Below are 230,686 nucleotides of genomic sequence, written 5' to 3'. Positions count from 1 at the left end.
GGGCGGGCTTTGGTTATTGTCCGCTCGTACTGATCAACGGCAGCCAGACGGTACCAGGGAATACGCGTAACGATGCTGATTTCATCGTAAAGCTCTCTTCTTTTGGCGTAAGCATCGTCTTTCGGCGCCGCGCTTTTCGCACCCGCGTAAGCCGCGGTGCCTTGCAGAAGCCCTGCCATCACCAACATCACCAAGAATAGGCGTATTACAAATGATCTCAGATGTATCAGCCTCCACACGCGCCAACTAGCAAAACTTTCATTTAAGGTTTCGGTCGAATGTCTGAAATGGGTGCAATTGGTTTGAACTGCCCTGCTGTTATGATTTGCAAATCATTGGTTTTTATCCGAAACGTGCTATAATAAGACGCAGAGATTACAGAAAGCAGGTACACCTTCCATGAAGACAAAGCTCACCGAAAGAGCGCCGAAGCCGGATTGGCTTCGTATCAAATTAGCGACAGGCGGCAATTATGCCGAAATTAAAGAGATGATGCGCACCAAAACTTTGCATACTGTATGTGAAGAAGCGCGTTGTCCAAATATTTATGAATGTTGGGCGAATCGGACGGCCACGTTCATGATTCTAGGCGATATATGTACGCGTGCATGCCGATTCTGCGCAGTGAAGACAGGCTTACCGACCGAGCTCGATTTGCAAGAGCCGGAACGCGTAGCGGAAGCCGCTGAGCAGATGGGCTTGAAACACTGCGTTGTGACTTCGGTTGCACGCGATGATCTGGCTGACGGCGGCGCAATGATTTTCGTTGAGACGATTAAAGCTATCCGTAAGCGACTGCCTTTCTGCAGCGTAGAAGTACTGATTCCGGATTTTATGGGCAATTGGGACGCGCTGCAAGCGGTTATGGATGCGAATCCGGATATTCTCAACCATAATATTGAAACCGTTGCCCGGCTTTCAAACCGTGTGCGTGCAAAGGCAAAGTATGCTCGTTCGATGGAGCTGCTGAAGCGCGCCAAGGAAATGAAGCCGAATATTCCGACAAAGTCCAGCATTATGCTTGGCGTTGGCGAGGAATGGGACGAAATTTTGCAGGCAATGGATGATCTGCGTGCGGTGGATTGCAATATATTGACCCTTGGACAATATTTGCAGCCTTCACCAAACCACTTGCCGATTGAGCGATATGTGCATCCAGACGAATTCGCGAAGCTTAAAGAAGAAGGACTCAAACGCGGCTTTAGCCATGTGGAATCGGCACCGCTCGTACGCAGCTCATATCACGCGCATGAGCAAGTGAAATCCGCAGCACAGGCCGAGCCTGCATCCCTGTGAGAAGGAGTGAGAAGCAGACTTGATCCATATCAGCGGCAGAACCTACGAATTAATACATGAGAACAGAAACGGCTGGAATTTCGAAGCCTTTCGAGAGCGATTCAGTGAAGTACTGGAACGATACGATTACGTAATCGGTGATTGGGGATATAATCAGCTTCGGCTCAAGGGATTCTTTCGTGATAATCATCCGAAGGTGACGCGCGAGAGCGCGTTCTCCTCGATGACGGATTATATTAATGAGTACTGTAATTTTGGATGCGCCTACTTCGTGCTGGAGAAGCAGCCCGGTGGTGCGAAATCCGGAGAAGACGGCGATCTGACCGAAGATCACGATGGCGAAGCTTATGAAACGGCTGATGGCGTGGAAGCTTATGTAACCGCCTCCCGTGCGGTCGCTGCCGGTCAGGCCGCAGATGCCCCGGTATCGGAGCACCAGCAGGTGAAGTTCATGCCGCGGCATGAACGCGATCAACGCAGAGAGCAGCAGCGCAACAGCAACCGTAAGGATGCGGCGAAGGATCCGGAGAAGGAAACGCCTCGCGAGGGACGTAAGCCGTTTAATAAGGATCGCGAGCATGGCAAGCCGGCTGCGCGGAACAACCAGAATGAGCGTCCGGAGCGTGGCGAGCGTCATGAACGCGGCGAGCGCAATGAACGTGGTGAACGCGGGGAACGCAGCGAACGTGGGGAGCGCAACAACAATGAGCGCCCTGATCGCGGCGGCGAGCAGCGTTCGGACCGCAATGAACGTCCGGACCGGCCGGAACGGAATCGCAACAAGCGCCCTCATTTTAACCAGAAGGCTCCCGTTGCGGCCGCATCGGAGAACCCTTCCCATCCGCCTCAAGGGCGTGGCGGCAAGGATCAGAGCCCTAAACATTAAATAAAAGGCCAGTCTCAAAAGTGATTACACTTTCGAGGCTGGCCTTTTTTTGTTATACAGGATGAATGTGATGGTGCTCCATGTAGTTAAAATAATACCCTGCCCGTGTATAAGAGGGCAGGGTATCCAAATAACAGCTATAAATACTGCACATTATACAGCCTGGCGTAAGCTCCTCCGTTACGCATCAGCTCCTCATGGCGGCCTTGCTCCACAATCCGGCCATGCTCGATCACGACGATGAGGTCAGCGTGCGTAATCGTCGAGAGCCGGTGCGCCACGACAAGCGTTGTTCGGTTCTGCGAGAGCTCCGCGAGCGACTCCTGGATAGCGTGCTCGGATTCCAAGTCAAGCGCCGAGGTGGCCTCGTCCAGCACGAGAATAGCGGGATCCTTCAGGAATACGCGGGCAATCGCGATCCGCTGCTTCTGACCGCCTGAGAGCTTGACGCCTCGTTCGCCGATTTCCGTGTCATAGCCTTTGGGCAGCGACATGATGAACTCATGCGCATTGGCTCGTCTGGCCGCGTCATAAATCTGCTCTTCCGTGCTTTCCGGATTGCCAAGCAGAATATTCTCGCGGGCCGAGCCGCTGAACAAGATGTTATCCTGCAGCACCATCCCGATCTGCGAACGAAGGCTATGCTGCGTCACGCTGCGAATGGGCTGACCGTTAATCGTGATTTCGCCCTCTTGCGTGTCGTAGAAGCGTGCCAGCAAGCTGACCAGTGAAGATTTGCCGCCTCCGCTCATACCGACTAACGCAACGGTGTGGCCCTTTGGAATGTGCAAGTCGATATTGCGCAGCACCCAGTCGGATTCATTCTGATAGCGGAACGATACATTGCGGAATTGTATATCCCCTTGCACCGCACGTAGAGGGACGGCATCCGGCGCATCCGTGATTTCAGCCTGCTCGCCGAGCAGCTCCATTACGCGTTCCAGCGATGCAGATGCTTGAGTGAGCTCAGTGGACGAGTTGACGAGCCGGCGTAGCGGCGCATATAACCGATCGAGATAGCCGTAAAAGGCGACAAATTCGCCTAGCGTAAGCGATTCCTGCACGACAAAATAACCGCCGCACGCCAGCACCAGCAGTGGTGCAATTTCAGTCAGCGTATTAATGATGGATTGCGTGAGCGCATTCCACCGAGTCAAGGCGAAAGCGCGCTCCAGAAACGTTTGGTTCCGATTGCCGAATTGCTGCTGTTCATAGGCTTCCAATGTGAAGCTCTTCACAACAGGAATGCCGTTCACATGCTCATTGAGATAGCCCTGCATCTCCGCCATCGCTTGCGATCTTGAGCGCGAGTAACCTCGCAGCCGTTTGTAAAGCTTCTTCACCGCATAGCCGTAGAATGGCAGAATGGCGATAGCCACAAAGGTCAGCGTGACGTTCATATTGAACATGATGACAAGCGCAATGACGAGCGTGAACATATCCAGCCAGATGTTCATCAGACCGGTCTCGACGAGCGACTTGGTCTGTTCGGCGTCATTCATCATCCGCGAGATAATCTCGCCGGATTTGCGATTCTGGTAGAACCGGATGGATAATCGCTGTAAATGAGCGTAGAGCTTATTACGTAAGTCAAAAAGCACGCGGCTCGTTGTCAGCTGCGCGAAATATTGACGGTAATATTCAACCGGATATCGAACCACAACGAAAAGTAAGAAGGCCAGCCCCACAGCTTTAAACAGCTTTGAGGTTTTGTCGTCAACCGAGAGAGTAGCAAGCAGCACATCGTCGACGACATATTTGAGAAACAAGGGAAGCGTCAGCGGAATCGCGAATTTAACGATGCCAATCACCAGCGTAATCGCAATCAGCCAGCGATAGGGTTTAACAATTTGCAGATAGGCGCGAAAATGGTTCATCTATTTCACGTCGTAACCAAGAAACGCTTCGCGCACCCGGTTCCAGAACGGGAATGGACGGTAGCGTGCGAAGCTAACCTTGCGTGAAGCCACGCTGCACCGAATGGCGCGGATATCGTCCCGTTTAATGGTAAGCTGGTCAACAGTTAGCTGCAGCCGCTGATCTTTGCGTGGAATAATGTCGCAGTGATGGTGCTGTGGCAGGACGAGTGAAGAACCCAGCGTCCGGTAAACTCGGTTATTAATGGATGCAATTTCAGCCAGCTGCAGCGATTCGATCGATGGATGAATGATCGCCCCGCCTAAGCTTTTGTTGTAAGCCGTACTGCCTGATGGTGTCGAGACGACAATGCCGTCTCCACGGAACATTTCAAACATCTCATCATTGACGTTAATTTGTGCGACTAACATATTGTCCAGGCCTTTAAGCGTAAATTCGTTCAGTGCCGTATGGGTCACTTTGCCTGCGTCCGTGTCCAGTTCGATCTGGGCAAGCGGGTATCGTACGATGCGCGGCTCACTTTCCGCCATCATGCGGACCAGCTCTTCCAGTTCGTCGGCTTTCCAATCGGCGAAGAATCCGAGATGACCGGTATGTACACCGATAAAAGCAAGGTCATCGATTCTGTCGACATACGTGTGGAATGCTTTCAAGAGCGTTCCGTCGCCGCCAATGGAGATGACCATTTCCGGACTCTCATCATTGCGCGTTAATCCTCGTGCTGCTGCAAGCTCATGAAAACGAGTGACAAGCTCTTTCGATAACTTATCACCTCTGTCAATTACGACATAATTCAAATCTAGGCGCCCCTTCCGCGCAGTTAATACTTGAATCATAGCGGATATCTGTGGCGAATTCAATGTCAAAGCGCCGGACCGAGCGCACCCCAAAGCAGATAGATTAAGCAAGTGGCGATACAGCCGTGTAATAATCGAGCGAGCAGAAAAGGCTTATAGCGCAGATCCGTATGGCTGAGGAGACTGGCGATTTGGGCATGGACGGACAAACCGCCCCAGGAGAGGATGAATGCGGCGATCGCCGCTTGGTGGACGAGGCCGCTGCTGACTGCCGCTCCTGCGGAACGAGCGCCGAGCGTAACTTCGAAGATGCCGTTCACCACGGCGTCAGAGAGAGCAGGCGGAACATGAATCAGGCTGAGCAAGGACTGGACGCCTTGCGCCAACACATTGATGCCCCCAGCCTGTCTCAGCAGCTCCATGATCACGGAGAAGACAACGACGAGACCGCCAACTACGATCATGAGCCGCAGCGCAGCCTGTATGGCATCTTGAAGGAGAACGCCGAATGTGCGTCCATCCATTAAGCGTGCGAAATGCATTGCGTGTATGGCCTCGGAGAGGCGGCTTTTTCGCTTTCCAGCTGCGTTGCTGCTGCCCTTGCCCCCGGTGCTGCTAGGCGCTGCGGGGAGCGTCGACTCCGCCTTACGGTCATGAAATCGCATCAGCAGCCCGATAATGAGGCCTCCGCCATAATGAGCTGCAGCCAGCACCGGTGCAAGCGCGACATTGTGGAAGAAACCGACGGAAACAGCGCCGATGAGGAAAATGGGGTCAGAGGTTGTCGTAAACGCCACAAGCCGCTCGCCCTCCGACCGGTTGATGAGCTTTTGTTCCCAGAGCTGGGCCGTAAGTCTTGCCCCGACAGGGTAACCGGATGCGTACCCCATCGTCACAACAAAACCCCCTATCCCGGGTATTCGAAAGAGCGGCCGCATGAGCGGATCCAATATTTTACCGAAAAAATGTACGATCCCCAGTCCAAGCAGCAGCTCCGAAATCACGAAGAAGGGGAATAGGGCCGGAAACAGCACTTCCCACCAGATGGATAGCCCCCGAATGGAAGCTCCCAGCGCCTCAGCGGGAAAGCCGATCATCAGCAGAACGAGCAGAACGGCTGACCAAGCCGGGATAATTGACGGGCGAAGCAAGTAGCGAACGACATGCACGCAGAGGCCCTCCTTGAAATCGTAAATGCTTACTACTATTGCTATATGTGCGGGAGAGGACAAACATCACTTGTCCGAAAGAATGCTTTTTGTATAGCGGGTGTAAAGGGGGCTTAAAAAGCCCGGAAATAGGGTAAAAAAGTTTAGAAAACGCTTGCAAAACTAGATGTTATTTTTATTCTGGGTATGCTACAATTGTCTTACATCAATCGAACGCCTTGAGGTGATGACTAATGAGTATAATTGCTGGCATCCTCGTCTGCGCATTCATCTACGTCATCCGTGAGTCCCTGATGGCTCCCGGAGAAGAGGATTACGAAAGCTGATATTCCCGACTCTTATTCGTACCAACACCTACTGCCGTAATGCCCTCTTCCTAGAGGGCATTTTTTTGTGCGCCTATAGGTTCATATTTTATGTTAAAATAATTAAGTGAAATGCTACAAAAGACCTACAAAACGGAGTGAGTAATGACGATGAATAACTATAGTACTATATATGAAGCTGTCGGAGGCGTTGCCGGAATTAAAGGCATCGTAGAATCCTTCTATCCTAAGGTTTTGAAGAACCCATTGATTGGCCCCCTATTTCCGGCGAATATTGAACCAGTCATGGAGAAACAGACGATGTTTCTGACTCAGTTCTTCGGCGGTCCTTCTTTGTACTCCGATGAATTCGGACATCCCATGATGCGGGCAAGGCATATGCCATTTCCTATAACACCAGAACATGCGGAGGCTTGGCTTGGTTGCATGCGGGAAGCCCTTGCCGAAACAGACTTGCCTGCCCAATTGCAGGAAGCCATGCTTGACCGTTTATCAGGACCGGCTCATCACTTTGTTAATCAACAACCATAACAATAGGGAGACGTGACGAAATGGATCCACTTTATTTAACCTCAATTACATGTATTTGCTGTGAGTCCACCTACAAGACGTCACGTGTACGCCCAAGCTTTAAGAAACCATCCGGCCGGGACACCGATTTCTGTTCCCACTACAAGACGGAATGCAATCCTGATTTCTATGTCGTGCGTGTTTGTCCGCGATGCGGATTCTCTTCAACCGAGAACGGCAAAACAGCCATGACGGAAGCGCAGAAACGCCTCTATCAGGAGACGGTGGGAAGCCGCTGGAGTTATCGCGATTACGGCGGCACGCGTACGAAGGAGCAGGCGCTGGAATGCTACAAGCTTGCGCTCCTCTGCGCTGGCATTATCAACGAGAAGGAGCGTGTCATAGCGGGTATCCTTCATCATATTGCATGGCTGTATCGGTACGAGAATATGAAGGAGCAGGAGCTGCGGTTTCTGCGCCATGCACTGGATGCTTACGTCGCTGTATTTGAGACAGAAGGCGGTTCACTCAACAATGCGAAACTGATGTACCTGATTGGGGAGCTGAATCGGCGGATCGGCGAGCCGAAAACAGCAGTAAAATGGTTCTCGCGTGTCGTCAATGACAAGCGGATTGAGGATGCTTCCATGATCCGGGCATGCCGCGATCAATGGCAGCTGCTTCGCGAGCAGCAGCAGTTTGGCGACAATTATGAGGAAGAGCCAGCCGCGATGAACGCGTAGGGATCAAAAAAGCCGTCCGAGTCTTGGTACTCGGGCGGCTTATTTATGTTCTGGGATACCGAGATCATGCGTGGCGAAGCGTCGTGTCCGTAAGGAGATAGTCCTGATCCGCATCGATAACGGTTACCCGGTTATGGCAGCAGGGGAAGACGAGAAGCCTTTTCTTGCCTGTGCGAATATCGCCAAGCTCTTTGGGTCTGATTGGCAGCAGGACGTTGTCTTTCTTGCAGAACGGGCAGCTCGGCACATACACGTCTTTCATAATGATGTCATAAGGCCAGGCACGCTCAAAAGGAATCACGGCGTTGAAGCTCCTTTATCCTCTGTGTCGTTTGCGGCATTCTTCGCGAGCTCGGCAATCTTTTGCAGCAAAATATGCTTTGGCATATGCATCAAATGCTCCAGTGGAACATTCAACTCCTTAGCCAGCTTAATCGCGGTCTCCGCTGAAAGCTGCAGTGGTTGAGACATCGTAAACACTCCTTATCGTTTGGGGCTTGTCTGCATATGCAGCGCCCAGATCTGCATAGGATGGAAAAAGGGACAATGATCACGTTATAATTCAGTTATACACTGCGACGATAGAATTCGCAACGCGCAGAAAGAGGAGGCTCCTATGCAATCAACATTACCCACAACATGGAATTTAGAAAATATCTATGCGGGAGGTTCCGGCTCTGCCGCATTTAGCGAGGAATTAAGCGGGATGGAGCGAGACATCGATGTCCTGACACGAGAACTGTCTGCGGCGTCTGCAAGCGGTGCTCCTGCTTCATCGGAACAGCTGTCAGGCTGGACGGAGGCGGTTCAATCGATACTGCTCCGGATTCGGCAGTCAGACTCGTTCGTAGGCTGCTTGCAAGCACAGCAGATGAAGGATACTGCGGCTAACGGGCTGAATGATCGAGTCAAAACCCTATCGGCGAAATTCAACGGGGCACTGACAAATTTTGATGAGCTGCTGCTGCGGACTGACGACGAGAGCTGGGGGAATTGGCTGCGTTCAGCCGATGCCGCACCGGTTGCTTTCGTACTGAATGAGCGACGTGAAGCAGGTAAAGAGAAGCTGCCTCCTAAAGAAGAAGCACTGGCTGCGGAGCTGGCGGTAGACGGTTACCACGGCTGGGGCGATTTCTATAACACGATCGTTTCGCGTATTCGATTCGAGGTTACCGAGAATGATGGTGCCGTGAAGCAGCTATCTGCCGGCCAAATGCATAATAGGCTTAGTCATAGTGATCGGAGCGTGCGCGAGAGTGCTTTTGCAGAGTGGGAACGTGAATGGTCCGAGCAAGGAGATCTGTGCGCAGATACGATTAATCGCATATCAGGCTTCCGTTTGAAGCTGTACGAGAAGCGGGGCTGGGTTTCGGCGCTCAAAGAGCCGCTTGCGATAAACCGAATGAGCGAGGCTGCGCTGAATGCGATGTGGTCGGCCGTAACCGAAGGCAAGCCGCACCTTGTACGCTATATGGAGCGCAAGGCGAAGCTGCTAGGACTCTCCCAACTGGATTGGCATGATGTTAGCGCACCGCTTGGTTCTGCAAGCAAGACAGTGCCGTACAGTGAGGCAGCGGCGTTCATTACGGAGCAGTTCCGTGCGTTCAGTCCGGATTTGGCGTCGTTTACGGAGATGGCGTTCCGCGAAGCATGGATCGAAGCGGAGGATCGTCCTGGCAAACGTCCGGGCGGGTTCTGCACTTCGTTTCCGAAAAGCGAGGAAACGCGGATTTTCATGACCTATTCCGGCACGCCGTCGAACATCTCGACGCTTGCCCATGAGCTGGGACATGCGTATCATCAGCATGTCATGAATGATTTGCCGCCACTGGCACAGGAGTATGCGAGCAATGTAGCAGAAACGGCGTCAACTTTTGCCGAGATGCTCGTATCTGATTCCGCGCTAAAGGCAGCCGTCAGCCGGGAAGAGAAGCTGGCGCTGCTCGATGATAAGCTGAATAATGCGGTTTCTTATTTTATGGATATTCACTCTCGTTTCTTGTTTGAGAAGAGCTTCTATGAGCAGCGTAAGCAGGGTATGCTGACCAAAGACGAGCTGTGCAAACTCATGGAAGAAGCGCAGCAGGAAGGGTTCAGCGGCGCGCTTGGCAAGCTGCATCCGCATTTCTGGGCATCGAAATTGCATTTCTATTTGACCGATGTACCTTTCTACAACTTCCCGTATACATTTGGGTATTTATTCAGCTGCGGTATCTATGCACAAGCGAAGAAAGAAGGCGAGTCCTTTGCGGACCGCTATGTCGCGCTGCTTCGCGATACCGGTTTAATGGCGGTTGAGGATTTGGCGCAAAAGCATCTTGGCGTACGTTTGGATGAACCGGACTTCTGGCGTGAAGCGGTCAAGCTGGCTTTGGTGGACGTAGAAGAGTTCCTGGCTCTGACCGAAGAAGTATAAGGTTTGATGGAGAGATAGGCATAAAACCTGACATAATGTGGAATACTGATGGATAGAGAACGGTGCGGCCTTATGGGTGACGGCGCCGTTTTTCTGTCACTGGATCAGGATAGGGGTAGGTCCGCTTATGGAAGGGGTTTGAGAGAATGCAAGTAGAGCAGACATTTGTGATGGTGAAGCCTGATGGTGTAAAGCGAGGGCTGATTGGCCCTATAATTACACGTTTCGAGCAGAAGGGCTTCGAGCTGGCCGCGATTTCGCTGCGTAGAATTGACCGGAAGCTTGCTGAGACGCATTACGGAGAGCTTAAGTCAAAGCCTTTCTTCGGCGAATTGGTCGATTATTTAACGTCCGGACCGGTGTGCGCCATGATCTGGCAAGGTCCTCATGCCGTTGAGAATGCACGTGCGATCATTGGCAAAACGAATCCGGTGGAAGCGGGACCGGGGACGATTCGGGGCGACTTTGGGATGGATATCTCGGGCAATATTGTTCACGGATCGGACTCGGATGCAAGTGCTGCACGCGAAATCTCATTGTTCTTCGACCGAGAGCATGCTGCGCTGCCGCCGACTCCATTATTTGGCGGAACGGCTGTGGCACAGGATGAACATTCGATTCATTAATCGTGTCCTACACAAGAAAGCCCTCGCGTATCTCGTCTAGAGAGAACGGAGGGCTTTCGTTATTTCGTGCTGGATTTGTTGTTTGTTTGTGTGGGTAAAATATTAGAACGATTCGTTGATAACCAATTTGCTAAGCGGCAAACGAGGAGTTGGACGGCCCGGTGCAGCTGCTTCGCCGATTGCGATCATCATAACCGGAATGAAACGTTCCGGGATGTTCAAAGCTTCAACGAGCTTCGCTTTGTCAAAACCGCCCATTGCTACAGTGTCGTACCCTTTAGCTTTAGCTGCCAGCATGAGCTGCATAGCGCCAAGACCTGCATTCTTGTTCGCTTCGTCGCGTGCAACTTGCTCGAACGAATAAGCGCCTTCGATTTGACTAACCATATTGTCACGGATTTCTTGCGAAACATGACCTGCTGCAAGCATGCCGTCAAAGATTTCGCGTCCTGTGATTTGCGCTTGCAAGTCGCCAAGAATAACGATTACAGCCGAAGCGTCGGATACTTGTTGTTGGCCGTAAGCGATCGGACGAACAAGATCTTTCTGCGCTTGGTCTTGGATAACGAGGAAACGCCATTGCTGCAGGTTCCAAGACGACGGTGCAGTTGCAGCCAGCTCAAGAATTTCGTTCAATGTTGTTTCAGGAATAACCACGTCTCTTTTGTATTGGCGTACGGAATGACGCTCGCGCATAACTTGCTCAGCGGATGGTGCCGCTACAGTATTGTGTTGGTTCATTTTAGGTATCTCCCTCTCCAAATGGAATGAATGTAAAAATAAGTAACTTACTTTACAGATCTAACTTACAATAGTATAGTACACTTACAAAAGATAAGCAACTACGAAATTTAGGAAATCGACTTCTTAAAATGTGCGAGAATAGGTTGACTCCAACGTGAAAAATGTGGTAAATTATGGTCAATTGTACAAGGACGCTACGGAAGCACCGTAACGCGCAGATGATCTGCGTAGTTATGGTGCTTTTTTGCGTCCTTTTTATTTTTCAGGATGCCGAAGGGAGTGTGAGATTGATCCGTGAGCAAGCGAAATCTCATTGTTGCTGTGCAAGAATCGAGTTATCTTGAACGACTTGGCGATTTTATTCGACTGGGCTCCTTCGGAGCAGGCTGGCAGTTAACAGCTTTTACGAATCCGGCAGCACTTCGCAGCTATTTACGCGGAGGATATGCCGTTGATCTACTCGTGGCACAGCCGAGCCTATTGGATGAGCTGGGCGAGTTGACGGAGAATGTGTTATCGGCAGCGCTTGTGGGACAGATCGGATATTCGCAGCATAAGCATCAGGTGCTCCAATACCAGCCTCTGCCTCAGCTGCTGCAATCGTTCGCGGCCATTTATGCTTCGTCTGAGCAGCATGCAGTGAAGCTGGTGGTTGAGGGTGCCGAGGATGAGGCGGCCGGCGGGACAAGCATCATTTCGGTGTATTCCCCTGCAGGTGGAATCGGGAAGACGACGCTTGCGTTGCAGCTTGCAAGGCAGGCATCCGCTTGCGGTGCCCGCGTCTTTTATTTGAACCTGGAGCAGTGGAATGCAGCGCCGCTCTGGGATGGCAGAGATGGACGGGAAGATTTCTCGAATTTGTTGTATGCGCTGCAAGCTGCTCCTGATAAAGCAGCTGCGCAAATTATTGCGCTGCGCAAACGTCATCCTTGGCTTGGCATTGATTTTATCGTGCCATGCGAGAATGCGGAGGAGCGACTCTCCCTTACGGCTGAGCAAGTGGAGAGACTGCTCGCTGCCATTAAGGGAACTGCGGAATACGACATGATTGTGGTTGATTTGGACAGCCGATTGGATGACGTACACTTCGGTACGTTCCATGCAAGCCGCCATGTGCTCTGGCTCGTATCGAATGACCCGAGCAGCTTGCGCAAGACAGAGTTAGCTATGCAGTATGGCGAACAGAAGATTGGCCTTTCCTTTATGGCGTCGAAGCCGAAATTTCGATTTATCCAGCTGAAGCCATTCGGCAGTCCGGAAGCGGAATGGCAAAGCGGCAAGATGGCTTCATTATCGATTACAGCCTCTGTACCTTTTGTAAAGGAATGGGCAGCTTTCGGACAACAGGGTGGGACCGGGTGGTTCGATGCTCCGCAGTATCGCGGAGCTATTGAATCGCTGCTCGGTAAACTTGGCGCACTGAAGCCGGGAGGTGATTCCAGTGTCGCCTCTGAACGAAGAAACAGTCCAACTGCTCAAGGAACGAATTCGCAATCAGCTTGAGCTTGGAAGCGCGATGTCAGACGAAGAGTTCAGCTCGCGAATTGAACGAGAAGTTTTTCGGTGGTGTGTGGATCATCCGATTACTGCGGGCGAGAAAATTCAACTTGTCCGAAGGCTGTTTCATTCCTTTCGCGGCTTGGATCTCATACAACCGTTGATGGACGATCCGTCCGTTACGGAGATCATGATCAACTCCCATAAGGAAATGTTTGTGGAGCGTGGGGGACAACTGCTGAGGGTACCGATTGTTTTTGAAAGTAAAGAGCGGCTGGAGGATTTGATTCAATCCGTAGTAGCGGGCGTCAATCGCGTAGTGAATGAATCTACACCGATTGTTGATGCCAGGTTGAAAGATGGGTCTAGGGTACACATCGTGCTGCCGCCGGTTGCTTTGAAAGGACCGACCATGACGATCCGAAAGTTTCCCGAGCGTCCGATGCTGATGGATGATCTGATCGCGCGTGGGGCGCTTACTTCGGAGGCCGCTGCCATGCTTGGCAAGCTTGTGAAGGCGAAGTACAACATTTTCATCAGCGGAGGGACAGGCTCGGGCAAAACAACCTTTCTTAATGCGCTAACCCAGTTCATTCCGAAGGATGAGCGGATCGTAACCATAGAAGATGCAGCAGAACTGCAAATTCGCTCGGTTCCGAATTTGGTCTCGCTGGAGACGCGTAACGCGAACACCGAAGGGAAGGGTGCCATTGCCATGAGGGAGCTGATTCGAGCTTCGCTGCGAATGAGGCCGAATCGGATCATTGTGGGCGAAGTACGGGGCGGCGAAGCAATCGATATGCTGGCTGCTATGAACACCGGACATGATGGAAGCTTATCCACCGGACATAGCAACAGCGCCCGAGATATGATTGCTCGTCTGGAAACGATGGTGCTGAGCGGCGCCGAATTGCCGATTGCCGTAATTAGGCAGCAAATTGGCTCGGCCATCGATATTATCGTGCACCTCTCTCGCTTACGCGATCGTTCAAGGCGAGTCATTGAAATTTCCGAGGTAGTCGGTGTTCGTGAAGGAGAGGTAGTGCTGCAATCTCTTTACCGGTTTCAAGAAAAAGGTGAGCAAGAAGGTCGGGTTCTCGGTGCATTGCGACGCTGCGAGAAAAGCAGCTTGCACCGGACATGGAAGCTGCGGATGGCGGGAATGGCTGATGTTGAAGCTGAGATTGCAGCTGAAGTTGCGGAAGGTGAAGGGACTTGAAGGGTACGCGAGCTGACTGGAAGCTTTGGCTGGGATGGGCTAGTCCGGCTCAAGTAGGAGGCGCAAGTGCAAGAACAGGTTCAGGTGTAGGTGTAGGTGCAGGTGCAGGTACAGGTACAGGTGCAACCGTAACCTCAACCTCAACCGCAACCACATCCGCAAGTGCTGAGGTGTTGCCTTGCTATTGGGAGTACCAATTGTCCAGACGGCAATTCGGGACAGCAGCGGTTGTTGGAGGTTTTCTGGTTTTTGTTGCCGCGTTCTTGTTTTATCGTTCTGTTATTGCAGCACTAGTGCTGTCGTTAGCGGGAATCATGGCTCCTCGTATCCACAGGCGCTCCTTGCTGGAGCAGCGTAAGGTTCGGTTGGCTATTCAATTTAAAGAAGCACTCTATTCAATTGCATCTTCACTTGCCGCAGGGCGTTCTGTCGAGAATGCTTTCGTCACCGCACTCGAGGATCTAAGACTGCTCTACCCGAATCCGAAGACGGAGATATTAGTCGAATTTGAAATTCTTTCGGCGAGAATGGGCTATGGGGAATCGCTTGAGCACGGGTTGATCGATTTCAGCCAGCGTGCACAACTGGATGATATTTCACAGTTCACCGACGTCTTTACAACCTGCAAACGATCCGGCGGTGATTTGGTTGAAGTGATCAGGCGTACATCTCAGATGATCGGTGAGAAGCTGGATGTGCAGCAGGAAATCGCCGTCATGGTAGCGCAGAAGCGGCTGGAATCTCGCATTATGATGGTTGTACCGTTTGTTTTCCTAGCGTTCCTTAGCCTAACTGCGCCAGACTATATGGCACCTTTGTACAGCGGAATCGGTTACGTCATTTTGACGGCAGCGCTCATTCTTCTCGTACTTTGCTTCATGCTGATGACGAGAATCATGAACATTCGCATGTAATTGTTGGAGGGAGTTGGCGGCTTGCTGCTGTCCATTACTATTGGGTCACTACTTACGGCTTTATGGAGTTGGGCTCTGCTGCGATGCAAGAGACATGACAAGAGAAGCCGGTTAGGCGTAACAGAACGGTTATTCATGCTCCCCTTTCGCTTCTTGCTGGATCAGAGCGGATTGCTAAACCGAATGCAGCCATTTCTTGCGAGCTTGCACGGCAGACTGTTCATTCTTAACGGGCGGAACTGGACGGTCGATGCCACAAATGGTTTCATCGCTTTGTCCATTGGGACAGGTTATACGGCAGCATGTGCCGGAGCATGGCTTAGTGTTCTCAGCAAGGAGCAGACGATGCTGTATATCGGCATGCTGCTTGGCGTCCTTCTGCCTGCGGCAAAATGGCGGGATACCGCCGCGAAAGTGGAGCGCCGCAAGCAGGACATTTTACTGCTGCTGCCGGAGGTCATCAGCAAGCTGATGCTGCTTCTCGGAGCGGGAGAGACGCTGCAGCGGGCATTAGTGCGAGCAAGTGAACGGAAGGATGAGAAAAGCGGAAATCCGCTGTTCATTGAGCTTCGTAAAGTGAACGAAGCCGTGCGTAATGGCGAGTCCTTTGCGGCGGCAATGGAGACGTTGAGCAGGCGCTGCGGCGTGCAGGAGGTATCGCTTTTTACGACCACGCTGCTGCTCAATTATCGCCGGGGAGGCGATCAGCTTGTCCTTTCTTTGAAGGAGCTCTCTTATTCCTTATGGGAGAAGCGTAAATCCGTTGCTCGTGCGAGAGGTGAAGAGGCTTCCTCGAAGCTTGTGTTTCCGCTTGTCGGTATCTTTATGGTACTCATGGTGCTTGTCGCCTCACCCGCGATCTTAATGATGCGCGGATAACTATTACTACTAGAGGAGCGGTTGAATATGGAGAAGAGGAAGAACGCACTGCGTACATTTTGGAATGACGAGGAGGGCCTTGGTACGCTTGAGATCGTGCTCATCATTGCGGTAGTCATTATATTGGCGCTGCTTTTCAAGGACTGGATTATCGCGTTGATGGAGAAATTGATGGGCGATGCGGATGATAAAGCGAACGAAATTTTCAACTAGTCTTGCAAGGTGGCGTGCACTGGCAGCGCAGGAGGAAGGAAGCTTTACGCTTGAAGCAAGTATGGTGTTTCCCATGATTTTCGTTGCATTAATCACACTACTCATGCTTGGTATGTATACCTACCAGAAGGTTGTCCTTTATACAGTTGCTTCACAAACGGCTGAGAGAACCGCGTTCCGCTGGGATAACAGTGCTAGAGAAGCTGTCAGTGGCATAGGCGTAACCGGGAAGTATGATGGCTTATATTGGCGACTGTCTGATAATGGTGCACTACAGACGTTGTTCGGATTGGAAAGTCCCAATCCGAGCAGCTTGAGTATCCCGATTGGGGACGGCTCTGACAGAGCTTCTGGAGAAGATGCCAGCGAAACAACTAATGTTGCGCTTCCCCTCAAGAAGATGGAATTAGGAGCAGTCAAAGTTCGGAATCCGTTCGAAGGGGTCATGATGTATGGCGGTGTTTGGGTGAAACGAATTGAAGTGCAGCTTCGTCAGCCATTATCGCTCCCTCCTCTGGAAGCTGTTCTTGGTCATTCGGAGCCGAGGGCTGTAACGGATGCCCTCATAGTCGACCCCGTTGAGCTCATACGAAATGTGGACCTCGTCCGTTATTACGCAGGAAGATTTGCCGGTCAGTCGGAGCAAGGCAAGCAACAAGCCCGTGAAGTGCTGCATAATCGGCAATCCCTTCAGGATCTGGCGCAATAGGAGGCAGATGAAATGCACCGATGGAATGATAGAAGTCGGCATGATGCCCTTAACCCGACATTTTTCCGGAGAAACAGTGACGGCGCTGTCTCGATTTACTTGATCGTATCGACAGCAGCCATGCTGTTGTTCACGGCGATGCTCATCGATTTTGCGCGAATTGCAGCTTTTGAGAAACAGGGCAGGCTCGCTGCGCAATCCGGTATTCGTTCCGCTTTATCAGCCTATGACGGGGCATTATACGAGCAATATGGGCTATTCGGTACAGGCGGTTCTGATCGGAGTGAGTTGTTTGCCCAAGCCGTGTCACATAACTGGACTTCGGATGAGGGCGGCTTCAGACTTCTTGACGGAAGAACGGAAGCATCGCATGTGGACAGCTATGAGGTATTAGGCAATCAACAGGTGTTTAGCAGACAGGTGCTGGAGGAAATGAAATACAAAGCGCCGATCGATTTCACATTGGAGGTAGCTTCAAAGTTTGCACCGATGGCTTCGGTAATGAAGGAAGCCTCGTTGTCTGTGGAATTGCTGGAGCGGCTTCGACAGCTTTACGATGAACGGGAGAAACGGCTGCAGGAAGTGATTACGATTCAGAAACAAGCCGCCGCCGGTGTCAATAAAGCGGTGGGATCACAGATTAGCGGTTCGGCTAGTAAAATTGTGAGCCTATACGGCTCCTACGAGCAGTGGATTAGTGAAGATACGATACGCGCAATGGAGGATTTGCCCCCTCTTCGAGTGGATGCGATTAACTTTTATCGGAGCTATGCGAGTAATGAAGCTAATTCCATTATAGCCGTGCTGGATGATGCGATAATACGTCAACGTGAATCGGAGCGCAAGGCAGTGATTTTGCTGCAAGAAGCAGAGGGTCTGAACAGGGCTATGGAAGATGCGATTAAGCGGATGAGAGAAGAAGGAACCGGCGATGGATATGACCGGATGAATCAGCAGCTCACTGTTCAGCAATCCGGTGAGCTGTCGCCTTTTCGAGAGTCACGTGATGCCGCGGAAGGGCTCGTGCTGGAACAAGCCTGGTTTGAAGCTTATGAGAAAGAACTGAATCAGCAAACAGAAGATATTCAGCAGGTAGGTACAATGAGTGCATCGTTCCATCAAGAGGTTCTAACTGCACTCGGGGGAACTGGCAGGTCCGGATTATTGAGCGAATCCTATCAGAAGCTCGAGAATGCGTATCACAGCTACGAGGATCGCTATCTTCAACCGGGAACCGTCATCCAGCGCAGGCAGACGGAGACGGAAAGTCGGCAATCCAATGATCAGGAACGAAAATCGAATGAAGCGGCAGCCGAGTCCAAATGGGGGCAAGTGAAGCAGCAACTGCAATCCATGACATCTTCCCTGAATCAGGAGGACCACCGTGAAGCCTTTCGCGAAGTGAAAGAGAGAATGCAAGCGAATTTGAAATTCAATGAAGCAGCAGCGTCGCCGCTTCAAGATCAGGCTGTTGACGTAGAAGCAGACGCAGACGCAGGTGAAAAAGCAAGGCTATCCATGACTTCTATGGGAACGATCTTCACAGGGATGGCAGATGCTCTTGAAGGCATCAGAGATCCGCTTTACGTGAATGAATATATCGTTCATCGATTTCATTCGTTTGATCCTAAGCTGTTCACCTCTTCGCCAGGAGGGGAGCAAGCGGGTAATGAAGCATTCTCTTCCGCGCTTGCACTCGAGCATCAAGAGGTTGAATATATTTTGTATGGCTATCATGAGCCTGCCGCGAATGTGGCCGCCGCATATGGTGAGCTGTTTGCTGCGAGGCTTGCGATTCGAACAATGGAAGGGTTCATTGCATGCAAAGGGCTGGGACATCCATTATTAATTCTTTCCGCCGCGGTGCTCTATGGATTAGAAAAGTCGCTTGCAGATATGACCACGATTTCGCAGCAGGGGAAAGTGGAGCTATCCAAGTATGTTCCTGTGAAATTAAGTTATTTGGATTATTTAAGAGTTTTCCTGATTTTGCATGGCAGCAGCGAAGCCAGGACAGCTCGCGTCATCGCTGTCATCGAGCGTAATTTAGGCGGCGTTTCATTATCGAGCGTTTCTACAGGTTTGACGGGAGAGCTGACCTCTTCCGTGAAGTTATGGTTTTTGCCCGGGCTCATGAAGAGCTTTACTAGCGCAGGAGTTCTGAGCGGAAAGGTGAAGGGCAACCGTTATGAAGCGACGCATACCATTGGCTGGTCGTACGGGTAGACGGTGCGGCGAAACAGGGAGCATCACATTGGAAGCGGCTTTGATACTTCCGATTGTGCTGATGGTCGTTATGTTCTTTATTTGCTTGATTCGGCTTAATACGGTGCAAATGGCGCTTCATAGTACAGTTTCGCAAACGGTAAGACAGGCTGCGGCGAATATCCACCCTGTCGATCTAGCTCTGCAGAAATTGAACGTACCTGAGGGAGACACACAAGCATCGGGATCGTCAGAAATTTCGGCGAGGAAGCTGCAGCCTCAGCCACAGGCAGAAGCAGATACAGAATCAGGAGCTGCTGTACCGGTAATGGAACAATTACCTGGAGTCGATTTTATTGCTGAGAAGCTGGAGGATTGGCTGCCAGCTCCGGCCGGTCTCTTGCTCGCTTCAGCAATGCGGGGGGATTGGAAGCCGGTAGTGGATGCAGCAGCTACAGAAGCCGGAAGGGGTATTATCGAACCGCTGCTTCGCCAAGAAGCCGATAAGTCTGTTCTCGATCCTCAGGAGTTGCATCTCAGTAAGTTATCGCTCCCAGATTTGAAGAATAAATCAGAATTTTCCCTACTCATCGAGGCAGAATATACGTTTAAGCTTGGATTTCCGTTTACGAAGAAGAGGATCGTACTAAGGGAACGTGCTGAGGAACGGGTTTGGGTGCGCGATTCAATTCCAGCGCCGCTTGATCAAAAACAGGAACAATCCGATGAAGCTCCAATCCGAATCATAATTCTTGAACCTTCACCGGTTAATCCTGGTCGCAAGGCACGGGTTGTCGTCCAAACCAGTCCAGGCAGAAAGCTGTCCATTCAAGTCATTTACAAGAGCGGGCATAGCGTGGCTAAGCATCTAGGCGATACCTATACAGATAACGAAGGATTAGCGGAATGGACATGGCTAATATCAGGCAACACCACTCCAGGTGTATGGGAGCTTATCGTTACGGCAAGTGAAGGTTCAGCGCGAGCGGCCAGACATTTTGTAGTGGAGAAAAGGAAAGCTTTACAGTAGAGTGGGACGGAGGTTTCGGATGATGGCTCATATCGAGTTCATTTTGTCAGCATTGCTGATTGGATTTGCTTTTGTCTGTGATATACGGGCAATGCGCATACCGAACAAATTGACTGTAGCTTTCTTTGCCTCTGGACTCATTTATCATTTGAGCAGTGAAGGCTTGCGTGGAGTGGCGTTCTCCTTAATGGGGGCAATAGCCGGCATGCTTCCACTGCTTGCCTTGTATATGCTGAAGGGCATTGGTGCGGGGGATGTGAAGCTGTTCGGAGCACTCGGTTCGCTTGTTGGTGCGGCTGCCTCCTTGCAAGTCCTTATGTATTCCATTTTGTATGGGGGGCTGTTTGGAATCGTAGTTCTAGTCATGAATCAAGCCTTTGCCAAACGACTGATGGTATTTACGGTCACGCTGTTTGCTTTAAATCGAAACCTACGTACAGCTGGTTTCATGACTCTGAAGAAGGACGGTTTGCGGTTTCCGTTTATGATCGCAGTGGTGCCTGGGGCAATTACGGCTTGCTTCTTCATGGGCGATTCGCTGTTCAACGGATAGAAAGGAGAGAAACGTCTATGGTGTTTAAAGAGTTAAAGGTCGATTTTACGATGAAGCGCGGACTAGAAATGATCGTTGATTTGGAATCCGGCATTTCGAGGGAGCAGCTGGATCCAATTGAAATCAAGATGCTGCAAAGCCAGCGTATTCCCAAATTGCTGCCCGTGGAGTGGGTCGATATCGATGGAAAGATGACTTTCCGGTATCGATTGAATGGCAAACGAATCTTACTGCATCGCTTGCAAACTCAGCAGCTGACAATGATTCAATTCTATGCCTTGCTGCTTGCTATCGTAGAAGTACTGGATGACTGCAAGCAATACATGCTGCGCGAAGAAGGCTTTATGCTGCACGAGCAGTACATTTACATCGGAGATCATTGGGAGGATGCAGAGCTCGTGTACGTGCCGCTCCGAGATACAACTATCGTATCGTCAGCAGGTGAAGCGGTGCTCGCAATGGCTATTCGCTGGGTTGGTTACATTGTGCAGCCTGATGGAGCGGGTTTACAGCAAATCTTTCAGCATTTAAGAGGCGAGTATGTGTCATGGGGACAGCTTAGGCGGACTCTGCTAGCGCTTCTTGGAAGTGAATATAGGGAGTCAGTGAACGAAGAATCGCTAAATCATAGTCATGGTACCTCATTAGATCAAGCCAAAGGAATGCCAGGCGATATGGCTGCACCTCCAGCTAATCATGATCGGTTCGTAATAAAGAACAAATCTGTGCCACCTAGAGCTCAGGTTACTTTCCAAAAGGAAGGGGCAAGTGAGCGTAACCAAGGGGGATTCGAGCTTCCGATCATGGAAGTGCCTGTCCAAGAGCAAGTGGCTTCTTCAATAAAGAAGGGTTGGATGCTGGGAGCGGCTGGGCTTATTGTCACTGCAGTCATTTGGAGATTTCTCTATTTGCCATCCCCGTCTAATACCAGTCTGTTCATTTGCTCTGGTTTGACATTCATGACAGCAGCGGCATGTTTAATTGTGAATCGAAGGATAAGTTCTGACACGAGGAAGGAAGAAAGTCGCGATGGATGGAAAGAGAGGCAGGAATGGTCGGACGAGGATGGTTTCGTCCCAAACTCCATACCAATCCACATTAAACAAAAGCGGTTGAACTTATACCGTGAAGAATCTATGGATGAAGATATCCATTCCGAAGGTAAGTCAAACGGCATGCCATTACCTTATACATCTGCTCCTCTCATCGGAAAGACAGCTTCTCTTGAAGCATCGACAAGCGACGCAACCGTACTGCTCGGCCAGAATGCAGAACCGCAAAGTGAAGTGGATAATAAGAGTGCTCCATATCTTGAGCGTACTATAGAAGGAGAATCAGCGGTGGTTGTTAAACTGGAACAGATCCACTTTGTCATCGGCCGTGCGAGTGAGGGAGTGAACCATATGGACTTGTCAGCCGGTATTTCCAGAGCGCATCTGGAACTTAGCGTAAAGCAGGAGAGCTGGTTGGTGAAAGATATGGGCTCTCGAAATGGAAGTACCCTTAATGGAGTGACTATGATTCCATACAAAGTCTATCCTTTGAATGATAACGATTCGATCCAGTTAGCCGGCGATAGAGGACCGACCTATAAATTTCGAGCGGACTTACCCTCCGGTCCCGCAAGGCAAGCAGGATGAAGGGCAGTCCCCTAAGGTGAAGTACATGCGATATAAGGCCTATTATTCAAGAAATCTCTTACTTCCCGGTAATTAACTGCCGCAATGCATCTCGTACTGTATCGTAGCGGAACTCGAATCCAAGCTCCAGCGATTTGCGCGGGACCGCTCTCGATCCTTCCAGCAGCAGGAAAGACAGCTCACCGAGCAATGCCTTGAGCAAGAATGCCGGCACCGGAAACCAATGCGGTCTTCTCATGGCCTTGCCGATGGCTCTTCCAAATTCATCGTTCGTTACCGGCTCTGGCGCACATGCATTAACCGGTCCCTGAACTTCCGGCTCATCGAGGCAGAACAGAATCAGTCGAATCATATCGTCTTCATGAATCCAAGGAATCCACTGTTTGCCGCTTCCTATTCTACCGCCTGCCAATAACCGATAGGGCAGCAGCATCTTCGGGAAGGCGCCTCCCTTCATGCCGAGCACAAGTCCGATCCGCAGCTTCACAAGCCGCTTGACCTCGATGCGATCCGCAGCGGCTTCCCATTTCTCTACGACAGATGCGAGGAAATCAGTTACGCGAGCAGGGCTCCACTCATCGCTTGCTTTACTGCCATCTGTACCATAGATGGAGATCCCCGATGCGTTTATAACAACGGAGGGCTTACGCTGAAGTGATTCTACAACTTTACCTATCGCGCGTGCAGCATTTAACCTCGATTGCAAAATAGCGGATTTGCCTTCTTTCGTCCAGCGGCGGCTGATGGATTCCCCTGCCAGATTGACGATTGCGTCGATCCCTTCCAGCTTAACGGGAGAGTCGGCCAGTTTGGACCAAGTGATCGTATGCAGCTTCGGATTCGAGCCCATCTGCTTCTCAAATCTGGAGATAATCCATACTTCATCACCCCGCTTTAGAAGTGCATCGACAAGCATGGTCCCGACATATCCCGTTCCTCCGGTGACGGCTACCTTCATCTAAAGTGACCTCCTTTAACTCCACTGAGAGCATCCAATTGCTTCAATAATACTGCAAAAGCCGCCCAAGCGGGCGGCTTATTTATTGAGTAAATGTGTATAGGCGGAATAGTCGATCTTCTCCCTATCCAGAAAAGAGATTAAGCTCCGGTAATCCCGCTTAGGTGTCGCCCGAATATAACCTTCGATGCAGTGATTGCGCGATACTTCCGATGCACCGCCTTCAACGGCTACTTGAGCGATTTTGGCTGCAATGGAATGTCTCGCAATGTCCCGAAAAGCGCTTGGTACAGGAGAGACGAGCTGATCCAGAAAACTCTTGGAGTCCTCAGGCCACATGCCGCGGCTGCGCTCTACCCAATAGTTCTGCCAATCGAGCTTCGATTTGCCATCTCGCATCGGGAGCACTTTAAGGAATTTACGGAACATAAAATAGCCGCCGATCGACATAAAGCCGATCATTACAACTGCCCAAAACAATATAAAATACATAAACCAATTTGGTGCCATTCGATCGATTCACCTCTAGCTAACTCAGATATGCGAATTATACATAACAAATTGTTTCCATTATAAGCGATGACGTCTATCTCCCGCAACCGACATGGCATTTTCTAACACGCTATGCATGCATCCAAACTTTCCTTGGGGTCATACGCCTAGATTTATTTGAGCATTCCTTGTAAAATAGGAAGGACAAGCGTTTGCGAGGAACCGGACACACAGTGGTCCGTGCCTTGTAACGAAAGGAGCGAATGAGTCCATGTTAAAAATCGGATCCCACGTTTCATTTTCCGATAAAGGTCTGTTAACAGCAGCTAATGAAGCCGTATCCTACGGATCAAGTACATTCATGATTTACACCGGAGCACCACAGAATACACGGCGTAAACCGATTGAAGATTTATATATTCCCGATGGAAGAGACGCAATGGGCAAGGCAGGAATCGACGAGATCGTCGTTCATGCCCCATACATCGTAAACCTCGGTTCTTACAAAGACGATACGTTCGAGTTGGCGGTCCGCTTCCTGCAGGAAGAAATTCGCCGTACTGACGCGATCGGCGTACGCAACATCGTGCTTCATCCAGGTGCTTATACGGACAAGGATGCGGAATACGGAATTGCTCGCATTGCGGAAGGCTTGAATGAAGTGCTAAATGGTACGAAAGAAACAAACGTGAACATCGCTCTGGAAACGATGGCAGGCAAAGGCACTGAAATCGGTCGCAGCTTCGATGAGCTTGCAGCCATCATTGATAAAGTAGCTGCCAACGAACGCCTTACAGTTTGTATGGATACATGCCATATGCATGATGCCGGTTATGACATCGTCGATGATATCGATGGCGTACTGACCGAGTTTGACCGCATTGTTGGCCTTAACCGCGTCGCAGTTGTGCACGTTAATGACAGTAAAAATCCGCGCGGAGCGGGCAAAGACCGTCATGCACCGATCGGTGCCGGCTGGATCGGACACGATGCGATTCGCAATATCGTGCATCATGAAGCGCTTAAAGGACGTCCGTTTATCCTTGAGACGCCGTGGATTGGTCAAGAAGACAAAACGCAGCGTCCAATGTACGAAGCGGAAATTGCTTTGCTTCGCGGCGATGCGCATACACGTTTCGGCAGCGAGTTCTTGGAGGACGTGGAGCGCCTGCACCATTTCTTCAATAAACAGGACATCAACCACCGCGGCTACGTATTGTCCGTTTGGGATGTGCTGAAGAACGACGCGAAAGCGAAGAAAGCCGATCCGCGCGAGCCGATGGATCGTTTGTATGATCTGGTAGCCGAGCACCGCATTTTGCCGGAGCTTTCGGAAGAAGCCATTAATCAGCGGATTACGGCTTGGTTCGCGGGCAAAACGCTGCTTGTGAACGCATAAGCTGACCTATAGCTACTCTACTTGTTGACGGAAGGAAGACTTGTCTATTATGCAAAACATCTATCAGCCCGGACCGTCCTCGCAGCGCCCGGATAAGCGCAAACGTGCGACTATGCTCATCTCTTGTCCGGATCGGCCCGGAATTGTAGCGGCTGTCTCGCACTTCTTGTACGAGCATGGCGCGAATATCGTGCAGTCTGACCAGTATTCCATGGATCCCGGCGGCGGCATGTTCTTTATCCGTTTTGAATTTGATCTCAGCGACCTGGACACCGAACTGCCGGTGCTCCAGGAGGATTTTGCGCGCGTGGCAGATCGTTTCGAGATGAAATGGCATACGTTCCGCGCAAGCCGCAAGAAACGTCTGGCTATCTTCGTTTCCAAAGAAGATCATTGCTTGCTGGAGCTGCTGTGGCAGTGGCAAGCAGGTGATCTGGAAGCGGATATTGCCATGGTAATCAGCAATCATCCGGACATGAAAGCGCTCGTGGAATCGTTCGGTATTCCGTTCCACCACGTTCCGGTTACGGCTGACACGAAAGCCGAAGCAGAGAAGAAACAGCTGGAGCTCGTATCGGATAAAGCAGATCTGATCGTTCTGGCGCGTTATATGCAAATCATTTCGCCGAAGTTCATCGAGCAGTTCCCGAACCGGATTATTAACATTCATCATTCCTTCTTGCCGGCTTTCGTCGGCGGCAAACCGTATGCCCAAGCGTATACGCGCGGCGTCAAAATCATCGGAGCTACGGCGCATTATGTAACGGAGGAGCTCGACGGCGGACCGATCATCGAGCAGGACGTGCAGCGCGTCAGCCATCGCGATGAAGTGGACAACCTAAAGCGTATCGGACGTACGATCGAACGCGTCGTACTTGCACGTGCTGTGAAATGGCATGTCGAGGACCGGATTCTTGTGCACAAGAACAAGACCGTCGTATTCAATTAATCGAAGAAACCGTTAGCATGAGCTGACAGCAATGGCGTGTTTACGCGGAATTCTCCGTGTGAACGCGCCATTTTCATGTCGATTTTTAGCGCACTAACGCAATAAGGATGGAAAAGGCTCAATGGTAATGGTACAATATTTCAAAGCCAGTGCGGGAACACCGCCAAAGTGAATTAAAGAGAGAGCACCACACTTCATGAAACGCGCCGAGCCTCTACAAGATGGCGACAGCCGTTTCACTTTGTTGCAAGTCTATTCGGATTTAGGAGGAGTTTACGTAATGACAGTAACACAGAAGTCCATCGACCAGCTTTCCATCGACACGATCCGCACACTTGCGATCGATTCTATTGAGAAAGCAAATTCCGGCCACCCGGGCATGCCTATGGGAGCGGCTCCGATGGGGTATCAATTGTTTGCGAAAACAATGAACCACAACCCGTCTAACCCAACATGGATCAACCGCGATCGTTTCGTGCTTTCCGCAGGTCATGGTTCCATGCTGCTTTACAGCCTGCTGCACCTGTCGGGCTATGATCTTCCAATCGAAGAACTTCAAAACTTCCGTCAATGGGGCTCCAAGACACCAGGTCACCCAGAGTTCGGCCACACAGCCGGCGTAGATGCAACAACCGGTCCGCTTGGACAAGGGATTGCAATGGCAGTTGGTATGGCTATGGCTGAAGCGCATCTTGGCGCAACGTACAATAAACAAGAACTTAACGTGATTGACCACTATACATTTGCAATTTGCGGCGACGGCGACTTGATGGAAGGCGTTGCAAGCGAAGCAGCTTCGCTCGCAGCTCACCTGAAGCTTGGCAAACTAGTCGTCCTGTACGATTCAAACGATATCTCGCTGGATGGCGAGCTGAACCTTTCGTTCTCCGAGAATGTACAAGGCCGCTTCGAAGCTTACGGCTGGCAAGTCATTCGCGTAGAAGACGGCAACGATCTGAACGCGCTGGCTAAAGCAGTAGCTGCCGCACAAGCGGATACAAGCAAACCGACTTTGATCGAAGTGAAAACAACAATCGGTTACGGCAGCCCGAACAAAGGCGGCAAAGGCGGTCATTTGGGTACGCACGGCAGCCCGCTTGGCGCTGACGAGACTGTTCTGACTAAGCAATTCTACGGCTGGGAGAACGAAGCTTTCCACGTGCCGGCAGAAGTTGCTGCGCATTTCGCAGAAGTGAAAGCAAACGGCGAGAAAGCCAATGCTGCATGGGATGCTATGTATGCAACGTACAAAGCAGCTAACCCTGAGCTGGCCGCACAATTCGAAACCGCAATCAGCGGCAACTTGCCTGAGGGCTGGGATAAAGATTTGCCTGCCTACACACCTGCAGACAAAGCACTTTCGACACGTGTTGCTTCCGGTAACGCACTTAACGGACTAGCGAAGAACGTTCCGAACCTGCTGGGCGGATCTGCTGACCTTGAGAGCTCCACAATGACTCACCTGAAAGGTTTGCCTGTATTCAAACCAGGCAGCTACGAAGGCCGCAACGTTTACTTCGGCGTACGTGAGTTTGCAATGGCAGCAGCAATCAACGGGATGAGCTTGCATGGCGGCGTAAAAGCATTCGGCGCTACGTTCTTCGTATTCACGGATTACCTGCGTCCGGCAGTTCGTCTGTCCGCGCTGATGAAACAGCCGGTTGTTTACGTACTGACGCATGACAGTATCGCAGTTGGCGAAGATGGTCCTACGCATGAACCGATCGAGCAAATTGCTTCCCTGCGTATCATTCCGCAGCTGACTGTTTTGCGTCCGGCGGATGCGAACGAAACTTCGGCAGCATGGGCTTATGCGATTTCCAAAGCGGATCAGCCGGTTGCACTGGTTCTGACTCGTCAGAACCTGCCGATCCTAGAAGGTACGAACGAACAAGCTCGCGAAGGCATCGCGAAAGGCGCTTATGTCGTTTCTGAAGCGGCTGACGGCAATCCTCAAGCACAGCTGATCGCGACCGGTTCCGAAGTACAGCTTGCGGTTGCAGCTCAGAAAGCACTTGCGGCCGAAGGCATTCAAGTTCGTGTCATCAGTATGCCGAGCTTCGATCTGTTCGAGCGCCAGCCTAAAGCTTACAAAGATTCCGTTATTCTTCCCGGTGTTAAAGCACGTCTTGCAATCGAAATGGGTTCACCGTTCGGTTGGGAGCGTTACGTGGGCGACAGCGGCGCAGTATTGGGAATCCATACATTCGGTGCTTCCGCAAAAGGCGACCGCGTAATTGCGGAGTACGGCTTCACGGTTGAGAATGTTGTCAACAAAGTAAAAGGTTTGCTGTAGTCAACTGCGGGGCTGAAGGCCGTCTCTAAGTAACGCGGCTGAAAGCCCTGCTTAACTGTCCTCATTCTAAGCTTATACCACAAAGGAGCTAATGCCGAATGTCTCAATTCGAGAATGTTTCAATCGTCAAGAAAGCTAATGTATACTTCGATGGTAAAGTAACAAGCCGCACCGTGCTGTTCGCGGATGGAACGAAGAAAACGCTGGGCATCATGATGCCGGGCGAATATGAATTCGGTACAGATGTGAAGGAAATTATGGAAATCGTGGCAGGCGATTTGAAAGTGCTGCTTCCAGGCGATTCCGAATGGATCAGCATCTCCGGCAAAGGTGAGTTTACGGTTCCGGCAAATGCAAAGTTTAAGCTTCAAGTGGCATCAGTAACGGATTATATCTGCTCTTATATTCAAGAATAGTCTTCTTAAATGAAAAGCTGCCCCGCTCATCAACTTGGAATGATCCAAGGTGAGAACGGGGCAGCTTTTTTTGGCGTTAAAGGTAAAGTTCGATTTAGTCAGCCGTAATGCGTTGTTTGTTGATATAAGCTTCCAGCTGCAAACGCTGATAAGGAGCGAGTCCTGCCAGCAAGCAGCCATAACGGAAGCGGCTGCCATTGGTTTCAATGCGGATAATGCGTCCGGTTACCGGAGGCAGCTCCGAATCCTGAGGGAAGTGGATCACGACGAACATATCGCACTCCAGCGGGAAGTTGGACGAAATTTGAAGGCCGCTTTCGGAAATATCGCAAAGTGTTCCATCGATCAATTGACCAGAGAATGAACCTTCCTGCGCCCATTGATAAACGGAAAGCTTAAGTGGCACATTCAGTGCAAGGCGTTCTGCACGGCGGCGGTTCTGACCGTTATCGGAAGCTTGGACTGAAGCCGGTGCTTCCGCAGCGGCTGCAACTGCATCTTCGACATCGCTGTGAGTCGTAATCCGTTTGTTGATCCATTGCTCATAGCCGTGTGCGAGCGCGGAGAGATCCAGCTCTCCAAGCCCCATCGCGTCTCCGACTTGATAGAGGCTCTTTACTGTTTCAAGAATCGGCGTTGGCGTCTTCAGCTCATCAGAAAGCGAGGAAGCCAGGCGCAGATCCTTCAGCATGAGCGCGAGCGAGAATTGAACGCTGAAATCGCGTTCCAGCAGCTTCGGCGCTTTCAGCTCGGCCATTTTGCTCGCTGCTCCACCGGATTGTACAAGCTCAAGGAACGACTTGGCGTCGATTCCGCCGCTTGCGGCAATAGCCATCCCCTCAAGCAGGGCGGCAACGTTGATGCCGACAATCGTGTTATGGGCCAGCTTCGCAGTTGAACCGCTGCCGCTCGGACCCATTGGAATAACCTTGCGTCCCATGGCGTTCAGGACATCATGCACTTTATGGATGACTTCGATATCGCCGCCAACCATGAAGACAAGGGAGCCGCTCTCAGCGGCAGGCTTGCTTCCCGTCACCGGAGCATCGAGGAAGTCGCCGAATTTAGCCGAAACATCCGTATGTAACTGACGTGATAAAGCCGGAGAAATCGTACTGCTGTCGATCACAACCGTGCCCGGCATCATAGCTCCGAGCAGACCGTTCTCACCGTAGTAGACTTCACGAATCGCGTCATCGTTGCTGATCATCGTAATAATCAGATCCGATACGCGAGCTGCCGCTGCAGGCGATGAAACTTCATCCGCACCAAGCTCGAGAAGCTTGTCCGCTTTGCCCGGCGTACGGTTAAATACCGTAACGGCGTACCCTTTGCGGAGCAAGTTGGCAGCCATGGGCTCGCCCATAACCCCTAGGCCGATAAATGCAATTTTAAACATGTATGTCATCTCCTCGAAAGCGGATTTTATGTGATTTCATTTTATCACAAAATTGTGGGGAGAAGTATTGGCCCCCTTCATCGCTTGTTTTTACCTAACAAATCCATTATCCTTATCCTAGTTGTAAACAGGATAATTTGTGGGAGGTTTAATACGAATGAGTAAAGCAGTTCAGTTTGATTATAGCAAGGCATTGTCGTTCATCGGCCAGCATGAAATCGATAATCTGGCAGGGCAAGTACGCGCAGCGCATGACCAGCTTCGCGAAGGTACGGGCGCAGGCTCGGACTACCTGGGCTGGATCGACCTGCCGACGAATTATGATAAAGAAGAGTTTTCCCGCATTCAGAAAGCAGCTGCGAAGATCGGATCCGACTCCGAGGTGCTTATCGTTATCGGCATCGGCGGCTCTTATCTAGGCGCTCGCGCTGCCATCGAAATGCTGTCACACTCTTTCTATAACTTGCAGCCGAAAGAACAACGCAAGACGCCGCAAATTTTGTTCGCAGGCAATAACATCAGCTCTACGTATGTAACGCATTTGCTTCAATTGCTGGAAGGCCGCGACTGGTCGATCAACGTGATTTCCAAGTCCGGTACAACAACTGAACCGGCAATCGCATTCCGCGTATTCCGCGAAGCATTGGAAGCGAAGTATGGCAAAGCAGAAGCGCGCACACGTATCTATGCGACAACAGATCGCGAGAAAGGTGCACTGAAGAAGCTGGCAACGGAAGAAGGCTACGAATCCTTCATCATCCCTGATGATGTTGGCGGACGTTATTCCGTGCTGACGGCAGTTGGTTTGCTGCCGATCGCAGCTGCAGGCATCAATATCGAAGAGATGATGAAAGGCGCAGCGGATGCACAGCAAGCGTACAGCAGCCCGGTGCTTGCCGAGAACGAAGCGTACCAATACGCAGCAGCGCGTAACGCCCTTTACCGTAAAGGCAAAGCAACGGAAATTCTCGTTAACTACGAGCCGGCGCTTCACTTCGTGTCGGAGTGGTGGAAACAACTATACGGCGAGAGCGAAGGCAAAGACTTCAAAGGGATCTTCCCGGCTGCCGTAGACTTCTCGACGGACCTGCACTCCATGGGTCAATTCATTCAAGAGGGTAACCGTAACATCTTCGAAACGGTCATCCAAGTGAAGAACGTGGCAGAGCAAATTACGATCGGCCACGATGCGGGAGACCTGGACGGGCTTAACTTCCTGACTGGCAAAACAATGGATTTCGTAAACAAGAAAGCCTTCGAAGGCACACTTCTTGCACATACGGACGGACAAGTGCCTAACTTTGTCGTGAACATTGCGGACATGACACCTTATACATTCGGCTACCTGGTGTATTTCTTCGAAATCGCATGCGGCATCAGTGGGTACCTGCTGGGCGTCAATCCGTTCGACCAACCGGGCGTTGAAGCGTACAAGAAGAACATGTTTGCATTGCTTGGCAAACCGGGCTATGAGAAAGAGAAGGCTGAGCTGGAAGCTCGCCTGTAAGCTCCCATTGTCATGCTGCCGAGATACAAAACGCTGCGTCAGCAGGCCAGCAAAGAGATCGTCATTAAGAAATCGCGTTTCATCGGCTACGGTAAGCCGGTAACGTCGGAGGCAGAAGCGATTGCCTACATAGAGGAGCTGAAGAAGCTTCACTGGAACGCGTCGCATAACTGCTCGGCCTATGTCCTCGGCGAACGCGACGAGATCCAGAAGCAGTCCGATGACGGGGAGCCAAGCGGTACAGCCGGCAAACCGATTCTGGAGGTCATTAAGCATCATGGCCTCAAGAACGTTGTCATTGTCGTAACTCGGTATTTCGGAGGCATTATGCTCGGTGCAGGCGGCCTTATTCGAGCCTATACGGATGGTGCCGTTGCGGCGATTGAAGCAGCCGAGCCCATCGTGAACATTCTGCATCGCGAAGTGATCGTCGATGTCGATTACACCTGGTATGGCAAGCTCGAGAATGAATTCCACGCCCGTAACGTACGAATCGGCGGAACCGAATTCACGGACCGGGTTGTCATCACCTGTCTGCCGGAAGCGCCGGAGGCAGAGCGATTCAGCGCGTGGATAACCGATGTCACCCAAGGGCAAGCAACACTGTCTTTTGGCGAAGAGAAGTACTATATTGAAGGCGAATAACGCCATAAGAAGCTCCCCGGGCCAGCTGTGCCGGGGAGCTTTCTTGTTCCATCGCCTTGCATCTCTGCCAGATGAAGAATAATTAGGATTGACTAGACGCGCCTCCGTCTGCTACATTTAATACCAAGTAGTTTGATGGGAATTAAAATCCGTAAAATCCACTACAACGATTCCTCAAGGAAAGTGTCAGGGGGTAAGTCAGCTTGAATATCATCATGCGCAGCCGCTTGTGGAGCTTTGGCTTCCGCAGCACCATTATGCTTTATTTCGTATTGCTGATTGTTTTGCCGATTATCGGGATTTACTCGCAATCCTTTGAGCTTGGCCTGCAGCCTTTCTGGGACAGCATCACGGACCCACTGGCTTGGAAGGCCGTGCTGCTCACGATTAAACTCTCCGTTATTGCTGCACTTATCAACGTCTTTCTTGGAACCATGATTGGATGGGTATTGATTCGTTACCGATTTCCGGGGCGAAGAATACTTAATAGTTTAGTAGATTTGCCATTTGCGCTGCCGACGGCTGTCGGCGGCTTGATGATATTGCTGCTCCTGGGTCCGAACAGCTTCGCGGGCGGAATCGCCGATAAGCTCGGATTTCAGATCGTATTTCATGAACCTGCTATTATCGTAGCCATGGTGTTCGTGACCTTTCCCTTTGTCATTCGCGGCGTTCAGCCGCTGCTGGAAGAGCTCGACAAGTCGGAAGAAGAAGCCTCGTATACGCTTGGCGCATCGAGGACGAGAACCTTCTTTCAAGTGATATTCCCTTCCATGCTCCCGGGTATTATCAGCGGGGCGATGCTGGCTTTCTCGCGCGCGCTGGCAGAATTCGGCGCTGTCGTTCTCGTAGCAGGCAACATTCCGGGAAAAACGCTGATCGCGGCCGTTTATATTTTCGGCGAAATTGAAAGCGATAACGTGCAGGGGGCCGCGGCCGTTTCCGTTATGCTGCTGACACTGTCGTTCCTCATTCTTTGGGCGGTCAACCTCGTCCAATCGAGGAGGCATGACAAATGAGAAAGCTTTGGATCACGCTAACCTATCTGGTGTTTCTGATTCTGCTGATTGCACCGCTCGTGAAGATTTTTACCGGCTCCTGGGGAGATGGCTGGAGCGGCTTCGCCGAAGCGCTGACTCGCAAACAATCCTTGCATGCGCTTATGATGACGGGCCTAATCGTCGTTGTCGTAACGCTCCTAAATACGCTTTTCGGCGTCATGCTAGCCCTCTATCTCGTTAGAGGGACGTGGCTGAGCAAACGGATCAAAGGGCTGATGAACAGCATCGTGGATTTGCCGTTTGCGGTTTCGCCGGTCATCGGCGGGTTGATGATCGTCCTTATGCTCGGTCCGAGCTCGGTGCTCGGTACATTTTTCGAAGAGATCGGCTTCAAAGTGGTTTATGCATTGCCCGGAATGATTCTTGCTACGCTCTTCGTGACGTTCCCGCTTATGGTGCGCGAAGTCATGCCGGTGCTGCAGGAGATTGGCTCTCAGCAGGAAGAAGCGGCATCAACGCTTGGTGCTTACTCCTGGTACACCTTCTGGAAGGTGACATGGCCTTCGATTCGCTGGGGCGTCATCTATGGGGTTGTATTGACCGTTGCAAGGTCGCTCGGCGAGTTTGGTGCAGTACTGGTCGTTTCAGGCAATATCATGAACAAGACGCAAACGGCGACAACGCTCGTTTATCAGGATGTCGAGAATTTCAATGTTATCGCGGCAAGCAGTGTGGCGCTTGTGCTGGCTGCATTCTCAGTCGGCTTGCTGCTGCTTATGGAATGGGCGAAGAAGAGAAAGGAAGTGCATTAAGCGATGCATATCGAGGTGCGCGGTTTAAATAAACAGTTCGGCGATTTTCAAGCGGTGAAGGATGTTAGCTTTCAGATTGCAAAAGGGCAGCTGATTGGTCTGCTTGGACCGAGCGGCGGCGGAAAAACGTCGATTCTCCGCATGCTTGCGGGGCTGGAGACGCCAACCTCCGGCGATATCGTGTTTCATGGCAAACGGGTCAATGACCTGCCGCCGCAAGAACGCGGAATCGGGTTTGTATTCCAGAATTATGCCCTGTTCAAACATATGACGGTTTATGATAATGTCGCTTTCGGCTTGAAGGTCAAGAAAGAACCCAAAGATGCCATCCGCGAGCGTGTCATGTCGCTGCTTGAGCTAACGGGCTTGAAGGGCTTCGAACACCGTTACCCGCACCAGCTCTCCGGCGGTCAACGCCAGCGTGTAGCTTTTGCCCGGGCACTTGCTCCGCAGCCGCAGCTGCTGCTGCTGGATGAGCCGTTTGCCGCAATTGACGCGAAGATTCGGCATGAGCTTCGCACATGGCTGAAGGAAATGATTGAGCGTCTTGGGATTACGTCGATTTTCGTTACGCATGACCAAGATGAAGCGATTGAAGTAGCCGATGAAATTATGATTATTAACAAAGGCCGCCTGGAACAGAAGGGGACGCCTTGGGATATTTATAAAAGTCCGCAAACCCAATTTGTGGCCAGCTTCATTGGGGAGTCCACGATCGTGGATAAAGTGGAAATGCTTAAAGGCTTCGAAGAAGCCAAGAACTGGCCGGGTACGAAAGCACTCATACGTCCGGAATATATTGAGATCGGCAAGCGCCATGAATTCCGTCTCCCTTCTGCAACCGTGATTGGCAAAGTGAAACATCTGCATTTCCGCGGAAGCGAGTGGATGGTTGAGGTAGAGGTTGGCGACATTAAGCTGATTACGTATCGTTCGCTTGAGAAGGATGTGCTGCAGCCGGGCGAGGAAATCAGTGTCCTCATTCACCGCGCCTACCTGTTTAATGACAATGACACGTGGATTATGGAGAACAAGCTGAAAGAAGATCCGATGCCGATGCATATTTAACTTAAGAAAGCGTTGTGTACACAATGAAATCGATCCTAACAACAGGTTGGCGCATTGCGGCGGCGGCGCTAATGGCGTCTTCACTTCTCTTCACAGCAGCATGCGGGAATGACACATCGACTTCGGTTAATGGGAATGAGCCTACTGCTGCAAAAGGTGATCTCACGCTCGTGATCGGTGCTTATTCCGTAGCCAAGGATGCATTCGATGTGATATTGCCGAAATTTGCGGAGCAGTGGAAAGCGGAGACAGGGCAGACGATTACGTTCCAGGAATCGTACGAAGCGTCCGGTACTCAGGCTCGCGCGATCGCAGGCGGATTCGAAGCGGATATAGCGGCGCTTGCAATGGAAAGCGATATCGATAAGATTCAGAAGGCGGGCTTCATTACGCACGATTGGCGGAAAGTCGGCACCGGCGGGATGATTACGCGCTCCATCGCAGTAATGGGCACGCGTGAAGGCAATCCTAAAGGGATTCATGATTGGGAGGACCTCACACGTAAAGGCGTGAAGGTGCTGTATCCGAATCCGAAAACCTCCGGCGGCGCGCAGTGGGACATCAATGCGATGTACGGTGCGGGACTCAAGGAATCGGAAGCGAAAACAGGACGGAAAGACCCGGCATACGCCAAGGCGTTTCTGGAACGGATTCACCATCATGTAGAGTCGCTGGATAAGAGCGGCCGTGCATCCATGGCTGCCTTTGAATATGGCGTAGGCGATGTCATCATCACTTACGAGAATGAGCTGCTTGCCCGAATTAAGAAAGGCATTCCGTATGAGGTGATCGTACCGAAATCGACCATCCTGATTGAGAATCCGGCTGCAATTGTCGATGTGAACGTCGATAAGCACGGTACTCGTAAAGCGGCTGAAGCGCTGCTCGCCTATTTGTTCAGTGAAGAAGCGCAGCGTATTTTCGCGGACAACGGCTTCCGACCGGTTAACGAAAAGGTGATGGAAGAGGTCAAAGGCAATTATAAGACCCCTGAGGATTTGTTTGATATTAGCTACTTGGGAGGATGGGCGAAAGTTCGCGAGTCGCTTTATTCACCGAAAGGCGTATGGTATCAAGTGTTGGCCGGGATTTAAATGTAGTCGGTCTTATAGCATCAATAGTAAAAAGCTCCCTGAAGCAGGGAGCTTTTTTTGCTGGTTTGTATTCGATTTAGCCGATGGCTACGGCATCCTTCGTGTAGGAAACAGTGGCGTTAAGCACTTTAGAGAAGAAAGACAGCGGCACATATAGCGTATTGTCTCTCATGACAGGAGCTGCACCAAGCGTGACTTGAGCAGCAGCAGCGGCATAGTTGTCTTTGCCGACTTGCAGGGAGACATGCTGCTTACCTTTGTCAACATCGATCCAACCCGCATTCCAGCTAAGCTCGTAGCCTAATTGTGCCGAAATCGCGCGAAGCGGAGCCATTGCAATGCCATCTTTGCCTGCGAAGAGATGAGCGCCGGAGATTGTTTTGCCGCCGATTTTTATGGACAAGGAACTGAGGTTACCCGGTACGGCTGCATCTGGTTTGCTGCCCGGAATGGCAACGGCGATTTCCCGAATCCCTGCTGCAAAAGGCGCGATCTCGTATTGCTGGAAGACGAGTACGGCTTTGCCGTTCTTGATGTAGAAGGGTTGATTGCCAGCGATCGACTTAAAGGCATCTTTGAAATAAATATCGGAATGTGCGGCAATTTCGGCGTTAACCGCCTTATTGAGGATGGTTTTATAGCCTTCGCCGAAAAGTTCTTTAAGCTTCACAGCGGAAGCCTTCACTTCATTGCGCACATTGTAGGTGTCAACGCGTGTCCAGTCATGAGCTCCGCCGGTATAGGCAGAGGTAATCAATTTGAAGGAAAGGACGCCGCCTGCGTCTTTGCTGCCATTGCCGATGAGTTCATAGCTGACTTTGAAGAGATAAGGTCTGAATTCATAAACACCGACTGCAGCGGCAGCATCATCCTTGGCTTGTTTTTTCAACTTCTCAAGCTCTGCATGTGCACGTGCCGAAAGGTTGGCATTCAGTGTATTCTGGTAGCTTTTATCTTGCATCCCGCTGATGACGGGGATATTAAGCTCGGACTCGTAATAGTCGGTTTTATCCGTAACAGTCTTGGAAGTCAATTGGACAGCGCCGGCTTGAACGCTAACAGCTGCTTGTGTAGTTACGGGTGTGGCTTGAGCCGCGAAAGCGAGCGGTGCTGACAGAGTAAGAAGAAGCGAGCTTACGGCTCCGATAGTGATGATCCGTTTGAATGGTTGCTGTATGTTGTACATAAATAATCCCTCCAGGTTTGTTTAGGCTAGGACTTCAGTATAACGGGCATCAACCAACTAGGAGTGTCAAAATGGTAACGAAAGGGATAGGGCTGGTTTTCCCCATGAATAACATAACAATCCTTTATTCTTTTCATCATTATGATTGATTTCTCTTATCAACGGCTGCCACGTATAATGAAAACCAACAACCAGACACGGAGGTGGCAGACGGTTATGATACTTGAGCTGACAATTAAACCGATTGGTCTCTATATAGCAAGCCTCGGCTCTGCCGGCGGGAAGAAAGCAGGCGGAATCGGATTTACCTTTCTATTGGCGGCTGTCGGTTATGGATTATCGCAGCTGCCGGTTCTCCATTATGTAGGGCAGATGGCATGCGCCATTCTGCTTGCGGTTATTTATAGGCAGGTGTGGGGATATCCGGCGGAGGTTCTTCGCGGGGGCATCACATTCTCGGGTAAAAGCTTACTGCGACTTGCCATTATCCTCTACGGGTTAAAGCTTAATCTGCTGCAAGTATTCCAGGATGGACCGAGCTTGCTCATTCGGGATATCGCAGCTGCTGTATTCGCCATAGGCTGCACACTGCTGCTGGCGAAGCTGCTGAAGGCCGATCAGAAACTGTCGCTGCTGCTTGGCATTGGCACCGCGATTTGCGGTGCGGCGGCTATTGCAGCGGTATCGCCGATTTTGCGCAGCAAGGAGGAAGACACCGCTCTAAGTGTCGGCCTCATCGCACTTATAGGGACGGTATTTGCCGTCGGGTATACGATGCTTCGCCCCTTCCTTGCGCTGACGGAGCTGCAATATGGGATCTGGTCCGGAACGAGCTTGCATGAAATTGCCCATGTTGCGCTGGCGGCCGCCCCTGCCGGTGAAGATGCGCTCGCGAGCGCGCTGCTTGCGAAGCTCGGCCGAGTGTTCCTGCTTGTACCGTTAAGCTTTGTTCTTATTCTGGTGCAGCAGAAGAGGCAGCGGTCAAAGCAGCTACAGGCATCCGGAGCGGAAGATAATGAACAGATTCGCCGGACGGCTAAGCTTCAGCTTCCTTGGTTTCTGCTTGGTTTTCTCGCACTTAGCGCGCTTGGGAGCACCAGCGCCGGGCAGAGCTTTATCCATCATGCACCGGAGGTAATGAACGCTATTACGCAAATAACCACCTTCTTGTTGACCATGGCGATGGTGGCGCTTGGGCTCAATGTAGATCTGCGCGGCAGAGGCAAAGCGATTATGAAGCCGCTAGCTGCCATGTTTATTGCATCGATCCTGCTCGCAGTAGGTGTTTATTTTACAATCTGATTTAGCAAAAAAGAGCTGCACCGTCACAGTCGTCACAATCGACTGTCGGTGCAGCTCTTTCGTTAGGGGTTAAACGGTTTGAAGAATGAACTTCTCAATGACATGGCGAACGCCTTCATCATTGTTGGATTTCGTGACAAACTGCGCGATGTCTTTCAGCTTCTGAACGGCGTTGCCCATCGCTACGCCTAGTCCTGCCGTTTCAATCATCTCGTGGTCGTTCCAAGAGTCGCCGATTGCGATCACTTCATCCAACGAACAGCCGATATGCTCCGCCATAAACGCAATCGCATGTCCTTTCGTGCCTTCCTTATGCGTAACCTCAAGGAAGTGCGGCTTAGATTTCGTAATATGCGCCTGATTCCCGATCAATGGAGCAAGATCTGCGGCGACTTCATCAAGGCGCGCAGGATCGTCGATCATCAGCATCTTGGCCGTCGGGCGTTTGATGAGCGATTTCAGATCAGGCTCTACCACGAACGGAATATTCGCCAGCTTCGAGTAGTCGCGTGCCTTCTGATTATCTTCTTTTACATAAATAACATCATCCGTATACAGCTGCAGATGGATATTGTGATCCTCGCAGTACTGCATCAGCAGCTCGGCAGCATCCTGAGGAACGTAGCGCTCATAGAGCACTTGCTCGTCCAGTAATGTTTTGACGCTGGAGCCCTGGTACGTGATAATCGGGACATTCAGTTCGATTTGATGAGCAATCTTCTTCGCGGATGGGAACATGCGGCCTGTCGCCAAAGTGACGAACACGCCTTTCTCCATAGCTGCTGTCAATGCTTCTTTCGTTCCCGGTGTTACCGTACATTCATCTGTTAAGAGCGTGTCGTCAATATCAATGGCAATTAATTTATACATGATTGCTCTCTGCTCCTTCTCTCTCCTGCGTACGCATTTTCATTGATTGTAGCGGAAATCAGAGGTAGGAACAACCCTAATCCCTATGTCGACATTGTAAATTGCTGACGATAGGAAGTCGGCGTCATGTTCTCGCTTTCTTGAAAGCGCTTGTTAAAATAACTCGGGTGGACGTAACCGGACAGCCTCGCTACCTCATTCACACTGAGGTCCTGCCGTTCGACGAGCAGCTGTTTGGCCCGCTGGATGCGGCACATCGTCACGAATTCGAGCGGGGTTTGGCCGGCGGCGCGGCGAAACCATCTGCAGAAAGCAAACCGATTCGTTCCCGCGCGCGCTGCCCATTCATCAAGGTCGAATGGCTCGGCTGCGGCGGCTTGCAGCTCAGGCAGGAGCTTCAGCATCCGTTCGATTGCAGATGCACCGGCGCTTGGAGCTGTAATAGGCTCAGCCTGTTCGATGAATTCTGCGATAATGCCGTACATCAGCATGGAAATGCGGCTGGGATGCAGCATCTTGTGCTGATTGATCTCTTCAAGCAGCTCATCGATCAGGCTCTCGAGCACTAATGGAGACCGAACGCGCCATCCAATCGAACGGTGGAAGCGGCGTTCGGTCAGATCAGCAAGGACACCGCTGCCATAGAAATGGATCCACTTGATGTCCCACGGCTGATCATCGTCGGCGAAGTACGCCTGTTTATCGCCCGGGAAATAGAGAAAGGCATCGCCTGCGTTCAACTCATAGCGTTGACCGTCATGCTCGACATAACCTTTGCCCGAGGTGACGAGATGCAGGTTGAATTCCTGCAGCATTCCAGCCGCTCGGCGCACATCATGCCCTTGATTATGTTCATAATATCCGGCAGACTCCGGGAAACAATAGAACCTGTTCCTCCGCAGCAGCGGAAGCGTCAAATGATGCTTAGCCATCGGCATACTCCTTGCATGAGCAATATCGTTGTAGTCCATGCAATATATTTCGATTTTTGAAAGTGAATTCCTTTACTATAATGATCAATATAACGATATGAAGGAGCGCAGATCGATGACGACTATGAAACGAATCGCAATTGCAGGCATTGAGCAGGGAGTTACGCAGCTCATTCAAGGCTCGATGATGCTTAATATTGATCGGATGGATTATTCCGGCGAACTGCTTGACGCTTATGTAGCAGCCGGAGGCAACGCCATTGATACGGGGCATATTTACGGTGCGAGCTCGGCCCAGGCTATCGGGCAATGGATGGTGGAGCGCGGGAACCGCAGTGAGATTGTCATCATCGGGAAAGGCGCGCATCCTTACGAGCAATCCCGCATGACCAAAACCTGCATTCAAAGTGATTTGGTGGAGTCGCTTGAGCGGCTGCAAACGGATTATATGGATATGTACATGCTTCACCGCGACGATCCGAATGTGAACGTCGGCTATATTCTGGAAGGACTCAATGATCAGCTCGCTGCAGGTCGCTGCCGCGCAATCGGCGCATCGAACTGGAGCGTGGCCCGCATACAAGAAGCCAATGCTTATGCCGCGAAACACGGCATGACAGGCTTCGCTTGCAGCAGTCCGAATTTAGCGCTGGCAAGACCTAATGAGGCGCGCTGGGCAGGCTGTGTCACGACAACAGCGGAGGACGAAGCTTGGCATGAGAAGTCGCAGCTGCCGGTTTTATCTTGGTCTTCGCAATCCGGCGGGTTCTTTACAGACCGCTATTCCGAAGATAATCGCGAAGATGCTGAGATGGTTCGCGTCAATTACAGCGCGGAGAACTGGGAGCGCAAGCGCAGGGCGGCATTGCTGGCGGAGAAATACGGCGTAACCGCGAATCATATCGCACTGGCCTATGTACTGAATCAGCCGTTCCCGGTCGCGGCTATTATCGGACCGCATAAGCCAAGCGAGCTGCATGACAGCCTCAAGGCATTGCCGGTTACATTGACCGATGCCGAGCGTGATTGGCTGAACCTGCTTACAGAGAAAGCGGCGCTGTAGCACTTCAGCGACACGAATAGAACTTTACAAGGCGTCTCCCAGCACGAACAGACTGTTGCAGCGTTGCAGCAATCGGGTCTGTTTCCTGTGCGCGGGGGCGTCTTTTTGCTTTGCCGGGAAGGAACTTGCGACAGCCGCTCGAATGCGATAGAGTGAGTTACAGGTTCATTTTGGAAGAGGTGTCTGAGTGAGTATTTATGGTGAGAAAGCGGTAAAACAGCGGCGGCGCGTTTCCATGGCTGTACTGCTGACAGTAGCGGTAGTGGTTGGATTTGCAGGGGGAAGGTTCAGCATGCTGCTTCAGTACCCCATTATGAAGGAGCCGGCATTCCGCAATTTATCTTACGCGTATAAAGAAATCATGAATCGCTACTTGGAAGGCGCGGATTCGAAGGCGCTTGTGGACGGTGCTACGGAAGGCATGGTCGGCTCGCTCGGCGATCCTTATTCGGTTTACTTAACTGGAGATCGAGGGGAGCAGTACATCAGCTCCTATGAGGATCATTTTGTCGGAATCGGCGTTGAAATTCGTGAGGAAGATGGGCGGTATATCATCGATAAATTGATTAAGAGCGCCCCTGCGGAGAAGTCCGGTTTGAAGGCAGGCGATGTGTTCGTCTCGATCGACGGAACGTCGGCCAAGGGACTCGACTTAACGAAGCTGAAGGAGCTTGTGCAGGGCAAAGAAGGATCGACGGCGAAGCTGACCGTTCAGCGGGAGGGCTCAAGTAAACCGCTTGCCATATCGGTTGTGCGCGGCGCCGTTCCGGTGCTCACGGTTACTTCGAATATGCTGCCTAATGGTGTAGGAGAAATTACCATCAGCCGATTCGCGGAGAAGACGGCGGATGAATTTAACGCTGCGATTGAAGCGCTGCAGAAGAAGGGGATGAAGTCGCTCCTGCTCGATCTGCGCGGCAACCCGGGCGGCCTGTTGGATCCGACCATTACGATCGCAAATCGTTTCGTTCCGAAGGGGAAAACGATCGTACAAGTCGTGTATAAAGGCGAGAAACGCGTTATTACTCATCTATCGAAACAGAAAGAACCATGGAAGCTGCCGATTGCGATTCTGGTGGATGCTCATACGGCAAGCTCTGCCGAGGTGCTGACTGCAGCGCTCAAAGCGACTGCCGATGCCAAAGTCGTAGGCGAGAAGACGTTCGGTAAAGGAATCGTACAGAACTTCCGTCAATTGAAAGACGGCTCTGTGCTTAAGCTGACGGAGGCGCAGTGGCGTTCGCCGGACGGTCAATGGATTCATAAGAAGGGCATCGAGCCGGGTTATGTGGTTGCGGCGCCCGATTATGCGCAGCTGCCGCGACTTGCGGCTGGCTTGAAGCTGGGAATTGGCGATTATGGCGACAAGGTGCAAACGGTGCAAAGTTTGCTGCAAGCGCTCGGATATTCGGTAGGAGCAGGCAAAGGCATCTATGATGAGGATACGGCTGCAGCAGTTCGCAGCTTCCAAGGAAATGAAGCTTTACCGCAAACCGGCGCGATGAACGACAAGACTGCTTACCGTATGATGGTGAAGCTGACGGATAAATTCGAAGTCGAGGATCCACAACGTAACAAGGCGGTTTCGCTGCTTCAAGCCGCTAAGTAGCAACCTTTTCGGCGTGATCGTCGTTGAAATACTGGAGTAAAGTCGGAAGCGACAACTTCCATTGCGCGATTTAAATCACTGTGATATGCTTGTAAGAATTTATCCGGAATTGGATTGCAGGAGGCGACATCTTTGGCTCATTATTACATGGAACCATCCCGCACCTTTAGCGAATTTCTGCTGGTGCCAAATTTGACAACGAAGGATTGCAACCCTTCAAACGTGAATCTCAAAACCCCGATCGTGAAGTTCAAGAAAGGCGAGAAGCCGGCATACACCTTGAATATTCCGTTCTCATCCGCTGTTATGCAGGCTGTCTCTGACGATCGTATGGCTGTTGCGCTCGCGCGCAGCGGAGGCATCTCGTTTATTTACGGCTCCCAGTCCGTGGAAGGACAAGCGGAGATGGTGCGCAGAGCGAAGAGCTACAAGGCGGGCTTCGTTGTCAGCCGCTCGAACCTGACGCCGGAGCACACACTGAAGGATGTGCTGGAGCTTAAAGAGCGTACGGGCCATTCCACCGTTGCGATTACAAGCGACGGTTCGCCGAAAGGCAAACTGGTTGGCATCGTAACCGGCCGTGACTATCGGATCAGCCGTGACCCGCAGTCCAAGGCGGTTAGTGAGTTTATGACGCCGTTCTCGAAGCTGATTTACGGCAAATCCGGGATTACACTTTCGGAAGCCAACGATCTCATTTGGGATCATAAGCTGAACTGTCTGCCTGTTGTAGACGAGCAGGGCAATTTGGATTATTTGGTTTTCCGTAAGGATTATGATGAGCACAAAGAAAATCCGTCCGAGCTGCTTGATGCGAACAAGAGCTATATCGTAGGTGCGGGTATCAATACGAAGGATTATACAGAACGTGTACCGGCACTTGTGGCTGCAGGCGTGGATGTACTCGTTATCGATTCCTCCGACGGCTACTCGGAATGGCAGAAGGAAACGATTGATTTCGTGAAATCGAACTCCGATGTGAAGATCGGCGCCGGCAACGTAGTCGACCGCGAAGGCTTCTTGTACCTCGTGGAAGCTGGAGCGGACTTTATTAAAGTCGGCATCGGCGGCGGTTCCATCTGCATTACGCGCGAACAGAAGGGTATTGGTCGCGGACAAGCTTCGGCGATGATCGAGGTTGCTGCGGCGCGCGATGAATATTTCGAGAAAACCGGCATCTACGTTCCGATTTGTTCCGACGGTGGTATCGTGCACGATTATCACATCACGCTGGCACTCGCTATGGGTGCGGACTTCGTCATGATGGGCCGTTATTTTGCCCGTTTCGATGAGAGCCCGACTCGCAAGCTGAAAGTAGGCAATAACTTTGTAAAAGAGTTCTGGGGCGAAGGCTCCAACCGTGCACGCAACTGGGAGCGTTACGATACCGGCGGCAAAGCGGGTCTGATGTTCGAAGAGGGCGTAGACTCATACGTTCCTTACGCGGGCAGCTTGCATGAGAACTTGAGCAAGACCATTCACAAAATCAAATCCACCATGTGCAACTGCGGCTCGCTTACAATCGCAGAGCTGCAGCAGAATGCGCGTATCACGCTGGTTTCGGCGACGAGCATCATTGAGGGCGGCGCGCATGACGTTATTTTGAAAGAGAACAGCATTGCCGGAGAATAATTAGAATAGGGCCGCTCGGATGGAATCTGCAACGATTCGCCGGGCGGCCCTTTTTCCGTAAGAAAGTTTAATTCTAGAAAAAATAATTACGCTCCACAAGGCTGATTCGTACGCTGTAGGAGGCATACCAGTCTGTTCTTCCTTTGTCCTGCGCAGTCAAATGGAGGGGGTTGGCCTTCCAATTCTTAATGGCATCGAGGGATTCCCAGTAGGATACGGTGATGCCCAGCCCATCGCTGTCGCGTGCGCTTTCTACGCCAAGGAAACCGGGCTGTTCGGCAGCCAGCGTGCTCATCTGCTCGGCCATATCGCCGTAGCCATTGTCACCGGGCGTCCGGTGTGAGGTGAAGATGACGGCGTAATAAGGGGGCTCCGGTGTTTTGGCGATGCCGGAGGGCTCGCGATGGCCGCTCGATTGATTGCTCATTGGTACGATTACCTCCCAAAATGGACTAGATAAAATTAGGATAACGTTTCCCAACGCTCCCACATTTCCTGCGGGTTCCGTTCATACACTTCCTGCTCGCGATACAAGTAAGCATGCATAATGAATTCGCGGCGAATGGTGGCAAAGTCGGGATGGAACTGTTTGATAAACTCGTTAAGCTCTTTCTCCGTGTAGCTTCTGCCTTCCTCTAACATTTGCGCCAAATGCTCCAGCACAATCCGTTTCTTCTTCAGTTGAGCGGGGATATGCTTTAGTTTACCATCCGCAGTGATGAAATTGCGCAGTACAGACTGCTTTAATCGTTCGTTCTTCTCGTCCATCGGTTCGATCTCCTTCGTTTCCTTCGTCGCAGACCGCGCAAGAATCGCTTGCAGCGAGCCTTCATATTTCCCCAGAAAATAATGATCCAGCGAGAAAAAAATCGCATTCTTGTCGCGGCGCTCGTGAATGAGGCTGACTGCCCGCAATTTGGCAGCATGATGTGTGATGGTTGCGGGAGATAAGCAAAGCTTCTCCGCAAGCAATTGTCCGGTCTTTTCGCCCTCCGCGAGCAAAATAAGCATACGGATCCGAGTGGGATCAGCGAGTGCTTTATGATAATTGACGATCTTATCAAGCTGCATCATGGCTGTGGCCTGCCTTTCGATTTATGTTAGATAATCATCTAATTAGAAGATAATCTAATTAGATGAACATGTCAATCCGGAATATGTAAAATAGGCATGGAGTGGATTCGGATATCGTTAAGAACGCAATATAATAGGGATTTCGCTTGTCTATGACAACCGAAATCCCTATCGATACGAACCATTCCTATTCAATTGGATACTGCACTCCATTCCGTATTCCAAACAACAACCGGCGCTCATTCAGTTTTCGCTGATCTTGCTCTTACTGTTGATGGATCATCATTCTTAAATTTCAAATTTTTATTTTGCAATTCAACCTGACCATTGACATGAATAACGACTTTGCTCACCGTTTCCCGCATGCCCCGAAAACAACTATACCGGATAACTCCTTTCCCGAATCATTGAGGGACATACTTCGCTAACCTTCTTCAATGGACTATCCCCTCTCACAGAAAGTGGAGATCTTCTCGACCAACCAGCTTTCTTCTCTACCCGAGCCTCTCGGCTTGGGGGCGAGCTGCTTGTTTGATCTGACCTTAGTGTACAGGCAATTCGCCTATTATGTAAATATTCAGAAAAATCAAAATAATGCCAATGCGGCGAGATATTTGCCTATTATCTCGTCTATCCTCAGGATTCTTTACAATTCCTCCATATATCGAAATTTGTCGTTTCTTGAGGGAGGCAGAAAATGTATTGACAGAAAGCTGGCCGGAGCATATATTATAACCAGTGGTTAGTAACCGTTGGTTATAATCGAATGAAGCTAGGAAGACACAGAGGAATAGGAGTGGTTTTCGTATGAAAATAGAGCAAATTTCTAAACATGTATGGTGTTTGCGGACCTGGATGATTATCCCCATCCGGGTGTGGGTAGTACGCGAGGAGGACGGCGTAACGCTGGTGGATGCAGGGATTCCGCTTATGACGAAGGGCATCATTTCTTTTATAGATCAATTACAGGCGGGTCCGCTGAAACGGATCGTGCTCACCCATGGTCATTCGGATCATGTTGGTGCAGTTACAGGTCTGCTGGTGCGGTATCCTGAAGCCGAGGTATATGCGCATGAGATTGAATTTCCGTACATGGAGGGGAGCAAACCTTATCCGGGGCGCAAGAAAGCAGGCCAGTCGGTAAAAGCCGGCCTAGCGAAGCCTCTGAAACAGGACGAAGCCGGACTTTCAAATATCGGCAGTTTGAGCGTCTATCATACGCCGGGTCATGCACCTGGGCATGTTGTGTATTTCCATGAGCAAGATGGTATGCTGCTGGCCGGAGATTTGTTTACCTCGAAGAAAGGCCGGCTGCGCAAGCCGATGGCGATGTTTACGGCGGATATGGAAGAAGCGGTTCGAAGCAGCGAAATCGTGCGAAAGCTGAAGCCGAAACGATTGGAGATTTGTCATGGGGGACCGGTGATGCAGCCCGCTGCACAGCTCGATGCGTACCAAGCTGCAAGCAGGGCGCATTAACGGGAATGGTGCTGAAGAAGCTGACCGGCTATTTCGACCAGGCGATCTTGCAGCTGTAACGGTTCCAGCACTTGTATGCGAGTTCCGAAGCTAAGCAGATGATAGGGGACGAAAGTTTGGAGCAAATGCTCCTCCATCATAAAATGGGCGGTATCGACGGAACGATTGACCAGCGCTTCGCTGAACAGCCACATTTCGCATAGTGCATTCAGCGCTTGCAGATTGCCTTTAATCACGATGGGGATGAGCTGATCTTCACCTTCGGGTTGCCGCTTTAAATTCCGGATTAGAAAAGAACGCGCCGAGAAGGCTTCCGGACGCTCGAATATAAGGTCCGATCCGTTTAGCGCTATGATGCGGTCCACACGGAAGCTGCGCGTGGATTGGCGGAGATGGCAGTGCGCGATGATGTACCATTTTCCTCTCCAATGCACGAGGCCATAGGGGTCGATGGAGCGTTCCTGCTCATCCAGGCCGTAGCCCTTCTGATAGACCATATGCTGCGTCGTGCAGCTCGCGACGGCTTGCTCCAGCTGTTGAAGGAAAGCCTCGATATTATTGGACTGAGGTGCGGAAGGATTTCCGACCTCAAACCCAACCATATGCCGTTCAATCTCGCTGCGCTGCGCCTCATTGGTGTAGCGTTTTAATTTGGTAACCGCTTGCTTCAGCACGGCACCGTACGGATAACCCGCTTCTTGAGCGAAGAGCGCGGCATGGATGAGCGCCTTTTGCTCCTCGAGATCGAAGAAGAGCGGCGATTCTTTAAAATGCTCAAGGAGGCTGTATCCGCCATTATGGCCGGAATCGGCCACTATCGGAACGCCGCTCGCACAGAGCGCATCGATGTACCGGTATACGGTTCGGATATGCATCTCGAGCGAGTCGGCCAGCTGCTTGGCGGTCATTCGTTTGTTTGCTTTGAGCAGCCACAGAATGGCCAGCATGTTGTCTGCTTTGGACACGGAGGGCTGCCTCCTTTTATTTAGGAATAAAGCCGTCCTTGAACGGATTCAAGAAAAGCTTCGGAATATCGGTTTCGAAGCGAACCAGCTTGCCGGTAGACGGATGCAAGAAAGCTAAGAGCCGCGCATGGAGACCAAGCCGAGGAATGGCCTTTGATTTGGAGCCATACTTCTTATCGCCGACAATCGGATGGCCGATGTCTTCCATATGGACGCGGATTTGATTTTTGCGGCCGGTTTCAAGCGATACCTCGAGCAGCGAATAGTTGCGGTTGCTCTGCAGCACTTTGTAATGCGTTACCGCATGCTGGGCGTCGGTTGGATTGGAGGTGGAGTACATTTTGAGCGTCTTGCTTTCTTTGAGATACGATGAAATGGTGCCTTCCTGCTTCTTGACTTGTCCTTCGACAAGCGCGATGTAAGTGCGTTCCTTCACCGTGTCCTGCCACGTGTTCTGAAGCTCTTGCTGTACGTGCTCGCTCTTAGCGAACATCATAACGCCGGAAGTGTCGCGGTCGAGGCGATGGACAACGAAGATCCGATTGCTTGGATCTGTTAGGCGAACATGCGCGGTTAGCTGGCGATAGGCGGTCAGCTCCGACTCTTGATCGGAGGCGATGGACAATAGTCCCGCTTCCTTCACAACCACGATGAGATCGTCATCCTCAAAAAGAATCGACAACCCAATCAGCGGAGGCGCTTCGACGATGCGCTCTTTGGTGACGGTCACGGTTTGCCCCGGCTTCAGCGCGAAGTTGAACACCTTCTGCGTCTTGCCGTCCACCGCGATTTGTCCGCGGCTCAGCATCGCTTTGATGGCGTTGCGCCCTTCGCCTTTCACGGTTTGAAGCAAGAACGCCAGCAGCTCGGCGCTTTCTTGCACGGGGTAGCTGCGGCTCGGCGCCGTTGCAGCTTGGCGCGGCGCTGCCGCTGCTCTGGCGGCGCCGGCGTTGCCGGGTGCTCCTGGGGCGGCTTTGCCGTGCTTGTTGCCGGCAAAGCTGGGCTTGCCGCCGCGGGAGCCGGAAGCGCCGCGCGAATCGGCGCTGGAGCTGGCGAAGCCGGGCTTTCCGCGGGAGGCGGAAGCACTGCGCGAATCGGCGCTGGAGCTGGTAAAGCCGGGCTTTCCGCGCGAAGCGCCGCGGGAATCGGTGCTGGAGCTGGCGAAGCCGGGCTTTTCGCGGGAGGCGGAAGCACTGCGCGAATCGCGGGAAGCTCCCGATCCGGACTTATCGAATGCCGCAGACTGCCTGTTCCCGGCATTCGATTTTTGTTTAGGTGATCTTGATTGTTGCTTATTATCCATTCATAAACGCTCCTAGTACGAATTGTATATTCATTTTACTATACCGAAAGAAGCGCAGTCATACAAATAAGACATTGAGCGCTCGGACGATTCTTGTGCGAAGTGTCGTCTAGGATTCTCCAATCGGTAGCTGATAGGAGTGGGGAGGCGCGGGATGCTTAGGTTTACTTTCGGAACGTTGTAAGCGGATATACCGCTTACAGCATCAAAACGGGGTCGAAGTGGAGCACATAAGCGGCTATACCGCTAAAGATGCTGCACAACCGCCGAAACTAAAGTGAATTTGCCGTTCTGGAGGGCTGTAAGCGGATATACCGCTTACAGCATCAAACGGGTCAAAGTGGAGCACATAAGCGGCTATACCGCTCTCGGTGGGTGTGTCATGGTAGTAACTAGAGAAAAGCAAGACTCTCAGTACGCGAACGCCCCCAAACTAACCATAGCCCGAGTCTGAGAGTGGGGAAATCGGACTCTCAGCGGCAAAACAGCAGAAAAACGAAGTTGAGAGTCGGAAAAACCGACTCTCAGCACACGAAACAGCCCTGGATCAGCCATGGCGGGAGGCGAGAGTTTAAAAATGGAACGCTCAGCGACGAACTAGCCGAAAAACGCAGCTGAGAGTACCAAAATCGCATTCTCAGCACACGAAACAGCTCCGGATCAGCCATGGCGGGAGGTGAGCGTTCCAAAATGGAACGCTCAGCGACGAACTAGCCGAAAAACGCAGCTGAGAGTACCAAAATCGCATTCTCAGCACACGAAACAGCTCCGGATCAGCCATGGCGGGAGGTGAGAGTTCCAAAATGGAACGCTCAGCGGCGAACTAGCCGAAAAAACAGCTGAGAGTACCAAAATCGCACTCTCAGCACGAAACAGCCCCGGTTCAGCCACGGTAGGAGGCGAAAGTTCGAAAATGGAACTATCAGCGGCGAACCAGCCGGAAACCCTTGCGAAAAGAAAACCCTTTCCGCCGCCCCAGCCGCTCCAACAACCTTCCCGCCCCCAGCGACTTCAACGCCGCCCCAACCCCCAAGCCGCCGCAGGCGGAACAAAAAAGCCGAGCAACAAAGCGCGCTCGGCTCCAATCTTAAACCTGTACCCCTTGCCTCCGGTACACCTCCGGAAAATGCTCACCGACCAGCAGCTCGCCCGGCTGGACGTTCACATAGGAGAGCATGACATGCTCTCCGATGGGCTCGTAGCGGGTGTGGCCCGGCATATAATGAACCGCGATGGCGCGGCGTTTCATGTCGGAGCGATTATGCGGGCTGCCGTGCCAGGTCAGGCAGTGGTGGTAGCCCACTTGGCCTTTCTTGATTTCGAACGGCACCGCTTCGACGACGGCATTGTTCGGCAGCATCTCCGGACGCTTGTGGAACGGCTTGAACTCCTTCGTGCTGGAGAGGTAACGCTGGTGGTTGCCCCATTTGTGGCTGCCCGGCACCATCCACATGCAGCCGTTCTCGATGACGGCATCATCAAGCGCGACCCAAGCGCTCACAAGATCAGCTGGCTGGATGATCGGCCACAGCGGATGATCTTGATGCCACGCAGTCGGTCCGCCGGTAACCGGAGGCTTATACTGAATCTGATCATGCCAGATCCGCAGCGAATCCGTATGCGACAGCTGCGCAACCTCCTCGCAGATGACCGGATGAGCGGCGTGCTGCAGGAACCGATCGCTCGCGAGCCAAATATTTACGATTTGGACGACTTTCTCGCTCGCGATCATTTTCATATTGTCGTAAGGGGAGTCCGATGAAAGCATGTTGTGGTTCAGAACCGGCTTGGTCACCGTTTCGCCATTCATGACTTTATCCAATTCTTCGCGCAGCGCCTCAACCTCCGAATCGCTGAGCACGACGTCGCCTTTCAGAAACCCGTTGTTTTCAAATTCCGTGATTTGTGCTTGACTTAACATAGAATGATTCCTCCCTGACCCCTAATTGGTTTGGCTTTCCTTAACTGCTATGTGCTAAGCATAAGACAATTTGAAAGCGGTGTATTTACACATACGCAACAGGGCTTTGCACTTTTCAAATATTGTGATGAAGGAGTCGATCCCCACATGTCGCTGCCACATCCCGATTATGTTATTGGCGCGATCGAAGATCTGCTGCCTACCGTTAATTTCGCAAGCCATGCCCTAGCAGAGCCGCAGATGGTGTTTGGACCCCGAATCATCCCGGATTATCAGCTGTTCTATATCCTCTCGGGAGAAGCTGAGGTGCTGATCGGATCAGAACGCTGCGTGCTCGGACCGGGAGACAGTGCGCTGTACGGCCCCCATTGTCCGCATAAATTGACGATATCCAGCGAGGTCGTCTTTATCGGCATCCATTTTACCTATCGCGGCGCTTCGCTTGAGCCCGTGCATCCGGCCTTCACGATTGAGAGCTGCAGCGAAGAGACGCTTTTGTCCAGTAGACGAAGCAGCTACAAACTCGAAATTACAGGTCAAGAGCAGCTGGAGCTGCCGCCTTTTTTCACCATTCCAGGACTCGAACCGATAATGATGCGGATTGTAAAAGAGTACTTAAACGAGCAGCCCGGCTATACGATCGTGATGCGTGCTCTGATGACAGAGCTGCTGTCAGTTATCGTGCGAAACCAGCTGACCAAACGTCCCAAATCGCAGGAGCAGCGCAAGATCGACCCGGCTCTGCATGCCATGAACAAGGAACCGGAGAAGAACTGGAGCGTCGCGGAGCTAGCATCATTGTGCGGCTATCATGTCATCTACTTCTCCTCGTTGTTTCGCAAATGCACCGGTGAGAGTCCGAAGCAGTATCTCATCTCCGAACGAATTCGCAAAGCCAAGTACTATTTGCTAAGCGGGGAGAAAATGGAGGTCATTGCGGAGCGGCTGGGCTATGCGAGCGTTCATTATTTTTCGCGGAATTTCAAAGAAGAGACGGGGCTTACGCCGACGGAATTCAAGCAGCAATAGCACTATGTTTTTCTAGTATCTAGCAAATGGCATTTGATAGACAAAATAGAGGGTGGATGATACGATAGTTTGATGTAAGATTTAGGGATTATTGGAGGAAACAGCGCGTGAGTCTGACTATGAAATTGAAGCAAAAATGGCTCTTATCCGTCTTATCTGCAGGTCTTGTACTGGCACCGTTTTCCATGAACATGAACACGGCGGAAGCCGCAACAGCAGGCTCATCAGCAAGCGCAGCAACAGCCCCGGCAGCCTATGCCGGAGCCGCTAATAAACCGACCAACCAGACTACTTCTGTCCTCGTAGACGGCAAGAAGCTGGCGATAAGCCCCGCGCCGCTAACGCAGAAAGGAACGACTTTCGTTCCCATGCGAATAATCTTTACGGCGCTGAAGGCGAGTGTAACCTGGGAACCGAAGAGCAAGACAATTATTGCTGTTAAGGGGCGTACAACGGTATCCCTGCAGCTTGGCAATAAGAAAGCGGTCAAGAATGGCAAAACCATTCTGCTGTCACAAGCACCGCAGCAGTTGAATGGGGCGACCATGGTGCCGCTTCGTTTCATCGCAGAGGCGCTTGGAGCCGATGTGCAGTTTAACCAAGCGAAGCATGTGATTCAGATCACGTCCGCTGAGGCCAACGAGCAGAAGAAGCAGGATGCGCTTGATCAAGCAGCGCAAGAGAAGCACCCTGTTCTCATGACAACCAAACAAATCGTCGCGAAGAACGATGATAAAGTCGTGATGATCATGACGGACGCTGCGCAAGGCAGCGGTGTTGTCATTGGGAAAGACGAGATATTGACCAACTATCACGTTATTGCGGATGCGACCAAAGCAAGCGCGCTGCTACTAAATGGCACAGAGATTGAGATTCAAGGCGTAGTCGGCTATAACGAGGATTACGATTTGGCTATCATTAAGACGAAGACGGCGCTTCATGTTGATCCCGTTGAAATCGGTGTCGGCGCAGCCAAAGGCGATCATGTCGTAGCGATCGGCAGTCCATTAGGCCTGCAAAATACGATTTCCGACGGTGTAATCAGCAACATTACCTTTGATGGCGCACAGTATTACCAGATCAGCGTGCCGATCGACCACGGAAGCTCGGGCGGCGGTTTGTTTAATGATTACGGCGAACTGATCGGGATTACGGCTGCCGGTATTGATACCACGCAGGCTGATTTGAATTTTGCCGTATCCTCTATGAATATCTTAATGCTGAAATACGATTTGGAAGAAACGCCGCCGACGAAGATCGAATTTCTGCCTCCAACGCTTCCGAAAACACTGGTAGGCGAATCCACGGATACGATTAAGAAGCTGATTAAGGATCAGTTCGCGGAGCTGAATACAACAGGCGGTACAACGGAACTTGGGCAAATCGAAGTGAACCGGGATGCGCAAGGATGGCTCGTCGTGAGTGCGGTGATCGATCCGGCGATCTACATGCAGTACGGTCATGCGTCCAATGATGATATGCGCACGTGGGCGCTCAACACCGGCTATGAACTGCGTCGTATGCTACCGGACGATACAATCCAGCTGATCGTGTATTACGATCAAGAGTTTAGCTTCGAGCCGCGCGGCTTCGCGCCGGAAGAAGTAACTGCGCTTGGAAACGGCAAATGGCGCGTGAAATTCCCAGTGATTTCGTATCAAGGCAAAGATAAAGTAATCGTAAGCGTCCGCGCATAGCGGATCGATCTTAACGACAAGGAGCAGTCCGGTTGAGCCAGGCAGGATGCGTATGCAGCCGCCGCGCTTCATGGGCTGCTCTTCTTTTTTAGGTTGATTTTCGTTACAATGGGATAGTTAGGCTAGTCCAGGTTCACATTCAAGCAAATGAAGGAATGACGTGCAATGAAAGTAGTACTTTCCACTTTAAACGCGAAATATATACACACCTCGCTCGCGCTGCGCTGTTTGAAGGCATACGCGGAGAAGGATTTTGATATTGATATCGCGGAGTTCACGATTAAGGACCCTGCGATGAATATCGTCGCCGACTTATTCGCCCGCAACCCGGATGTTGTGGGCTTCTCCTGCTATATTTGGAATATTGAAGAGACCATTACAGTGATCGATATGCTGCGGAAAATCAAACCTGAGATCCGCATCGTCCTTGGCGGTCCCGAAGTGAGCTATGACACTGCATTCTGGCTCGAGCGTCTGCCTCAGGTCGATTATATCGTCGTTGGAGAAGGCGAAGAAACGTTCCATCATCTGCTCACGGAGCTGGCGGATACGCGCAAATTCCATCTGGTATTTGGCCTTGCCTATCGCAAGGAGCACCAAGACGGACGAATGGAGATTATCGTGAATCCGCCTCGTCCGAAGCTTGATTTGGCGACACTGCCTTCGCCGCATCGTTTCGAGGAAGATGTGCCGCGGCTGGCAAGCCGTGTCGTCTATTTCGAGACAAGCCGGGGCTGTCCGTTCAGCTGTCAATTCTGCTTGTCGAGCATCGAGGTCGGCGTCCGTTATTTCGATATGGAGCGAACCAAATCGGATCTGCTCTACCTGATTCATGCCGGCGCAAAGCTGATTAAATTCGTTGACCGTACCTTTAATATTAAACGCGATTATGCGCTGGAGATTTTCCGGTTTCTCATCGAGAATCACGGCGGCTGCGTATTCCAGTTTGAAATCACGGCGGATATTATGCGTCCGGAAGTGCTGGATTACTTGGCTGAGCACGCGCCGCCGGGCATCTTCCGCTTCGAGATCGGCGTGCAATCGACCAATGATCTGACGAACGAAGCGGTGCAGCGCCGTCAGAATTTCATGAAGCTGACGCGGACGGTCATGAAGGTCAAGGAAAGCGGCAAAATCGATCAGCATCTCGATTTGATCGCCGGACTTCCGCATGAGAACTACGATTCGTTCCGCAAGACGTTCAACGACGTGTTTGAGCTGCGTCCCGAGGAGCTGCAGCTTGGCTTCCTGAAGATGCTGCGCGGCACCGGCATGCGGCTTGACGCGGAGAAGCACGGCTATATCTATATGGACCGTGCGCCATACGAAATTCTCGGCAATGACATCATGCCGTTCTCGGACATCGTACGAATCAAACGCGTAGAGGACGTGCTCGAGAAGTATTGGAACGCGCATCGGATGGATCATACGCTGCTTTATTTGGTGGAGCGGGCTTTCCCGTCGGCCTTCGACTTCTTCCAGCAATTCGGCGATTATTGGGAAGGCCGCGGCTGGCAGAAGATCGGTCACCAGCTGGAGGATCTATTCTCACGGCTGTGGTCGTTTCTTACGGAAGCCCATGCGAAGGACGAAGCCGCTGCATGGCAGCTAGATGTCGCGCTTGGCCTCATGAAGCTGGATTACTTCTTGAATCACAACTACAAGCCGCGCAAGGTGTGGTGGGATTTCAGCATGGAGAAGGCAGAGTGGAGCGGCTGGATGCAGCGGCTTGCTGAGCGTCCTGCGGACGTATCGGAAGCTTTTGCCGCGATGGGGCTTGGCGAGAAGGAGCTTCAGAAGCATGCTGTCATTGAGAGACTGCCATTCCAACTAAAGCGGTACTTGGAGGAAGGCGTCGTTTCGATGGAAGAAGAGACGCTGCTCGTCGTCATCTACAGCGGAGGCGGCAAGGGCGATTCCCGGTCACCTGAATTCTTTACCCAATCGCTGGTTCCTTCCGGCTTAACTTGAGCCGGTCTGGTATATGGTGTAAACTCTAAGAGGTTTTATATAATCCGGACTACTAAGGAGCAATGAACATGGTATATGCAGCTAATCAAGAGCGTTATGCAACGATGAAGTACAACCGTTGCGGACGTACAGGCCTTAAACTGCCTGCGATCTCGTTAGGGCTTTGGCATAATTTCGGCGGCGTGGACAAGTATGAGAACGGCCGCGCGATGCTTCACCGTGCTTTCGATTTGGGCATTACGCATTTTGACTTGGCGAACAACTACGGTCCTCCGGCAGGATCTGCAGAAGAAATGTTCGGCCAAATCATGCGCTCGGACTTTAAACCGTACCGCGACGAATTGATCATCTCCTCCAAAGCCGGTTATTATATGTGGCCTGGCCCGTACGGCGAGTGGGGCTCCCGCAAGTATCTGATTGCAAGCTTGGAGCAAAGCTTGAAACGGATGAACCTGGAGTATGTCGATATTTTCTACTCTCACCGTCCGGATCCGGAAACGCCGCTTGAAGAAACAATGGGCGCGCTGGATCACATGGTACGCTCCGGCAAAGCGCTTTATGTCGGCATCTCCAGCTACAGTGCAGAGCAAACGGTGCAAGCCATTGCGATCATGAAGCAGCTGGGCACGCCGCTTGTCATTCATCAGCCGAGCTACAACATGTTCGACCGCTGGGTGGAGAACGGTTTGCAGGACGTGCTGGAAGAGAACGGCGTCGGCAGCATCGCGTTCTGCCCACTGGCGCAAGGATTGCTGACGAACAAATATTTGAACGGGATCCCAAGCGATTCGCGTGCGGCAAGCGCAACAGGCTTCCTGAGCGAAAGCGCAGTGTCGCCGGAGCGTATTGCCCAGCTGCAGAAGCTGAATGCCATTGCAGCAGAGCGCGGACAATCGCTGGCTCAAATGTCGCTGGCATGGGTACTTCGCGGTGGACGCGTCACTTCGGCACTGATCGGCGCAAGCCGCGTCAGCCAAATCGAAGACAACGTTGCCGCGCTGAACAATCTCTCGTTTACGAGCGAAGAGCTGGCTAGCATCGAAGATATTTTGCGCAAATAGTACCGAAGCCTTGGAGGAATCCCTCCAAGGCTTTTTTTTTTTGACAGTTTCAGAGGAGTGCCAATATAATGATTAATAATTCTGAGTACTCTACTAGAGGTGGACATATGAAATATAATTTTGATCAAATCATTGATCGCCGCAACAGTGCCAGCTTAAAGTGGGACGAGCTCGAGAACTTCTTTGGCATGAAGGATGCCATACCCATGTGGGTGGCGGATATGGATTTTGCCTCACCGCCGGAAGTCGTGGATGCATTGAAGAAACGCGCCGAGCATGGCGTCTTCGGTTATAGTGTTCGGCCGGAATCTTATTTCGATGCGATCGTGGAATGGCTGAAGAACAGACATCGCTGGACGATCGATAGGGAATGGATAGCGAACAGCCCCGGTGTCGTTCCCTCGTTATCTGTCATCGTAAACACATTTACGAATCCGGGAGATAAGATCGTGGTGCAATCGCCCGTCTATCATAATTTCTTCCGTCTTATTCAAGCTCAGGGACGTGAAATTGTCGATAACCCTCTCATGCTGGACAACGGACGCTATACGATGGATTTGGATGATTTGGAATCGAAGCTCGACCCGAGCGTGAAGATGATCATACAATGCAGCCCTCATAACCCGGTAGGAAGAGTTTGGAGTCAAGAAGAGCTGGCTCGGCTGGGACAGCTTTGCCTCAAGCATAACATTCTCGTAGTTGCTGACGAGATTCATTCCGATTTGGTCTTCAACAAGCATACGCATATCTCATTTGCTTCGATATCGGATGCTTTTGCACAACAATCCATCACCTGTATTGCACCGAGCAAAACCTTCAATTTATTAGGTCTGCATACGTCGAGCCTGATTATTCCTAACCCGCAATTACGAGATTCGTTGAACAAAGCTATGGACGATTTATCTATAAACTCCCCTAATACGTTTGGCGTTACTGCATTAGAGAGCGCTTACCGGCATGGCGGAGATTGGCTGGATCAGTTGATCCTTTATTTACAAGAGAACGTGCAGCTGGTAAAGAGCTATATGGAGGAGCGGATCCCGCAAATCAAAGTCATTGAACCGGAGGGCACTTATTTGGTATGGCTGGACTGCCGAGAATGGGGGCTGTCTCGAGAGGAACTGGATCATCTCTTTATTCAGAATGCGAGGGTTGCCGTGAATCAGGGCTATTCCTTCGGAGCGAACGGCGAAGGGTTCATGCGCATGAACATAGCCTGTCCACGTTCGGTTCTGCTGCAAGCGCTGGATCAAATCGAAGCCGCCGTGAACTCGCTGCATTTGATTGCAGTAGATAGCTTTTGATCTATATCATATAACCTTTTATGTAGTATACATGATTACACTTTATCACTATAATTAGGTCCAACTCATTGAAAACGACGAATACCGATAGGCGGTGTGCATATTGGAAGATTCTGTTTTAGAATTTTATGATGACCTGGCTGAAGCGTATCACCTCATTTTCGTGGATTGGAATCAGGCTATTGCCAGACAGGGTGAGGTTTTAAGCAAAATCATTCATGCAAAGATGGCAGTTCCGGACAAAGCGGGGCTCTCGCTTCTTGACTGCTCCTGCGGGATCGGCACGCAAGCCATTGGGCTTGCTAATCATGGATTTCAAGTATCGGGCACTGATTTAAGCTCGGTTTCGATAGAAAGAGCAACAAAAGAGGCAGCAGCTTGCGGAGTTGAAATCAACTTTGGAGTCGCTGATTTTCGTTCGTTGGCACAAGAGGTTTCAGGTACGTTTGATGTCGTTCTTTCCGCAGACAATGCAGTCCCGCACCTCCTGACGGATGAAGATTTATATCTCGCTCTAAGCAATATGTACGCGAAAGTTAATGATGACGGTGTTCTTCTGATTACAATCCGGGATTACGATGAGCTGGCGCGAGAAAAGCCCAGAGCTACAGAGCCGCGTATTTTCGACCAGGGAAAGCGTATTGTTTTTCAAGTTTGGGATTGGGCGGAAGATGCGACAACCTATCTGACGAACCAGTTTATCCTGCAAGAAATCAATGGAAATTGGATAACGAAACATTATAAAACCAGGTACAGAGCTTTATTGCGTGAAGAATTAACGACGATGTTGATGAAAGCGGGATTCTCGGAAATCGAGTGGTTGATGCCAACCGAATCCGGGTATTATCAGCCTTTAGTAACTGCGCGAAAAATAAAGTAACAGCTTAAGGTGTACTTAGGGAGTTCAAAAAGCCGCCTGCTCTTAAGGCGGCTTTTCTATAGATACCGGCAAAAGGGGGGATTTTAATGATTACAGCACTCGTCGTAGACGATGAGAAACTGGCCAGGAAAGGCTTTATATCGATCGTACCCTGGGAGCAATTCGAGATCGAAATCATTGGTGAGGCGGTCAATGGAAAATTAGCGCTCGAGTTTATGCATCAGCATCAGGTTGACCTTATTTTTATAGATTTGACTATGCCGGTTATGAATGGCATTGAGCTTATGAAAGCCATTCGGGAGCAATTTCACCAGACCAGAATGGTTGTGCTTACTTGCCATCAGGACTTTGACTACATTCAAGAGGCGCTGCGCTTGGGCGCATTGGATTATATCGTAAAGACGCAGCTCGATACAGAGAAGATCGAAGAAATCATCGGCCGGATCTTAGACCGTATTGAACACGAAAGCGCAGGCTCGTATCGAAAGGAGAAACCGGTTGGCCAGCATTTCGGACTGTTGGTTGACATGGCTGCTGCCGGCACATCGCATCAAACTGCATTCCCCGCCGAGATATACAGATCCGAGCATGTCCTTGATCTAAGCAGCGGCATGTGGCTGTTCCGCAAGGAGCATCAAGAAATCGACAGCGACACCCGGCAATTTATAACCCGTCATGAGAACTGGCTATGGGTGGATATTGAAGGCGCAAATCAAGAATCGGTTCATGCGATCAGCAAAGCAGTCCAGTCTGAAACATCCCAGCAAATCTATTATGACTTTCAGCCTGGTCAGAAATTCGGTTTCATTTCCTTGAACATGCCGGCTTCGGATGAGACGAAACGCTCGAATGACTGGGACAAGCTGTATAGCCATTGGAGAGAGATGAACTGGGTTTATGAGGATGAAGCGTTCCAAGCAATTCTCTTAGCAATCGCCGATTTAAGACCTAATCGCGATACGATCATGAAGCTGATCGATGAGCAACTTGCTCTTTGGTTCACCGTATTAAGCGAGGATGGATTTGGAGACATTCTGGCAGATAAAGATACGCTTTACTTCTGGCATCAGACCTCGGCGTGGCTCGCAGCTTTACGAGAAGCTTTGCGCTATAAAACGGGAGCGTTTCCTTACTCTACAGATATAATCATCCTTGTTATGAAGGCCATTCGCCTTATCCATGAAAGCAGCGACTATGATTTTAATCGCGATGAATTGGCGGCAAAGTTCTTAATGAGCGGCAGCTATTTCAGCCGGTGCTTTAAAGATATCGTAGGGAAGCCTTATAGCGAGTACACCAAACATTTGCGTTTGGAGAAGGCAGTTGTCTTGATCGAGTCAACGCTGCTGCCGATCTACACCATTGCCGAAAAAACGGGCTTTCAGGATGAAAAGTATTTTAGCCGCGTCTTCTTCAAACAATTCGGGAGAAATCCGCTGGATCATCGAAAACAGTTCGGGATGAAAAGCGGGAGGACATTGTGAACGCACCTATACCCAAACAACGGAGAGCACGATCGCTCAAAAATAAACTCATTCTCATTCTGCTGCTCAGCGCATTCATTCCGTTAGCTCTATTAGGATGGGTCTCGTATCTATCCATCGAGGAAATTACGAGTAAGAAAATTGAAAGCGGTTTATTCAACTCGCTCAACCAGGGCAGCTACAACTTGAACAGTACGCTGAACAATATGGATTACGCTTCGCTGCAGCTCACCAATGAAGGCAACGTCGGTCAGAAATTGACGGATTATTTGACGACGGAGAGCATTTATCAGCAAATGGAGCTGAGTCAAGATATCCAGCAGAACTTGAACCTGGTTAACTTTACGAACCCCAATCTCGGCGTTATGTTTTATTATTTTCCGAAGAATAAAGAAGTGAAGTTTGAGAATCTGGTCGTCGACCGCAATTTCAGCTTCGATAAGCTGCCTCGTCTGGCAACCGGGAAAGCCGTGACCTTCTACGGTCCGCATGAGACGCTGTATCGTTACGGAAAGAAGAAGATTGTATTTTCATTGGTTAGGCCCGTGTATTTAACGGGAGAAAACCAAGTGTATTTGTACGTGGAAGCGAATAATAAATTGTTCGAACAAATCATGGACAAGCAGCAATATGGCATGAAGGCTTCGAATGTACTGATCAATGATCAAGGCAGCATCGTTTACAGCGATTTTCCGGAGAAATATCAGGTTGGGCAACCGTTTGCGACCTCCGGCACAGGCGGCACGTTTAAAGAGAAGCAAGGGGACTACTATATCTTCGGTCAACCTAATGAGCAAGGATGGACGCTGATGGTCGTCATTGCGAAACAAGATTTCGAGAAAGAGTTCCATAAATGGCTGGTCAAATATATATTAATTGGTTCCGGCAGCCTATTCGTCAGTCTATTGTCTGCTTATGCGCTTTGGCGAACGGTTTATCGTCCCTTAAAGAAAGTCGGCCATGACATTCAACTGCTCGCAAGCAGCAAATTCGATTCTCCGGTTAGCTACACCAACATTAAAGAGTTTGATATTGTCATGCAAAAATCCTATCAGATGAGAACCCGGATTCAGGATCTGATCGGCGATATCGAGCTGAGAGAAACGAACAAGCGGCAATTAGAGGTGGAGAAGCTGCTGTATCAAATCAACCCGCACTTTATTCACAATACCTTAAATACGATCCAATGGCTTGCCCGGATGAAGGGCCAAACGGAGATCGACCAGTTTGTATCGGTCTTTACCCGCATTCTTCACTATAACCTTGGAAAAAAAGGAGAAATCGTGCCGCTCCGGGATGAATTGGCAGCCATACAAGACTATATCGCGCTGCAGCGTGTCAGGTACGATTGCGAGTTCCAGGTCGTTACCGACATTGATGAGGGGCTGCTCGATACGGACGTTCCCCGCTTCATTCTGCAGCCAATCGTTGAGAATGCGCTCTATCACGGCCTAAGCGACGAGAATGGAAAAATAACGCTCGACATTCATAAAGTCAGCGATCATTACTTGATCATCGAAGTCATCGATAACGGCGAAGGGATGACAGCGGAGGAGATCGCCAAAGTCATGCTGGAAGAGAAAAATCCGCTGCGGGACTCCGGTCTTGGCATCGGACTCGATTATGTCAAGAGAGTCATCCAAGCCCATTACGGCGATGACTGCTTATTCTCCATAGACAGCCGGATCGGGCAAGGAACGACGGTAACGCTGAAGATCCCTTTTTAGCGCATTGGGAGCAAGAATGGTGCGAAAATGGTTACTGCAGGTGAGAAAATGAGCTTATTAGCGATGATCGTCAGCGAATGAAGAACCAAATTCTAACCAGCAACAGCAGGCTTCTCTCACTTTATTTGCTCTGCCAAAGGTAAGATAAAGACGTAGTCATATAGATCATCAAGGGGGCTGAAAGATGAAGGGCAAGAGCAGATGGGCAGCACTCAGTTTAGTATCGTTAATGCTTTTGGTAAGCGCTTGCGGAGGCAATAGCGGGAACAACGCAAGCAACTCAGATGGCAGCAAAAATACCAACACAGCCAATTCCTCAACGAATGCCGGGGCGGATACGGCAACGAATACGGCGTCGGACGCAGCGCAGCCAGACCCGTTCGGTAAATTCGATCAACCTATTTCACTTTCAATTGCGAAAGCGATTAACTCCAAAAATGTCACCTTCCAAAACGGTGATACGGTAGAAGACAATGAATTCACTCGCTGGGTCGATAAGAAATTGAATGTGAAGGTGACGCATGCATGGCAGGTAGAAACGCCTGAAGCTTACGAGCAGAAACTTGGCGTATCCATGGCGAGCCGAGATTTGCCGGATGCATTCCTCGTGAATGAGCAGCAGCTCAAGCAGCTCGTAGCAGCCGATCTTATTGAAGATTTGACGGACGCTTATAACAGCAACATCAGCCCGCTTATTAAAGGCTACTACGATTCCTATGGCGAACGCGTGCTTAAAAGAGCGACGTTTGACGGTAAATTGATGGCGCTTCCAAATACGAATATCGGTCAGCAATACAATATTATGTGGGTTCGCCAGGACTGGCTGGACAAATATAACTTGCAAGCGCCTAAGACAGTTGACGAGCTGATGTCGGTAGCTAAAACATTTATCGATAACGATGCTGCCGGCAATGGTAAAACGCTTGGCATTAGCGGTGTTCCTTCGCTTGCCGGCTGGAATAACTTCTCTGGCTTCGACCCCATTATGAGCACATTCCACGCGTTTAAAGGCCAATGGCTGAAGGACGCTGCAGGCAACGTCGTGTACAGCTCGACATTGCCTGAGATGAAGACGGCACTCGGCAAATTGAGTGAAATGTATAAGCAAGGCTTAATCGACAAAGAGTTCGCGATCCGTAAAGATCCGGCTGAAGTTGTAGCTAACAACCAAGTCGGTATCGTATTTGGTCCATGGTGGATTTCCTACTGGCCGCTGAACGACTCGGTCAAAAATGATCCGAAAGCGGAATGGAAGCCGTTTATCGCTCCTCTTGATAGCGAAGGCAAGTTCAATACGGTTGACCAGGATCCAACAGGCCAATACCTTGTCGTAAGAAAAGGCTATGAGCATCCGGATGCGGTTGTACGCGTACTGAATGTGGAATATAACGGTATTCGCAAGATTGACCCGGAGGCGGCTGATCTGTATAAGGATCAACCTGCTGTTCAGCAGAAATGGGAGCTGTGGCCATTCTCGCTTCAAGTTGGCCCGGAAACTACAGTATATGATACGCATGCACAAGCTCAAGCTGCCGTAGACGCAAAAGATGATTCGACATTGGATACGGAGCTTAAAGGCTGGTACAAGGATTACTTTACGAATCAAGCTAATCCGAAGAAGGATCTAGCCGCTTGGGCCAACGCTACGGCAAGATTCGAAGGCGCAAAGCTTATGAATGCCGACAATGTTGTATTCTCTAATAACCTGTACTTCGGAAAAACAAAGTCGATGCAAACGAAGTGGTCCATTCTGGAGAAGCTCGAGAACGAAACGTTCCTGAAGATCATTATGGGCGAGCAGCCTCTAGACAGCTTCGACAAGTTTGTAGAGCAATGGAATACGCTTGGCGGTAAACGTATTAGCGATGAAGTGAAAGAAGAAATAAGCAAATAGTAAGATGGGGAAGCGCCAATGCGATATGCTGGCGCTTCCCTTATATCATTCCATAGGACAGGTGGAACACCGATGATATCGAAGAAATGGCTACTAAACTATCACCTGATGCTGCTTCCGGGCATCGTGCTGCTCATCATTTTCAGTACGATTCCACTGTTTGGTACCGTTATTGCGTTTCAGGATTTTATACCGGGTATTCCGATCTTCGAGCAGACATGGGTCGGATTGGATAACTTTACATTCATGCTTCAGCTTCCGGGCAGTAGACAGGTGTTCATCAATACTCTAGTTATCGCTTCAATGAAGATTGTTCTGGGCATTATTATTCCAATTACGTTCGCCTTGCTGCTGCATGAAATTCGAGCGCGTGCGTTCAAACGGTTAGTTCAAACTATCGTATATTTGCCGCACTTTATGTCCTGGGTTATTCTATCCGGCATACTGATTGCGATGCTATCTATAGACGGAATTGTCAACCAGATTACTGGATTTTTTCACATGGAGCCTGTTATGTTCCTCGCCAGCAATCATTATTTTCGTCATATTATCGTATGGAGCGATGTGCTGAAGGAATTTGGTTTTAGCGCTGTTGTCTATTTGGCTGCGCTTGCAGGCATTAATCCTTCGCTCTATGAAGCAGCTGAAATCGATGGCGCATCCAGGTTCCGCAAGCTATGGCATGTCACGATTCCCGGCATTATGCCTACAATCGTGCTGCTATCCACGCTTAGCCTTGGCAATATTTTGAACGCCGGCTTCGATCAAGTGTTTAATCTGTACAATCCGCTCGTTTACTCGTCCGGCGATATTATCGATACGTACGTATACCGCATGGGCCTTGTGGATCAACAATACGGACTTGCCACCTCTGTCGGGCTAATGAAGTCTGTGATCGCTATAATATTGATCGCGCTCTCCAATAAAATGGCCGACAAATTTGCCAACTATCGCATCTTCTAAGAAAAGGGGTCTGGGCATGGTTTTTTCAAAATCGTGGAGCAGCCGCAGCGCTGATATGTTTATCTATTTGGCTTTGATAATTATTGCGTGCATATCGTTGTTTCCGCTCTGGTACACGATTGCACTGTCCTTCAGTGACAAAGCTGCTGTAAATGCCGGTAGAGTATTTGCCTGGCCTGTTGGCTTCAATTTAACCTCGTATAAAATTATTTTGGAAGATCATAAATTTTTTGCAGCCTTCTATATTTCCGTAAAACGAGTGCTGCTTGGCGGTGTGATCAACTTCGTGCTGACCGTCATCATGGCTTATCCGTTAGCAAGAGATAACAAGATGTTTCCGGGCAGAAAAATTTATATGTGGTATCTGGTGTTCTGCATGCTCTTCTCCGGTGGACTCATTCCGCTGTATATGACAGTGACGGAACTGAATCTGCAGAACACGCTATGGTCGCTCGTTTTGCCAGGGGCAGTACCCATCTTTAATGTCATTCTCATTATGAATTTCTTTAGAAATTTACCTAAAGAGCTGGAAGAAGCTGCAATCGTTGACGGTTCCGGTCCGTGGCGTACACTAATGAGTATCTTTATTCCCGTATCGATGCCGGCCTTGGCGACCGTAACGCTATTCAGCATTGTCGGCCATTGGAATTCATTCTTCGACGGACTCATCTACATGAATAAGCCTTCTCTCTATCCGCTGCAGACCTACATTCAACAGCTTGTCGTACGAATTGATCCGGAGTTGATGAAATCGCTGACGACGGATCAGTTAATCGAGCTATCGAAGGCGTCTGACAAGACGCTCAATTCAGCGAAGCTGATCGTGGCGATGATTCCGCTGCTGGCGATCTATCCGTTTCTTCAGAAGTATTTCGTTCACGGCATCGTGCTTGGATCTGTAAAAGAATAAGTAGGAGGCACGATAGGGATGAAAAACATACGTAAAGTTCATGTTGTATTTAAAACGCATCTTGATATCGGGTTTACGGATTTGGCAAGCCATGTCGTGGATCAATATTTTCATTCCTTTATTCCTCAAGCGCTCGATCTGGCTGACGAGTTCAATCGCGAACAAGGCATGGAAAGGTTTGTTTGGACAACCGGCTCATGGCTTATTCATGAATTTCTGAAAACGGCCGATCCTGAGCAGAAACAACGCATGGAAGATGGGATTGCCGCTGGCAGTATCGTTTGGCACGGACTGCCGTTTACAACGCACACGGAATTAATGGATCCGGCTTTATTCGAGCATGGTTTGTCGATCGCGCGCCGGCTGGATGAGAAGTATGGCAAACGTACGATCGCGGCGAAGATGACGGATGTACCTGGGCATACGATCGGTATGGTTCCCTATATGGCGAAGTCCGGTATTCAATACTTGCACCTTGGCGTTAACTATGCTTCGACGAAGCCGAACGTTCCGGAAGTTTTCGTATGGCGAGCACAAGACGGATCGGAAATCGTTGTTAACTATGCCGGCAGTTACGGCAATATCACGTTAATCGACGGTTTGGATGAAGTGCTTGTGTTCGCGCATACGAACGATAATATGGGGCCGCCGAAGGCAGCGGATATTCGGAAGCAGTTCGCACAGCTTGCCGAACAATTCCCTGGAGCAATGATCGAAGCCTCGACGATGGATGCGTTCGCCGAGAAACTGATAGCTATGAAAGATCAATTCCCGGTCATTACCGAGGAAATCGGCGATTCATGGATTCACGGAGCAGCCTCCGATCCGCTGAAAATCGCCCATTATCGAGAGCTCTTAAAGCTGCGGAGCAAGTGGGTGGAAGAAGGCCGATTGGATGCAAGCAGCCGGCAATATGCCGACTTCTGCGATCAGCTCATGCTCATTCCCGAACATACATGGGGGATGGACGAGAAGACGCATTTGACCGATTTCAAGCATTACTCGGTGCATGACTTCCATGCGGCAAGGCAAGCCGATGTCGTCACGAAGGATGCCATCCATCCCCGTTATGGCTATTTCGGCATTTATGGCGGCGACCACTCGGAGAAGTTCGAAGCTGCTTCGGGGAAAAGCTTCAGCCTGCTTGAAAGTTCATGGGAGGAACAACGGAATTACGTCACGCAGGCGATATCGATGTTATCGTCAGACCTGCAAAGCGAAGCGCGTCAAGCACTGTTGAGGTTAGCTCCGGATGAAACGTTTCATGCGAATGGTCGCGAGATCTCCTTGGGACAGCAGCAACGTCTAGGCTGCTACCATGTCGAATTTGGAACCGACGGGTCGATTATTCGGCTTGTTGACGAGCTGGGCAAAGTTTGGGCTGACGATGAGCATCGGTTAGGCGTATTCGAATATGAAACGTTTGGCATGGATCACTACCAAAATTGGTATAGAGATTACGTTGTGAATTGGGCTGAAACGTATTTCTGGTCGGAGCCGGACTTCGGTAAGCCAGGCATGGAGTTTGCGGAGCCAAGACCGGAAAATAAGCGATTTTCACCGCGAATCAGTTATGCAGCCGTCCGGGAAGACGAGCAGTATGACGAAGTTCGTTTGCAGCTTACTATGAGCGAAGAAGCCTCGCGGACACATGGCGCTCCCAAGAAGCTTCGGATTCTGTATCGGTTCTTCAAACAGGAGAAGACAATCGAGGTCGAATTGAGCTGGTTCGATAAACAAGCCTACCGGCTGCCGGAGGCAAGCTGGTTCTCCTTTGCTTTGAAGGTAGATAACCCGAACCTTTGGAAGATGGATAAGCTGGGGGAACGTGTTTCGCCGCTTGAGGTTGTTAAGAACGGCAACCGCAGCCTTCATGCCGTTCATTCAGGCGTTCATTATCACGGAAGCGATGGGCGGGTCCACTTGGAAACGTTGGATGCTCCGGTGCTATCTCCGGGAGAGAAGAGAATGCTTCAATTCGATCAAACATTCGCTCCATTGGATGGCGGCATGCATTTTAACCTGCACAATAATGTGTGGGGCACGAATTTCCGCATGTGGTACGAGGAGAATACCAAGTTTAGATTCGCGATTCGGTTGCATTCAAATGGGAACGGCGCTGCAGTTTCGGAAGCAGTAAGATAATCAATGTCTGCGATGGCATAAAAAAATGTACGTGATAACGGGCGCCGGATGCGTCCTTCATCACGTACATTTCTCTTTGTTTGAGCTAGCACGCGCTAGTCCAGTTGTATATAAACCTTGTCGTATTGGACTTTAACGGGGTAGGTTTGGAGCGCTTTGCATGCCGGCTTGCGAACCGGCTCGCCGGTCGTGATATTAAACCGGCCATTATGCTTGGGACACTCAATGGTGCTGCCCATGACAAGACCGCCTTCGAGATGGACCTTCTCATGCGTGCAATAGCCGTCCGTTGCGTAGAAGTCGCCCTCTTGCGATCTATAGATGGCAAAGGTGCGTTCGCCATGGTCGAAGCGAATGACGTCCTCTGTATCGATGTCGGAGCTGCTGCAAACTTCAATCCAAGCTAGTAAAGTTGTCATGATGGTTCTCCTGTTCTTATATAATGGCTGGTTGAATGGGCTTGTGCAATATTCTCGGCAAATGCGCGGTATTTAGGTACGACATACGTCGGATCTTTCCGTGCATGCCATAGCGCGGCAACCGTTTCTCGCAGGGCGGCTGTGAAGCTTGATGCGGCGGCCGGACAATCATTCTTGATCTCTTGATGCAGGGCAGGCAAGTTATAATACGGTACCATCGGGAACATATGGTGCTCCATATGGTAGTTCATGTTGGTATACAGAAAGCGAATAATAGGGTTCGTATAGAAGGTCCGGCAGCATAAGCGGTGATCAAGCGTGTCCTCGTATAAGCCAAGATGCTGAGTCGAATTTAGAGCCGTCATCAGGAAGAAGCCGTAGAATGCAGGTAAACCGACGAACATAAGCGGCAGCAGGCTCTGCGTATAGAAACACAGCCCGATAATAGCGGCATAAACGAGTATGAAAATACGTGCTTCCCAGAACAGCGAGCGATATTCGGTTGCAGGGATCAGTTCCTTCTCGCCATTGGTCAGGCGGCCGAAAGCATGCCGGAATAAGGATTTAAACGTACCGATGATATCGCCGAAACGGAAAATCATCTTGAGCAGCCGGCTCCACATCGGGGGGCGCGGCTCCATAATTTCCGGATCGCTGCCGACAATGATCGTATCGGTATGATGCCGCACATGACTCCAGCGATAATTCGTCGCTTGAATGAGGATGAGGAAGGAGCATAATTGGTATAAGGCTTCATTCATCCACGACGTTCGGAAAGGTGTGCCATGACAAGATTCATGCCATTTCGAAACGGCAGAAGTGGAATAGATGACGCCGTAGAGCGCAAATGCGGGAATCGCCCACCAGGTTCCCCAAGATAAATAAGCAAGATAACCTGATACTGCGAGGAAGATGAACCATAACAGCGTGTCTCGAAGCGCCGGAGCGTTTCTGCGGACCATAAGCTCCTTCATGCGTTTACGGGGAACGGGGCATTTGTACCACTCGGCGGATACGAGCCCTTTCGCGATCGCTTTCTCTCTTTCAGGTCCTAGAATGCTGTAATCCCGTTTTGAGATTTCACTCATATGATTACCCCTTATTGACTCAGAATAGCGTTGCTGCTTCTAAGTGTAAGGGATGAAACGCTAGATGGCTTTCCAGAAATTATTAAATAGTTTTAGACACATCAGCGAGTATGGAGAGGGGGAGCGGGATGGCAAGGAAACAATCGCCGACGTCGATGCGCTGGATCTACCCGCCTGATTATGATGAAAGGCTGGGGATGGATGCAGTAGGAACCAGCATTATTCCGGAGCTGATCGTGCTGGGCTGTCAAAAATATTCGGAGGCCTATCAGCTCACCTTGCATCGTCACATGATCGGCTATGAATTCGTCTATTTGGAGCATGGCAGCGTTACTTGGGAAGTAGATGGCGTGCAATATCCTACCAATGCAGGGCAATGGTTCTTCACAGCTCCGGGAGAACTGCATAAGGCCAGATTCAACCATATCGAGCCTAGCCGCATTTGGTGGTTTATCATAACGGACCCTGCATGCGACGCTGGTTGGTTCAACTTAGGCCTGCAGGAGCGTAACTTCATTAAGGCCGGTCTGCAGCAGCTGCCGCATGTATTTCGTGCCGATGATCGGGTTCATGAGCAATTCGCGCGGCTGAAGGCGACGTTAGAATCGGATGGACCGGCGAAGAGGCTGTTTGCGCATCATCAGATGCTGGATATTCTGCTCGGGCTGCTGCAGCCGGTTCCGGTGAAGACGATTGAACCGGAATGGAGGGGAAAGATGACGGAGCTCGTTCAGCAATTGGAGCAAACGCCGGAGAAGCGATTCTCAATTGCGGAGATGGCGCAGGCGGTTCAAGTGAGCGAGTCGCACTTCTATAAATTATTCCAGGAGCTGTTCGGGCAATCGCCTGCTGCCTACATGGAGCGTGTCCGGATTGAACAAGCCTGCGAGCTTCTGTTGAACTCGAGCTTATCCATAATTGCAATTGCGCATGATCTCGGATTTAAGACCAGCCAGCACTTTACGAATGTGTTCCGGAAAGTAATCGGCTGTCCCCCAAGCGAGTGGAGGAGGCGGGAGGCGAGCGGTTGAACGCTTCCAAACGTTGTCCTACACCTGACAAAGCGGCTATAATGGGCTTATCAGATGAAGGAGTGAAGCTAAGATGAAAGTGGAAATTTGGTCGGACATCGCGTGTCCGTTTTGCTATATCGGCAAACGTCTCTTCGAGAAGGGGCTAGATCAGTTTGAGCATAAGGATCAGGTGGAGGTTATCTATCGCAGCTTCCAGCTGGACCCGAATGCGGAGAAATATCCGAAGCACGATGTGTATGGATTGGTAGCGGATAAATACGGCGTAAGCCGCGAGCGCTCCATTCAGCTGCATGAGAACTTGGTGCAGCAAGCTGCGGCGCAGGGGCTTACGTTCAATTTCGAGCACGCGATTCCGGCGAACTCGCTTGATGCGCATCGTTTGATTCATTTTGCGGGCACGCATGGCAAACGGACAGAGGTAGCGGAACTGCTGTTCAAGGCGTATTTTACCGATTCCAAGCATATTGCCGAATTGGATACGCTCAAAGGCATCGCGGCTGAAGCCGGCTTGAACCCGGAAGAAGTGGAAACGATGCTGAGCGGCGATGCGTTTAAAGCCGATGTGCAAGCGGAGTGCAGCGAGGCAAACATGCTTGGCGCGAACGGTGTTCCGTTCTTCGTCATCAACCGTAAATATGCGGTAGCCGGGGCGCTTCAAAGCGATGTGTTCCTCGATGTCCTGCAGAAGGGCTGGGAAGAGGAGAAACCGCTGATCATTCTAGATCCTTCTTCAAATGGCAGCGCCGGTGTTTGCACCGATGATTCCTGCGGGATCGGCGAGAACGAGAACGAGCAGAACTAGTGCGCAGAGCGGGCAAGCAGCTAAACAAGCGCAGCCAAACAAATAAAGCACGGTAAAGTTCGGAGCCGATCGCTCCCGAGCTTTACCGTGCTTTTTAGCTTTTATGCATAACGAGCGGATAAGCCGATGCACGCGACGCCTGCAAGAATGAGCAGACAGCCGATGATTTTGAGTGCCGCCAACGACTCTCCGAACAGGTAATAAGCGCCGATGATGGAAATTATGTATGCGAGGCTCTGGATGGGATAAGCCAAGCTGAGATCAACCTTCGATACGATAAACAGCCACAATACCGTTGCGCAGCCGTAGATGAACAATCCGCCCATGATATAAGGCGAGAACATCAGCTCAAGAATCGTCCGCAGGGATTCGAAAGGTTTCGCGCGCTGCATGAGTCCGTATTTCCATAGAAACTGCCCGCTTACAAGCATGAGCGTATTGGCCAGAATGAGAAGGAATTGGACCACGTTCACAGCGTCTCACGTCCTTCCACCGTCTTCTGAAGATCAAGCAGTTTCTTTTCCATGACGGCGAACTCCTGCGTTAACGTCTTCATTTTCTCCGACTGGTTCGACAAGCTCATCGTCTGCCGCACAAGCAGTGCGAGGATGAAGATGATGGTGACCAGAAACACGAAGGTAGGCATGTACGCGATGCCGATCCATAAGGCAAACCGATTGAGCAGCGGAATGCAAGCCGCGGCCAATACGCCGGCAATAGCGGTAATCAGCCAGAGGAACGCGTAGCGATCCTTTAATTTATGGGTTACCGTGAACGAGACGATAAGCCCAAGGAAAAACAACGTAATGAGAATAGCGACAAGCTGATTCATCTCGAGGAATCCTTTCGTTTAAGAGAAGCTTTTGCGAATAAGCGAGAACATCGTAACCTTCATCATATAATAAATCGATTTGGACCAGTTGATGGAGGAGGAGCCGCCTTGGCGGTTGCGCATTTCCACGCTGATCTCTTTGAGCTTATAACCTCGCTTGGACAAGCTGACGAGCACTTCAACTTCCGGATAATCCGTCGGGTAGGTGCGTGAGAACAGCTCGATGGCCCGGCGTCCGACGATGCGGAAGCCGGAAGTAGGGTCGTAGACCGGTACGCCTGTCAGCATCCGAATGAGCCAGTGAAAGTAGAAAATCCCGAGTCGGCGGGAGAGGCTTCCCTTGTAGCTGCTCTGCTCGACAAAACGCGAGCCAATGACCATGTCATAGTCATGGCTTGTAATTTCGTTTACAAGCTTCTCGATGTCGGCAGGTCGATGCTGCCCATCCGCATCCAGTTGAATCGCATATTTATAGCCGCCGCGGTCCGCATACTTGTAGCCGCTTTGCATAGAGCCGCCGATTCCGAGATTCACCGCATGGCGAAGGGACGGAAATCCCTCTCTGCGAATGATCTCAGGCGTACGATCCTTAGAACCGTCATCTATCACGACAAAATCATAGGGGGTGTGTCGTTTGAGCTCCTGCACGGTGCGGGCAAGCGTATCTTCTTCGTTGTAGGCAGGAATAATGACCAATATATCACTGCTACGTTGTTGCTGCATATCGAATTACCTTCTTTCCCATCCTTCTAGAAACGCGGCTTGCTTTTCAACAAATCTTTTATAGTATAATAGAAAACGGTCCTTTATAGAATACCAGTTAATTGGAAAGGGAGTTATGCTTTGTTTTCACTACGGTCCGAAACGTCCCGGATGCGGAAGTTCGTTTGGATTCTAATGGCGTCGGTTTTACTCATCCATGTGATTACGGTCTTGTCGCTCGGCGACCATTTCCTGCTTGGTTCCTATGAGAAACGCAACAATGATGATGTCAAATATGTACATGCCGCGCAGGTTCTGCTCGAGCATCATACGCTTGTGTATAACAGCGGCATGAACCCGACCAACTATATCATGCCGGTGGTTCCGGTTGTGCTTAGCGGATTTATGTCGTTTCTGGATCGCGATGCCGCGGTGATGAGCTTCCGTTTGCTCCAGTGCTTGATGCAAGCGGCCTCGGTTTATCTTATTTTCATCATTGCCCGTGAAATGCTGGGTAGACGCGTCGCTGTCGTGGCTGTACTGCTTGATGCGCTTTATGTGCCCAATTTGTTTGCCTCCGGTGCGATTCTAACGGAATCGACGTTTAAACTGCTCTTTTTGTTGCTGATTTGCAGCATGATTTATGCGTTGCAGCGTAGAAAGGCATCTGCCTACGTGTTTGTGGGCATTATGCTGGGGCTCGCCTGTTATGTCAAACCGCAATGCGCACTGATTCCGATCTGCTTGCTGATCATATGGCTGGTGAAGCGTTACAGCTGGATGGAAATTTTTAAGTATACCGCTATCGTTGGGGTGTGCAGCATGCTGCTGCTCTCGCCGTGGTGGGTTCGCAACTACGTCGACTTTCATGAATTTATTCCATTCACCAAGTCTACCGGTAATCCTATGCTGCTGGGAGCGCTGATCAAACGGGCCAATCCGCCAAAAGGATTCTTCGAGCAATATCCGGAGTACAAGGATCAGAAGCTCTTCTCGGGCAGCGACAGCGCGGAGAAACGGGCTGCGCAGCGCGTTATTGCGTATGGCTTCAAGCATCACACATACGATTATGCATACTGGTTTACGGTCGGGAAGTCCATCCAGCTCTTCGAGAGTCCGTTCTACTCCAAGCCGGTACCGGGTTTGCCAAGACCGGCAATCAACGTGGTGCACGGGCTGTATGTGCTTGTTGGTTTCGCAGGGCTCGTCGTGATAGGCTTCCGCAGACGTCTGAAGCTGATTTTGCCGGTGCTGCTGCCCTTTCTCTATTATTGGTTCATTCATCTACCATTTATTACCTTCGGACGTTATGGTTATCCGCTCGTCTGTCTATTAACGATATTTGCTGCTGCGGCTATTGTGGCGTTGCTGGAACGAAGAGGCGTTTGGAAGAAGGAGAAGAAGGCTGCCGTTTAAACGGCGGTCTTCTTTTTTTAGCCGGCCCAGTAGTGGGAAAGCAATTCCGCATAGTACAATAAGACAAGATGGTGAAGGCGTTTTCAGCTTTTGCGAAATGACAAATCCGGAGGGACGCGCTATGCAACCAGTTCCGATGCAAGCAATGAATACACGCGTAGTACGAGTAAGCACGGCGAAAGATTATTGGACGATCGTATTTGGCATTTGGCTGATCGGCGGTATTTTCGTGGATGGATTTGCTCATAATCACGGGGTCGTCGAAACGTTCTTTACCCCATGGCATGCGATTCTGTATTCCGGTTTTATGGTTTCGGCGATTTGGATGTGCTGGCTGCTGTACCGCTCCAAGCGGACGACCGGCGCGCCTTGGTTGAAGGCTGCACCGGTCGGTTACGGGCTCGGTTTAATCGGCGTTGCGATCTTCTTGCTTGGCGGACTGTTCGATATGTACTGGCATATTGTGTTCGGTATTGAACAAAGTACGGCGGCGCTGCTGAGTCCCTCGCATCTGATGCTGCTGTTAGGCGGGATCTTGATACTATCGAGTCCGTTTCGGGCCAGCTGGCATAATGAGAAAATGACAAAACCAAGCTGGGTGGAGTTCACGCCTGCATTTCTATCCCTGGTCATTACCGTCGGTGCCGTGAGCTTCTTCCTCATGTACGCCTGGACGTTCCGTTACAATTTGCCGGCAGCCGCTGTCGTAGACTGGTATGTCAGTCACTTTAATGGCGGAATCGTGTCTGAAAGTAACGAGATGCGCGGTCTAACCTACATATTGCTGGATACGCTTATCTATATGTATCCGGTGTTTCTGCTCATGAAACGGTGGCAGCTGCCATTCGGCACCATAACGCTGCTGTTTGCGATGATCACGACGATGATGAATGTACTGGACGGGTTCGTGTATTACCAGTCGATTATTATTGCAGGTGCTGCGGGTCTGCTGGGTGATCTGCTTTATCACTATTTGAAGGCCGGCGGCGAAGGCAGAATGTGGGCGCAGCGGATCATCGCAGGGGCACTGCCGATTGCGCTGTGGGGCTTTTATTACGGGTACATGAATGCGGTGGATGGCATCGGATGGTCGGCGGAGCTATGGTCAGGCTCAATTGTAGAGGCGACGTTACTTTCGCTGGGCGTTCATTTCCTGTCCGCTTCGAAAGGGAAAGGGTAGCCGCCCGGATGCGGCAAGGGAGCTTAATGCCGAGATGGCTGGCTATCGGCGGTTTAGTAGTGTTACTCCTAGGCGGCTGCACAGCCAAACCACTTCGCAATGTTGAGATTGATCCGCCGACCAGAGGTTTGCTTCACTATTTGCAGCAGGATCAGATGGCCAATGTGTCTGACCGGGGATATAAGTTGATTGTAGCCGAAGAGAAGTCGGTTGAGAGCGGGCGGGAGATTGAATTGGAACTGCAAGTGCTTGATCCGTCCGGTGTACCGGTGGAGCGCTTCACCGAGGATATGACGAAGCTGATGCATCTCATTGTGGTGAGCGCAGATTTAACCATGTTCTCGCATGTGCATCCCGTTCATGAAGGACAAGGGAAATTCAAGGTGAGGCTGAGCTTCCCGCATGGCGGCCGGTTTCTGCTCATTTCGGAATTTATGCCGGATGACGCTGGGCTTACGGTATATAAAAAGTGGCTCACGGTTGGCGGTACGGAGCCGGCAAGAGAGAAGCTATCGGTTAGCGAGTCCATGCAAACGATCGTTTCCGGCGTAGAGGTTACCCTCACCGGAATGCCTGACATGAAGGAAATGAAGGCAGGGGAAATGGCGATGCTTAACTTTACGTTGAAGGATGCCGCTACCGGAAAGTCCATAAAGCTGGAGCCTTATCTGGGGACAGCGGGACATTGCGTCATCCTGGATGAAAGTGCCACGCAGTATTTGCATGTACATGCCGTTACCGGGATGAGCTCAGGCTCGAGCTCAAGCGTGATGTTTCATACACAGTTCCCTAAGGCGGGGTTGTATAAGCTATGGGCACAGTTTCAGTACCAGGGGAAGGTGCTTGTTGCTCCGTTTGTTATCAAGGTATGAGGCAGGGGCTTCGCGTAGTCAACTGGACAACCCGTTCCTTTCGCTGAAACCTTCAGGTGCTCGGCATCAGCGAAAATGTTGCCTATCATGCAACAAATGCCGTGTTTATGCGCTGTAGTAGTGAGTATGCCGCGCATTATGCAACATTTCATCTAGAATTGGCCATGGGATACCCAAAAGCAGCGAAAATGTTGCCTATTCAGCAACAATAGCGGAGCATAAGCTGTTTGGAGAGCGAAAATGTTGCATATGAAGCAGCATTTGTTTCGGAATAACTAAAGGTGTGCAGCAGATTAACTTTCACTCCACCACTCCTAACAAAAAAGGCCCACGCAAAAGTCGTCTTTCACACTTTTGGGTGGGCCTTTTCATTGTTCGTATTAAGGCGTAACGCTGCGCAGAACGGTCATGCTGCCGTCCAGCTCATAGCTGCCAAGGCTTGCGGGAAGCAAGAAGCATTCGCCTGCTTTAACCGCTTGCGTGCCGCCATCCCAGCTCAGCGAGCCGGTTCCTTCAGCAATGACCAGAATGACAAATGATTCTGGTGTCGTGGTCAGGCTCCAAGGCGCGCGTACAAGCCCTTTCTCAACGACGAAATAAGGGGATTCCGCGATGGTGAGCCATTCATTGTCGCCGATCGAATCGGTCTTCATGCGGCTCGCCCCTGCGCCTTCGTAAGCAGTAACGTTGAGGGAGTCCTCGACGTGAAGCTCGCGAAGCTTGCCATCCAGACCCGGACGATTGTAGTCAAACACCCGGTAAGTAGTGTCGGAGTTTTGCTGAATTTCAGCGACTACAACGCCCGCACACAGCGCGTGAACTGTACCCGCCGGGATGTAGAACGCATCTCCGGCTTCGACCGGTACTTCTTGCAGGCAATCCATGACGCGGCCTTCTTCAATGGCAGAAGCAAGGGCCGCGCGGTCTACGCCTTCTTTGAGACCATAAATGATTTTGGCGCCGGGCTCTGCAGCCAGTATGTACCACATTTCGGTTTTGCCAAGCTCACCTTTAGGCAGTCCTTCATAAGCATCGGTAGGATGCACTTGGATGGACAGATCGTCATTGCAATCCAGCAGCTTGATCAGGAGCGGGAAACGACCATGCTCGGTGAAGCCTTTTGTACCAAAATATTCACGTCCGTATTTCTCGCGGATGTCGTCCAGTCCAAGTCCGGCCAGTTCGCCGTTCATGACTTTGGTTGTGCCGTTCGGATGGTCGCCGATCATCCAGCCTTCGCCGATGGAGCCTTCCGGGAGCTCAAGGCCGAATTGCTCCAGCGCGCGGCCGCCCCAGATCCGTTCTTTCATTTCGGGTTTAAATTGCAATGGGTAAGTCTGTGTCAATCGAATCACTCCTCTGTCTAAACTTCCTGGTTTCCTCAAACTACAATAAGGCTTGCGGTTGTGCAGCAGGCTGGAACATTTCTAGGAATTCGCCATCAGGGCCATAGAAGAAGAAATAACGCGCGCCATTCGGCAGCATTGTAATTTCGGTATCTTTAAGCGGGACGCCAAGATCCGTGATGCGTTTGAATTCTGCATCCACATCGTCGACCGAGAATGCAACATGATGCGTGCGACCTTCATCTGACAATTGGCCGTCATAGCCTTCGATCAGTTCGATTTCGGATTCCTCGCCATCGGTACCGGCCAAGAAAGCAAGGCGGATAACATTGTTGGAATGCTTCAAGGTGTAAAGGTATTTCAAACCAACAATCTCGGTATAGAAAGCGATCGACTTCTCCAAATCCGAAACCATAATGCCAACATGCTCAAGTTTACGAACTGCCATGAATAGCAACCTCCTCATAATTTGGCTAATCTAGTATAGCTGCGAAGCTAGCTTGTCTTACGTTTGCCTTTTCTCGATTGCAAGTAAATAAGGTGCCTCTGCTTTCTGCGCCATACGGTACACCACCGTCTGCGCCAGCGACTGAGGCAGCGCGGATGCCCATTGCAGGGCAGCATCGGCTTCCTCGGCGCCGCCGGGGTGGCCGGGATAAAGCACGACGGTCACGATGCCGGAAGGCCGAAGGGCTGAAAGTGCGGCCTCGAGAGCGGCGAGTGTGCCATCAGGCGTCGTAATGACGGACGGATCCGCGCCGGGCAGATAGCCGAGGTTAAACATCACCGCAGCCGCCTTTCCGTACGCATCGGCAGAGAGATGCGACACCATATCGGCGTGACTCGCATGAACGAGGTGGAGCGCTGCCTTAGCCGGAGCATGCTGCTGTGAATGGGGCTTGTCCGCCGCCACATGCCCGTCGCCTGCTGCGCTTCCGTTCAATCGCTGCTTCGTCCGCTCCAGCGCCTCCTCCTGGATGTCGAAGGCATAGACGGTCCCGCGCGGGCCAACGAGCTCAGCCAGGAATAGCGTATCTACGCCGTTGCCGCAGGTCGCGTCAATGACGATGTCGCCAGGCGAGACACGCTCCTTGACGAGCTTATGAGCCATGCTGAGTACGCTTAGGAAACCCATCCTACTGCGCCTCCCACAAGCGGCCTTGCCATGTGTTGCGCGTGGTCAGCTCGCGGTCGATCGCGTTCAGCACTTCCCATTTCTTAAGACTCCACATCGGACCGATCAGCAGATCGCGGGGCGCGTCGCCCGTAAGCCGGTGAACAATCATCTCCGGCGGCAGCAGCTCCAGCGTATCAACGATCAGCTTCACATATTCGTCTTGATCCAGGAAGCGGAGTAGGCCTGCTTCATATTGCTTGACCATCGGCGTCTTGCGCATAAGATGAAGCAGGTGGATTTTAATACCCTGCACATCCATAGCCGCAACAGCTTTGCCGGTATCGAGCATCATTTCATGCGTTTCCTGAGGCAGGCCGTAAATAATATGCGCACAAACGCGGATGCCGCGTGCCCGTAGGCGCTTAACCGCATCCTCGTAGCAGGCCGTATCATGCGCGCGGTTAATCAGCGTGGAAGTGGACTCATGGATCGTTTGAAGTCCCATCTCGACCCACAGATAAGTCCGCTCATTCAGTTCAGCCAAATAATCGACGACATCATCTGGCAAGCAGTCCGGCCGTGTTGCAATGGACAAGCCGACAACGCCGGGCTGAACGAGGATCGCCTCGTAATATTCCCGCAGCTCTTCAACGGGCGCATACGTATTCGTATACGCTTGGAAATACCCGATATATTGCGCTTCCGGCCATTTCTGATGCTGCAAGTCTCTGATGTTATTAAATTGGGTCACTAAGTCGTCTCTGCGGCTGCCCGCAAAATCACCTGAGCCCCGTGCACTGCAGAACGTACAGCCGCCTGTCGCGATCTTCCCGTCACGGTTCGGGCAGGTAAAGCCGGCATCCAGCATAACCTTGAACACTTTGCCCCCGAATTGCTCTCGCATTTCGTTATTCCATGTATGAAACCTTTTGTCGCTCCACAGGCTAGGCTGTAGGGAGTCGGCATCCGGCTGAGTTTGCACTTTCATTGGTAGGCTCCTCTTGCTTTTATTAAATCTTATATCCCCAATCATAACGAAAAAAGAGACAAAACGCTACGTTGAGGGTGTAAGCGGCGACTCTTTCGCACTTTATTAGAAGCAAAAAAGCGGTTTCAAAATAGGCGCAATGCTGTAAAAAAGATTAGAAAAGGGCTTGCTAAACCTAACATGAAGTGTTATATTAAAAGTGCGACAGAACAGCAAAAACACTACTTTTAACCCTCTTCCAACCACTTGTCATAGCAGGTCGATTTTCTGGAAATGCGCTTGAAAATAATCAAGTTGAGGTGATGAGGAATGGATTCACAAGTTAAAATTCCGCATGGTGACGAGAAAGTTACGGTCGAATTAACGAGAAAAGAGCTTATGTCCCTCGCAGGTATCCGTTTTTACGGTAATCATAATGTTGAGGTTTCCGCTCGGAAGAAGCTGCACGACATCTTGGAATCGCAAGAGACCGCTCAGAACCAATTGCTCAACTAAACAAGGCTATTCGCATCAGAATGAACTTCAGCCGAAGGCGCTAACTGCGCCCTCGGCTTTTTATATGCTCAGGAACTGGGTATGGCCGCCTGGCCGCGACTTTACAAGTGATGCGGATTTGGGCACAATAAGTTTAGTAGCGCTGAATGCTCGTACAGCATTTGGCAACGCTGATTGGCTTGGATGAGCGGTTGCTCGTACGGCATTCAGCATTTCACAATGGAGGAATCAATTATTATGCGTCTTAGAGGAAGAAAAGGAATACTGGAGAGCTTGGAAGCACAGCCGGAGCTTGTGGTGCTGGATGCTGCTCCTCATAAAGGACGCTGGCGTGAATTTTTCGGCAACGATAACCCGATCTATGTGGAGCTCGGAATGGGGAAAGGCCGGTTTATCAGCGACATGAGCGTTCGGAACCCTCATATTAATTTCATCGGCGTTGATATGTACGATGAGTTGATTCGCCGTGCAAGTGATAAAGCGAGGTTAGCATGGGAGAAGGAAGGCGTAACGCAACCGCCGAACCTCGCACTGCTGCGTGCGAATATTGAAGGCATTGAAGAGATGTTTGCGCCTGGGGAAATTCAGCGCATCCACTTGAATTTCAGCGATCCATGGCCCAAAGCAAAGCACGGGCGCAGAAGACTGACGCACCCGCGCTTCGTGAAGAAGTATATGGAGATTCTAAATGAATACGGGGAGATCCATTTCAAGACGGATTCGCAGCTGTTATTCGAATTCTCGCTCAACAGCTTCGCAGACATGGAACTGCACATGCGCAATATCTCGCTTCATCTTCATAAAGAAACGCTCCGCGATGATCTCGTGCTGACGGAATATGAAGCGAAGTTCGTCGAGAAGGGCAACAATATTCACCGCGTCGAGGTTGTGATCGGCGAGAAGGCGATCGCGGCCCATAAAGAGGCCAAGCTGGCCGCTGCTCAGAAGAGCGACCAAGCTGCGGATACAGACAACGAGACGAACGAGCCAATTACGGCACCTGCCGCAATATCGGAAGGGTAATGAAGGCCGAGATACATTCTTGACCAGCCAACGGATACACCGAGGATGATCGCTGCCGGCAGAATGATCGGCAGCATTGTGGTTTCGGCCATAAGCCAAGGCAAGAGCCAAGCGAATATAGCCGTTGTGTGACCCGAAGGAAACGAGGAGTCGCGCAGCGGCTTTTTGCATACATGCACACTGCTCAATGCTTGATAGGGACGGAGTCTGCTGAATTTACGCTTCATGATGGCAACGGGAATATGACTGATTATGGTGGCGACTAAAGCCTGCCAGCCGGCGGTTGCCCATATACCGGGGGCGGCCAGACCGCATAGCAATGCAGTCAGTAAAGTGAACGTTGCCCCGCCTGCATGGGTAATCGTCCCCAGCCATCCCCCTAACAACCGATTGACAGCTCTGTGCGCCGATCTGCGATTAGCCCATAATAATAAGCGCTGCTCCTGTGTTAAAGCCCAGAACACGACATTGACCACGTGAATCCTCCTCCTGGTTGTATGCAAATGTCACGCCTATTCACCGGCTGCAAGCTACCAAGCACTTGCCGCCTGCAAATCAAGTATAGGTTGGAATTGTTTCTGCCGTATTAACGAATAAATAGCCGATTATGAAGTAAATTTAATGCTTCAATATAAGCATTGGATCGTACAAGCTACCTATCATCATTCTTCACGTACTCTTCATTTGGCATTGATACATTGGTAATACAACTCGTGTAAACTGGCTCCACAAGCTGGCCGCGCATATAAGCGGTACTGGCGGATGGAGGCGATGACCGATGCGTCTTGCTTTATTTACGGATACTTACACTCCTGAGGTTAACGGAGTGGCACGAACGCTCGAGCGGTGGGAGAAGTACCTGCGCCGCCGCGATATTCCATGCCTTGTTTTCGCTCCTCAACCTGCTGCTGCCACGCATGAACAACCTGAATCTATGGTCACACGGTTTGCCAGCATGCCATTTTTCCTCTATCCTGAATGCCGCCTTGCGCTGCCGAATCCGATTCATATTCATCGCACTTTGCAAGCTTTCCGACCTACAATTATACATGTAGCGACGCCATTCAATCTTGGGCTTTGCGGCATTCGTTACGCGCATAAACACCGAATACCGCTGGTTGCTTCCTATCATACACATTTTGACCGCTATTTGGCGTTTTACAATACCCGTTGGATGGTTAAGATGTTATGGAGGTATATGGAATGGTTTCATCAGGAATGCAGGTTCATTTTCGTACCCTCCGCATCGACGCTTCTTGAGCTGAAGGAACGGGGGTGGGATGAACAGCGTTTAGCCGTTTGGACGCGGGGAATGGATACGAAGAGCTTTCATCCGAACGTGGATAGAGCCGCGCTGCTGGCGCAGTATCACATTCCGAAGGATCGCTTCATCGTGCTTTATGTAGGCAGACTTGCACCTGAAAAGAACGTGGATTGCGCGATTGCCGCATTTGCAAAGTTTCAGCGAGAGGTGTGTAAAGACGCCGTATTCGTTATAGCTGGCGACGGTCCATCCATGAATGCCTTGAAGCAGCAAGCAGTCCGCGAAGGGATTTCGACTTGCTTTCTTGGATTTACGGCGATGCCGGCGCTTCAGCAATGGTATGCGGCAGCGGATGTCATGCTATTTCCGTCGCCCACCGAAACTTTCGGCAATGTCGTATTGGAAGCCATGGCTTGCGGTACGCCTGTCATCTGCGCGGATACGGGAGGCGTGGTGGATACGGTTGTCCACGAGTGGAGCGGTTTGAGGTGCGAGGCCGGTAACGTAAACGCCTTCAGTGCGGCGCTGGAACGCATGTATCGTAACCCTGAGCTTCGCAAACGATTCACGGCGAGGGGATTGGCACATAGCCTCAGACAATCCTGGGATGCCATATTCGAAGAGCTTCTCATGAGGTTCCGGCAAGCGGAAAGCGAAGTCCCGAGTTCAACAAATCGTCACACTAGGGGTTAATTAACATGAAACCTTTGCCAATTCAATTCGTTTATTGAAAAAGAAACATGTTTTTATCGTAAATGGCTGAAAATAAGGGTGAAACGGACGAAAACAAGGTATCAGTCCCGTCAACACCCAATGCAAGCGCTTTTCTTCGACTTCTTGGCGATTAAGCGACGATTTCTACTTTTGACAAAAGGACAAATTGTGTGGAAAATCAGTAGGGTTGCGGAATATAAAAAAAAAGAGCCGCGATTGACTGACAGCGAGATCAAACAAAACTAGAGAGAATATAAAAATGGGGTCTCAAGGGGGTAGTAAAAAATAATGGTTAATACAATCATTATTATGTTTCAAATCTTTTTGGCGTTTGTCGGCGTTTATCAATTCAGCATTTCCCTGTTCGGTATTGTAAGGAAACGTAAGGAAGTGAAGCATGCACCGCAGAAATCCTTTGCCGTGCTGGTCGCTGCGCACAATGAAGCACAGGTAGTCGGAGCGCTTGTTGAAAACTTAAAAAAGCTGGATTATCCAAAGGAACTTTACGATATCTTCGTCATTTGCGACAACTGCACGGACAACACGGCAGAAATCGTCCGCAGCTATGGCGTGCAAGCATGCGAGCGTAAGAACCCGCATCTGCGCGGCAAAGGCCATGCGATCGAATGGATGCTGAAGGAATTGTGGGCAATGCCCCGTCAGTATGATGCCATCGTGATGTTCGACGCAGATAACTTGGTCGGCAACGACTTCTTGATTCATATGAACAATGATCTATGCGAAGGCCACAAAGTTATCCAAGGCTACTTGGATACGAAGAACCCAACGGATTCCTGGGTTACGGCTTCTTATGCTATCACATACTGGTATTGCAACCGGTTGTGGCAGCTGTCCCGCAGAAACTTGAACATGGCCAACTATCTTGGCGGCACGGGCATGTGCTTTGATACCGCGCTCATGAAAGAAATGGGCTGGGGTGCAACAAGTCTCGTTGAAGACTTGGAGTTCTCGATGCGCTGCGTGAAACGCGGCATTCATCCGGTCTTGAATTACGATGCGAAAGTGTACGACGAGAAGCCGCTTAGCTTCAAAGCTTCTTCCAGACAGCGTCTGCGCTGGATGCAAGGTCACTTTACCGTAGCTCGCAGTTATTTCTTCCCGCTGCTATGGGCAAGTATCAAAGAACGCAGCTTCGTGAAGTTTGATGCGGCGCTGTACTCGATCTCGGTTTACAACACATTTATCGGCTTCTTGGTTACGGCACTGCTGTGGATGGATAATATCATCCCGGCGAAGAATGCTTTTTCATCCATCTACTACTACTTGCCGTATTGGGTAGCAGGTGTTGCGATTGTTGCTACAGTAGTCATGTTCCCGCTCGTAATGATGCTTGAAGGCATCCGCTCAGGGAAAATGTATGCACATCTGTTCTCTATGGTGATATTCCAGCTTTCCTGGCTGCCGATCACATGCTACGCATTCTTCACGCAAAACAACAAGCAATGGAGCCATACGCAGCATACGCGTGTACTTCGCTTGGAAGAAGTGCAGAGCAAACAGGTCTAGCGAGCTTCCAGTCAGCTTCGTTAATCGAAGCTTGACATTCCTGAATAGGCTATGCTATAGTATTTCAGTAACATGTCTTACAGACTTATTCACACATGTATACGCACAAGTAGAGGCACCCGCTTCTCACCTACTCGGCGATGGCCGAATGGTTCGCGATCGATGATTGGAACAGGCTTCAGCTTAACAGCTGCTTGAACAGCCAACAATCTTGATTATTGGAATGCGGGTCCCGAGCGGATCCGCATTTTTTGATTTTTGCTTGCGTGATTCATAATTTTTTGGAGGTGGCAGGTTATTAGCAGGGAACATCAAATCAACGATGAAATTCGGGCCAGAGAAGTGCGTGTAGTCGGTGCTGAAGGCGAACAACTAGGCATCAAGCTTTTCCGCGAGGCACTGCAATTGGCAATCGATTTGAACTTGGACCTAGTGAACGTTGCACCGACAGCGAAACCGCCGGTGTGCCGGATTATGGACTATGGCAAATTCCGTTATGAGCAGCAAAAGAAAGAAAAAGAAGCTCGCAAGAATCAGAAGATTGTAGACACGAAGGAAGTTTGGTTCCGTGCTAACATCGACGAGAACGATTACCAAACCAAATTCCGCAATGTTGTAAAGTTTCTGGGTGAAGGCGATAAAGTGAAATGTTCGGTCCGTTTCCGCGGGCGTGAAATTACACATGCTTCGGTCGGTCAGAAGATTCTTGATCGGCTTGCAACAGAGGTTGCTGATCTGTGCGTCATGGAGCGTGTTCCTAAACTTGAGGGCCGCAGTATGATTATGATTTTGGCACCGAAACCGACAAACTAACATTCTTTGAGGAGGAACACCACATGCCTAAAATGAAAACTCACAGCAGTTTGAAAGATCGTTTCAAAATTACGGGTACTGGTAAAGTAATTCGTTACAAAGCTTACAAAAACCACCTTCTTTCCGGCAAATCGTCCCGTCAGAAGCGTGTTCTGAACACTCAACCAAACCTGGCTAAAGGCGATTTCAAACGTCTGCAACAAGGCCTGGCAAACATCAAAGGTTAATTAGATCGATCTAATTCGTATAACTATTACTCGGGAGGTTTCTACTCATGGCAAGAGTTAAAGGCGGATTCGTCCGCGCACGTCGTCGTAAAAGAATTTTGAAGCTAGCAAAAGGTTATTTCGGTTCAAAGCATCGCCTGTTTAAAACAGCAAAAGAGCAAGTAATGAAATCCTTGCTTTACGCATACCGTGACCGTCGTCAACACAAACGTGACATCCGCAAACTGTGGATCGTTCGTATCAATGCTGCAGCTCGTCAAAACGGCCTGTCCTACAGCAAATTCATGTACGGTTTGAAACTTGCGGGCATCGAAGTAAACCGCAAAATGCTTGCTGACCTTGCAGTTAACGACATCAACTCGTTCAACACATTTGCAAACCTTGCAAAACAAAAAGTAAACGCGTAGTCTTCGGATTACCGTTTTATGATAAAAGCGTCCTTCCGCTCAGCGGAAAGGCGCTTTTTTTGTTTTTTTCTATATGGACAGCGGTACAATCGCATTCCGATGCTAGTGAATAGAGTATAGGACAACGCCGTTTATACTTCCGAGATAAATGACCTCTATGCGCATTTGTCGTCGGAGGCAAATCACATGCATTGTAAGCTATGTTGAGGAGGGAAATCCTTATGCAACGCGTTACGAAAGAACAAGTTCAGAAGATGGTCGGCAAAACGGTCTATGCGGTTCGCAAAGACGGTTCTGTCGTCACTGGTAAACTCGTTCGCGCCCATCAAAATCAATTGCAGCTCATGCCGCTTAGCAACGGCAAAGAGGTTCAAACGAGAGCGATAATAGCACTTGTATTATTCGATCTGCTTGCGATCGGTTTATTCGCCGGCGGTGGCTTTGGCTGGGGCGGTGGCTTCGGCGGACCGGGCTACGGACCGGGCTACGGACCAGGCTTCGGTGGACCGGGCTTTGGTGGCCCAGGCTACGGCGGACCAGGCTTCGGTGGACCGGGCTTTGGCGGTCCGGGCGGCGGCTGCGATTGTCAGCCGATTGCCGGTTACAATAATACCCCATATTACTAATCGCATCCGTTATCGAACTAACGAATCTAGGTTACTAATGATTTAACCATCTCGTAGCAGCGAACCTGATGAATGAAGCGGACGGTCTGATAGCCCAGCCTCGAATAGAGCCGCTGGGCTTTTGGATTTCCATGGTCAACGAACAATCTGGCGAAGCTGCAGCCTTTTTCTTTGGCGTTTGCTTCCGCTTTAGCTATGAGAAGCGTGCCGATTTGCTTGCCGCGATGCTGCGGATGGACGACGAGCATATCGAAGAGGAGTACGTCACCCCGCGTGTAGTAATGGATGACGCCAAGCGGTATGCTTCTTTTTGACCGTGAATAAACCAGAGATACGCCGTCGCTTAGACGTTTGGGCAGCTCGCGGATGGTTTGCGCATCTTTCGGCGAAGCTGTATACGAAAGCGGTATGAGCTCGGTTTTGATTAATCGGATGATCTCCTCGTCATCCGTGCGTGCTCGCCTTGCTCGAATCATAGAGCATCCTGCTTTCCGTGGATTCTATTGATGAAGAAGTTCAGCGCGGCAGCCGTTTCACTATGGCGCATGATTCTTCATCTTATGTAGCTAATCGCGGAGAGGCGCGCCTAAGAATGGCGTATACATAACTTTTTATAATTATGCTGTAGCAAGTCCTTGACGAATGAAATTGTGGAGCATATAATAAACGATAAGCTAATAAGTAAACGGCTATGAAGAGGACGAAGTGTTAAGGGCTCTTTTGCTCCAGAGAGCGATCGGATCTGCTGAAACCGACGCCAATACCCCTTTCCAACGAGCTCACCTCGGAGCTGTTTCCCTGAAAAGATCGATGATCGTATTAGGGGAAATCGTAAGGCACACGTTATTGTGCCAAGGTAATGAACGATGGTTCGTTCTTACCTCATGAGGTTATTCGCTGTGAGGCGTATAACATATTTGGGTGGTACCACGGAAGCTAAACCTTTCGTCCCTAGACGCAATAGATGTCTGGGAACGAAAGGTTTTTTTGTTTTTCTAATATCTAACTCGTTTCACCTAGGAAGGGAGGACGACTTAATGGTCGCTCAACATGCAACGTTAAGGTCAAAAGAAGAAATTAAGGAAAACCTGAGAAAACCGGAGGTTATCACCGGCTCAGAAATTTTGCTTCGCAGCTTGGTGCTGGAGGATGTGGAGTGCGTGTTCGGCTATCCAGGCGGAGCTGTGTTGTACATTTATGATGCCATGCACGGATTTTCGGATTTTCAGCATCTGCTGACCCGTCACGAGCAAGGCGCCATTCATGCGGCCGACGGCTATGCGCGGGCTAGCGGAAAAGTTGGCGTATGTATCGCAACATCAGGACCGGGAGCTACGAATCTCGTCACAGGAATCGCAACTGCGTATATGGACTCGGTGCCGCTTGTCGTCATTACCGGCAACGTAGCGACAACACTTATCGGTACGGATGCTTTCCAAGAGGCTGACATCACCGGCATTACGATGCCGATTACGAAACATAGCTATCTGGTACGTAAGGCTGCCGATTTGCCTCGTATCATTCATGAAGCGTTCCACATCGCCAATACCGGCCGTAAAGGTCCCGTATTGATCGATATTCCGAAGGATGTTTCCGCCGAGCTTGCATTGTTCGAGCCGGTAACGGAAGTGAGCATCCGCGGCTATAACCCAACGGTTACGCCGAATAAACTGCAAGTTGAGAAAATGATTAAAGCGATCACGGAAGCTGAGCGTCCGATCGTATTGGCAGGCGGAGGCGTTGTTTACTCCGGCGGTCATGAGGAACTGCTTGAGTTCATTACGAAATCGGGTATTCCAATTACGACGACATTGCTTGGACTAGGCGCATTCCCAAGCGGTAACGAGCTATGGCTCGGCATGCCGGGCATGCACGGTACGTTCACAGCCAATACAGCGATTCAATCGGCGGATTTGCTGATCAATATCGGTGCACGCTTCGATGACCGCGTAACGGGCAAACTGTCCGGCTTCGCGCCGAAAGCGAAGATCGTTCACATCGATATCGACCCAGCGGAAATCGGCAAGAACGTTCCGACGGACATTCCGATTGTCGGTGATGTGAAGACGGTTCTTCAAATCGCTAACAAAGAAGTGAAATATGCGGAGAAAGCCGATGCATGGCGCGAGCAGCTTGCTAAATCCTGCAAGGAAGTTCCTTTCAGCTACACGGATTCCGATGAAGAGCTGAAGCCGCAATGGGTTATCGAAATGCTTTACGAAGAGTCGAAGGGCGAAGCGATTGTAACGACTGACGTTGGCCAGCACCAAATGTGGGCCGCACAGTACTACAAATTCAATCAGCCGCGCTCGTGGGTAACTTCCGGTGGTCTTGGTACGATGGGCTTTGGTTTCCCATCTGCAATCGGTGCTCAAATGGCGAATCCGGATCGTCTTGTTATCTCGATTAATGGTGACGGCGGTATGCAGATGTGCGCGCAAGAGCTTGCGATCTGCGCCATCAACAACATTCCGGTAAAAGTGGTTATCATTAACAATCAGGTGCTCGGCATGGTTCGTCAATGGCAAGAGCTGATTTATGACAACCGTTACAGCCATATCGATCTCTCCGGCAGCCCTGATTTTGTGAAATTGGCTGATGCTTACGGCGTTCGCGGATTCCGCGCTTCTAATAAAGAAGATGCACGTGCGGTTTGGCAAGAAGCTATGAATCATCCGGGACCGGCAGTAGTGGAGTTTGTCGTTCGCAAACATGAGAATGTGTATCCGATGGTTACACAAGGCTCCACAATTGACCAAATGCTAATGGGGGATTCCGAATGATGAAGAGACATACGGTAGCAGTTCTCGTAAACGATCAGCCAGGTGTCCTCCAGCGCGTTTCCGGTTTGTTTGGACGCCGTGGCTTCAACATTGAAAGCATCACAGTAGGGACAAGCGAGGAAGCCGGCTTGTCCCGGATGGTCATCGTCACGACAGGCGATGACAAGATGCTTGAGCAAGTCATCAAGCAGCTGTACAAGCTCATCGACGTTATTAAAGTCGTGGACTTGAGCGCCAATCCAATGGTTGGCCGCGAGCTTGCGCTTATTAAAGTAAGCGCGGAACCAACGTCCCGCCCTGAAATTCTTGGCGTAGTTGAAACCTTCCGCGCCGCTGTTGTCGATATCGGCACAACGTCGCTGATGGTGCAAGTTGTAGGCGATACGGAGAAAATCGATGCGATGATCGAACTGCTTAAGCCTTATGGCATTCGCGAGCTGTCTCGTACAGGTGTAACGGCTATGATCCGCGGAAACGCTAGATAACTAGTCATAGGTAACCTAGAAGAAACATGCAAGTACATCATCAGACCAAAACCAACAGGTCGAAACCGCTTTTGAGCGGGGGTTAGAGCGAGGGAATCCGCATTGTTTTCCGGTTCGAATTTTTCGGACGAAGTCCCTTCTGTAACACCCGCTCAAAAGGGTTAAATTAAAGGAGGCAACATTCACATGGCAGTTACATTGTACTATGAGAAAGATGCAGACCAAAGCGTTCTGCAAGGCAAAACAATCGCAGTTATCGGTTACGGTTCCCAAGGTCATGCTCAAGCACAAAATCTTCGTGACAGCGGTCTGAAAGTAATTATCGGCCTTCGCGCTGGTAAATCTGCTGAGAAAGCTAAAAACGACGGCTTTGAAGTATTGTCCGTTGGCGAAGCTGTAAAACTTGCTGATGTTGTACAAATTTTGATGCCTGACGAAACGCAAGCCCGCGTTTACAAAGAAGAAATCGAGCCGAACCTGAAACAAGGCGCAGCTTTGATGTTCTCCCACGGTTTCAACGTTCACTTTGGCCAAATCAAACCTCGTAAAGACACAGATGTATTGCTAGTTGCTCCTAAGTCCCCGGGCCACATGGTTCGCCGTACTTATGTTGAAGGCTTTGGCGTACCTGGTCTTATCGCAATCGAGCAAGATGCTACCGGCAATGCAAAAGCTATCGGTCTTGCATACGCAAAAGGTATCGGCTGTACTCGTGCAGGCGTTATCGAAACTTCGTTCCGCGAAGAAACAGAAACCGATCTGTTCGGCGAGCAAGCGGTACTTTGCGGCGGCGCAACTGCACTTGTTAAAGCGGGCTTCGAAACGCTTGTTGAAGCAGGTTATGCTCCGGAAATGGCATACTTCGAGTGTCTGCATGAGCTGAAGCTTATCGTTGACCTGATGTATGAAGGCGGCCTTTCCACTATGCGTGATTCCATCTCCAATACAGCTGAATACGGCGACTATGTAACTGGTCCTCGCATTGTAACTGACGAGACGAAGAAAGCTATGAAAGCTGTTCTTACAGATATCCAACAAGGTAAATTCGCTCGCGACTTCATCTTGGAAAACCAATCCAACAATGCATTTATGACGGCTACTCGCCGTAACGAAGCACAACACCCAATCGAAGTGGTTGGCGGACAACTTCGTGAATTGATGCACTGGATCAAGAAATAATAAGGCATTATCCGCGTAACCGGTTATGCAGATTGGTTAGCATTCCAGACGTTTCGAATGCGAGCATTCTGCGGTTGAATGTATAAATATGCATACCCGGATAAAGTGACCGGTCCCTGCGTCTCCATTCTGGAGGCGTCAGGGCCGTTTCGCTATCCGGGATTATTCTTGAGTCCGAGGTGTAACTAATGCGTAAAATCTATATTTTCGATACGACGCTTCGTGACGGCGAGCAATCTCCGGGCGTTAACCTCAACACGAAAGAAAAGGTTGAGATTGCGTACCAACTGGAGAAGCTTGGTGTCGATCGGATCGAAGCCGGCTTCCCGGCTGCGTCTCCGGGCGATCTTGCAGCGGTTAATGCCGTTGCGCGTGCCGTCAAGAATGCCTCTGTCATCGGCCTGTCGCGTTCCCGCGAGCAGGACATTGATGCGGTAGTTGAAGCGCTCAAAGGCGCTCAAGACCCTTGTATTCATTTGTTCCTTGCGACCAGCCCGATTCATCGCAAGCACAAGCTGCGTATGGAGAAGGATCAAGTGCTGGAGACAGCGGAACGTGCGATCCGTTATGCGAAGCAATATTTTAGCAAAATCGAATTTTCGCCTGAGGATGCGGGCCGTACGGAGCTTGATTTCTTGTGTCAGGTTACGGACATGGCGATTCGTGCAGGCGCAACGGTTGTCAATATTCCGGATACGGTTGGCTATATGAATCCGTCCGAGTATGGTCATATCTTCAAGACGCTCAAGGAGCAGGTGCCGGGCATCGAGAAAATTCAGCTCAGCGCACACTGCCATGACGATCTTGGCATGGCGACAGCTAATGCACTGGCAGCGATTCTAAACGGTGCGGATCAAATCGAGGGTACGATCAACGGAATCGGCGAACGCGCCGGCAACACGGCACTCGAAGAGGTTGCAATGGCGCTTGCTACGCGTGCGGATTACTTCGGTGCGACAACGTCGCTCAACCTGAAGGAAATTGCGAAAACAAGCCGTCTTGTGAGCAAGCTGACGGGCATGGTTGTCCCTGGCAACAAGGCCATCGTAGGCGCGAATGCGTTTGCGCATGAGTCTGGTATCCATCAGGATGGCATGCTGAAAGAGAAAACGACATACGAAATCATCTCTCCGGAGTCGATCGGTCTGCGTGATTCCAAGCTCGTGCTTGGCAAGCATTCCGGACGTGCTGCTTTCCGTGAGAAGCTGATTGACCTTGGCTATGAGCTTGATGACGAAGCCGTAAACACAGCTTTCGCGAAATTCAAAGACCTGGCGGACAAGAAGAAGAACGTCATGGACGAAGATATTCGCGCGATGCTGGAAGAGAAACTCACCGATACGCCTGAGGTGTATTCGCTTGAGACGATCGAAGTCAGCTATAGCAACAAATCCGTACCTAATGCTACGATCCGCGTTCGCACTGCGGAAGGCGAAGTGAAAGAGCAATCCGCAGAAGGCAATGGCTCCGTGGATGCGATTTACAACGCAATCGATGCGCTGACGGCGGAAACGGTGGAGCTGGAGGATTACTCCATCAAATCCGTTTCGCATGGTAAAGATGCGCTTGGCGAGGTGCATGTTGTGCTGAAGCAAGATGAAGTATCCGCTCAAGGCCGCGGCCTCAGCACGGATATTTTGGAAGCGAGCGCGCGTGCTTACATCGACGCATTGAACCGTCTCGTAGAGAAGCGGAAGTCCCCGGGCAGACGCGACAAAATGAGCTTGATCTAGTTTGTAGAGTGAATGACGCTCTGGCGGCCGATTATCGGCCTGTCAGGGCGTTTTTTTGTGTTAGTGGGGTTAACCAACCTCGATTGTATACGTAAACCAACCCGATTAGCTGAATGCTGCGTACCCGAATGGATACGCAAACCAATCCGATTAGCTGAATGCTGCGTACCCGAATGGATACGCAAACCAATCCGATTAGCTGAATGCTGCGTACCCGAATGGATACGCAAACCAATCAGCTGCAGCCATGCTATAATATAGAAAAATCGACATTCGTCGTCGCCTCAGGTCCGAAGCCTGAGATGCGAGCGCGCTGTGCCGATTGGGGGAACGTTAATCGATGCTGTTCGTGTGGATTGTGCTATGGATTACTTCAGTGCTGCTTATGTCGGCGAATCGGAGGAATGCTGCCGGCCGCTGGCTGAGCCTAGTTGCCTTCTGCGGTGGAATGGGAGCGCTGGCATCCGTGCTGGAAGGCTGGATTACCACCATGCTGGCCAATCAAGATATCGATGCATCGGGCGAGCATGTGCTGCGGATCATCCAGCGCACGTGCTCTTGGACAAGCTACTACGGATTGCCTTTCGGATTTCTGTGCTTTGGGGCAGCCTATAATTCGGAACGAGTACCGGCGGTGCTTTCTCGCAGATTGCCGGCAGCAGCGGCTATCCTGCCGCTCGGGATGCTCGCGCTGCCAATAGCGGAGTCGTATCCCGTGCATTACAATATACTCGCCATCTGGGCGATCCCGTATTTCATCATCGGCGCGATACTGGTGCTGACCAAATCGCATGTGCATCCGGCGGAGCGCCGCGCTCATGCGGTGCTCTTAATCGCGGTGCTGCCGGCTGTACTCATCGCGCTGACGATGAATTTCATTATGCCGCTGTTCGGCTTATATGGACTCTGGAGGTATAATGTATGGCCGATCAGCATTGCTTTCGTTATCTTCATCTTTGCTCTGTTTAATTTCGGGTTCCTTGGTGTTCAGCTGCTCATTGAGCGCAGGCAATTGAATTACTCGCTGCGGGCGATTACGAGCGGTACAGCTATGCTGAACCATGCGATCAAGAACGATATCGGGAAAATCAAACTGTTTACCGATAAAATGAACCGCGAAGCAGGCGCGAATGAGGAGCTGCGCAGCGATCTGAGCGTTATCAGCACAGCGGCCGGACATATTGAAGCGATGATTCGCAGCGTGCATGAACGGACGCAGGAGCTGCGTCTGCAGCTGCAGGAGGTTCGACTGACAGAGCTGGTACGCGTTCAGCTGGCGATGCTTGAGGAGCAAACAAGCAGCCGCGGCATCGGCGTAACTGTGCACTACGACGAGCAAGCGCTGGCAATTGCCGATGCGGAGCAAACGTCGGAAGCGATACATAATGTGCTGCAAAATGCACTCGATGCGATGCCCGGCGGCGGGAACTTAGCCGTCACCGTGATCGGAGGCAAACGCGGCAGCACGATCGAGATCAGCGATACGGGCGCAGGTATCGAGCGCTCGCATCTGAGGAAAGTCATTGAGCCGTTCTTCACGACGAAGAGCGGGAAAGCGATGAATTTCGGGCTGGGACTGGCGTACTGTGCCCAGCTGATGAGCCGCCAAGGCGGGGAGCTGCGTATCAGCAGCGAGGCGGGAGTCGGCACGGTGGTCCGGTTTCATTTTAAAGCGGTTAAACGGGTGAAAGGAGCACAGAGATGAGCGAGAAAGCAATTTCGATCGTGCTGGTCGAGGACGATCCGGACTGGCGCAGAGGACTGATCGCCTATTTGAATGGGGAGCCGGATATGGAAGTCGTCGGCGAAGCTGATCATGCGGATGCGGCACTCACTGTTGTGGCTGAGCGGAATCCGGATGTCATTCTGCTTGATATTATGCTGGCAGACAGTCCGGAGGGATTACGGCTGGCAGCGGAGCTGTCGGTCGCTTCGAATGCGCGCGTGATTATGCTTACCTCGATGGAGGATCGCGCTTTTGTCGTGGAGGCATTCCGTGCCGGTGCGGTCAATTATTTGGTGAAGTCGGACTTTACTTCGATTCCAAGTGCTGTGCGCAAAGCGGCAGAGGATCGGTCGGCGATAGACGGCTCCGCGGCAAAGTTGATGCTCGAAGAGTTCAGGCGGCTCAAGAAGCTCGAGCGGGAGTACGAAACGGATAAGTTCAAACGGAAGTTGACGCCATCGGAGGTTCAGCTGCTGTCGATGATTCACGAAGGCTACAGTCAGACGCAGATCGCAGAGAAATCATTTCTCTCGCTGCGCACGGTCAAGAACCATGTGAATAACATCCTGCGCAAGCTCGGCGGCAAGAGCAGCAAAGAAGCGGCTCAGCGCGCGAAGGACAATGACTTATTTTAAAGTTCCCTCTCCGTAACGCTAACGAACCCAGGAGGCCTTATTTGCCCCATTTTGATCAAATGTATATTGTAACGAACCGTACAGGTCTTATTCGGCCCAATCATCGCTCCCAACAGCCTTTTTCGGCTAAATAAGGCTTCAGTGGTTCGTTAGAAATTTCGAGAGGCTATATCTTCGCAAATAAGGCCTCAGTGGTTCGTTAGATTTCTTGAGATGCAACTTTCTCCCGGTATTCGGCTGAGCATGATTGGTTTGCGTGACGATCGGGATTGGGCATGCAGCATTCGGTTAATTTAATGGGTTTGCATGTACATAAATCGAGGCTTATACACTCAGCCTATAAAAGTCATAGCTTTCATATCTTTGTCATTGTCGGCTTCTTATGGTACAACTAGGAGTAGACTGAGAATCATAATCAAAGGATGGCAATAGAAGAGACTTACGCGCCGCACAAGGCTGGTGACAAGGGGTTCTTCTCAAGTCCTGAATAAAAGGAGAGTCAATCAGACATGGCAGACGTGAAAAAGATTGCAGTTATCGCCGGTGACGGAATTGGACCGGAGGTTGTTGGCGAAGCGATTAAAGTAATGAAGAAAACAGAGGAGCTGTTCGGCTTCCAATTCGAGTTTGAGCATGGCTTGTTCGGCGGGATCGCGATCGACGAGAAAGGGACTCCGCTTCCGCAAGAAACACTCGACATTTGTAAGAATGCCGATGCTGTTCTGCTTGGAGCAGTGGGCGGACCGAAATGGGATAACAATCCGAAGGAGCTTCGCCCGGAAACCGGCTTGCTCGGCATTCGTAAAGCGCTTGGCTTGTTCTCGAACATTCGCCCGGCTAACGTATTTGACTGCTTGATGGAAGCTTCTACATTGAAGCCGGAAGTGCTTGAAGGCACAGACCTGATCGTTGTGCGCGAGCTGACAGGCGGCATCTACTTCGGTGAGAAATTCCGCCGCGAAGGCGCGCACGGTGAAGAAGCAGTAGATACTTGCGTTTACAACGTTCAAGAAGTTGAGCGTATTGCTCGCCAGGGCTTCGAAATTGCCCAAACTCGCCGTAAGAAGCTGGCGTCTGTCGATAAAGCAAACGTACTGGAAACTTCCCGTCTGTGGCGCGAAGTAGTAAACCGGATCGCTCCTGAGTACCCGGATGTTGAGCTTGAACACGTACTGGTCGACAACTGCGCCATGCAATTGCTTCGCCGCCCTTCGAGCTTCGACGTTATCGTAACGGAGAATATGTTTGGCGATATCATCAGTGACGAGGCAGCTATGCTGACAGGCTCCATCGGTATGCTTTCCTCCGCTTCGCTTGGCGAAGGCAGCTTCGGCTTGTACGAGCCGGTACACGGCTCCGCGCCTGACATTGCCGGTCAAGGCATCTCGAACCCGATCGCAACAATCCTTTCGGTTGCGCTGATGTACCGTTTGACGTTCGGTTACGCGGAAGCAGCACAATGCATCGAAGATGCGGTTAAATCCGTGCTGGACGCTGGCCACCGTACAGGTGACATCGCTGTCGATAAGAGCAAAGCAATCGGCACCGTTGAAATGGGCGATCTGATTATCGCAGCATTGAAGAAGTAAATTAGAATAATTATAAAAAAGTAATAATTTCAATATTGACTTTGTTATAAAGTGTTGGTATTATTCTAAACGTAGTCAACAATGAGTTCTATTGCAGCACACGATAGCGCTGCTAGCGCAAAATTATGAAGCGTATGCTTCGGAAGCGATTTTTGGTACAAGCCTCATTCATTTCCGAACGCATCGCACAATCTTAGGAGGTAACAACAATGGCAGAACGTTTGGTAGGTCGTCTTGCTCCGGATTTCTCGATGGAGACAGCAACAGGTAATGGTCAAGATTTCAGCACAGCAGCACTTTCCGATTACAAAGGCAAATGGCTGGTCCTTTTCTTCTATCCTCTAGATTTCACATTTGTATGCCCAACTGAAATTACAGCACTTTCCGAAGCTGCTGGTCAATTCGGCAAAGTCGGCGCAGAAATCCTTGGCGTATCCGTGGACAGCAAACACTCCCACCGCGCTTGGATCAACACACCGATTAACGACAACGGTCTTGGCCAACTGAACTTCCCGCTTGCCGCTGACATCACGAAGAACGTTGCTCGTGACTACGGCGTCTTGATCGAAGAAGAAGGAATCGCGCTTCGCGGTTTGTTCATCATCAATCCAGAAGGCGAAATCCAATACCAAGTTGTTAACCACAACAACGTTGGCCGCAGCGTTGAAGAAACTTTCCGCGTATTGCAAGCTCTGCAATCCGGCGGTCTGTGCCCAATCAACTGGAAACCAGGCGATTCTCACCTGGTTGCGAAATAAGAATCGACATCTTGTATACGATCAACCCGGGTCCTCTAAGAGGCCCCGGGTTTTTCTATACTCTGGAAACGCAGGAAAGCAGGAATTTTGCCAGAGAGGCGCGAATAAGTTATACAAAGTTTCAGATGTTTTGATGAAGGGTAATGGAGGCTAAGGAGGAGACTGACATGAGCTTTTGCTGTGGAGCAAGCATGATCGGCACGAATGGCACGCTGAAGCATTTTCGCACGCATATTCATAATGTTCCTATTCTTTTCTGTCCAGTATGTCATCGCGTTGAAATTCATCACATGATTGAGAATGAATATGAGATTCTTGCTGAGTATGCACACGGCGACGGCGCATCGGAAGTCGACTTTATTGAATATGTAGAGCAAGAAGAGAAAGAACTGTTCGAGAACTGCGTAAACAATGAGAACGAAGATCCTATGGATGTCGTGACGAACCAAATCGATATGGCACTTGATCTCTTAAGCTTTGCGAAGCAAATCGCAGATGAGGCTTGGGAAGCGGAATTGAAAAAGCGGCTCGGCGTGTTAAACCAGCGGCGTAATAAGCTACTGCAGCGACGAACCTCTGAAGGATATTGTTAATTACGAAACGCCTCCTGACGAAGGAGGCTTTTTCTTTTATATACCAATGTGTTCGACCCCCTCAAGCTAAAGGGACATCACGAAAAATGTAAATGTGAGGTGGAGCGGTTGTTACTTGTTCTGTTCAAACGGATTTTTGGCGGTAAGCCTGATACGTCCGCTGTCACCCTAGATACCAAAATCACTCCGGAAGAAATGGTGGAGATGATTCGCAGCGGCGAAGCTTCGCGCAATGATTTTATCGCGTCGTATAAGCCGTATATCGCGAAGGTGACAAGTCGATTCTGCAAAAGATATATTGATCCTACTCGTTCGGATGAGTTCAGCATAGCGCTGGCTGCTTTCGACGAAGCGGTAGAACAATTCTCAAGTCAGGCAGGAAAATCGTTTCTCGGCTTTGCCGAAACGGTCATTCGGCGTAGGCTTATTGACTATGTGCGAAAAGAACAAAGGCATTCCGGCACTGTTCCGTACAGCGCCTTTGATCAGGATGACGACGAAGAAATGACCGTCAATCCGATCGAGATGAAGGAAGCCCTGCAGCGGTACTCCGTTTCGCAGGATGTGGAGGCTAGGCGGCTTGAGATCGGTGAGTATGACAGCCGGCTGAAGCAGTTTGGGATCTCGTTTAGCGAACTGCCGGATTTATCGCCGAAGCATTCCGATTCAAGGATTCTGCTTATCTCGATCAGCAAGCTGCTCGCTAATGCTCCGGAGCTCTACGAGATTATGGAGACGAAGCAGAAGCTGCCCATTAAAGAGTTATGCGAGATGGCAGGCGTATCCCGTAAAACGATCGAGCGAAATCGTAAATACATAATAGCCATAGCACTACTACATAATGGCGATTATCCTTACCTGCAGGAATATATACAGCCCCAAGAACCACCACAGCAGGAACAACCCCAGGTGAAAGGAGTGAGAGCATGAGTCGTGGAATTGTGATGGAAACAGGCCCGAGGTACGTAATCCTTCTAATGCCGGATGGCCAATTCCGCAAAGTACCGACAGGCCGAAAGCCTCAGGTTGGCGAAGAGTTTAGTTTCGCCGAGCAGCGAAGATTCGCCCAGCCACGAAAATTGTACAGCTTTAGTGCAGGCGCGGCAGCGATTCTGCTTCTCCTCTTTGTTCCGTTTCTGCTAAACCACATGAATCAGGGACCGCAGGTTGTCGCGTATCTGACCATGGATGTGAATCCAAGTATCGAGCTTGGCATCACAGAGGATGAGCATGTTGAAGAGCTGCGTGCGATCAACGATGACGGCGTAGATGTAACGGAAGGTTTGGCATATAAAGGCCTGACGCTCGAGCAAGTCACGGAAGCCATTATGGATCGCATTAGTGCCGGCCCTTATCTGAATAGCGGCGAAGGCGACGTCATTATTACAAGTGTGATGGTGGCGAATCCGAAAGTGTCAGAATACGAGAATACGGTAACGACGCATATGGATGCTGCAGTGCGCAAATCGCTTTCGAAGACGGATAAAGGACGCAAGTTGAAAGTTGAAGTGACGACACTTTCAGCGCCTCAAGAGATTCGGGAAGAAGCGAAGCAGGAGGGTCTGTCTGCAGGCAAGCTCGCATTCTACCTCATGGCGAAGCAGCAGGGCCATAAGGTGACGATTGAAGAACTCAAAACGCAATCGATTCACAAAACGGCGAAGCCGTGGGGCGGCGTGAAGGCCGTTATCAATGAAGATAACAAGCAGGCGGCCTCTACAGCGAAGAGCGGTCAAGAACAAGGGGATACGGTCAAAAAACCGGAACAACCGACAACGGTTCCATCGAAGCAAGCTTGGGAGCAGCAGAAGGAACAGCAGAGAGAGAAGTTAAGAGCGCTGCTGAAGAAAGAGCAAGAGAAGCGGGAGAGCAGAGAGGAACACCGCGGCACGCATTCGGGCTCCGATAACAAATCGGGCTCGAATGATAAGAAGGATCCTGCGACCAGCGGCTCCGGCAAAGGCTTTAATGCCGGCAACAAGAAGGACGACAACAAATGGAACAATAAAGGAAGCGGTAAGGGCAACACCAAGGGTGATAACAAGGGAAATAATAAAGGCAATTTCAAAGTCAACAACAATAAGGAAAACAATAAGGTCATCAGCAACGGCTGGAATCGCTGGGATCATTCCTCTGGTGGAGGCATCTCGATCGGGGTGCCTGCTCAGAAACCGCCTCAGAAGGGGAATGTCATTTCCAAGGATGACAAGCCCGGCGACAACAGTCGTGATGACAACGGAAAAATTGAAAATAAACCAAACGTTGACGATCGCAAGAACGATGATCGCAGCAACGACCATAAAGGCGGCCAGGGCGAAGTGGAAAACACTTCCAGCGGTCGTCATAATGGCGTTTCTAAGGATGATAACAAACAGAACGATCGCAATAGCAGCGGCTCGGGTAAGAACAACAGTAAAGATAATAGTAAGGATAGTAATAAAGACACGGGGAAGAAAAACGATAGCAGCAGCGGCAAATCGAGCGACCCGGGTAAAAAGAACGATAGTAGAAACGATAAAAATAATGATCGCAATCAAGGGAAAGACAGCAGCAGCGGCAAAGGGAACGGCGAGGGGAAGAACTGACGCGGTCAAGGGAAACACAATTAGCATAGGTTACCGAAGGCGCAGACATCGGCTGCGCCTTTCGTACTACGTTTATTCGGTAGGATTCGACAGTATCTCCTGTTGACAGAAAATGGACGTAATTACTATGATTATTGTAAGCGATCTCGGGCTCGGAACCTGCATAAAGAAAGCAATTTTTTGATGTGCGGAGGCGAGAAATAACGTGGAAATGCTCCATATTCGAGAAAAGGCTGATGCGATTAAGGCACGACAAAGAGGAAGAGACATCGCGAAGGCGATCGGCTTCAGTCTTGTTGATCAGACGTTAATTGCGTATACGATTTCCGAGCTGGCACTTCAGCTCATTTCTTTCTCGGAGAAGGGACATATGACCATTCGGCAAATCAGTCCTTCCAAAGGGGAAGCTGCCAGCGGCATTGAGGTCAGACTATTCGATCATTTTCGCGGGTCCAGTCGAATCCATCTTCAGTCCGTAGAGAAACTGGCGGACGATATTGAGCAGTCTCATGATCAGTTGCGAGGAACCATGATTACAATCCGTAAATGGATTCATTCTCCATTGCGCATGGATTCGCCGAACTGTGCAGCAGGAGAGGAGTAAATCAATGCAAGCCATTCGAAAGCGATATTTCCCAGCGCTAGCTGAATATATTCGAAGCGGCAGCGAGGCATCGCTTTTTGAAGCGACTGAAATCGGAAAGCTGCTTCATGGCATCCATCCGGAAGATATCATCGCGATTCATGAAGAATCGATGCAGATGCTCGTGGCCAACGTTGACTCCGAGGAAGCGCTCAAACTGTACAGCCGATCGTTTATTTTTCTGATCGAGCTTATGGTTGCTTTCCGCTTCCGTCTCCAACCGGAACAAACGCCGGAGCAGCGTTTCAGCGAGATGCGGGACATGCTGCTCAGCTCGCACCGTTCTTTCCGCATGGTGAAGAATAAATATGAGAATGTACTGCAGCATATGGACAGCGGCATTGCGATTTTGGATAGCGATGGGATTGTTTCTTTTATCAATGTACAAATGGCCAAGCTGCTCGATATCCCTCGGAAGACGCTAATTGGCTGCAATTTAACGGATATTTTATGGCATAACCAGCTTAGCAGGAGCAAGAAGCGCATTATTCTCAGGCTCTATAAAGAAATGTTTCTGCGAAGAAGCCGCTACCTGGAGTTTCAAGACGTGAATGGTCGTTTCCTGCTCGTAACCGTGACGTATGGGGACCAGCTGGACGGCGACTATTTATTCAGTGTTAAAGATGTCACCGAATATAAGCAGATTGAACAATCGGCTTATCAGAACGATAAACTGGCGATGCTGGGGAAGATCGCAGCTGCCATCGCACATGAAATTCGCAACCCCCTTACTTCCATCCGTGGTTTTATCCAACTCTTAAAGCCTCACCTCACCCAGTTAGGGAAAGAAGAATATTCCCGTATCATCTTGACTGAAATTGATCGCGCAAACGATATTATTTATGAATTTCTGAACTCTTCGAAGCCATCTGCCCCGATGAAGCAGAAGGTGCTTATTAATTCATTGCTGAAGGAAGTCATTCTCCTCTCCGACAGCGAGGCGCTCATGAAGGGCTGCCAAATTCATCTGGAAACCTACGACGAAGAGCTCTCCGCTTCGATTGATGTGAAACAGGTCAAGCAGGTTATTTTGAACATCGTTCGCAACGCGATGGACGCAATAGACGAATTGGGCGGCGAGCGGAGCGGTCGCATTGACATTATTACAAGGCGAGACGGCAAAGACGCCGAAATTACGATCCGCGATAATGGCAAAGGTATGGATGTCGTGACCAAATCGAAGCTGTTCGACCCCTTCTTCACGACGAAAGCGGCGGGTACGGGATTGGGCCTTTCGGTCAGCTACCGCATCGTCCGTAACCACGGCGGGAAGATCCGTGTTTCGAGCAGCAGCGGTGAAGGTACGGAGTTCAATATCTATTTGCCATTGGCGGAATAAAGGATTAGAATCGGGGTATAACCCGTGTTAATTGCAGAAGTTGTCTTGCAGAGGCTGATCATGCTTGTACATCAGAGCTGCATGACAAGGACGAACCAGGAAATCGGGGAAACCCGGTTTTTTTGTGTTGATTAGCATTGTGCAGCCTATGAGTGACAAGACAGGAGTTGTTTACACACGATGAATATCACATTTACATATGAGGCAAAGAACGTACGCAGTGCAGCAGATGCTGCCGATGTAATCATATCCTTCATCAGTAAAGAAGAATTAAAGCAGCCCGGTGGGGCGGTGGCGGGCATCCATCCACAGCTGGATGAAGCGCTGCGGAAGCATGTGGAGAAGGAGCTCTTCAAGGGCGATCTCCGCGAAACGCTTGTGCTGCCTACGCTAGGGCTGCGGCCGGAGTCCCATGTGATCTTCGTCGGCATTTCTTCGCAGGACCATCTTACGGTTGATGGATTGCGGGATGCAGCGGCGACAGCGGCTAAAGCGGCCAAACGGTTAAAGGCAGTGAGCGTACAACAGCTGCTGCCTCAAGCGCTGGCCATTGGAACAGCCGTGTTCACGGTGTGCCAGGCTGCGCAGGCGATGACAGAAGGCTATATTCTCGGCTTATTTACACGTAAGACCGCGAAGAAGATCGACAACCGCAGGCAGTCGCTCGTGAATAAAGTTGCGTTCACTTTAACACAGACCTTACCGGAGCCGCTCGCAGCAGCAGCGTCGGAGCAATGGGAGAACGGTACCCGCCGCGGTGTTGTATTCGCAGAATCCGTTGTGTTTGCTAGGGATTTGATCAACTTGCCGGGCAACACGCTGACGCCGGAAGTGTTGGCAAACGAAGCGAAGACGCTGGCACAGGCATACAGCCTTGATGTTGAAGTCATGGATGAACAGACTTGTGAGAAACTCGGCATGGGCGGACTTATTGGCGTTGGCAAAGGCAGTATTCACCCGCCGCGTATGATTGTCATTCAGTATGAAGGCGCTCCGGGTGACGAGGACAAATGGGGCATCATCGGTAAAGGCATCACCTTCGATACAGGCGGGATTTCCTTGAAGAAGGGTCTTGGCATGGAGGAGATGATTTCCGATATGGGCGGCGCTGCTGCCGTACTTGGACTTGTGCGTGTCCTTGGCGAGCTGCGTCCTAAGCTTAACGCGGTCATCGTCATTCCGACTGCGGAGAATATGCCGTCTGATCGAGCGATGAAACCGGGCGACGTTCTGACCATGATGAACGGTACGACAGTTGAAATCGTAAATACGGATGCGGAGGGCCGGCTCGTTCTGGCCGACGGACTAACGACAGCCATTCGCCGCGGAGCAACGAAGCTGATTGACGTCGCGACCTTAACCGGAGCGGTTATGGTGGCGCTTGGCGATATTGCTACGGGCGTCGTCACGAATGATGAGACGCTGCAGCAGCAGGTTATTCTCGCATCCAAGCGAGCGGGGGAACGGATCTGGCCGATGCCTGCATTCCCTGAATTCCGCAAGCAGCTGGACAGCGATGCCGCGGATATGAAGAATGGGGGCGGACGATACGGCGGAGCGAGCATTGGCGGATTGTTCATCGGTGCCTTCGCGGAGGAGAAGCCGTGGGTGCATTTGGATATCGGCGGCACGGCATGGCTGGAGCGGGATCGGTCATGGGAAGTTAAAGGCGGAACAGGCGTTATGGTGCGCACACTTGGCGAACTGCTCGTTTAACATTTTATAGATAGCGCGGCCATTCATAGGGGAAACATCACGAGGGAGATAACCGCATGAATTTCTGGAACCACTTAATGTCTGTTTTTCGCCGAAAGCAATTGTCCGATCAGCGCAGAGGGTTGTTGACGTCCATCATGGAAGGCATACCGGCTGTTATCATCGCGAATTTGCTTGGAGGTCCTATCTTAACCATTTACGTTGTCTATTTGGGCGGCTCGGCATCGGATGTCGGGCTGGTCCTGGCTATTCCTGCGCTTGCCAATCTCGTGCAGCTGGTGGCGGCTTTCTACATGCAGCGGATAAACAATCGCAAGCTGCTCCTCACGATATTCGGTGTGGTCCATCGACTGTTCTGGGTCGCGACGGGCCTTATTCCGTTCTTCGTCTCTGAAGAGCTGCAGGTGGCTGTCTTTATCGGATTATTTCTAATCTCCTTTATTTGCGCTTCAACAAGTTCAGTCTTCTGGACCTCGATCGTTGCGGATATGGTGCCGGCGCAGGTGCGCGGACGCTATTTCGGCATTCGGAACACCATTCACTGGGCGGTTGGCAGTATCACGCTGCTGGTTGGCGGCCAGATTCTGGAGCAGATGAATGCGGAGACCGGCTTTGCCGTTCTCTATATTGTTAGTGCATTATGTGCAGTCTGGAATGGAATCGAGCTGTGGCGCTACCCTAATCCACCGTTCGAGAAATCGGCAGCATCGAGCTCGGCAGCACTCTTCCTCAAACCTCTTAAAGATAAAGGCTATATGAAAGCGACGATATTCATTGCGGTATTTATTTTGCTGCAAAATGCGGCTATCCCTTTATTCTCTTATGTCATGCTAGAAACGCTGCACATCAGCAAGTGGGGCATCACCGTTCTCACGACGGTTCAGATGCTGACGACGATGTTCAGCTACTATTACTGGGGCAATTTGAATACCAGATTTGATTCGCGGACGCTGCTGCTGTGGGCGCTGCCGATCGTTGCGGGCTCTTGCGTTCTCTGGGTTGGGATTGAGTTTCTGCCCGTTCTCCTTGTCTTGACCATCGTGAATATCGCGCTTGGCGCGGGGCTAGGCGGCTACAACTTGCTTGTCTTTAACTTTATTATCGGCGATACGCCAAAGTCTGATCGACCGATGTATGTTGCCGTGTTCTCGGCGCTTACCGGCGTGACAGGGTTTGTCGGCCCGCTCTTCGGGGGCTGGCTATATAAGCAAATCGAGGACAGCCCGTATTGGCTGCAAAGCTATGGCATCTCGCTTCTTACGGGCGTTGCCCTGCTATTGCTTGCGCTCATTGTAGGTCCGATTGTGCTTCGAGCGGAGCGCAGCGAGCAGCAGACGCTGACGGAGTGAGGGCAGCCCAAATCCGAGCTGCGCAGCGAATTCGCTATGCAAGATTCTCTTTAACGGCCTTCCTAGCCAGGAAGGTTATTTTTTTGTGAGGGGGAACCCGAAAAATTCGAAGTGGTGCTCAGCGAAGTTGAGTTGCTATAATGATAGGCAGAGAGGGGCGTTACGTCATGGTATATAGCTTGGACGTGAGATTCAAACCATTATACGAAATCATGGGCAGCTTGCATGCCTATGTTTGCCGTAAATCGCATAAAAAGCTCGATTTAACTCCGTCCTGGGCCAAACAGGTCCGCCAAATGATCACGCCTGAATTAGCGGATTTACTGGATCGTGTTCAGATCGACGGCGACTGGAAACTGACGTATTTACTCGTACATCTATGCCCGGGAGAAAATGTCGTCGATTTCGTCGAGTGGCTCAAAGGGATGACGGCGGGAGAGCTTTATGAATTAATGTCCGCTTACGGTAACCAGTTCCCGGATCAGATGGGGGAATTTCGCGATCATACCGTTAAACTGTTCGAGCAGTGGAATGATCAATATTTTCGACATGTCGATCCCTTTATTCTGGAAGGGCTTCAAGAGCAAGCGCGCTCACGCAAGGAAGCGCTTCAGTCGGCGGATCCGATTGCCTTCGTCGATGAGACGACGAACGGGCTGTCGTTCGCACCGGTCAACGGACTGGAACATTTGATTCTTATGCCGCAGTATCATTTTCAGCCGATCAACGTTATTTTCAGCTTTGGCAAAGTTACCATTTGCCATTACGCAGCCCGAATTTATGCGGAGGACGAAGAATTTCTGGCGCCGCATGAGTATCGCATGATCCGTAGCGTAGCAGAGAAGAGCCGGTTGAAGATTTTGAGATATCTCAATCAAGGGCCGCGCTCGTTCATCGAAATCGTGCGCCATATGGAATTATCCAAGGGGATCACCCATGATCATATTGCAAAGCTTCGATATGCCGGCATGCTTTCGGCGCACTTCGAAGGGGAGACGCTTACTACTTATAGCTTAAGAACGAGCGCCTTGGAGCAGGTGCATAGCAAAATCTTGGGGTATATCGAGCAGGGCTGAGGATAGAGGATCAGCTTTTATAAATTAACCGCTTCCACACACGTGAATTCACGGTGGGGAAGCGGTTTTTTCGTTTGCTGCAGCATATCCGAACGTGGGGGTTTTTCGAATCAATTCTTTATATATTCTTTAGATAAAGAATTATTTTCGAGTTCTCTATTTACAGAACCGAATTTCGATCCTATAATAAGGACGAAGAAAGTCGAGTAATTCTATCGGAATTAAAGAGGCGCCAAAAGCTGCCTAATCTAGGAGGGTATCATGAAGAGAAAAATTGCAACCTTATCGACAGCCATACTTGCGAGCGCCATCTTGTTATCTGCTTGCGGCAATAATAATACCACGGGGGCTGCCAACCAGACGGAAGTGAACCAGCCTGCAACGAACAATGCAGCGAACACAACCGCTCCGGCAGAGGATGCTTCCGGCCTCTTCACAGCGTCAGACATGTCTAAACTTCCGGACATCGCCAAGCAGCGCACGGATACGATCATCGTCGGCTTAACCGATCCAAGCGGCGCATTCACTCCGTACTTCCAACAAAGCGGATATGACGGCAACGTCTCGTCGTTGCTTTATACGCCGCTAGTCAAAGTCGACGACAAAGGACTTCCGATTCCCGGCCTAGCCGAGAAATGGGAAGTATCCGCGGACAACTTGACTTATACGTACCATCTTCGCAAGGATTTGAAATTCAGTGACGGTTCGCCGCTTACGGCTGAAGACGTCGCCTTTACGTGGACGATCCTGTACGACAAGTCGTACGACGGCGACTCCATGGTCAACACGCTGCATGTCCAAGGCGGCGACGCCTATAAAGCAGGTACGGCGAACAGCATATCGGGGATCAAGGTCATCGACCCGCAGACGATATCCGTCGTGCTTGAGAAGCCGAACGCCAGTGCGTTGACCCTGCTCGGATCAGACGTGCTGTCCAAGGCGTATTACGGCAAGGACTACAAACAAGGTCAATTGGATTACATGAAGAAGTTAAGCGGCAGTCCGCTGGGCACCGGACCCTATAAGCTGGAGAAATTTATTCCGGGCCAGGAAGTCCGCATGATCGCGAACGAGAATTATTTCGATGGTAAACCGAAAACAGAGCATTTCATATACAAAACAGCACAGGGCGATACGTGGCAGTACCTGGAAACAGGCGAGGTCGATTATGCGTCGTTCACGGCTACAAAGGAAAATATCGATAAGCTGAAAGCGCTTGGCTTCGTCAATATTCTGCCCTATACGCCAAGCACGTATGGCTATCTTCAATTGAACCTGAAGCATCCGGCACTGCAGGATAAGCTGGTCCGTCAAGCGCTCACCTACGGCTTGGACCGTCAAAGTATTTATGTGGATGCTGCGCAGGGGGCAGGCCAAGTAGCGAACATTCCTTCTTCTCCGATCTCATGGTCATATACGGAGGAGGGCATCAATCCGTATAAGTTCGATCCGGAGAAAGCCAAGGAGCTCTTGGATCAAGCGGGCTGGAAAGCAGGCGCAGACGGCATTCGCGAGAAAGACGGCAAGAAGCTGACGATTCATTACCTGGGCTACAAAAAGCCGGAAACGGATGTCTTTATCGCTGTAGCCAAAGAAGATTTCGAAGCGCTGGGCATTAAATTCGAACCTGAAGTATTCGCGGATTTCAACGCGCTTGTATCTAAGGTGGAAGGCGGCGATTATGACATGGCTTCCTTCTCGACGTCGCTCTTGACCGATCCGTCGGATGGCTTGCTGCAATTCGTTGACGGCGAGATTGCAGGCTACGATGATGCAACCTTCAAGGAATTGTACGCGAAAGGTTTGGCAACTTCGAATATTGAAGAGCGCAAAGCCGTGTACAAGGATATTTACAAGCTGCTGAACGATCAGTTGCCAATTATCTTCACGAATTATAAGAAGAGCGTGTACGCCTATAACGGACGGATTCAGAATCTAAGCGTCAGCCCGTTCAACGGTCTTGCCCCAAGCTTGCCGAATTGGACGCTGAGCCAATAACGATACAAACGAATGCTATTCCCTGTTCGGGTTATCCCGGGCAGGGAATAGCAGGTTAAGGAGTCGATTATGAACACGTACATTACGAAGCGTATCCTATATATCATCGCCATATTGTTCGCTTCTTCCTTCTTGATATTTTGTCTGTACGCGTTGACGCCTGGGGATTTCATCACGGGAAATATCAAGCTGACGCCAGAGCGCAAAGCAGAGCTTCGGGAAATCTATGGGCTGAATAAGCCTGTGATCGAGCGGTATGCGATCTGGATGAAGAATGCGTTCCACGGCAATTTCGGTTATTCGTTGTCACAGCAGAAACCGGTTCTCACTTTGTTTAACCAATATATTTGGAATTCATTCCTGCTTGCGGCCGTTTCCACGTTTCTGACTTGGCTGATCGCGGTCGTCGTCGGCGTAATCGCCGCGTACAAGCAGTATTCATGGTTCGATACGTTCGTCATGGTGGCACTCTTCGCCGCGATGTCCATCCCTTCGTTCTTCATCGGTCTCTTCCTGATCAAGATTCTGGCCGTCGATTGGAAGTGGCTGCCTCCGGGCGGCATGATGACGACGGGCAGCAATGCAACGGGGCTGGCCTATGTCAAAGAAGTCGTACACCATATGATTCTTCCGGTCATGGTCATGACGCTGCTCGGAGTCGGTTCTCTGACGCGCTACTTCCGCAGTAATATGATTGACGTTATTAAACAGGATTATATCCGTACGGCCCGCGCGAAGGGGTTAAAAGAACGCAAGGTGTTGTTCACGCATGCGCTGCGCAACGCGCTGCTGCCCGCCATCACGCTGGTCGGCTTTGAGCTTCCCGCGCTGTTCGGGGGTTCGTTGATTATCGAGAAAATTTTCAACTGGCCGGGCATCGGGCAGCTTTATATGCAATCCTTCGGCTTGCGGGATTATCCGCTGCTCATGGGATTCACTTTGTTTATTGCTATTTTGACCGTCATCGGCACGTTGGTTTCGGACATTCTGTACCATGTCGCCGACCCGCGGGTCAGGCTGTAGGAGGTCCAATCGGATGTCAACGACTCATAGTGAGGGGACTGCAGTTTTGTCGGCCCCTAAACCTAAACCTGTATATACGTCGCTATGGAGGCAATCTTTAAGGCGACTGCTCAAGAACAAGCTGGCTGTGTTTGGTTTTGTTGTCGTGGCGTTCATGTTCGCGGCATGCTTCATCGGTCCGTTGTTCTCGCCGTACACGGATAACAAAATCAATATGGCCTTTATGAATAAAGCGCCGAATCTCAAGCACTGGCTGGGCACGGACGCGCTGGGACGCGACGTACTGACCCGTGCACTGCAAGCGGGACGAATTTCTTTGACCGTCGGCTTGGCTTCGATGGTGCTGTCGGTTTTCGTTGGCTCCCTGCTTGGGGTTATTGCCGGCTATTATCGGGGGATCGTCGATCAAATCATCATGCGTCTGGCAGATTTGCTGCTGACGATTCCAAGCCTTCCGCTTCTGTTCATCCTAGGCGCACTGCTGTCAGAGTGGAAAATACCGACGGATTATCGCATGTATATCGTCATGCTGATGCTAAGCATTGTCGGCTGGCCTGGGCTTGCCAGGATGGTTCGCGGCCAGATGCTTAGCCTGCGTGAACGGGAATATATGCAAGCAACCGTCGTCCTCGGTCTTCGTGACCGAAGGAAGCTATTCAATCACTTGTTACCGAACTTGGTACCGCTGCTCATCGTCATTGCCACATTAAACATCGGCGGGGCGATTCTATACGAATCCGTCCTAAGTTATTTCGGACTCGGGGTCATGGCGCCAACACCAACATGGGGCAATATGATCGATGCCGCTAACAATATGATCGACTTTCAAGACCATCCGTGGCTTTGGATTCCGCCCGGTTTCTCGATATTCGCGACTGTCATCGCGATTAATATTTTCGGGGATGGATTAAGGGATGTCTTGGATCCTAAGCAGAAAAGGTAGGTGTACGTGAGCATGGATAACGTACTTGATATAGAGCACTTAAGCACGGTTTTCAAAACCGAGGAAGGTGTCGTTCGAGCTGTAGATGACGTCAGCTTACAGGTTCGCCAAGGCGAGATCGTCTGTATCGTCGGGGAATCAGGCAGCGGGAAGAGCATCACGGCGATGTCGGTGATGGGCTTGGTCGAAGCACCGGCAGGTCAGGTGGTTGGCGGAAGCATTTCATTTCAAGGCGAAAACTTGCTTAGACTGAGCCGCAATGAGCTACGTACCGTTCGTGGCAATGAAATCGCAATGATTTTCCAAGAACCGATGACCTCGCTCAATCCTGTGCTCCGAATCGGGGAGCAGCTGATGGAGCCGTTGATGGAGCATCTTAAGCTCAGCAGGAAAGCTGCGCGGAAGCGGGCAATTGAGCTCATCGGCGAAGTAGGGATTGCGCGCGCGGAGCAAATTGCGGATTCGTATCCGCATGAGCTCAGCGGCGGCATGCTGCAGCGAATCATGATCGCCATCGCGATTTCATGCGGTCCGAAGCTGCTTATCGCCGATGAACCGACGACTGCACTTGACGTTACGATTCAAGCGCAAATTCTCGATATGCTGCGCCGCTTCAAGGACGAATCCAACATGTCCATATTGCTCATTACGCATGATCTTGGCGTCGTGGCGGAGATGGCGGATTATGTCGTGGTCATGTATGCTGGGAAAGTCGTGGAGGAAGGCGAAGTTGTCACCTTGTTCGAAAGTCCGAAGCACCCATACACGCAAGGCTTGCTGAAATCCAAGCCCATTATCAACCAGCGCCAAGAAGAGCTGTATTCCATTCCGGGGCAGGTTCCGAATCCGCTGGAGCTCGTCCCATCCTGCTACTTTCATGACCGGTGTGCGCACTGCATGGACATTTGCAGAACAAAGCAGCCCGAATTGAAGGAAGTCGGAAATGGGCAAAAGGTCGCATGCTGGTTGCATGAGGAGGCGATTGCGTATGTCTGAGCTACAACAACCGTTGCTCGAGGTGAACGGGCTAAAGAAATATTTTCCGATCAAATCCGGTCTGCTCAGCCGCACAGTCGGCAACGTCAAGGCCGTTGACGATATCAGCTTCTCGATTAAGCAGGGCGAAACCTTTGGACTCGTCGGAGAATCCGGAAGCGGGAAAAGCACGGTAGGGCGTACGATCCTGCGACTGACGGACAAAACGGCCGGTGAAGTGAAGTTCAAAGGCGTTGATCTTTATCATTTGCCTCCCGAGGAATTACGCAGACTTCGCCCGAAAATGCAGCTTATTTTCCAGGATCCGTACAGCTCGCTGAATCCCCGCGTTCGTATCGGCGATGCGATTGGCGAGGCGCTGCTCGACCATGGTCTCGTGCCGCAGGAAGAGATACGCGATCGGGTCATGGATGTTCTGGCCGCTTGCGGATTATCGTCCTATCACATCGATCGGTTTCCGCATGAATTCTCAGGCGGTCAGCGCCAGCGCGTCGGCATCGCTCGAGCCCTGGTCTTGAATCCTGATCTGATCATTGCGGACGAGCCGGTCTCTGCACTGGATGTATCCATTCAGGCACAGATTATAAATTTATTTCGCAAGATGCAAGAGACGCAGGGATTAACGTATTTATTCATTTCTCATGATCTAAGTGTCGTCGAGCATTTATGCTCCCATATTGGCGTCATGTACTTGGGCTCGATGATGGAGACCGCTTCGCGCGACGAGCTGTTCCGCAATCCGCTGCATCCGTACACGAAGGCTTTGCTCTCGGCCGTGCCGATCCCGATCCCGAAACTGAAGCGCGAGCGAATCGTGCTGAGCGGGGAGCTGCCGAACCCGGCGGATCCACCGACCGGCTGCAAGTTTCATACTCGCTGTCCCTTTGCGGTAGCCCGTTGCCGTGAGGAAGTGCCGCTGTTCAGAAATGTAGGGAACGATCACAGCGTCGCTTGCCATCTCGTATAACGGAATAAGTATTCAAAAAGAAACCACTCCAGATTAGGAGTGGTTTTTTCACGTAGTTCATCTACCCACGCTATTTTTCAATCCGTTACATAAACTGTAGCTATACACGAATTGTTTGCATGGCCTTCCTAGCCGGGGAGGTCAATTTTTTTGTGATAAGGATTATATAATTCGTTCAAATGGGTCCCTCCAAGTTCGTAATGGCCTGCTCTATTGTTCTAATCCTTAGAACAGCCAAGTTACCCAGTAACTAAGCAAGATCAACGAAACGATTACGGTGACCGGAATGACAACCACGGTCACCTTAAGGTATTGTCCCCAACTGATTTTCACGCCGCCTTTTCGGATAATATGCATCCACATAATCGTAGCCAGCGTTCCGATCGGCAGCAGCAGTGAACCGACGTCACTGCCAATAACGCTTGCCAGATAGGCGATTTTCAGCGTCAGCGGGTCGAGTCCCATATTGGTCAAAGTCAGCGTGCCAACCATCAGAGCAGGGTGATTGTTGAACAAATTGGATAGTACGGTCAGCAGCATGCCCATTAGTACGCTGGCATGCAGCAGACCTCCGGAGACAAGCGGCTGAAGCAAGTGGATGAGCCATTCCGTAAGCCCCAGATTACGCAGTCCATAGATGATCACGTACATACTGAAAGCAAAGATGAGAATATACCAAGGTGTTTTTTTGATCATATCGGTAGGGGGAACTTTCAAGTAAATCCAGCGCCATGTCAGCAGGAAGGCAGAGCCAATAACAGCCATCAAGGAGACCGGGAAATGAAGGAAAGAAGCGACAAACAAACTAACGCGGACACAGAAGACGAAAATCAGCACATTGCGCATGAATTTCGAGCGGGTTTCTTTAGGCACGTCCTCTTTAGGGCCTTTAAGCGGATGGCCGCCCGGTGTTAAACCCCACGGCTGGACTGGGGGTAATTTCTTTGGAAGTGTCTTGTAGAAGATGGCAAATAGGAGCAAAGCCATCAGCGCGAGCCCAAGTGAGGCAGGTACGAACATCATGGCTGTGTGCATGTAGAGATCCATTTGAACGATTTTGAGCGCTATCAGGTTGACGATGTTACTAACGCCGATCGGAGCACTCGATGCTGTTGCGATAAGAGCGCCGGAAAGCAGATAGGGAATCTTTTGATGATTTTTCAGTCCCATGCTCTTTAGCAGCATGAGCAGGATGGGGGTCGTAATCAGAATGCTGCCATCATTGTTGACGAAGAGCGTCATGAGAAAACAAAATAGGTTGGTCAGCCAGAACAGCCTAATACCTGACCCTCGTGCCCGTCTTGTCAGAATTTCAGCTGCCCAGTTGAAGAAACCGAAACTTTCGAGCACGATCGCCATAACAATGGTTGCCATAATCGTGATCGCAGCTCCGCTGATTGTTTCCGTAATGGCTCCTAGGTCCGTCATGGAGACAGTGCCTGTGAGCAAGACGATGAAAGCACCTACGGTTGCCGGTATCGCCTCGTTGACGTTCGGCTTCCAATAGATAAAGCCTATCGTCAGGAAGAAGGTGCAAATTGTAATGATCGCCATTAAGTCGTGCATGAGTTACCTCTCTTCTAGATGTTCTCTATTCTCTCATTCTCCTTTCAAATTTGAATTATCGCCGCAGACCGTCTTGATTCATTTTCATAGATTCGCCTCCTACTAAATTGCTGCTAGAGCAAGGATGTACTGTATTTATATGTACAAGGCAGATGGCTCGCACTGGTCTATATCCCCAACTCTATGAAAACCCACTCCTATCGATTGTTGATGGTTATACCCTGTCGACACTTGTCTGCAAGGGTTAAATGCCTATGTCAGGAGAAAATTTGTCCAGATATAATCCGGGGTTGATCCCAATCGCTGTAGAGCGTTGTAAAGGAGAACGTTTATATGAAGTCGAAAAGAACTGATGGACGAGCATAATTGTGAATCTATGGCCGGACTAGCAGGAGGGATTTCTCATGTTGAGAGGCGTTAAGAGGGGATTGCGATGGCCCAACTCGATCTTTTTCCGTCTGTTACTCGTACTAACTCTAGTGTTTGGACTTGCCTACTTGGTTGGCGTCGTCATGTATTATTGGGGCGTCGATACGGTTCGAGGGGCGATATCGGAGTCGATGCAAGCGCAAGTTATTAACTATAGGGAAAATTTGGAGAAAGAAATCAGTCGCATTCAGACACTGCAGTATGAAACGTTAAACGATGAAAATCTCTATTTGCTAGCTACGATTCCGGGCTCTATGAATAAATATGAACGAAACCAAGCGATCTTAAGGCTGCAGCAGCATCTTAATGCAGTGAAAAGCAGCAGCGCTATGATTGTCGACGTAATCAGCTATATTCCTCCATTTAACTTTAAAGTATCCGCAGAAAATGATTACAATCTCCTAGATGAGAGAGATCTCGCAGCCATAAAAATGAGCAGCAAGAGCATCTCAACCCCTTTTATCCGGGACGAAGACAACTTCATCTTGACGTCTCGTTTCCCTACACCGAGCAGTGGCAACCGAAATCCTCTTTATATTTTGAATATTAAACTCAATAGAAAGACTCTGCAGGAGACACTAAAGCCTGTCATGGTCAGTGACCAGAACGAAAGCGGAGGCTTTCTGATCGGAAATCAAGGCATTCTAGCAGATGTACATGCTGAGGGTGGTGAGTCTCTAAGTTACGGCTTAGCAGATCGTGTGATGCAGCTTTCAAAGGAGAAGGAAGTAGGCAACGTCTCTCTTCGTATCAATGGCAAGCGATACATGGTGTTTTATTCCGTGTCGACAACATTGCATTTGACCGCGGTTAAATATTTGCCTGAATCAGGCGTGTTCCACAAACTGAAGGATTACGTGTATTGGTTCTGGTTATTTACGATCGTGATTGCCGTTCTCATTGCCGTCGTTGGTATATCGATTTATCGAATTATACACCGTCCGTTAATAGAGCTGGTACGCTCGTTCCGCAAAGTAGAATACGGTGAATTTAACATTCAGATCGAACACCGCGGTAACGACGAGTTCAAGTATCTGTACACCCGGTTTAACTTAATGGTGAGAAATCTGAGTACCCTCATCGATCAAGTGTACCGGCAAAAAATATTGGCGCAGCGTGCCGAGCTCAAGCATCTGCAATCACAGATCAGTCCTCATTTTCTATATAACAGCTTCTTTATTCTCCACCACATGGTGAATGCAGAGGACTATGAGAACGTGAGCGTTTTTACGAAACAGCTAGGTAGTTATCTGGAATACGTAACCCGAAGTGCGGATGAAGAGGTGCCGCTTGCAAAAGATATCGAGCATGCTCAAATCTATTGTTTGATTCAAGCACGCCGTTTCCGCAATCGTATTAAAGTAGAATTTGCAGATCTGCCTTTCGATTACCATGCGTTTCGTGTACCGAGACTTATCGTACAGCCTCTTATTGAGAACGTATTCTCGCACGGATTAAAAAACAAAATCAAAGGTGGTCTTCTTCAGGTATCCTTTCACACAAGTCATGGGATGTTATTGATTTCAATTGAGGATAACGGTGATGAAATAACACCGAAAGAAGCAGCGCAGCTAAACTCGCTCTTGACCGAGCATTGGAATGAAGAGCAAGAAACGACGGGGCTGCTTAATGTTCATCGTCGTCTTCGACTGAAATTTGGCAAGAATAGCGGAATCTCCGTATCCATAGGTGCATTGGGCGGACTAAAGGTGACGGCTGCGATTAAATTGGAGGGGGCAGATGCTGATGAACCGGATGCTGATCGTTGATGACGAGCCCGATATTGTCGATGGCTTGTATATGATGTTGTCACAGGCTACTCATCTGGAACTGGATGTATATAAAGCCTACTCTGCTTATGAAGCGATGGATTGGCTGAACCGCACGCAAATCGATATTGTCATGTCGGATATTCAAATGCCTGGTATGAATGGGATACAGCTGGTAGAGAAAATTAGGCAGCGTTGGCCAAATTGTAAAATCATATTTTTAACCGGCTATAACAGTTTCGATTTTGCGTACACGGCGATTAGGCAGGAAGTGGACGGCTATATACTGAAAACCGAAGGCTTTGAGAAAATAACGGAGCTCGTGGAGAAGACGCTGACTAAAATTCAACAAGACATTCGGATCGCGGATTTGCTTCAAGCCTCCCGGGAAGGGATGCGTGATGTGATTCCGCTTATGCAGCGCGAGTTCTGGATGGACATGCTTCATGGGGAGCCGATGAATGGGGATGAACGACGTGAGAAGTTTATTGAGCTGGGAATCGACATGGACCCGATTCAGGCGGTTCAGCTCGTTGTAGGACGAATTGATCAACTTCCCAAAACACAATCTGCGCTAGAGAAGATGCGAATGTTCTTTACCTTGCACTTCTTGGCAGGCAAGTGCATCTCGCAGGAATTGATACGGATGCACAGCGTCTGTGAGCGCTCGATCATGGTGTGGTTCATTCAAGCCGCAGGGGATGAAGGTTCGCCGGATCAATACGAGCAAAATGCGCTGTACATCAAAGGATCGTTGGAAGCATATCAGAAGCTTTGCTTCGAATCGCTTGGACTTTCTATATCATTTGTAGTGGATACGTGTCCAGCCGGATGGGAGGAAGTCGCTCGCAGATATGACGAGGTTCGCACGGCCTTCTATACGGATTCGGGCTCCGGAATGAATATCTATCTGCTGCCGATCAAGCGGAAATTCGCAGACATAGCAGAGATGAACAGCCTGCAGACGCAGCCGAGACATAAATGGCTGTCTACATTGGAAACCTGTCTCGAGAGCGGGCACCGTGAGGAGTTTCATAAGCTACTACTACGGATAACAGAAGGAGTACAGCCGAACTATATTGGTGTCTCACCCTACGATATGGAGCTTAACTGTGCCATTAATCTCATGTTTCTGTCATACGTCAACCGCAGACAGCTGCGGGATAAGATAGGATCCGCAATTAATCTGAATAAACTGATGGCTGCTGATCCGCGCTTGGATTGGAGACAAGCCAGCGATTATTATGGACTGCTTGCCGATGCGCTGTTTGATTTGCGCCGGAATGAAGATGAGAGCCGAACTATCTCGGCGATGAATCAGACGAAACAGTATATCCATGAGCACCTCGGTGAGGATTTATCCCTTGTAACGCTGGCTGAAAGGGTTCATTTTAATCCATCTTATCTATCTCGGTTATTTAAGCAGACTACTGGGACAAATCTGCTTGCCTACATCAACGAGGCTAGATTGGCAAAGGCAAAGGAGCTGCTTGGCAGCACTACAATGAAGGTTCATGAAATTGCCGCAGCAGTCGGCTGCGTGTCGCCGGCCTATTTCACACAGTTTTTCAAAAAAGCATTTCATATTAGCCCGCAGGAATTTCGTGAGATGCGTTATAAAGAAGTCAATAAACATTAAGAAAGTAAAAAATTCAGTTGTATCGCCAGTTGTAAGCGCTCTCTTATAATCTAGTCATAGAGCGAGTGCACTCGTTCTCCAAATACGAATTGTATGGAGGGAAACCGATGAGGGCAGTGTTTAGGCAGACCGCATTCGCAGCGATGATTATGATCCTAGTTGTGATGGCAGCTTGCAGCAGCAATAACGGTTCGAATTCAAATTCGAAAGCTGCTGCTGATTCATCTAATAACAGCGGTAATTCCGATGCATCGACTGCAAGCACAGACAACACTGGCAGCCCAGACAATGTATCGTCATCCGTGGTAGACCCTTTAGGCAAATATGACCCACCGATTGAAATCACAACAGGCCGATCGATTCCGGACGGCACAGTGTTTGCCGATGGAGAGAATATCGATGATAACGTCTGGACGAAGGAAGAGCAGGAGAAGCTTGGTATCAAAGTGAAGAATGCTTGGACGGTGCCGGTCGGCCAATACGACCAAAAATTAAATGTGACCATCGCATCCGGAGACATACCGGATTTCATGAGAGTAAACGGCACGCAGTTAAACAATTTGGTGGAATCGGGATTAATCGAGGACTTAACAGATATATTACCGCAATATTCCTCCGATATATTGACGAATACGATTGCGGAGGATCCGTTTGCGATCAAGTCGGCTACATTTGACGGAAAAGTAATGGCGCTTCCGCTCCCCGGTTCACCGGCCATGGGCGAGAGCAATCTATGGGTTCGTGAGGATTGGCTGGAGAAGCTGAATCTGAAGGATCCTCAGACATTGGATGATGTCGCCGCGATTGCAAAAGCATTCGTGGAGAATGATCCGGACGGCAACGGTAAGAAGGATACATTCGGTCTTGGAATAACGAAGGATTTGTGGGGCGGACTCGCTTCGTTAGAAGGTTTCTTCTCCGCTTATCATCAATATCCGACCATTTGGATCAAAGATGAGAATGGCAAGGCGGCATTCGGCGGCATACAGCCGGAAGTTAAGACTGTGCTATCGAAGCTGCAGGATATGTATAAAAACGGACTAATGGACACCGAATTCGGCGTTAAAGACTCAGGCAAGGTTTCCGAATCGATCGCTTCGAACCAGATTGGGCTCTACTATGGCACATGGTGGAATCCGTATTATCCGCTCCAAGATGCGCTTAATAAGAATCCGTCTATGCGCTGGAGACATATCGCGCTCGTGTCGACGGACAGTCAGCAGGCATTGTCGCCGGGTAATTTCTCGACTTCCGGCTATTATGTTGTACGTAAGGGAGCAGAACATCCGGAAGCCATCGTGAAAATGGCCAATTATTTATTGACCAAATATTACGTGAATAACGAAGTAGTTTCACTCCAAGGTAAGTATAGCGGCATAGCAATATGGAATTATCCGTCACTTTGGATTGAGCCGCCCACCAAAAACGTCGCCATCCAGCAACGAATTAAGAAAGCATTGGAGAGTAAAGATGAGTCGAACTTGACGCCTGACGATCAAAACAACCTAAGTTTACAACGACAATTTACTGACGGTGGCGACGTGAAGCAGTGGGCGCAATTCGGAGCTTTCGGGCCAAATGGAACACTTGATCTCGTGAAGCAGATTATCGATAATAACTTGGTTCAATTAACCGTATTTAACTCCGCTCCAACTCCGACTATGGTTGAGAAGATGTCGGCACTAAATAAACTGCAGTTGGAAACGTACACGAAAATCATTATGGGTGTATCATCCGTGGATGATTTCGATAAGTTCGTGTCCGATTGGAAGAAGTTCGGTGGTGACAAAATCACAGAGGAAGTTAACGATTGGTACGCCAAAAATCAGTAAGCGCAAAGCATAGAGCAGGAACGGGATTCGGCAGTCTTCTGTTTAGCCGCCGCATCCCTTTCACCTGTTCATTCCGATTTGCCGTAAATGGAGGGCTGTTATGGCTAGAAAATGGAGACTCGAGCTTCCGCTGCTGATTATGCTGTTGCCCGGCGTCGTCCTTGTGCTGATCTACAGCTATGGACCGATGGTTGGCATTATAATCGCCTTTGAGAAGTTTATCCCATCGAAAGGAATGTTCGGCTCTAAATGGATTGGACTGGACAATTTCCGTCAGTTGCTTGATATCCCGAATTTTTTTCAGGTATTCTGGAATACGGTGTTTATCGCCGTTATGAAGATCATTGCCGGCCTTATCGTGCCTTTAGTCTTTGCGCTGTTGCTGAATGAGGTGCGACACACCCTCTTCAAGAGGAGCATTCAAACGCTTGTGTATTTGCCGCATTTCATGTCATGGGTAATTTTAAGCGGGATATTAATTGATATTCTCTCTCCAAACGATGGGCTTGTTAACCATCTCATTAAATCATTCGGAATGAAGCCGATCTTCTTCCTAGGTAATCCCCATTGGTTCCCTTATACACTTATCGTATCTGATGTGTGGAAAGAATTCGGATTTGGCACCATTATTTATTTGGCCGCATTAACAGGCATCGATCCGACTCGTTATGAGGCAGCGGTAATCGATGGCGCGAGCAGGTGGCGGCAGACGGTGCATGTGACTTTACCCGGTATCCGTTCGGTCACTGTACTGCTTACTGTGCTAAGCCTCGGCAACGTATTGAACGCCGGCTTCGATCAGGTATTTAACCTGTATAGTCCAGTTGTCTACGGCACGGGTGACATTATTGATACATTGGTTTATCGGACAGGTCTGATTGATGCTCAATATGGATTAGCGACGGCAGTCGGGTTACTCAAATCCGTTATCTCATTTGTACTGATCGTAATCTCTTATCGATTGGCATTCCGATTTGCCAATTACCGCATTTTCTAAATTAGGAGGCCTTTATCATGTGGCAATATCCTACGATGGGCCGTAAAGTATTTCTTGCGATAAACGCCGTTGTACTGCTTTTCGTCGCGTTGCTCTGTTTGCTGCCGATTATTAATATTCTAGCTGTATCATTCAGTTCCAGCGCATCTGCAGCAACAGGTAAAGTCGGATTATGGCCGATTGATTTTACAATCAGCTCCTATAAATTTGTTGGAGGGCGCCATGAGTTTTTCACGTCATTTTTTATCTCAGTCAAACGAGTCGCAATTGGCGTACCCATAAATATGATTCTGACCATTCTGATTGCATACCCATTGTCGAAGGAAGTGAATAAATTTCGGCTGCGCAGTGTATTTGTCTGGTTTTTCCTCATCACCATTCTATTTAATGGTGGGCTCATTCCTTGGTACATGACGGTGAAGCAAACGGGAATACTTGATTCCACCTGGGCGTTAATATTGCCTGGGGCTGTGCCGGTGTTCAACTGTATCCTCCTCCTTAATTTCTTTCGGGAGCTGCCGAAAGAGCTGGAGGAAGCTGCATTTATCGATGGAGCAGGGCATTATACGACCTTAATAAAGGTGTTTGTTCCCATATCCGTACCAGCTATTGCGACATTGACACTGTTTAGCATCGTAGGCCACTGGAACTCTTGGTTTGATGGTCTGATCTTGATGAACAAGCCTCAGCATTATCCGCTGCAAAGCTACTTGCAAACGGTTATTGTTAAATTCGATTCTACGCTGCTTAACAGCGTGTCCTCGGACCAGGTGAAGATGCTAAGCCAAATTTCAAATAAAACGACGCAAGCTGCCCAAATTTTCATAGCTGCATTGCCAATATTAGTTGTTTATCCACTCTTACAGCGTTATTTCATTTCCGGTATCGTGCTTGGGAGCGTGAAAGGATAAAGTTTGTTGAATGACAAAGAAACAGCTGCTCAGACATGAAGTTGTCTGGGCGGCTGTTCTTTTTTTGTCGCTTCTTTGTTTTTTGTTTAGTGCAAATGACCCTGTGGTGTAATATGTATTCGGGATAAAAGATATACAAATTTTCCAATTAGTTCTTTCGTAGGAAAAAAGTTGCGAAATATTGTCGATAATGTTACAATTCGTATCATAAGTCATATATTAATTAGGAGGATTGAAGAAATGAAACTGAGGTTAAGTTGGAAAAAAACGGTTATTTCCGTACTTGTAATTATGTTTACATTTTCGATGGGGGTATATGCTTCAACAGATTACCATGTGTTTCTAAATGGTAAACAAGTGAATATCGCTGACATTAAAGTCATTAATGGTACTACCTATGTTCCTCTTAAAGCTGTAGCTGAATTATTTCATGAAACAGTAAATATTGACTCGAAGATGCAGACGATTTATCTCAAAGACATCCCGAAACCGACGGATAGAGTGGTATTTCTAGGTGACTCGATTACGAAGCATGGCGTGTGGAATGATTATTTCCCGAACAAAAATACGGTCAATAAAGGCGTTGCTGGTGAAGGAATTAAAGATGTCATGAACAGATTAAGTGATATTTATGCCCTGAATCCACAAAAAATAGTGTTACTTATAGGCATCAATGACGTCTTGTACTCTCCGATAATGGAGGTGACGAGCCGATATGAGACCCTACTGAAGCAACTGCAATCCAATTTACCTAGGACGGAAATATTAGTAGAGTCACTATTGCCAATTAATGAAAAACTCGCCATTGTAAAATACCCAAATATTAAACTACATTCAAATGATCAAATTAATACATTTAATAAGTTTGCAGCTTCCATTTCAAAGAAATTGGGCTTGCCCTTTGTTGACATTCACCCGACCTTGATGAATGCAGATGGGAATTTAAGTACGACATACACAGAAGATGGCTTACATATTAATCAGGCAGGATATTTAAAGTTGAAGGAACAAATTAAAGCATTTATAGAGCAAGATTAATAATAGAGAAGAAGCGATGGTACGCCTAAGCGGCGCGGCCATCGCTTTTTTGTCATGTGGAGGCAGGACATGAAAAATATCATCTTGTTGGACCGCAACAAACCGATCTACCAAGGAAACTTACACCTTCACACGACCTGTTCAGATGGTCGGTTGCCTGCCGCGGATGTCGTTCGAGCTTTCAAGGAGAAAGGCTACCATTTCATTTCTCTCAGCGATCATGATATCTATACACGTACCGAGGAGTTCAACACGCCTGACTTTATTACCATTCCGGGGAGAGGGGGGAGAGCTGAACCAGGTTTCGGACAAAAATCCAGGGTATCACTCCGAATGAACGTGAGGTTATTCATGCCGAGCTTCAAGACGTCAACTGAAAAGTAATGCCAACCCGGTGGATTTGGGATACAATACCAATTGAGAGTTGGGCATATTATTTTGATCTGTATTGCAGCTTTTCTATATGGCATCTGGTATGTTGCAGCTCCTATATTCGGCTCGAACGTCTCTTCTTGGAACGGTGAATTATTCGATGCCATGCTGGAGTATGTAGGTAACGGTCCCTTAGTCATGAGCAGGTTCGCACTAATTATAGGCATTTGCTATCTGGTTGCCGCAGAGTTTGAACGGCCAATCGCCAAGATGATGAACCCAATTAAGACCAATTGGAACGAATTTGGCGGCAAGGATAACCAGGATAAATCATAATGTTGAGAGGCGGTTCCACAATGACAAGAACAGAGCTGCGCCTGCCTAGAAGCCGGCCGGAAGAGCTGGGCATCCATCCGCAGGCGATTACGAATTTGCTGAATGAGTGGCAGAAGCGTCAAATCGAAATTCACAGCCTAATGATAATGCGAGACGGTCAAGTAGCGGCCGAGGGCTGGTGGGCGCCTTACGCGCGTCAGCTTCCGCATATGCTGTTCTCGCTCAGCAAGAGCTTCACTTCTACTGCCATTGGAATGGCCGCGATGGAGGGGCTGTTAACCCTTGATGACACCGTCATCTCTTATTTCCCGGAGGAGACGCCGCAGGACCCATCGCCGAATCTGCAAGCGATGCGCATTCGCCATTTGCTCATGATGGGAACCGGCAATGATACGGACACCATTGTTAATCTCTTAACTAGTGAGGACGGTAATTGGATTCGTGCTTTTCTGCATGCCCCTGTGGAGCGGGAGCCGGGTACTCATTTCGTCTATAACAGCGGAGCGACTTATATGCTGTCGGCGATTCTTCAGAAGGTAAGCGGACAGAAGCTGCTCGATTATTTGCAGCCTCGCTTGTTCGAACCGCTGGGGATTATAGGGGCGACATGGGGCGAATGTCCTCGTGGAATCAATATCGGCGGTTGGGGATTGGCGCTGACTACGGAAGGCGTTGCCAAGTTTGGCCAGCTCTACTTGCAGAAAGGAGTCTGGGAGGGCAAGCGCCTTATCTCCGAGGCTTGGATCGACGAAGCCACTTCGAAGCAAATCGACAATGGCGATGGCGGAGATAACGAGTGGGCGCAGGGCTATGGCTATCAATTCTGGCAATGCCGCTTCGGTGCGTACCGCGGGGACGGCGCATTCGGCCAGTTCTGCATCGTCATGCCGGAGCAAGATATGGTGATCGCCATCACAAGCAGCACGAATGACATGCAGGGCGTACTGGATGCCATTTGGACGCATATTCTCCCTGTGCTCGAGGATCGACCGCTTCCTCTGGGGGCAAACGGCGATCAAGCCGCGCAGCTATCCACGCAGCTGGCATCGTTATCTCTTAATCCGCCAACCTTCAGTGAGAGCTCTGCACAGGAGGAACTTATATCCGGCAAAAGCTACCGGCTGGATGAGAACCCGCAGCAGTGGGAATCTCTCACCCTCAGCTTTGGGAGAAACGAGGCTGTACTTACATTTGAAGGATCCAAAGGCCAATATACCGTGAATTGCGGACGCGGTACTTGGAAGGAAGGCAGCGGCAGGCTCCTTCAACCGGAACCTAGCGCGGTAGGCGAGCAACGTACGATGTCCAGCTTTACTTGGCAGGAGCAAGACAAACTTATCCTGACCGTACGTTTCGTTGAAGCGCCATTCATAGTGACTTTGGAGCTTCGATTCGAGGAGCAAGAGCTGGAGCTTAGCTACCGGCAAAATGTTTCTTTCGTATCGACCGATACGAACACCGTACGAGGAATCAGCTAGTTCATGAACCTACTGATTTGGTTTGGCCTGCTGGCATTGCTCTTGGTTTCCTATCTCGATCAGCGTAAAACCATGTCGATACGAATGTGGCTGATGATCGCCGCAATTTATTGCTTATGCAACTTCTACGTCAATATTAGCAAGGTGCTGATCCCGGTAGGGTTCTTCATCGGACTTTCCTACATGAACAAGAAGAAGCATGGCTTCTTGTTGAGAGCGCTGCTCTTCGGCCTGGTCACGGTTGTGGCTAATTTCTATTTGCCTACGATCTCGTTCCGCGAGCTGAGCGTGCATGCCAAGGCGGATCAATATGCTGCGCAGTTCAATGAAGTGCGATCTATAACAACCGTTACCGCGAATTCCGAGATTCATGAGCTGCTTCAGAAGGAAGCGGAACGGTTAAAGAACGCCAAGCCTGCATCGGAAATCGATAATAAAGATCCGCATGTGCTGTTTCAAATTTGGGTACTGACACATCGTAATCAAGCGATGAAGGATCTGGATTGGCTGTGGTACGATGCACCGAGGGAGCTGCATTATTACTGGCAATCGAGCCGCAGCGATGAGAAGAATGACGTGGAAACGATGATTTTCGCCGATGTCGGCTATATGGGCCTCTATCTTAGGGATAATGAGAACAGCGAGTATAAGCTCCAAGCTATCTATGAATTTGACCGTTTAAAGAATGGCAATCCCGCGATCCCGTAGGCCCTGTGCTAAAATGAGAGAAACCGGCGACTATGCAGCTAGGCAGGTAGACAGATAGATTGGATGGGGATTACAAGTGAATCAGTACTTGATCAAGCTCCTTCAACAGGCGGAGCTGAACGTGTCGGAGTTTGCCATTCATACGCGCAGGGAAATGAGCTTCCGCGATCGCTCGTTTACGAGCGAATACATGATGTCCTATCACAAATCAGGCACGGCAAAGCTGCGAATCGGCGATGCCGTCTATGAGATCGTGCCGGGGAGCGTCATCTTTATTCCTCCGCATCTGATCCATGATCAATATAAAGATACGGATGACGAAGCGGTTATTTTGTGGTGGCATTTCACGTATAAAGTGGAGCGGGTTCTCGATGTGCTTCCGCTGTTTCAAATCCCGTATATTTATCAGCTGAAGCAGAAGGAGCGTTTCGAGACGGTTTTCGAGCAGCTCATGGAGTCGAGGAGCAATGCCTCATCGCTGCCGGCGGCGATTCTGCAGAAAGCGAAGTCGCTTGAGCTGTTATATCTCTTGTTTGATGAGGCGATCGGACAGCGGGCAGTTTCGGATACAGCCGCAGCGCAGCAGAGCTTCCTCGGCATTCTATGCCAAATCGTGCAGCAGCCGGAGAAGCCGCTCTCGTTAACCGAGATGGCACAGCAGCTGCATTTGAACACGGCTTATGTCAGCAGCAGGTTCAAGGAGCTGTACGGCATGTCGCCGATTGGTTTGCAGCGCAGACTGCGCATCGAGAAGGCGAAGGCGTTGCTGCTTACCGATTTGGATATGAGCGTTACCCAAGTAGCGGAGGCGCTTCACTTCTCTGAGGTGACCAACTTCACGCGGTTGTTCAAAAAATATACCGGCATGGCCCCCATTCAGTACCGCAGGTTCATGCAGGAAACGATAACCTAAAGAACTGATCATTATAGCGATAAAACTGCTCTATTGTAAGCGCGCTCTTTTCTCCTACAATGTCCGTATAGACGAATGGGAGGGAACGATCCAATGAATTCCGCGAATATTATTTTTCCATCGGCACAGGTCGTTGAAGTACATGAAGTAGAGCTTGCTCCGTTGCAGCCCGGCGAGGTGCGCTGTAAAGCCAGAAAGTCGTTGATCAGCACCGGCACGGAAACCCTTTGCCTGCGCGGGATTTTCGATGCGAATACGAATTGGGAGTCATGGGTGCAATATCCGTTTAATCCGGGGTATTCCATGGCTGCTGAAATTATAGAAGTGGGCGAAGGCGTTGAAGGGTTGAAGGTCGGCGACCGGATTACGTCCAATATGTCGCACAGGCAGTATTTCAACACGCATGCAAGCAATGCTAAGCTGATCCCGGACGGCATCTCGGATGAGCAAGCTTCCTGGCTGACGCTCGGTCAAATAACGCAAGTAGGCACGCGCCGCGCGGAGCTGAAGCTTGGCGAATCGGTTGCTATCATAGGCCAAGGCCTGCTCGGCCAACTGGTCGTGCAGTATATGAGAGCTGCCGGCGCGAGACATATTATTGCGATTGATCAGGCGGAATCACGTCTGGAGTTCTCCCGCAAGAGCGGAGCGACGCATACGATCTGCGCGGCTGCAGATGTAGCGGCTGAAGAAGTGCGCCGTATTACGGGCGGGAGCATGTGCGACGTGGTGTACGATATTACAGGCCATCCGGCTGTATTGGCACCGGCAACGCTATTGGCGAAGGAAATGGGCCGCGTCGTATTGCTGGGCGATACCACCCAGCCGTCCAAGCAAGTGATTGGACCGCGCGTCGTTTCGAACTCTGTAGCCATTCTTGGTGTTCATGCCAGCATGACGCGCAACTATAACGGCGTAACCGGTGATCAAATGACAGCCGTATTCTACGACTATCTGCTCCAAGGTCGCATGAACCTCGAGCATTTGATGACCCATACATACTCGCCGCTTGAAGCACCTGCTGCGTATGATTTCCTGATGAAGGATCGCACTTCGGCGATTGGCGTTATGTTTGATTGGGATCTGCTGTAAGGATAGAACGCATGATAGCGAGCCGTCCAGGCTTCCTCTTCATAGGGGAGCCTGGGCGGCTTTTCTGCTGCAATTAGCTTCGCCCAACATTGCGCTGTAAGGGCAGGGAATATATACTACATGGAAAGTGATGATCATTGAAATACATACTCTACATAACGCGCGAAACTTGGAAGTGTTAGCGGGGAAGAAGGATTAGCGATGAAGAACGAGCAGCTGAGCTATATGATTGGCGTGGATATTGGGACGACGAGCACGAAGTCCGTACTGTTCCGGGAGGACGGCAGCGTCGTCACCTCCGCGCATGCGGAGTACCCGCTTTATACACCGACACCGGAAGTAGCGGAGCAGGATCCGGAAGAAATCTTTGCCGCGGTGGTTTCGACAATGAAGACGATCATGCAAGGTGTGAATGCGGCGAATGTGCTGTTTGCTTCGTTTAGCTCGGCCATGCATAGCGTCATTCCGGTCGATGCTGACGGCAAACCACTCATGAGATGCTTGACCTGGGCGGACAATCGCAGCGCTGCATGGGCGGCGAAATTCAAGGATGAAATGGGCGGTCATGAGGTCTATCTGCGGACAGGCACGCCGGTTCACCCGATGTCGCCGATTACGAAGCTGCTGTGGCTGCGACATGATGAACCGGAGCTGTTCGGTCTGGCGAAGAAGTTTATTTCGATCAAGGAATATGTCTTCTTTAAACTATTTGGTAGCTATGTCGTCGATCACTCGATTGCTTCGGCAACCGGCATGATGAATCTAGAGAAGCTGGACTGGGATGAGGAAGCGCTTCGTATTGCAGCTATTACCAGTGACCGACTGTCGGAGCTTGTCCCGACGACGCATGTGCTTAGCGGGTTGAAAGCTGAATTAGCGGAACAAATCGGATTGCTGCCGAGCACGCCTTTTGTTGTTGGTGCGAGTGATGGCCCCCTGTCGAATCTAGGCGTGAATGCGATTGATCCTGGTGTTGTGGCGCTTACGATCGGAACGAGCGGCGCGATTCGCACGATTGTAGATAAGCCCGTTACGGATCCGAAGGGCCGTTACTTCTGCTATGCGCTGACGGCGGACAAATGGGTCATCGGCGGAGCGGTGAACAACGGCGGCGTCATTTTCCGCTGGCTCAGAGATGGGCTGGCTTCGGAAGAGGCCGAAGAAGCGAGGCGTATGGGCTTAGACCCGTACGATGTGCTGACGCAAAAGATGGAGAAGGTACGCCCCGGCTCGGACGGATTGATTTTCCACCCTTACCTGACAGGAGAACGAGCGCCGCTATGGAACCCGGATGCGCGCGGTTCATTCTTCGGTCTGTCGCTGCATCACAATAAGGAGCATATGATGCGTGCCGTGCTGGAAGGGATTAATTACAATTTGTATTCCGTTCTGCATGCGTTGGAGGAAACGATCGGAAAGCCGGCCAAAATCCATGCCACAGGCGGATTTGCACGCTCTGCGCTATGGCGTCAGATGATGGCAGACATATTGGGACAGCGGATTGTCATTCCGGAGAGCTTCGAGAGCTCCTGCTTAGGGGCAGTCGTGCTCGGATTGATGGCGATCGGACGTGCCGATTCATTGTCGATCGTCTCGAAGATGATGGGCTCCACTTTCGAGCTTACGCCAAATAAAGAAGCAGCAGCCCACTATGAGGAGCTGCTGCCTATCTACTTGCGCCTATCGGAGAAGCTTACAGAAGAATACGCAAGCATCGCTGCTTACCAGAGGAAACTGTTTCAATAGTGTACAAACCACACGTCATCAACGAACGCCGACTGTCAGCGAATATCGTGGTTAATGGCAATCATCCCGATCACCTGAGGTTTATCGGCGCTGCCGCCGAACCAGATGTCGCCATTGCCGACCATGACGCCTTGATAATTCACGAATACCTGGTCTGCTGATTGCTCGGCGATCGCTTGTTTGATCGACTTGTTCATGATGGCGTCGTATTGATCGACGAAGTCTCTGCGCGTCTTGATTAGCTGCGTACCAGAAGGGCTGTTCACTCTGAGCGGGTACAGAATATGATTGGCTACGGTCACTTTATCATCCTCGGCGATGGCTTTCTTAACCGCATTGAATACGTCGAAGAATGCCTGCGGATCCTCGATGCCGGCTACTTCAAACGGATTGGTGCCGGCTTTTATTTGACTCGTGATGGTCGGGATGGTTCCAACTTGGTGCTCCGCCGTGCTCTTCTCTTGATCCGATTGGCTGCAGCCAACTAAGGCAATTACGACTGTGAGGGCTATGAGAACGGCTGATGTCAGCCTGTACCAAACATTTGAATGCTTACCAGTATGTGTTTGCATTACCATCATCCTTTCTTACCTTTATGCTTTCACTTTATGGACGAATAGATGCAGCGTAATGTTTCGATTGTGAAATAGAAAATAGTGCTAAGCAAAAAGACCAGTGACCGTTCGGCTAACGCGAACGGTCCACTGGTCTTTGTTTTACAACTATACTTACGAATGGTCAATAATCGTTTGGTAGGTCGTGCGGTCGCAATGCTGCACCAATTTCACGAGCAGCTCCTTAGCCGCATCGTAGTCATCGGTATGCAGGACGGAAGCCGAGGTATGAATATACCTTGCGCATACGCCGATAACGGTTGAAGGGATACCGATCCCTTGCGTATGTACCGCTCCGGCGTCTGTTCCGCCTTGGGATACGAAGTACTGGTAGGGAATTTTGTGCGTTTGCGCCATATCCAGCACGTACTCCACCATGCCGCGATGCGTCAGCATGCTTGGATCATAGAGACGAAGCAGGGTGCCTTGGCCTAGCTGACCGAAAGCGGATTTGTCGCCGTTCATGTCATTGGCTGCGCTGGCATCCATAGCGAAGAACAGATCCGGTTTAATCATGGCAGATGCTGTTTTGGCACCGCGAAGTCCGAGCTCTTCTTGCACGGTTGCTCCGGAGTACAATACATTCGGGAGCTTCTGTCCGCGCAGCTCTTTCAGCAGCTCGATGGCAAGCCCGACGCCGTAGCGGTTATCCCATGATTTGGCCATAATTTTCTTGGGATTCGCAAGGGGAGTGAACGGACAATACGGAACGGCTTGTTGTCCGATACGCACGCCGACTTCTTCCGCATGCTGGCGGCTGTCCGCGCCGATGTCGATATACATGCCCTTCACGTCAAGCGGCTTGCCGCGCGCCGCTTCATCGAGCAGATGAACTGGCGTCGTACCGATGATACCGACGATCGGCCCGTTCTCCGTCATTACTTGAATGCGCTGCGCAGGCAGCACTTGGCTGAACCAGCCTCCAAGCGTCTGGAATTTGAGCATGCCGTTCTCCGTAATTCCCGTGATCATGAAACCGACTTCGTCCAAATGACCTGCCGCCATAATGACCGGTCCGCTCTCATCGCCGCGCATGACGCCAAAGATGCTGCCTAGCCGATCCTGTACGATTTCATCTGTATATTTCGTAAGCTCACCGCGAACAAAGCTCCGCAGCTCCCGCTCAAAGCCGGATGCCGCTTGAAATTCGGTTAACGTGCGCATCAGTTCCATTGTTTCTTGATTCATGGTAATTCCTCGCTATCGTAATGGGATGGGGGATATGCAGGTGGACCAAACACCCCTATTCTACCGTCTTTCCAATCGAAGGTAAATGAGGCGCCCCCGACATTATTCATAATCGCTTCTCAAGGGAGTGGCCGGAAGGGAAAGCACAATCGTTGTCGAACTGTAATAAAGCGCTTCCAAAGTTAGTTTCGATTGACCTGTTAAAGATAATATTCCCCCATTGCCTGCCTGGAATTAAGAGCGATAAGATAACGGTACGTTCATGTTAAAGTCGCATACATACTCGGTAAAGGGTGATGAGAGAACATGTATCGGGTGCTGATTGTAGATGATGAGAAGGAAATCAGGGAGGGGCTGCGGCTTCGTTTTCCTTGGGTGGAATTTGGCATCGATTTGGATGAAATATATACGGCTGACGACGGTGAAACCGCGCTTGAGCTGACCGAGCAGTTAAACCCGGACGTAATTGTGACGGATATCAAAATGAGCCGCATGTCGGGTCTGGAATTTATTCAGTCTCTGCATCAGCGCGGCAACTTCTCGGGCAAGTCGATCGTGATCAGCGGGTATGACGATTTTGATCTGGTGAAGCATGCGATGCAGCTTGGCGCTATCGATTATGTGCTCAAGCCGATTAATATCGAGGAGCTGTCGCAGGTCATTCGCAAGGCGATCAGCCAAATCCGTGAGGAACGGCTCGATAAGCAAAACAAGCTGCTGCTGGAGAATCAGGTGCATTTTGCATTGCCCAAAATGCAGGAGGAAGTCGTTCGCGAAGCCGCGGAGAACGAGTATAACCCGTACTGGGAATCGCGCATGATGCATAGACTCGGCAATTTGCAGCTGGAGTGGCTGACGCAGCATAAGCTCGCGCTCATGCTCATCGAAGTGGATGATCTGAAGGCGATTGACCAAGGGAAGCTGTACCGCAAGGAAAAGGAGTTAGTCCTGTTCGGCATTAGCAATGTCGTGAAGCAGACGCTGCAGGAGGAATATGCGCATCCGGCCTGCATGTACAGCGATGCGAAATCCCGTTTCGTAATCGTTCTCAGCTGCAACCATCAGGAACAGCTTTGTTCCATCAAGGATATTGCCGTTACGTGCATCGACCGGATTAACGGCTATGTCAAAGTGAAGGTCAGCATCGGACTCGCCTCAACGGTCGGCGGCATTAAGCAGCTGCATGACATGCGGCAGGAAGCGGCAGATATTCTGGAGCAAAAGGCAGTCTACGGCGGCAATCGGCTGCTGCTTCGTCAGGATCTCGGAGTCGATGCGGAGTTCTCGGAGCTGTCGATTGGCAACGTCAATGAAATGTTCGACCTCATTCGTTACGGCTCCGATCGGGAAATTCGGACTGTCATGCAATCATTCCCCGAATTTGTTCGGACCTGGGGTTCGACCAATATTAAAGATATCCAGCAGAAAATCTTCGAGTGGCTGCTCGAGCTATTCAAGAAAGCGGCCGCCGGCGGATGGAAAGAACGCGGCTGGGAACGCAATCCGATCGCCATATGGGACCGATTGGAGCAGTACGATACGCTTGATTCGCTGCGGATTCAGGTGGAGAGCTATCTGGTGTCCATCGCCTCGGATTTCAGGAAAAATTGGGTGCCGCAAAGCCAAATTATTTCCGAGGCGGAGAAGGTCATCCAGCGGAATTATGGCGATAATTTGACTCTGCACACCGTTTCGCTGGAGGTTCATGTTACGCCTGTGTGGCTCAGCAAGCTGTTCAAGAAGGAGAAGCAGCAGACCTTTTTGGAATATCTCACTGAGGTACGGATCGAGAAAGCGAAGGAAATGTTAGGCGACGTCGCCAACAAAATCTATCAGGTCTCGCAAGAGGTAGGCTACCGCGACCCGGTTCATTTTACGAAGCTGTTCAAGAAGAACGTGGGCCATACGCCGAAAGAATATCGGAAGCTGAGAGGAATCATCGATGAGTAGCTATACGCTGCAGCAAGCGGCATCCTTGCGCAATAAAGTGATTGGCATGTTCTTCATGATCATCATCGTGCCGTTTCTGCTCTTTGCCTATTATGCGCATATCAAGTCCGTTGAGGGTATTTCGAATGCCAATGCTTCGTTCTCGATGGACTATATGCTCCAATCGAAGCGGAATCTGGATCGCTACCTGAACCAGCTGAACGAGCAGATTAATGGCATCATCGGCAATGCGAAGTTTCAGCAGCTGATGGAGGACTCGATGGTTTCGAAGAAGGATGAGAGCTCATTTATATCGGGCATGATGCTGCTGCTCGATCAGTCCAAGTCGCAGGTGGATGCTTTTCGCGTACGTGTGTTTCCGATCGATCCTAGCAAACATCCGATGTATATCAACACGCTGGACGAACAGAAGGGATTTCAGACTAGCAATTGGTTCAAAACGGCACAGATGACGATTACGCCGACGTGGCATCTGTTCATGCCTGCGGAAAGCACGTATTTCAGGCCGATGCTGTCCAAAATCAAGCGGTTCACCGGGCTGCATGACCAAATTGCGCGGGGGATCGTCATTACCGATTTGACGGAGGATCAGCTGAAACGGTATCTCTCGCCTTCGCAGCGGATGAAGGGTCAGCGGATGTTTCTGATGACGCGCAGCGGGTATGTGCTCTATGATACGGCAGATAACGCGCTGGCCGGCAAGCTTATTCCGTCCAAGCCGCTCATCGATTCCATTGCAGCCTCGACGCAGAAGGCGGAGACGTTGACGATCGACGGAGAGAAGCAGCTCGTCACGTATGTGAAGCTGGATACGGAGCAATGGATGCTCGTTAGTACGACGCCGCTGGAGCAGCTGACGCATCCGATCCAGGAAATGGATAAGCTGCTTGTTTTCTTCCTGATTATTTATTTGATCTGCTGCATTGGGGTCGTCATCTATATGACGCTGTATTTCACCCATCCGCTGCATAGGCTGGTTCGTTCCATGCGCAAGCTGGAGTCCGGCGAATTCCAATTCATGCTGCCGCCATCGGATCGCAGGGATGAGATCGGCTGGCTGTATCGGGGTTTCAACAACATGACCGGCAAAATCCAGCAGCTGCTCGACCAGACGACGCAAGCCGAGCGGACGAAGAAAGAACTGGAGTTTCAAGTGCTGAGCCACCAGATTAATCCGCATTTTCTGTACAATACGCTGGAGTCCATCCGGTGGAAGGCGGAGTATCATAACATGCCGGATATTAGCGAGATGGTTTCTTCTCTGGGTAACTTGCTGCGTCTGAGTCTCAATCAGGGCAAGGAGATTACGACGGTGTCGAGGGAAATCGAGCAGGTGAAGGCGTACGTCCGTATCGAGCAGGCCCGCCTCGGCAATCAGGTGCGGTTCTTGATTTCGATCGATGAAGAGGTGCTGCATGCGCCGTTCCTCCGTTTGCTGCTGCAGCCGCTAGTCGAGAACGCCATTCATCACGGCATCCGGAGCAATCCCGAGAAAGGGAAGATTATGCTGATCGGCCGCCGTGAGGGGACGGATATTGTCATTGAGCTGAGCGACAATGGACAAGGCATTCCGGAAGCGGTGCTGCAGGAGCTGACCAATCCGGAGGAGAAGACGGCCCCTGTCGCCAAGCGCCGCGGCGTCGGCCTCCGCAACGTGAACGATCGGCTGAAGCTGTATTTTGGCGAGACCTATACGCTTCAGATTGAGGCGAGGGCAGGAAGTGGTACCCGCATTGTTCTGCGGCATCCGATTATGGAGCCGGAGGAGGAGCAGGGGTAAGCGCAGACGGTTAGTTTGTGGGATGGACACGTAGAGGACACTATTCCGGGGTTGGAATAAGTGTCCTTTTCTTTGGGCGGCTAGTTGCAGCGTCGAAGTAGCGACAAGAGAGGTGGCAGTTACCGCACATGGGTGAGGGAAAGGGAGAAGTAGCAACAAGAGAGGTATCGGTTACCGCACATGGGTGGGGGAATGGGAGAAGTAGTAACAAGAGAGGTAGCAGTTACCGCACATGGGTGGGAAAGCGTCGAAGTAGCGACAAGAGAGGTATCGGTTACCGCACATTGGCGGGGGAATGGGCGAAGTAGCAACAAGAGAGGTATCGGTTACCGCACATTGGCGGGAAAGCAGCCAAGAGTTGCTCTCAGAGCAACACATGAGCAGCTAGTTGACGAATTGAGAGTATGTGTAGCTCCCAGAGCAACATATACTCGGAAAATCGGCGGATTGAGAGAAAGTGTAGCTCCTAGAGCAACACATAAGCAGCTAGTTGGCTAATTGAAAGTATGTGTTCGGCGAAACACGAGCAAGTGTAGCTCACAGAGCAACACTTGCCCCAAAGTCTGCCGCTCTAATCCACAGCGGCGCACCAAACAGGCCGAACTTTCTCAGCAGAGGCCAAGTTTACACCACAAAGTTTAATTTTGGCTCATAGTAGGTCTGCGGGCCATCCATTATGATGATTATAGCAACGATAAGCAGCTACCAAACACGAACAGGAAAGGTAAGGACGCCAATGAAACCAAGCAGCGAAGTTGTGAATAAACCGATACGTGCAGCTGTCTATCGCAAGAGGTCGAGCTTCGTCTCTGATCTCATGCGGAACCACTCGCTCTATGTCATGTTCCTCCCGGTCGGCATCCTGCTCCTTGTCTTCAACTATTTGCCGCTCGCGGGTCTCATCATCGCATTCAAGAACTACGACTTCGCCAGAGGCATCTTCGGCAGTCCTTGGGCGCAGCCCATTCTCAACAACTTCGACTACTTGCTCTCCTCGGATGCTGCTTCCCGCGCAGTCCGAAACACCATCCTGCTCAATGGCTTGTTCATCGCAGTGGGGCTGATTTTCGAGGTAGGACTTGCTCTGATGCTGAACGAAGTGCGTAACAAATATTTTAAACGAATTACGCAGTCGATCACGTTTCTCCCGTTCTTTATCTCCTGGATCGTCGTCGGCGTGTTCACATACAACTTGCTCAACTACGAGAATGGCGCGATCAATCGCATTGTAGAATGGTTAGGATTCCAGCCCATCGATTTCTACAGCGAAGCAGGGCTGTGGCCGCTCATTCTGACCATCGCCATCCGCTGGAAAGTAACCGGCTATGGCACGATCATCTACTTGGCCGCGCTTACGGGTATTGACAGCTCGTATTATGAAGCCGCTTCCATCGACGGTGCATCACGCTGGCAGCAGATCCGGTATATCAGCATTCCGATGCTGAAGCCGACGATCATCATCCTCACCTTGCTCGCCGTCGGGCGAATTATGAATGCGGATTTCGGGATGTTTTACGCCATGGTCGGCGATGCTTCTCTCCTCTATCCGACAACAGATGTTATTGATACGCTGGTCTATCGCAGCTTACGGAAGTCCGGTGATATCGGAATGGCCTCGGCAGCCGGATTTATCCAATCGGTCGTTGCCTTCGTTCTCGTGCTTGGCAGCAACTATGCCGCAAGGAAGGTCGACAAGGACTCAGCTATTTTCTAACTTCGCTTCGCGACGAACATAAGGAGGGGCACCATGCCGGTAAAACGTATATCCATCTCGCAAACGATCATTATCGTCATTATTTCCTTGTTCAGCCTTGCTTGTCTGCTGCCGTTTCTCATGGTCATTACCGGCTCGCTCGCAACGGAGAACGATATTATAAACAACGGCTACTCGTTGTTCCCAAGGCATATCACGTTCATGTCGTATGAGATTCTGCTCCTCGGCTCCAATCGAATTGTGGACGCCTACGGAATCAGCATGATCGTTACGGTTGCAGGCACGCTGCTTTCGGTTCTTCTGACCAGCCTAGGCGGGTATGTCATGGCGCGGCGCTCTTTCAAATACCGCAACATTCTCTCGATCTACGTCATCATCACGATGCTGTTCAGCGGCGGATTAGTACCTTGGTACATCGTATGCGTCAATTACCTTCACCTGAAGGATACGATCTTCGCGATGATTCTGCCACCGCTGGCGAACGCCTTCAATATGTTCCTGATCCGCAACTTCCTGTTCTCCATCCCGGAGGACATTTATGAATCCGCCAAAATGGACGGAGCAAGCGAGTACCGCATCTACTACCAGCTGATCATGCCTTTATCCAAACCGGTTCTCGCCACTGTCGGCTTGTTCGTCGCACTGGGGTACTGGAACGATTGGTTCCTCGGCCTCATGTTCGTCGATAAGCAAGAGCTGCAGCCGCTGCAGCTGCTGCTCCGAACGCTCGTTTCGAACGTGGAGTTCCTCCGAAGCTCCAGCAATGCCGCCGATATGCAGCGCATCTCCGCGCAGCTGCCGTCCGAGTCCATCAAGATGGCCCTTACGGTAGTAACGATCGGGCCGATCGTCTTCTTGTATCCGTTCTTGCAGCGGTATTTTGTCCAAGGCTTGATGGTTGGTGCAGTGAAAGGGTAACTGACAGCTATAACGGCGCTACCGGTAGCGCCGGATAGTATAAAAAACAAGCTCAAGGGGAGAGGTACACGATGAAGAAGATGCATTCCAAGCTTCCACTGCTGCTCACGATTGTGCTTATGCTTAGCTTAATGCTTTCGGCATGTAGTTCAAGCAACAATGACAACAGCAAAAACAATGGAGATTCATCCGGTACAACCAATGCAGCGGCTGACAACACCACGAATGCATCCACAGAAGATACGAACAATGCGGCAGCAACGACGGACAACGCAGCTAAGGAGCAAGAGGAAGTTACGCTGAAGTTCTATTTTGGCGGCGACAAGAAAGCGGCTACGGATGAGGTTTGGTCTGCGGTCAGCGATTATGTGAAAACAAAAGGGCTTAACGTGAAATTCGATATCAACTTTATCCCGTTTGGCGACTTTAAAGACAAAATGCTCGTTATGGCCGCTTCCGGCGATAAATGGGACATGAACTTTGACGGCGACTGGCTCTCCTATAAGCAGATGGCTGCCAAAGGCTCCTACATGGCGCTCAACGACCTGCTCCCGAAATTTGCACCAACCTTGTATGCTAAATATCAAGAGCAAGGCACGCTGACAGCTGCAACAGTCGATGGCAAAATCGTCGGCCTTCCTTGGACGATGAGTATGAACCAACGTAAATATGCGGTATGGCGGGTGGATCTGACAGATAAAGCGGGCATTACGCCGGCTGTGGATTCCATCAAAACCATTGAAGATCTCGATGCCTTCCTGCACAAGCTGAAAGCAGCATTCCCGAAAGATAAGCTGTCCCGTTCCACACCGCTTGGCATCTATATGGAGCGCGATGAGTGGGTTGACCTTGGCTTCCATGGCATGGGCTTCTACCTGAACGATCCGGCCGTGAAGATCCAACCGGTTGAACAACAACCGTTCTACAAAGAAGCAGCACTTATGGCTAAAAAATGGTACGACGACGGAATCATCAACAGAGATGCCATGATCGATAAAGAAGACGGCGCAGCACAATGGAGAAACGGCAAAATGTTCTACACCGACTCCTCGCATGAATGGGTGAACGCAAACCCAGGCTTCGCGGATCCTTCCTACAAGCTGTCCAGCTCGCTGCTCTACCCTGACAAGAAATATGTCAACCGTACAGCACTGGCTAACGTCGTAGCGATTAACCGCAACTCCGAGCATGCTGATCGCGTGCTGCAATTCCTGGATATGCTCGAAACGGACAAAACACTCTATGACCTCGTACAATACGGAATCGAAGGCAAAACCTATGTGATCGACGGCGAAACAGCGAATTATCCGGAAGGCATGCAAACGACTACAAGTAACTATATGGAATGGGGCGGCCAATGGGCGTTGTGGAAACCGCAATTCATGCGTCCAAACCCGGCTTACGGCAAAGACTTCTGGGTGCATGAAGCAGAATTCGCAGCATTGCCGGTTAACGTAAACTCGCCGGTAGACGGACTGTTCATCTCCGAAGATAACATCAAGAACGAAGTAGCGAAACGCGATCAAGCGATCGAAGAATTCCACAAACCGATCGAGTTCGGAAATGCCAAAGACGTCGATAAAGCAGTAGCGGATTACATCGAGAAGCAGAAGGCAAACGGCCTTGACAAAATCATGGCAGAAGCGCAAAAACAAATCGACGCCTACCTGGCTACGAAGAAGTAATCGAGAAATCCGCGCCTCTCACAGGGTGCGGATTTTTTGCCGCCAAACAGCTAAGGTTGCCCCAGATAACTATCGGATTGACTCATTACAAGCTGCAGCGAGACTCCCTTATACTCTATTTGTAAACGATTACAAATAGGAAAGGGTGTAGATTATGAAGAAGAGGTTTTCTCCCCTCATCATGGCTCTCTTACTCGCTGTATCCTGTTTTCCGTTCTTACCGCTGGTGGCATCGGCAGATACCATCCTGTTCACCACAGGGTTGGAATCCGGTCAAACCGCACCGAATTTCTTGGACGCCATCGATTTCTCTTCGAATGTGAGCGGTATAACGTCAGGCGTTTCACCGGAGGCTTCGCCGCGTACCGGCGAGCAGGCGCATACCGGTACTTCGGCGCTTATGTATTCAGGCAACGCGAACGGCGGATCGACAACGTATGCGTATTTCAAGGTGTTCACCGTCAGCATTCCCGTGACTTCGGCGTCCAAGCTGCAATATTTCATCTATCCGCAGCAGGATAACGGAAGGTATATGGCAGTTGACTTTCATTTTACGGATGGGTCGACGCTGCGCGACAGCGGGTCGGTGGATCAGAACGGGAATACGGTTCATCCGGCCGGTGGCCATGGCGGTACAATTCCGCTCAATGCATGGTCACAGATCAATTCGAACTTCGGTGTGCAGAATGCCGGAAAGACGATCGACCGCATTTGGGTCGCCTATGACCGTGCAGGAAGTACAGGCAACTACCGCGGCTACATCGACGACATTACGATTTCCAATACAACGACGACAAGCTCTGTTCGCAACAGCGTCATCGTCAGCACCGTCTATCCGACAAGCGATATTGTGATTTCGGACTACAATGTTACGGCCTTCGGCGCGGATAACACAGGTGTGAGCGATGCGACCGCCGCCATTCAGAATGCCATCGACGCCTGCTACAACGATGGCGGGGGAACGGTATGGCTGCCTGCAGGAACCTACAAAGTATCCGGCACGATTCAGGTGCGAGCGTTCTGCTCCGTCCGAGGCGATTACCGCGATGCGGATAACGGAAGCGGGAGTTACGGCACTGCGATCGCTGCGAATCTGACGTCCGGCGATGCGGGGCCGGTGCTGTTTCGCATAGGCGGCAGCGCTTCCGTACAGGGTTTGACGGTGTATTATCCGAACCAGAATGCGACAAGTCCGGTTCACTATAATTACACCTTCGAAATTCCGGGCAATGCCTGGATCAGCAACGAGAATTATATGACGGCGTCCATCATGAACGTGACGATGCTTAACTCGTATCGCGGAATCGGCATTAGCACGATGGCTTCCGACCATACCGGCGGTTCGCAGGTGCATGAGCAAGCGACAGTGAAGAACGTGAAGGGCACGATTCTATACCGAGGCGTGGAAGCCTATAACGGCGCAGATGTCGGCACGTGGGAGCATGTGAATTTTAACAGCTCGTATTGGGCCAATGCAGGCGCATCCTACAATGCGCCGAGTGCGACTACGATTAAGAACTGGACGCGTACGAACGCCACTGCGTTCACGCTTGGCGACTTGGAGTGGGATCAGTTCTACGCGATGGAGGCATCCGACTTCAATATCGGAATCAACATCGTAACGGGCCAGCGAATTCAGTTCTCAGGCGCCTTTATCTGGGCGAATATCCAGAACACGAATATCGCGGTGAAGGTGGACAATATCGACACCCGCTGGGGTGTATCATTCCTGCGCAGCGTGCTTAAGGGCAGCACCGCTTCCGTTCAGAACAACACGGCCGGTTATGTAAAAGTGACCGACTCCGATATTACGGGCGGTACGTCGGGCACCGTAACGGTCTCCGGACCGGGAACATCGCCGGTTGTGTCCCCTTCTGCCGCTACGCCGAAGGTCAGCCGAGCCGTGCTGTATGATGTCACCAAAGCGCCTTACAATGCCCCGTTTACCTCTTCGCGCGGACCGGCGCTGCCGACGGTGGATGCAACTTCCGCGATCCAATCCGCGCTGAATGCCGCGGGAACCGCCGGCGGCGGTGTCGTCTATGTGCCGGCAGGCTGGTTCAAGGTCAGCACGCACTTGACCGTTCCGGCCAATGTAGAGCTGCGCGGCTCAGCCTCATCGCCAACGAGAGATCAAGGCGGATCAAGCGCTGGCACGGTGTTATTCGCTTATGAAGGTAAAGATACGGCCGCACCGGATTCGAGCACGGCGTTTATTACTCTTAACGGGAATACTGCCGGATTACGCGGGCTGCGTATCTTTTATCCGGAGAACAACCCTGCAGCAGGAATAAAAGCTTTCCCTTATACGATTAGAGGCAACGGCAGCAGCGTATACATTGTCAATGTGGGACTTCCTAACTCGTATAACGCCATTGATTTGATGACAAATCGCAATGATAACCACTATGTGGAGAAGGTACAAGGGACCTTGTTCAAGAATGGTATTACTGTAGGGCTCAGTACGTCGGGGTATATCACCGGCATCCTCACCAACGGCAACGCCGTATGCCGCACCGGCTACAACATTCCCGGCTGGGTCGTGGAGAGCAACGTCTTCTCGCAGGTCATCGATGCGTTTACGAGACCCAATGAGACGCTTGTAACCGTGAACGGAGCTTCCGATGAGAAGCTGGTTAACGTTTTTGCCTACGGCTCCAAGAACGGATTAGTTGTGCAGTCGGGAACGGTAAACGCATTCAACTTAGGAACGGATAATCTCGGCACAGGCGGATACACCGTGAAGGTGGACGGCGGCTCGGTCAACGTGATGAATCTGATGCGCTATAACGGTACGACATCCTTGGGAACGGTCACAATCTATAACGAAATGCACCTATGAGTTTTTAAATTCCATTCATAGGTCCAAGAATCGGAGGAGCAAACAGTGGCAAAGATCACAGGTGTGAAATGTATCCGAACACGGCATGACGGCAGTTGGACCATCGTAAAAGTAACGACAGATCAAGACGGATTGTACGGAATCGGCTCGGCAACGGATATGTTTAATCCGGAAGCCGTCGTTCAGGTCGTGGAGCAGTTGTTTGCCCCGCTGCTGATCGGCAGAGAGGCAGGCCAGATCGAGGATATTTGGCAGATGATGCATACGAGCGGGTATTGGCGGCATGGCTCCATTACCCAAACCGCTATCGGCGGCATCGATATGGCACTTTGGGATATTAAAGGCAAAGAGGCCAATTTGCCGGTTTACCAGCTGCTCGGCGGCGCTTGCAGGTCGGCTGTCCCTTGTTATGGCCATGCGGACGGACGCGATCAAGAGGAGCTGACCGAAGCGGTTCACCGCTATAAGGAGGAAGGCTACACGGTTATCCGTTGCCAGCTTGGCTCCTATGGCGGCGGCGGCTTCTTGCCGGCAGACCAAGCGAATGTTCCTGTTCCGAGCTGGTCTTCCAATGTGTTCAATGAAGCGATCTATATGAATGCCATTCCGGCGATGTTCGAGAAGCTGCGCGTTACTTTTGGCAACGATATTCAGTTTACGCATGACGTCCATTCGCATCTTCAGCCGATCGCTGCTGTACAGCTGGCCAAACGGCTGGATCCTTACCAGTTGTTCTTCTTAGAAGATATATTGCCGCCGGAGCAGATCGGCTGGTTCCGTCAGCTGCGGCAGCAATCTTCGACGCCGCAAGCGGTTGGGGAGCTGTTCACCAGTCCGCATGAATGGACGGACCTCATTACGGAGAGGCTCATCGATTTCATCCGCGTGCGCGTGTCCAAGGGCGGCGGCATCAGCGCCTGCCGCAAGCTTGCCGCGCTTGGCGAAACCTTCGGCGTTCGGACGGCATGGCAAGAAGGCGGGGAGAACGACCCTGTCAACCAAGCGGCCGCCGTTCATCTGGATCGCGCGGTCTGGAATTTCGGCATTCAGGAAATCAATCATTTCAGAGAAGCGGAGTGCGAGGCCTTCCCGGGTCATGTTGAGCGCAGAGGCGGCTATCTCTATTTATCGGAGAAGCCGGGCCTTGGGGTCGACATAGATGAGGAGAAAGCAGCACTGCTCGTGGATGATGGCTGGAGCCGGTCAGCCTATCATATTCCGTATAAACTGGACCGCAGACCGGATGGAACGCTTGTCCGTCCTTAGAACGGTCAGCGCAATAAAGCAAGGAGGGCGAATGCGTTGAAAACAATTGCCGTAACCGGAGCAAGCGGGAAGCTTGGCGTGTGGGTCGTGAATGAGCTGCTGGCCCAAGGCTATACCGTTATTGCATTGGATAATAAGAAGTCAGATAAGCTGCGCTGCAGGCAAATCACAGTGGATTTGTCGAACTTGGGGCAAGTGATTGGCGGTGTGAATGGAGCAGATGCCATTGCACATTTGGCAGCTATCCCGTCACCGGGCCAATTTTCGAACGAGTTTACGTTCTCGAACAACGTCCTCTCGACTTACAACGTGTTTGAAGCGGCTTCGGTGCTGGGTATTCAGAAGGTCGTATTCGGCTCGAGCGAATCCTCGTATGGCTTCTGCTGGGCGCCGAAGAAATTCGATCCTCATTATGTACCCGTTAATGAGGCGCATCCTCAGCTGCCGCAGGAATGCTACGGTCTATCCAAGATCGTCAATGAACAGACGGGCGAAACGTTCAACCGCCGTACCGGCATGCAGGTGGCTGCGATGCGGTATTCGCTCATTGCCACGCCGGATGAGCTCAAGTCGTTCCTTGCACGCATGAATGAGCCGATCAATTACAAACATATTTTGTGGAGCTATATCGATATCCGGGACGCCGTCTCCGCCACGATTGCTGCGCTGAAGACGGATGGCTACGGGGCTGTGTCGCTCAACATTACAAGCAGCGATACGCTGAGCGATTGGAATACGGAGCGATTGCTGGATGAATTTTATCCGGAGGTGCGTGACCGCAGAAGAAGCTTTGAAGGGCGAGAAGCGCTGGTCAGCAATGAGGCAGCCTGCCGGATATTAAACTGGAAGCCTATTTATTCGTGGAAGGATCAAGTGGAATGAACGGAAGGAGCCCCTCTGACGCGGGGGCTCTTTGTTTTTTTTGACAAATCTGCACATAGACAGCTTACATACGATGCAACTATACTACTAAGAGAGTTCCAATTTGTCCCAGAGAGAAAGTGTGTATTTCATGCGGATTAATGCCAGAATCATCTATATTATTTTCGGTATTGCCGTGTTATTGGTTGCGATTAATAACGCTTCCTACTACTGGTATACCAAGTCGCTGTTAAAAGATGACTTGTCCGCGCGAATGTCAGCTACTGCCAATCAAATCCGAACCTCGATTGAGCAATCGAAAGAAGGCTCATTCTACACGGAGGATCTGATCGGCGAGAAGCTGCGCACGGCCGCATTGTTCATCCAAGGACAGCTTAGTCCTGATCTGAATCAGGTTACGAACGGACAGCTTCGTACACTAGCGAAGCAGGCCGGCGTTGCGGGAATATCGCTTATGCAGCGAGTGGCAAACAGTGATGATATCGGAGTTCGTAAATCCTCTGAGCCCAGCGAGCTTAAGATTACGAGCACGAAGCCTTTTGGATACTGGTTTACGGCGTACGACCAGCTGCTAACGAAACACAATGTAACCATACCTGAAGGTCAAAGCTTGCCTAATTTCTGGTCCGGCATCGCAGAGGTTCCGGCCTCCGGCGCAAGCGAAGTCAGCAAATTCGGCTTCTATAATGACGGATCGACGGATTATATTATTACCGTATTTGTGAATGCCGATCAGGTTTTGAAATATCAGGAGATCGTCGGCAGCGACACGATTGTGAAGAAAACGATCGCGGCGAATCATGACATTATTGAAATCGCAGGCTTAAACGGAGTTACGTTCGGCAAGCCGCCTAAGCTCTATAAAGATAATAACGGGAATTCTTTTATCTCCATCTATGATCGTCCTGTTCTATTTGGCAGTTATGAGATCAAACACGCCGATGACATGGACAGCTTTACGAAGGCCGTTCAAACGAACAAGCCGGTAAGCATTCTGGAGAAATGGCAGGGTAAAACCATTCTCAAAACCTTCGTTTATATCGAGACCAAGGCGCGAGTGGCGGAAGTGCAGCGAGACGTTCCTTACGTCATCGTAATCGACTCTGATTACAGCTCGATCGAGCAAACATTGAATATGCAGTTAGTTCGGCTAGCGCTGCTCGTCGTGCTGTTCACGATATTCAGCATTTTGTGCATGTATCTCGTATTCCGGTTTATCGGCAAGAGCAAGGAAAACGCGGTGCGTTCCACGCAAGAGCTGTACATTCAGAATATGGATGTCATGTTTACGGAGATTCGCAGCCAGCGGCATGATTTCTTGAATCATGTTCAAACGATGTATGCCCTCTTGTCCAGGGGGAAGAAGGAAGAACAGCTGCGCTACATGGAGGAGCTCATTGAGGAGATCAATGAAGTGAATGATATTATTCGTATCGGCCATCCTGCTGTCGCCGCCTTGATTCAGGCGAAGATGGCACAAGCGATGAGAACGAAGATTTTGTTCGACCATCATTTTACGGGCCTCGACGGTTTGTCGCTTGGCGTTAAATCGGTGGATATCGTGAAAATCATCGGTAACCTCATCGACAACGCATTCGACGAAGTAAGCGGACTGGCTCCGGAGCTGCGGCATGTCATCGTGAAAGGCTGGTCGGAAGCAGGCATGCTGTACTTCTCCGTTGCCAATCTGGTGCATGAAGATTTCGATCCCTCACGCGTTAGTCAAATGTTCGGGACGGGGTTTAGCACGAAAGTCGGCGGGGAGCACTGCGGGCTGGGGCTCGCTGTCGTTAAAGAACGTGTTGAGTATTACAAAGGCACCATCGATGTGAAAATGGTAGAGGGCTATATCCACTTCCAGCTGGCGATCCCGATGCTTTAAGGTTCGATTGTGTAACTGAAAAGAACCTCTTGCGCTTCATTTGAGCGCGAGAGGTTCTTTTGTCATTTTGGATAGGATTTCCTATTGGGAAAATGCTCTAACGAACCGTAGAGGTCTTATTTACCTCTAAATAGCCCTACGAAAATTCTAACGAACCGTAGGGGTCTTATTTGATGGTTTTTGGGGGATTGGGAGGTGTTTTTAGCAATATAAGAACTGTACGGTTCGTTAGATACTCGGAGCCTCGAAATATGGCCGAATAAGGCCTGTACGGTTCGTTAGAATCGCGGCATATGTGGAAGGTGGAATGTAAAATGCGAATAAAATGGAATACGGAATTATCGGAGGCAAAGTGAATGCTAAACACTCTAGAGTGAGCGGGTCCTTGACGAAACGAATGGTGGAGCACTTCTACGCGGATAAAGCCTTTATTTCGATAGACGGGATTATGATCGAGAAGGGGTTTTCGAGCTTCGGTGCCATGCAATTCTACAAAATCGCGGATGTCAAAGATGTCGATATCATCGTCAGCGACGCGGAAGCGCCGAAGGAATGGCATGCTTATTTAAAAGATAAAGACGTAAGCTGGATTAATGCCGAATAATAGTGATAATGCTATAATAGGTGTAAATCTATGGATGAGGTGATTGATCTTGCTAGGTCGAAGCGGTAATCCTACTTTGAACGACAAATCCTTCGAGAAATCAGGCCACTATGTCGGTGCTGATCGCATGACGATCGAAGGTACGGTAAACAAAGCTTTTATTACACTAGCCATTCTGCTTGGGGCCGCGTTCGCCACATGGTCGATGTATTTCAATGGTCAGAATGTTACGGGGTTTGCGATTGGCGGAGCAATAGGCGGATTGATTCTGGCACTCGTGATCAGCTTCAAACCGACAACGGCGCGCTATCTCGTACCGGTCTATGCCGCACTGGAAGGTGCTTTCCTAGGCGCGCTTTCGGCAAGCTTTGAAGGAAGATTTAACGGTATTACGCTGCAAGCCGCGTTAATTACGATGTGCGTGTTCATCGCGCTGCTGCTCGCGTACAAAACAAGAATCATCAAAGCGACTGAGAACTTCAAGCTTGGCGTGTTCGCGGCGACTGCAGGCATTGCGCTGGTTTATCTCGTCAGCATCGTGCTTGGGATGTTCGGTGTAACGGTGCCGTACTTGCATGACAACAGCTTGATCGGAATTGGTATTTCGCTTGTGATCGTCATTATCGCTGCGCTTAATCTTGTGCTCGACTTCGATTTCATTGAGCAGGGAGCGGAACGCGGGGCGCCGAAGTACATGGAATGGTACGGCGCGTTCGGCTTGATCGTGACGCTTGTCTGGCTGTATATCGAAATTTTGCGCCTGCTCTCGAAGCTGCGCAGCCGCTAGCTATCGCAGGTAACAAAGAAGCATCGTTTCTTCGCGAGAAGAAGACGATGCTTTTTATTGTCCTGCTAGCTTCGGAACACAGAAGGACTGGTTCCGGTTATTTTCTTGAACACGTTGCAGAAGTAGTTCTGATCCTCGTAGCCGACGAGCTGCGAGATCCGGGCGATTTTGAGCGTTGTCGTCCGCAGCAGTTCCTTGGAGCGCTCAATTCGCACCTTGGTTAGATAGTCATTGAAGCTGATGCCGACGACCGTCTTGAAGCGTTTGGAGAAATAGTTCGGATGAATGAAATACGTCTCCCCAACCCACTGCAGGGACAGCTCCTCCGCATAATGAACCTCGATGTATTGTTTAACGCTCTCGATAATTTCGTCGCAGGATTGATCGGTTCCCCGGTTCAGCATGCCGCTGAGACGCTGCAGCTGCTGCTCGATAATGTCGATAATATCCTTCCAGCTTCGGAGATTATCCAAGCTGGCAATTGGCGTGCCTAGGTTCCAATTGGGCAGATCAGTCGCGGTCTTGGCTGCATGCTTTCGCAACAGATGAACGATATCCGTGTAGAGATACTCCACTTGCTCGTATCTGGCGCCGGATGTTTCGGCGAGCGTGCGGAACAGCTGGCCCGCATAATCCAGAAACTCCTGATGCCTACCGTCCTCGAGCATCGCGCTAAGACCGCGTTCTGCTTGAACGAAGACGCGCGGGTAGGCGGATGCGGCCGAGGAGGCAGGTTCAATCTCGGTATAGACGTTGCCGTTGCCAAAGAGCAGGCGATTCTGCAGCACCTTGCGCGCTTCCATACAGGAGAGGCGAAGCTGCGTCATCTCTTGCTTGATGCCGCCAAGGCCAATTGAGATCACAAGACCCAGATGTTGTTTGATCCACTCTACGGTTTGATGGAAGGTTTCGATCAGCCCTTGCAGCTCTAGTTCGCTCCGCGATCCGAGGAAAACAACGATCTCCTCGGAGTGGTAAGCATGCTTGAATGCCAGAAATTGAATACCGGCCTCAGCGGCGAGTGTGTTCTCGATAATATTCTGAATCGCGAACCTCGCAAGCGGCTCTTCGTTCTCTTGAAAGCGAGAAGATTCGTTGCGGTACACGATCTTGACCGATGCGCCGACGAAGGAAGTGCATTGCATGAGACTCATGGGAATCCCATCCCAGCGGGGCTCCTGCTCCGAGATCAGATGAGTCAATTGGAAGTCGAGCGGCTGCAGATTACTCTGGCGTATCATATCGCTTAGCTCGCTCAGCTTGCTGCGATCGGCCGCTTCCTGCTGTTCTTTCCGCAGCTCCTCGCAAATGCCTTCGAGCAGCACGTTCAGCTTCTCTTTGTCGATCGGCTTAAGCAGATAGTCTCTTACATTATAGAGAAGCGCTTCGCGCACATATTCGAACTCATCAAACCCGCTGATGATCACGAATTTCGTTCGCGGGAAATTCACCCGTGCAGAGTTGATGAACTGCAGCCCGTCCATCCCCGGCATGCGAACGTCGGTCAGGACGATATCCGGCTGACAATTCGCCAGCTGAAACATGGCTTCAAAGCCGTCACCGGCTTCACCTGCAAGCTGTAAGCCTAGCGGCTCCCAGGCGATTTTGCGAATTAACCCTTCTCGAAGCAACGGCTCATCATCTACGATCAATACTTTCATCGGTACCGCCTCCTGCCGTTTGCTTTGGCAATACAAAATAAATCCGTGTTCCCGATCCCGGCTTGCTGTCGATGACAACCTGAGGATCGGTATCATAATACATCTGGATCCGTTTAAAGACATTGGCGAGTCCGATCATCGTTCGAGAGGAAACCTGGCGGGACATGATGTCATTCGGATCGCTAAGCTTGCGATGAAACAGTTCTATAATGGCCGGTTCCATGCCGACGCCGTTATCTTCGACGATAATTTGCAGCGAATGCTCATCGAGGCTCATGAGTGAAACGCGGACAAATTTGTAGCCCACCTTCTGCTCCAGTCCGTGGATGATCGCATTCTCTACAAGAGGCTGAATGAGAAACTTCGGCAGAATAAACGAGTCGATTTGCTCATCGGTATGGATCTCATAGTGGAACTTCTCGGGAAAACGGATTTTGTAAATCGATAGATATTGGTTTAAGTGATCCATTTCTTCCCGGATCGTGGCAATGTTCCCGCCGTTCAAGTTGTACCTGAGCATCTTGCCAAGTGCCAGACAGATATAGGAGATTCGCTCATCGCCATGAATAGATGAGATGCTGTCGATGGTGCTGAGGGTGTTGTACAGGAAGTGAGGATTGATTTGCGTTTGCAGCGCTTTGATCTCCGCTTCTTTCTTCAGCAGCTCCGTTTCATACACCTTGGAAATAAGCGTGCTGATTTCGGATGTCATCTTATTGAAGCTGTGCTGAATGGTAGAGAGCTCATCCGCGCCTTTAACTTCAATGAACGCTTGAAAGTCGCCCATCTCTACGAGCTTCATCTTCTTATTCAATTCCTTAAGCGGACGCGTAACACTGGCGGCAATGATGGAACCGAGCAGCATGGCGATCAAGAAGCTGATGGCAGCGATGAGAATGAGCGTATTTCGGAACGTATCCACCTTCTGCAAAATCCGGTCAAGCGGCACGCTGCCGATGACGACCCAATCGCTGACGCTAAGCTTGCGATAGAAGCCGATATTGGTGTTCTCATCGTCGTCCTCGAACCGGAAATCCATGTATTTCTGATTTACTTGCGCTTCCTTGTAGCCGGTGAATAATGGGGTGCCGGCAATCGATTTGCCGATCTCTTCTTCGTTGCGGGAGTACACAATATGACCGCTTGTATCCGCGATATAATACGTACTGCCGTCATCATTCTGTAAGCCCAGCAAGGTTTTCTCCAGCACGCGGGGATCAATATCGATCTTGATGTAGCCGATGGGATGCTGGGCATTCATCGTAATTCGTTTCAGCAGCTGAATGTAGCTGATGGTTTTGACAGGTGTTACCGTTGTGCTGATTGTTGTGTAGGACACGCCCCAGAAAGGGAAACCATCCTGATCGAGCGCCTTCCGGTACAAGATAGCTTGTTCCTGATCCAGCAGCTTTCTTACGCTAGCATTGTAGTAGTAATAACTGCTGATCTGCTCGCCTTTTAGGTCCGTGATAGCGATGAATGATATGAGCGGGTTTTGTACTTTCTGGGAGGCGAGCTTGTTTCGATAATACTGCTGGGTATCAAAGTTGAGAGGGGCATCCAGAAATTTCTGCAGCGACGTATCGCTGAAGTAGCTGTATCCGGTATTTCCGATCGTCTTAAAATGGAGGTCGAGTGTATCCACCGTTTGTTCCGTCAGCTTCTCAAGGCCTTGCAAGGTGGAGGCTTCTAGTTCGTTGCTCATAATTCTATAGTACGAATAGCCCATGATAAAAGCCGTAAGGCTGATGACAATAAAGAAGGATAAAATCATTTTGCTGCGGAATTGATTGTTAAGACTTTGAAGGAAAGACCACATCTTGCTCAAACAAACCCCTCCAGCCACTGATAGCGCTTACTCCGAGTATTCGACAACTTCCGAAGTTTTCCTTTATTGATGATTCTGAATTTACAGATAAAAGTTAAAATATTGCTAATAGGATGTTAGGATATTACATAGAAAGCGCTCTCAATCAGGGACTATACTACAGTTGTAGAAGAAATCATTTAAGGGGAGGCAGTCAATTGAACAACGCAAAACGACTTAGAAGATGGACAGTTTTAGCATGTATCATGGTTCTGACGCTTATTGTTTCTGCTTGTGGGGGCGGTAATAACAACACAACAAACAACACAACTTCAGACAACACGAGCACGACAACGAACGCAGACACAACAACTACAGAAGCAACTGACAACACGAATAATGCTGCAACAAATGAAGCAGCTACTACAGATACACCGGCCGCGAACGTCGAAATTACGGTTTGGGACCAACCGACACCTGAAGATACACAGAAAGAGTTGAAAGAAGAGATCTATGCGCAATTCGAAACCGATAACCCTGGCATTAAAGTCAAGCATGAATTGATGCCGCAAGGTACGAACGACCGTGAAGTTTTCGTTACAGCAATGGCTGGCGGCAACGGACCTGATGCTTACCACGCAGCTCACTTCCCAATTATTGCTGACTGGGTTGGCCAAGGCCTTGCGCTTGACCTGACTCCGTACTGGGATGGATATGCGGACAAAGATAAATTTATCGCTTCCTCGATGCAAGCCGGCACAATCGACGGCAAAGTCTACGGCGTGCCTCACGATATGTATGTAACAGGTTTGTTCTGGAACAAGAAGATGTTCGAAGCAGCAGGACTTGATCGCGATACGCCTCCTGCAAACTGGGATCAACTGGTTGAGTTCGGTAAGAAGCTGACTAACGTAGACAAGAAACAATACGGAATCACGCTTCTGGGTATGGAGTGGGCTGACTGGTGGTTCGAGTACTATGTATGGCAAGCCGGCGGCGACCTGACGCACCTGCAGCCAGACGGTACTGTACAATTGGCCTTCACAGAAGATCCTTCCGTTAAAGCCCTTCAGTTCTACAAAGATTTGAAATGGACGCATAAAATCGTTCAAAATAACGTGCTCCAAAGCTACCAAGACAACATGAACGATATTTTCCAAGGCCGCGCAGCGATGTCCAATGCGGCATCCGGCGGATTCGGCGACTATGTTGCTCAAGGTATGGATCTGAATGATGTAGGCTTTGCACCGTATCCGGTAGGTCCTGGTGGCAAAGGTCCAGGCCAAATCGGCGGCGCGTACTGGATCATCAATCCTAAGACTTCCAAAGAAAAACAAGATGCAGCTTGGAAATACATCACGTACATGAACTCCAAAGAAGTGATGGAGAAATTCCTGCAATTCCAACAAGACAACGGAATGTTCCCGAACCTGCTGTCCGTTCGCAACGACGTGGATCCTTCCAAATTCGCGAAAGATATCTCACCTGAGCTCGTTGCTGCTGTAAACAAAGCGGCTTCCGATACTCACCTGGAGTACTTCTTGAAAGAGCGTCTTACTCCTTATGTAGTTAAAGCGGTACAAAAAGCGTTGACGGATGAGAAATCGGATCCGAAACAACTGCTTCAAGAAGCGCAAGATGCAGCTCAGAAAGAAGTTGTCGATGCGTATAACGCATCCGTGAAGAAATAATATGACGCAGGCGGAGGCAGCGAGCGGGCTAATCATGCCGTGAGCTGCTCCGCCTGTAATTCCGAAAGGAAGCGGAAGCGATGAAAACAGCTACCCAGCAGCAGCCGCAAGTGCGATTAAAGACACCTTACCGATTTAAGATATCGTGGACGCCTATCTTTTTCCTGACACCGGCTATCGTGTGTTTCTTGGTATTTAAATATTACCCGCTGCTGCAAGCCGTATATATGGGTTTCTTTGATTACAAGGTCATTAACCCGCCCGGCAAGTTTGTCTGGCTGGATAATTATAAGTATTTATGGCATTCGACGGAGTTCTGGAACGCGCTCCGGAACACCTTTGCTTTCTTTTTTATTTATTTCATACTTACGTTCTGGGTGCCTATTGTCCAAGCGGTCTTGTTAAACGAAGTTAAATTTGCCAGCAAAACGATGCGTTCGTTGTACTTGCTCCCAACTGCCGTTCCGTCAGTAGCAGGCTACCTGCTTTGGAAATGGCTTTATAATCCGGATTACGGGTTATTGAACTACCTGCTCAGCTTCATCGGACTTGGTCCATATGGCTGGCTTAACGATCCCGCTATGTCCAAATGGTCGATTGTACTGCCGGGCGTGTTTGCAACCGGAATGGGGATGCTCATCTACTATTCGGCGCTTCAGGGTATTCCGAGCGAGAACGTTGAGGCAGCCAAGATCGATGGTGCCGGGCCTTGGCGCAGAATGACCGCGATCGTGTTTCCAAGCTTGAAGTTCGTTATTGGGATTCAGTTTATATCGTTTATAAGCGGTGTATTCCTAACGTTTGACCCGATGTACATTATGACTGGCGGCGGACCGGCGAACAGCACGCGGACACTGGCGATGCTCGTGTTCAATAGCTCCTTTAAGGAGTTCCGATTTGGGGTAGCGGGTTCGATCTCACTCGTTATGTTCGTAATCATCGCGCTGATCACTTATTTGCAGCTTAAATTGTCCAACAGGGATTAAGATGATTGGTTTGAGAAGACTTCCAGTCGACTCAGCATTCATCTAATTTGGAGGATCCGGAAAGGAGTATCTCATGGCTGGACGCGGACGCATTAAGGAGAAAGGCGGATTATCCGTCAAAATCGTCTCCTACTCAGTTGCCATTTTTTTTATTCTAGCTTCGATCGTTCCGCTTGTCTGGATGATCAGTTCATCAATGAAGGATAATATTTCCATTTATAGCTTTCCGCCTAAATGGGTTCCCGAGGTGCCCAAAACCGTAAGCGTAACGCTCAATTACGATGGCGCGGATATTTCGAAGCCTGAAGAGTATGAGCTGGATGCCATGGAGGCTATTTGGTTCACTTGGAAAAGAATGCAGAATGAAGCAGTCGGCGCGATGAAGGTAACGGGCGTGAAAGATGGCGTCATCGTTTATCAAGCATCGATGCCCGCTTATAACTTTACGGTTGGACGGCCGCAGATCGTTCCGACCATGGTGGCTACGCATGCGGTTATGAAGAACAAGCTGGCCAAAATCCGTGCCGGGAAATTAACAACGTTCGATTTCAAAGGTGACGGCGGCGCTTATAAGGGCTCCACTGAAATTGCAGCGGAATTGCCGGTTCACGCGACAAACGCGCTGAAATGGCTTACGGAATCGAAAGTTGTGAAAGGTAAAGTGCTCACCATCTCTGAGGTGAAGGACTGGAAAAGGCTGTTCGACAATTACATCGTGCTTTGGAAAAAATCCGGTGACGAAAGCAAAGGCGCCAATTTCGGGTTCCCGCATTTCTTATTGAACAGCGTGATCGTAACCGGGTCAACCATTATCCTGCAATTGCTGATCGGCGGAACGGCAGGCTATGCGCTTGCACATCTAGTTCGGAGCAAAGTGGGTACGTGGTTGACGCTGTTCTTCGTTGCTACGATTATGATTCCGGAAATCGCAATCCTCGTTCCGCTTTATTTAACGATGGATAAACTCCATCTGGTCAACTCGCTGTGGGGGATTATATTGCCGCATACGGCGTGGGGGATCGTTATCTTCTTGTTCAAAGGATTCTTCGAACAACTGCCTGGCGAACTGCTGCAGGCGGGACGCATCGACGGCGCCTCCGAGTTTAAGATTTTCTGGAGAATCATCGTACCGATGTCGGCCCCGATTTTTACGGTTGTTGCCGTAATGACGTTTATTGCGGTATGGAATGAATTCCTTTGGCCGCTTGTTGTTGCTCGGACGCAAGACGTCTGGACGTTCACCGTTGCACTTAATGACTTCCAGCAGCGGCAAAGCATGGGGTCCAACGTCATTATGTCCAGCTTAGTTATCGCTACGATTCCGCTCATGCTGATCATCACTTCCTGTCAGAAACTCATCGAGAAGGGTGTTTCTTTCACAGGCTTGAAAGGGTAGGGGACTTACGTGGATCGCAAAGTTGCTTTAGTAACAGGCTCAGGGCGCGGGATCGGCAGAGGCATTGCGCTTGCCTTTGCACGATCCGGATATGATGTGTGTGTTAATTACAATACAAGTGCGGAGATGGCACAGGAAGTCGTGCGTGAGATTAATGCCCTCGGCGTGAAGGCGGAGGCCGTACAGGCGAATATCTCCACGCTCGAAGGCGTCGAATCGTTGTTCGAGCAATTTAACAGCCGTTTCGATAGGTTGGATGTGCATGTCAACAACTCAGGCATCACGCGGATGAAGCCTTTCCTTGAAACGCCGCCGGAGCTGTTCGATGAGGTGTTCAATACCGATTTGAAAGGACTCTATTTCTGCTCGCAGCAGGCGGCGCGGCTGATGGTCAAGAACGGCACGCGCGGCGTTATCATTCAGATCAGCTCCAACCATGCCGAAGGAACATGGGCGAACTCCACCGTCTATGCCGCGGCGAAGGCAGCTGTGAACAAGCTGACGAAGAACATGGCTCTCGACTTATCCCCTCATGGCATTCGGGTTGTCGGCATCGCGCCGGGCTACACGAATAATGGCTGGGGCGATGGAAATGAGCGCATTCAGAAGGCGATTGCATCGGTCTCATCTCGTATTCCGATGGGACGATTCTGTACGCCCGCTGAAGTCGGCGAAGCGGCTGTATTCCTAGCTTCCGACAGCGCGGGTTATATGACGGGAACGACCATGTTTATGGACGGCGGCGCATTGCTCCCGGTCTGGGCTGAGAAAGGTAACGGTTAGTTTCTAGCTGCTCAATGAAACCAGTATAGGACGTAAAGGAGATAGGAAGCTGTGAAAATAACAGATTTGAAGCTCTATCATGTGAAACCTCGCTGGTTGTTTCTGAAGATCGAGACGGATGAAGGCATTGTTGGCTGGGGCGAGCCGATCGTCGAAGGTCGTGCCCTTACTGTAGCTACAGCCATCGAAGAATTGAAACGTTACCTGGTCGGCGAAGATCCGCTTCGTATTGAGCATCACTGGCAGGTCATGTACCGGGGAACGTTCTATCGCGGCGGTCCTGTCCTGGTCAGCGCTATAAGCGGAATCGAGCAGGCGCTATGGGATATTAAAGGCAAGTTCTACAACATGCCTGTCTATGAAATGCTCGGCGGCAGAGTGCGCGATAAAATCCGCATGTACTGCCATTGCCACGGGGAGACACCTGAGGTGTTCGCAGCGAATGCGAAGCGCAGGGTAGAGTCCGGCTTCAATGCGATCAAAACAGGTGTAGACGCTCCGGTGCGGCAAGTCGATTCGCTGGCTTTCGTGGAGAGCCAAGTGAACAAGTTCATTGCGGTCCGCGAAGCCGTGGGCAGCGGGGTAGACATCGCGATCGACTTCCACGGCCGAGTCAGCCCGGCTATGGCGATTCGCCTTGCCGCAGCACTCGAGCCGTATTATCCGATGTTTATCGAAGAGCCTTGCTTGCCTGAGAATGTGGACTCGCTCCTGCGCGTTGCCCAATCGACAAGCATTCCGATCGCAACAGGTGAGCGATTGTTCACACGCTGGGGTTTCCGTGAAGCGCTGGAGAAAGGCGCGATTGCCATCGTGCAGCCGGATCTGTGCCATGCCGGAGGGATCTTCGAAGGACGTAAAATCGCCGCTATGGCGGAGACTTACTACGCTTCCATCGCGCCGCATAATCCGCTTGGACCGATCTCGCTTGCAGCCTGCTTGCAGCTCGACGCTTGCACGCCGAACTTCTTGATCCAAGAGCATCCGTCGATGGCGGAGAAGTGGGACCTCGGTGAAGGCTACTTGAAGAAGCCGTTTGAAGTCATCGACGGCCATGTCGCGATCCCGCAAGGGCCTGGCCTTGGGATCGAAATTAATGAAGAAGCGCTCATTGAACGCGGCTACGCAGGCGACTGGGATACACCTCGCCTTGCGTACGACGACGGCTCGTTCGCAGAGTGGTAGAATGATAGGCCGCTCTCTCTGGCAAGTACGGAGAGGGCGGTCTTTTTGCTGCTTGGAGTGGATAATGCTGAAGCGGTAGCAGTAGCGGTAAAGGAAGTGGCAACGGCAGCGGCAACAGTAGCAGCACGAACACCAACAGCGGTAACAGTAGCAGCAGCACCAACACCGATATTAGCACCAAGACCAAGACCAACACCAATACCAACGCGAGCACCAGCACGAGCACGAGCACCAACACCAACACCAACAAGAACACCGACACCACACCGACACCGACACCGACACCAACACCGACACCGACACCGACACCAACACCAACACCAACACTAGCACCAACACCGATATTAGCACCAAGACCAACGCGAGCACCAGCACGAGCACGAGCACCAACACCAACACCGACACCGACACCGACACCGACACCAACACCGACACCGACACCGACACCGACACCGACACCGACACCGACACCAATTATACTGATTGTTGTTGGTGATACGGCTAACGAATCGTGAGAGCCTTATTTGCTCGAGAATCGCCACTATTTAATTCTAACGAATCGTGAAGGTCTTATTTGAGGGGGAATATAGCCAAATAGTGCATTTCTAACCGAAATAAGGCCCACAGGATTCGTTAGATCTTCAAACCCAGTCATTTTGCTCAAATAAGGCTTCCAGGATTCGTTAGAAACCCGGCTCAGAGTTTTCGGAGTCTCATATGTACACTGTGCTGCTCTCACACGTCTGGCAGTAAAGCAGTAAAGTTGTAAGAAAGCTGAGAGTTCGATTTCTCGACTTTCAGCTGTAGATCGGCGAGTTTTCAGCACTGAGAGTTCGTTTTTCGTACTCTCAGCATTTATCGCGTGGAGATTCTAGTTAGTTAGAGAGCTGAGAGCTCGATTTTTGAACTTTCAGCAGCATATCGGCGAGTTTTCGGAGCTGAGAGTTCGTTTTTCGTACTCTCAGCACCTATCGCGTGGGGATTCTAGTTGGTTTGAGAGCCGAGAGCCTCGATTTTTGAACTTTCAGCAGCAAATCGGCGTGTTTTCGGAGCTGAGAGATTGATTTTCGAACTCTCAGCATTCATCACACGAGGGCACTCATTTTTGTGGAGCGGTTCGGCGGGGGATCGGCATAGAAGGTTGCCATTAAGTTGTTAGTTACGTCGGAACGCCAAGCTCTAATACTTTGACATACATACAATCGACAGCTAACATGAAGGCAACTAGGGCTGATACTGTAAAAAGCCGGCCGCGATAAAGGTGGAGTGTGAGGATCGATGCAAGCGAAGCTGGAGCTTATCGTCCGTTCAACGGAAATCGATGTGAACGGGCATGTGAACAATGCCAAGTACTTGGAATACCTCGAATGGGGGCGTGAAGCATGGTATGAGCAGGCAGGCTTGCACTATGATGTGTTACTCGCTATGGGCGTTCAAACCGTTACGGTCAACATCAATATCAACTACCGAAAGGAGTGCAGGCAAGGGGATCGGCTGACCGTTACGACAATGCCGGAGCGGGCTGGGCGAAGCAGCTATGTACTCAAACAAGAGATCGTAAACGTGAAGGGCGAGCTGTGCGGGGACGCGGTCGTGACTTGTGTGACGATGGATTCGAACACGCGCAAGAGCCGGGAGCTGCCGCCGGAGCTGCGGAGTCAGTTTTAGCCGGAGATGCTGTATTACAGGATGGCAAATAGGAAATCATGGGAAAGAAGCGATGCATGCTCGTAGATGCATCGCTTCTTTCATAGAAATAGAAGAAACACCATTTCACTTTGGGTATATAGAAAGTAAGCCAATACAATGAAACCATTCGTATAAGGAGGTAGTCGCGATGAGCGATTTTCGCATTGAGAAGGATTCCATGGGGGAGATACAGGTGGAGGCGCACCGGCTGTGGGGAGCGCAAACGGAGCGAAGTCTGCATAATTTCAGAATCGGTACGGAGAAGATGCCGCGCGAGTTAATTACCGCATTTGCTTATCTGAAGAAAGCAGCAGCAACGGTGAATGGAAGCATGGGGAAGATGGATGTGCTTAAAGCGGAAGCTATCGCGGTTGCAGCGGATGAGGTTATTGAAGGCATGTGGCAGGAGGAGTTTCCGCTTGCCGTATGGCAGACGGGGAGCGGCACGCAGTCCAATATGAACGTCAATGAAGTGATCGCAAGGCGCTCGGCGCAGCTGCTGGAGGAGAAAGGTCATGCGGCGGCTGTTCATCCCAACGACGACGTCAACCGCTCGCAGAGCTCTAACGACACTTTTCCCACCGCAATGCATATCGCCGCGCTAATTGCCGTAGAGGACCTTCTCTTGCCGGCCATCGCGCAGCTCAAATCCACCCTAGAACAGAAGAGCGCAAGCTTCATGGATGTGATCAAAATCGGTCGTACCCATCTGCAGGATGCCACACCGCTCACGCTTGGCCAGGAGATCAGCGGCTGGGTCCGGATGCTGGAGAAAGGGGAACGGAACATTAGAGCAAGCCGCGAAGAACTGCGTGAGCTTGCGATCGGCGGTACAGCCGTGGGTACGGGACTGAACGCCCCGCCGGGCTTTAGCGAGAAGGTATCGGCGGAGATCAGCCGACTCACAGACAAGCACTTCATAAGTGCGCCGAACAAATTTCACGCACTGACGAGCCATGACGAGATCGTCTTCGTGCATGGCGCAATTAAAGCGCTCGCCGCGGATTTAATGAAGATCGCCAACGACGTTCGCTGGCTCGCGAGCGGCCCGCGCTGCGGAATTGGCGAGATTCGGATCCCGGAGAATGAGCCGGGCAGCTCCATCATGCCGGGGAAGGTCAATCCGACGCAATGTGAAGCGCTGACCATGGTCGTCTGTCAGATCATGGGCAATGACGCGGCGATCGGCTTCGCGGCCAGCCAAGGAAACTTCGAGCTGAATGTGTTCAAGCCTGTCATCATTCACAACTTCCTGCAGTCGACCCGAATTCTCAGCGATGCGATCCGCTCCTTCGATGAGCATTGCGCGGTTGGCATTGAGCCGAATCGGGAAGCCATTGCCCGGCATCTCAACGAGTCGCTGATGCTCGTTACGGCGCTTAATCCTCATATCGGTTATGAGAATGCGGCGGCCATTGCGAAGGCTGCTCATAAGGAAGGCCTGACGCTGCGCGAGGCTGCGATCCGAAGCGGGCTAATTACAGCTGCCAAGTTCGACGAAGTAGTGAGAGCAGAAGAGATGATCTGACAAATTCGACAAAACTTTACAAATTACGCTATGTACAAATAGGGATTTTCTCTCCTATAATTAACCATGTTAACCTAATAATCACTATAAAGATCCAACTACTTATTCATATGACAAAGGCAAACCAATGGAAATGTTGGGACGCAAAGCCTAGGCCTAAAGTATCGATACAGATGCCATGGTGGACAGGTTACCGAGTGAAAAGGAGTCCATCCTTACACGGGTGGACTCTTTTTATATGTATAAAATATTGGGAGGTAGGCTCTTTGTATGCTTAGGGAGAAAAACCGTGTCATGCTTTTCATTTCTACAATTATTGTGCTTTTATCGTTTCTAGTACACGCATTCGATTGGCTCGGTTTGGCCATGCAGCATGATCATCACCACCCGGATATGAACGGCTCTATGCTTCATTCCTTCCTTAATCAAACCTTCTTCGCTTTACCGATTATTTGCTTACTGCTTGCCGGATTATGCATGCGTTTACAAAAGGAGCAGCAGACCGTACCGCTTCTCATGACGCTGTCGCTCACTTTCAGCAGCATTTCCATCATCGCAGGCGGAAACGGCATGGTGGAATACCACTTCTCCATCTTTATGGTACTCGCCATTATTTTGTACTACGACCTCATCGCAATGCTTCTCGTTAGCACCGTCATCTTCGCACTTCAGCACGTACTCGGCTTCCTGCTTTTCTCTGAACTCGTCTACGGAACCAGTGATTACTCGCTGGCAATGGTCTCCATTCACATCGTGTTTGTTATCTTGTTTATCGGCGCTGTTACCTATCAAATCGTGACTCGCAGAGCGTTCATCCACGCACTGGAATCGGCTCAACAACAGAAAATTCAAGCAGCCGTCAAACAAATTATCGAGAACGTAACAGAAACCTCGGACCAGGTACTCATGAACTCTAAGGAGCTTAGCTGCAACGCGGCCACGCTCAATCTATTGGCAGGCGATATCGTGCAAACGATGCAGCTGGTGGATGCTACGGCGAATTTGCAGGAGAATGGCGCGCGAACAGGCAAGAAGGTGATCGGAGAGATGCTCCGCGACATTCATACCATTGCCGAAACGTCGGCTACGGTTTCTAATTTCTCGAATGAGGTGGCGACAGAGGCTGATAATGGGAATGAAGCCATTCAGAAGGCCGTCAGGCAGATGACAGCGATGAGCAATACCGTTCAAGAGTCCGCAACCAAAGTAAAGCTGCTCGGTCAGCGTTCGCAAGAAATAGATGATATTACAAGCTTGATTACAGACATCGCTTCCCAAACCAGCCTGCTGGCGCTGAATGCGGCAATCGAAGCGGCGCGGGCGGGCGAGCATGGCCGCGGGTTTACTGTCGTATCGAATGAGGTACGCAAGCTGTCTGAGCAAACGACGGCATCGGCCATGCGGATTGCGGAACTCGTCCAAGATATTCAAGCCAATAACCGCGCGTCGATTCTATCCATGGATCAAGTGATTACGGAGGTTTCGTCAAGCAATCAGGCGGTATGTGATGCGGGAGCTGCCTTCGAACGCATTATGCGATCGATTAAAACGGTCGCAGAGCAAATTCATTATATTTCCGGGGCCTCCCAGCAGATGTCGGCAAGCACGCAGCAATTTAACATCAATATCGAGGAAATCTCCCGCATGTCCGCCGAATTAACGGGCAGTGTGAAGACGGTCACAGGCAGCTCCAATGAGCAGCATCAGCTTATTTCCAGATCGTCGGAGCTTGCGGCAATGCTGGAGAAATTAAGCGATAAACTGGATCAAATCATGGTCAGCACGAGGAAATCTTTCCGCGCCATATAATCCGAAGAGTAGTGCAATTCTGACAAAAATGACTTTGCGTTCATAGCCAATATCAAGTATTATGAGTAGAAAAGACAAGATCTGGCTAAAAAGGAGACACAATGCTATGAATGCTTCGAAAAAAAGTCATTGTAAAATCGTCGACTGCACGATCCGCGACGGCGGACTCGTCAATAACTGGGATTTCAGCGTTGAGTTCGTTCAGCATCTGTACAACTCGCTGAATGAAGCTGGCGTCGAGTATATGGAAATCGGGTACAAAAACTCGCCAAAGCTGCTGAAAGGCGCTGAAGATGCTGGTCCATGGCGCTTCCTGGACGACGACTTCCTTCGTAAAGTCATCCCGCAGAAGCTGAATACGAAGCTCTCTGCACTTGTCGATATCGGACGGGTAGATGAGAACGATATTCTTCCACGCGAAGAGAGCATGCTCGATTTGATCCGCGTAGCCTGCTACATTCAGGACGTACCGAAGGCGCTGGAGCTGGTTAACGTATTCAACTCCCGCGGCTACGAAACAACACTGAACATTATGGCACTCTCCAATGTTATGGAGAACCAACTGCTTGAAGCTTTTGAATTGATCGAAGCTAGCGTAGTAGACGTCGTATACGTGGTTGACTCTTACGGCAGCTTGGATCCGAATGATTTCAACTACTTGGTCAGCAAGTTCCAGAAGTACCTGCCAAGTAAACGTTTGGGCGTACACACGCACAACAATATGCAGCTTGCTTTCGCCAATACGCTGGTTTCCGTTGAGAAAGGCGTCGAGTTCCTGGATGCTTCCGTATACGGAATGGGCCGCGCCGCAGGCAACTGCCCAACGGAACTGCTTGTCGCACATCTGAAGAACACGAAGTACAATGTGCGTCCGGTGCTGGATATGATCGAGAAGCACATGATTACGCTGCGTGAAAAAGAAGAGTGGGGCTATATTATTCCTTATATGATTACAGGTATGTTGGACGAGCACCCTCGTTCCGCAATGGCACTTCGCAATTCCGATGACAAGGACAAGTCGGTTGATTTCTACGATAAATTGACTACGCCTGAAGTACTGCACAGCAAATAAGTTCTACAAGAATAGACAAGCTCCCGGGCCTTTAGAGGCTCGGGAGCTTGTTTGTTTTTACGAGGATTGCCGCCAATGCTCGGTCCGGTATTCGCTCGGTGTCACGCCGAATTGCCGTTTGAACATCCGATTGAAGAAGCTTAAATCCTCGAAGCCTACTTCAAGGGCAATGGACATGACTTTGCCTGAAGTCGTCTCGAGCAGCTTCTTCGCTTCTTGCAGGCGAATATGGTTGCGGAACTCAATAAAGGTCATGCCGATATGCTGCTTGAATTTGGTGGTGAACGTCGTTTGGCTGAGGTTGCAGAGGGAGCTGAGCTGCTGCAAACTTAGCGGCTGCGCATAATGCCGCCTCGTAAAATCGCAAACATTCCGGATGAGCGCGCCTTCATCATTTGCCGCAGTCATCGGTTTCTTCAGCGAGCGCTCATAGCAGCGGCTTAAATAGATAAACAGCTGCATAATATGCGCTCTTACCATTAGCTCATAGTTGGCTTCACGATGCGTATCTTCATAAACAAGCCGATCGAGGATGGCGAGCGCCTCCATTCGGTCCAGCCTGCCGATATTCATCACGGATTGATCGCGTGTTTTCTCCCTAAGAAAGGGCTCGACGTAGAAGAAATCGATAAATGCCGTGACGCCGGCCATATGCGAGAGCTCTTGCTCGAAATAATAAGGGTCGAAAATAATATTGTTTACGGTAAGGGGCGTGCCCGGCAACCGTTTGTAGCCATGAGGGACATGGCGATGGATGATGAAGATATCTCCTTCGCGAATGAGAAACTGCTGATCTTGAAATAAATGAATGCCCTGGCCTTCCGTCACATAGATAATTTCGACAAAATCATGGGTATGCAGCTCGTAATCCACGGTGACCGGTGCGCGAAATGCCCGAAACGGAAATGAAGGGTTATCCATAAACTGCTGGTTCACATAATGATCCATACGCTGCCCCTCCAAGTGGTCAGAAAGTCCAACCTTCTCGTTAAATTACCCAATCGAGCAGAGTCGATCGTGTAATAAGTTTACTATAGCAGAACCGTCTTAATTGGAGAATGAGGAACAAGAACCTGGGGAGGGAAAGGTATGGATACGGCTTCACACAAGCAAGTGGCATTTGATTTGCAAGTTCATTTGGAGGAGTTTTATCGTAATGGGTTCACTGTAATAAGAAATATGCTGGACGAGGAGCGAGTGGATACGTATCGGGAAGCGTTCGAGCATGAATTTAAGACGACGGAGCCTGACGGCTACGGCGCCAACTTGCGCACGAAAATGTTTGAGCGAAATAATCTGTTTCTGCAGCTGATCGATGAGGAGCGGACAGTGGCATTTGCTGAAGCGGTGCTCGGCAAAAACTGTCATATGTTCTCCAACAACGGACTATACACGACACCCGGTACCGGCATAGATTTCTGGCATGTGGACGAGGATCTATTCTTCCCTATTCCGGAGGAGGCCCAGCTGGACCGGCGCATTCAGATGCCATGCTTTATGTTTACTGCGATGTACTATCTAACCGATGTGACAGAAGACATGGGGCCGACGCAGCTTGTCCCGGGGAGTCACCGGAGCGGCAGGCATCCTGCCTCACCGAAAGAAACGCCAATCTATAACGGTCAAGGACCGGTCTCGATTGTCGCCAAGAAAGGCGATATGCTGATCTTCAACGGTCAGACCTGGCATCGCGGCGCACGCAACGAAAGCAGCCAAATTCGGATGGTTCAGCAGGTGACCTATGGCCGCCGCTGGGTATCGCAGCGGTTCTATCCGTTCATTACCTATACGATGCCGCAGCATGTGATTGAAGCGGCGAAAGATAATCCACGGCTCACTCGTCTGCTCGGATTTCATCCGCGCGGGCCGTATGGATAAATAGGCATATTCTCATTGAATTTTTGGAGGGCATCCATTACAATAGAGTCCACTCATGGAAGTGATTGGCGTTACGAACTGTTGAAGGAGTGGATGCGGCTTGAAGAAATCATTAGCGCTAATCATCGAACAATTGGAATCGCGTCAAACCATGCAAGCCCTGTCTCCGAAAGGGGTATGGGATGCTGCACTCGATCAGGAAATAGCCGCTTTACCTCTAATTTCCGCCGGAACGCCCAAGTCCGCGCTGCCCGCGCTCATCGCGCTCAAGGCCGGATTGCATTTGCTTAACGAAAGCTTGGACGCGTCACATGAACAGTCCCAAGAGATTGAGGATGACCCGACAGGCTGCTATTGGCATGGCATTATGCACCGGATGGAGGGTGATTTCTCCAACGCGAACTACTGGTTCAGCAATGCAGGCGCCCATCCGGCGATGGAGAGCTTGCAAACACGGGTAGCGGATTGGCTGCAGAACAGCGTCATACTAGGCGATTTGCAGGAAGGTGCCATTCGTGACGCACTGCAAACGATGAAACGCCAAGTGCGCTGGCAGGCTCCGGCACTCACCAGCATGATTGCTCTTCAAGAGAGCGGGACGATTTCCGAAGAAGCCAGAGGCGCGATCGAGTATGTGCAGCATATGGAGCTTATGGAGTTGTTTACGTATACGTATGAAGCGGCCAAACGTGCTGTAGCAGAATCATCGATATAAACCATAAAAGCTGTATCCGCGACCTCCGGAAGGAGCGGATACAGCTTTTTTTAGTAAAGGGTTATTCAGATGTCTGCTCTTTGTATCGTGGGCTGTTTCCTTCATCTTGGTTCTTCGCCGCTTCGGTTTGAGGAGCTGTTCGCTGCCGGAACGGCCACCAATTCGCTTCACCGAACAGATTGGCAAGGGCGGGAATGACAAGACCCATAAAGACAGTCGCATACAGGATCAGACCAATTACGATGCCTGCACCGATTTGCAGGAGTGTATTCACGCCGGACATCATAAGTGCGGCGAATGTACCGCCCATTATGACCGCAGCGGAAATAATTACGCCGCCAGTCGTCGACATCGCCTTCGTCATCGCATACGTAATGCCTCGCGGTCGATATTCTTCCTTGAACCTTGCCATGAGGAAGATGCTGTAATCGACGCCAAGCGCTACGATAATGAGGAAGACGAAGAATGAAGCGCTCCAAGATAAGCCTTCCTTGCCAAGCAATTGAACGAATATGAATTCGACGATGCCCATGGTGACCAGGAAGTTAAAGCCAAGAGAAAGCAGGACATAAAGCGGTGCTAGAATCGAACGCAGCAGAATCATCAATACGATGAAAATACCGATTAACACAAACGCGCCTGTACGTGTAAAGTCTTTCTTCGAGATATCCTTCAGCTCCGAAATTTGTGCCGACGTGCCGGATACATACACTTTCGTTCCTTCGATGGCACTTCCTTCGAAGCTATGGTTCAGTGCGTCCCGAATCTGATCAACCGTTGTCAACGCCTCAGGAGAATACGGGTTGACCGACAAGACAATGTCCATCTTAGCCGTCTCCCCGTCAGCGGAGATATAGTAATCGAGCGCTTGCTTCAGCTCGGGACTGCCGAGTGCTTCCTGAGGCAGATTCCAGCCCGGAATTTGACTGTCCCCAATTGTGCTTTGCGCATCCTTCACGGAAGCGAGTCCCTTCGAAATGTCGCTAAGACCTGCAGCGCCGTCCTTCAAGCCGCCGGTAAGCTCTTGAAGTCCGTTACCGAGCTTCGCCGTACCGTCGGCAGCTTGGGTTTGGCCGTCTGCCAGCTGGCCAAGTCCGTCCGCAACCTTGTTCACGCCGGGATTCAGTTGGGTGAAGCTTGCCGACAGCTTAGATGCACCGGCATAGAGGTCATTTAATCCTCCGGATAGTCCTTGCTGCTTGCCTAGCAGCTGCTGCATGGCAGGCTCATTCTTTAGCTCCGGATATTTCTTCAGCAAGGCCTGCAAATCTTTGCTCATGGAGCCCGAAACCTCGGCGCTCTGCTTGAGTCCGCCGGATAGTCGGCCGACGCCTTGGGACGCCTGCTGCATGCCGCCGTAGATTTGCTTCAGCCCGCTCTGCGCTTCATTGGTGCGGGAAGCCATCGTCCGTAAGCCATCGGTCAGCTTCTGAATATCGGCTTGCCCGCTCGTAATGGAGCTGCCCGCCGTAAGCAGACCGTCCGCTACTTGATCGACGCCCTCTTTCATCTTATCGAGTGCGTCAGAGGTTCGCGTCAGTTGGTTCGAAACCGTTAGATCCGCCAGCTGTTCGCCGAGCGGTCGTACGGCGCTTCGCACTTCTTTGACGCCGTTTAGCTTCGCTACATTTGCGCTTGCCGTTTCGAGAGCAGCCAGTGCAGCCGGATTGCGCATCGACTCATCCGATCGCAGCGCTACGGACAGCGGGAATACTTCTCCGGCGCCGAAGGCATGCTCCACTTGACGGAAGCCTTGCACGGAGCCGAGCTGCGGATTAATCTCAGCTAAGTCGTCAAAGGACCGTTTGCCATGGTACAAGAACGTAATCGGCGTAAGCAGCAGTACCGTGACAACCAGAATGGCTACTGGCCTGCGTGCGGCAAGAGCAGCCATTGCACCCCACAGCTTAGATTCGCCGTGGCCCTGTCCGCTGGCTACTTTGCTCGGCCAGAAGGTAGCTTTGCCGAAGATCATCAATAATGCAGGGGTCAATGTAAGTCCTGCGATGAGCGTCACGGCAACGCCGATCGATACGCCTACGGCGGATTGGTACAGGCCGAACTGGGCGAAGCCAATGAGGAAGAACGCAACGAATACCGTACTTGCGGAGAAGGCAACGGTCTTGCCGACGGTCCGCATCGTTCTTACTATTGCTTCTACTTTGTCGCCGTCATGACTAAGCTCCTCACGGAAGCGCTGAATAAGCAGGATACAATAGTCGGTTCCCGCACCGAACAATACGGCGATTAGGAAGGATTCGGTAAAGGACGAAACCGGCATCCCGTAATCCGTTGCCAGCGCAACGAGCCCGCGTGTGATGACTAAGGAAATGCCAATCGTAATAAGCGGGATGAACGGCGCGACAGGGGAACGGAAAACAAGGAGCAGAATAACGAGCACGAGCGCGACGGTAAGCAGCTCCGTTTTCTTCAAGCCTTCCTCAGAGCTCTGTTGAAAATCTTTGCCGATAGGGGCACTCCCCGTGAGCTCTACCTTACTTCCGCTCGGAGCACCTTTCACTTTAGCAGCTAGTATATCTACCGCCTCTTGGGTGAGGGCATCATTATCTGCACGGGTGAACCCGACGATAAGCATCTCGGTCGTACCGTCCTTGCTGCGGAACTTCTCCGCAAGCTCAGGCGTTTCGTAAGCCGACTGTACCGACTTAAAGCCATCCTTGCCGCTCAGCAGTGTAAGCTCGGCAGCTTTGGCTTTGAGCCAACTGCGATCCTGCTCGGTCATGCCGCCTTCGCGGGAATAGACAAGGATCGCACTGGATTTGGTGGTTGTCTCCGGATTGATCTGTTCCATGAGCTGCTTGGCTACGACGGATTCAGAATCGGCCGGAATAAATTTCTGCTCGGTTTGACGGACAATGGCCGCAAGATCAGGCAGCGCAAACATGGAGGCGACGGTAATCACCAGCCAGCCGATCAGGATTGCCCATTTGGCGCGGGCAATTCCGCGAATGATACGTTCAGACATTTTACTACCTCCCCGAAACTGAACTAACATGTTCTCTATGATTAGTTATAGCGCAAGACAAAACCTTTCGTCAATAATTTTGTACCGACGGTCATAATTATTTAACAGGTACAGAAATCAGACGAATCCTTGAATTCGGTTTTATTCGCAATAGATGAATTCTATGTATAAAGCTGAATTTTATACCGATGGTCAACTCGTGTTTACGGCGTGTATGGGCTATGCTACAATTAGCATGAACTGAACCCGAACAACTTAGATGGAGGATATAGCGATGAACCGCGAGCTCAAGAAAGAACAGACACGCATTCGAATCAAAGAAGCTGCGCTCTCTTTATTTGCTGAGCTGGGTTACGAGCAGACATCCGTTGAAAGCATTGCCAAGCAAGCCGGCGTTGCGAAAGGCACTTTTTTCAATTATTTCGCTTCCAAGGATGAACTGATCTGCGATTTGCAAGCGATCTTTGCGTTAAACGAGGTGGCGAAGCTCAAAGACAAGCCCGGCCCGTTGGTGCCCCGTCTGCAGCTGCTGTTATTCCAAATCGTGAAACAATTCGAGCTTAGCAAACCGCTTACGCGCGCATTATTTCAAGCCATGCTGGGCAGTGCCAAGGCGCTTGATACCCATAACTCGATGCTCACGACGCTCAAAGAAGCCTTGCTGCCGCTTATAGCCGAGGGGCAGGAGAACGGCGAGTTTCGCAGAGATATGCCGGCTGAGATGATGGCCCAGCAAGCCTTTCAAGCTTACTTCGGCACGCTCTTCGTCTGGTCGATGGAGGAGAACGAGGATACACTAGATAACCGAATGGCCATTACCTTCGAACTCTTCTTCAAAGGGATTGCCGTGCAGTAACCCTTAATATGACAAAAGCAGCTCCGGTTCAATCATTCCTTTGCAGAATGATTACCGGAGCTGCTTTTTTAGTAAACGCGGTTAGAAGCCGATGAGCTCGCCGTCGCCTCGGATGGCTGCAGCGTGATGCTGGGCATTCGGATGGAAATACCCGCCTGCCTGGAACGGTTTGCCGCCGGCGGTTATGCCGGATAAGGATATGCCGATGTCCTCGGATTCATGGAACATGTGGAGCAGTGCGGTTTGGGTCATACCGTCGATCTCTATGTACCAGAGCTTGTAGCCGGCGTCCGTGACCACAACCAAATGGGCGGACCTATAAAGTAACTTCGTGGTTACGTCGTTATAAGTAATGTTCAGCTCTGCTAGCGAGTAAGTTTCCATAAGGCAGCAGCGCTCCTTTCTTCCCCAAAAATATACTTCCCCCGATTGTACTGTCGTGCCAGCGATAATGCAACAATTTGAAACCCGATTCCGTCGATGGTTATAAGCCAACTTTTACATAAAATGGTTTGGCTTCCAATAGAATCGAGGGGGAATTCGGATGCAACAACGTAAACGAATAAACAGAGAACATGCACCGAGTAATGAGAAGGTAACGGGAAAAGGAAAGCTCAAGGCGTCGCTTCTGCTGCTGGCTGCACTAACGTTGGTGCTGGCGGGATGCTCCTCCGCCGATAATCAGAATGATTCCGCATCCAATAGTTCGAGCAGCAATACGGCCACGGAAACAACGGATAACAGCGCCGCAGCGGATAGCAGCAGTAGCAGTAACCGTAACACGAGCAATTCGAGCAGTAAAGACAGCGGAGATTCGTCCGTTTCGGAAGAGCCTGCTCCCGCGGCAGACGACTCCTCCGGTGATAAAGAGGAGACGGCTCCACCGGGTAGCCAGTACGATGACTCCGAGCCGGGCCAGTTGACTGCCGGGGAGTGGAACGACCTTACCTCGTGGAGGGAATGGATAAAGCTGCTGAATAGCGGTGAAGGCAGAGAGCAGCAATCGTACTGGTCCTTTTTTCCGCAAAATAGATTAGAGGTTGTTGTGACCGGAGGCGGTAAGCCGGTATCCGATGCGGAGGTCAGCCTTGTCGATGAGGATGGCGATACGGTGTGGGAGTCTCGGACCAATATTGAGGGAGAAGCTTCAGCTTACGCGGCACTATTCGATGAGCAGCAGGACCAAGAGAAGTACGGGGTTATCATTCGTTCGGGGAATCAAGAGAAGCAGTATGAGAATGTGCAGGTTCCAAGAGGTTCCGCGCTGCAGGTCGATCTGGACGAACAGGTGAAGCCGTCGCTTGGCGTTGATCTGATGCTCGTTGTCGATACAACTGGTTCCATGCAAGATGAGCTGGATTTTCTGAAGTCGGAGCTGAAGGACGTCGTCGCCCGCGTCGGCAGGGATAACGGCCAGCAGCTGGATATTCAAGTAAGCACGAATTTCTACCGGGACCGGAGCGATAAATATCTCATCAAGGATTATCCGTTCACGAAGGATATCGATACGGCCGTTAAGCAGATTTCTCAGCAAAGCGCAGCAGGTGGAGGCGATTTCCCGGAAGCGGTAGATGAGGCACTGGACAATGCGATCAATGATCATAAATGGAGCGGCGATGCAAGGGCCAGACTGTTGTTCCTCGTTCTTGACGCTCCGCCGCATCACGAGCGCAAGGTTACGAAACGCATTCATGAGCTGATGGAATCAGCCGCGGCAGAAGGAATACGGATCATTCCGGTTGCCTCAAGCGGCGTTGACGTTCAAACGGAATATCTCATGCGCTTCATGGCTACGGCGACAGGCGGCACTTATTTATTTCTAACGGATCACAGCGGGATCGGAAATGATCACATGGCGCCGGCTGTCGGGGAATATGAGGTGAAACGTCTCAATGATTTACTCGTGGACGTCATCAGTCGGTACACGTCAGAATAGAACTCTTTTTGTCGGAAAATGTTTTAGAAAAGCTTTGTAAAGATGCTGGACAAAAAGGCACGTAATGGTACAAACTAGAGGAGATTATCCGAAATCGGAATTACCTTCCAATTCATAATTGCAATGTTGAAAATATGAGAAAATTGGTGAATTTTGTGATTGAGGCTGCGGAGCGAAGGTTCAGAATCAGGCCTCTTGGAGATCGGGCGCTTGTCGTTTATTTGGAGGATGAAGGGCCTGAAAGCGAGCGCTGGCCGCTTGCTGCCGGGATGGCGGAATTACTGCGAGAGTCAGGGCTGACTTGGCTCGTCGATGTGGTTCCGGCTTACGCTACGGTCACCGTTGTTTATGAGGGGTTCGACTATGAACAGGCAGCCGCCGAAGTGGAGCGAATGCTGCTGGGTACGCAGCAGCATTACGCTGCTGCACCTAGGCTTATCGAAATTCCGGTCTGCTACGGCGGTCGATACGGACCCGATCTGGCAGCGTGCGCCTCGCGTGCAGGCATGACGGAAGCGAGCTTCATTGCTTGCCATGCTGCTGCGGAGTACCGCGTCGCCATGATCGGCTTCATGCCGGGCTTCCCTTATTTGAACGGCTTGCCGGCAGAGCTCCGCCAACCGCGTCTTGCCGCGCCGCGAAGCAGCGTGCCCGCTGGGGCTGTCGGCATTGCCGGCGGACAAGCCGGCATCTATCCGCTATCGACGCCGGGAGGGTGGCAGCTGATTGGCCTAACGCCGCTTCGGTTGTTTGATCCGAAGCGAGCGGAGCCTTTTCTGCTGCGCATGGGCGATGCGCTGCGGTTTGTTCCGATTTCCGAGGAGGACATGAAGGAGCAAGGTGAAGCGCCATGAGTCTGCGAATAATCAAGCCGGGATTACATACAACGGTACAGGATTTGGGACGACCCGGCTGGCGGCGCTTCGGCATTCCCGAAGGCGGCGCAATGGACAAGATCGCGCTGCGGACGGCGAATCTGCTTGTCGGTAATGCGCCGGGCGCAGCTGGGCTTGAGCTTACGCTGAATGGCCCGCTGCTGCTGGCGGAAGAAGCGATGCTGATCGCCGTGTGCGGCGCCGACATGACTCCGTCTATCGACGGTGAGGCGCTCCCGCTGCAGCGGCCGGTTTGGATTGACGCCGGAACGGTCATCCATTTCGGTTCCGCGGCTAGCGGCTGCCGCGCCTATGTCGCGGCAGCCGGCGGCATTGCCGCCGAGGCGGTGCTCGGCAGCCGCAGCACGGACACGCGTGCCGGCATCGGCGGCATCGCGGGGCGCAAGCTGCGCAGCGGCGACGTGCTGCCGCTCGGCAGCGCCGCGCCTTGGGCGGCGGCGTGGCACGCCGCGCTAGCCGCGGCAGGGCCGCAGGGCCGCCGCAGCTGGGCGGCCCCGGGCTGGTTCGCGCCGCCGCAGGCGCAGGCGCTGCTGCGCGGCAGCGCAAACCCCGCCGGCATCCGGCTGCGCGTGATGCCGGGCGCCGAGTACGGGCAATTCCGCGAGGCGGCCCGTACGGCGCTCATGCGGGAGCGCTATCGTGTAGCTCCCGCATCAGACCGAATGGGGGTCCGCCTAGATGGGCCCCCGCTCGGGATGGAGGACAGCGAAGAACTGCTGTCCCATGGCGTCATCGCCGGCACGATACAGGTGCCGCGCGGCGGCGCGCCGATTATCCTCGGCGCAGATTGCCAGACAACAGGCGGCTATCCGAAGCTCGCGCATGTCATTGCGGCAGACCTGCCGCTGCTCGCGCAGTGCAAGCCGGGCGATTATATCACCTTCGAAGAAGTGACGCTGGAAGAAGCCCAGCTGATCGATCGGGAGCAAGAACGCGGCATGCGACAGCTTGCTGCAATTCTCGCCATTTGCAAAAGAAGCAAGTAAGTTGAAATTGGGATCATGAAAGGACCGCCAAAAGCCGATATGACTAATATCCCCGATTTATCGCGGTCACAGCAGGTGATCGATCTGAACTGTGATTTTGGCGAAAGCTACGGCATATATACGTTTGGTCATGATACTGAACTGCTGGCGCATGTGACTTCTGTGAATATTGCCTGCGGCTTCCATGCCGGAGATCCTCATGCGATGCGTGAAGCGGTGTATCGCGCGGCTGAGGCAGGAGTGGCAATTGGCGCGCACCCCGGCCTGCCGGATAGACTGGGCTTTGGACGCCGCGAGATGGCGGTCAGTGCCCAGGAAGTCTATGATATGACGCTCTATCAAATCGGCGCGTTAGATGCCTTCGTTCGTGCAGCCGGCGTCAGCTTGCGCCATGTGAAGCCACATGGCGCGCTCTATCATATGGCAGGCCGCAGGGAAGAGCTTGCAGAAGCGTTCGTTCGCGCGGTGCGCGTGTACGATCCTTCCCTCATTATCTATGGACAATGGGGAAGCGCGCTCCTCACAGCGGCGGATAAACAGCACATGCAGTCGGCATCGGAAATATTCGCGGATCGTTCTTATCAAGAGGACGGGACGCTTACTCCCCGCAATCAGCAGGGGGCGACGCTGGCCTCCTCTGAAGAAGCCCTGCTCCAGACGCTTAGCATCATAACAACGGGGACAGCAAGGACAATCGAAGGCAAAGAGATCGTTATACAAGGAGACACCGTTTGTCTCCATGGCGACGGTCAGCGTGCAGCGGAATTTGCCGCTGCACTGCGCAAAGGCTTAGAAGCAGCGGGGATTGCTCTTCAATCGCCGACATCACGCAGGTAACTTGCCGCTTTCGAGAAGATACTGCTCTGCTCATATCTTTCGAACATACTTACATGGGCATGCAGGGCAGCATCGGCTTTCTTTGTTGAAGGAGGACATCAAGACAACATGTCTATAAATAGGGCGGAAAAAATAACGATGTGGACGGCCTTTGCCGCCATCATCAGCTTTATACTCATGCGGGTATTTCATAGCGAACTCTATCGCCCGATTACGGGTCGAGCTTATTTATTTGTGCATTCCGGCATCGAATTTAATAGTTATGCTGTGAGCTTCACCATGCTGGTGTTAGGTTGGCTGTTCTTCGTCAAGTCTTTATCGAAGCATCGGCTCTATACGGCTGCATTATTCGGTGCTGTAGGCGTGTTCGATATGCTTCACGGACTTACTGCAGAGGGTATGCCGTTCTTCCATCGCGTTGGGGAAACTAATTTATCCGCTTTGTTCTCCATGTCTGCCCAGTTCATAGGTTCAGTCGGGTTGTTTATCATCTTCCGCAAGAATGATGCACCCGTTTCGGCAAGGAAACGGCTTCCGGCCGTGTTGATATCACTCGGATCTGCAACTGTAATCGGATTCGCCTACTTTGCCTTGGCTGATCGGGCCAACATTGCCGTGCTCACGGGTGATTCGCTCAAGCTGTTGAAAGTACTTGTTTATTTCGTCATCATCTTCTCTTACCTGAGTACGATCGGCATGGTGCTTTACCTGAATCGCAATGAGCGGCCTCAAGCGCTGCTAACTATTATACAATCGCTTGTTTTCTTCTTGTTTGCCAATTTACAGTTCATCCTAAGCCCTGGCAGCGTGGACACGGATATGCTCCTGGGGCATGTATATAAATTGGCCGGTTTCTACTTCCTGATGAAGGGAATCTATTACGTCACGCTCGAAGAGCCGTTCAAACAACAGAAACGGACGGAATCACGCATCAATTTCTTGGCGTATCACGATGAACTTACCGGCTTGTCGAACCGGCGCCAGCTGCAGGAACAGCTCGGTGCGGAGCTGGTGCGCGCGCAGCAGAGTAATCATAAGCTGGCCGTATTTCTACTGGATATCGACAGGTTCAAAACCTTCAATGATGCGCTGGGCCATTCGTTCGGGGATCAGATGCTGCAGGCCGTTTCCCAGCGGCTGCGACTGGCAGCCGGCCCATCGAATCATGTGTTCCGCATGGGTGGGGATGAGTTTGTCCTCTTAATGCCGGACATTAAAGACGCGGAGACCGAGCAGGTAGAAACTAGAGCTAAAGCGCTTATGGGGCTCTTCGATGCACCGTTTGTGCTGGGCGAAGCGGAATATCATATTACGATTAGTCTTGGCATTTCCTTCTTTCCGCAAGATGGCGAAAGCGTGGAGGTACTGCTCAAGAATGCGGATACGGCTATGTACAGCGCCAAGGCACATCGCAATGAATTCTCCAGCTACGATCCGGAGATGAATCGTAAATCGCATGATCGTCTAAGGCTGGAGAGCGATCTGCGCCGGGCGATCGAGCAGGAGCAGTTCACGCTGGCTTACCAGCCGCTCGTAAATTTAAGCACAGGCAAAGTCATTGGCGTCGAGGCATTGGTACGCTGGAATCATCCGCAGCGGGGATTGCTTCCGCCGGGTGATTTTATCCCGCTTACGGAAGAGAATGGGCTTATCCTTCAGTTAGGCGAATGGGTGCTCAAGGCCGCCTGCAAACAGAACGTCGCTTGGCAGGAAGCAGGCTTACCGCCAATGATGATGTCCGTGAACCTGTCGATGCGTCAATTTAGACAGCATCAGCTGGCGGAGCGCATTAAAGGCATATTGGATCAAACGGGTATGCCGCCGAAGTATCTGGAGCTGGAGATTACGGAGAGTATGACCAGTGATGTGGATTTCGCCAGCGATACACTGACCAGCTTGAAGGAAATAGGCGTACAGATCAGCATTGATGATTTCGGTACGGGCTACAGCTCGCTGATCTCGCTTAAACGGTTCCCAATCGATAAGCTGAAGATCGATCGCTCCTTCGTCAGCGACTTGACGCAAGGCGGCAGCGATGCGGCTATTGTCTCCACCATTACAACGATGGCCAAGAACTTAAAGCTTAAAGTGACAGCCGAAGGCGTTGAGAATGACGAACAGATTAAGTTCTTGCGTGAGCGCAACTGCGAGGAAGCGCAAGGCTTCTACTTCACCAAGCCGATTCCGGCAAATTTGTTCGAGAACTGGTACAGGCATCGCAGCAGTCAAACGGCTTAAGCTCTTAAGAGGCTTAAGAGGAGTGTTCACCTATGCAGCATCGGCTAACAACGGTATTCATCTATGGCTCGCTCTTGCCGGGCCATAGCAATCATCATGTCTGTGCAGGCTTCATTCAATCTGCTGCGCCGGGTGTCATTCATGGAAGGCTGGTCGATTACGGACCTTACCCCGCGATGCTGCGTGATGCCTCAGCTTTCGCAAGCGGTGCGAGTGTTCGTGGATTGTGGATTGTAGTGAATGAGCAAGGTTTGAAACGGATGGATGAACTGGAACAGTTCGCGGGAATTGAAGAGGTGAACGATTACGATCGGGTTTGGGTAACCGACATCCGTCAGCCGGAACAAAGCGGCTGGGTTTATGTATGGGATACGCCGAGAGGCTGCCCGCCAATCGCGGAGGATTATTGGCCTGACTTCTACGCCCGCAAGCGGGTCTGACCTGCATATGCGATTACTCGTTCGGCGTCGGAATCGACATCGATATACGTAAGGATAAATTACGCTCAGTCGCCTTGCTGAGCGTTTTTGCGTTGTTGAACGTATGGATGATACCGAAGGCGAGCACCAAGCAAGCCATCGTAAAGACAATCACGCGTTTTACTTTGTGAATGACAGCCGTTCCGTCATCACGGTGGATTCGTCTGCGTCTAATGGATTGGCGCCAGATGAGCAGTAATGGTGCTGCTAGGATAATGAGCCCAACCGTAATCATCTGCTTCCGGTAAGCCATGCCAAGCGGGAATACGTTAATGGAAGCGTACAGGAACGCTTCGATGACCAGAACTTGAATCGGGACTACCAGCGCGACTTCAGACGCCGCACGGCGCTTTGTACGGCTCACAGCATCATCCGGGTGCTTCACGGTAAGCCGAGCCAAATTGAGCAGCCGAGAGACGGAATAGAAGGCAATGGCAGCAGTCGGCAGCATGATGAGCGCGAAGAACATCAGAGCATTATCAAGCACAAACCAGTTGCGGTAGGAATATGTCGCGATCAGCATGATCATTTTGGCTATAGCCAGGAGCGTCATGGAGCTAAGCAAGGCGAGCGTTAGAATGGCAGTGCGTCGCAGACTGTGAGTCGTACGCCGGAAGGCCATGCTGCCGGTTGAGAGCCCTGCAAAGAGAGACAGCAAAAGCAATAGAACGGCCATCGCCGCATTGATGACATACACTTGTGTGGACATATTCGGTTTCCCCCCATTTCCACGGAATGAACTAGTTTTAGTTTACTTGGAAGCGCTACGGTTCGAGAACGGGCGCAAGTCCAGTGCTGAAACTGGACTTAGGTCGTAGTAGTATGCGCATGATATAATTTATTCCTTGCGTTTGCGATATTGCGAAGGAGACACCCCATAGTAGGCGGTAAACTGCTTCGTAAAATGATGAATAGAGGCATAGCCTAAATCCTCTGCAATTGCAGTGATGGTCCGGTTGCTCTCCCAGAGTGCGGCTGCTGCTTGCTTCATGACCGCACGGCTCCAATAGGCTTTCGGTGAGAGGCCTGCTGTCTGCTTGAAGAGGGAGTGGAAGCGTGTTTTCTGAAGCCCGCTTTGTGCCAGCCAGCTCGTATAATTCGATCCTGCATGCGCCTCTTTATCGATGCGGTGCATTATCGCTGCCATTCGGTAGTCGCTGTGCCAGCTTTCGCCGGCAATCTGGATGAACTCCAGCATAAACGCTTTGAGCAGACTGTGTGCGACCATATCGCCATATGCGCGCTGCTGTTGATGCTGCTTCACAATATGGGGAAATAAGTCCATCAAGACGGTATGATGCTGCAAATGAAAGAGATACGGCAATGCATCAAGGGCGGTCTTTGCGCGCAAGGTTGTTAATAGTTCTGGGAGCAGATCAGCCGGATGCCAGTACAAGTGATGCTCGGTTGACCGCGGCTTCTCATTCCAAAGCTCGAAATACAAATTATAAGTAGCTAATCGATTGTCATGGTCGGTGAAGAAGGAATGCATAAGCTGCGGCGGCAAAAAGATCAGATCGCCCTTCTTCAGCGGGTACGTCTGCCCGTTTATCGTAATACTTCCTCTGCCCCCATCGACGAGATGAAAGGCATAACAATAGCCGAAGCGGCCGTATTCGAACTCGTTTCGCTCATAAGGGAACTGATAGTGATGCCCGATGCGGATGAATGGCTGTATCTCGCTAATAAGCTGCTGCATTCCTGCATCCAACCTCGATTCACTCCCCGCTGCATGTCCCGCCATCTCTCTATTGTATCACGAAGCGTGCAGATCCTGAACTGTACCGAGCATGAAAAAAAAGCCCAAGTCTCTCGAGTGGAGAGGGCTTGAGCTTATAGTTCTCCGGAATGAAACGTAAGTCTCTGCCGAAAGATCGGCGAAAGCCGTTATACCTTATATTGAATCTTACAGGTCGCCCCAGTTGAGGTTGGACGATTTGCTGTAGTTGGTTACTTTCTGCTCGAAGAAATCGGTTTTCATCCCGTTCATATTGCTGAAGCTTTCCACCCATTTCATTGGATGCTCGACGATTTCCGGATACAGAATATCGAGATTCAGCTTGCGCAGACGTTCATTGGATAGGAACTTAATGTACTTCTCAATGATTTCGTCAGTGAGGCCGGGAATGGTGTTGTTTGTGATGTATTGACCCCATTCAATCTCATGCTCAACAGCTGTGCGCATCATTTGGCGAAGCTCTTCGATAAGAACCGGCGTGAACAGCTCCGGATTTTCTTTGCGCACTTCACGGAAAATACCTTGGAACAACGCTAAGTGAGTCAATTCATCACGTTGGATATATTTGATCTCAGAGACGGTACCGAGCATTTTGCCTTGGCGGCCAAGTGCATAGAAGAAGCTGAATCCGCTGTAGAAGTAGATCCCTTCCAGGATATAATTCGCCATGATTGTTTTGATCAGGTTTTGCGACGACGGATTAGCAATGAAATTCTCGTAGAGATCGGTGATGAACCGGTTCCGCTTCAAGAGGTTCTTATCCTCGCGCCACAGGTTATAAATTTGATCGCGTACTTCCGGAGAAACCACGCTGTCTAGAATATAGGAATAGGATTGACTGTGAACAGCTTCCTGGAAAGTATGGACCGTTAAGCACAGGTTTACCTCAGGCGCTGTAATATATTCGTTTACGTTCGGCAGGTTAGCCGTTTGAAGCGAATCCAAGAAGATAAGGAAGCTGATAATTTTATCGTAGCTGTTACGCTCGGAGAGCGACAGGTTTCTGTAATCTTTAGCATCCTGAGCAAGTGGAATTTCTTCCGGAATCCAGAAGTTATTCATCATCGTACGGTACATCTTCGTTGCCCAGTCATATTTCACATTGTTAAGCTCAATCAGATTGGTCGTATTGCCGCCAATCATGCGACGCATGCCCCAATCGCGGTCGCCTTCTTCATTGAACAATTTCTTCTTTTGCAGGTCCATTAAATGGGCTGCCTCCTTCTATTCGTTCCTAAAATAAGCTGCAAGCAAAAGATCACGTTGAAAAGGTGCCCGGAGGGTAGTATGGAGTCGGAAAAGCGTTAGCGGTCGCCTTTGCAAGCCGGATTACAACCATAGAATGGTTTATTGTTAAAAAGTAATCCGGCTGCAACAGCGATTGGAGACCCATACTGCCCGCAGGGCACGTTTTTTCAACATTCTCTTTAAGCGCTGCAGCTTACGCAATCTTCAACTTCCAAACTCTTGTTGCGGCAATAGTAAACGGTTTTGAGGCCGTTCTCCCAAGCTGCCATGTAGAGATCCATAAATTCCTTCGCCGTGTATTCCGGCGTAATGTACAGGTTAAACGATTGCGCTTGATCGATATGGCGCTGACGGCGGCCCGCTGCGCGGATGCTCCAGTGCTGATCGATGTGATGCGCTTCTTTGTAGAACCAGAACGTTTCTTCGTTCAGGTTAGGCGCAGTTTGCGGGATGACCGCATTCTTCTTCTCTTCAACGAAGAATTTGTTGAAGATCGGGTCAATACCTGCAGTGGAACCGGCGATCAAGGAAGTGGAGGCTGTAGGTGCAATCGCGAACATCCATGCGTTACGGACGCCGTTCTCAGCTACATCCTTCTTCAGTTTCTGCCAGTGCGGCGCATCATAACCGCGGGAATCGAAAAATTCTCCCGTGTGCCATTCACTGCCTTCAAATACGCGGTAAGCGCCTTTTTCTTTGGCGATTTCCATCGATGCTTTGATTGCGCAGTAGTTGATCCACTCATATAGCTCGTCAGCACGATCCAAATGCTCTTCGGATTCCCAGGCAATGCCGTTAAGGGCAAGCCATTGGTGGTAACCGCTCGTACCAAGACCGACCGCACGGTACTTCTGGTTCGTAATTTCCGCTTGCGGGATTGGGTAGTGGTTAAGGTCGATAACGTTATCCATCATCCGCATTTGGCAAGTAACAACCTCTTCGATTTCCTCTTTCGTTCTGGAACGGCCAAGGTTAAGGGAAGAGAGGTTACACACGACATAGTCGCCGCTTTTCACTTGCGTAGTAATAACGCCGTCTTCATGAGTGGTTGTGATATATTCAGTCGGGCTCATGTTCTGGCAAATTTCCGTGCAAAGGTTAGAACAATAAATGATACCTTTATGTTTGTTCGGGTTCGCGCGGTTTACCGTATCGCGGTAGAACACGAATGGTGTGCCTGTTTCAAAGGAGCTTGCAAGAATTTTCTTCATGATGTCGATAGCCGGTACTTCATCGCGGGAGATCGCAGGGTTGTTCACGCACTCTTCGTAACGACGTTCCCACTCTTCGCCCCATGAATCCTCAAGTGCCCAGCCCATATAGCTGCGTACTTCGTGAGGATCGAACAGGAACCAGGAGTCACGCTCTTGTACTTTGCGCATGAACAAGTCAGGAATGCAGACACCAGGGAAGATGTCATGTGCTTTCATCCGGTCATCGCCGTTGTTTGTTTTAAGATTAAGGAAGTCGAAAATATCTTTATGCCATACGTCGAGGTAAACCGCGACTGCGCCGGAACGAACGCCGAGCTGGTCAACGGCAACCGCCGTGTTGTTGTAGTTCTTGATCCAAGGCACCACGCCGCCGGCAACGCCTTTGTATCCGCGGATGTTGGAGCCACGGCTACGTACTTTACCGATGTAGATACCCATGCCGCCGCCGAATTTGGATACTTGCGCGAAGCTGGAGTCTACGTTGTAGATGCCCCACAGGTTATCTGGCACTGTATCGATAAAGCAGCTGGAAAGCTGGTGGAACGGTTTACGTGCATTTGCAAGTGTAGGAGTAGCAACTGTCATTTGAAGACGGCTGAGCACATCGTAGAACTTGCGTGCCCAAGCGAGCTTGTCATCTTCTTTCATAGCCAGATGCATCGCTACGCCCATGAACAATTCTTGTGGAAGCTCAAGCACGTCGCCGCTGAAGCTCTTGATCAAGTAGCGGTCTGCAAGTGTTTTGAGGCCGATGTAGTTGAACAAGTAGTCGCGTTCAGGCACGATGTAGTTGCCGAGCTCACGGATTTCATCACGGGTGTAATACTCTAATATGTAGCTCCCGTAAAGCCCTTTGTCTGTCAAATACGTAATCAGCGAGTAGAAGTCTCCGTAGCCGAAATAGCCGTATTTGCGATTGATTGCAGATTCTTTATAAAGATCGTACACAAGAAGTTTGGCTGCAACGTACTGCCAGTTCGGCTGTTCGATGCTTGTTTTTTCTACCGCAACCTGTGTGAGTGTACGCTGAATTTCTTTGGTTGTAATGTTGTTGCGGAAATAAGGAAGCAAAGCAGTTTCTAGCTCAAGCGGATCGCAGTCGTTATAGCCGACACACGAGAAATCAATAACTTTCTTAAGCTTTGAAAAAATCAATTCTTCTTTCTGACCGTTCCTCTTAATAATATCCACGAGCAGAGCCACTCCTTGTCGAAGGATGTCGTCTGACAACCTCTTATACACAATATGTTGTTAGTACTACCCTAAATTACACCAATATATAGTGGCTGTCAAGTTATACTATTCGACAACTGGCCTTGCCGTTACTGCTGTTTTGAGGGGTTGAAAAGCCCATGAAAACGTACGGCTGCGGCATTTATTACCGATCGGGACAGCTAATTCTATAAACGAAGCTAATATAAAAAAGTGAGTACTATATTAATTGCGGACACTAATTATAGCACTAACTGTAGGGGCTGTGTGGTGACAATAATAGGGATAAAGATGGGCCGTTCCCAACCGTGAAAAGATGTTCAAACAACGTTTGGATTTTTCGTTGGTGTTCGCCCATCAGCTTTAGTACACTTATTCTGAGTTTATTGTTCATATATAAAGAGAGGACGTGACTACACGACATCATGAACCGCCGTATTCGATATAAATCCCATTCCGCAATTCAAGCCATCGTCCTGTGCATCTGGATGTGCCTCCTCCTGATCGGCATCCCGGGCTTGGCTTCCGCACACGCTGAGCTTGAACGCTCCACACCAGAGGCTAACTTCAAATATGAGCAAAGCCCGAAGACGGTTGAGCTGCGTTTTAACGAATCCATCGAAGCTAAAGTAGGCTCCATAGAAGTACTCGATTCCAAATCACGACCTGTTACGAGCGAAAGCGCGCAAGCAAGCAAGGATCATACTTCGCTGTCACTGCCGCTTCCATCGCTTGGCGAAGGCGTGTACACCGTGTCTTATTCTGTCATTTCCGAGGACGGCCATCCCATTAGCGGATCTTACGTCTTTATTGTAGGAAATCCTCAGGAGGGGGTGGATGCAGCCACATTTGATCCCCACAAGGAGCTCGGTCACGAAGGACACAGCGCCTCTACGCAGCTGACGACAGGACAATTTATTATTTACGCAGCCCGTATCGTTTATTATGGTTCGCTGCTCTGGGCAGCGGGACTCATGCTATGGCCATTGCTGACGCGAGGTCGCGGCAAACTGCTGCCCGACATGCAGCGAAAATGGGAACAGATCGCGATGCGGACACTGCTGGTTGGTTCGCTTGTGTATATTTTTGTCCATGCCCGTGAGATATTGACCGGTTATCCGAGAGATGAATACAGCAAGCTCTTCTTGCAGACGAACATCGGACGCGAATGGATCGCGCTGCTGGTCCTTGTACTCCTAGGATTTATCATCGTCCGTTTCCCTGCCATTTTGAAGACCATTTGGGCATTACTTATTCTTGCCCTTGAGAGCTGGAGCGGTCATGCAGCGGTTTTCTCTCCGAAAATCGCTTCGGTCATGTTTGATTTCGTCCATTTGGCTGCTGCTGCGATCTGGGTAGGCGGATTGATCCTGCTAGGTGTACTTTGGCAGGTGGATCGCAAGGAAGCCGGACGTTTCGCCGTCTTGTTCTCCAGAGCGGCGCTGCTGTCGCTTGCACTTCTTATCCTGTCGGGAATTGGCATGACGCTGCTGTTCCTGCCTTCACTTGCCTACCTGTTCTACACGGCATGGGGAACGATCTTACTGGTCAAAACAGGACTTGTTCTGCTCGTGTTAATCGTTGGCGGCATTCTTCATCTACGTGTACGCAGAGGCGATCTGCCGACAAACGTGCTGCTTCGGATAGATGCCGGGCTGATGGCGCTGATCATAGTGGCGGCCGCACTCTTTACCTATATAAGTCCGCTGCCGGCGAATGAACCGGTCGTTTATCACAAAATGGGTGACACCATGCATCTGTCCCTGCGCGTAACGCCGAATAAGCCGGGCGATAACCAGTTTATCGTGAAGGTATGGCTGCCGGATGCGGTAGGCGCGCCGAAATCCGTTACAATGCGCTTGTATGCACTGAATCAGAAGAAGGAGCTCGGCCCGATTCAGGTGCCGATTGAGCTTTTCGAAGATACTGAAATTACTTCCTTTGACGGCTACGTAAAGGCTGCATACAAAGCAGAAGGCCCATTCGTACCATTCGCAGGCCGTTGGCAGGCCGAGATTCGCGTGTTGGATAAAGACGATAACGAGCAAGTGCAGAAGGTTGAGTTCCGGAATTATTAATAGAGGCGGAAGGTGGCAAAATGACTTATAACCGAATAAAATGGTTCATTTTGTGGACGCCGACCTTAACGATCGCGCTGTGGGAATATTTGCGGCATACCTTTCTACTGCCTTACGTTTCGATGGATCTCGGCAATGCGCTTGCTCCGGTGATCGTAATGACGGTAACAGCTACGCTTTTAATTAAGTTATTTCGCATGCTGGAGTCCACTAACGAGTCGCTGCAGCAGGCGAAAGCGGCTAAGGCCGCTTTCATGGAACGAGAGCAGCTTGCCCGGGAGCTGCATGACGGTATCTCGCAGTCGCTCTTCCTTTTGTCCGTGAAGCTGGATAGGCTGGAGCAGGCGAAGGATAATGAAGCGGTAATGGAGACGGCGCAGCAGCTCCGCCGCACGGTGCGGCATGTCTATGAAGATGTGCGGCAGTCGATCGCTTCGCTTCGCAGCGAGCCTTCCAAAACCGACGTGCAGTGGATGCAGGCGGTTCGGGAAATGGCCGAGGAGTTGCGGCGCGGCGGTCTTGTGGTGGAACTGAATTGGCAGCTGTCCGAAGGGAAACTAAGCAGCAAGGAGAAGGTGGAGCTGCTCGCAATCGTTCGCGAGGCGATGCTGAATGTGCGCAAGCATGCGAATGCCACATGGTTGGCGGTGCATGCGTTGCCTGACTCGAGTGGCGGAAGCGGTTTTCGCTGCACTATCGAGGATGACGGGATAGGCGCTGAGCCGGCTCAGCTCATGGCAAAGGGGCGGTACGGCATTCGGATGATGCAGGATCGTGCCAAGTCGATGGGCTGGCAGTTTCAAGTGCGGGTTAGAGCTGCAGAAGACGAGCTTCCCGCTAAGGGCACTATTGTTGAAGTGAAGAAGGAGGCGGAGCGCTGACGTGAGCGAAACACAGATAACGGTGCTAATTGTCGACGACCATCCGCACGGACGGGAAGGGATGCGCGACATCCTCAGCGGCGACGCTTCCTTTACAATAGTAGGAGAAGCGTCGAATGGGGAGCAGGCGGTCATGCTTGCGGCGTCACTGGTGCCGGATTTGGTGCTGATGGACATCAATATGCCGGTGATGAACGGCATGGAAGCGACGCAGCGCATCAAGACGATCGATCCGCGCATCAAGATCATCATGGTGACCGTTTCGGACGATATTTCCGACCTGTTCGAAGCGATCAAACGCGGGGCGCAGGGCTATCTGCTGAAGAATCTGTCGCCATCGGCATGGCTGGAGTATTTGCGTGCTGTCGCCGTAGATGAAGCGCCATTGTCCAAAGAGCTTGCTTTTCGCATGCTGCAGGAGTTTAACGGGGGAAGTTCGGGTCAGGCAGGCGGCGGGAAAGCTGCTGCCGCTGAGGTCGCGCGGAGCGACAATGCCGTGGTGTCGGAGCAAGGTGCAGCGCACACGGCGTTAACGCAGCGGGAACGCGAGGTGTTGGAGCGAGTGGCGTTCGGCGGGTCCAACCGGCAAATTGCGGAGAGCTTCGGCATTTCCGAGCATACGGTAAAAAATCATTTGAAAAATATTTTGCAAAAGCTGCATCTTGAGAATCGGGTTCAGCTCACCCGGTACGCGCTGGAGAAGGGGCTTGCCAAGGAGTAGCACGTAACTGACAAGCCCAGACATAAACTTGTAACAATCGTATAGCTCGAACGAGTCATGGCAGTCGGCCTTATCTAGGCTATACTGCTTTTATATGATTCGAGCAGGAGGATGCCCCAATGATGAAGATGAAGAAATGGTCTGTACTAAGCACGACGCTGCTCTCGATGTTCCTGTTTGCAGGAATCGCGAGCGCTCATGTCACCGTACAGCCGAGTGAAGCGGCACAAGGCAGCTATGAGGTGTTCTCCGTTCGCGTGCCGAGCGAGAAGGAAAACGTGACGACGAAGGTTGTCAAAGTGAAAGTGCCGGATGGCGTGAAAGTTAGCCGGGTCGAGCCGAAAGCAGGCTGGAAATACGAGCTTGAGCGCAATTCGGACACCAAAGCGATTACTACTGTGACATGGACAGCAGAAGGCGATGGATTGAGCCAAACCGAATTTACGGATTTCCGCGTGTCGGGCAAAGTGGCGGATGACGCGAAGCAGCTGGTCTGGAAAGCGTACCAAACCTACAGCGACAACTCCCTTGTGGAGTGGGTCGGCGGTGACGGTGCGGATTATCCGGCATCGGTAACGACGGTGACGGCGGCTTCCGGCGAAGGTGACGGACATAGCCACGGCGGCGGCAGCGATGCTTCCGTAGGCTCAGAACCGAATGCGGGAACGTCTTCGGGTACGGAAGGCACGGGCAACACATCAACGACGGATGCCTCAGCAAATGCAGGTACGCCGGAAACAGCACCTGCGGCAGATAACAGCGCTGCAGATGCGCAAGAAAATGCTACAGACGAAAAAGCTGACAGCGGCTCGGATCAACTGAACCGTACGCTGTCGATCGTCGCAGTAGCACTGGCGGCAGCAGCGTTTGGTGTCGCGGTTTCTCGTAAGAGACAGCGTAATTAAGAATAGGGCGGACTCAAAGGCGCGCAAGCGGCCTGTGAGTCCGCCTATTTTTGTGCGCCGGCTCTCATGGTAGTTGAACCGCCGAATGGGAGCCGAAAGCGGATATGCCGCTTACGAAGTGGCTCAACCTCTTAGAGTCTGGCTATACTGCTACTAGTGAGTGGAGTACCCGATACTGAGCGGTGAAATTATGGGTGTGAGATTAGTGACTGAGAGTCCCGAAATTGAACTCTCGGCACGGAAAGCCGGCGGTTTTGCTGTTGAGAGTCTCGAAAACGAACGCTCAGCTGTGGCAGAAAGAGAAACGGGGTTAGTTTAGTGGCTGAGAGTTCCGAAATTGAACTCTCGGCACGGAAAGCCGGCGGTTTTGCTACTGAGAGTTTCGAAAACGAACACTCAGCTGCGATAGAGGGAGAAATCGAGTTAGTTTGGTGATTGAGAGACGGATTTTCCGACTCTCAGCACAGAAAGTAGGCGCTTTTGCCCCTGAGAGCCGTGAAATTCGACTCTCGGCATCAACCGAGGGGGAACCAAGGTTAGTGCAGGGATGGAAGGGTGCTTTTCGGCTCTCGGAGGTTTGCGTGAAAGCTTGAACGCAAGGAGGGCAATCCGCCCTTGCGAAAGGGTATGAAAACTTTGTATAATAGGTGTTATATACGTTAACGCGATGAGGAAGAAGAGTACGCAGTGCTTTCTTAACAGGGAGAAGACGCCGCAGATTGAGAGCGTCTTTAGGAAATCAGGCTGCCGAAGTTCGCTTCCGAGCAGACTCTTGAAGGTGTACGGCTCCTAAGGCCGCACAAGGTAGGGAGTACCGGGTTCCGGCCGATATTCGGACTTTGAGGAATTGCCCCGCCTACTACTAGGCTGCGGCAGTTTGAATTAGGGTGGTAACACGGTTCTTTCGTCCCTTACGGGGAGAAGGAGCCGTTTTTTTGTTTTCAGAAATGGGAGTAACATCTGTAAACATGAGTAAGGTTATTTGGTTAAAGAAGGGGCTGGATGGAATGAAAGAGCGTTTAGAAGCATTGCGGGCCGAGGCGCTGCAGGAGCTGCAGCAGGTTGACGGACCGCAGCAATTGAATGATCTGCGTGTTAAATACCTAGGCAAGAAAGGCGCGCTGACGGAAATTCTCCGCGGCATGGGTTCCCTGAGTGCTGAAGAGCGTCCGGTGATCGGGCAAGTCGGTAATGAAGTACGCGCCGCGATTGAAGAAGTCATTGAAACCAAGCAAGCCGTGTTCCAGCAAGCTGAAACGGCGAACCGTCTTCGCGCGGAAACGATCGACGTGACACTGCCGGGTAAGAAGCAATCCGCTGGTGCGGTTCATCCTTTGAATAAAGTAGCGCAAGAAATCGAGGATGTGTTCATCGGTCTCGGTTACACGATCGCGGAAGGTCCAGAGGTCGAATCCGACTACTACAACTTTGAAGCGCTGAACCTGCCGAAGGATCACCCTGCTCGCGATATGCAAGATTCGTTCTATGTGACGGACGATATTCTTATGCGTACGCACACTTCGCCGGTTCAGGTTCGCACCATGAAAGCCATGAATGGCAAACCGGTTAAAGTCATTTGCCCGGGCAAGGTGTACCGCCGAGATGATGACGATGCGACGCATTCGTTCCAGTTCAATCAAATCGAAGGACTTGTCATCGGACCTAACATCCGCATGAGCGATCTTAAAGGCACCTTGCTTCAATTCGTACAGCTGATGTTCGGCAAACAAGCGCAAATCCGTCTTCGTCCAAGCTTCTTCCCGTTCACGGAGCCAAGCGCAGAAGTTGACGTAACTTGCGTACAATGCGGCGGCCACGGCTGCCGGATGTGTAAGCAAACCGGCTGGCTCGAGATTCTGGGCTGCGGCATGGTTCACCCGCGCGTGCTTGAGATGGGCGGCTACGATCCGAATGAAGTCAGCGGCTTCGCTTTCGGTATGGGCGTAGAACGTATTGCACTGCTGAAATACGGCATCGATGACATCCGTCATTTTTATACGAACGATCTGCGCTTCCTAAGCCAGTTTGTCCGAATGTGAGAAGGAGGCGACTACTATTATGAACGTATCTTATAAATGGTTGAGCGAATATATCGAGTTAAACGGCTATACCGGCGATCAGCTGGCAGAGCTCATGACAAGCGGAGGCATTGAAATCGATGTCGTTGAGTCCCGCAATAAAGGGGTTACAGGTGTAGTTGTCGGCCATGTGCTGACACGCGAAAAGCATCCCGATGCTGATAAACTGAGCGTTTGTACGCTCGATGTAGGCGGCCCGGAAGTGCTGCAAATCGTGTGCGGCGCAAAGAACGTAGCTGCAGGTCAGCTGGTTCCGGTTGCGACGATCGGCGCTGTATTGCCAGGGGATTTTGCGATTAAACGTGCAAAGCTGCGCGGGGTTGAATCCCAAGGCATGATCTGTTCCGCGAAGGAGCTTGGCCTTAACGAGAAGCTTCTGCCTAAAGAACAACAAGAAGGTATCCTCGTGCTGCCGGAAGGTACGCCGATCGGTGCTTCCATTCTGGATGTGCTCGGTATCGACGATGAGGTACTGGAGCTTGATCTAACGCCAAACCGTTCGGACTGCCTGAGCATGCTCGGCGTTGCCTATGAAATCGGTGCGTTGACGGGCCGCAGCGTAAAGCTGCCGGATAACCGTGTGAACGATTCGGTGGAGCAAGCTTCTGCTCATGTATCGGTTCGCATCGAAGCGAAGGAACAATGCTCGCACTACTCGGCGCGTTATATTTCAGGTGTGAAAATCGGTCCTTCGCCGCAGTGGATGCAGAATCGTCTGATGGCTGCCGGCATTCGTCCGATCAGCAACGTAGTTGATATCACGAACTTCGTCATGCTGGAGTATGGCCAACCGCTGCATGCTTTTGATGCGGATAAAGTTCAAGGCGGACGTATCGTTGTACGTATGGCTAACGAAGGCGAAGTGTTGACTACGCTTGACGGTCAAGACCGTAAGCTTGAGCCGCATATGCTGGTTATCACGAATGGTCAAGAGCCGTTGGCGCTTGCAGGCGTTATGGGCGGCGCAAACTCGGAAGTAACCGCTTCGACTGTAAATATTTTGCTGGAATCGGCTCGCTTTGATGGCGGTACGATTCGCAAAACTTCGCGTCAAGTCGGCCTGCGTTCGGAATCGAGCGTGCGTTTCGAGAAGGGCGTTGACCCGGCTCGCGTTGTTCCGGCACTAGATCGCGCGGCTTCGCTAATGGCGAAATATGCAAGCGGCCACGTGCTTGAAGGCATCGTGGAAGAACTGACCGAACAGCCGAAAGATGCGGTAATCAGCGTATCCATCGGCAAAATCAACCGTTACCTCGGAACAGAACTCGCGAAGCTCGAAATCGAAACGATTTTTGGCCGTCTGCAATTCCCGTTTGAATTGTCGACTGATGGGGTATTTACTGTAAGTGTTCCATCCAGACGCGGCGATATCACACGCGATGTCGATTTGATCGAAGAGGTTGCGCGGTTGTTCGGTTATGACAATATCCCGACGACGGCAATCGAAGGCGCTGCAACACCGGGGGCATTGACGAAGCCGCAGGCCATTCGCCGCGAGCTGCGCAAACGTCTGACGGATGCCGGCCTTCACGAGGTAATCAGCTATTCCTTCACCCATCCGGATCGGACGAAGCTGTTCCCGGCTCTGGCTGGAGCGGATTTGTTCCCTGTTCGATTGGCGCTTCCAATGAGCGAGGACCGCAGTGTATTGCGTACCAGCCTGCTTCCGCAATTGCTGGAAACTGCCGCGTACAACCGGAATCGTAAAAACGACGATGTAGCGATCTTCGAGATCGGGAGCGTCTTCCATACGGATGAAGAGGCACTTACTCGTTTGCCTCACGAGAAGCACCGCCTTGCCATCTTGCTCACAGGCAACCGGAATGTTACGGAATGGAACCGTAAAGCAGAAGCTTATGATTTCTACGATCTGAAAGGCATTCTCGAAACGTTGGCAGAAGTGCTGGGCGTTAGCGGCTCGATTAGTTATGAAGCAGCTCAGCCGGAGCATATGCACCCGGGTCGCACGGCAGCGGTTGTATTCCAAGGCGAACGTGGCGCACAAACCATTGGTTACTTGGGTCAATTGCATCCGACTACTCAGATTGATCATGATCTGGCTGATACGTATGTGCTCGAAATCGAGCTGGCACCGCTTTATGCCGCTGCTGATTTTGACATCGTATATAAGGCTCTGCCTCGTTACCCGGCTATGGAACGTGATATCGCAGTCGTGCTCAGCCGCGACGTGGCGGCAGGCAAGCTGATCGATGCCGTTCAAGAGACAGCAGGCGCGTTGCTGGAGTCGGTTCGTATCTTTGATATCTTTACCGGAGAGAAGCTGGGCGCTGATAAGAAGAGCGTCGCGCTTTCACTCGTATACCGTCATGCGGAGCGTACTTTGACGGATGAAGAAGTAACAGAGCGTCATGCAGAGGTTGTAACAAAATTGGAACAATCTTTTGCAGCGGAATTGCGTAAATAGGCAGGAGTTGACCTTTGCCGCATCGAATTAGTTCCTTGCGAACAAATCTCGGTGCGGCTTTATTCTATTTTGCTGGATTATCGGCATGGAAAAGCTTGTACAGCAAGGCTTGCCCGGAATGCTTTAGAAGTGGAAGAAGGCAACGATTGTCGCATTGAACTCATTTTTCACCCTTGAACCTATAGGAGGACATGCCCTCATGAACGCTGCCGATCGGACACGTGTAACTGTTGATATATTTGGAAACCAATTCAAATTAGCTGGTCACAATAACCCTGACTATATCAAGCGCATTGCAGCGCTTGTTGACGAGAATATGAATAAGCTGGCTAAGGGCTATCCACGACTGGATGTGCCTAAGATCGCTATGCTTGCTGCAGTACATATGGCTGAAGATGTTTTTAGATTGCGCGTCGAAAATGAACGGATGCACGAAACCGAGGAGCGCCGTAAAGCGGCCGTAGCGGAGCTGGAGCAGGTTAAGCTGATCGTGGATACGCTGCACGGTCAGCTCGACGCTGAGCGGGTGAGCTCGGATGCGGCGCTGGCGAGTGCGGAGGCGGCGCTGGTGGCAGCGCTGGCGAGTGCGGAAGCGACGCTGGAGGCGGAACGAGCGAGCGCGGAGGCGGCGCTGGCTGCGGAGCGAGCGAGCGCGGAAGCGGCGCTGGCCGCGGTGCGAGCGGATGCGGAGGCGGCGCTAGTCGCGGAGCGAGCGAGTGCGGAGACGGCGCTTGCCGCGGAGCGAGCGAGTGCGGAGGCGACGCTGGCCGCGGTGCGAGCGGATGCGGAGGCGGCGCTGGCCGCGGAGCGAGCAAGTGCGGAGGCGACGCTGGCCGCGGTGCGAGCGGATGCGGAAGCGGCGCTAGTCGCGGAGCGAGCGAGTGCGGAGGCAGCGCTAGTCGCGGAGCAGGAAGAGGCGGAAGCGGCGATCGAGGCGGCGCGCGAGGAGCTGGAGCAGACAAGCGCGATGCTGCAGGGGCGCTTGGAGCAAGCGATCAGCGCAGCGGAAGCGAAGCTGGCGAGCGAGCAGGAAGCCGCGCAGGCGGAGCAATTGCGCGTGCAGGCGGAGCGCGAAAGCGAGCAAGAGGCTTCGCGAGCGGAGATCGAGCGATTGAAAGCGGAGCTTGCGCGTGGGCAAGCGGAAGCGCGTGCTGAGCTGGAGCGTTTAAGAGCGGAGCTAGTTGCTGAACGCGATGAAATACAAGAGACAGCGCGTTTCGAGCTGGCTTTACTGCAAGAAGAGCGTGAAAGCGAGCAAGTCGCAGCTCAAGCAGAGCTGGAACGAGTTCAGCAGGAACTGACTGCGAAGCTGGATAGTGAGCAAGCAGCAGCCCAAGCGGAGCTGGCTCGTATTCATCAGGAGCTGAGCGCGAAACTAGAAAGCGAGCAAGCTGCTGCTCAGTCGGAGCTGGCCCGAGTTCAACAGGAATTGACCGCTAAACTAGAAAGCGAGCAAGTCGCTTCTCTGGAGGAGCTTGAACGTACAAGAGCGGAACTTCAGGCAGAGATTTCGTTTGAGCAGGAAGCAGCGCAAGAGGAACTTACACGCGTGACTGCGGAATGGGCAGCGAAATTAACAAGTGAGCTGGAAGCGGCACGCGCTGAGTTTACGCACGTGAGAACAGAGCTGGAAGCGCAGCATGCACGTGAACTGGATGCATCGCAAGCAGAGCTTGAGCGGGTTTGGGTGGAACTCACCGCTGAACGTGAAAGTGAGCTAGCCGCTTCACAAGCGGAGTTGGAGCGCGTAAGCACAGAGCTCGCAGCCGAACTGGAAGCAGTTAGAGCAGAATCGCGCAAAGCACTTGAGCAATTGCAGGAAGAGTTCGATCGTGAGCAGGAAGCAGCTCATGAAGAGCTGGAGCTGGTCAGCTCGACATTGCAAGGCCGGATGGAGCAAACGATTCAAGCGGCAGAAGCGAAACTGGCAAGTGAGCGCGCAGCCGCAGAGGCGAATCTGCAAGCTGAACGCGAGGCAGCCGCAGCTAAGCTGGCCAGTGAACTTGAAGCAATGGAAGCCGCGCTGACTAGCGATCTCGAGGCAGTGGAAGCGAAGCTGGCAAGTGAGCGCGCAGCCGCAGAAGCGAATCTGCAAGCTGAACGCGAGGCAGCCGCAGCTAAGCTGGCCAGTGAACTTGAAGCAATGGAAGCCGTGCTGACTAGCGAACTCGAAGCAGTGGAAGCGAAGCTGGCAAGTGAGCGCGCAGCCGCAGAAGCGAATCTGCAAGCTGAACGTGAGTCAGCAGCAGCTGCACTGGCTAGCGAACTTGAAGCAGTGGAAGCGAAGCTGGCAAGTGAGCACGCAGCCGCAGAAGCACACCTGCTTGCTGAACGCGATGCAGCAGTTGCGAAGCTGGCTAGTGAGCTAGAAGCAGTGGAAGCGAAGCTGGTAAGTGAGCATGCAGCCGCAGAAGCACACCTGCTTGCTGAACGTGAAGCCGCAGAAGCGAAGCTTGCTCAATTACGCGACTCACATCGCTTTGAGCTTGAAGAGCTGCAGCTTACGCTGGAGCTGGAAGTTGAAGCACAGTCGCTTGCCGTTATCGAAGCGCGCGAAGAGCTGGAGCGCACGAAGTTCGCCATGGAAGCGCAGCTGGAGCAAGTGCGTGAAGCCGCGCAAGCAGAGCTTGACCAGGAGCGGGAATATACGGCAGTTGAGCTTAAACAGCTGCATGCCATTCATCAAGAAGAGCTGCAGAAAGAACGGTCACTGCAGGAAGCAACCGCAGAAGCGGCGGCCGGGCAGCTGGAAGAGACAAGATTGGAAATGCAAGCTCGGATCGAGCAGGTGCGTATCGCTGCGGAGGCCGATGTGGAACGCATTCGACAGGTTGCTCGCGAGCGCTTAGAACGGATGCGCGGCGAGGCCGAGCGTGCCGCGGAGCACGCCGCTGCAACTGAGGCGAAGCTGGTACAACAGAGCCAAGCTGCTCGCGAAGAGCTCGAACAGGCGCAAGCGGAAGCAGCCGCGTTCTTGGAGCGGGAGCAAGCTAATGCAGCTGCACTGCTCGAGCAAGAGCGAGCTACCGCACAGCTGCTGCTTGATCAGGCGATTCAAGAAGGCGAAGCGGAAGCGGCTTCCATCACGGCAGCCTACAAGCGAGAGCTTGAAGCTAGCCGTTTAGAAGCGGAAAGCCGCTATCTCTCGCTCCAAGCGGAGCAGCAGAACCGCGAGAGTGCATGGCAGCAAGAGCGCGATGAGCTCGCTGCTCAGCTTGCCGAAATGCGCAAGGAGCTTCGCTCGATGCAAGATCAGCTTGCCGAGGAGCAAGAGAAGGCCGAGCTGCTTGAGCTGGAAGCGGCAGAAGAGGGCGAAGCGCTTCGTTCCAAGGTGGCACGACTTGAACAAGAGCTGCGTGAACATGAGAGCAGAGCTGAACAAGCGGAGCAGTGGCTAGCCGATCAGCAGCAGAAGGAAAGCCGCCGCAGCGCAGCGCTTCAGCAGCAGGAAGAGCAGCTGGATGTACTGCGCAGCGAACTGAAGGCAGCGCAGCAGGCAATGGAAGAAAGCCAGCTGGGGCAATTGATGCTGGAAGAGCAGCATGAGCGTATTATGCGCGAAGCGAAACAGCTAGAGGGTCGTAACGAGCAGCTTGCCGAACGTCTGCAGGCGGCGGAAGATCGCGCGGCGGACTTGATGCGCGAGGCACGGCAGCAGATGGCTGAAGCGGAGCGGATCGCGGACGAAGCCAATGTGAAGCTGATGGATCAAGTGCATGCAGCTGATTCGGAGATTACGCTTGCCAAACAGCAAGCTGCGGCACATGCCGAAGCGGAAGCAGGCTTACTGGAGCAGCTCCTCTTGACGGAGGAAGAAGCAGAGAAGGCGAAGACACAAGCCAAGCAGATTAGCTTAAGGCTTGAAGAGCTGGAAGCGTCTCTTGCCTCAGCTAATGAGCTGCAAGCGACCCATGACCAGCTTCAGATTGAGCATGGTAAGCTCAAGATTGAATACTCGAAGCTTCAGACGGAGTACAATGAATGGATTGAACTTCTCGCTGACAGCTAGTCGAAGAGAGAAGAAGAGGGCTATGCTGTACGCCGGTTTCACTACGAAACCCGCGAGCAGCACAGCCCTCTTTTTCATTAATAAACAACAATTGCTCCTGTCGCCCCATCGGCAGGCAATGCGGCCAAACGAAGCAGATCACCTGTCACTTGATGCGGGTCCTTGCCGGTTGCATGCATCTCGGAACGGATGGTTCCGGGATTAAAGGCATTCACGAGAATGCCGTATTCCTGCTCCTCGTCCGCCGTAGTACGCGTGAGTGACTCCAAGCCCGCTTTGGAAGCACTGTATGCGGCGTATCCGCCGGCTCCGTTTGAGGCTAAGCCTGAAGTGATGTTAATGATTCGGCCATAACGCGCTTGACGCATGGAAGGCAGCACGGCATTGGTCATAAGAAAAGGTCCTGTCAGGTTAATGCTGATTTGAGTCGCCCATTCCTCGGAAGTGAGCTCGATGACTCGTCCGGGCTCTAAAGCAGCAGCGTTGTTAATCAGAATATCTACACGGCCAAACGTCGCTATCGCTTGACTGACAGCAGCTTGCACAGCCACGCCGCTCGCAATATCACAAGCAATAACAAGAGCATTGCTGCCTGGACGGACTTCCTCGATGAGAGCGGCAGTTTCCTCCAGCTTTCCTTGGCGCCGTCCTAGGAGTACAACTTGAGCCCCTTCACGCGCAAAATCGATCGCCGTTGCCCGGCCAAGACCTGTGCCCGCACCTGTTATCAGTACTACTCGTCCATCCACTGTTCTCATGTAGTCCACCCTCTTCGTTATCGTTGCAAACATCGTAGCAAACAACATAAGCAGGTGGAATAGCTGAGTTATAAGTCTTTTTTATATGTTGCTCACTGTGAAACCGATATATGCTTCAAAGCTGCTCTAAAAATAACCTTCATTAGGATTCCTGATGAAGTGTATTAATTATTAGAATACGCAGGAATACAAAATAACCCGTCCAGCGCATCCTGGACGGGTTATTCTTGCAATTAGCTAAGCGTAGCTGGTCTACTCGACGACGATTTTGGCAATCATTTTGGAATGGCCGGTGCCGCACATAATATCGCAATGGAATTCGTATTCCCCTGCATCATTAATGGTGACGACTTTCGGTTTACCGCTGTTAACCGTTAGGTTATTCAGGTCGGGCACTTCCATGTTGTGAACGCCGTCTTCGGATTCCAGCGTAATTTCAGTCGGTTCGCCTTTCTTGATCTTATAAACCGGCTGATCAAACTCGAAACGCGAAGCTTTGATTACGATGCTTGCAGAAGCAGCTGTACCGGTTTCTTCAACGCCGGAACCTGCATTGTTAGTGTCGGAACTTTTCGAACCGCATGCGGCTAAGACAAGTACGGCTGCAACAAGCATAAAGGACATGAGCAGTAATTTTTTCACTAGAGAACGCTCCTTCAAGAATCGGATGGTTATGAACTCCTCTAGTATACCGTTACCGGAAACAAATTACTGTGACGATCTGTTGAATGCTGTTCAGCAGCGGCTTAGTGTTCGCGCCCTGCTTCATAAGGCGTGCTGACCGGAATAAACAAGTCGATGATCCCGATCACGAGCGCAGCCAGAATGGCTCCCAGCCATGTGACGGAAACGCCGCCAACAATGAACTGTGCAACCCAGATGACAAGGGCGCTGCACAAGAAGCCGACAATGCCTCGACCGAACGGCGAGACGCGTTTGCCGAAGATGCCCTCGATGATCCAGCCTAACGCCGCGATGACAAGAGCCAGGAAGAGCGCACTCCAGAAACCGCCGACGCTAAATTGAGGAACAATATAGCCGACAATCATTAACACGATCGCTGATACAATGAATCTGACCACGTGACCCAGGAAATGCATAGTGAAAAACCTCCTACAAAGTTTTTTGACAAAAGCCTCCTGACCACACTTGAGCGCCTTACAAGCGCATGGATCAAAAGCATTGGCCAGTGTTCGGAGAAGCTTACCTTCTCGTGTACAGGTATTGTTTCCTTTTTTGCTTTCGCCATTCATGTAAGCTCAGGAGCGTGGCATACACCGCGTTGTTCGGCTATAATAGGAAACGAGAGGAGTGTTCTCGCTTGGACAATAAAATATTACAAACACTGGATTATGCCAAAATTGTATATAAATTAGGACAGCATGCCGCAACCGCGCTTGGAAAATCAGTCGTGGATGCGCTTCATCCGAGCTCCGATTTAGAAGATGTGAAGCATGCGCTGCAAGTGACGGATGAAGCTTACAAAGCGGACCGTCTCAAAGGCAGCGCTCCTTTCGGAGGCATTGCCGACATCAAACCTTCGCTGCTGCGCTCAAGGATCGGCGGAACGCTGAATCCGGCGGAGCTGCTCGAAATCGCAGAGACGGTAAGAGGTTCCCGCCGACTGAAGCGCCATATTCAGGGACTGCACGATGATCATCCCATCCCGCTGCTTGCCGCTACGGCTGAGCAGTTGACTGAACATAAAGCACTGGAAGATGCGATCTTAATGTGTATTGATGATCAGGCGGAAGTCATGGATAGCGCGAGTCCAGAGCTGGCTTCCATTCGCAGAGAGCTTCGCAGCGGCGAAGGCCGCGTGAGGGAGAAGCTGGAGAGCATGATTCGCTCTTCATCCGTTCAGAAGATGCTGCAGGAATCCATTATAACGATCCGAAACGATCGTTATGTTATTCCGGTTAAACAAGAATACCGCGGCAGCTTCGGCGGTATTATTCACGATCAATCCGGTTCCGGGGCAACGTTGTTTATTGAGCCGGAAGCAATTGTCGTGCTTAACAATAAATTACGTGAGCTGCGTTTGGCCGAAGAGCGCGAAATCGAGAAAATCCTTCAGAAATTAACGGCGCTGACGGCAGAATATGCCGACGATTTGCTGCTTGATTTGGAATTGTTAGGCCTTCTTGATTTTGCTTTTGCCAAAGCACGTCTGGCTCACGTGATGGGAGCTACGCTGCCTCGGATGAATGATCGGGGCTACTTCAAGCTGCGCCGCGGCCGCCATCCGCTGATTGATCGCGAACATGTCGTTCCGATCGATGTTGAGCTTGGCAATGATTATACGACCATCATCGTAACCGGCCCGAATACGGGCGGTAAAACGGTGTCCTTGAAAACAATCGGCCTGCTCAGCCTTATGGCGATGTCCGGCTTGTTTGTTCCGGCTGAAGACGGCAGTCAGTTATGTGTATTTGACGCGTTGTATGCGGATATCGGCGATGAACAAAGCATTGAGCAGAATCTAAGTACATTCTCCAGTCATCTCACGAACATCATCCGCATTCTTAAAAATATGACGCCAAAAAGTCTTGTTCTGCTCGATGAGCTTGGCGCGGGTACCGATCCTGCTGAAGGTTCGGCACTTGCCATCGCAATTCTGGAGCATATGCACAAGCTCGGCTGCCGTATCGTTGCAACGACGCATTACAGCGAACTGAAAGCTTATGCCTATAATCGCAAAGGCGTTATCAATGCGAGCATGGAGTTCGATATCGCGACACTTAGCCCGACCTATCGTTTGTTGATTGGGGTGCCGGGACGAAGCAATGCCTTCGCAATCGCCGAGCGTCTTGGCCTGCAGCGCGGCATCATCGATCATGCGCGCGGCGAGGTTAGCGAAGAGGATGTACGCGTTGAAACGATGATTGCTTCATTAGAGGAGAATCGTATCGGAGCCGAAGCTGAGCGTAACACTGCCGAGGCTCTTCGCAAAGAGCTTGAAATGGAACGTGCTCGTCACGAGAACGATCGCCAGAAGTTCGAAGAGCAGCGCGAGAAGCTGCTGGCAAAAGCCCAGGACGAAGCACGTGAAGTGATGCTGAAGGCAAAACGTGAGGCCGAGCAAATTATTGCCGATCTGCGTAAATTAGCTCAAGAAGAAGGAGCGGCAGTTAAAGATCATAAACTGACTGAAGCGCGTCGTAAACTTGATGAAGCAACGCCTGAGAAGAGCAAGTCGGCGAAAGGCGCACAGACCAAGTCGAATAAACCGCAGCGGATTGAGAGCGGCGATGAGGTGACGGTGTACAGCCTCGGTCAGCGAGGTCATGTTGTAGAGGTTAACGGCAACGAAGCCCTTGTGCAGCTTGGCATTCTTAAGATGAAAGTGGCGCTTAGCGATTTGGAGCTTATGAAGCGGGCGGAGACCGGCAAGACGCAACAGCCGAAGATCGCAGCAAGTCTCAAGCGGACACGCGACGAGAATGTTCGCTCCGAGCTTGATTTGCGCGGTACGAACTTGGAAGAAGCGATGCTGGAGGTCGACCGATTCCTCGACGAATCGTTCTTGGCCGGGTTTGGGCAGGTTTATATTATTCACGGCAACGGAACAGGCATCTTGCGTTCAGGCATCAGCGATTTCCTTCGCAGACATAAGCATGTGAAGAGCTATCGCCTTGGTAAATATGGTGAAGGCGGCTCTGGCGTAACGGTAGCGGAACTTAAGTAAGGCGGGTGGGACTTCGAGATGGAACAAGAAATCGACGAATTGCTCAGCAATCATTTTGCAGCCTCGCTTGCTTATGTTTCGGTGACGGTGCTGGCACTGCTTGTTTTCCTGTATTTCTTTGAATTTGTTACCCGTTATAAATGCTGGCAGGAAATTAAACGCGGCAATCTGGCTGTGGCGATGGCGACGGGGGGCAAAATCTTCGGGATCTGCAACCTGTTCCGCTTCTCCATTGAAGCTAATGAAGGCGTGTATCATAGCTTGGTGTGGGCGACTTATGGGTTCGCACTGCTTATTGCCGCTTATTTTTTATTCGAATTTTTGACACCTGTATTTCGAATTGATGAAGAGATCGAGAAGGACAATCGGGCGGTTGGGTTTATTGCCATGATTATTTCTGTTTCGCTTTCTTACGTCATCGGTGCCACGATTGCCTAACACGACAACGTCAACACTAGCATCACTCATGATTGAACATGAAACTCATTAACGGCTCGGAGGCTCGACCGATGAAATATTTATGGGGAACTTTATTTGCATTAGCGGCTTTATTTGTTATTTTTGGCGTTTTTTACTTACTACAATAATTGCGAAATAGAAAGAAGGAATCGGCATGAGCGATAAACATGATGAGCAGCCAATCTGTCCATGGTGCCACACTGAAATTGTATGGGATGAAGAAATCGGACCGGAGCGGAATTGCCCGCACTGCGACAATGAATTGTCCGGCTACCGGACGCTGACGCTTGGCGGAGCAGAACCAGACGAGGAACTGGAAGAGGAAGTGGATCTGGACGAGGATGACGGCTGGGACGAAGATGAAACCCGTGATCTGTCGGATCTAAGGCCTTATAACCGCGACCAGCTTGCGCTTGAAGAAACGATGGCGCGTATTCTGGATGAACAGCTGGAAGCACCGGAATGTCCGTCCTGCCGCGAGTTTATGCTAGAGGCCGGTACCCAAATCATCACGCAGGAGCAGTTCAAGCCAAGAACGCCTGCAGCGCTCGGAGAAACAATTGTTTCGACGCCGTTCCAGCTGCAGCTCTATGTATGCCCGTCCTGCTTCCATACTCAGAACCGTCTGTCCGTGCAAGATCAGGAGCGTTTGGTTCAGCTGCTGACCAAAGCTGTCGATCTGGAAGACTAGAACAACTGGCAAGAAGAATTGGAAACTTATTGTAATTCAGCCTATTCCGGCATGTTAGGTCTCTAATGGGGGCAACTTACGCCTAGAAAGCTGCAGCACCATGCAGCAGGCGGGAGGGATTCTGTTGGAGCAAGGCAAACATGCTGTGCAATCACGCTGGTTCGCGGGAAAATCCCGGGAGAAGCTGCGGACTGTATCAGGCGGAGGCAGCAAACGTGACTCGAATAGCACGGCTTTGGACAGCCAAGCGATATTGCTGCTCGCCGTCCAAGCGCTGCTTGGAACAGCGAATGCGTTATCCGGTACGTTTCTGCCGGTTTATCTATGGAAAGCGAGCCAATCCTTCGCTCTGATCGGCTGGTTTAATTTTACGCAGTTTATTGTAAGCGGACTGACGTTCTGGCTGGCCGGCAAGTGGGTAAAGGAGCATAACAAAATGAACAGCCTCCGGCTCGGCGTCGCGCTGTCCGGAGTTTTCTATTTTGTCGTATTAATGCTGGGGAAGTCGGCGATCACGTATGTTGTCCCGCTTGGCATGTTGATTGGCATTGGCAATGGCTGTTTCTGGCTCGCGTTTAATGTTGTTTATTTCGAAATTACGGAGCCCGGCAATCGGGACCGCTTTAATGGCTGGGCAGGTCTGCTTGGCTCAGGCGCTGGTATCATTGCGCCATGGATATCGGGCTGGCTGATTACGGCAAACAGCGGGGAAAGGGGATACAGCATTATATTCACCGTATCCTCGATTATCTTTGCTGTTGCCGTGGTACTAAGCTTCTGGCTGAAGAAGCGTGAAACAAGTGGGAAATACGAGTGGTTCCAAGGATTTCGGGTGCTCAAGGAGCGAGGCAATCCTTGGCGTTATGCGGTTCCCTCGATTATTTCGCAAGGGGTGCGCGAAGGCGTATTTATGTTCTTGATTGGCCTGCTTGTCTACATCGCAACGAAGAATGAAGGCAAACTCGGCAACTTCTCGCTGATTACCTCGCTAGTCGCATTAGTGAGCTTCTGGCTGATCGGACGCATATTGAAGCCGAACCGAAGGCGATTGGCGATGCTGATTGGATCCGTCTCGATTACGGCTGTTATAGGCGTATTGTTCTGGCCGATTAGCTATCGAACGCTTCTAATCTGGGGACTGGGTACGGCGCTCTTCATGCCGTTATATATCATCCCGATGACCTCGGCTGTATTTGATCTCATCGGCAGTGATGAGGACAGCGCGCGCCAGCGGGAGGAGTATGTCATTCTTCGTGAGGCCGGTTTGACCGTTGGACGGATCATCGGAGTGACCTCGTATTTGCTTATTTTACCGTATATTAACCGTTCCCCTTATGTTGTTCCATCACTAATGCTGATCGTAGGTGCCTTTCCGGTTGTGGGCTGGTGGCTGATGCGTTCTGTGCTGGGGAGGGTGAATGGCAATCATGAACGAGCCTCGTCGCGAGGCTGACAATGGAAGGTAGGGCTGCGTATGCCCCGTATTGTAAATAATGTGACCGAGCTGATCGGCGATACGCCGGTTGTTGCGCTTCGCAGGCTGAAGGAGCCGGGTGCGGCGGAAGTGCTGGTGAAGCTGGAGCGATTCAATCCGAGCGGAAGCGTGAAGGATCGTGCGGCTTTCGCGCTCATTGAAGCAGGGGAAGCTAGTGGCGTTCTGAAACCAGGTTCGACGATCATCGAGCCGACCAGCGGCAATACCGGTATTGGCCTTGCTATGAATGCAGCGGCGAGAGGGTATAAGCTTATTCTCGTTATGCCGGATAACATGACGAAGGAGCGAATCGGACTGCTGAAGGCCTATGGCGCCGAGGTTGAACTAACACCGGCTGCAGAACGCATGCCGGGAGCGATCAAGCGAGCTTTCGAGCTGCAGGCAGAACGTCCGGGAAGTTATATTCCGAATCAGTTCGAGAATCCGGCGAATCCGGCCATTCATCGCAGGACCACCGCACAGGAAATCATTCGCCAAACCGAAGGCCGTCTCGACGTCTTCGTGGCAACGGCAGGAACCGGCGGCACGATTACGGGAACCGGCGAGGCGCTGAAGGCTGCGATACCCGGACTTTATGTTGCAGTAGTGGAACCCCTGGGATCGCCAGTATTGTCTGGGGGTAAGCCGGGCCCGCATAAGCTCGTCGGCACCAGCCCTGGATTTGTACCTGCCATTCTGAATACATCCATCTACGATAAAATCGTGCAGGTATCCGATGAAGACGCCATCGAAACGATGCGTCGTTTAGCCCGCCAAGAAGGGCTGCTCCTCGGTCCTTCCTCGGGAGCTGCCGTTTGGACGGCAATGGCGGAAGCCCGCCGAATTGGAGATGGCGGGCGTGTACTTTGCATCGCCCCGGACAGCGGCGAGCGATACCTAAGTATGGGATTGTTTTAGCAGCAGAATGCTGCAACAAAGCTAAGCTTCTTAGCAGATCATTCTGCCTAATCCACCCAATTATTAAGCTCATCTTGCACAATGGCCCTGCGTTCTTCGATATAGCTGATAAACAATTGCGGCTCATCATCGAAAGCGTATAAGGGCCATTTTCGCGTGAAATCATCTCGGATGGCGGGTCTCAAATTCTCGTACATATCGGCGATGATCGGTTCAATCGTTTTGACCGTAAATTTGCTCGCGAGTAAATTGGATAGAATTTTACGGTAGGTTTGTCTGTGCGATTTATAGGACAATATCTTCCGGGTCAGTGTATTGTATCCTCTCACTTCCACTAAATCGCTGCCGCACAGTCTCCCATAGCAGTTGCGGCCCCATGTCCCCTCATAATCCCACGGAATAATGCGGTACTTGCCGGTTTTCGTATGCTCGTAGAGAGCGTAGTTCTGATCAAAACCGTCATAATTGCCTGTCAAAACAGCACCAGCCAGCCATTTCAAATATAAGTAGGTATCAAGCCGATACGCCAGGTAGCTCTTTAAGGATGAGTTCGCGGGGTTGTTAATCCGTTTCACGAACTTGACGAGCTTTGTCTTCGTTTCATCGGAGCCTTTCATAACCCGGTAGCCGTCGAAGAGCGATTCTTTCAACTCGCCGGTTTCCGAATCGTAGAGGCCGAAGTTCGCTTTATCGTTGACCGCGTAGATGAGGGCTTGCGAGCCGATGTTTCTTCTTCGAAAGAACGTATCATCAACCGATTCGATTTCCAAATAAACGCCGTGCGGGTAGCCGTTCCATTCCAGCCACATATGTCTGGTTCTTGGCGAGGGAACGTTGATCATATTGAAGAAATGGAAGGAGAGCGCATTACGAATCATAGAAGGATCATCGACTTCCGCATTCCAATGCAAAATTTGATTATTTCCATAATGAATTTCGTAGGACTTCTTCGGATAATTTCGGGTGTGACCGCCGCGGAATCGCAGCTGTGCATCTATCGTCTTTCCGTTCATCTCCAGCTTGACGGGAGCAAATTCATTGCTCCATACATTGGATTCCAGCCTCTTCAAATCCTCGTTGTTGATCGTTATTTTTCGAGTAGGCAGTCCTTCCCCGGACATTAGACCATCTCCTTAGGCAAAAGATAAAGCCTATCGCATTCGATAGGCTTCAGCTTATTTACACTATGCGGGTAGATGTCTATTGGTCACAGATTATCTGCCACGGGAACCGTTGGAACCGTTGGAGCCGCGGGAACCTTGGGAGCCACGGGAGCCTTGAGAACCGCGGGAACCTTGGGAGCCATGGGAGCCACGGGACCCTTGGGAACCGCGAGAACCTTGGGAGCCGCGGGAGCCTTGGGAGCCACGGGACCCTTGGGAGCCGCGAGACCCTTGGGAGCCACGGGAGCCTTGGGAGCCACGGGACCCTTGGGAACCGCGAGAACCGTTGGAGCCGCGAGAACCTTGTGAACCTTGGGAGCCACGGGAACCGTTGGAGCCACGCGAGTTAACCGCTACTGGACCAAGCAGCAACGCATAAGAATAGCCCCAGGAGCCGTTCGTATCTTGTGTTGGCTCTACGCCTGGCCAACCGCAAGAACCATTGGAGCCTTGAGTACCGCCAGTACCCTGGGAACCGCGCGAAGCATTATTACCATTGGAGCCGTTAGAACCACGGGAGCCTTGAGTACCGCCGGTGCCATGGGAGCCATGCGAACCATGAGAACCGTTAGAACCGCGAGAACCGTTGGAGCCGCGGGAGCCTTGAGTACCGCCGGTGCCATGGGAGCCATGCGAACCATGAGAACCGTTAGAACCGCGCGAACCGTTGGAGCCGCGGGAACCTTGAGTACCGCCAGTGCCGTGGGAGCCACGAGAGCCGTTGCTTCCTTTTGTCGATTTATTGTTGTTGTTAGACAATTGAGAATTCATCTCCTTTTAATAGATTCTATACAAGCTATGTCGCGAATCTAGTAATCGCACTGGGTTATATGCTTAATCTTATAGAAAATAGATATCAATCTAGTACCGCTCCCATATGGGATACATATAAATACATTATAAATTGTCTCCCATGATAGATTTCACCGGGGCAAGTAATGGAGGGATGAATGTCGAAGCGAGATGGATGAACCGGTATTTTGGTAGTCGTGATCGTAACGTATTTGCGCCGGTGGTCTGCGTGGTACAGGTCAAAATCTATTAATTACGGAGGGATTTTGGTATGGATGTCAGAAGCAACATGAAAAGTGGATTTCAAGCGGTAGGAACAAACTCATGCTGCAACAACAACAACAACAACAACAACAACAACAACAGCCACAAGAGTCAAAAAAGTCAACAATCGGGAGGTCACAATTTCTTGGATGCTCAAGTAGGTATGATGGTTAAAATCAACCGAGGCGGTCCGGAATCGCTGGAAGGTCGTTTGCTCGCTGTGAGACAAGGTTATCTGGTTCTGAAAACAACAGGAGGCGTAGTTTACGTCAGCACATCTCACGTAAAAAGTATTACAGATCTTCCTGGCGGCTCCACAGGTCTTTCCCATGCTAAATTTATTGAAGCTGGCAGCTTTGTAGGCGTACTTCGTGATCTGACTAAAAAATTCGTTCAAATTAACTGGGGCGGTCCGGAACGTATCGAAGGTTTCGTAGCTGGCGTCGGCAACGATGCATTGCTCCTCGTAGTTGGACCTGAATTGGTGCAAATTCCGTTGTACCACATCAAAACGGTTAAAACAGCTGGTATTTACGCAAGCGGCGGCAGCAAAGGCAGCAAAGGCAGCAATGGCAGCAAAGGCAGCAGCGGCAGCGGCAGCGGCGGCAACAACAAAAGCAGCGGCGGCAGCGGCGGCAGCGGCGGAAGTGGCGGTAGCGGTGGAAGCGGCGGCAGCGGCGGTAATCGTTCCGGACGCAACAACGCAACGAAGAAAGCTGGTAAAAAAGGCAACAAAAAAACCGGCTACTATGGTGGTAAATAAGGCTGATTGCAAGCCGGGGCTAACGAATTCTGCCAGCCCCGGCAGCAGCCTTGCTGTGCCTCTCGTTTTCATGCATCACTAGGTTTACAAATGCCATTCATCTGTTCATCTATTTATCCGGATGCACTCATTCTATCAGGGCTGCTGTATCTTAATTACCGCACACAAATACCTAGACGTATCTCGACCTATCGCGTTGTTTAAATCTACGAGACACGTCGGCAGCAGAGATCGTATCTATGTTACTAACGGATTAAGCCTGCAGCATGAAATGGCATACTTAACACGAATCGATTGTCGAATGACAGCTGTTAACGATTTGGCATTAAGGTTGTCGTGGCAGCCCGGCTGGGTTCTTCCTATGGATCCGGCCTAGGGGTGCCGATCGAATGAAGTTGTCATCCCGGCAGGACTGCTTGCCAGTCTACTTTGTCTATATGCATGAACGCAATTAATAGGATGAAAGGAGGTCGATTTTCATGAAACATCGTCACCCTTTATTAGACCGTTATGTCGAGCTTGATATTTCGGGAAAAACAATTCCTATTCGCGGCAAATTGATTGATATAGGTCAAGATATTCTCGTGCTTCATAACGGTACGCAATTTCTCTATGTTCCTTTAATCCATTTGCAGCAGCTCCGTCTTGCCAAAAGTGAAGCCCAAGAAATAGACGTACCGGAACTGCCTTTCGAACCGCAAAATGATCCTATCTCCTATCGCAAAGTGCTGATGAATGCCAAAGGGATGTTCTCTGAGCTTTATATTACCGGCAATCAATCTATCCATGGCTACCTCACAAGCGTGATGAATGATTTCTTCGTCTTTTATTCACCGGTCTATCATTCTGTCATCATTTCACTGCATCACCTCAAATATTTAATTCCCTACAATCCAAATGTGACACCGTACACGTTGACCCCGGAGCAGTTTCCGCTTAAGCCATCACCGATAACGCTTGCGCGTACTTTTGATCAGCAGCTGAGAAAGCTCATTGGTGAGTTCGTTATTTTGGATCTCGGCGAGAATCCAAACAAGATAGGTGTGCTCAAAGGTCTCGACCAAAATATGATCGAATTATCGACAGCGGGCGGGAATGCCGTATATTTGCACTTCGATCACGTAAAGACAGTCCATCTGCCCTAACACACACTTTCACCGGCTTCTTCCCTCCAAATGAAGAGGCCGGCTACATAGGAAATGATTATTGCGGGAATGGTATTCAAGTACGACATGAAATGGAAAAACAGGAGGGAATACATTGCTTCAACCGATTACTGCCAAAGAAATGGAGTATGTGGTGGATTCATTGTCAAACGAAGATTTGCTCATCAAACAAAATGCAGTCATGGCCGCTTCGGCTACTACGCCGGCGTTAAAGCAAGCAAGTATGCAAATGATTCAAACCCACCAGCAGCATACACAAATGCTGCTTCAAGCGCTCAGCCAGCACCAGACGCTAGCGCCGACACAGCCGCAGAATTAACTTTTATAGGAGGAGCAGCATGTTTCAACAACAAGGACAAGCCCAACCGATCTTATCAGATGAAGACCTGGCTTACACGGTCCTGGCGGACCTCAAACGTGTTATTCGGGAGTATGCAACAGCAGCCACCGAATCAAACTGTCAAGAAATTCGCCAGCTGTTTACCAATTTAATGAACAGTACGCTGCAAATGCAGGGACATCTGTATAAAATAATGGAACAAAACAATATGTATAGCGCCTCATCAAGTGCGCTGCGCCAAGAAATCGACAAGCAGCTCAAGCAAAATCAACAAACCGCACAGAAAACGCAGCAGTTTCTGCAGCAACTGAACCTAGGGTATGGCGGTTACCGCAGCGCGCCTGTTTACGGTCAATATCATCCGCCTCAACCCGCCAATCCAAGTCCAATGCCGGGAAATTCCAATCCGTATTATATGTAATCCTTGTCGCCCTATAGCTGTTAAACCCAAGAGCTGCCGCGAAATGCGACAGCTCTTGCATTATTTTCCGGTTGACTGCTTGAAAAGGTTGTCTAATGCAGGCGGGCTGCTGTGCTTTTCTTCTTTGCAGGATGCTTGGATTCGTTGTAATATAGTCTTTATAGCTATTTCACATCGCAGGCTTGTAAGCTTTGCGGAACGATTTGAAGAATCAGGAGGGTTTGACGATGAATGAACGGAAAATGCAAATACTTGAACTGCTGAAAGAAGATGCAAGACGCAGCGCGGAACTGATCGCGACAATGCTGGACGCGCCAGCGGCGGAGGTGAAGCAGGCGATTGCGGAGATGGAGCAGGATCACGTCATCGTCAAATATGCGACCGTTGTCAATTGGAGCAAGGTTGAAGATGAGAAAGTAACCGCACTTATTGAAGTCCAAATTACGCCAGAGCGCGGCCGCGGCTTTGAAGGCATTGCGGAACGCATTTATTTATATCCGGAAGTGAAATCGGTTTATCTCATGTCCGGCGCCTATGATTTGCTCGTTGAAGTGCAAGGGAAAACGCTCAAAGACGTGGCTTCCTTCGTATCCAATAAGCTGTCACCGATTGATGCCGTACTTTCTACCAAGACCTTTTTTATTCTCAAAAAATATAAGCAGGACGGCATTATATTCGAAGAGCATGAGGACGATCACCGTCTTCTCGTCTCGCCGTAAAGGGTGAATTGCTTATGATAAAAGATGAAGAGAAGCAAAGCGGTACGCTGACGCGCCGCACGTCGATGGCTGATTATTTGTCTCCGCAAGTTAGAGGAATTAAACCTTCGGGTATCCGTCGGTTTTTCGACTTAGCAAGCGGTCGTAAAGATATTATTACGCTTGGTGTCGGCGAGCCCGATTTTGTAACGCCATGGCATGTGCGCGAAGCTTGCGTTTATGCGCTTGAAATGGGCAAGACACAATATACCTCGAATGCGGGGACACCGGAGCTCCGTGAAGAGATCGGAATCTACATGGACCGTGAGTTCGATGTCGCTTATAATCCTGCGAATGAGATTCTCGTAACCGTCGGTGGAAGTGAAGCGATCGATTTGGCGCTCCGCGCTTTGATCTCGCCGGGCGATGAAATCTTGGTTCCTGAACCTTGTTACATTTCCTACTCTCCAATAACTGCACTTAGCGGCGGTGTTCCGGTCGGGGTCGAAACCTTCGCGAAGGATCAGTTCAAGCTAACGGCTGAATCGCTCAAAGCAGCGATTACGCCTCGCTCGAAAGTACTCATCCTGTGTTATCCGAGCAATCCGACAGGCGGTATTATGACGTATGAGGATTGGCTGCCGATTGCTAAAGTCGTAGAGGAAAATGACCTTATCGTTATTTCCGACGAGATCTATGCTGAGCTTACGTATGGCTCCAAACATGTCAGCTTCCCTTCGATGCCTGGCATGAAGGATCGTACGATTCTGGTCAGCGGTTTCTCGAAGTCGTTTGCGATGACGGGCTGGCGGATCGGTTATGCTTGCGGTCACAGCGATCTCATCTCGGCTATGCTGAAGATTCATCAATACACGGTTATGTGCGCATCCAACATGTCGCAGGTAGCAGCGCTTGAGGCGCTTCGCAACGGCATGGATGAAAAGAACCGCATGGTGGAATCTTACAACCAACGTCGCCGACTTGTTGTGCAAGGGTTCCGAGATATCGGATTACAATGCCATGAGCCGCAAGGCGCATTCTATGCATTCCCATCTATAGCGGGGCTCGGCCTGACTTCGGAGGAATTTGCTACGGGATTGCTTAACGATCAGAAGGTTGCAGCGGTGCCGGGTGATGTATTCGGACTTGGCGGTGAAGGTCATCTGCGCTGCTCGTATGCGACTTCCGTGAACCAAATAACGGAAGCGATAGAGCGGATTGGCAATTATGTGAGGAAACTTAAGGGAAATTAAAATAGGGATACTCATTTTTGTCAGACTTTGTTATAATTTAATAAAACTTTATAAACGCAATGCACAAGCGTCGTTAGGTTTTGTTGAGTGATGACAGGAGGGATGGCCATGACTTGTGCGAAAACGGGTCTTAAGCTTGTGTCCTCATCATCTATACGCCGATTGGAAGACGAAATATATGCGCTGCGCATGAAGATGGAACAATCTTACGTAGAAGAAGCGACATTCGGCTCCGAGAAAGTGATTGACTTAAGCCGCCGTCTGGATAAGAAAATAAATGAATATATGCAATTTAGAAGAAGCTGGGCGCAGCAGTCTTAATGACAAGTGCCTTTCATTCTTCGCCTGAGAGGGGTCCTTAACAGGACTTCTTTTCTTTTTTGCAACTTGAAGAGGAGTTAAGAATTACCATGAAATCACCTGCTAATTTACGAATATTCAATTTTTTGTATTTTGCCTTGCTTGCGATGTTTATTTCGTTTCTGCCGGTTTATCTGGATGCGCAAGGGCTTCCTGCGACGAAGATTGGCTTTATTATTGGGACAGGCGGCTTTGTTTCGCTCTTCGCTTCACCGCTATGGGGAATGATCAGCGATCGGACCAAAACCATACGCAAAGTGCTCCTGTTACTCATCTTCTGTTCCACCATAATCGGTTACATGCTCTATGCCTCAGGCAGCTTTATTCTACTCGTCGTCTTTACGATGCTGCTCTACTTCTTCTTACTTTCGATGGATCCATTAACGGAAAGCTTGAATTTCCAAACGGCTGAAGCCAGAGGCGTTAGCTATGGTTCTATCCGAACATTCGGCGCATTGGGTTATGCCGTGATGTCGCTGGCTGTTGGTTATGTGATGAAGTATTTCGGCGTTGATGGCATGGCGCCGCTCTTCGCTGTCATCGGCGTGATCAGCTTTATCGTATGCTTCACTTTAGCGGATGCACCTGCTGCCAGCAGACCGGTCAAGCTGAAGAAGCTTGGACAATTTCTAACGCATCGCGAAACGCTGATGTTCCTCATTCTGATCTTCATTGCGGCAGTTCCATCTCGGATTAATGATACGTATCTAGGTGTCTACTTGCGCGAGCTTGGCGGTGGTCCGGAGCTGATCGGACAAGCTTGGTTCCTGGCTGCCGGGACCGAAATTCTCGTATTTGCGCTCAGCTTCTGGTGGATGCGCAAGGGCAGGGAGCTGGCACTGATCGCATTCGCCAGCCTATTCTACTTTGTGCGTTTCTTCCTCTCCGCTTGGATAACAGATCCGCATTTATTGGCTTACTTGCAAGTGCTGCAGATCTTTACGTTCCCGATTTTCTATACAGCGGCCATACAATATCTGTACCGCATCGTGCCGGAGGAGTGGCGCGCTACAGGCCAAACCGTACTGGCGCTGCTGTTCTTCGGCGTATCCGGTATCGTCGCTTCTTACGCAGGCGGCTGGTTATATGAGTCGGTCACCGGTCATGTCTATTATTTGATCATTGCAGGGCTGTCATTCTGCGCGTTGCTGTTCAGTCTATTACTGCTTTCCATATATGGGAAGAAGGGACAAGGCATCAAGCAGGGAATCCCCGCCAGTTCCGCGGAATGATGTCTGCTGTGCCGGCATATGTGCTATAGTGGAGCTAAATGCGCTGAACGGAAGAGCCTTTTACCGAGCACAGTAGCGGAGCGGGCGGAATCGTTGTGAAGAAGCGTCAGCGTTCGCTTTTGTCTGCCGGATTTCTACCTATAAATCATTTATACAATCAAAGAAATCCGGAGGACAACGGCGATCGTAACAATGATCCGCACGCGCAGCGTTATCTGTAGCCAGTTGTTGTTTAATAATCAGGATGGTGGTGAGCACCTTGAAACTATATACACGTACCGGAGATAGTGGAGATACATCGGTCAAAGGCGGCCGAGTTCGCAAGGATGACAGCCGAGTGGAAGCTTATGGCACGGTCGATGAACTGAATAGCTTTGTCGGTCAGGCGGCAGCGATTGCCGTTCGTGATGGGTTGAACGAGCTTGCCGCGGAGCTGACTGAAATTCAGCAGGAGCTGTTTGACTGCGGCTCGGACCTAGCCTTCGCAGACCCGAGCGGACGCGATTTGAAGCTGACCGATGCGTCAGCAACTCGGTTGGAAAGCTGGATCGATGCGCATACGGCGGCGTCGCCGGAGATTAAGCGATTTATTTTGCCTGGGGGCAGTGAAGTGTCTGCTCTGCTTCATGTATGCAGAACGGTATGCCGAAGAGCTGAGCGGCGCATCGTGACATTGGCTGCAGAAGTGCCGGTGCACCCGCCGGTAAGTACGTATATGAACCGGTTGTCCGACTATTTCTTCGCGGCTGCGCGTTTCGCGAATGTGAAGCTTGGTGTACCGGATACCGAATATATTAGGAGCGCGGACGTGTTTCGCACCAAGAGCAATGACTAATTCCGTCTATTATGAACCACTCACCCTAGTTATAGAAGAAGAGGACAATGGAAAGATCGTTCGCAAGGTGCTGGAGCGCCGACTTGGCGTTTCGCGAAAACTCCTTTCACGCCTGAAGCAGACCGAGCATGGAATCATGATTAACGGAGAACGTGTCTATACAAATGACCGCGTTACTAGCGGTGACTTGCTGGAGCTTCGCATGGAGCAGGAAGAGTCGAATGATATTTTGCCGCAGCCGATGGAACTCGATATTGTCTTTGAGGATCGGGACTTGTTGATCGTGAATAAGCCGCCCGGCATTGTGGTGCACCCCACGCAGGGGCACTACACCGGAACGCTGGCCAATGGGGTCGTTTATCATTGGAAGCAGCAAGGGGAGCGCGTACGGTTTCGCCCGATTCATCGCTTGGATGAGGAAACATCAGGTCTTGTCGCGATCGCGAAGACGCCTTACATTCACCAGCAGCTCTCTGATCAGCTTCAGGCCGGCGAAGTGGATAAACGGTACCGAACTTATGTGTACGGCAGTCCGGCCGAGACTGCGGGAACGGTTAATGAACCGATTGACCGGGATACGGTCAATCCTCATTTGCGCGTCGTAACGCCTGATGGCTATGACTCGATCACGCATTACGAAGTAGAGTCGGTTTACGGCAATGGTGCTGCGACGAAGTTGAATATTAAGCTGGAAACAGGCCGCACGCACCAAATTCGGGTGCATATGAAGCATCTTGGCTGTCCGCTGCTTGGGGACAAGCTGTACGGATTTGCAGGTGAAGGCAAAGAAGCTGACGCGCCGGAGGTGTCGGCTTCGCTGGAAGCATTGCTGCAGCGGCAAGCGCTGCATGCCGCGATTCTGTCGTTTACGCATCCGATTACGAAGGAGCGCATGACATTCGAAGCGGCACTGCCTGAAGATTTGCAGCATCTGGAGGCAGAGCTTCGGAAGCTGTAAAACTACGATAACAACCATGAACTGGAGATAGAGATACGCCATGAAGAAGCTCACAATCTATGAATATCCGAAATGCGGCACCTGCCGCAGCGCGATCAAGACGCTCAAAGGAATGGGCTATGAACTCGAGTCGCACAATGTCTTTGAAACAGCGCCTTCCGTAGAAACGCTGCAAACGATTATTGCCAATAGCGGCTTGGAAGTGAAGAAGTTTTTCAATACCTCGGGCGAAGTCTACAAGGAACTTGGACTGAAGGATAAGCTGCCCGGAATGACGGAGCAGGAGAAGATTGAGCTGCTCGCCTCAAACGGCAGATTGATCAAGCGTCCTGTCGTTACAAACGGCAGTACGGTTACGGTAGGGTTCAAGGATGAGGAATACGATCGGGTTTGGGGCAACTAGCGCAGAGAGCTAAGGAGGTACTCGTCAGGTGACAACTACGAAAGAATGGCGTGCGGATCGATTGTCCGAGCTTGGCTCGTCTATATTTGCCGAGGTAGCAGAGTGGAAGCGGGAGGCCGTGCGCCTTGGGAGGAACGTCATTGATCTGAGCATCGGCAGCCCGGATTTGCCGCCTTCGCTGCCGATCCGGCAAGCGTTAAGCGAGGCCGTGCTGCGAGAGGATGTCTATGGCTATCCGGGCTCCAAGGGGAGCGTGAAGTTTCTTCGTCAGGCGGCCGATTGGCTGGCATATCGATTCGGCATCGAAGTCGATCCGGAGCATGAGCTGCTCTCGTTGATGGGGTCGCAGGATGGACTTGGACATTTGGCGCTATCGCTGTGCAATCCGGGCGACATCGCACTAGTTCCTGATCCGGGTTATCCGGTCTACATGGCTGGTCTGGCAGTTGCAGGCGTGGAGCCTTATCGGATGCCGCTGCTTGCAGAGAATCAGTTCTTGCCTGACTTTGACGCGATTCCTGAAGAAGTATGGAAGAGAGCCAAGTTTATGCTGCTCAACTATCCGAGTAATCCTGTTTCGGCGGTTGCGGATATCCCATTCTTCGAGCGGGCTGTTTCCTATGCCAAACGTCATGGTGTATTAATCGTGCATGATTTGGCTTATTCGGAGATGGCTTTCGACGGGTATAAACCTCCTAGCATCTTGCAAGTGTCAGAAGCAAGTGAAGTAGCGGTAGAGTTTCATTCGTTATCTAAAAGTTTCAATATGGCGGGCTGCAGAATCGGTTTCCTGGCAGGCAATCCGAAGGCGATAGCAGCGCTGCGCGAGCTGAAAGCGAATATCGATTACGGCGTATTTCTGCCTGTTCAAGAAGCGGGCATTGTTGCTTTGCAGCAGGATATGCTGGGGGATCAACCTTCGGTAGGAGCGCTCTATGAGACGAGGCGTGACCGATTTATTGAGGCACTTCGTGAGCAAGGTTGGGAGATTCCATCACCCAAAGCTACGATGTTTATTTGGGCGAAGCTGCCTCCTATGAAATGGGAATTGTCGGAGCCTTGGACATCGCGTCGCATTTCCCGGGAAATGCTCGAACGCACCGGAGTGGCTGTTATTCCGGGAGATGCCTTCGGCGAACAAGGGGAAGGTTATGTCCGAATCGCTTTAGTAGAGAAGGAAGAGCGGCTTATCGAGGCTGCCGAGCGTATCGGGAGATTTATCAGAGGCGAGTCGGTGACCGACAGTTAAGATGTTATAAGGGAGAGATATGGGGATGCAAGAAACGAACAACCGAAGAGTGCTGCTCGTCGATGGAATGGCTATTTTGTTTAGAGCGTTCTATGCCACTTCTTATACAGGCTATATTCGTAAAACAAGCGCCGGTTTGCCGACGAATGCGGTATATGGCTTTATCCAATATTTTTTTGATGCGATCAATACATTTAAACCGACTCATGTTATTTGTTGTTGGGATATGGGCAGCAAGACGTTTCGTACCGAGCAGTTCGCCGATTACAAGGGAAATCGGGGCGAGGCACCGCTTGAGCTTATTCCCCAATTCGATTTGGTAAAAGATGTCGTTGAGCAAATGGGCATTCAGAACGTTGGCGTCGTCGGCTTCGAAGCGGATGATTGCATTGGCACGCTAGCGATACAGCTCAGCGGAGAAGCAGAGGTTTACGTCCTGACAGGCGACCACGATATGCTGCAGCTGGTAAGTGAAACGGTGAAAGTGGTCATCATGAAGAAAGGCAAGCTGAATTATGCTGTCTATGATTTGGCATTGCTTCTGGAAGAGAAGCAATTATCGCCTAGCCAGGTTATTGACCTGAAAGGCTTCATGGGCGACACAAGCGATAATTACCCTGGGGTTAAAGGCATTGGCGAGAAAACTGCACTCAAGCTGATTCTCGAATATCAATCCATCGAAGGCGTTCTGCTTAACCTTGATAAGCTGCCTAAGGGCGTGCGCACGAAGATCGAAGCGGATCTCGATATGCTTCATTTGTCACGTGATTTGGCGACTATTCGCTTGAATGCGCCAGTACGCTGCGACCTGTCGGCTTGCACTTGGCAGATCCAATTGGAAGCTGCAACACGTAAATTTGAAGAGCTCGAGTTTGGTGGTCTGGTTAAAATATTAGAGGGTCATCCGACCTTCAATTTGGATTTATTTTCGGTATAGCCATGACTATGGAAGCCGCGGAGAGTCAGCAATTTTGACGCTCTGCGGCTTTTTTGCGTGCGATCAGAGCATAAATGCCTGCTTGACAGACAAAAATCTCCCATGCTAGTCTGTAACCGCTGCCAACATGGAGTCAGCCAGGTATTCGGCGGTGGGCGGGGGAACAACGAGGTTGAATCCATTTCTTAGCTTTACGTAGGATCATGGAGGTCGAAAGGATGAGTGAGACATGCTGCAGCAATCGGTAAGATTGACGGAAAACTGGAAGCTGTTATTTGATTTTGACCATCGCTATGAAAGTCCCGCGGAGGCGCTGGCCGCAGGCGAATGGCAGGAAGCGCAAGTGCCCGGCTGCTGGGACGTGCTGACGGATAACAAGCTGTCCGACGGAGCCGTATGGTTTAGGCTGTCGTTTGATGCCCCTTCCGGCTGGAGTGGCCAAAGAACGGCTTTTGACTTTGAAGGGGTCAACTACTTCTGTGAGTTATGGCTGAACGGGCAGCGGATCGGCGAGCATGAGGGAGGTTGGAGCGGCTTTCGTATCGAGCCGGGTGAAGCTTTGATCGCGGGCGGAACGAATGAGTTGGTTCTTCGCGTGTACAAGCAAGGCGACAAGTATCCGCTGCGACAATGTCTGGCAGGGTTTCTACCGGACGTAGGCGTCATCTTCGGCGGGATATGGAAGCCGGTTCAGCTTGGCGTGATACCGGTAGGCGAGCTTGCGGATGTATTCGTGCAAACATTGCCGGGTACGGAAGCTGTGACCGTCAACTATCGCTTAGAAGGCGATTCCACCGAGGGGACATGGACGATTCATGCTGTTCTTCAAGCGCCGGATGGATCGATCTCCACCGAAATTACCCATCCGATATCAGTCGTCACCGCGGATAACAACGGCGTCATGGAGATTCCGGCCGGAGCAAACATCAAGTTATGGTCCCCGGAGAATCCGCAGTTGTATAAGCTGACATTGACGCTCGAACGGAACGGGCAAGCGGTAGATGGTTATGAGCATCGTTTCGGGATGAAGTACTGGTCCATCGCAGGTGAGCAGCTGCTGTTAAACGGGCAGCGCATTCATCTGAGAGGTATTTTGCACTGGGGCTGGTATGGAGATCTAGTCGCGCCGATTCCGGATCGTGAAGCCATCCGATCTGAATTGCTCCGTCTTAAGGACGGCGGCTTTAACATGGTGAAGCATTGCTTATACGTACCGGTTCGCGATTATTTCGAGTTAGCCGATGAGCTTGGCTTCGTCATCTGGCAGGAGCTGCCGATGTGGCTGCCGGAGGTAAACGAAGAGTTTAAAGCGCGCGCGTTCTCGCAGTATGAGGCGATCATTAAGGAGATTCGCAGCTTCACGTCGATTGGGGTATGGACACTTGGCTGTGAGCTGAACCATGAGGCAGACGCTGACTTTCTGAAAGACTTGTACGAGCAGGCGAAACGGTTGACCAATGGCGCAATCATACGCGACAACAGCGGCTCAGGCGAATGTTACGGAGGCTTGCTGAAGGAATATGCCGACTTCTACGATTACCATTTCTACACGGACGTTCATTTCTACCCGGATCTGCTGAGCCGGTTCGCTTCGCCTTGGCGGGAGAAGAAGCCATGGGTATTCGGAGAATTCTGCGACTACGATGAATTTAGGCCGCTTGGACAGGTGATAGAGCGAAAAGGAGAAAGGCCTTGGTGGTTGAAATCAGATCCCACGGTCAACCCGGTAGCACGAGATGCACGCTGGCAATATCACCGCCAGGATGAGAAATTAGCGTTGCTTCCACTGCCGTTTACGGAAGAGGAGCTAACTGCAAACGCGCGCGAAAGCGCGTATGTCTACCGCAAGGCAGTGCTGGAGCAAGTTCGAGCTTACCCGCACATCAATGGCTATACGTTGACGTCGATTCAGGATTCCGGCCTTGCATCAAGCGCCGTATTTGATGATTTCGGCGAGTGGAAGCAGCCGTCGGAGCGATTCAGGCAAATTAATGGCGCGACTATGATCACGGTAACATGGGATGCGCGCAGAAATTGGACCAATGGCGGCGACCGTTTGACGACATGGGACCCGAACAATTACGTCTCCGGTGAGCCGATCAGACCTCATCTGGCGGTATCGCATTATGGAGCGGAATCGATTCAGGCGGCTACGCTTCGCTGGACATGGACGATTGACGGACATGCCGCAAACGAAGGGACTCGCGAGGCCGAAGTGCTTCAAGTAGGGGACTTCAAGGAAATGGCTGTGGCGGAATGGACGCTTCCCGAAACGCAAACACCGCTTCAAGTGGTGCTGCAAGCGGAGCTGGAGTCGGAAGGGCGGATTGTCGCGACCAACTCGTGGCCGATCTGGGTGCTGCCGAAGGCAGAACGCTCGGAGTCTCAGCTGGCCGCAATTGCAGTCGATGATGCAAACGGATTGTTCCGGGAATGGGCAAGTCTGCATCCCGGTATTCGTGCCTGGTCGGAAAACGGAGAGAACACTAATGACAACGTCCAAGTGCTGCTTACGACAAGGTGGACAGCGAAAATGGACCGCTTCGTTGCGGCAGGAGGCAAGGCGCTGTACATAGAGCGAGGATATGGTCCGCTTGCTGTTAAGCATGCTCCATTCTGGCGGGAATCGCTGCAGCTATTCCACCCGCATGCCATTATGAATGGTTTTCCGCATCAGAATCATACTTCGATGCTGTTGTTTGGACTGGCGACCGATCTGGTATTCGATCGTTTGAAGCTTGGCGAACATAGGCCAATTATGGACCGCTTGGATGCCAGGATATTTGAGCTTGACCGTTACATGATCGAGGAGCGTATTGGAGAAGGCATTCGAATTGCGACCACGCTGCGTCTGGAAGGCGGTTTAGGCAGCCAGCCTAATGGTCTTGCACGTAATCCGGCGGGTCTCTACTTGCTTGATTGCATCTTGAATGACCTGCTTCCGATGAACTAATTTCCGAAATAGGAGGGCGTGCAGCATGGAAGGACATGGACGATTTACAGCAATCGGCCGCAGATACGGCATCGGTATTATCGGTCTCGGCGAAGGCAAAGGACTCGTAAAAGGATTGGCCGGTCATCCTGAATTGAAAGTAGTCGCCGTATGTGATTCGAACGAACAGCTCGCAGAATCGATTGCACGGCAATATGCCGTTCCTTCCTTTTACAGCTCGCTTGAGGCTATGTTGGCTCGAGAGGATATTGATTTCGTGGCGATTTATACGCCGGATCAAATGCACTTCACCCATATCCGCCAATCGTTTGAAGCGGGCAAGCATGTGCTTTGCACGAAGCCGCTCGTCAATACGCTCGATGAAGCGCGAGAAGTGCTTGCTTATGTGCGGTCAAATCCCGAGCGTCAGCTCATGGTGGGACAAAGCTCGCGTTTCTTCGGGTCTATGCAGCATCAGCGCGAGGCTTATGAAGCGGGCAAATTAGGTACGCTCAGTTTTGCGGAAACACAATATGTACACGACATGCGGTGGTTTTACAATGAACGGGCATGGGCACGAGAAGGCGGCTTTGATCTTCTGTTTGCATGCTGCTCACACCCGGTAGATCTCATTCGCTGGTATATGGGAGACGTGGATGAGGTTTCGGCCTACAGCAGCCAATCCGATATTGCGGTAGCGAACGGGTTCGATGGTCATGACACGTTCGTCATCAATTTGAAATTCAAAAGCGGAAAAATTGGCCGCGTGCTGGGCCTTTACGGTTTGGAGCATTTGCACCAGACGCGTCCTTGGATCGAGGTCGCCTTGTACGGAACGAAGGGTACCTTTATCGGCAAATACCCTCAGCTGGAAGCGCAGATCAAGTATGAAGGCGAGAAGGAACGGACAGAGCACTACTTTGAGGATATTTATCACTATTTTCAGTTTGAAGGCGTCAATCATCATGCCGGCGAGTTTGTCAATTATACGGAGCATTTTGCAAGGTGCTTGAACCGGGGAACGCGTGCCATGCCGGATGCCGAGGACGGTTTCAAAACGATCGCTACGCTGGAAGCCATTCGTCAATCCATCCGAACAGGCAGTCCCGTTCGAGTAGAAGAGGAATAATCTTGATCTTCAATTTATTTTGCAATCGATTGCAAAAAAACCGTTGCAGGAATGAATGCAATCGATTACAATAACTTCAAGAATAGGAAGTGTAACGGTTTGCAGGTGAACTTGCGAGCTTTTGCAATCGATTGCAAAGAATTGGGAAAATGAAATCGAGAGAGGGGTGAAGCCGGTGGTAAGCATATACGATATTGCCAAAGCGGCAGGGATGTCCGCGGCTACGGTCTCGCGGGCACTTGCCGACAATGACAAGATAAGCCGCAGCTCCCGCGATCGCATTCAGCGGATTGCCGAGGAGATGGGCTATCGTCCGAATTTGCTGGCACGTAATTTCAGACAGAAGTCCTCCTCGATGATCGGGTTGATTACGGATGACGTATCCGACGAATTGAGCGGCATGATTGCGAAGGGCGTTGAACAGGCGCTGCGCGAGAGCGGATTTAGCATGCTGGTCTGGAACGTGCATCATGATCCGGAGAATGAACAATCCGCCATTGATTATTTTGCGGATATGCAGATGGATGGCGTTATTCTGGCGGATTCCACGCTGGATGCACTTGCCGAAGTCCCCACAACGAAGCTGCCCTTCGTGCTTATTAACCGATACAGCAGTGCCGAGGAGCCGGTCAGCATCGTTTGCACAGATGATTTTGCCGGTGGACATGATGCGACCGACTACTTAATCAACTTGAATCATCGCAAGATCGCTTATATTAACGGCCCTGAGGATTGGTATTCCAGTATCCGCCGCTTGAATGGCTATGCGGAAGCGCTGAAGCAGAATCAGATCCCGTTTCGCTCCGAGTACATAAAGCACGGCGATTGGTTCGAGGACAGCGGGTATCGACTTGCGCTTGAGCTGTTCCGATCCGAAGATCCGCCAACGGCCGTATTTGCCGCAAACGACATGATGGCGATCGGCATCATCGATGCCGCGAGGGAATGCGGTCTTCGCGTTCCGGAAGATGTTTCGGTTATGGGCTACGATGATCGGACGATTGCAAGATATGCGAGGCCAAGACTGACTACCATTTCGCTGCCGATGTTCGAAGTGGGGTTCATTGCAGGCAAGGTGCTTTGCCAGATGATCACGACAGGACATATGCCGGATGGGAAAACGGCGAAACAGCTTGTAAGAGGAAACGTCATCGAGCGAGAAACGACGGCGCCTCTTAAGGGGTAGCGGGAGATGTCCGTTCGATGCGATGCAATAGCGTTTATTTCACTCCAGAAACGGGGGCGTAAATTACAAGATGGCGAAAGTAATTCAGCCATATGCTGGCATGATCATTACCGAAGATGTTGTTTTCGAGCCGGGGGAATATAGCTTTCCTACCAGCAAAGGCTTGATTATCGCCGCAAACGGCATCACGGTTGACGGCAACGGAGCAATCATTCGCGGACGCGGAAAGATCGGCAACATCCATTCCTACGATGGTACGGGGCTTTACTCCAATGGGTATGACGGGGTAACGGTCAAAGGCTTGGCACTCCATGGATTCAAGACCGGTATGAAGGTGACGAACGGCTCCGGCTGGGTTATCGAGAACAATGACTTCTCCGATAATTACACGGATCCCGACTATGGCTGGGGCGATGGAGAATCTGTCGGTGCCTTGATGCTGGAGCGTGTCTCAGACAGCCGAATTGCCGGAAATACAGGCAACCGCGTGTGGAACGGTTTGGATTTGAAGTATGCCGATCGCAATCGGATTACAGGCAACAATTTCTCGCATTGCACGAACGTTTGCCTGAAGCTGTGGGGCTCGTCCGGCAATGAAATTGACGGCAATGCGATGAGCTACGGTATTCGTATCGCCCCCGGTGAAGTACATGCACGAGACTCCACCTCGGTACTGATTGAAAGCGGCTCCAATGATAATCGAATTATGAACAATGACTTTACTTATGGCGGCGACGGTGTATTCATCCGTTCCTTGAACGGCTTTGTCAGCACCGGCAACTATTTTGAAGGCAATGACGCTTCCTATGCCCACAACAACGCTTGGGAAGTTTGGGATCCGGGCAACACTTTTGTCCGTAATTTAGGCAATCACTCCAGCTACGGTTTCTGGCTTGGCGGCTCCTGCCGTGCGGTACTAATCGAGAATGAGGCAGCTTATAACGGTCTGCGAATCGCAAATGCGCCTGAGAAATTCGGTAATGCAGGTATTGCAGTCGTGAATGGCTACAGCAGTCATTTCACGATGCGGCGCAATCGCATTCACCACAATAAAAGCGTCGGCCTTGCTATCGGATATAAAGAAGGCTATGAGGCCTGTCACTGGATTATCGAACAAAATGAAATTACCGACAACGACACCTACGGCATCTATATGAAGCATGCGAAGCAGCTGTATATTGCCGGAAACCGTATCACCGGAAATGGCAGCGGAGATATTTATCAAGACATCAACGTGTCGGATGTAATCGTAGCTGAAGCAAACGGCGAGCCTCCAATTGCCAAGGCAGCTCTTCTAACGGATCGGCCGCGCGCACGTTATGCCGTCCAATTCGATGCTTCCGCAAGCCGGGATGCTTCCGGCGACAGCCAATTGACCTATCGCTGGGATATGGGAGACGGCACGATTAGAGAAACAGCGAAGGTGGAGCACATCTATGAGCAGGCGGGCTTCTACCGTGTAGGCTTGACCGTCATCGGAGCAAACGGTACTGCGGATCTGGCCTGGATCGACCTGAATGTGCTGCATGGGACAGAACAAATCAAGCATCGGGTAGATGTGAACCAAGCGTCGCTGGCCTTAGCGGTTCCGAATCATTCGGCCGTTATCACGGTGAACGGCGATCAGGCCCTCGCCAGAGAGGGACAAGCTTTGCAGCTGCAAGCAGCATCGTCGCTTGTGAAGCTCCGTCTTCCGATTCCGGCCGAGACGGCCGCGCAAGCGCTGACGAAACCCGGCAGCGAGCTTAGCTTCTGGATCAAGTTCTCGCATGAAACCTGGGGCGGCTTCCCGTCATCCGCATTTACCGTAAGGCTGAAGCAGGATGACAGCCGTTATGTACAATGGGCGTCCGCTCGTCCGCTCTTTGAATGGACGCAGATTGCATCCGAAGCCAGATGCGGCTGGTCCAATATCCGGATCCCGTTGAACGGAGAGCAAACCGGATGGGTACAAAGCGAAACCGGACATCCCGACCTGAATGAGTACTGCCAACTTGAGCTACAGATCGCATCTTGCGGAGGGAACTTTACGGTTCTGTTCGACGAGATCGTGTTTGTATAAAACAGAATTTCATTATACAAGGGGAGTGAAAGTAGATGGAGAAGTGGAAAGGTTATATGTTGGCATCGGTAGTAGGGGCTACGACGCTGCTTGCAGGCTGTGGCAGCAACAATGCTGAGAACGCAAATACGTCCAGCACAGATTCGAATGCAGCAACAACGAATGCAAATGCAACGAATTCAGATTCGCAAGAGAAATTCGAGCTGCGTGTTTCATCCGGTGCGGCTGTAGAAGAAGCCAAAGCCGAGCAAGCGGCGATCGATGCGTTTATGAAGCAAAATCCGAATATTACCGTCAAATATGAACCGATTCCAGGCGATGACGCAACGCAGAAGCTGTTGTCTTCCATCGCAGCCGGCAATGCGCCGGACGTATTCCTGATTGACTCTGTATTACTGCCGCAATTTATCGACAATAATGCATTGCTTGACCTGGCTCCATTTACGAAAAACGATACGGCATTCAACAAAGACGTCTGGTTCGAGAACGTGTATAACATCGGCGTCCGCGGCGATAAGCTGTACGAGTTCCCGCGCGGCTTCACGCCAATGGTCGTGTACTACAACAAAGATGTATTTGATAAAGCAGGCGTAGCTTATCCGAAGGATAACTGGACTTGGCAGGACTTCCTTGATACGGCTAAGAAGCTGACTAAGGATGAGGACGGCGATGGCAAAACCGATATTTACGGCATGTCCGCCGATCCTTACTTCTACAAATCCGTTCCATTCGTATGGCAAAATGGCTCTGACGTACTCGATAAAGACGGTACGACAGCTGATGGGTATTTGAACAGCCCGGCTACGGTCGAAGCTTGGCAGATGTACACGGATCTCGTGAAGCAGCAAGTTTCCCCAACGCCTTCGGTGAAGAAAGCATTTGGTGATCTGTGGTTCCAATCCGGCAAAGTTGCGATGCAAGTTTCCGGTCACTGGACGCTTCTCGGTATCAACGATACGGTGGAATCCGGCAAGTTTGATATCAGCAAGCTTGGAGTGGTCGGCTTGCCTCGCAATAAAGAACGGGTATCCGTTATGTATGAAGCAGGCTGGGGCGTAGCTTCTTCTACTAAGCATCAAGAGGCAGCTTATAAGCTTGCGAAGTTCATGTCCGAATCGGTAGAAGGCCAGAAGGGCCGCGTAGAATCGGGGCTGGAATTGTCTGCGGTGAAATCGGTGCAAGAGGAATATGCCAAAGACAAGCCGATTGAGCAAGTATTCGTAAACGAAGTGCAATATGCGCGTCAGCCTTGGGGCTCGATCCATCCGAAATGGGCGGAAATCGAAACCCAAATCGATAAAGCGCTTGAGCAGGTTGTCGTAAACGGCATCTCCGTGAAAGAAGCAATGGATTCCGCTGTACCGAAGATTGATGCCATCATTAAAGACGAATAACTTATAAGCTGCGCAGGTCGGGGGATTGGAGAAATTCCGCTCCCCCGATTTCTGTTATGCGGCTAAGAAGGAGGAAACAGCAGTGGAATCGGCCTCCCAATCGTACGTGCCGTCTGAGAAGCTTGCTAAGCCTAGCTTTTGGAAGAAACTGAGGGGACAGGCAGTAGGCGACGATAAACCGATCGGTTATTTGTTCATCTTGCCTGCTTTTATTCATCTCGCCGTATTTACGTTAATTCCGATTCTCTTTTCTCTCTATCTCAGCTTCCATAAGTGGAGCATTCTGAAGCCGGCGAAGCCTTTCGTCGGGCTGAAAAACTATATCAAGATGTACCATGATACCGACTTCTGGCATGCGATGGTCAACACGTTTTATTTTGTATTCGGGAGCGTCCCTACGGGAATTGCAGTCTCCCTGCTCGTAGCGCTTGTGCTGAATCGCAAAATGAAGGGCGTGTATTGGTTTCGATCGTTCTTCTTCCTGCCGGTTGTGTCCTCGACGGTAGCAATCGCGATGGTATGGCAATGGATATTACAGCCGGAATTCGGGCTGTTAAATTATTTGCTAGGCAAGATAGGCATCGAAGGTCCCAAGTGGCTGATGGATCCCAAATGGGCGATGATCGCGGTCATTATTGTAACCGTCTGGAAAGGGATCGGCTATCAAATGATCATCTTCCTGGCGGGACTGCAGGGCATTCCGGAGCACTTATATGAAGCGGCACGTATCGACGGAGCGAATAAATGGCGCATTTTCTGGTCCATCACGCTTCCGCTGCTCATGCCGACGGTCTTCTTCCTCACGGTAACGACCATTATCGGCTCGTTCCAAGCGTTTACGGTAATCTACATGCTGACAGAAGGCGGGCCGGTCGGCTCGACGGATGTGGTCGTCTATCACATTTATGAGCAGGCTTTCCGGGTGTTCAATATGGGCTATGCTTCCGCGCAATCCTGGCTTCTGTTCTCGATTATTTTCGTTATTACGATTATTCAAGTGAAATTTATGAAGAAATTCAATTATGAGCACTAAGCCGGGAGGGAGGAAAAACCGATGGCCTCGATGACAAGCACAGGCAGTAGCAGCAAAATCGCAAAACCAGGCCAGCTGTTCGCAGACATCTTCACGTACGTTGTACTGGGAATCGTCAGTCTGACCATGCTTGTTCCGTTTCTGTGGATGATATCCACGTCGCTCAAGCCGGAATATTCCGTGTTCGAATTTCCGCCTAAATTCATTCCTAGCAGCTGGCTGTTCGAGAACTACATGAGCATATTCAAAGCGGCTCCGTTCTTGCGGTTTCTATACAATACCGTGTTCGTAACGATGAGTGTTGTTATCGGACAGGTAATATTCTGTTCGCTGGCCGCATACGCCTTCGCAAGGCTGCCGTTTAAAGGAAGCAATGCCATCTTTGTTCTGTTCCTCGCGACCATGATGATTCCCTCGCAGGTCACGACGATCCCGACTTACGTCATGATTTATAAATTCCACTGGCTGGATACTTACGCAGCACAGATCATTCCTTTCCTAAGCAGCGCGTATGGGATCTTCCTGCTCAAGCAGTTCTTCCACAGCCTGCCCAAAGAAACCGAGGATGCGGCGCGAATCGATGGCTGCAGCGAGTTCCGGATTTACTGGAACATCATTCTTCCCTTATCGCAGCCGGCGATTGCCACCTTGTCGGTCTTTACATTCATGGGGGTTTGGACCGATTTCTTATGGCCGATGCTCGTCACGAATACGGTGGAGATGCGTACGCTCGAGGTTGGGCTGTCTGTATTCCGCAACCAATATACGACGAATTGGCCGCTGCAAATGGGTGCGTCGCTGCTTGTTATTTTTCCGGTGCTGCTCGTTTTCCTATTTACGCAGCGCTACTTTGTGCAAGGGATCTCACTGACGGGGATGAAAGGCTAACTGAATAGCCGGCATGAACCGAATCGCTAACCCAATCCACTACCTGAATCGAAGGAGTCGTAGCCGGTATGACAGTACTGAAAGAGTTAACATTACCGTACCAAACGTTAACAGCAATTCCGTTCACGAACGTTTCCATCGAGGATCGTTTCTGGAGCAATCGGATTAAAGCGACACAGAAATCGACGATTGCAGCATGCCTGGCGCAGTGCGAGGCTACAGGCAGAATTTCGAATTTCGCCAAAGCCGGAGGGCTGCAAGAAGGCGGCTTTGAAGGTATTTTCTATAATGATTCCGATGTATATAAAGTGTTGGAAGGGATCGCTTACTCCTTGTTGATTGAGCCCGATGAGGAGATGGAAGCGCAGGCTGACCGGATTATCGATCTGATCGCGGCGGCGCAGCAAGAGGACGGTTATTTGCAAACCTACTTCACGCTGGCGGAGCCGGACAAGAAATGGACGGACATGAACAAGCATGAGGAATACTGTGCCGGCCACATGATCGAAGCGGCGATTGCTTATAAACAAGCGACCGGCAAACGATTGTTCCTCGATGTTGCCATTCGTGTTGCTGATCATATCGATTCCTTGTTCGGACCGGGCAAGCGCCACTGGGTACCGGGTCATCAGGAAATTGAGCTGGCTCTTGTGAAGCTGTACGCCGAAACGGGAGAAGAGCGCTATTGGAAGCTGGCATTTTGGCTGCTGGAGGAACGCGGTCACGGTCATGGCGTTGGCTATAGCTGGGATCGTTCGGATTGGGGGGCGGCGTATTCGCAGGATGACGTACCGGTACGAGATATATCCAGTGTAACCGGTCATGCTGTTCGTGCGATGTACATGTATGCCGGCATGACGGACGCTGCCATGCTAAACGGCGATCAAGGTTATATCGATGCGCTGGATCGTATTTGGTCTAACGTCGTCGACCGGAATATGTATGTAACGGGCGGTATTGGCCCTTCTCGTCATAACGAAGGTTTCACAGCGGATTATGATTTGCCTAACGACAGCGCTTATTGCGAGACCTGCGCTTCTGTTGGAATGGTGCTGTGGAATCACCGGATGAATCTGCTCCATGGCGATTCGAAGTACGCGGATATCGTTGAGCGGGCGATGTACAACGGTTCCATTGCAGGAGTCTCCTTGTCCGGCGACAAATTCTTCTATGTCAATCCGCTGGAATCAGACGGGACGCATCACCGAGTACCATGGTATGACTGCTCATGCTGTCCTACGCAGGTTGCGCGCTTCATTCCGTCTATCGGGAGCTATGTCTATGCTACTCGAGGCAACGACATCATCGTTAATCAATTCGTTGAGGGAACCGGCCGACTTCGTTTGCCGACCGGTGAAATTACGCTGCGTCAAGTGACGGAGTATCCATGGGACGGTCGAATTACGCTGCGGGTTGAAGAAGGGGAAGCAGCAGAATACGGCATCCGATTGCGTATCCCGGCGTGGTGCAAATCGTACCGTTTGTCGGTTGGAGAGCTGGAAATCGCCGATGCGCAAACGGATAAGGGTTATGTTCGTTTGGAGCGTACGTGGAAGCCGGGCGATGTTATTACACTTGAGCTGACCATGCAGGTAGAGCGCGTTTATTCGCATCCGTTAGTGTTGGCTAACGAGGGGAAAGTTGCGCTTCAACGCGGACCGCTCGTCTATTGTATGGAAGAGATCGATAATGCAAGCTATGAATTGAAAAATGTAACGGCTGCTACACGATTCCGCACCGTCTACGAGCCGGAGCTGCTGCAAGGCGTTGTTGCTGTCTATGCGGAGGAGCCGAGCGGCGATCAAAGCTTTAAGGCGATTCCATATTATGCATGGGATAATCGGGATGCCGGGCAAATGAAAGTGTGGCTGCCGGAGAAGAAAGACGAAACACGGCTTTATCGATCATAACGTGGTAAAGCGAAGCAATCCTGCTTGGGCTAAGTCAGCCGAGAGGATTGCTTTTTTTGCTGTGATATGATCGCGGAATGAGAGGATTTGGATGTTGACAGGCTATCTACTAAAAGATAGAATGGCAACATGAACAAACGGCAGCACGAAAATACTGCAGAGAATATTCTGCAGAAAATATTCTGGAAATACTTGAGTGGGTCGCGCAGGAATTCGGTAGTTATGGTTAGTTAGGTGGGAGTTTTAGCTGTTATATATTTCATTGGTTGCTTAACTACCATTTAATAGATAGGAATAATACAACTAGGAGATGAGCCAATCATGAAGAAAACGTTAATCATTGTTACACATCCGAACATTGAGGCCTCCAACTGGAATAAAGCTTGGCTGAATGCCGTTCGAGACGAAGGCGGTATTACGATTCATGAGCTATATAAGGAATACCCTGATGAAATCATCGACGTTGCCAGAGAGCAGAAACTGGTAGAAGCGCATGATCGGATTATTTTTCAATATCCCCTGTATTGGTACAGCTCGCCGCCGTTACTTAAGAAATGGTTCGATAAGGTATTGCTTTATAACTGGGCCTATGGACCAAATGCAACCAAAACGACAGGTAAAGAAATTGGCGTAGCCATCTCGACTTATGGCACTGCGGAGTCGTTTCAACCAACCGGGTTCAATCGTTTTACGCTGCAAGAAATACTGCGACCCATAGAGGCGCTTACCGAGTTTATCAGTGCCACTTATTTGCCTCATTTCACGTTGAACGAT

Annotated in this window: 198 protein-coding genes and 1 riboswitch (2 of these 199 running past the window's edge); of the genes, 153 read left to right on the top strand and 45 right to left on the bottom strand. The window is 50.9% G+C overall.

Features of this window, described 5'->3' with window-relative positions; translation table 11 throughout:
• Window positions 1–188: the 5' portion of a M23 family metallopeptidase gene (locus tag AC6ESO_RS15555; protein WP_497092157.1), read on the bottom strand. It extends 796 nt beyond the left edge of the window; 188 of the gene's 984 nt are visible here — the first part of the coding sequence; its start codon is at window positions 186–188; its stop codon lies beyond the left edge, outside the window.
• A 211-nt stretch (window positions 189–399) separates the two neighbouring features.
• Here AC6ESO_RS15555 and lipA point away from each other — a divergent pair, with 211 nt between their 5' ends.
• Both lipA and AC6ESO_RS15545 read left to right on the top strand, forming a co-directional pair.
• Window positions 400–1,296 carry a lipoyl synthase gene (gene lipA / locus AC6ESO_RS15550; RefSeq protein ID WP_210662457.1) on the top strand — a complete coding sequence of 299 codons (897 nt, stop codon included), beginning with the start codon at window positions 400–402 and terminating at the stop codon, window positions 1,294–1,296.
• 19 nt (window positions 1,297–1,315) lie between these two features.
• Window positions 1,316–2,182, top strand: coding sequence for a YutD family protein (locus tag AC6ESO_RS15545; protein WP_497092122.1), 867 nt, complete (start codon window positions 1,316–1,318; stop codon window positions 2,180–2,182).
• Window positions 2,183–2,319: 137 nt separating this feature from the next.
• Here AC6ESO_RS15545 and AC6ESO_RS15540 read toward each other — a convergent pair whose 3' ends face one another.
• The 3 genes from AC6ESO_RS15540 to ylbJ all read right to left on the bottom strand — a co-directional run bounded on the left by AC6ESO_RS15540 (window position 2,320) and on the right by ylbJ (window position 6,026).
• Complete coding sequence (locus AC6ESO_RS15540) at window positions 2,320–4,059, bottom strand: ABC transporter ATP-binding protein (protein ID WP_497092121.1); 1,740 nt, start codon at window positions 4,057–4,059, stop codon at window positions 2,320–2,322.
• Window positions 4,060–4,857, bottom strand: coding sequence for an NAD kinase (locus AC6ESO_RS15535; RefSeq protein WP_494820222.1), 798 nt, complete (start codon window positions 4,855–4,857; stop codon window positions 4,060–4,062).
• Window positions 4,858–4,922: 65 nt separating this feature from the next.
• A complete protein-coding gene (gene ylbJ, locus AC6ESO_RS15530; RefSeq protein WP_497092120.1) occupies window positions 4,923–6,026 on the bottom strand; it encodes a sporulation integral membrane protein YlbJ in 1,104 nt (367 codons plus the stop codon).
• Window positions 6,027–6,502: 476 nt separating this feature from the next.
• Between ylbJ and AC6ESO_RS15525 the strand changes: the two genes are divergently transcribed.
• Complete coding sequence (locus AC6ESO_RS15525; protein ID WP_497092156.1) at window positions 6,503–6,883, top strand: globin domain-containing protein; 381 nt, start codon at window positions 6,503–6,505, stop codon at window positions 6,881–6,883.
• 20 nt (window positions 6,884–6,903) lie between these two features.
• Entirely contained in the window at window positions 6,904–7,605 is a 702-nt protein-coding gene (locus tag AC6ESO_RS15520) for a DUF2225 domain-containing protein (protein WP_497092119.1), read from the top strand.
• 64 nt (window positions 7,606–7,669) lie between these two features.
• Here the strand turns inward: AC6ESO_RS15520 and AC6ESO_RS15515 are convergent, their stop codons facing one another.
• Together AC6ESO_RS15515 and AC6ESO_RS15510 are read right to left on the bottom strand one after the other, a co-directional pair.
• On the bottom strand, window positions 7,670–7,906 hold the full coding sequence (locus AC6ESO_RS15515; RefSeq protein ID WP_475781146.1) for a hypothetical protein: 237 nt from the start codon (window positions 7,904–7,906) through the stop codon (window positions 7,670–7,672).
• The gene (locus AC6ESO_RS15510; protein WP_494820219.1) at window positions 7,903–8,076 is read right to left on the bottom strand and encodes a YycC family protein; all 174 of its coding nucleotides are present in this window, start codon (window positions 8,074–8,076) and stop codon (window positions 7,903–7,905) included. The genes AC6ESO_RS15515 and AC6ESO_RS15510 overlap by 4 nt, the downstream gene beginning before the upstream one ends.
• A 145-nt stretch (window positions 8,077–8,221) precedes the next feature.
• On the opposite strand from AC6ESO_RS15510, the gene AC6ESO_RS15505 reads away from it, so the two are divergent.
• Window positions 8,222–10,021: a M3 family oligoendopeptidase gene (locus AC6ESO_RS15505; protein WP_497092118.1), complete on the top strand. Its 1,800-nt coding sequence runs from the start codon at window positions 8,222–8,224 to the stop codon at window positions 10,019–10,021.
• Window positions 10,022–10,167: 146 nt separating this feature from the next.
• Entirely contained in the window at window positions 10,168–10,647 is a 480-nt protein-coding gene (gene ndk, locus AC6ESO_RS15500; RefSeq protein ID WP_497092117.1) for a nucleoside-diphosphate kinase, read from the top strand.
• Between the two features lie 102 nt (window positions 10,648–10,749).
• Here ndk and AC6ESO_RS15495 read toward each other — a convergent pair whose 3' ends face one another.
• Complete coding sequence (locus AC6ESO_RS15495; protein WP_494820216.1) at window positions 10,750–11,388, bottom strand: nitroreductase family protein; 639 nt, start codon at window positions 11,386–11,388, stop codon at window positions 10,750–10,752.
• 297 nt (window positions 11,389–11,685) lie between these two features.
• Between AC6ESO_RS15495 and AC6ESO_RS15490 the strand changes: the two genes are divergently transcribed.
• From AC6ESO_RS15490 to AC6ESO_RS15445, 10 genes are all read left to right on the top strand, one after another.
• A complete protein-coding gene (locus tag AC6ESO_RS15490) occupies window positions 11,686–12,894 on the top strand; it encodes a P-loop NTPase family protein (RefSeq protein WP_497092116.1) in 1,209 nt (402 codons plus the stop codon).
• Complete coding sequence (locus AC6ESO_RS15485) at window positions 12,842–14,107, top strand: TadA family conjugal transfer-associated ATPase (RefSeq protein WP_497092155.1); 1,266 nt, start codon at window positions 12,842–12,844, stop codon at window positions 14,105–14,107. Before AC6ESO_RS15490 ends, AC6ESO_RS15485 begins: the two co-directional genes overlap by 53 nt.
• Window positions 14,104–15,021, top strand: a complete 918-nt coding sequence (locus AC6ESO_RS15480) for a type II secretion system F family protein (RefSeq protein ID WP_497092115.1) — start codon at window positions 14,104–14,106, stop codon at window positions 15,019–15,021. Before AC6ESO_RS15485 ends, AC6ESO_RS15480 begins: the two co-directional genes overlap by 4 nt.
• A 183-nt stretch (window positions 15,022–15,204) precedes the next feature.
• A complete protein-coding gene (locus tag AC6ESO_RS15475) occupies window positions 15,205–15,900 on the top strand; it encodes a type II secretion system F family protein (protein WP_497092114.1) in 696 nt (231 codons plus the stop codon).
• 27 nt (window positions 15,901–15,927) lie between these two features.
• Complete coding sequence (locus tag AC6ESO_RS15470; protein WP_497092113.1) at window positions 15,928–16,113, top strand: Flp1 family type IVb pilin; 186 nt, start codon at window positions 15,928–15,930, stop codon at window positions 16,111–16,113.
• Window positions 16,079–16,822 carry a hypothetical protein gene (locus AC6ESO_RS15465; protein WP_497092112.1) on the top strand — a complete coding sequence of 248 codons (744 nt, stop codon included), beginning with the start codon at window positions 16,079–16,081 and terminating at the stop codon, window positions 16,820–16,822. The genes AC6ESO_RS15470 and AC6ESO_RS15465 overlap by 35 nt, the downstream gene beginning before the upstream one ends.
• A gap of 12 nt (window positions 16,823–16,834) precedes the next feature.
• Window positions 16,835–19,048, top strand: a complete 2,214-nt coding sequence (locus AC6ESO_RS15460) for a hypothetical protein (RefSeq protein WP_497092111.1) — start codon at window positions 16,835–16,837, stop codon at window positions 19,046–19,048.
• Window positions 19,011–20,057 carry a TadE/TadG family type IV pilus assembly protein gene (locus AC6ESO_RS15455; RefSeq protein WP_497092110.1) on the top strand — a complete coding sequence of 349 codons (1,047 nt, stop codon included), beginning with the start codon at window positions 19,011–19,013 and terminating at the stop codon, window positions 20,055–20,057. The genes AC6ESO_RS15460 and AC6ESO_RS15455 overlap by 38 nt, the downstream gene beginning before the upstream one ends.
• 19 nt (window positions 20,058–20,076) lie before the next feature.
• Entirely contained in the window at window positions 20,077–20,610 is a 534-nt protein-coding gene (locus AC6ESO_RS15450) for an A24 family peptidase (RefSeq protein ID WP_497092109.1), read from the top strand.
• 17 nt (window positions 20,611–20,627) lie between these two features.
• Window positions 20,628–22,250, top strand: a complete 1,623-nt coding sequence (locus AC6ESO_RS15445; RefSeq protein WP_497092108.1) for a DUF6382 domain-containing protein — start codon at window positions 20,628–20,630, stop codon at window positions 22,248–22,250.
• Window positions 22,251–22,308: 58 nt separating this feature from the next.
• On the opposite strand, the gene AC6ESO_RS15440 is transcribed toward AC6ESO_RS15445, so the two are convergent.
• Window positions 22,309–23,208 carry a TIGR01777 family oxidoreductase gene (locus AC6ESO_RS15440; RefSeq protein ID WP_497092107.1) on the bottom strand — a complete coding sequence of 300 codons (900 nt, stop codon included), beginning with the start codon at window positions 23,206–23,208 and terminating at the stop codon, window positions 22,309–22,311.
• Window positions 23,209–23,286: 78 nt separating this feature from the next.
• On the bottom strand, window positions 23,287–23,718 hold the full coding sequence (locus tag AC6ESO_RS15435; RefSeq protein WP_494820162.1) for a DUF2621 family protein: 432 nt from the start codon (window positions 23,716–23,718) through the stop codon (window positions 23,287–23,289).
• Window positions 23,719–23,971: 253 nt separating this feature from the next.
• Here AC6ESO_RS15435 and AC6ESO_RS15430 point away from each other — a divergent pair, with 253 nt between their 5' ends.
• The 4 genes from AC6ESO_RS15430 to ppnP all read left to right on the top strand — a co-directional run bounded on the left by AC6ESO_RS15430 (window position 23,972) and on the right by ppnP (window position 28,760).
• On the top strand, window positions 23,972–25,099 hold the full coding sequence (locus tag AC6ESO_RS15430) for a deoxyribonuclease IV (RefSeq protein WP_497092106.1): 1,128 nt from the start codon (window positions 23,972–23,974) through the stop codon (window positions 25,097–25,099).
• Between the two features lie 49 nt (window positions 25,100–25,148).
• Window positions 25,149–26,048 (top strand): formyltetrahydrofolate deformylase, encoded by a 900-nt coding sequence (purU, locus tag AC6ESO_RS15425; protein WP_497092105.1) that lies wholly within the window; start codon window positions 25,149–25,151, stop codon window positions 26,046–26,048.
• A gap of 280 nt (window positions 26,049–26,328) precedes the next feature.
• The gene (gene tkt, locus AC6ESO_RS15420; RefSeq protein WP_497092104.1) at window positions 26,329–28,344 is read left to right on the top strand and encodes a transketolase; all 2,016 of its coding nucleotides are present in this window, start codon (window positions 26,329–26,331) and stop codon (window positions 28,342–28,344) included.
• 98 nt (window positions 28,345–28,442) lie between these two features.
• On the top strand, window positions 28,443–28,760 hold the full coding sequence (gene ppnP, locus AC6ESO_RS15415) for a pyrimidine/purine nucleoside phosphorylase (RefSeq protein ID WP_497092103.1): 318 nt from the start codon (window positions 28,443–28,445) through the stop codon (window positions 28,758–28,760).
• A 94-nt stretch (window positions 28,761–28,854) separates the two neighbouring features.
• Here ppnP and AC6ESO_RS15410 read toward each other — a convergent pair whose 3' ends face one another.
• Window positions 28,855–30,159 carry an NAD(P)-binding domain-containing protein gene (locus AC6ESO_RS15410; protein WP_497092102.1) on the bottom strand — a complete coding sequence of 435 codons (1,305 nt, stop codon included), beginning with the start codon at window positions 30,157–30,159 and terminating at the stop codon, window positions 28,855–28,857.
• A gap of 157 nt (window positions 30,160–30,316) precedes the next feature.
• Between AC6ESO_RS15410 and AC6ESO_RS15405 the strand changes: the two genes are divergently transcribed.
• The 6 genes from AC6ESO_RS15405 to AC6ESO_RS15380 all read left to right on the top strand — a co-directional run bounded on the left by AC6ESO_RS15405 (window position 30,317) and on the right by AC6ESO_RS15380 (window position 36,286).
• Window positions 30,317–31,666 (top strand): glucose-6-phosphate isomerase, encoded by a 1,350-nt coding sequence (locus tag AC6ESO_RS15405; RefSeq protein ID WP_497092101.1) that lies wholly within the window; start codon window positions 30,317–30,319, stop codon window positions 31,664–31,666.
• 12 nt (window positions 31,667–31,678) lie between these two features.
• Entirely contained in the window at window positions 31,679–32,311 is a 633-nt protein-coding gene (locus AC6ESO_RS15400) for a YigZ family protein (protein WP_497092100.1), read from the top strand.
• A gap of 215 nt (window positions 32,312–32,526) precedes the next feature.
• A complete protein-coding gene (cysT, locus tag AC6ESO_RS15395) occupies window positions 32,527–33,330 on the top strand; it encodes a sulfate ABC transporter permease subunit CysT (RefSeq protein ID WP_497092154.1) in 804 nt (267 codons plus the stop codon).
• Window positions 33,327–34,124, top strand: a complete 798-nt coding sequence (locus AC6ESO_RS15390; RefSeq protein WP_494820154.1) for a sulfate ABC transporter permease subunit — start codon at window positions 33,327–33,329, stop codon at window positions 34,122–34,124. The genes cysT and AC6ESO_RS15390 overlap by 4 nt, the downstream gene beginning before the upstream one ends.
• 3 nt (window positions 34,125–34,127) lie before the next feature.
• The gene (locus tag AC6ESO_RS15385) at window positions 34,128–35,192 is read left to right on the top strand and encodes a sulfate/molybdate ABC transporter ATP-binding protein (protein WP_497092099.1); all 1,065 of its coding nucleotides are present in this window, start codon (window positions 34,128–34,130) and stop codon (window positions 35,190–35,192) included.
• Between the two features lie 23 nt (window positions 35,193–35,215).
• Window positions 35,216–36,286, top strand: a complete 1,071-nt coding sequence (locus tag AC6ESO_RS15380; protein ID WP_497092098.1) for a sulfate ABC transporter substrate-binding protein — start codon at window positions 35,216–35,218, stop codon at window positions 36,284–36,286.
• Window positions 36,287–36,362: 76 nt separating this feature from the next.
• Here the strand turns inward: AC6ESO_RS15380 and AC6ESO_RS15375 are convergent, their stop codons facing one another.
• The gene (locus tag AC6ESO_RS15375; protein ID WP_497092097.1) at window positions 36,363–37,472 is read right to left on the bottom strand and encodes a stalk domain-containing protein; all 1,110 of its coding nucleotides are present in this window, start codon (window positions 37,470–37,472) and stop codon (window positions 36,363–36,365) included.
• 216 nt (window positions 37,473–37,688) lie between these two features.
• Here AC6ESO_RS15375 and AC6ESO_RS15370 point away from each other — a divergent pair, with 216 nt between their 5' ends.
• On the top strand, window positions 37,689–38,774 hold the full coding sequence (locus tag AC6ESO_RS15370; protein ID WP_497092096.1) for a YeiH family protein: 1,086 nt from the start codon (window positions 37,689–37,691) through the stop codon (window positions 38,772–38,774).
• A gap of 69 nt (window positions 38,775–38,843) precedes the next feature.
• Here AC6ESO_RS15370 and AC6ESO_RS15365 read toward each other — a convergent pair whose 3' ends face one another.
• Both AC6ESO_RS15365 and AC6ESO_RS15360 read right to left on the bottom strand, forming a co-directional pair.
• The gene (locus AC6ESO_RS15365) at window positions 38,844–39,644 is read right to left on the bottom strand and encodes a Cof-type HAD-IIB family hydrolase (RefSeq protein WP_497092095.1); all 801 of its coding nucleotides are present in this window, start codon (window positions 39,642–39,644) and stop codon (window positions 38,844–38,846) included.
• An 83-nt stretch (window positions 39,645–39,727) separates the two neighbouring features.
• Window positions 39,728–40,576, bottom strand: a complete 849-nt coding sequence (locus AC6ESO_RS15360; RefSeq protein ID WP_497092094.1) for a helix-turn-helix transcriptional regulator — start codon at window positions 40,574–40,576, stop codon at window positions 39,728–39,730.
• A 115-nt stretch (window positions 40,577–40,691) separates the two neighbouring features.
• Here AC6ESO_RS15360 and AC6ESO_RS15355 point away from each other — a divergent pair, with 115 nt between their 5' ends.
• The 3 genes from AC6ESO_RS15355 (at window position 40,692) to AC6ESO_RS15345 (ending at window position 44,880) form a co-directional block, all read left to right on the top strand.
• Window positions 40,692–41,639: an aldo/keto reductase gene (locus tag AC6ESO_RS15355; RefSeq protein WP_497092093.1), complete on the top strand. Its 948-nt coding sequence runs from the start codon at window positions 40,692–40,694 to the stop codon at window positions 41,637–41,639.
• A gap of 187 nt (window positions 41,640–41,826) precedes the next feature.
• Window positions 41,827–43,248 carry a S41 family peptidase gene (locus tag AC6ESO_RS15350; RefSeq protein WP_497092092.1) on the top strand — a complete coding sequence of 474 codons (1,422 nt, stop codon included), beginning with the start codon at window positions 41,827–41,829 and terminating at the stop codon, window positions 43,246–43,248.
• 132 nt (window positions 43,249–43,380) lie between these two features.
• Entirely contained in the window at window positions 43,381–44,880 is a 1,500-nt protein-coding gene (locus AC6ESO_RS15345) for an IMP dehydrogenase (protein WP_497092091.1), read from the top strand.
• Window positions 44,881–44,953: 73 nt separating this feature from the next.
• Here the strand turns inward: AC6ESO_RS15345 and AC6ESO_RS15340 are convergent, their stop codons facing one another.
• Window positions 44,954–45,307 carry an antibiotic biosynthesis monooxygenase family protein gene (locus AC6ESO_RS15340; RefSeq protein ID WP_497092090.1) on the bottom strand — a complete coding sequence of 118 codons (354 nt, stop codon included), beginning with the start codon at window positions 45,305–45,307 and terminating at the stop codon, window positions 44,954–44,956.
• 35 nt (window positions 45,308–45,342) lie between these two features.
• Window positions 45,343–45,951, bottom strand: a complete 609-nt coding sequence (locus AC6ESO_RS15335; RefSeq protein WP_497092153.1) for a DUF2087 domain-containing protein — start codon at window positions 45,949–45,951, stop codon at window positions 45,343–45,345.
• 810 nt (window positions 45,952–46,761) lie between these two features.
• Here AC6ESO_RS15335 and AC6ESO_RS15330 point away from each other — a divergent pair.
• Window positions 46,762–47,433 carry an MBL fold metallo-hydrolase gene (locus AC6ESO_RS15330; protein WP_497092089.1) on the top strand — a complete coding sequence of 224 codons (672 nt, stop codon included), beginning with the start codon at window positions 46,762–46,764 and terminating at the stop codon, window positions 47,431–47,433.
• Here the strand turns inward: AC6ESO_RS15330 and AC6ESO_RS15325 are convergent.
• From AC6ESO_RS15325 to AC6ESO_RS15315, 3 genes are all read right to left on the bottom strand, one after another.
• The gene (locus AC6ESO_RS15325) at window positions 47,430–48,398 is read right to left on the bottom strand and encodes a helix-turn-helix transcriptional regulator (protein ID WP_497092088.1); all 969 of its coding nucleotides are present in this window, start codon (window positions 48,396–48,398) and stop codon (window positions 47,430–47,432) included. The genes AC6ESO_RS15330 and AC6ESO_RS15325 overlap by 4 nt on opposite strands.
• Window positions 48,399–48,414: 16 nt before the next feature.
• Window positions 48,415–49,281, bottom strand: coding sequence for an RluA family pseudouridine synthase (locus tag AC6ESO_RS15320; protein ID WP_497092152.1), 867 nt, complete (start codon window positions 49,279–49,281; stop codon window positions 48,415–48,417).
• A 1,507-nt stretch (window positions 49,282–50,788) separates the two neighbouring features.
• Complete coding sequence (locus AC6ESO_RS15315) at window positions 50,789–51,622, bottom strand: phytanoyl-CoA dioxygenase family protein (protein WP_497092087.1); 834 nt, start codon at window positions 51,620–51,622, stop codon at window positions 50,789–50,791.
• Between the two features lie 147 nt (window positions 51,623–51,769).
• Here AC6ESO_RS15315 and AC6ESO_RS15310 point away from each other — a divergent pair, with 147 nt between their 5' ends.
• The 12 genes from AC6ESO_RS15310 (at window position 51,770) to AC6ESO_RS15255 (ending at window position 68,687) form a co-directional block, all read left to right on the top strand.
• Window positions 51,770–52,651, top strand: coding sequence for a helix-turn-helix domain-containing protein (locus AC6ESO_RS15310; RefSeq protein WP_497092086.1), 882 nt, complete (start codon window positions 51,770–51,772; stop codon window positions 52,649–52,651).
• 107 nt (window positions 52,652–52,758) lie between these two features.
• The gene (locus tag AC6ESO_RS15305; protein WP_497092085.1) at window positions 52,759–54,348 is read left to right on the top strand and encodes a stalk domain-containing protein; all 1,590 of its coding nucleotides are present in this window, start codon (window positions 52,759–52,761) and stop codon (window positions 54,346–54,348) included.
• Between the two features lie 165 nt (window positions 54,349–54,513).
• The gene (locus tag AC6ESO_RS15300) at window positions 54,514–56,319 is read left to right on the top strand and encodes a B12-binding domain-containing radical SAM protein (RefSeq protein ID WP_497092084.1); all 1,806 of its coding nucleotides are present in this window, start codon (window positions 54,514–54,516) and stop codon (window positions 56,317–56,319) included.
• A 68-nt stretch (window positions 56,320–56,387) separates the two neighbouring features.
• Complete coding sequence (gene mgrA / locus AC6ESO_RS15295) at window positions 56,388–57,380, top strand: L-glyceraldehyde 3-phosphate reductase (RefSeq protein ID WP_497092083.1); 993 nt, start codon at window positions 56,388–56,390, stop codon at window positions 57,378–57,380.
• A gap of 107 nt (window positions 57,381–57,487) precedes the next feature.
• Window positions 57,488–58,684, top strand: coding sequence for a MalY/PatB family protein (locus AC6ESO_RS15290; protein WP_497092082.1), 1,197 nt, complete (start codon window positions 57,488–57,490; stop codon window positions 58,682–58,684).
• Between the two features lie 103 nt (window positions 58,685–58,787).
• Window positions 58,788–59,564 carry a class I SAM-dependent methyltransferase gene (locus AC6ESO_RS15285; RefSeq protein ID WP_497092081.1) on the top strand — a complete coding sequence of 259 codons (777 nt, stop codon included), beginning with the start codon at window positions 58,788–58,790 and terminating at the stop codon, window positions 59,562–59,564.
• An 86-nt stretch (window positions 59,565–59,650) separates the two neighbouring features.
• Window positions 59,651–61,048, top strand: coding sequence for a response regulator transcription factor (locus tag AC6ESO_RS15280; protein WP_497092080.1), 1,398 nt, complete (start codon window positions 59,651–59,653; stop codon window positions 61,046–61,048).
• Window positions 61,045–62,775 carry a cache domain-containing sensor histidine kinase gene (locus tag AC6ESO_RS15275; protein WP_497092079.1) on the top strand — a complete coding sequence of 577 codons (1,731 nt, stop codon included), beginning with the start codon at window positions 61,045–61,047 and terminating at the stop codon, window positions 62,773–62,775. Before AC6ESO_RS15280 ends, AC6ESO_RS15275 begins: the two co-directional genes overlap by 4 nt.
• Before the next feature lie 184 nt (window positions 62,776–62,959).
• The gene (locus AC6ESO_RS15270; protein ID WP_497092078.1) at window positions 62,960–64,669 is read left to right on the top strand and encodes an extracellular solute-binding protein; all 1,710 of its coding nucleotides are present in this window, start codon (window positions 62,960–62,962) and stop codon (window positions 64,667–64,669) included.
• 72 nt (window positions 64,670–64,741) lie between these two features.
• Window positions 64,742–65,632, top strand: a complete 891-nt coding sequence (locus tag AC6ESO_RS15265; protein ID WP_497092077.1) for an ABC transporter permease — start codon at window positions 64,742–64,744, stop codon at window positions 65,630–65,632.
• A gap of 16 nt (window positions 65,633–65,648) precedes the next feature.
• Window positions 65,649–66,542: a carbohydrate ABC transporter permease gene (locus AC6ESO_RS15260; RefSeq protein WP_497092076.1), complete on the top strand. Its 894-nt coding sequence runs from the start codon at window positions 65,649–65,651 to the stop codon at window positions 66,540–66,542.
• An 18-nt stretch (window positions 66,543–66,560) separates the two neighbouring features.
• A complete protein-coding gene (locus AC6ESO_RS15255; RefSeq protein ID WP_497092075.1) occupies window positions 66,561–68,687 on the top strand; it encodes a DUF5054 domain-containing protein in 2,127 nt (708 codons plus the stop codon).
• Between the two features lie 95 nt (window positions 68,688–68,782).
• Here AC6ESO_RS15255 and AC6ESO_RS15250 read toward each other — a convergent pair whose 3' ends face one another.
• Both AC6ESO_RS15250 and AC6ESO_RS15245 read right to left on the bottom strand, forming a co-directional pair.
• Window positions 68,783–69,106 carry a MocE family 2Fe-2S type ferredoxin gene (locus AC6ESO_RS15250; protein WP_497092074.1) on the bottom strand — a complete coding sequence of 108 codons (324 nt, stop codon included), beginning with the start codon at window positions 69,104–69,106 and terminating at the stop codon, window positions 68,783–68,785.
• Window positions 69,103–70,194: a fatty acid desaturase family protein gene (locus AC6ESO_RS15245; RefSeq protein WP_497092073.1), complete on the bottom strand. Its 1,092-nt coding sequence runs from the start codon at window positions 70,192–70,194 to the stop codon at window positions 69,103–69,105. The genes AC6ESO_RS15250 and AC6ESO_RS15245 overlap by 4 nt, the downstream gene beginning before the upstream one ends.
• 128 nt (window positions 70,195–70,322) lie before the next feature.
• On the opposite strand from AC6ESO_RS15245, the gene AC6ESO_RS15240 reads away from it, so the two are divergent.
• On the top strand, window positions 70,323–71,225 hold the full coding sequence (locus tag AC6ESO_RS15240) for a helix-turn-helix domain-containing protein (protein ID WP_497092072.1): 903 nt from the start codon (window positions 70,323–70,325) through the stop codon (window positions 71,223–71,225).
• Window positions 71,226–71,298: 73 nt separating this feature from the next.
• The gene (locus AC6ESO_RS15235; RefSeq protein WP_497092071.1) at window positions 71,299–72,030 is read left to right on the top strand and encodes a DsbA family oxidoreductase; all 732 of its coding nucleotides are present in this window, start codon (window positions 71,299–71,301) and stop codon (window positions 72,028–72,030) included.
• Between the two features lie 101 nt (window positions 72,031–72,131).
• Here the strand turns inward: AC6ESO_RS15235 and AC6ESO_RS15230 are convergent, their stop codons facing one another.
• Genes AC6ESO_RS15230 through AC6ESO_RS15220 form a run of 3 tightly spaced genes read right to left on the bottom strand, consistent with a single transcriptional unit; the run spans window position 72,132 to window position 73,585 of the window.
• Window positions 72,132–72,503 carry an EamA family transporter gene (locus tag AC6ESO_RS15230; RefSeq protein ID WP_497092070.1) on the bottom strand — a complete coding sequence of 124 codons (372 nt, stop codon included), beginning with the start codon at window positions 72,501–72,503 and terminating at the stop codon, window positions 72,132–72,134.
• Entirely contained in the window at window positions 72,500–72,862 is a 363-nt protein-coding gene (locus AC6ESO_RS15225) for a DUF2304 family protein (RefSeq protein WP_494820124.1), read from the bottom strand. The genes AC6ESO_RS15230 and AC6ESO_RS15225 overlap by 4 nt, the downstream gene beginning before the upstream one ends.
• Before the next feature lie 18 nt (window positions 72,863–72,880).
• Window positions 72,881–73,585, bottom strand: a complete 705-nt coding sequence (locus AC6ESO_RS15220) for a glycosyltransferase (RefSeq protein WP_494820123.1) — start codon at window positions 73,583–73,585, stop codon at window positions 72,881–72,883.
• A gap of 120 nt (window positions 73,586–73,705) precedes the next feature.
• On the opposite strand from AC6ESO_RS15220, the gene AC6ESO_RS15215 reads away from it, so the two are divergent.
• The 3 genes from AC6ESO_RS15215 to AC6ESO_RS15205 all read left to right on the top strand — a co-directional run bounded on the left by AC6ESO_RS15215 (window position 73,706) and on the right by AC6ESO_RS15205 (window position 77,032).
• The gene (locus tag AC6ESO_RS15215) at window positions 73,706–74,980 is read left to right on the top strand and encodes a glycosyltransferase family 39 protein (protein ID WP_497092069.1); all 1,275 of its coding nucleotides are present in this window, start codon (window positions 73,706–73,708) and stop codon (window positions 74,978–74,980) included.
• Window positions 74,981–75,101: 121 nt separating this feature from the next.
• Window positions 75,102–76,160 carry a hypothetical protein gene (locus AC6ESO_RS15210; protein ID WP_497092068.1) on the top strand — a complete coding sequence of 353 codons (1,059 nt, stop codon included), beginning with the start codon at window positions 75,102–75,104 and terminating at the stop codon, window positions 76,158–76,160.
• Between the two features lie 26 nt (window positions 76,161–76,186).
• On the top strand, window positions 76,187–77,032 hold the full coding sequence (locus AC6ESO_RS15205; protein WP_497092067.1) for a DUF8832 domain-containing protein: 846 nt from the start codon (window positions 76,187–76,189) through the stop codon (window positions 77,030–77,032).
• A gap of 380 nt (window positions 77,033–77,412) precedes the next feature.
• On the opposite strand, the gene AC6ESO_RS15200 is transcribed toward AC6ESO_RS15205, so the two are convergent.
• Genes AC6ESO_RS15200 through mnmL form a run of 4 tightly spaced genes read right to left on the bottom strand, consistent with a single transcriptional unit; the run spans window position 77,413 to window position 80,483 of the window.
• Window positions 77,413–78,378, bottom strand: coding sequence for a type I phosphomannose isomerase catalytic subunit (locus tag AC6ESO_RS15200; protein ID WP_497092066.1), 966 nt, complete (start codon window positions 78,376–78,378; stop codon window positions 77,413–77,415).
• 40 nt (window positions 78,379–78,418) lie between these two features.
• Complete coding sequence (locus AC6ESO_RS15195) at window positions 78,419–78,826, bottom strand: VOC family protein (protein ID WP_494820118.1); 408 nt, start codon at window positions 78,824–78,826, stop codon at window positions 78,419–78,421.
• Window positions 78,827–78,883: 57 nt separating this feature from the next.
• The gene (locus tag AC6ESO_RS15190; RefSeq protein WP_497092065.1) at window positions 78,884–79,513 is read right to left on the bottom strand and encodes a tRNA (mnm(5)s(2)U34)-methyltransferase; all 630 of its coding nucleotides are present in this window, start codon (window positions 79,511–79,513) and stop codon (window positions 78,884–78,886) included.
• Between the two features lies 1 nt (window position 79,514).
• On the bottom strand, window positions 79,515–80,483 hold the full coding sequence (gene mnmL / locus AC6ESO_RS15185) for a tRNA modification radical SAM protein MnmL/YtqA (RefSeq protein WP_497092064.1): 969 nt from the start codon (window positions 80,481–80,483) through the stop codon (window positions 79,515–79,517).
• A gap of 309 nt (window positions 80,484–80,792) precedes the next feature.
• Here mnmL and AC6ESO_RS15180 point away from each other — a divergent pair, with 309 nt between their 5' ends.
• Together AC6ESO_RS15180 and trmB are read left to right on the top strand one after the other, a co-directional pair.
• The gene (locus tag AC6ESO_RS15180; protein WP_475781205.1) at window positions 80,793–80,978 is read left to right on the top strand and encodes a hypothetical protein; all 186 of its coding nucleotides are present in this window, start codon (window positions 80,793–80,795) and stop codon (window positions 80,976–80,978) included.
• 237 nt (window positions 80,979–81,215) lie between these two features.
• The gene (gene trmB / locus AC6ESO_RS15175; protein WP_497092063.1) at window positions 81,216–82,001 is read left to right on the top strand and encodes a tRNA (guanosine(46)-N7)-methyltransferase TrmB; all 786 of its coding nucleotides are present in this window, start codon (window positions 81,216–81,218) and stop codon (window positions 81,999–82,001) included.
• On the opposite strand, the gene AC6ESO_RS15170 is transcribed toward trmB, so the two are convergent.
• Complete coding sequence (locus AC6ESO_RS15170) at window positions 81,920–82,477, bottom strand: phosphatase PAP2 family protein (RefSeq protein WP_497092062.1); 558 nt, start codon at window positions 82,475–82,477, stop codon at window positions 81,920–81,922. The genes trmB and AC6ESO_RS15170 overlap by 82 nt on opposite strands.
• 302 nt (window positions 82,478–82,779) lie before the next feature.
• On the opposite strand from AC6ESO_RS15170, the gene AC6ESO_RS15165 reads away from it, so the two are divergent.
• The 6 genes from AC6ESO_RS15165 (at window position 82,780) to AC6ESO_RS15140 (ending at window position 87,579) form a co-directional block, all read left to right on the top strand.
• Window positions 82,780–83,958: a glycosyltransferase family 4 protein gene (locus AC6ESO_RS15165; protein WP_497092061.1), complete on the top strand. Its 1,179-nt coding sequence runs from the start codon at window positions 82,780–82,782 to the stop codon at window positions 83,956–83,958.
• A 309-nt stretch (window positions 83,959–84,267) separates the two neighbouring features.
• Window positions 84,268–85,506, top strand: coding sequence for a glycosyltransferase family 2 protein (locus AC6ESO_RS15160; protein WP_497092060.1), 1,239 nt, complete (start codon window positions 84,268–84,270; stop codon window positions 85,504–85,506).
• 315 nt (window positions 85,507–85,821) lie between these two features.
• Window positions 85,822–86,319 (top strand): translation initiation factor IF-3, encoded by a 498-nt coding sequence (gene infC / locus AC6ESO_RS15155; protein WP_143111540.1) that lies wholly within the window; start codon window positions 85,822–85,824, stop codon window positions 86,317–86,319.
• Between the two features lie 23 nt (window positions 86,320–86,342).
• Complete coding sequence (rpmI, locus tag AC6ESO_RS15150; protein ID WP_090576365.1) at window positions 86,343–86,546, top strand: 50S ribosomal protein L35; 204 nt, start codon at window positions 86,343–86,345, stop codon at window positions 86,544–86,546.
• 47 nt (window positions 86,547–86,593) lie between these two features.
• On the top strand, window positions 86,594–86,953 hold the full coding sequence (rplT, locus tag AC6ESO_RS15145) for a 50S ribosomal protein L20 (protein ID WP_090977446.1): 360 nt from the start codon (window positions 86,594–86,596) through the stop codon (window positions 86,951–86,953).
• Window positions 86,954–87,153: 200 nt separating this feature from the next.
• Window positions 87,154–87,579: a hypothetical protein gene (locus tag AC6ESO_RS15140; protein WP_497092059.1), complete on the top strand. Its 426-nt coding sequence runs from the start codon at window positions 87,154–87,156 to the stop codon at window positions 87,577–87,579.
• A 26-nt stretch (window positions 87,580–87,605) separates the two neighbouring features.
• On the opposite strand, the gene AC6ESO_RS15135 is transcribed toward AC6ESO_RS15140, so the two are convergent.
• Window positions 87,606–88,055 (bottom strand): GNAT family N-acetyltransferase, encoded by a 450-nt coding sequence (locus AC6ESO_RS15135; RefSeq protein ID WP_494820110.1) that lies wholly within the window; start codon window positions 88,053–88,055, stop codon window positions 87,606–87,608.
• A gap of 561 nt (window positions 88,056–88,616) precedes the next feature.
• On the opposite strand from AC6ESO_RS15135, the gene ilvB reads away from it, so the two are divergent.
• The 21 genes from ilvB to AC6ESO_RS15030 all read left to right on the top strand — a co-directional run bounded on the left by ilvB (window position 88,617) and on the right by AC6ESO_RS15030 (window position 113,695).
• Window positions 88,617–90,362, top strand: a complete 1,746-nt coding sequence (gene ilvB / locus AC6ESO_RS15130) for a biosynthetic-type acetolactate synthase large subunit (protein ID WP_494820109.1) — start codon at window positions 88,617–88,619, stop codon at window positions 90,360–90,362.
• Window positions 90,359–90,847 (top strand): acetolactate synthase small subunit, encoded by a 489-nt coding sequence (gene ilvN / locus AC6ESO_RS15125; protein WP_494820108.1) that lies wholly within the window; start codon window positions 90,359–90,361, stop codon window positions 90,845–90,847. The genes ilvB and ilvN overlap by 4 nt, the downstream gene beginning before the upstream one ends.
• Window positions 90,848–91,033: 186 nt before the next feature.
• Window positions 91,034–92,026 carry a ketol-acid reductoisomerase gene (gene ilvC / locus AC6ESO_RS15120; protein ID WP_091212692.1) on the top strand — a complete coding sequence of 331 codons (993 nt, stop codon included), beginning with the start codon at window positions 91,034–91,036 and terminating at the stop codon, window positions 92,024–92,026.
• Between the two features lie 188 nt (window positions 92,027–92,214).
• Complete coding sequence (locus AC6ESO_RS15115) at window positions 92,215–93,759, top strand: 2-isopropylmalate synthase (RefSeq protein WP_494820107.1); 1,545 nt, start codon at window positions 92,215–92,217, stop codon at window positions 93,757–93,759.
• Window positions 93,760–94,099: 340 nt separating this feature from the next.
• Window positions 94,100–95,464, top strand: coding sequence for a sensor histidine kinase (locus AC6ESO_RS15110; RefSeq protein ID WP_497092058.1), 1,365 nt, complete (start codon window positions 94,100–94,102; stop codon window positions 95,462–95,464).
• Window positions 95,461–96,120, top strand: a complete 660-nt coding sequence (locus AC6ESO_RS15105) for a response regulator (protein WP_497092057.1) — start codon at window positions 95,461–95,463, stop codon at window positions 96,118–96,120. Before AC6ESO_RS15110 ends, AC6ESO_RS15105 begins: the two co-directional genes overlap by 4 nt.
• Window positions 96,121–96,629: 509 nt before the next feature.
• Window positions 96,630–97,709, top strand: coding sequence for a 3-isopropylmalate dehydrogenase (gene leuB / locus AC6ESO_RS15100; protein ID WP_494820104.1), 1,080 nt, complete (start codon window positions 96,630–96,632; stop codon window positions 97,707–97,709).
• Between the two features lie 209 nt (window positions 97,710–97,918).
• Window positions 97,919–98,467, top strand: a complete 549-nt coding sequence (locus AC6ESO_RS15095) for a peroxiredoxin (RefSeq protein ID WP_497092056.1) — start codon at window positions 97,919–97,921, stop codon at window positions 98,465–98,467.
• Window positions 98,468–98,634: 167 nt separating this feature from the next.
• Window positions 98,635–99,060 carry a hypothetical protein gene (locus AC6ESO_RS15090; protein ID WP_091212707.1) on the top strand — a complete coding sequence of 142 codons (426 nt, stop codon included), beginning with the start codon at window positions 98,635–98,637 and terminating at the stop codon, window positions 99,058–99,060.
• A 108-nt stretch (window positions 99,061–99,168) separates the two neighbouring features.
• The gene (sigI, locus tag AC6ESO_RS15085; protein WP_497092055.1) at window positions 99,169–99,990 is read left to right on the top strand and encodes an RNA polymerase sigma factor SigI; all 822 of its coding nucleotides are present in this window, start codon (window positions 99,169–99,171) and stop codon (window positions 99,988–99,990) included.
• Window positions 99,987–101,645 carry an anti-sigma factor domain-containing protein gene (locus AC6ESO_RS15080; RefSeq protein ID WP_497092054.1) on the top strand — a complete coding sequence of 553 codons (1,659 nt, stop codon included), beginning with the start codon at window positions 99,987–99,989 and terminating at the stop codon, window positions 101,643–101,645. The genes sigI and AC6ESO_RS15080 overlap by 4 nt, the downstream gene beginning before the upstream one ends.
• A 205-nt stretch (window positions 101,646–101,850) precedes the next feature.
• Window positions 101,851–102,249, top strand: a complete 399-nt coding sequence (locus AC6ESO_RS15075) for an ATP-binding protein (RefSeq protein ID WP_497092053.1) — start codon at window positions 101,851–101,853, stop codon at window positions 102,247–102,249.
• A gap of 4 nt (window positions 102,250–102,253) precedes the next feature.
• On the top strand, window positions 102,254–103,627 hold the full coding sequence (locus AC6ESO_RS15070) for an ATP-binding protein (protein ID WP_497092052.1): 1,374 nt from the start codon (window positions 102,254–102,256) through the stop codon (window positions 103,625–103,627).
• A 180-nt stretch (window positions 103,628–103,807) separates the two neighbouring features.
• On the top strand, window positions 103,808–105,343 hold the full coding sequence (locus AC6ESO_RS15065) for a leucyl aminopeptidase (RefSeq protein WP_497092051.1): 1,536 nt from the start codon (window positions 103,808–103,810) through the stop codon (window positions 105,341–105,343).
• Window positions 105,344–105,399: 56 nt separating this feature from the next.
• Window positions 105,400–106,692 carry an MFS transporter gene (locus AC6ESO_RS15060; RefSeq protein ID WP_497092050.1) on the top strand — a complete coding sequence of 431 codons (1,293 nt, stop codon included), beginning with the start codon at window positions 105,400–105,402 and terminating at the stop codon, window positions 106,690–106,692.
• Window positions 106,693–106,859: 167 nt separating this feature from the next.
• Window positions 106,860–107,768 carry an ArsR/SmtB family transcription factor gene (locus AC6ESO_RS15055; RefSeq protein WP_497092049.1) on the top strand — a complete coding sequence of 303 codons (909 nt, stop codon included), beginning with the start codon at window positions 106,860–106,862 and terminating at the stop codon, window positions 107,766–107,768.
• A gap of 261 nt (window positions 107,769–108,029) precedes the next feature.
• On the top strand, window positions 108,030–109,766 hold the full coding sequence (locus AC6ESO_RS15050) for an ABC transporter substrate-binding protein (protein WP_497092048.1): 1,737 nt from the start codon (window positions 108,030–108,032) through the stop codon (window positions 109,764–109,766).
• A 69-nt stretch (window positions 109,767–109,835) separates the two neighbouring features.
• Window positions 109,836–110,789, top strand: a complete 954-nt coding sequence (locus AC6ESO_RS15045) for an ABC transporter permease (RefSeq protein ID WP_497092047.1) — start codon at window positions 109,836–109,838, stop codon at window positions 110,787–110,789.
• 13 nt (window positions 110,790–110,802) lie between these two features.
• The gene (gene opp4C, locus AC6ESO_RS15040; RefSeq protein WP_497092046.1) at window positions 110,803–111,732 is read left to right on the top strand and encodes an oligopeptide ABC transporter permease; all 930 of its coding nucleotides are present in this window, start codon (window positions 110,803–110,805) and stop codon (window positions 111,730–111,732) included.
• Between the two features lie 12 nt (window positions 111,733–111,744).
• Window positions 111,745–112,728 carry an ABC transporter ATP-binding protein gene (locus tag AC6ESO_RS15035; RefSeq protein WP_497092045.1) on the top strand — a complete coding sequence of 328 codons (984 nt, stop codon included), beginning with the start codon at window positions 111,745–111,747 and terminating at the stop codon, window positions 112,726–112,728.
• Window positions 112,721–113,695 carry an ABC transporter ATP-binding protein gene (locus AC6ESO_RS15030; RefSeq protein ID WP_497092044.1) on the top strand — a complete coding sequence of 325 codons (975 nt, stop codon included), beginning with the start codon at window positions 112,721–112,723 and terminating at the stop codon, window positions 113,693–113,695. Before AC6ESO_RS15035 ends, AC6ESO_RS15030 begins: the two co-directional genes overlap by 8 nt.
• A 225-nt stretch (window positions 113,696–113,920) precedes the next feature.
• On the opposite strand, the gene AC6ESO_RS15025 is transcribed toward AC6ESO_RS15030, so the two are convergent.
• The gene (locus tag AC6ESO_RS15025; RefSeq protein ID WP_497092043.1) at window positions 113,921–115,261 is read right to left on the bottom strand and encodes an arsenic transporter; all 1,341 of its coding nucleotides are present in this window, start codon (window positions 115,259–115,261) and stop codon (window positions 113,921–113,923) included.
• Window positions 115,262–115,665: 404 nt separating this feature from the next.
• Between AC6ESO_RS15025 and AC6ESO_RS15020 the strand changes: the two genes are divergently transcribed.
• The 13 genes from AC6ESO_RS15020 to gntK all read left to right on the top strand — a co-directional run bounded on the left by AC6ESO_RS15020 (window position 115,666) and on the right by gntK (window position 130,521).
• Window positions 115,666–117,459 carry a sensor histidine kinase gene (locus tag AC6ESO_RS15020; protein WP_497092042.1) on the top strand — a complete coding sequence of 598 codons (1,794 nt, stop codon included), beginning with the start codon at window positions 115,666–115,668 and terminating at the stop codon, window positions 117,457–117,459.
• Entirely contained in the window at window positions 117,437–119,098 is a 1,662-nt protein-coding gene (locus tag AC6ESO_RS15015) for a response regulator transcription factor (RefSeq protein ID WP_497092041.1), read from the top strand. Before AC6ESO_RS15020 ends, AC6ESO_RS15015 begins: the two co-directional genes overlap by 23 nt.
• Before the next feature lie 107 nt (window positions 119,099–119,205).
• The gene (locus AC6ESO_RS15010; protein WP_497092040.1) at window positions 119,206–120,930 is read left to right on the top strand and encodes an extracellular solute-binding protein; all 1,725 of its coding nucleotides are present in this window, start codon (window positions 119,206–119,208) and stop codon (window positions 120,928–120,930) included.
• A gap of 100 nt (window positions 120,931–121,030) precedes the next feature.
• On the top strand, window positions 121,031–121,927 hold the full coding sequence (locus tag AC6ESO_RS15005) for an ABC transporter permease (RefSeq protein WP_497092039.1): 897 nt from the start codon (window positions 121,031–121,033) through the stop codon (window positions 121,925–121,927).
• A 17-nt stretch (window positions 121,928–121,944) separates the two neighbouring features.
• Window positions 121,945–122,838, top strand: a complete 894-nt coding sequence (locus AC6ESO_RS15000) for a carbohydrate ABC transporter permease (RefSeq protein WP_497092038.1) — start codon at window positions 121,945–121,947, stop codon at window positions 122,836–122,838.
• 240 nt (window positions 122,839–123,078) lie between these two features.
• Window positions 123,079–123,876: a GDSL-type esterase/lipase family protein gene (locus AC6ESO_RS14995; protein WP_497092037.1), complete on the top strand. Its 798-nt coding sequence runs from the start codon at window positions 123,079–123,081 to the stop codon at window positions 123,874–123,876.
• Between the two features lie 69 nt (window positions 123,877–123,945).
• Window positions 123,946–124,260: a PHP domain-containing protein gene (locus AC6ESO_RS14990; protein ID WP_497092036.1), complete on the top strand. Its 315-nt coding sequence runs from the start codon at window positions 123,946–123,948 to the stop codon at window positions 124,258–124,260.
• Window positions 124,261–124,293: 33 nt separating this feature from the next.
• Window positions 124,294–124,584 (top strand): hypothetical protein, encoded by a 291-nt coding sequence (locus AC6ESO_RS14985; protein WP_497092035.1) that lies wholly within the window; start codon window positions 124,294–124,296, stop codon window positions 124,582–124,584.
• A 20-nt stretch (window positions 124,585–124,604) separates the two neighbouring features.
• Complete coding sequence (locus AC6ESO_RS14980) at window positions 124,605–126,062, top strand: serine hydrolase domain-containing protein (RefSeq protein ID WP_497092034.1); 1,458 nt, start codon at window positions 124,605–124,607, stop codon at window positions 126,060–126,062.
• 3 nt (window positions 126,063–126,065) lie between these two features.
• On the top strand, window positions 126,066–126,770 hold the full coding sequence (locus AC6ESO_RS14975; RefSeq protein ID WP_497092033.1) for a hypothetical protein: 705 nt from the start codon (window positions 126,066–126,068) through the stop codon (window positions 126,768–126,770).
• A gap of 76 nt (window positions 126,771–126,846) precedes the next feature.
• The gene (locus AC6ESO_RS14970) at window positions 126,847–127,683 is read left to right on the top strand and encodes a helix-turn-helix domain-containing protein (RefSeq protein ID WP_494820072.1); all 837 of its coding nucleotides are present in this window, start codon (window positions 126,847–126,849) and stop codon (window positions 127,681–127,683) included.
• 93 nt (window positions 127,684–127,776) lie between these two features.
• A complete protein-coding gene (locus AC6ESO_RS14965; RefSeq protein WP_497092032.1) occupies window positions 127,777–128,775 on the top strand; it encodes a zinc-dependent alcohol dehydrogenase in 999 nt (332 codons plus the stop codon).
• 201 nt (window positions 128,776–128,976) lie between these two features.
• Window positions 128,977–130,521: a gluconokinase gene (gene gntK / locus AC6ESO_RS14960; RefSeq protein ID WP_497092031.1), complete on the top strand. Its 1,545-nt coding sequence runs from the start codon at window positions 128,977–128,979 to the stop codon at window positions 130,519–130,521.
• 35 nt (window positions 130,522–130,556) lie between these two features.
• On the opposite strand, the gene AC6ESO_RS14955 is transcribed toward gntK, so the two are convergent.
• Both AC6ESO_RS14955 and AC6ESO_RS14950 read right to left on the bottom strand, forming a co-directional pair.
• The gene (locus AC6ESO_RS14955) at window positions 130,557–131,093 is read right to left on the bottom strand and encodes a hypothetical protein (protein ID WP_497092030.1); all 537 of its coding nucleotides are present in this window, start codon (window positions 131,091–131,093) and stop codon (window positions 130,557–130,559) included.
• A gap of 156 nt (window positions 131,094–131,249) precedes the next feature.
• Window positions 131,250–132,323 (bottom strand): M42 family metallopeptidase, encoded by a 1,074-nt coding sequence (locus AC6ESO_RS14950; protein ID WP_497092029.1) that lies wholly within the window; start codon window positions 132,321–132,323, stop codon window positions 131,250–131,252.
• Between the two features lie 306 nt (window positions 132,324–132,629).
• Here AC6ESO_RS14950 and AC6ESO_RS14945 point away from each other — a divergent pair, with 306 nt between their 5' ends.
• From AC6ESO_RS14945 to AC6ESO_RS14895, 11 genes are all read left to right on the top strand, one after another.
• The gene (locus AC6ESO_RS14945) at window positions 132,630–134,273 is read left to right on the top strand and encodes a response regulator (protein ID WP_497092028.1); all 1,644 of its coding nucleotides are present in this window, start codon (window positions 132,630–132,632) and stop codon (window positions 134,271–134,273) included.
• Window positions 134,266–136,053 carry a cache domain-containing sensor histidine kinase gene (locus AC6ESO_RS14940; RefSeq protein WP_497092027.1) on the top strand — a complete coding sequence of 596 codons (1,788 nt, stop codon included), beginning with the start codon at window positions 134,266–134,268 and terminating at the stop codon, window positions 136,051–136,053. Before AC6ESO_RS14945 ends, AC6ESO_RS14940 begins: the two co-directional genes overlap by 8 nt.
• Window positions 136,054–136,789: 736 nt before the next feature.
• Window positions 136,790–137,767, top strand: a complete 978-nt coding sequence (locus tag AC6ESO_RS14935) for an ABC transporter permease subunit (RefSeq protein ID WP_494820065.1) — start codon at window positions 136,790–136,792, stop codon at window positions 137,765–137,767.
• 33 nt (window positions 137,768–137,800) lie between these two features.
• A complete protein-coding gene (locus tag AC6ESO_RS14930; RefSeq protein ID WP_494820064.1) occupies window positions 137,801–138,685 on the top strand; it encodes an ABC transporter permease subunit in 885 nt (294 codons plus the stop codon).
• Window positions 138,686–138,756: 71 nt separating this feature from the next.
• Window positions 138,757–140,370: a DUF3502 domain-containing protein gene (locus AC6ESO_RS14925; protein ID WP_497092026.1), complete on the top strand. Its 1,614-nt coding sequence runs from the start codon at window positions 138,757–138,759 to the stop codon at window positions 140,368–140,370.
• A 154-nt stretch (window positions 140,371–140,524) separates the two neighbouring features.
• Entirely contained in the window at window positions 140,525–143,212 is a 2,688-nt protein-coding gene (locus tag AC6ESO_RS14920) for a glycosyl hydrolase family 28-related protein (protein ID WP_497092025.1), read from the top strand.
• Between the two features lie 45 nt (window positions 143,213–143,257).
• A complete protein-coding gene (locus tag AC6ESO_RS14915; RefSeq protein WP_497092024.1) occupies window positions 143,258–144,478 on the top strand; it encodes an enolase C-terminal domain-like protein in 1,221 nt (406 codons plus the stop codon).
• A 36-nt stretch (window positions 144,479–144,514) separates the two neighbouring features.
• The gene (locus AC6ESO_RS14910) at window positions 144,515–145,360 is read left to right on the top strand and encodes an NAD-dependent epimerase/dehydratase family protein (RefSeq protein ID WP_497092023.1); all 846 of its coding nucleotides are present in this window, start codon (window positions 144,515–144,517) and stop codon (window positions 145,358–145,360) included.
• A 103-nt stretch (window positions 145,361–145,463) separates the two neighbouring features.
• Window positions 145,464–147,242: a sensor histidine kinase gene (locus AC6ESO_RS14905; RefSeq protein ID WP_497092022.1), complete on the top strand. Its 1,779-nt coding sequence runs from the start codon at window positions 145,464–145,466 to the stop codon at window positions 147,240–147,242.
• A 325-nt stretch (window positions 147,243–147,567) separates the two neighbouring features.
• Window positions 147,568–147,846 (top strand): hypothetical protein, encoded by a 279-nt coding sequence (locus tag AC6ESO_RS14900; protein WP_497092021.1) that lies wholly within the window; start codon window positions 147,568–147,570, stop codon window positions 147,844–147,846.
• Window positions 147,847–147,895: 49 nt separating this feature from the next.
• A complete protein-coding gene (locus AC6ESO_RS14895) occupies window positions 147,896–148,633 on the top strand; it encodes a Bax inhibitor-1/YccA family protein (protein ID WP_497092020.1) in 738 nt (245 codons plus the stop codon).
• 65 nt (window positions 148,634–148,698) lie between these two features.
• On the opposite strand, the gene AC6ESO_RS14890 is transcribed toward AC6ESO_RS14895, so the two are convergent.
• Both AC6ESO_RS14890 and AC6ESO_RS14885 read right to left on the bottom strand, forming a co-directional pair.
• Window positions 148,699–150,294 (bottom strand): response regulator, encoded by a 1,596-nt coding sequence (locus AC6ESO_RS14890; protein ID WP_497092019.1) that lies wholly within the window; start codon window positions 150,292–150,294, stop codon window positions 148,699–148,701.
• Window positions 150,272–152,113, bottom strand: a complete 1,842-nt coding sequence (locus tag AC6ESO_RS14885) for a sensor histidine kinase (protein WP_497092151.1) — start codon at window positions 152,111–152,113, stop codon at window positions 150,272–150,274. Before AC6ESO_RS14885 ends, AC6ESO_RS14890 begins: the two co-directional genes overlap by 23 nt.
• A gap of 206 nt (window positions 152,114–152,319) precedes the next feature.
• Here AC6ESO_RS14885 and AC6ESO_RS14880 point away from each other — a divergent pair, with 206 nt between their 5' ends.
• From AC6ESO_RS14880 to AC6ESO_RS14840, 9 genes are all read left to right on the top strand, one after another.
• On the top strand, window positions 152,320–153,792 hold the full coding sequence (locus AC6ESO_RS14880) for a sugar ABC transporter substrate-binding protein (RefSeq protein WP_497092018.1): 1,473 nt from the start codon (window positions 152,320–152,322) through the stop codon (window positions 153,790–153,792).
• An 80-nt stretch (window positions 153,793–153,872) separates the two neighbouring features.
• Complete coding sequence (locus AC6ESO_RS14875) at window positions 153,873–154,778, top strand: carbohydrate ABC transporter permease (protein ID WP_497092017.1); 906 nt, start codon at window positions 153,873–153,875, stop codon at window positions 154,776–154,778.
• A gap of 73 nt (window positions 154,779–154,851) precedes the next feature.
• Complete coding sequence (locus AC6ESO_RS14870; protein ID WP_497092016.1) at window positions 154,852–156,174, top strand: carbohydrate ABC transporter permease; 1,323 nt, start codon at window positions 154,852–154,854, stop codon at window positions 156,172–156,174.
• 9 nt (window positions 156,175–156,183) lie between these two features.
• Complete coding sequence (locus tag AC6ESO_RS14865; RefSeq protein ID WP_497092015.1) at window positions 156,184–156,957, top strand: SDR family NAD(P)-dependent oxidoreductase; 774 nt, start codon at window positions 156,184–156,186, stop codon at window positions 156,955–156,957.
• A 51-nt stretch (window positions 156,958–157,008) separates the two neighbouring features.
• Window positions 157,009–158,142: a galactonate dehydratase gene (gene dgoD / locus AC6ESO_RS14860; protein WP_497092014.1), complete on the top strand. Its 1,134-nt coding sequence runs from the start codon at window positions 157,009–157,011 to the stop codon at window positions 158,140–158,142.
• Between the two features lie 1,278 nt (window positions 158,143–159,420).
• Window positions 159,421–159,810: an acyl-CoA thioesterase gene (locus AC6ESO_RS14855; protein ID WP_497092013.1), complete on the top strand. Its 390-nt coding sequence runs from the start codon at window positions 159,421–159,423 to the stop codon at window positions 159,808–159,810.
• Between the two features lie 169 nt (window positions 159,811–159,979).
• The gene (gene fumC, locus AC6ESO_RS14850) at window positions 159,980–161,359 is read left to right on the top strand and encodes a class II fumarate hydratase (protein WP_497092012.1); all 1,380 of its coding nucleotides are present in this window, start codon (window positions 159,980–159,982) and stop codon (window positions 161,357–161,359) included.
• A 108-nt stretch (window positions 161,360–161,467) separates the two neighbouring features.
• Window positions 161,468–161,557: riboswitch (cyclic di-GMP riboswitch) on the top strand.
• A 72-nt stretch (window positions 161,558–161,629) separates the two neighbouring features.
• Window positions 161,630–163,168 carry a methyl-accepting chemotaxis protein gene (locus AC6ESO_RS14845; RefSeq protein WP_497092011.1) on the top strand — a complete coding sequence of 513 codons (1,539 nt, stop codon included), beginning with the start codon at window positions 161,630–161,632 and terminating at the stop codon, window positions 163,166–163,168.
• Between the two features lie 106 nt (window positions 163,169–163,274).
• Entirely contained in the window at window positions 163,275–164,240 is a 966-nt protein-coding gene (locus tag AC6ESO_RS14840; RefSeq protein ID WP_497092010.1) for an aldolase catalytic domain-containing protein, read from the top strand.
• Between the two features lie 57 nt (window positions 164,241–164,297).
• On the opposite strand, the gene AC6ESO_RS14835 is transcribed toward AC6ESO_RS14840, so the two are convergent.
• Window positions 164,298–165,188, bottom strand: a complete 891-nt coding sequence (locus AC6ESO_RS14835) for a helix-turn-helix domain-containing protein (protein WP_497092009.1) — start codon at window positions 165,186–165,188, stop codon at window positions 164,298–164,300.
• Window positions 165,189–165,329: 141 nt separating this feature from the next.
• Between AC6ESO_RS14835 and AC6ESO_RS14830 the strand changes: the two genes are divergently transcribed.
• Window positions 165,330–166,118 carry a phytanoyl-CoA dioxygenase family protein gene (locus tag AC6ESO_RS14830; RefSeq protein ID WP_497092008.1) on the top strand — a complete coding sequence of 263 codons (789 nt, stop codon included), beginning with the start codon at window positions 165,330–165,332 and terminating at the stop codon, window positions 166,116–166,118.
• A gap of 100 nt (window positions 166,119–166,218) precedes the next feature.
• Complete coding sequence (locus AC6ESO_RS14825; protein WP_497092007.1) at window positions 166,219–166,833, top strand: hypothetical protein; 615 nt, start codon at window positions 166,219–166,221, stop codon at window positions 166,831–166,833.
• Between the two features lie 61 nt (window positions 166,834–166,894).
• On the opposite strand, the gene AC6ESO_RS14820 is transcribed toward AC6ESO_RS14825, so the two are convergent.
• Window positions 166,895–169,819 (bottom strand): MMPL family transporter, encoded by a 2,925-nt coding sequence (locus AC6ESO_RS14820; RefSeq protein ID WP_497092006.1) that lies wholly within the window; start codon window positions 169,817–169,819, stop codon window positions 166,895–166,897.
• 274 nt (window positions 169,820–170,093) lie between these two features.
• On the opposite strand from AC6ESO_RS14820, the gene AC6ESO_RS14815 reads away from it, so the two are divergent.
• Complete coding sequence (locus AC6ESO_RS14815; protein ID WP_497092005.1) at window positions 170,094–170,675, top strand: TetR/AcrR family transcriptional regulator; 582 nt, start codon at window positions 170,094–170,096, stop codon at window positions 170,673–170,675.
• Between the two features lie 81 nt (window positions 170,676–170,756).
• Here AC6ESO_RS14815 and AC6ESO_RS14810 read toward each other — a convergent pair whose 3' ends face one another.
• On the bottom strand, window positions 170,757–171,059 hold the full coding sequence (locus AC6ESO_RS14810; RefSeq protein WP_497092004.1) for a hypothetical protein: 303 nt from the start codon (window positions 171,057–171,059) through the stop codon (window positions 170,757–170,759).
• A gap of 160 nt (window positions 171,060–171,219) precedes the next feature.
• Between AC6ESO_RS14810 and AC6ESO_RS14805 the strand changes: the two genes are divergently transcribed.
• The 6 genes from AC6ESO_RS14805 (at window position 171,220) to AC6ESO_RS14780 (ending at window position 178,008) form a co-directional block, all read left to right on the top strand.
• A complete protein-coding gene (locus AC6ESO_RS14805) occupies window positions 171,220–172,611 on the top strand; it encodes a VWA domain-containing protein (RefSeq protein ID WP_497092003.1) in 1,392 nt (463 codons plus the stop codon).
• Between the two features lie 146 nt (window positions 172,612–172,757).
• Window positions 172,758–173,465 carry a 5-oxoprolinase subunit PxpB gene (pxpB, locus tag AC6ESO_RS14800; protein WP_497092002.1) on the top strand — a complete coding sequence of 236 codons (708 nt, stop codon included), beginning with the start codon at window positions 172,758–172,760 and terminating at the stop codon, window positions 173,463–173,465.
• On the top strand, window positions 173,462–174,493 hold the full coding sequence (locus AC6ESO_RS14795) for a 5-oxoprolinase subunit C family protein (protein WP_497092001.1): 1,032 nt from the start codon (window positions 173,462–173,464) through the stop codon (window positions 174,491–174,493). Before pxpB ends, AC6ESO_RS14795 begins: the two co-directional genes overlap by 4 nt.
• Before the next feature lie 39 nt (window positions 174,494–174,532).
• Window positions 174,533–175,330 carry a LamB/YcsF family protein gene (locus AC6ESO_RS14790; protein ID WP_497092150.1) on the top strand — a complete coding sequence of 266 codons (798 nt, stop codon included), beginning with the start codon at window positions 174,533–174,535 and terminating at the stop codon, window positions 175,328–175,330.
• Window positions 175,331–175,438: 108 nt separating this feature from the next.
• Entirely contained in the window at window positions 175,439–177,568 is a 2,130-nt protein-coding gene (locus AC6ESO_RS14785; RefSeq protein ID WP_497092000.1) for a bifunctional diguanylate cyclase/phosphodiesterase, read from the top strand.
• 32 nt (window positions 177,569–177,600) lie between these two features.
• Window positions 177,601–178,008: a gamma-glutamylcyclotransferase family protein gene (locus tag AC6ESO_RS14780; RefSeq protein WP_497091999.1), complete on the top strand. Its 408-nt coding sequence runs from the start codon at window positions 177,601–177,603 to the stop codon at window positions 178,006–178,008.
• 13 nt (window positions 178,009–178,021) lie between these two features.
• Here the strand turns inward: AC6ESO_RS14780 and AC6ESO_RS14775 are convergent, their stop codons facing one another.
• The 4 genes from AC6ESO_RS14775 to AC6ESO_RS14760 form a co-directional block, all read right to left on the bottom strand.
• Complete coding sequence (locus AC6ESO_RS14775; protein ID WP_497091998.1) at window positions 178,022–178,756, bottom strand: hypothetical protein; 735 nt, start codon at window positions 178,754–178,756, stop codon at window positions 178,022–178,024.
• A gap of 129 nt (window positions 178,757–178,885) precedes the next feature.
• Window positions 178,886–179,758 carry an AraC family transcriptional regulator gene (locus tag AC6ESO_RS14770; RefSeq protein ID WP_497091997.1) on the bottom strand — a complete coding sequence of 291 codons (873 nt, stop codon included), beginning with the start codon at window positions 179,756–179,758 and terminating at the stop codon, window positions 178,886–178,888.
• A 195-nt stretch (window positions 179,759–179,953) separates the two neighbouring features.
• Window positions 179,954–180,991: a ribonucleotide-diphosphate reductase subunit beta gene (locus tag AC6ESO_RS14765; RefSeq protein WP_090977289.1), complete on the bottom strand. Its 1,038-nt coding sequence runs from the start codon at window positions 180,989–180,991 to the stop codon at window positions 179,954–179,956.
• Between the two features lie 221 nt (window positions 180,992–181,212).
• Window positions 181,213–183,438: a ribonucleoside-diphosphate reductase subunit alpha gene (locus tag AC6ESO_RS14760; protein ID WP_494821916.1), complete on the bottom strand. Its 2,226-nt coding sequence runs from the start codon at window positions 183,436–183,438 to the stop codon at window positions 181,213–181,215.
• 446 nt (window positions 183,439–183,884) lie between these two features.
• On the opposite strand from AC6ESO_RS14760, the gene AC6ESO_RS14755 reads away from it, so the two are divergent.
• From AC6ESO_RS14755 to AC6ESO_RS14725, 7 genes are all read left to right on the top strand, one after another.
• Complete coding sequence (locus AC6ESO_RS14755; RefSeq protein ID WP_497091996.1) at window positions 183,885–185,537, top strand: copper resistance CopC/CopD family protein; 1,653 nt, start codon at window positions 183,885–183,887, stop codon at window positions 185,535–185,537.
• 20 nt (window positions 185,538–185,557) lie between these two features.
• Complete coding sequence (locus AC6ESO_RS14750; protein ID WP_497091995.1) at window positions 185,558–186,418, top strand: sensor histidine kinase; 861 nt, start codon at window positions 185,558–185,560, stop codon at window positions 186,416–186,418.
• 61 nt (window positions 186,419–186,479) lie between these two features.
• The gene (locus AC6ESO_RS14745) at window positions 186,480–187,139 is read left to right on the top strand and encodes a response regulator (RefSeq protein ID WP_497092149.1); all 660 of its coding nucleotides are present in this window, start codon (window positions 186,480–186,482) and stop codon (window positions 187,137–187,139) included.
• 119 nt (window positions 187,140–187,258) lie between these two features.
• Window positions 187,259–188,044 carry a YcnI family copper-binding membrane protein gene (locus AC6ESO_RS14740; RefSeq protein WP_497091994.1) on the top strand — a complete coding sequence of 262 codons (786 nt, stop codon included), beginning with the start codon at window positions 187,259–187,261 and terminating at the stop codon, window positions 188,042–188,044.
• 1,007 nt (window positions 188,045–189,051) lie between these two features.
• Complete coding sequence (gene pheS, locus AC6ESO_RS14735; RefSeq protein WP_497092148.1) at window positions 189,052–190,083, top strand: phenylalanine--tRNA ligase subunit alpha; 1,032 nt, start codon at window positions 189,052–189,054, stop codon at window positions 190,081–190,083.
• Window positions 190,084–190,102: 19 nt separating this feature from the next.
• Complete coding sequence (gene pheT, locus AC6ESO_RS14730) at window positions 190,103–192,547, top strand: phenylalanine--tRNA ligase subunit beta (protein ID WP_497091993.1); 2,445 nt, start codon at window positions 190,103–190,105, stop codon at window positions 192,545–192,547.
• A 199-nt stretch (window positions 192,548–192,746) separates the two neighbouring features.
• Window positions 192,747–196,556: a hypothetical protein gene (locus AC6ESO_RS14725; RefSeq protein ID WP_497091992.1), complete on the top strand. Its 3,810-nt coding sequence runs from the start codon at window positions 192,747–192,749 to the stop codon at window positions 196,554–196,556.
• Window positions 196,557–196,633: 77 nt separating this feature from the next.
• Here AC6ESO_RS14725 and AC6ESO_RS14720 read toward each other — a convergent pair whose 3' ends face one another.
• The 3 genes from AC6ESO_RS14720 to AC6ESO_RS14710 form a co-directional block, all read right to left on the bottom strand.
• Entirely contained in the window at window positions 196,634–197,314 is a 681-nt protein-coding gene (locus AC6ESO_RS14720; RefSeq protein ID WP_497091991.1) for an SDR family NAD(P)-dependent oxidoreductase, read from the bottom strand.
• Between the two features lie 252 nt (window positions 197,315–197,566).
• Entirely contained in the window at window positions 197,567–197,956 is a 390-nt protein-coding gene (locus tag AC6ESO_RS14715; protein ID WP_497091990.1) for a cupredoxin domain-containing protein, read from the bottom strand.
• Window positions 197,957–198,060: 104 nt separating this feature from the next.
• Window positions 198,061–198,414, bottom strand: coding sequence for a phage holin family protein (locus tag AC6ESO_RS14710; RefSeq protein ID WP_090977267.1), 354 nt, complete (start codon window positions 198,412–198,414; stop codon window positions 198,061–198,063).
• Between the two features lie 221 nt (window positions 198,415–198,635).
• On the opposite strand from AC6ESO_RS14710, the gene AC6ESO_RS14705 reads away from it, so the two are divergent.
• From AC6ESO_RS14705 to cysK, 5 genes are all read left to right on the top strand, one after another.
• The gene (locus AC6ESO_RS14705) at window positions 198,636–201,002 is read left to right on the top strand and encodes an endonuclease MutS2 (protein ID WP_497091989.1); all 2,367 of its coding nucleotides are present in this window, start codon (window positions 198,636–198,638) and stop codon (window positions 201,000–201,002) included.
• 18 nt (window positions 201,003–201,020) lie between these two features.
• On the top strand, window positions 201,021–201,440 hold the full coding sequence (locus AC6ESO_RS14700; protein ID WP_494821906.1) for a DUF350 domain-containing protein: 420 nt from the start codon (window positions 201,021–201,023) through the stop codon (window positions 201,438–201,440).
• Window positions 201,441–201,615: 175 nt separating this feature from the next.
• The gene (locus tag AC6ESO_RS14695) at window positions 201,616–202,152 is read left to right on the top strand and encodes a hypothetical protein (protein WP_497091988.1); all 537 of its coding nucleotides are present in this window, start codon (window positions 201,616–201,618) and stop codon (window positions 202,150–202,152) included.
• Window positions 202,153–202,276: 124 nt separating this feature from the next.
• Window positions 202,277–203,605 carry an MFS transporter gene (locus AC6ESO_RS14690; RefSeq protein ID WP_497091987.1) on the top strand — a complete coding sequence of 443 codons (1,329 nt, stop codon included), beginning with the start codon at window positions 202,277–202,279 and terminating at the stop codon, window positions 203,603–203,605.
• A gap of 21 nt (window positions 203,606–203,626) precedes the next feature.
• Window positions 203,627–204,544: a cysteine synthase A gene (cysK, locus tag AC6ESO_RS14685; protein WP_497091986.1), complete on the top strand. Its 918-nt coding sequence runs from the start codon at window positions 203,627–203,629 to the stop codon at window positions 204,542–204,544.
• A 47-nt stretch (window positions 204,545–204,591) separates the two neighbouring features.
• Here cysK and AC6ESO_RS14680 read toward each other — a convergent pair whose 3' ends face one another.
• A complete protein-coding gene (locus tag AC6ESO_RS14680; protein ID WP_497091985.1) occupies window positions 204,592–205,665 on the bottom strand; it encodes a CotH kinase family protein in 1,074 nt (357 codons plus the stop codon).
• Window positions 205,666–206,770: 1,105 nt separating this feature from the next.
• Between AC6ESO_RS14680 and AC6ESO_RS14675 the strand changes: the two genes are divergently transcribed.
• The 22 genes from AC6ESO_RS14675 to AC6ESO_RS14570 all read left to right on the top strand — a co-directional run.
• Window positions 206,771–207,526 (top strand): DUF6897 domain-containing protein, encoded by a 756-nt coding sequence (locus AC6ESO_RS14675; RefSeq protein WP_497091984.1) that lies wholly within the window; start codon window positions 206,771–206,773, stop codon window positions 207,524–207,526.
• Between the two features lie 479 nt (window positions 207,527–208,005).
• The gene (locus AC6ESO_RS14670) at window positions 208,006–208,671 is read left to right on the top strand and encodes a YwrJ family protein (RefSeq protein WP_090977246.1); all 666 of its coding nucleotides are present in this window, start codon (window positions 208,006–208,008) and stop codon (window positions 208,669–208,671) included.
• A 115-nt stretch (window positions 208,672–208,786) separates the two neighbouring features.
• Complete coding sequence (locus tag AC6ESO_RS14665) at window positions 208,787–209,011, top strand: hypothetical protein (RefSeq protein ID WP_497091983.1); 225 nt, start codon at window positions 208,787–208,789, stop codon at window positions 209,009–209,011.
• Between the two features lie 19 nt (window positions 209,012–209,030).
• Window positions 209,031–209,453, top strand: a complete 423-nt coding sequence (locus AC6ESO_RS14660; RefSeq protein ID WP_497091982.1) for a spore coat protein — start codon at window positions 209,031–209,033, stop codon at window positions 209,451–209,453.
• Window positions 209,454–209,680: 227 nt separating this feature from the next.
• On the top strand, window positions 209,681–210,172 hold the full coding sequence (locus AC6ESO_RS14655; protein ID WP_090977785.1) for an Lrp/AsnC family transcriptional regulator: 492 nt from the start codon (window positions 209,681–209,683) through the stop codon (window positions 210,170–210,172).
• 14 nt (window positions 210,173–210,186) lie between these two features.
• Window positions 210,187–211,404, top strand: coding sequence for an aminotransferase class I/II-fold pyridoxal phosphate-dependent enzyme (locus tag AC6ESO_RS14650; RefSeq protein ID WP_494821898.1), 1,218 nt, complete (start codon window positions 210,187–210,189; stop codon window positions 211,402–211,404).
• Window positions 211,405–211,512: 108 nt separating this feature from the next.
• Window positions 211,513–211,725, top strand: coding sequence for an aspartyl-phosphate phosphatase Spo0E family protein (locus AC6ESO_RS14645; RefSeq protein ID WP_475781310.1), 213 nt, complete (start codon window positions 211,513–211,515; stop codon window positions 211,723–211,725).
• A gap of 89 nt (window positions 211,726–211,814) precedes the next feature.
• A complete protein-coding gene (locus tag AC6ESO_RS14640) occupies window positions 211,815–212,996 on the top strand; it encodes an MFS transporter (protein WP_497091981.1) in 1,182 nt (393 codons plus the stop codon).
• A gap of 259 nt (window positions 212,997–213,255) precedes the next feature.
• Window positions 213,256–213,831, top strand: coding sequence for a cob(I)yrinic acid a,c-diamide adenosyltransferase (locus AC6ESO_RS14635; RefSeq protein ID WP_494821896.1), 576 nt, complete (start codon window positions 213,256–213,258; stop codon window positions 213,829–213,831).
• Window positions 213,824–214,789, top strand: a complete 966-nt coding sequence (locus AC6ESO_RS14630; RefSeq protein ID WP_497091980.1) for an RluA family pseudouridine synthase — start codon at window positions 213,824–213,826, stop codon at window positions 214,787–214,789. Before AC6ESO_RS14635 ends, AC6ESO_RS14630 begins: the two co-directional genes overlap by 8 nt.
• Window positions 214,790–214,829: 40 nt before the next feature.
• Window positions 214,830–215,192 carry a Spx/MgsR family RNA polymerase-binding regulatory protein gene (locus AC6ESO_RS14625; protein WP_494821894.1) on the top strand — a complete coding sequence of 121 codons (363 nt, stop codon included), beginning with the start codon at window positions 214,830–214,832 and terminating at the stop codon, window positions 215,190–215,192.
• A gap of 28 nt (window positions 215,193–215,220) precedes the next feature.
• Window positions 215,221–216,441 carry an aminotransferase class I/II-fold pyridoxal phosphate-dependent enzyme gene (locus tag AC6ESO_RS14620; RefSeq protein ID WP_497091979.1) on the top strand — a complete coding sequence of 407 codons (1,221 nt, stop codon included), beginning with the start codon at window positions 215,221–215,223 and terminating at the stop codon, window positions 216,439–216,441.
• Between the two features lie 25 nt (window positions 216,442–216,466).
• Window positions 216,467–217,378 (top strand): 5'-3' exonuclease, encoded by a 912-nt coding sequence (locus AC6ESO_RS14615; RefSeq protein ID WP_497091978.1) that lies wholly within the window; start codon window positions 216,467–216,469, stop codon window positions 217,376–217,378.
• 229 nt (window positions 217,379–217,607) lie between these two features.
• Entirely contained in the window at window positions 217,608–220,331 is a 2,724-nt protein-coding gene (locus AC6ESO_RS14610) for a glycoside hydrolase family 2 protein (protein WP_497091977.1), read from the top strand.
• 25 nt (window positions 220,332–220,356) lie between these two features.
• Entirely contained in the window at window positions 220,357–221,439 is a 1,083-nt protein-coding gene (locus AC6ESO_RS14605) for a Gfo/Idh/MocA family protein (protein ID WP_497091976.1), read from the top strand.
• 175 nt (window positions 221,440–221,614) lie between these two features.
• Window positions 221,615–222,625 carry a substrate-binding domain-containing protein gene (locus AC6ESO_RS14600; RefSeq protein ID WP_494821890.1) on the top strand — a complete coding sequence of 337 codons (1,011 nt, stop codon included), beginning with the start codon at window positions 221,615–221,617 and terminating at the stop codon, window positions 222,623–222,625.
• 70 nt (window positions 222,626–222,695) lie between these two features.
• Window positions 222,696–224,687 carry a right-handed parallel beta-helix repeat-containing protein gene (locus AC6ESO_RS14595; RefSeq protein ID WP_497091975.1) on the top strand — a complete coding sequence of 664 codons (1,992 nt, stop codon included), beginning with the start codon at window positions 222,696–222,698 and terminating at the stop codon, window positions 224,685–224,687.
• A 35-nt stretch (window positions 224,688–224,722) separates the two neighbouring features.
• The gene (locus tag AC6ESO_RS14590; protein WP_497091974.1) at window positions 224,723–226,081 is read left to right on the top strand and encodes an ABC transporter substrate-binding protein; all 1,359 of its coding nucleotides are present in this window, start codon (window positions 224,723–224,725) and stop codon (window positions 226,079–226,081) included.
• 82 nt (window positions 226,082–226,163) lie between these two features.
• Window positions 226,164–227,114 carry an ABC transporter permease subunit gene (locus AC6ESO_RS14585; protein ID WP_494821887.1) on the top strand — a complete coding sequence of 317 codons (951 nt, stop codon included), beginning with the start codon at window positions 226,164–226,166 and terminating at the stop codon, window positions 227,112–227,114.
• 21 nt (window positions 227,115–227,135) lie between these two features.
• A complete protein-coding gene (locus AC6ESO_RS14580; protein ID WP_497091973.1) occupies window positions 227,136–228,002 on the top strand; it encodes a carbohydrate ABC transporter permease in 867 nt (288 codons plus the stop codon).
• A gap of 68 nt (window positions 228,003–228,070) precedes the next feature.
• Entirely contained in the window at window positions 228,071–229,912 is a 1,842-nt protein-coding gene (locus AC6ESO_RS14575; protein ID WP_497091972.1) for a glycoside hydrolase family 127 protein, read from the top strand.
• Between the two features lie 321 nt (window positions 229,913–230,233).
• A protein-coding gene (locus AC6ESO_RS14570; protein WP_497091971.1) for an NAD(P)H-dependent oxidoreductase crosses the window boundary here: on the top strand, window positions 230,234–230,686 show its 5' portion. 87 nt of this gene lie beyond the right edge of the window; only the first 453 of its 540 coding nucleotides appear in the window; its start codon is at window positions 230,234–230,236; its stop codon lies beyond the right edge, outside the window.

This window comes from Paenibacillus rhizoryzae (genome assembly GCF_059686995.1).
This window is presented reverse-complemented; position numbering and strand designations above follow the sequence as displayed.

Bases quoted from the DNA above. Each gene is read 5' to 3' on its own strand.
- AC6ESO_RS15360 (WP_497092094.1), bottom strand. From the start codon at position 40,576: ATGGCTAAGCATCATTTGACGCTTCCGCTGCTGCGGAGGAACAGGTTC.
- AC6ESO_RS15525 (WP_497092156.1), top strand. From the start codon at position 6,503: ATGAATAACTATAGTACTATATATGAAGCTGTCGGAGGCGTTGCCGGA.
- AC6ESO_RS14995 (WP_497092037.1), top strand. From the start codon at position 123,079: ATGAAACTGAGGTTAAGTTGGAAAAAAACGGTTATTTCCGTACTTGTA.
- AC6ESO_RS14660 (WP_497091982.1), top strand. From the start codon at position 209,031: ATGTTTCAACAACAAGGACAAGCCCAACCGATCTTATCAGATGAAGAC.
- AC6ESO_RS14650 (WP_494821898.1), top strand. From the start codon at position 210,187: ATGATAAAAGATGAAGAGAAGCAAAGCGGTACGCTGACGCGCCGCACG.
- AC6ESO_RS14680 (WP_497091985.1), bottom strand. From the start codon at position 205,665: ATGTCCGGGGAAGGACTGCCTACTCGAAAAATAACGATCAACAACGAG.
- AC6ESO_RS14645 (WP_475781310.1), top strand. From the start codon at position 211,513: ATGACTTGTGCGAAAACGGGTCTTAAGCTTGTGTCCTCATCATCTATA.
- ilvC (WP_091212692.1), top strand. From the start codon at position 91,034: ATGGCAGTTACATTGTACTATGAGAAAGATGCAGACCAAAGCGTTCTG.
- AC6ESO_RS15520 (WP_497092119.1), top strand. From the start codon at position 6,904: ATGGATCCACTTTATTTAACCTCAATTACATGTATTTGCTGTGAGTCC.
- AC6ESO_RS15020 (WP_497092042.1), top strand. From the start codon at position 115,666: ATGTTGAGAGGCGTTAAGAGGGGATTGCGATGGCCCAACTCGATCTTT.
- AC6ESO_RS14980 (WP_497092034.1), top strand. From the start codon at position 124,605: ATGACAAGAACAGAGCTGCGCCTGCCTAGAAGCCGGCCGGAAGAGCTG.
- AC6ESO_RS14820 (WP_497092006.1), bottom strand. From the start codon at position 169,819: ATGTCTGAACGTATCATTCGCGGAATTGCCCGCGCCAAATGGGCAATC.
- AC6ESO_RS14580 (WP_497091973.1), top strand. From the start codon at position 227,136: ATGGCCTCGATGACAAGCACAGGCAGTAGCAGCAAAATCGCAAAACCA.
- AC6ESO_RS15375 (WP_497092097.1), bottom strand. From the start codon at position 37,472: ATGTACAACATACAGCAACCATTCAAACGGATCATCACTATCGGAGCC.
- AC6ESO_RS14925 (WP_497092026.1), top strand. From the start codon at position 138,757: ATGAAGAAGATGCATTCCAAGCTTCCACTGCTGCTCACGATTGTGCTT.
- AC6ESO_RS14670 (WP_090977246.1), top strand. From the start codon at position 208,006: ATGAAACATCGTCACCCTTTATTAGACCGTTATGTCGAGCTTGATATT.
- AC6ESO_RS15335 (WP_497092153.1), bottom strand. From the start codon at position 45,951: ATGCAGCTTGATAAGATCGTCAATTATCATAAAGCACTCGCTGATCCC.
- AC6ESO_RS15445 (WP_497092108.1), top strand. From the start codon at position 20,628: ATGGTGTTTAAAGAGTTAAAGGTCGATTTTACGATGAAGCGCGGACTA.
- AC6ESO_RS15165 (WP_497092061.1), top strand. From the start codon at position 82,780: ATGCGTCTTGCTTTATTTACGGATACTTACACTCCTGAGGTTAACGGA.
- AC6ESO_RS14930 (WP_494820064.1), top strand. From the start codon at position 137,801: ATGCCGGTAAAACGTATATCCATCTCGCAAACGATCATTATCGTCATT.
- AC6ESO_RS14940 (WP_497092027.1), top strand. From the start codon at position 134,266: ATGAGTAGCTATACGCTGCAGCAAGCGGCATCCTTGCGCAATAAAGTG.
- AC6ESO_RS14920 (WP_497092025.1), top strand. From the start codon at position 140,525: ATGAAGAAGAGGTTTTCTCCCCTCATCATGGCTCTCTTACTCGCTGTA.
- AC6ESO_RS15435 (WP_494820162.1), bottom strand. From the start codon at position 23,718: ATGGCACCAAATTGGTTTATGTATTTTATATTGTTTTGGGCAGTTGTA.
- AC6ESO_RS14720 (WP_497091991.1), bottom strand. From the start codon at position 197,314: ATGAGAACAGTGGATGGACGAGTAGTACTGATAACAGGTGCGGGCACA.
- AC6ESO_RS15095 (WP_497092056.1), top strand. From the start codon at position 97,919: ATGGCAGAACGTTTGGTAGGTCGTCTTGCTCCGGATTTCTCGATGGAG.
- AC6ESO_RS14610 (WP_497091977.1), top strand. From the start codon at position 217,608: ATGCTGCAGCAATCGGTAAGATTGACGGAAAACTGGAAGCTGTTATTT.
- rplT (WP_090977446.1), top strand. From the start codon at position 86,594: ATGGCAAGAGTTAAAGGCGGATTCGTCCGCGCACGTCGTCGTAAAAGA.
- AC6ESO_RS14885 (WP_497092151.1), bottom strand. From the start codon at position 152,113: ATGTGGTCTTTCCTTCAAAGTCTTAACAATCAATTCCGCAGCAAAATG.
- trmB (WP_497092063.1), top strand. From the start codon at position 81,216: ATGCGTCTTAGAGGAAGAAAAGGAATACTGGAGAGCTTGGAAGCACAG.
- AC6ESO_RS14935 (WP_494820065.1), top strand. From the start codon at position 136,790: ATGAAACCAAGCAGCGAAGTTGTGAATAAACCGATACGTGCAGCTGTC.
- AC6ESO_RS15070 (WP_497092052.1), top strand. From the start codon at position 102,254: ATGCAAGCCATTCGAAAGCGATATTTCCCAGCGCTAGCTGAATATATT.
- ndk (WP_497092117.1), top strand. From the start codon at position 10,168: ATGCAAGTAGAGCAGACATTTGTGATGGTGAAGCCTGATGGTGTAAAG.
- AC6ESO_RS15115 (WP_494820107.1), top strand. From the start codon at position 92,215: ATGCGTAAAATCTATATTTTCGATACGACGCTTCGTGACGGCGAGCAA.
- AC6ESO_RS15065 (WP_497092051.1), top strand. From the start codon at position 103,808: ATGAATATCACATTTACATATGAGGCAAAGAACGTACGCAGTGCAGCA.
- AC6ESO_RS14640 (WP_497091981.1), top strand. From the start codon at position 211,815: ATGAAATCACCTGCTAATTTACGAATATTCAATTTTTTGTATTTTGCC.
- AC6ESO_RS15140 (WP_497092059.1), top strand. From the start codon at position 87,154: ATGTTGAGGAGGGAAATCCTTATGCAACGCGTTACGAAAGAACAAGTT.
- AC6ESO_RS14655 (WP_090977785.1), top strand. From the start codon at position 209,681: ATGAATGAACGGAAAATGCAAATACTTGAACTGCTGAAAGAAGATGCA.
- AC6ESO_RS15440 (WP_497092107.1), bottom strand. From the start codon at position 23,208: ATGAAGGTAGCCGTCACCGGAGGAACGGGATATGTCGGGACCATGCTT.
- leuB (WP_494820104.1), top strand. From the start codon at position 96,630: ATGGCAGACGTGAAAAAGATTGCAGTTATCGCCGGTGACGGAATTGGA.
- AC6ESO_RS14625 (WP_494821894.1), top strand. From the start codon at position 214,830: ATGAAGAAGCTCACAATCTATGAATATCCGAAATGCGGCACCTGCCGC.
- AC6ESO_RS15280 (WP_497092080.1), top strand. From the start codon at position 59,651: ATGATTACAGCACTCGTCGTAGACGATGAGAAACTGGCCAGGAAAGGC.
- AC6ESO_RS15235 (WP_497092071.1), top strand. From the start codon at position 71,299: ATGAAAGTGGAAATTTGGTCGGACATCGCGTGTCCGTTTTGCTATATC.
- AC6ESO_RS15475 (WP_497092114.1), top strand. From the start codon at position 15,205: ATGCAGCCATTTCTTGCGAGCTTGCACGGCAGACTGTTCATTCTTAAC.
- AC6ESO_RS14875 (WP_497092017.1), top strand. From the start codon at position 153,873: ATGAAAACAGCTACCCAGCAGCAGCCGCAAGTGCGATTAAAGACACCT.
- AC6ESO_RS14900 (WP_497092021.1), top strand. From the start codon at position 147,568: ATGGAATACGGAATTATCGGAGGCAAAGTGAATGCTAAACACTCTAGA.
- AC6ESO_RS14830 (WP_497092008.1), top strand. From the start codon at position 165,330: ATGGATACGGCTTCACACAAGCAAGTGGCATTTGATTTGCAAGTTCAT.
- AC6ESO_RS15050 (WP_497092048.1), top strand. From the start codon at position 108,030: ATGAAGAGAAAAATTGCAACCTTATCGACAGCCATACTTGCGAGCGCC.
- AC6ESO_RS14845 (WP_497092011.1), top strand. From the start codon at position 161,630: ATGCTTAGGGAGAAAAACCGTGTCATGCTTTTCATTTCTACAATTATT.
- AC6ESO_RS14675 (WP_497091984.1), top strand. From the start codon at position 206,771: ATGGATGTCAGAAGCAACATGAAAAGTGGATTTCAAGCGGTAGGAACA.
- AC6ESO_RS14870 (WP_497092016.1), top strand. From the start codon at position 154,852: ATGGCTGGACGCGGACGCATTAAGGAGAAAGGCGGATTATCCGTCAAA.
- AC6ESO_RS14990 (WP_497092036.1), top strand. From the start codon at position 123,946: ATGAAAAATATCATCTTGTTGGACCGCAACAAACCGATCTACCAAGGA.
- AC6ESO_RS15250 (WP_497092074.1), bottom strand. From the start codon at position 69,106: ATGACAACTTTACTAGCTTGGATTGAAGTTTGCAGCAGCTCCGACATC.
- AC6ESO_RS14835 (WP_497092009.1), bottom strand. From the start codon at position 165,188: ATGGATCATTATGTGAACCAGCAGTTTATGGATAACCCTTCATTTCCG.
- AC6ESO_RS15465 (WP_497092112.1), top strand. From the start codon at position 16,079: ATGCGGATGATAAAGCGAACGAAATTTTCAACTAGTCTTGCAAGGTGG.
- AC6ESO_RS15110 (WP_497092058.1), top strand. From the start codon at position 94,100: ATGCTGTTCGTGTGGATTGTGCTATGGATTACTTCAGTGCTGCTTATG.
- AC6ESO_RS15270 (WP_497092078.1), top strand. From the start codon at position 62,960: ATGAAGGGCAAGAGCAGATGGGCAGCACTCAGTTTAGTATCGTTAATG.
- AC6ESO_RS15390 (WP_494820154.1), top strand. From the start codon at position 33,327: ATGAGAAAGCTTTGGATCACGCTAACCTATCTGGTGTTTCTGATTCTG.
- AC6ESO_RS15255 (WP_497092075.1), top strand. From the start codon at position 66,561: ATGAAAAACATACGTAAAGTTCATGTTGTATTTAAAACGCATCTTGAT.
- AC6ESO_RS15495 (WP_494820216.1), bottom strand. From the start codon at position 11,388: ATGAACCAACACAATACTGTAGCGGCACCATCCGCTGAGCAAGTTATG.
- AC6ESO_RS15030 (WP_497092044.1), top strand. From the start codon at position 112,721: ATGTCTGAGCTACAACAACCGTTGCTCGAGGTGAACGGGCTAAAGAAA.
- pheT (WP_497091993.1), top strand. From the start codon at position 190,103: ATGAACGTATCTTATAAATGGTTGAGCGAATATATCGAGTTAAACGGC.
- AC6ESO_RS15300 (WP_497092084.1), top strand. From the start codon at position 54,514: ATGAAAGTAGTACTTTCCACTTTAAACGCGAAATATATACACACCTCG.
- AC6ESO_RS14605 (WP_497091976.1), top strand. From the start codon at position 220,357: ATGGAAGGACATGGACGATTTACAGCAATCGGCCGCAGATACGGCATC.
- opp4C (WP_497092046.1), top strand. From the start codon at position 110,803: ATGTCAACGACTCATAGTGAGGGGACTGCAGTTTTGTCGGCCCCTAAA.
- AC6ESO_RS15055 (WP_497092049.1), top strand. From the start codon at position 106,860: ATGGTATATAGCTTGGACGTGAGATTCAAACCATTATACGAAATCATG.
- AC6ESO_RS15160 (WP_497092060.1), top strand. From the start codon at position 84,268: ATGGTTAATACAATCATTATTATGTTTCAAATCTTTTTGGCGTTTGTC.
- AC6ESO_RS15035 (WP_497092045.1), top strand. From the start codon at position 111,745: ATGGATAACGTACTTGATATAGAGCACTTAAGCACGGTTTTCAAAACC.
- AC6ESO_RS15290 (WP_497092082.1), top strand. From the start codon at position 57,488: ATGAAATATAATTTTGATCAAATCATTGATCGCCGCAACAGTGCCAGC.
- AC6ESO_RS14595 (WP_497091975.1), top strand. From the start codon at position 222,696: ATGGCGAAAGTAATTCAGCCATATGCTGGCATGATCATTACCGAAGAT.
- AC6ESO_RS15225 (WP_494820124.1), bottom strand. From the start codon at position 72,862: ATGAATCAGCTTGTCGCTATTCTCATTACGTTGTTTTTCCTTGGGCTT.
- AC6ESO_RS15330 (WP_497092089.1), top strand. From the start codon at position 46,762: ATGAAAATAGAGCAAATTTCTAAACATGTATGGTGTTTGCGGACCTGG.
- AC6ESO_RS14790 (WP_497092150.1), top strand. From the start codon at position 174,533: ATGACTAATATCCCCGATTTATCGCGGTCACAGCAGGTGATCGATCTG.
- AC6ESO_RS14755 (WP_497091996.1), top strand. From the start codon at position 183,885: ATGAACCGCCGTATTCGATATAAATCCCATTCCGCAATTCAAGCCATC.
- AC6ESO_RS14815 (WP_497092005.1), top strand. From the start codon at position 170,094: ATGAACCGCGAGCTCAAGAAAGAACAGACACGCATTCGAATCAAAGAA.
- AC6ESO_RS14725 (WP_497091992.1), top strand. From the start codon at position 192,747: ATGAACGCTGCCGATCGGACACGTGTAACTGTTGATATATTTGGAAAC.
- AC6ESO_RS15190 (WP_497092065.1), bottom strand. From the start codon at position 79,513: ATGGGTTTCCTAAGCGTACTCAGCATGGCTCATAAGCTCGTCAAGGAG.
- rpmI (WP_090576365.1), top strand. From the start codon at position 86,343: ATGCCTAAAATGAAAACTCACAGCAGTTTGAAAGATCGTTTCAAAATT.
- mnmL (WP_497092064.1), bottom strand. From the start codon at position 80,483: ATGAAAGTGCAAACTCAGCCGGATGCCGACTCCCTACAGCCTAGCCTG.
- AC6ESO_RS15430 (WP_497092106.1), top strand. From the start codon at position 23,972: ATGTTAAAAATCGGATCCCACGTTTCATTTTCCGATAAAGGTCTGTTA.
- AC6ESO_RS15180 (WP_475781205.1), top strand. From the start codon at position 80,793: ATGGATTCACAAGTTAAAATTCCGCATGGTGACGAGAAAGTTACGGTC.
- AC6ESO_RS14775 (WP_497091998.1), bottom strand. From the start codon at position 178,756: ATGTCCACACAAGTGTATGTCATCAATGCGGCGATGGCCGTTCTATTG.
- pheS (WP_497092148.1), top strand. From the start codon at position 189,052: ATGAAAGAGCGTTTAGAAGCATTGCGGGCCGAGGCGCTGCAGGAGCTG.
- AC6ESO_RS14575 (WP_497091972.1), top strand. From the start codon at position 228,071: ATGACAGTACTGAAAGAGTTAACATTACCGTACCAAACGTTAACAGCA.
- AC6ESO_RS15510 (WP_494820219.1), bottom strand. From the start codon at position 8,076: ATGTCTCAACCACTGCAGCTTTCAGCGGAGACCGCGATTAAGCTGGCT.
- AC6ESO_RS15260 (WP_497092076.1), top strand. From the start codon at position 65,649: ATGGTTTTTTCAAAATCGTGGAGCAGCCGCAGCGCTGATATGTTTATC.
- AC6ESO_RS14785 (WP_497092000.1), top strand. From the start codon at position 175,439: ATGTCTATAAATAGGGCGGAAAAAATAACGATGTGGACGGCCTTTGCC.
- AC6ESO_RS15380 (WP_497092098.1), top strand. From the start codon at position 35,216: ATGAAATCGATCCTAACAACAGGTTGGCGCATTGCGGCGGCGGCGCTA.
- AC6ESO_RS15460 (WP_497092111.1), top strand. From the start codon at position 16,835: ATGCACCGATGGAATGATAGAAGTCGGCATGATGCCCTTAACCCGACA.
- AC6ESO_RS14840 (WP_497092010.1), top strand. From the start codon at position 163,275: ATGAATGCTTCGAAAAAAAGTCATTGTAAAATCGTCGACTGCACGATC.
- AC6ESO_RS15220 (WP_494820123.1), bottom strand. From the start codon at position 73,585: ATGCAGCAACAACGTAGCAGTGATATATTGGTCATTATTCCTGCCTAC.
- AC6ESO_RS14975 (WP_497092033.1), top strand. From the start codon at position 126,066: ATGAACCTACTGATTTGGTTTGGCCTGCTGGCATTGCTCTTGGTTTCC.
- AC6ESO_RS15310 (WP_497092086.1), top strand. From the start codon at position 51,770: ATGTCGCTGCCACATCCCGATTATGTTATTGGCGCGATCGAAGATCTG.
- AC6ESO_RS14710 (WP_090977267.1), bottom strand. From the start codon at position 198,414: ATGCATTTCCTGGGTCACGTGGTCAGATTCATTGTATCAGCGATCGTG.
- ppnP (WP_497092103.1), top strand. From the start codon at position 28,443: ATGTCTCAATTCGAGAATGTTTCAATCGTCAAGAAAGCTAATGTATAC.
- AC6ESO_RS15005 (WP_497092039.1), top strand. From the start codon at position 121,031: ATGGCTAGAAAATGGAGACTCGAGCTTCCGCTGCTGATTATGCTGTTG.
- ilvB (WP_494820109.1), top strand. From the start codon at position 88,617: ATGGTCGCTCAACATGCAACGTTAAGGTCAAAAGAAGAAATTAAGGAA.
- purU (WP_497092105.1), top strand. From the start codon at position 25,149: ATGCAAAACATCTATCAGCCCGGACCGTCCTCGCAGCGCCCGGATAAG.
- AC6ESO_RS15455 (WP_497092110.1), top strand. From the start codon at position 19,011: ATGAAGCGACGCATACCATTGGCTGGTCGTACGGGTAGACGGTGCGGC.
- AC6ESO_RS15060 (WP_497092050.1), top strand. From the start codon at position 105,400: ATGAATTTCTGGAACCACTTAATGTCTGTTTTTCGCCGAAAGCAATTG.
- AC6ESO_RS15355 (WP_497092093.1), top strand. From the start codon at position 40,692: ATGACGACTATGAAACGAATCGCAATTGCAGGCATTGAGCAGGGAGTT.
- AC6ESO_RS15265 (WP_497092077.1), top strand. From the start codon at position 64,742: ATGATATCGAAGAAATGGCTACTAAACTATCACCTGATGCTGCTTCCG.
- AC6ESO_RS14765 (WP_090977289.1), bottom strand. From the start codon at position 180,991: ATGGACCTGCAAAAGAAGAAATTGTTCAATGAAGAAGGCGACCGCGAT.
- AC6ESO_RS14965 (WP_497092032.1), top strand. From the start codon at position 127,777: ATGAATTCCGCGAATATTATTTTTCCATCGGCACAGGTCGTTGAAGTA.
- AC6ESO_RS15365 (WP_497092095.1), bottom strand. From the start codon at position 39,644: ATGTATAAATTAATTGCCATTGATATTGACGACACGCTCTTAACAGAT.
- AC6ESO_RS15105 (WP_497092057.1), top strand. From the start codon at position 95,461: ATGAGCGAGAAAGCAATTTCGATCGTGCTGGTCGAGGACGATCCGGAC.
- lipA (WP_210662457.1), top strand. From the start codon at position 400: ATGAAGACAAAGCTCACCGAAAGAGCGCCGAAGCCGGATTGGCTTCGT.
- AC6ESO_RS14805 (WP_497092003.1), top strand. From the start codon at position 171,220: ATGCAACAACGTAAACGAATAAACAGAGAACATGCACCGAGTAATGAG.
- AC6ESO_RS15210 (WP_497092068.1), top strand. From the start codon at position 75,102: ATGCAACCAGTTCCGATGCAAGCAATGAATACACGCGTAGTACGAGTA.
- AC6ESO_RS15540 (WP_497092121.1), bottom strand. From the start codon at position 4,059: ATGAACCATTTTCGCGCCTATCTGCAAATTGTTAAACCCTATCGCTGG.
- cysK (WP_497091986.1), top strand. From the start codon at position 203,627: ATGCCCCGTATTGTAAATAATGTGACCGAGCTGATCGGCGATACGCCG.
- AC6ESO_RS15470 (WP_497092113.1), top strand. From the start codon at position 15,928: ATGGAGAAGAGGAAGAACGCACTGCGTACATTTTGGAATGACGAGGAG.
- AC6ESO_RS15400 (WP_497092100.1), top strand. From the start codon at position 31,679: ATGCTGCCGAGATACAAAACGCTGCGTCAGCAGGCCAGCAAAGAGATC.
- AC6ESO_RS15340 (WP_497092090.1), bottom strand. From the start codon at position 45,307: ATGAGCAATCAATCGAGCGGCCATCGCGAGCCCTCCGGCATCGCCAAA.
- AC6ESO_RS14745 (WP_497092149.1), top strand. From the start codon at position 186,480: ATGCGCGACATCCTCAGCGGCGACGCTTCCTTTACAATAGTAGGAGAA.
- AC6ESO_RS14855 (WP_497092013.1), top strand. From the start codon at position 159,421: ATGCAAGCGAAGCTGGAGCTTATCGTCCGTTCAACGGAAATCGATGTG.
- AC6ESO_RS15410 (WP_497092102.1), bottom strand. From the start codon at position 30,159: ATGTTTAAAATTGCATTTATCGGCCTAGGGGTTATGGGCGAGCCCATG.
- AC6ESO_RS14945 (WP_497092028.1), top strand. From the start codon at position 132,630: ATGTATCGGGTGCTGATTGTAGATGATGAGAAGGAAATCAGGGAGGGG.
- AC6ESO_RS14950 (WP_497092029.1), bottom strand. From the start codon at position 132,323: ATGAATCAAGAAACAATGGAACTGATGCGCACGTTAACCGAATTTCAA.
- AC6ESO_RS15505 (WP_497092118.1), top strand. From the start codon at position 8,222: ATGCAATCAACATTACCCACAACATGGAATTTAGAAAATATCTATGCG.
- AC6ESO_RS14590 (WP_497091974.1), top strand. From the start codon at position 224,723: ATGGAGAAGTGGAAAGGTTATATGTTGGCATCGGTAGTAGGGGCTACG.
- AC6ESO_RS14955 (WP_497092030.1), bottom strand. From the start codon at position 131,093: ATGCAAACACATACTGGTAAGCATTCAAATGTTTGGTACAGGCTGACA.
- AC6ESO_RS15080 (WP_497092054.1), top strand. From the start codon at position 99,987: ATGAGTCGTGGAATTGTGATGGAAACAGGCCCGAGGTACGTAATCCTT.
- AC6ESO_RS15015 (WP_497092041.1), top strand. From the start codon at position 117,437: ATGAACCGGATGCTGATCGTTGATGACGAGCCCGATATTGTCGATGGC.
- AC6ESO_RS15195 (WP_494820118.1), bottom strand. From the start codon at position 78,826: ATGGCAGTTCGTAAACTTGAGCATGTTGGCATTATGGTTTCGGATTTG.
- fumC (WP_497092012.1), top strand. From the start codon at position 159,980: ATGAGCGATTTTCGCATTGAGAAGGATTCCATGGGGGAGATACAGGTG.
- ilvN (WP_494820108.1), top strand. From the start codon at position 90,359: ATGATGAAGAGACATACGGTAGCAGTTCTCGTAAACGATCAGCCAGGT.
- AC6ESO_RS14630 (WP_497091980.1), top strand. From the start codon at position 213,824: ATGACTAATTCCGTCTATTATGAACCACTCACCCTAGTTATAGAAGAA.
- AC6ESO_RS15450 (WP_497092109.1), top strand. From the start codon at position 20,077: ATGATGGCTCATATCGAGTTCATTTTGTCAGCATTGCTGATTGGATTT.
- cysT (WP_497092154.1), top strand. From the start codon at position 32,527: ATGCGCAGCCGCTTGTGGAGCTTTGGCTTCCGCAGCACCATTATGCTT.
- AC6ESO_RS15370 (WP_497092096.1), top strand. From the start codon at position 37,689: ATGATACTTGAGCTGACAATTAAACCGATTGGTCTCTATATAGCAAGC.
- AC6ESO_RS15045 (WP_497092047.1), top strand. From the start codon at position 109,836: ATGAACACGTACATTACGAAGCGTATCCTATATATCATCGCCATATTG.
- mgrA (WP_497092083.1), top strand. From the start codon at position 56,388: ATGGTATATGCAGCTAATCAAGAGCGTTATGCAACGATGAAGTACAAC.
- AC6ESO_RS15405 (WP_497092101.1), top strand. From the start codon at position 30,317: ATGAGTAAAGCAGTTCAGTTTGATTATAGCAAGGCATTGTCGTTCATC.
- AC6ESO_RS15315 (WP_497092087.1), bottom strand. From the start codon at position 51,622: ATGTTAAGTCAAGCACAAATCACGGAATTTGAAAACAACGGGTTTCTG.
- AC6ESO_RS15025 (WP_497092043.1), bottom strand. From the start codon at position 115,261: ATGCACGACTTAATGGCGATCATTACAATTTGCACCTTCTTCCTGACG.
- AC6ESO_RS14615 (WP_497091978.1), top strand. From the start codon at position 216,467: ATGCAAGAAACGAACAACCGAAGAGTGCTGCTCGTCGATGGAATGGCT.
- AC6ESO_RS14810 (WP_497092004.1), bottom strand. From the start codon at position 171,059: ATGGAAACTTACTCGCTAGCAGAGCTGAACATTACTTATAACGACGTA.
- gntK (WP_497092031.1), top strand. From the start codon at position 128,977: ATGAAGAACGAGCAGCTGAGCTATATGATTGGCGTGGATATTGGGACG.
- AC6ESO_RS14750 (WP_497091995.1), top strand. From the start codon at position 185,558: ATGACTTATAACCGAATAAAATGGTTCATTTTGTGGACGCCGACCTTA.
- AC6ESO_RS15245 (WP_497092073.1), bottom strand. From the start codon at position 70,194: ATGAGTGAAATCTCAAAACGGGATTACAGCATTCTAGGACCTGAAAGA.
- AC6ESO_RS14740 (WP_497091994.1), top strand. From the start codon at position 187,259: ATGATGAAGATGAAGAAATGGTCTGTACTAAGCACGACGCTGCTCTCG.
- AC6ESO_RS15240 (WP_497092072.1), top strand. From the start codon at position 70,323: ATGGCAAGGAAACAATCGCCGACGTCGATGCGCTGGATCTACCCGCCT.
- AC6ESO_RS14795 (WP_497092001.1), top strand. From the start codon at position 173,462: ATGAGTCTGCGAATAATCAAGCCGGGATTACATACAACGGTACAGGAT.
- AC6ESO_RS15205 (WP_497092067.1), top strand. From the start codon at position 76,187: ATGCCGAGATGGCTGGCTATCGGCGGTTTAGTAGTGTTACTCCTAGGC.
- AC6ESO_RS14780 (WP_497091999.1), top strand. From the start codon at position 177,601: ATGCAGCATCGGCTAACAACGGTATTCATCTATGGCTCGCTCTTGCCG.
- AC6ESO_RS14700 (WP_494821906.1), top strand. From the start codon at position 201,021: ATGGAACAAGAAATCGACGAATTGCTCAGCAATCATTTTGCAGCCTCG.
- tkt (WP_497092104.1), top strand. From the start codon at position 26,329: ATGACAGTAACACAGAAGTCCATCGACCAGCTTTCCATCGACACGATC.
- AC6ESO_RS14695 (WP_497091988.1), top strand. From the start codon at position 201,616: ATGAGCGATAAACATGATGAGCAGCCAATCTGTCCATGGTGCCACACT.
- AC6ESO_RS14890 (WP_497092019.1), bottom strand. From the start codon at position 150,294: ATGAAAGTATTGATCGTAGATGATGAGCCGTTGCTTCGAGAAGGGTTA.
- AC6ESO_RS15385 (WP_497092099.1), top strand. From the start codon at position 34,128: ATGCATATCGAGGTGCGCGGTTTAAATAAACAGTTCGGCGATTTTCAA.
- AC6ESO_RS15010 (WP_497092040.1), top strand. From the start codon at position 119,206: ATGAGGGCAGTGTTTAGGCAGACCGCATTCGCAGCGATGATTATGATC.
- AC6ESO_RS15135 (WP_494820110.1), bottom strand. From the start codon at position 88,055: ATGATTCGAGCAAGGCGAGCACGCACGGATGACGAGGAGATCATCCGA.
- AC6ESO_RS15000 (WP_497092038.1), top strand. From the start codon at position 121,945: ATGTGGCAATATCCTACGATGGGCCGTAAAGTATTTCTTGCGATAAAC.
- AC6ESO_RS15090 (WP_091212707.1), top strand. From the start codon at position 98,635: ATGAGCTTTTGCTGTGGAGCAAGCATGATCGGCACGAATGGCACGCTG.